Genomic DNA, 220,723 nt, shown 5'->3' with positions numbered 1-220,723 from the left:
GGCGTCGATGACCGAGCGTGCGGCAATCCTGGCGCCGGCGCTCGGCCCGGCTTTCAGGATGACCGCGAATTCGTCGCCGCCGAGGCGGGCCACGATATCCTCCGGCCCAAGCGCACCGCGAATGGCCTCGGCAACCCGCTTCAGCAAGGCGTCGCCGGCGGCGTGCCCGCCAGTGTCGTTGACCAGCTTGAAATGGTCTAGATCGATGAACATGAAATGATGTTCGCCCGCCGGCCTGGCTGTGCCGGCCTTGCGGCTCCGGTCGACCAGTTCCTCCATGGTGCGGATAAAGCTCGAACGGTTGGCAAGGCCAGTCAGCGCATCATGCGCGGCGGCATAGGCGAGCTGGCGCTGCAAGGCGCGCGCATCGGTGAAGTCCTGGAAGACAATGACAAGACCGCAGAACTCCTGGCGGTCGTTCATGATCGGCGACACCACCTGGCGGATGCTGCAGCGTGTGTCGTCGCGACGGATGAGGACGGCGCGACTGTTCTGGTCGACAGGGCTGGCGCTGCCGAGCGCCGGCCGCGTCATGCCGATCCTTTGCCCGGTTTCTTCGTCCACCGCCCAGTAGACATGGCCAAGCGTCTTGCCGAGCGCCTCTGCGCCAACAACGCCGGTGAGCTTTTCGGCGACAGGGTTCATGAAGGTGATGCGGTTTGCGGCATCGGTGCAGATGACGGCGTCGCCGATCGACTGCAGCGTCACCCTCAGCCGCTCCTTCTCGTCGGCCAGCATTGCCGCCGATACGATGAGGCTTTCCTCGGTTTGCTTGCGCTGGGTGATGTCGGTCAGGCTGCCGATGGCCCTGACCAGCCGTCCGTCCTTGTCGCGTTCGAGCGTCTTGCCGCGGTCGAGGATCCAGACCCAGTGGCCATCCTTGTGGCGCATCCGGAACTCGGCTTCGAAGAACGGTGTCCTGCCCTCCAGATGGGCACGATCGGCTTCGGCGACGTTTTCGCGATCGTCGGGGTGGATCATCGCCAGCCAGCGGTCGGGGTCGCCGTCCAGTTCGCCATCGGCATAGCCCAGCATCTTCACCCAGGTGGCGGAGTAGGTGGTGCCGCCCTTCCGCATATCAAGATCCCAGACGCCTTGTCCGGCGCTGGCCAGGGCAAAATTCCAGCGCGTTTCGGCCTCGGCTATGCGCGCCTCGGATTGCTTGCGCGCATCGATATCCTCGATCTGGGAGACCAGGTAGAGCGGGCTCCCGCTCTTCTCGTCGCGAATGACGGAACCGGCAAGATGGGCCCATACCGGCGTGCCGTCCTTCCTGAGGTAGCGCTTTTCGAAGTGGAAGGCGTTGACGGTGCCCGCCCGCATGCCGTCCATCGTCTCACGGCCGATCTGCACATCGTCGGGATGGGTGATCTGGAAGAAGGTCAGCGCCTCGATCTCCTGCTTGCTATAGCCGAGCATGGCGGCGAAGGCCGGGTTGGTTTCATGGATGCGGCCGTCGAGGCCGACAATGGCGATGCCGATCGCCGAATCCTCCATGGCGCGGCGGAAACGCTGCTCGCTTTCGGCGATCTGCCGGCGGTCGTCCAGTATCCGGTAAATGAACAGGGCGGCGAGAATCAGCGCAACGGCGGCGACCGGCACCGATATCTGCAGGCAGAGTTTCAGCACTTCGGCGCTGACATCGAGCCGCGACAGCAGGAGCGCGACCACGGCAGCGCAAAGCCCTCCGGCCGCAAGCACCAAAGCCACCTGACTGTCAGCCCGCAGGCTTTTTCGCTCTCGTCGCATCACTGTGCATGCCACCCCATGCGCAACACATTTCTGCAAAAAACACTGGATGATCGATTTTAAGGAAAGGTTGCGCCGGAGCCACCGGCAACACGGTGAACCCGCAAACAATTCCCGGCATGATTAAGGATCGGTGATTATTGGGCGATCTTGAACGGCCCGGTCACCAGCGCACGAAGAACCGTCCCCCGAGCGCGCCCAGACCGGCGAGGACGGCGATGGCGAGCGTGTACCAGTTGGCGACGAAAAGCGGCGAATCGTCGAAGCAGTGCGCGGCGTAGAAGGTCGCCGCCAGGCCGCCGGCGAGCAGTCCCGCGACCGCCCCGGCCAACACCGGCCGCGTCGGCGCGCCATAGCGCAGCATCCACAGGAAGACGGCAAGCGGGCCGATGCCGATCAGCGGGATGAAGCCCATGCAGATCATCATGTTGGAGCCGACCATGCGCGTGCTCCACATCGGCTCCGGCACCATGAACAGTTCGAGAGCCACCGCCACGGCCACCAGCAGCGGCGCCGCCAGCATCCAGGCCGCGGCTCTTGCCGTCGAAGCGCCCGGCGTCGACAACGCCCGGACCAGGCCAAAGGCGGTGACGGCGAGCACGATGGTGAACACGAACTTCGCCAGGAACCGCATCGTGTGCATGGCGGTCATGATGTCGGGACGCGGGCCGATGGTGAGAAAGAAGACCAGAGCCGCGATCACCGCCGCGGCTGCCGCCGCCATCAACCAGGCCGAGCGCAGCGGCATCGCCTTGCTGCTTGTGTCGGCGTCGAGTGCCTTGATGAGATCCTCCGTCCTCATGTCACTGCCGCCCGAAGCGCCCCTGCCCAAATCGCTTGGCGATCGCGGCAAGCCCGCGATGCAGCGACACCCGCACCGCCGTCTCGCTGACGCCGAGCGTGGCCGCCGTCTCGCCGATGGAGCGGCCGTCGACCGAGATCGAAGAAACGACGGAACGCTGCGCAGCCGGCAGTCCGTCCAGCGCCCGGTTGATGTCGCGTTCGCTGACGGTCTCGGTTTCCGGCTCGGCAAAGGTCTCGGCGATCTCGTCGATCTCGATTTCGATGCGCCGTCCGCGCCGCCGGAAAGCATCGATCAGCTTGAAGCGGGCTATCGCATAGATCCATGGCAACACCGGCGCGTCCTGGCGCCAGGTATGCCGTTTCACATGAATGGCCAGCAAGGTTTCCTGCACAACATCCTCGGGATCGACCCCGCCCTGTACGATCTTGCGCCTCGCAAAGCCGCGAACCAGCGCGGCGATCCGGTGCAAAAAGTCGGCGTAGGCCCTTTCATCTCCCGCGATCGCGGCCCGCATCAGCCGGGAAAGCTCGGCCTCATCCTTGCCGCTCACAAGAGTTCACTCCCCGATCTTCGCGCCTCGGCACCGATTTGTTACGTGTCCGGCGAAATGATGTCCAAGCCAAAGTGCCGCAAAATCACGAAAGTTTGCGGGAGCGGCGACCGATTGAAGCAGCCGAGCAATGTTGACTACTGCTGTCAGGTATCGATAGGTGCAGCCTGCGAAACCAGAACCACCGAGATTGAGGATGACGCCATGAGATACACGCTCTCCACCCTAGCGGGGGCCACAGCGCTGGCCGTGAGCATGATCGCCGGGCCGGCGATGGCCGCGGATGCCGGCATCATCGTCTACAACGCCCAGCATGAGAGCCTGGCCAAGGAATGGGTCGAAGGTTTCACCAAGGAAACCGGCATCAAGGTCACGCTGCGCAATGGCGGCGACAGCGATTTCTCCAACCAGATCGTCGCCGAGGGCGCTTCTTCGCCGGCCGACGTGTTCCTGACCGAAAACTCGCCGGCGATGACCCTGGTCGAAGCGGCGGGCCTTTTCGCGCCGGTCGACGCCGACACGCTGGCGCAAGTCCCGGCCGAATTCCAGCCGAGCAGCGGCAGATGGGTGGGTGTCGCGGCGCGCAGCACCGTCTTTGCCTACAACAAAACCAAGCTCACGGCCGAAAAGCTGCCCAAATCGATGCTCGATCTCGCCGATCCGAGCTGGAAAGGCCGCTGGGCAGCCTCGCCTTCCGGCGCCGATTTTCAGGCCATCGTCAGCGCGTTGCTCGAGCTCAAGGGCGAAGCCGCAACCGCCGACTGGCTGAAGGCCATGAAGGAGAATTTCACCGCCTACAAGGGCAACGGCACGGTGATGAAGGCGGTCAATGCCGGCGAGATCGAAGGCGGAATCATCTACCACTATTACTATTTCGGCGATCAGGCAAAGACCGGCGAAAACAGCAAGAACGTCGAACTGCATTATTTCAAGAACCAGGATCCCGGCGCTTTCGTCTCGATCTCCGGCGGCGGCGTGCTCGCCTCGAGCAAGCACCCGAAGGAAGCCCAGGCGTTCCTCAAATGGGTGACCGGGAAAGGCGGCCAGGACGTGCTGAAGACCGGCACGTCCTTCGAATACGCTATCGGCAAGGACGCGCAGTCCAATCCCAAGCTGGTGCCGCTGGCCGACCTGCAGGCGCCGAAGGTCGATCCGGCGACACTGAACTCCAAAAAGGTGACGGACCTGATGACGGCAGCCGGCTTGCTTTAGGCTGGGTTCGTCCTAAAAGGGCAACGATTGCGCTCCTGCCGGACTTTCCGCAGGAGCGCTCTGTTTTCGAGATGGCATTGTCCATGACGACACATTGCGTTTCCGGCCGCGCCTGCGGCGCCCCCGCCCCGGCGGCAGTGGCGCGGTCGAGCTGATGCAAACTGCGGTCGATCTCGCACGTTCAGGCCAGACAGTCGGGCGGTCCCGCCGGAAGCCCATGTCCTGGATCGCGCTTGTCGCCATAATTGTCTCGCTGCTGTCGCTGCTGCCGCTGGCGTTCATCATCTGGATCGGCGTGCAGATCGGCTGGGACACTGCTTCGGCCCTGGTCTTCCGGCCGCGCGTCGGCGAACTTCTGGTCAACACCGTGCTTCTGGTGGCGCTCACCGTGCCGATCGCCACCGTGCTGTCGGTGACGCTGGCATGGCTGACCGAGCGCAGCGACCTGCCAGGCGCCCGCCTCTGGGCCTGGCTGTCGGTCGCGCCGCTTGCCATCCCCGCCTTCGTGCACTCCTATGCCTGGATTACCCTGGTCCCGGGACTGCATGGCCTGTGGGCCGGCGTGCTGGTGTCGGTCCTTGCCTATTTCCCATTCCTCTATTTGCCACTAGCGGCCGCATTGCGCCGGCTGGATCCCGCCCTGGAAGATGCGGCCGCAGCGCTTGGCCTCGGACCATGGCGCGTGTTTTGGCGCGTCGTGCTGCCGCAGCTCAGGCTCGCCATTTGCGGCGGTGCGCTGCTGGTTGGACTTCATCTGCTTGCCGAATATGGCCTCTATGTCTTCATCCGCTTCGACACTTTCACCACCGCGATCGTCGACCAGTTCCAGTCGACCTTCAACGGCCCCGCCGCCAACATGCTGGCCGGCGTCCTGGTGACATGCTGCTTCGTGCTGCTCGCTCTGGAGGTGCTGGTGCGCGGCGAAGAGCGCTATGCCCGCGTCGGCTCAGGCGCGGCGCGCCACCGGCAGCGCTCGAGGCTCGGGCGCGCCACGCTGGCTTGCCTGGCTCTGCCTGCCGTCACCACGCTGCTCGCCATCGGCGTGCCCTTCGTCACCATCGGCCGCTGGCTGGTCGCCGGCGGCGCCGATGTCTGGCGTTTGGACGAGATCGGCCTGGCGCTGGGCCAGACGCTGTTCCTGGCGCTGGCCGGCGCCTTGCTTGCGACCATCGCCGCCATGCCGATGGCCTGGATCTCGATCCGCGCGCCGGGACCGCTGCAGCGGCTGCTCGAAGGCTGCAACTACATTGTCGGTTCGCTGCCCGGCGTGGTCATCGCGCTGGCCTTGGTCACCATTACCGTGCGCATCGCCATGCCGCTCTACCAGACGCTGTTCACAATCCTCGTCGCCTATGCCCTGATGTTCCTGCCGCGCGCCTTGATCAGCCTCAGAGCCTCGATCGCACAGGCGCCGGTCGAGCTCGAACGCGCCGCCGCCAGCCTTGGCCGGCCGCCGCTGAAGGCGCTTTGGTCGACAACGATTCGCCTGTCGGCGCCGGGGGCTGCGGCCGGCATGGCGCTGGTCGCGCTCGGCATCATGAACGAGCTGACCGCCACCCAGATGCTGGCGCCCAACGGCACGCGCACGCTGGCCATGGCGTTCTGGTCCTATAGCGGCGAGATCGACTATGCCTCCGCCGCCCCTTACGCCTTCATCATGGTGGCGATGTCGCTGCCGCTGACCTGGCTGCTCTATGTCCAGTCGAAACGGATGGCCGGGCGATGAGCTTTCTCGAAATCAATGGCCTCACCAAGCACTACGGCCCGGTCGCAGCCCTTGCCGGCATCGAGCTCAGCGCCGCAAGCGGCAGTCGCACCGCGATCGTCGGCCCGTCCGGCTGCGGCAAGACGACGTTGCTGCGGCTGATCGCCGGCTTCGAGGCGCCCGACCAGGGCCGCGTCGTGCTCGACGGCGAGGTGCTGGCCAATGGCGGCCATGCGGTGCCGGCGCACCGCCGCGGCATTGGCCTGGTGGCGCAGGACGGCGCCCTGTTCCCGCATCTCAGCATCGGCGACAATATCGGCTTTGGCATGGCCCGCGGCGAGGACCAGCGCGCCGAGCGCATCGCCGAGCTCGCCTATACCGTCGGGCTCGACAAGGCGATCCTCAAGCGCCGCCCGCACCAGCTCTCCGGCGGCCAGCAGCAGCGTGTGGCGCTGGCCCGCGCCATGGCGATGAAGCCCAGGCTGATGCTTCTCGACGAACCGTTCTCGGCGCTCGACACTGGTCTGCGCGCCTCGATGCGCAAGGCGGTCGCCGAACTACTCGAAGCCGCCGGCATCACCACCATCCTGGTCACCCACGACCAGGCCGAGGCGCTGTCCTTCGCCAGCCAGGTGGCGGTCATGCGCGACGGAAAGTTCTCTCAGATCGGCACACCGCGAGAACTCTATCTGCAGCCGAAAGACCGCATGGTTGCCGAGTTTCTTGGCGACGCCATCATCTTGCCGGCAAAGATTTCAGGCGGCTTCGCCACCTCCTCGCTTGGTCGCATAGCCGTCGACTCGAAGGAGCGGCGCGACATCGCCCGCATCATGCTGCGACCGGAGCAGGTGCAGGTAAAGCGCACGTCGCGCGAAGGCATGTCGGGTCCTGCGGGCACGATATTCGCCGAGGTGACGGACTCGGAATTCGCAGGCTCGATGTGCACCATTGCCGTGCGGCTGTTGAACAACCCCGATCCGCCCGACGCCGCGGCAATAGGCAGCACGCCGCTGATCCTGCGCAAACCGGGTATCGACGCGCCTTCCGTCGGCGAGATCGTGCGCCTGACCGTCTCCGGCAAGGCGCATGTCTTCGCCTGAACTGCCGATGCGTCGGATTGGCGCGAGCGGCTGCGTCAATCGACTCGTTTCCCAGCATTGTCGAACCAATGCAGCTTCTCGGCCCTGGCCACGACGCGCAGTTGATCGCCGGGTTTGGCCGTGGCGCGGCCGGCCACACGCACGACGATGCGGTTGCCGCCGGCGGCACAGTGAAGAAAGCTTTCGGCTCCCACAGGTTCGACCGCCTCGACCGCCGCAGGCAGAATAAGCGCGCCGGATGATGCCTCGGCACTGAAGGTGACGTCGGCATCCTCAGGGCGGAAGCCAAGCGTGGCGGCGTTCGTGGGCGCAAAGTCAATCGTCTTGCCATCAATCAGCGCTGGACCAGCCGATGCTTGCAAAAGAGGCAAAAGGTTCATCGGGGGCGCGCCGATGAAGGAGGCGACGAAGGTCGAGGCCGGCTTCTCGTAAATGTCAAGCGGCGCGCCCGTCTGCTCGACCAATCCGCCATTCATGACGACGAGAATATCGGCCAGCGTCATCGCCTCAAGCTGATCGTGGGTGACGTAGACCGAGGTGACACCGAGCGAGCGCTGCAAATTCTTGATTTCAACCCGCATCTGGCCGCGCAGTTTGGCGTCGAGGTTGGAAAGCGGCTCGTCGAACAGGAAGACTTTCGGATTGCGCACGATTGCGCGACCCATGGCCACGCGCTGGCGTTGGCCGCCGGAAAGCTCGCGTGGGCGCCGGTCGAGCAGCGCCGTGAGTTCCAGCACCTTGGCGGTCGAGCGAACCCTGCTGTCGATCTCGTCCTTGGGAGTACCCCGGTTGCGCAACCCGTAGGCCATGTTGTCGTAGACCTTCATATGCGGGTAGAGCGCATAGTTCTGGAACACCATGGCGATGTCGCGCTCGGTCGGACCGATCGTGTTGACGATCTTGCCGTCGATAGCGACGGTGCCGGAAGAAATGGTCTCAAGCCCGGCGATCATCCGCAGCAGCGTGGACTTGCCGCAGCCGGACGGCCCAACCAGCACGCAAAGCTCCTTGTCGGGAATGGCGATCGAGACACCCCTCACCGCCTCGACGCCGCCGGGATAGACTTTCTTCACATCCTTCAGATCGACGGTCGCCATCAGCTTCTCACTTTTCGGAATCGACAAGTCCGCGCACGAACCAGCGTTGCATCAGCACCACGATCAGGATCGGCGGCAGTATGGCCAGCATCGCGGTGACCATGACCAGATGCCATTGGGTATCGGCATCGGCGAAGGAGACCATCTTTCTAAGTGCGATGACGATGGTGTTCATGTCATTGCTGTTGGTGACGAGCAGCGGCCACAGGTACTGCGTCCAGCCATAAATGAAGAGGATGACGAACAGCGCCGCGATGTTGGTGCGCGACAGCGGCAGCAGGATGTCGAAAAAGAATCGCCATGGTCCGGCGCCGTCGACACGCGCCGCTTCCACCAACTCACCTGGGATGGTCATGAAGAACTGGCGAAACAGAAGCGTGGCGGTGGCCGAGGCGATCAGCGGAATGATCAGGCCGGCATAGGTGTCGATCATGCCGAGATCGACCATCACCTTGTAGGTCGGCAGGATGCGCACCTCGACGGGAAGCATCAGCGTGATGAAGATCAGCCAGAAGAAGACCATCCGAAGCGGAAAACGGAAGAACACGATCGCATAGGCCGAAAGGATCGAGATGAAAATCTTCCCCACCGCGATGCCGAGCGCCATGATCGTGGTGTTGAGCAGCAATCGGCCGACACTGACGCCGCCGATGCGGCCGACACCGCCGAACAGCGCCTCGCTGTAATTGTTCCAGACCTGGTCGCCGGGCAAAAGAGGCAATGGCGGCTTGAGGATGGTCTGCAGCGTCTGCGTGGAGGCAACGAAGGTGTAGTAGATCGGGAAAGCGACGATCAGGATGCCCAGGATGAGCACGGCGTGGGCGATGAGGGCGCGAAGCGGGGACTGACCAATCATCGCTCGCGCTCAACCGTAGTGGACTTTGCGTTCCACATAGCGGAACTGGATGGCCGTGAGTGAGATGACGATGACCATCAGGATGACCGACTGCGCGGCCGAATCGCCGAGGATCAAATTGACGAAACCGTCATTGTAGACCTTGTAGACCAGCGTCTCGGTGGCCTTGCCTGGCCCGCCGCCGGTGACGGCATGAACGATACCGAAAGTGTCGAACAGCGCATAGACAGTGTTGACGACCAGCAGGAAGAAGGTCGTCGGTGCGAGCAGCGGGAAGACGATGGTCCAGAAGCGCTTCGTCTCCCCGGCGCCGTCCATGGCCGCCGCCTCTATCAACGTCTTCGGCACCGCCTGCAGCCCGGCGACGAAGAACAGGAAATTGTAGCTGATCTGCTTCCAGGCAGCCGCAGATACCAGCAGGATCATGGCTTGGTTTCCGTTAAGCAAGGGATCCCAGGCGATGCCGAGACCTCTCAACGCGTAGGCCAGCGAACCGATCGAGGGGTTGAACAGAAACAGCCACAACATGCCGGCAATCGCCGGCGCCACCGCATACGGCCAGATCAGCAGCGTGCGATAAAGGCCTTTGCCGCGCACCACCTTCTCGGCCATGACGGCAAGCAACAGGGCCACACCCATGGCGACCATCGCGGTCGCCAGAGAGAACACCAGCGTAACTTTGATCGAGTTGAGGTAGGCCGGGTCGGCCAGCACCTTGCGAAAATTGGCGAGCCCGACGAACTTGCTCTTCAGCCCGAACGGGTCTCCCCTGAGCATCGACTGGTAGAGCGCCTGCCCCGTCGGCCAGTAGAAAAAGATCAGCGTAATGGCGAGTTGCGGCGCCACCAGCAGATAAGGCAGGGTCTTGTTGGGAAAGACGACGCGTGGAGACAGGGTGATTCCCTCGCTGTGCAGGAAATCGTCCACGCGGGTCCGCGTGGACGAGGTTCAACTGACAAATCGCTTCAGTTTCCGATCGCTTCCTGAATCGCCTTGTTGCCGCGTGCGACCGCGTTGTCGAGCGCCTGCTGCGCAGTCTGCTGGCCGGCCAGCATCTTCTCGAACTCCTCGTTCTCGATGTCGCGCACCTGCGGCAGGTTGACGAGGCGCACGCCCTTCGAGTTCTCGGTCGGCGCCTTGCCCAGCATCTGCAGGATCGGCGTCTCACGGCCCGGATTCTTGTCATAGAAGCCGGACTTCTTGGTCGCCTCATAGGCAGCGAGCGTCACCGGCAGATAACCCGACTTCTGGTGCAGATACTCCTGCACTTCGGTCTTGGACAGGTAGGAGAAGAACGCCGCGACGCCCTTGTATTCCTCGTCCGATTTGTTGCCGAACACCCACAGGCTGGCGCCGCCCGGCGTGGTGTTCTGGGGCGCGCCCTTGGCGTCACTATCATAGGGAAGCTGGCCGATGCCGTAGTTCATGCCCGACTTGACGATGTCACCGAGACCCCCCGACGATTCGGTGAAGATGCCGCATTCTCCGGCAAGAAAGATCTGCTTGGCTTCGGATGTACGGCCGCCATATTTGAAGGTGCCGTCCTTGGCCAGGTCGGCGAGCGCCTGGAAATGATTGACGAAGATCGGCGCATTGATCTTGAGCTCGACGTCGGTTCCGGCAAGTCCGTTCTGGTTGGTGCCATAGGAAACGTCGTTCCAGGCAGCGAAGGCCTCAAGGTGGATCCAGGTCAACCACGTCGAGGTATAGCCGCAGGAAGCGGCGCCGCTCGCTTTGATCTTCTTGGCGGCTTCCCACACCTCGTTCCAGGTCTTTGGCGGATTGTTCACATCAAGCCCGGCCTTCTGGAAGATATCCTTGTTATAGTAGAGGATGGGCGACGAGGAATTATAGGGGAAGGACAGCATGGTCCCGTCCGGCTTCGAATAGTAGCCGACGATGCCGGGCAAATACTGGCTCTTGTCGAAGGTCACGCCGGCGCTGGTCAGCACATCGGCCACCGGCTTGATCGCACCTTCGGCGGCCATCATGACGCCGGTACCCACGTCGAACACCTGGATGATGTCGGGCGCTTGCCCCGCACGAAAGGCAGCGATGCCGGCATTCAGCGTTTCGGGATAGGTGCCCTTGAAAACAGGGAGAATTTCATAGTCGCTCTGGCTGGCATTGAAATCCTTGGCGATCTTGTCGACCACCTCGGCATTGGCGCCGGTCATTGCATGCCACCAACTGATCTGGGTGGCGGCGAAGGCGGAGGTGGTGGAAAGCAGGGTCAAGGTGGCGGCAACACCGGCCGCAAAGCCGAACAACTTCATGTTTCATCTCCCGTTTGTCATTGGCGAAAGGGGCGCTCCCGCGAACGCAATATGTGTCTCTGATGACAATCGGACAACGGATTTGTTGCTGTTTCGTGAATTTCATACCCGGCTAACTTCGCGCCCCCTCGCCTTGCAACGAGGACCGAGAGAAATGCCAAGCCGGCTCAGCGATAGAATGGGGCATGGTGGGCCTGCAAGGATCGCCGACCGCCCAGCGATGCGTGAAGGGCCCGCGTGACAGCGCCACGCACCTGCACCGTGCGGCCGCCAAACCGGCGCTCGGCCAGATCGAGATCGGCCGAGCGGCATCGCGCCAGGCGCTGCTGTAACCGTGCGTCTGGAATGAGACAGGATCGCCGCAACGTACAACCCGAAAAACCCGCTGTAGTTGTAGTTCGCATAACCGATTCTTCGTCAAGCGTGGCATACTAATCAAGTGGACGGCTTGATTGCTGTGGGAGAGCAGGTGGGGCGAGATGCTGACGGTCTATAATTGTATCGTGCATGAGCACGATCTGAGACTGGTCGCACTGGCAGCGCTCATTTGCGGTATTTCTTCCTTCTCGGCGGTCAACCTGCTTCGCCATGTCGACCGCTCGAGCGAGCGCAACCGCTATACCTGGCTGATGATAGCAGCCACTTCCACCGGCTTCGGTATCTGGGCGACGCACTTCATCGCAATGCTTGCCTTTTCTCCCGGAATCCCCAACGCCTACAATACGGAAATGTCGGCGCTTTCGCTCGCCGGTTCCGTCGCCCTGACCGCTGCGGGCATGTGGATCGCCACCTTGCGCCGGGGCATCGACTACCCTCTGGTCGGCGGCGCGGTCCTCGGCGCTGGTATCGCCGCCATGCACTATATCGGCATGGCCGCCTTCGAGGTCGAAGGGCGCATCGTCTGGAACCCGCTGCTGGTCGGCGTCTCGGTGCTGACAGGCGTCACCCTCGCCGCGCTGGCGCTGCTGGTGGTGTTGCGACGGCCGTCCATGCAGGCCACAATCGCCGCCGCCATCCTGTTGACGCTGGCGATCTGCAGCCTGCACTTCATCGCCATGGGCGCGGTGTCGATCTTCCCGGACTCCTCCATCGAGATATCGCAGTTCACGGTCGAACCGGTGTCGCAGGCCTTCGCCGCCGCTGCAGTCAGCCTGGCTATCCTGGTGCTTTCAGCCGCAGCATTGTGGATCGACCTTCGCTTCCGGCGTCACAAGCTCGAGGCCGAGCGCATGCACGGCCTCGCCAACGCCGCCGTCGAGGGGCTGATCGTCTGCGATGGCGCCCGCATCGTCAGCGCCAATGACAGCATCGCGGCACTCACCGGCATTGCGCCGGAAGTGCTGAACGCCATGCTGCTTGGCGATCTCTTCGGCGAACGCACCGCGGCCGGCATGTCCGACTGCAGCGGACAGGCACAGGAAGCCGAACTCAGAGCCCATGACGGCGCCACCATCCCCGTCGAACTTATCGCCAGAAGCATCGACTATTGCGGCAAGCGGCACAGCGTTGTCGCCGTGCGCGACATCCGCGAACGCCGGAAGGCCGAGCAGGAGATCCTGCGCCTCGCCCATTTCGACCCGCTGACCGAGCTCCCCAACCGCCGCAGTTTCTCCGGCCGGCTCGAGGCCGAAATTGCCGCAATGGACCGCGGCGGCAAGGGTGGGCATCTTGCGCTGCTGCTGCTCGACCTCGACCGCTTCAAGGAAGTGAACGACCTGTTCGGGCATGGCGCCGGCGATGCCATGCTGCAGAAGGTGGCGCTATGCGCCTCCGCCGTGCTCCGCCACGGACAGATGCTGGCGCGTCTCGGCGGCGACGAGTTCGCCATCATCGCTCCGAACCTTCCCGATCCGCAGGCGGCCGGCCGCATCGCCGAGGCGGTGCTGGCGGCCATGCGCGAGGAAAACCGGCTGTCGGTCGGTGGCGGGCTGGTGTCGGCCAGCATCGGCATTGCACTTTATCCGCTCGACGCCGATGAGCCGACACTCCTGGTCAGCCACGCCGACACCGCGCTCTACCGCGCCAAGGCCGAGGGCAAGGACACTTACCGTTACTTCGAGGCCTCGATGGGCGCCGAGGCGCGAGACCGGCGCGTGATGGAGCACGAACTGCGCCAGGCCATGGCGCGCGATGAGTTTCGCCTCGTCTACCAGCCACAAAAGGAGATCAGCAGCGGGCGGATGGTCGGGTTCGAAGCGCTGATCCGCTGGCGCCATCCGCAGCGCGGCGACGTGTCGCCGGCGACCTTCATCCCGGTGGCCGAAGACAGCGGCGTCATCATCCAGATCGGCGAATGGGTGCTGGCGACGGCCTGCGCCGAGGCAGCGCGCTGGAAGAACCCTCTCACCGTCGCGGTCAATGTCTCGGCGGTGCAGCTCCACAATCCGAATTTCAGCCGCAAGGTGCATGAAGTCCTGCTCGGCTCCGGCCTGACGCCCGGCAGGCTCGAACTCGAGATCACCGAAACGGCGCTGGTCAAGGACATGCCGCGCGCGCTGGCGACCTTGCGCCAGGTGAAGGCGCTTGGCGTGCGTGTGGCGATGGACGATTTCGGCACCGGCTACTCCTCGCTGTCCAATCTCCGCGCCTTCCCCTTCGACAAGATCAAGATCGACGGCTCATTCATCAAATCAGTCGACAGCAACGGCCAGGTGGCAGCCATCGTGCGCGCCGTTCTGGGGCTTGGCCGCGGTCTCGGCCTGCCGGTTCTGGCCGAGGGCGTCGAGACGCTGGGCGAGCTGAAATTCCTCGACGCCGAGGCCTGCGAGATCGGCCAGGGCTACTATCTAGGCCGGCCCAGCCCGATCGAGGCGTTCAGCGAACTGACCGGCGTAGCGGCACCGGCGGCACAAGACGACGCCGGCGTCAAACAACGCGGCGGCAGCATCTTGATGCTGCCGCCGGCGGCGGCCCTGCGCTCAGCCTAGAGCAATTAGTGTGAAACGGTTTTCCGTCCGAAATTGCGTCGAAACAAAAAAGTTAGCGCGGGTAGCCGTTTCGACGAAACGGTGAACCGCTCTAAGGGGCGAGTGCGGCCTCGACCAGGCGCTTGGCATCCGGTCCCGACCATTCGGCCGGTCCGTTCATATGCGCGACCAGGCAGCCTTCGCCATCGATCAGCATGGTGACGGGGAGGCCTAGCGCCAAGCCGCGCGTCTTGACGTCGTTGAACAGCGCCAGCGTCGAATCGCGGTAGTAGCCGAGCGACCCGATGCCGATATCGGCGAGGAACTTCTTGGGCTTCACATCGTCGCCGGCATCGACATTGACCGCGACCACTTCGAAGGCATCGCTGCCCTTTTCCTTCTGCAAGGCGTCGAGCGCCGGCATTTCCGCACGGCAGGGCGCGCACCACGTCGCCCACAGGTTGAGCAGCACGGTCTTGCCGGCATGATCGGCGATCGTCATCGGCTTGCCGTCGGGACCGTTGAAGGCGAGACTTTTCAGCGATTGCGGCGGATCGGCGGGCAGCAATGCCGCCACCTGGCCGGTGGCCGCGGCGGCAACCTTTTTGGCGCGGTCGCTCTTGGCGGCGCAGGCGACGTCGTCCTTGCTGTTGCCCGCGCCGGCCGCAGGTGCGCTGCCGGTGGCTGCGTTGTTGCCAGACCCGCTCTCGCTGACATATACCGCGACCGCGCCGGCCAGCACGCCCGCCAGCAAAGCGGCGAGGATCAGGCGCGGGGCCGGGAAGTATCTGTTACCGTCTGCCATTTTCTAAGACTGCTCCGGAGCACGGGTTATAGCGATGAGCGACAAGAAGGCCAGCAACCAGATGTGGGGCGGACGTTTTGCCTCGGGTCCGGCCGCGATCATGGAAGCGATCAACGCGTCGATTTCGTTCGACCGCAAACTCTATGCCCAAGACATAAGAGGTTCGATCGCCCACAGCGAGATGTTGGCTGAAACGGGCATTATTTCGGCGGCCGATCAAGAAAAAATCGCTCACGGGCTGAACACGATCCTGAAAGAGATCGAGGCCGGCACGTTCGAGTTCTCGACCCGGCTGGAAGACATTCACATGAACATCGAGGCCCGCCTTGCCGACCTGATCGGCCCGGCCGCCGGCCGCCTGCACACCGCCCGCTCGCGCAATGACCAGGTGGCGGTGGATCTCCGGCTCTGGGTCAAGGACGAGTGCTTTCGCGTCGCCGAGGCGCTGAAGGGGCTGATCTCAGCCTTGCTCGATCGCGCCGAGGAGCATGCGGCGACCGTGATGCCCGGCTTCACCCACATGCAGGCGGCGCAGCCGGTGACCTTCGGCCACCATTGCATGGCCTATGTCGAGATGTTTTCGCGCGACCTGTCGCGCGTCCGCGACGCCATCGAGCGGATGGATGAAAGCCCGCTCGGCGCGGCAGCGCTTGCCGGCACCAGTTTTCCGATCGATCGCCACAAGACCGCCAAGGCGCTCGGCTTCCGCGAGCCGATGCGCAATTCGTTGGACAGCGTCTCCGACCGCGATTTCGCGCTGGAGTTTTTGAGCCTGGTGGCGATCTCCGCCACGCATCTGTCGCGGCTCGCCGAAGAAATCATCATCTGGTCGACGCCGCAATTCGGCTTTGTCAGACTGTCGGACAGTTTCTCCACCGGCTCCTCAATCATGCCGCAGAAGAAGAACCCGGACGCCGCCGAACTGGTGCGCGGCAAGACCGGCCGCGTCACCGGCCATCTCGTCGGGCTGCTGACGGTGATGAAGGGCATGCCGCTGACCTATGGCAAGGACATGCAGGAAGACAAGGAATCGGTCTTCGACGCCGCCGAGACGCTCGATCTGATGCTGGCGGCGATGACCGGCATGGTGCGCGACATGACGGTCAATGCCGCCGCCATGAAGAAGGCCGCCAGCTCGGGCCACGCGACCGCGACCGACCTCGCCGACTGGCTGGTGCGAACGCTGGGCCTGCCCTTCCGTGAGGCACACCATGTCACCGGCGGCGCAGTGGCGTTGGCCGAAGAGAAGAAGGTGAGCCTTGAAAAGCTGTCGCTGGAGGATCTGCAGTCGATCAACCCCGGCATGACGGCAGACATCTTCTCGGTTCTGGCGGTGCAGAATTCGGTGAAGAGCCGCACCAGTTTCGGCGGCACGGCGCCGTCGGAGGTCAGGAAGCAGATCCGCAGCTGGAAAAAGCGCATCGCCAAGGCATGATGCCGGGGTGCAATGCGCCTAAAACTCGGTTAAAAGCGCAGCACATAAAGTTTCGGACGGATGGATCGATGACCGCAAGCAGGATTTTGGTGACGCTGACGCTGCTGACGGCGATGGCTGCCGTGACCGCTTGCGGCCGTAAGGCTGGTCTCGACACGCCCTATGAAGCGGCCGTCCAGGCCCGCAAGGACGCCGAGCGCGCCAAACAGCCGGTGCCGCCGGAGCCGGAAAAACCGGTCGTGGACAAGAAATTCATCCTCGACCCGCTGATCTAGGGCCGATGAGACCGGCTTGGTCTTTCTGACCAGGTCTCGTGCTAACCAGGTCTCGTGCTCCAACTTCCGGAAACACTCTCGTGAACCATTTCGACTACCGCGACGGCGTGCTCCATGCCGAGGACGTGCCGATACCAGACATCGCCGCAAGCGTCGGCACGCCGTTCTATTGTTATTCGACGGCAACCTTGACCAGACACTACCGGGTGTTCGCCGGGGCTTTTGCCGGTCTCGACACGCTGGTCTGTTACGCCTTGAAGGCGAATTCCAACCAGGCGGTGCTGCGGACGCTGGCAAAGCTCGGCGCCGGCGCCGATACCGTCTCGGAAGGCGAAATGCGCCGCGCGCTCGCCGCCGGCATCCCGGCCAGCAAGATCGTATTCTCGGGCGTCGGCAAGACCGCGCGCGAAATGGATTTTGCGCTCGAGGCCGGCATTCTCTGCTTCAATGTCGAATCCGAGCCGGAGCTGGAGTTGCTGTCGGCCCGCGCCACCGCGCTCGGCAAGGTGGCGCCGGTCTCGCTGCGCATCAACCCGGATGTCGACGCCAGGACGCACAGGAAGATCTCCACCGGCAAGGCCGAGAACAAGTTCGGCATTCCATGGCAAAGGGCGCGCCAGGTCTATGCCCGCGCGGCCAGTTTGCCGGGCACCAAGCCCATCGGCATCGATACCCACATCGGCAGCCAGATCACCGAGTTGCAGCCCTTTGACGATGCTTTCGCGCTTCTGGCGGAACTGGTCGGCGCGCTGCGCGCCGATGGCCACGCCGTCGAGCATGTCGATCTCGGCGGCGGCCTCGGCATCCCCTACCGCACCGACAACAGCCCGCCGCCTTTGCCCGATGCCTATGCCGAGATCGTCAGGAAGCATCTGACAAAGCTTGGAGTGAAGGTGATGTTCGAGCCGGGCCGGCTGATCGTCGGCAATGCCGGCATTCTGGTCTCGGAAGTGATCTTCGTGAAGGAAGGCGACGCCAAGAACTTCCTCGTCGTCGACGCCGCCATGAACGATCTGATCCGGCCGACGCTCTACGATGCCTTCCACGACATCAAGCCGGTGGTGCAGCCGCCGGCCGACACGCCGCGCATGGCGGTCGACGTCGTCGGCCCGGTCTGCGAGACAGGCGACTATCTCGGCCTCGACCGTGACCTGCCCCGGCTCAAGTCTGGCGACCTAATTGCCGTCACCACCGCCGGCGCCTATGGCGCGGTGCAATCCGGCACCTACAACACCCGCCTACTTGTGCCTGAGGTTCTGGTCGACGGCGACCGTTTCCACGTCGTGCGCCGGCGCCAGACCTATGACGAGCTGATCGGCCTGGATTCGGTGCCCGACTGGCTTGCATAGGAGCCGGCACGGCGGCTGCGCTACAGCCGGTTTTGGATGAGCATCCTTGTGTCGGCGATCCTGTCCTCGTCGCGGCGGTAGAACGTCCATTGCTTGATTCGCTTGGGGCGCAGCAGGCCGGCCTGGGTAAGCACGCGCATATGTTCGGAGAGCGTCGCCTGAGTAATGCCGAGCTTCTCCGCGATCAGCAGCGCGCAAACGCCGTCCTCGACCAGATCGCCATCTGCCTGGGCCGGGAAATGCGCCTGCGGATCCTTCAGCCAGTCGAGGATCTGCAGCCTGCGTTCGTTGGCCATCGCCTTGAAGACATCAACCTCTTGCATTTAGCCATTTTGCCAAGTTACTAATTGCTGTCAATCCCAAGGAGATGGTCATGACGAACGGCAACACCGTCACGCGCGAACGCATCGCCGCGATGGAACCGCGCATCCGCCGCTATATCAGGCACACGCCGGTGCTGCGCGTCGACATGGCCGATTTCGACCGGCCGCCGCTGGCGGTCGACCTCAAGCTCGAATGCCTGCAGCATTCCGGTTCGTTCAAAGCGCGCGGCGCCTTCACCAATCTGCTCGAACGGCCGGTGCCTGCGGCCGGCGTGGTTGCGGCTTCGGGCGGCAATCATGGCGCCGCGGTCGCCTATGCCGCCATGCGGCTTGGCCACAAGGCGACGATCTTCGTTCCCGAAGTCAGCCCGGCGGCCAAGCTGCAGCGCATCCGCGGCTACGGCGCCGAACTGATCGTCGGCGGCGCCCGCTATGCCGAGGCGCTGACCGCCAGCGAGGCTTTTGCTGAAAAGACCGGCGCGCTGCAGATCCATGCCTTCAACCAGGAGGAAACATTGGTCGGCCAAGGCACGCTCGGCCTCGAAATCGAAAACGATCTGCCCGACATCGACACGCTGCTGGTCGCTGTCGGCGGCGGCGGCCTGATCGGCGGCATCGCCGCCTGGTTTGCCGGCCGCATCAGGATCATCGCCATCGAGCCCGAAGGCGCGCCGACGCTGCATCACGCCTTCGAAGCCGGCCACCCCGTCGATGCGCCGGCCGAAGGCGTCGCCGCCGATTCGCTGGCGCCCAAACGCGTCGGCGAGATGATGTTCCCGATCGCCGAGGCCTTCGTCGAACGCTCCATCCTGGTCACCGACGACGCCATCATCGCCGCGCAAAAGGCGCTGTGGGAGCGGGTGCGGATCATCGCCGAGCCGGGCGGCGCAGCGGCCTTCGCAGCGCTGCTGTCCGGCCGCTACACGCCGGCGCCGGGCGAGCGGATCGCCGTCCTTGTATGCGGCTCGAATACCGATCCGGCGAAATTCTAAACCTTGCTTCGACTGAAGTGGGACGCAACCCCGTCAAAGCTTTTCAAGTTTTCCGGAACCGCCTCGCCTTTGCCGTGTTTGCTGGTAAACTTCTGCTTGTTGAGTCCGGGCTATCCCGCCCGGGTAGGAAGGGCCGATGACGGAACGCACCATTTCCAGTGGCGATCGCAGCCTGGCCGGGCGGCTTGCCCTGAGCCGGCTGGCGACACGGGTCTCGATGACGGTCGAGCGCGGCTGGCCGCTGCTTCTGCCGCTGCTCATCGTCGCCAGCCTGTTTCTCAGCCTCTCCTGGCTCGGCCTTTTCCCCCGGCTGCCTGACATTGCGCGCATTATCCTGGTCACGGCGTTCGGTATTGCCACGCTGGCGGCGCTCTATCCGCTGCGTTTCTTCAAGCTTCCATCCGCCGCTGAAATCGACCGCCGTATCGAGGCCGCCAACCAGTTGCAGCACAGCCCGGTGCTGGTGCAGACCGACCGTCCCAGCGGCAAGGAAAGCATCTTTTCCCAGGCGTTGTGGCGCGAACACCAAAAGCGCATGGCCGACAAGCTCGGCAGCCTTGGCGCCGACCTGCCGCGTACCCGCGTGCCGGAGCGCGATCCGTGGGCATTGCGTGCCGTGGCGGCGCTGCTGTTGGTCACCGCTTTTGCCTTCTCCTTCGGACCGTCCGGCGGCAGGATGTCCGATGGTTTCAGTGCCCATGCGGCGCGCGACATCGTACCGCCGCGCATCGATGCCTGGGTGACCCCGCCGGCCTATACCGGCAAGCCGCCCATCTTCTTGACCGCGCCAGTCATCGATGGCAACGCCAAGCAGGCGGTTGCCACCTTCACCGTGCCGCAAGGCAGCGACGTCTCGCTGCGCGTGACCGGCGGCTCCGGCGAGGAAACGCTAACCTTTGCCGACAAGGGCGGCAATGCTCGCGCCATCGACCCGTCGGGACCACAGGTGGCGGCCGTCAAGGCAGCGGCGGTCAACCCGGCGACCCCCAAGCTGCGCCAGTTCACCGGCAAGCTGACCGCCGACGGCACGCTGACGCTGAAGTCGGGCGAAGCCGATCTCGGTCGCTGGGCCTTCGCGGTGATCCCCGACAAGCCGCCGACGATCCGCTTCGTCGGCGAGCCCAAGCGCGCCGTCAACGGCGCCTTCGAGCTCAACTACCAGATCGACGACGACTATGGCGCGGCCACCGCAAAGGCGGTTTTCGCGCTGGCCGATCCGGCGGCGCCCGATGCGCATCCGCTCTACGGTCCGCCTGACCTGCCGCTGGCGCTGCCGCGCCGCGGCGGCAAGGCGAACGCCGCCAAGACCACCAAGGACCTCACCGAGCACGTCTGGGCCGGCGCCAGCATCAAGCTGTCGCTTGTCGCCACCGACGATGCCGGACACACCGCGACCAGCGAGACCAAGACTATTGTGATGCCGGAGCGGCCCTTCGCCAACCCGCTGGCGCGGGCGGTGGTCGAGCAGCGCCGCCTGCTGGCGCTCGACGCCAATGCCAAGCCGCGCGTGCTCGACCTGATGGACGCCATCACGCTGCGGCCCGAGGACACGTTCGACAACATGTCGCATTACCTCGCCATCATGAGCGCCCGCAGCCGGCTGAAGATGTCGGACAGCGACGATCAGTTGCGCAACGAGGTTGCCTATCTCTGGGAAATCGCGCTCGGCATCGAGGAAGGCAATCTCTCGTCCGCCGAAAAGCGGCTCCGCCAGGCCCAGCAGGCGCTGCAGGACGCCATCAAGCGCGGCGCCAGCGACGAAGAGATCGAAAAGGCGATGAAGGAACTGCGCGAGGCGATGAACGAATTCCTGCAGGAATTCGCCGAGCGCGCCAAGCAGAACCCGAACGCGCCGCAGATGCAGCAGAATGGTCGCGAACTGCGTCAGAGTGATATCGACCGCATGATGGACCAGATCGAGAACCTGGCGAAGTCGGGCGACCGCGACAAGGCGCAGGAGCTGCTGTCGCAGCTGGAAAACATGATGAACAACCTGCAGGCCGGCCGTCAGCAGCAGGGCGGCGAGCAGGACAGCGAGATGCGCCAGCAGATGGACAAGCTGGGCGAGATCATGCGCCGCCAGCAGGAGATGATGAACGACACCTACCGCATGGACCAGATGCAGCGCGGAGATAATCAGCAGCCCGGCGAAGGCAATGGCGACGACCCGGACCAGCCGGGCGTCGGCAAGGATCGCGATCCTCTCGCCCGGCCGAAGTCGATGACACCGCAGGAATTCGCCGATGCGATGAAGCAGTTGCAGGAAGGCCAGGGCCAGTTGCAGAGCGAACTCGACAAGCTGAAGAAGGGCCTGGAAGGCATGGGCATGCAACCCAATGAGGGGTTTGGCGACGCTGGCAAATCCATGGGCAATGCCGAAAAGTCGCTTGGCGAAGGCGAAGGCGACCAGGCAGTCGGCCACCAGGGTCGCGCGCTGGAAGCGCTGCGCAAGGGCGCCAAGGAGATGATGAAGCAGCTGCAGGCGATGCAGGGCGACCAGGGCGGCAGCCAGGAAGGCGGCCGCCAACAGGACGCCGGCCGCGATCCGCTGGGCCGACCGCGCGCCAGCCGCGGACCCGATTTCGGCGATTCGGTGAAGGTGCCCGACGAGATCGACGTGCAGCGCGCCCGCCAGATTCTCGAGGCGATTCGCAAGCGGCTCGGCAACGCGCTCAGCCCCGACATCGAGCGCAGCTACCTCGAGCGGCTGCTGGAGCTGAAGTAGCCTCCAAGGCAACATCCGTCGAACTGAATGGTATCAGCGCCATGCCGAAACTCGGTGCCGTCACGCCCATCCTGCGCATCTTCGACATCGCCAAGGCACGCGAATTCTATGTCGACTTTCTCGGCTTCAAGGTCGAGTTCGAGCACCGCTTCGACGACAATGCGCCGCTCTACATGGGTGTAATCCGCGACGGCTGTGTCCTGCATCTGAGCGAACATCATGGCGACGGCGCGCCGGGTATAGCCATGCGCATCAAGGTCGAGGACATCGCGGCATTGCACCGCGAACTGATCGGCAAGAGATACCGCTACGCCCGGCCGGGCCTCGAAACCACGTCGTGGCAGACCCGTGAAGTGTCGGTCGGCGACCCCTTCGGCAATCGCCTGCATTTCTACGAGGATGCAACAGACTAAGCCGGCCGGTTGACGAACGCCTCGCGGATCGCCTCCTGCATGCCGTCGATAGCTTCGCCTGAGGCATTTGGGCTGCGGTGCATCACCACATTCGAGGAATCGATATGGCCGAACCCGTCAGCGGCGGTGAGTTCACGACAGCCATCCGGAATATTGCTGTGCGAGATCGGCGCGATCGCCAGGCCAGAGGTGACGGCGAGCTTCAGGCCGCCGGTGGTGTCGCTGGTATAGGCGACACGGTAGGCCAGCCCACGCTGCTCAAGCGATTTGATGGCAAAGTCCTTGCACCAGCCGGCCCGGTTGTAGAGCGCGATCGGCACCGGCCGCTCCTCATGCATGTGATGCAGGCTCGATGTCACCCACACGGTCGGATCGTGCATCAGCACCTCGCCGCCGGAAGGATCCTGCCATTCGAACACCACGGCGAGGTCGAGTTCACCGGCCGCCAACGCTGCCAGCTGGGCGCCCGAATGTGCATAGCGCACGGTGACCTCCACCTTGGTGTGACGCTTCGAGAAGGCGCCGAGCGCGCGCGACAGGATGGCGTGACCATATTCCTCGGGAATGCCGATGCGCACAGGCCCGCCAAGCGGTGCCGCCGCCATCGATGCCGCCGTCTCGTCGAGCAGAGAGACGATGCGGCGGGCATTGACGATCAGCTCGCCGCCACGGCGCGTCAGCGCCACGCCGCGCGAGCCGCGTTCGAACAGGCTGTCGCCGACCAGCTCCTCGAGCTTCTTCATCTGCATCGACACCGCCGACTGGGTGCGCCCGGCCTGCTCCGCCGCCCGGGTGAAATTGCCCGCTTCGGCAATGGCGACGAAGGTGCGCAGGAGATCGCTGTCGAGGGTTGGCCGCATCGAATCCGTCATAAGCAAATTTGATCTCTGGTATCATTCCAATTCGTTTGCAACATGTCAAACGCCGCAGCATAGTCCGCTCACCCATTGGATATGCCGCCGCGAAACCGGCTGCGGACCAATCAAAGAGTCCTCACTCATACCCGCTGCCCGAAACGGTGGCGGGTTCTTTTTACCCAGGCCGGGCGCCTGCGGGCAGTTAAGGCAAGGGCCGGCAGAACAACATGCGCAACCGGATCGTTCTCGGCATCATCAGCCTGTGCCTTGGCGTGCTGGTGTTCTCGCTCCAGGACCCGCTGGTCAAGGCGGTGTCGGCCGGCTATCCCGTGACCGAGGTGATGTGGATCCGCTCGATCGTCGCTTTGCCGATCCTGATCGTTCTCGTTCGCGCCGATGTCGGCCTGCGGGCCATCGCCTCGAAGCGGTTCGGCCTGCTGACGATACGCGCCTTCATCCAGTTCTCCTCCTATACGGTCTACTATCTGGCGATCGCTGCCTTGCCGCTCGCCGACGCGGTGGCGCTCTATTTCATGGCGCCCCTGTTCATCATGGCGATAGCCGGGCCCTATCTCGGCGAGCGGGTATCCTGGCAGGCTCTCGCCACCGTGCTGATCGGCATGCTGGGCGTGGTCGTGATGCTGCGCCCGGGCGCCGGCCTGTTCGACTGGGCGGCGCTGCTTTCGTTGGGCTCGGCTTTGCTCTACGGCTTTTCACAGCTGATGGCGCGCAAGATCGGCGACACCGAATCCTCCACCGTCATGGCCTTCTACCAGAACGGCGCCTATCTGGTCGGCGCCGCTGCGGTTGCCGGCACATTCTGGCTTGCCGGCATAACCCATGCTGTCCACCCCAGCCTCGAATTCCTGGTGCGGCCGTGGGTCTGGCCGACGACACCGGATTTCCTCAAGATGGCGGCCTGCGGGTTCGTCGCTTCGGCCGGCATGATCCTGCTGTCACAGGCCTACAGGCTGGCGCCCGCCAACCGCGTCGCCACCTTCGAATACACCGGGATTATCTGGTCGCCGCTGTGGGGCTTCCTGTTCTTCGACGAGGTGCCGCGCTCGACCACCGCCATCGGTGCGGCGCTGATCATCGGCGCCGGTCTGCTGGCGCTCAACACCGAACGGCGCCGGAGCGCTGCGCCTGTCCTCGCCGCGTCTCAGGATGCCGCCTGAAGCGTGTCAGGCGAAGCAGGCGAGCGCCTGGTCGACCCGCGAGCGGATTTCGGCCAGCGTGAAAGGCTTTTGCACGACGTCGATAATGATGCCGTTCAATTCCTCGGCGCGCTCGCGCTGGTCGGCATAGCCGGTCATCAGCAGGATCTTCATGTCAGGGAAAAGCCTGGCTGCGGCGATCGCCATCTCGATGCCGTCCATTTCCGGCATGCGGATATCGGAGACGACGAGGTCGTAGCCGCCGCCTGCAGCACTGACCATCGCCAGCCCCTGCGCGCCGTCGGCGGCGATATCGATCGAGTGCCCGGCGCGTTCGAGCGCGCGGGCGGCGAGGGTGCGGACGGACTCATCGTCCTCGACGATCAGAAGCTTTGCCATGGGCCGGAATTTGGCGGGCAAAAGTTGACTTTTTCTGAAAATTTGCAGCGTCGGGGGCCTTTTCTCAGGCATCGCCTTTGACGACACCGACAAACGGCAGTTCGCGAAAAGCGTGAGCGACGTCCATGCCGTAGCCGACGACGAAGTAATCGGGACAGTCGAAGCCGACATAGTCGGCGTTCAGCTCCGTCTGGCGGCGCATGCGCTTGTCCAACAGCACCGCGATGGCGCAGCTTTTGGCGCCGCGCGACAGCATCAGGTTGCGGGTGAAGGAGAGCGTCTTGCCCGACTCCAGGATATCGTCGATCAGCAGCACGTCGCGGCCGGCGACCTCATTGTCGATGTCGCGCAGCACCCTCACCTCGCCGCTGGTGGTGCCGGCGCCATAGCTGGAAATGAAGATGAACTCGACCTCCGGCGACAGCCCGACATCGTGCATGGCGCGGATCAGATCGGCGGCGAAGATGAACGAGCCCTTCAGCACCGAAATCACCAGCAGGTCGTGATAGTCGTGCTCGGCGATCTCCTTGGCGAGTTCGAGATTGCGCCGCGCGATCGCGGACGCCGAAAACAGGACCTCGATGTCCTTGCCGCGCACAACTGGCATCAACAACCTTTCCAGAGAAACCGACTAGCCGGCGAAGGTGACCGCCACGGCCTTGACGCCGTTTCTAGGCACATCGAGGCGGCTGGAAAAGCCGAATCTTTCGCCGGGCGCCAGAGAACGGTTGGATGTCCCCAGAGTATAGCGGGTGATGCGGCTGTCATTGCCGGTGACACGTATCTCCAGCGGCGGCAATTGTCCCGCCTTCAAACCGTCATTGACGGCCTCGCCGTCCACGAACAGCACCGGGGTGGGTCCTGAGGCGTCGACACGCGACGTGACGCCGGCAATGCTGAGTACGGCGCCCTCCGGCTGTTCGACTGACCAGAACGGCGTCTGGCGCACCAGCGCGTGGCCACCCGAGACCCAGAAGGCGGCAAGGGCCGCACCGATGCCGGCAGTCCAGAAGATCGGCCCGCCACGCGATGCCGGCCGCCCGGCTGACGGATCTGATTTGCGCAGCATCTCCATGCCTTCGATCGACGGCGTCGCGATGTCGCGCGCCGGCGTCGGCATGGCTTCTATCAGTGGGATCGGCTGCGGCAGCACCTCATAATCCGCATCGACGATGTCGGTCGCCACAGGACGCGATTCCGGTGCGACACTTGTCCCGGTCATGATTTCGCCGGAAACCGGGCGCGCGGTTCGTTGCTCAGCCATCATGGCCCCGCTGTTGCCTCTTCGTTTTTTTGCGTAAATGGAAATGGTTAACGCTTCCCCACCGGAACCCTTGTGACGCACTCAAAAACAGCGAAAATTAACCGACGGTTAACCATGGCGGCCGATGGTCGTCGGACAGAAAGGGCTGGCACGCCGCCGCCCTCAGGTCGTCGCACGTGATCCGCTTCGAAAATGTCGGCCTCCGCTATGGCATGGGTCCGGAAATCCTCCGCGACATCTCCCTGCACATTCCGGAGAGCTCCTTCCAGTTCCTGAGCGGGCCCTCCGGCGCCGGCAAGACGACGCTGCTGCGCCTTCTGTTCATGTCGCTGAAGCCGACGCGCGGGCTGATCACCATCTTCGGCAAGGACCGCTCGCGCATCTCGCGCGCTGAACTGCCGCATCTCAGGCGCCGCATCGGCGTGGTGTTCCAGGATTTCCGTTTGCTCGACCACATGACCACTTATGAGAATGTCGCTCTGCCGCTGCGAGTGCGCGGCCGCGAGGAAGCGAGCTACCGCACCGACGTCACCGAACTTTTGAAATGGGTTGGCCTGGGCGAGCGCATGCATGTGCTGCCGCCGGTCCTTTCGGGTGGCGAAAAGCAGCGCGCGGCAATCGCCCGGGCCTTGATCGAACAGCCCGAAATCCTGCTTGCCGACGAGCCGACCGGCAATGTCGACCCGCCACTGGCACGCCGGCTGCTCAGGCTGTTCATCGAGCTCAACCGGCTCGGCACCGCGGTGGTGATCGCCACTCACGATCTCGGCCTGATGGAACAGGTCGACGCGCGCCGCATGATCCTGGCCGGCGGAAGGCTGGATATTTATGACTGAAGTATCGGCCGAACAGCTGCATGAAGACGCCGCCGAACCGGCGACGACGACGCAGCGCGTCCAGCGCCGCATGGCGCCGATCGTGCCGGCGCAGAATATTGCCGGCCGCGCCTTGGTGCTGGTGATCGCCATCATGACCTTCCTGTCCTGCCTGACTTTCGGCGCCGTCACGCTGGTGCGCGACACTGCCTCGGTCTGGGAAAACCAGATCTCGCGCGAGGCGACGATTCAGATCAAACCGGTCGACGGCCTCGACATGGAGGCAGCCCTTGCCCAGGCCTCGCAGATCGTCGGCGAATTCCCCGGCGTGAAGGAAACCCGGATCATCGATCGCGACGCCACCGCGCGTCTGTTGGAGCCATGGCTGGGCTCGGGCCTGAATATCGACGAATTGCCGGTGCCGCGCCTGATCATCGTCACCATCGACGAGACCAGTCCGCCCGACTTTAGCGCCATCCGTGCGGCGCTCACGCCCAAGCTGCCGAGTGCTTCGCTCGACGATCACCGTACATGGGTCGACCGGCTGGTCGCCATGGCCCGCACCACGGTCACCATCGGCATCGCCGTGCTGGTCCTGATGCTGTCGGCGACGGTGCTGACCGTAGTGTTTGCGACGCGCGGCGCTATGGCGGGTAACGGCCATATCATCGAAGTGCTGCATTTCGTCGGCGCCGAGGCGCGCTTCATCGCGCGCGAATTCCGCTGGCATTTCCTGGTCACCGGGATGAAGGGCGCGGCCGCCGGCGGCGCAGCCGCGATCCTGGTTTTCATCGTCTTTTCCTGGTGGTCGTCGCGCAACATGGCAACGCCGCAGGCCGACCAGGCCACTGCTTTGTTCGGCAATTTCGCCATCGGATCGGCAGGCTATCTCGGTGTCGGCCTGATGGTGCTGGTGATCGGCGGACTGACGGCGGCGACCTCGCACGCCACAGTCGTCGCCTATCTCAGCGACATCGATGTCCGCCAGCCGGATGCGGGGTGAACCGTGAGGGCAGAAGCGAAAACAGTTCGGGGGCAAGGACAGGAATGGAAGGGACGATCACGGATCGAAAACCGACGTAACGCAATGTGCGCTTTTTTCCTTACCAAAAAGGCATTTCAGGATTAACCATAGGACGATGAACGCGCGGGAGTCGACCGGAACGGCTGGACAGATGCCAGTGGTGCGTTCGCGTGTGCGCACCGGGCTGGGCCGTTTGCGCACCGCCCTGCGTCTCGCCTCCCTCTGTCTACTGCTGCTGGTGGCCCTGTTTGCCGGTGGCTTCGGCTGGTTCGCCAGCAAGGTCAGCCACATGACGACTCCGGCCAACCCGGCCAAGGCCGATGCGATCATCGTCTTGACCGGCGGTCAGGCCCGCCTCGACGCAGCACTCGATCTGCTTGCCTCCGGCAAGGGCGAGCGGCTGCTGATCTCAGGCGTGCATCCCTCTGCCAGCCGCCGCCAATTGCAGGCTGCTACCGGCGGCGACAAGGCGCTGTTTTCCTGCTGTGTCGACATCGACCGCGCCGCGCTCGACACGATCGGCAATGCCGAGGAAAGCGCTAAATGGATGGAGAGCCACGCCTATGGCAGCGTCATCCTCGTCACCAACAATTACCACATGCCGCGCAGCCTGCTCGAGATGGGCCGCCTGCTGCATGGCGCCAGGCTTGAACCCTATCCGGTGGTCAACACTAATCTGGACAATGGCGACTGGCTGACCAAGCCAGAAGCGCTGCGCGTGCTTCTGACCGAATACAGCAAATACCTGCTGGCGCTGGCGCGCGGCGTCGTCCCGGTCCGCCAGACCGCCGACACCGTCGCACTGGCCGAGGTTTCGACCGCCAAGGACTAAAGCAATTCCAGGAAAAGTGTGTAGCGGTTTTCCCGGGAAAAACACGTACGCTTTCCCTTGGGAATTGCGTCCAAACAGACGACTCTGACGGCGCTCGATTACCCCTTGGCCGTGCCGTCTTCCGCGCCACGCAGCCGCGCAATCTCCTGTTCGAGGCTTTCAATCCGCTTGTCGCGTTCGGCGAGTGCGGCCGCGACATCGGCGGCCTCGAATCGCTGCGGAATGTGTTGCGGGCAATTGGCATCCCAGGCCGAGACGGTGAACAGGATGACCTGCTCGGAGCGCGCCTTGTAGTCCTGCGGCATCAGCCTTGCCAGAAGCTCGGCATCGTCCTCGACGACCCGCGCCGTGCCCCAGATCTTGACGCGCTGGCGATGCGCATAGTCGATCAGGAACAGGAATGCTTGGTTGTTGTCGGCGAGATTCCCTTGCGTGATGAACTGCCTGTTCCCGGAGAAATCGGCAAAGCCGATGGTCTTTTCGTCCAGCACCTTGAGGAAGCCGGCTGGCCCGCCGCGATGCTGGATATAGGGCTGACCCTCGCCATTGGCCGTCGACAGGAAGACGCTGGTCTGCGCCGCGATGAAGTCGGCGAGGTCGGGCGTGATATGGGCGCGCCATCCGCCGCGCTCCTCGGCGCTGGCATAGCCCTTGCGCGAACCTTTGCGGGTCTGGATCGCCTTGACGGTCGGCGTGAAGGCGACATCGCTGGTGAAAGTATGAGCATTCATGGAAGCCTCCGCGAGGCCGAAACACGGCCATTGTACGCGAAGAGGTAGATCCTTCCATGTTTTGGATGTAGATGGCATAGTTGCAAGCTATCCTTCCAATTTCCGGAAGAAAGTATGGATCGTCTCGAAGCCATGTCGCTGTTCGTCGCCGCGGTGGAAGAGGGCAGCCTTTCCGCTGCCGGCCGCCATTTCGGCATTCCACTGGCAACGGTCAGCCGCAAGGTTTCCGACCTCGAAAAGCACCTTCAGGCGCGCCTGCTGAACCGTTCGACCCGGCAGCTCACGCTGACCGATGCCGGCCAGGTCTATCTCGCCGCCTGCCGCCGCATCCTCGGCGAGGTCGGCGAAGCCGAACGCACCGCTGCCGGCGAATACAGCACGCCGACCGGCGACCTGTTCATCACCGCGCCGGTCGTTTTTGGTCGCCTGCACGTGCTGCCTGTCGTCACCGAATTCCTGGCGGCTTATCCTCAAGTCAACATTCGCCTGACGCTGGCTGACCGGATAACCCAACTGGCGGAGGAACATCTCGACCTTGCCATCCGCATCGGCGAGCTTGCGCCTTCGAGCCTCATTGCCATCCGCGTCGGCGCGATCCGTCGCGTCGTGTGCGCCAGCCCCGCCTATATCGCCGCGCATGGCATGCCGCGGACGCCGGACGATCTGGCCGCGCATGAATGCATCAGTTTCGAAGGGCCTGCAGCGCTCGCCAGCTGGAGCTTTGCCGGCGACAAGGGCGAACTGATCGTGCCGATCCACTCACGGCTGCGCGTCAACACGGCGGAAGCTGCAATCGATGCCGCGATTGCAGGCGCCGGGATGACGCGGGTGCTCTCCTACCAGATCGCGGACGCAGTACGTTCCGGCGTGCTCGTCCCGGTCTTGCGACCCTTCGAGCCGCAGCCGTGGCCGGTGAGCCTCGTCCATGCCGGCCAAGGCCTGCTGGCGGTGAAACTAAGGGCGTTCCTCGATTTCGCCGCTCCGCGGCTGAAGCAGCGGCTGTTGCAGGCGACGTGGTGAGTTGAGACTGGCTTGAGTCAGTGGCGAGCCGGCCTATGTCAGGCCATTGCGGCGTTTCCTTTTTGCCCGCGCTTGGTGTAACCAACGCACACCTCCTCAACGGGCCCTTCCCCGCATGCTCTATATCCGCTCGCTGGCGTTCAACTTCGTCTTCTATGTCAATCTGATCGTCCAGATGGTCCTCTGGACCCCTTACTACTTCCTCTCGCCACGCCATCGCGCCTGGTTCGTGCCGAAATTCTGGTCGCGCACCAGCCTGTGGCTCTACGACAAGATCGCCGGCACCAGGAGCGACATCACCGGCGTCGAGAACCTGCCGGAGGGCTCTTTCATCCTGGCGCCGAAACACCAGTCGTTTTGGGACGCGATCGCTTTCTTTCCCTTCCTCCACGATCCGCTTTATATCCTGAAGCGCGAGCTGACCTGGATCCCCTTCTTCGGCTGGTACATCCTGAAGATGCGGATGATCCCGGTTCACCGCGGCAGCCGCTCCAAGGCGTTGAAGCAGGTCGTTGCATCGACAAAGCAGGAGATGGGGCGCAATCCGCGCCAGCTGATTATCTACCCCGAAGGCACGCGCCGAGCGCCAGGCGACGAGCCGGCTTACAAATACGGCATTGTCGAGCTCTATACGCAGCTTGGCGTCCCGGTGGTACCGGTCGCCCATGTCGCCGGCCTCTATTGGCCTCGCCGCAAATTCTTGCGCTTTCCCGGCACCATCAAGGCCCGCTTCCTGCCGCCGATTCCGCCCGGGCTCGGCAAGGACGAATTCATGGACCGGCTGATCGGCGATACGGAAGTCGCCTGCGACCAGCTGCTGATCGAGGCATCGCAGGCTCCTAACCCGCCGCAAATGCCGCCGACGGCGGTCAAGCGGCTGGCCGAACTCGCCGCGGCCGCCAGAGCAATTCCAGGAAAAGTGTGAGCGGTTTTTTCCGTCCTGAATTGCGCCAAAACAAAAAAGGCCAAAGCTTGATCTCTTCTGCGGGCCGGCTCAAGGCCACGCCGCCAGCGCCGTGGTCAGCACCAGCGTCGCCGCGAAGGCCAGATTGATGATCCGCGACGCCAGCGGCTGGCGCAGGGTGCGGGCGAAGGCCGCGCCGGCCAGCAGCCACAGCATATGGATGGCTACGATCATCAGGGTGAGAACCGCCAGCCTGGCCGGGATGCCGAGAGCATCGGCGCCGGCTGCGGTCGCGGAGCCAGCAAGGACCGCAGCAATCGCCACATAGGCTTTCGGGTTGGCAACGGCGAGCAGGAAGCCGCCGAGGAAGGTCGGCAGAACCGCGCTGCTGTCACGCGCGGCCAGCGGCGGCGCTGTCGCTATTCTGTAGGCGAGGTAGAGAATATAGGCGGCGGAAGCGACCGCCAGCACTGGCGCTACGCCCGGCATCGAGGTGAGGATAGCCTTGATGCCGGTGGCCACGACCAGCAGCACCGCGACCGTGCCTAAAATGATCCCCGATGTGTAGTGAAGCGAATTGCGCAGGCCGAAGGCGGCCCCTATCGCCGTGACGCTGATCGTCGCCGGGCCAGGACTGCCCATGACGACGGTTGCCGCCAGCACCAGCGCCAGCAATTGCTGCCAGGGCTGCGCCTGCGAAAGAAGGTCTGCGGCCATGCTGCCTCTTCTCCACAATAATGGAGAACAGTGTGGCAAGGCAGACAGCCGTCGTCTTGAACGATCGTGCCGAACCTGCGCGGCTAGGCGCTGGCCTTGTCCAGCGCCACGAGATCCTCCGCGCTGAGCTTCAGCGATGCGGCGCGCACCAGGCTGTCGACCTGGTCCAGCGTCGTTGCGCTGGCGATCGGCGCGGTGATGCCGGGCTGCGCCATCACCCAGGCGAGTGCTACTTCCGCCTGCTTGGCCGAATGGCGCGCCGCCACAGTGTCGAGTGCGGCCAGAATGCGCATGCCGCGCGCATTGAGATAAGCCTTCACGCCGCCGCCGCGTTCACTTTTGCCGAGATCGGCCTCGCTACGGTATTTGCCGCTCAAAAACCCCTTGGCGAGACTGAAATAGGTGATGACGCCGATATCCTCGGCCACGCACAGATCATGCAGCGGCCCGTCGAAGGATGAGCGGTCGTAGAGATTGTATTCCGGCTGCAGCACGCTGTAGCGCGGCAGCCCGCGCAGGCTGGCAACATCGAGCGCGGCGCGCAGCTGGCCGGCGTCAAGATTCGAGGCGCCGATATGGCGGACCTTGCCGGCAGCGAGCAGCTTCTGGTAGGCGCCGAGCGTCTCCTCATAAGGGGTTGTCGGGTCCGGCCAATGCGAGAGATAAAGGTCGATCACGTCGGTCTGCAGTCGCTTGAGCGACGCCTCGACTGCCCTTTCGATATGGGCAGCGGACAGATCCTTCTTGCCTTGTCCCATATCCGAGCCGACTTTGGTGATGACGATGATCTTGTCACGGTTGCCGCGGCTTTTCATCCATTTGCCGATGATGGTCTCGGACTCGCCGCCCGCGTGGCCGGGCACCCAGCGCGAATAGGCATCGGCCGTATCGATAGCGTTGAGGCCGGCGCCGCCGAACCGGTCGAGTAGGTCGAAGGAGGTCTTCTCGTCCGCGGTCCAGCCGAAGACATTGCCGCCCAGGACCAGCGGCGCGATGGAAAGGTCGGTTTGACCGAGACGGCGTTTTTGCAAGACGGGGCTCCGTGGGCTGGCGGCGGGCGGCCCGAATGCTTCGGGCCGCAGCTAAGCTAGGTCTCGCCGCGCCGAGGTCAAAGGCCTCAGCCAATTTTTCCAGCGGGCCAGCGCTTCACAAAGGCGCGAGCGCTTCGCCTGCAGGCTCGCCGTGGTCTACTGGCTCACGAGGCGATCCGCTTCGCCACCTCTTCCAGCCAGTGGTCGCTGATACCCAGCGCCGCGAGATGCTGCAGCGTGTTGAGCACATAGTCCTCGTTGTTTCCGGACTGGCCGACGGCGCCACGGATAACACCTGCCGCATGCGCGGGGTCGAGCCCGCCGGCATACTGCTCATGCTGGCGGTCGACGATATAGGCGACCGCTTTCACTCTCTCTCCCGCAGCCGCCCCATTCCCGTCGAGGCTGATATCGAGCACACGCTCGAGGTAGACGCTGGTCACCAATTCGCGCTCGCGCAGATAGGTCAGCACCTCATCGCGCAGCTCGCCGGGCACGCGAAAGGCCAGCCCGATGCAGGAGCCCCCACGGTCGAGGCCTAGCACCAGGCCCGGCCGCTGGCGCGTGCCGCGATGCACGAAGGAATAGACGCACAGCGACCGGCGGTAGCCGTAAAGCCGCGCGCGGCGGGTCTCCACATGCGCAAATCCCGGCCGCCAGATCAGCGAGCCGTAGCCAAAAACCCAAAAATCGCCCATATCGCCAAGCCTGATTGCACGAGAGTGACGCCGCCGCATCGGAATCGGTGCTCTTCTGTTCTTTTTGCTTGTTGCGTAAGCCACAGTCCACCCGCAACACGCCCGCGTTAATGAAAGCCGCAGCATGACGTCAAGTGACGAGCGTCCGTCGAAGTTTCGCCGCCGGCTGATGTGGCTCGCTGCCTTGGTCGTTATGCTGTTCGGCGTCTACAGCGCGGTCTGGTTCTATGTCGCCGGTCGCGTCAGCAGCGAAGCCGACAAGGCGGTGGCCTCGCTCAAGGACAAAGGCATCGAGGCCGGCTGCGCCAACCTCACCGTCAGCGGCTACCCCCTGCGTTTTGCCATCTCCTGTGACAATCTGGCTTACGAGGACGACGCCAGGAACGTTGCCGCCTCGGCAGGCAGCTTCAACTTCGTTGCAGAACTCATCCGGCCTTTGTCGCCTGCCGCCGAGTTGCGTGGGCCACTGCGGACCTCGGTGCCCGGGATGGCGCCGCTATGGATCGATTGGGACAATCTGCAGGCCAATGCCAAGCTCTCCTGGCCCTTGCCACGCAGCATTTCGCTGCAGGCCGAGAGCTTGTCCGGCCAGACCGATCCGGCCGACGACACCGACCCGGTTTCACTGTTCAGCGCCGGAACGGCGGCGGGCGAGTTGCGGCCGGACGGTCAGGACCTTGGCTATACCGGAAGCTTCACCGATCTTGAGATCGACGCCGACGCGATCGGCGGGCGCGTGCTGCCGCCGCTCGACGGCAGCGGCGACGCGACGCTGAAGAACGGCGTCGCGCTGATGAAGACGCAGGCCAGGAGCCTGCGCGGCCAGGCGGTCGGCATCCACAAGCTCGATCTGTCGTCGGGAACCGCGCGCATCACCGTCTCCGGCCCGGTGTCGGTCGACGCCAACGGCCAGGTCAATGCCGACCTGACGATCAAGCTGCAGGATCCCAAAGCCGTGGCGGCAATCCTCGCCACCGCAATCCCCGAGCAGAAGAGCCAGATCGAGCAAGGCTTTGCCGGTCTGGCGCTGCTCGGCAACGAACCGTCGATGCCGCTCAAGGTGGTGAAGGGCAAGGTCTCGCTCGGCTTCATTCCGCTGGGCAAGATCAAGCCGCTCGATTAGAGCAATTCCAGGAAAGTGTGAGCGGTTTTCCGTCCGGAATTGCGTTAAAACAAAGAGATAGAGCATGATCGCAAAGAGCGGGAATGGCTTTTGGGGAGAGATCATGCTCGAGCAAGCCGACGCATGAACCGACCGGTGAAACTGCTGAGCGTTGGCGCGCTGACGCTGGATACCATCCTGCGCGTCGAAACCCTGCCCACGCATCAGGGCAAGTTCATCGCCTCGGACGGGATCCAGATCGCCTCGGGCATGGCGACAAGTGCTGCCTGCGCCGCCCGCCGTCTCGGCGCCGAGGTGTTCCTGTGGGCAAGTGCAGGTGGCGATGCCGTCGGCGACCAATTGCTGGCCGGCATCGAGGCCGAGGGCGTCGATTGCGGCTTTGTCCGCCGCGTCGAAGGCGCCCGCTCGGCGCTGGCCGCGATCCTGGTCGACGCTCATGGCGAGCGCATCATCGTGCCCTTCTACGACCCAAAGGCGCAGGCCGACCCCGAGGCGGTGCCTGTCGCCGATCTTTCCGGCTTCGATGTCGTGCTGGTCGATGTGCGCTGGCCGGGCGCCGCCGCTCTTGCCTTGACCGCCGCGCGCAGCGCCGGCCGTCCCGCCATCCTCGACGCCGACACGGCGCCGGTTGAGGTGCTGGAGCGCCTGCTGCCGCTGGCATCGCACATCGTCGCTTCGGAGACGGCGGCACGCATCGTCTGCGGCCATGCGCTGGACCCCGAAACCGCCTGCGCCGACCTCGCCAGCCGCACAGACGCCTTTGTCGCGGTTACCGGCGGAGCCGCGGGAAGCTGGTGGCATGACCGGTCCGCCGGATGGGTGCGCCACATCGCGGCGCCGAAGGTCAAGGCGGTCGACACGCTGGCCGCCGGCGACGTTTTCCACGGCGCCTTTGCCGTTGGACTTGCTGAGGCCATGCCGGTCGAGCACGCGTTGCGCTTTGCCAGCGCGGCGGCCGCGCTCAAATGCCAGCGCTTCGGCGGCCGGCTGGGCGCGCCGGACCGCGCCGAGACAATGGCCATGGTCGCGGCGACCTGGCGCGTCTGAAACAGGTTTAACTTTTCACCGGGTGCTCGATCGCCTGGCGGCCGAAGTCCGGCACGTCGATGTCCTGGCCGGCTTCGATGATCGAGCGTCGCACGGCGCGGGTCCGGGTGAACAGGTCGAACAGCTTGTCGCCGTCGCCCCAGCGGATCGCCCGCTGCAGCGAGGCGAGGTCCTCCGAAAAGCGCGCCAGCATTTCCAGGATGGCATCCTTGTTGTGCAGGCACACGTCGCGCCACATGGTCGGGTCGGAGGCGGCCAGACGGGTGAAGTCGCGGAAACCGGAAGCCGAATATTTGATCACTTCCGACTTGGTCACCGATTCCAGATCGTCGGCGGTGCCGACGATGTTGTAGGCAATGATGTGCGGAAGATGCGAAACGATGGCCAGCGTCATGTCATGATGCTGCGGGTCCATCGTGTCGATGTTGGAGCCGCAGCGCCGCCAGAATTCCGACAGCTTTTCCAGCGCGGCCGGATCGGTTCCCGGCAGCGGCGTGAAGATGCACCAGCGGTTTTCGAACAGCTCGGCGAAACCCGCATCCGGGCCCGATTTCTCCGTACCCGCCAGCGGGTGTCCCGGAATGAAGTGCACGCCGTCCGGCACATAGGGCTGCATTTGCGCAATGACGGAGGCCTTGGTCGAACCGACATCGGTGAGGATGGCGCCTTTTTTCAGCGCCGCTGCGATCTCTTGCGCCACCTCGCCCGACGATCCCACAGGCACCGAGACGATGATCAGGTCGGCGTCGCGGACCGCTTCCCTGGCGCCGGTGGTGTAGCTCTCGCCAAGACCGAGCTCCTTCGCCCGCGCCAGCGTGGCCGGGCTGCGCGTCGCGATGGCGACATGGCGGGCCAGGCCCTCGCGGCGGATGATTCGGGCCAGCGACGAGCCGATCAGGCCGATGCCGACCAGCGCGATCTTTTCAAACATCGGTAATGTCATTGTTTCAGCTTTTCAGGAATGTCGTGAGGGCATCGATGACGCCGCGATTTGCTTCTTCGGTGCCGACGCTCATGCGCAGCGCATTGGGAAAGCCATAGCCGGTAACGCGCCGCAATATATAGCCGCGCTGGGTGAGGTAATCGTCCGCCGCCTCAGCCGAATGCCTCTTGTCGTCGGGAAAGTGGATGAGGACGAAATTGCCGACGCTGGGCGTCACGCGCAGCCCAAGCTTCGTCAGTTCTTCATTCAGCCAGGTAAGCCAGGTCTCGTTGTGCAACGAACTGCGCTCGACATGGGCGCGGTCGCGGATGGCGGCAATGCCGGCCTCGATCGCTGTTGCGTTAACGTTGAAAGGGCCGCGGATGCGGTTGATGGCATCGACGATGTGCAGTGGGCCATACATCCAGCCGATGCGCGCGCCGCCAAGGCCAAGCTTGGAGAAGGTGCGGGTCATGACCACATTCTGTGCGCTGCCCGCCAGCTCGATGCCGGCCTCATAGTCATTGCGCCTGACATATTCGGCATAGGCCGCGTCGAGCACCAGAAGCACGTTGCCCGGGAGAGCGGAATGCAGGCGGCGGACCTCCTGGAACGGCAGATAGGTTCCGGTCGGATTGTTGGGATTGGCGAGGAAGATGATTTTGGTCCGCGGCGTCACCGCGGCCAGGATCGCGTCGACGTCGGCGCGTTCCTCGGTTTCCTTGATCGTCACCGGTGTCCCGCCGGCCGACTGGATGTAGATCTTGTAGATCATGAAGGCGTGTTCGGTGATGATGGCCTCATCGCCGGCCGCCAGATAGGTCTGCGCCAGCAGGCCCAAAATCTCGTCGGAACCGTTGGAGCAGATGATGTTTGCCGGGTTGAGGCCATGCACCTCGGCGATCGCCTCGCGCAGCCGGCGGGCGGTGCCGTCGGGATAGACATCGAGCTTGCTGGCCACTTCGCGCGCGGCCTCGATCGCCTTCGGCGACGGGCCGAGCGGGTTCTCGTTCGACGACAATTTATGGACCTTGGCGACGCCGGCCGGTGCCGTGCTCTTGCCCGGCACATAGGCGTCGATGTCCATAATGCCCGCGCGGGGCGTCGGCCGTGCCTTGTCCGCTGTCTTGTCCATGCCGCAAATCCATCGAGAATGCCTCCGTCCGGAGGCCGCAGCGGAAATACAAGCCGTAGCCGCGAATGTCGAGAGGCGGGCAATAGCTGGCCGTTGACGCCGGGCCGCACGAGTTCTAGAAGAACGCAACAGTTCCGTGGTGATTTGGCCGGTCGGCTTGCAGCCACGTTAAACAACTCGCTAAAGGGCCGTTTGCGTGACGTAACCGGCTTTGCGATCGCATTGCCGGTTTTTTATTGCCTGACGGCGGGCAAGGAGAGTCACATGGCCGCGCTCCGCGCTACAAAAACCAACAACGAGGCCGACAACCCGTCGAGCCCTGTGTTGCGTTTTGGCCCTGACAAGCCGCTGAAGCTCGACGCCGGCACGCTTTTGTCGCCGTTCCAGATCGCCTACCAGACATATGGCGCCCTCAACGATGCCCGCACCAACGCCATCCTGGTCTGCCACGCGCTGACCGGCGACCAGCATGTCGCCAGCACCAATCCGGTGACCGGCAAGCCCGGCTGGTGGGAAGTGCTGATCGGTCCCGGCAAGATCATCGACACCAACCGCTTCTTCGTCATTTGCTCCAACGTCATCGGCGGCTGCCTCGGCTCCACCGGTCCGGCCTCGACCAATCCCGCCACCGGCAAGCCCTACGGCCTCGACCTGCCAATCATCACCATCCGCGACATGGTGCGGGCGCAACTGATGCTGGTCGACCATTTCGGCATCGAAAAGCTGTTTTGCGTGCTCGGCGGCTCGATGGGCGGCATGCAGGTGCTGGAATGGGCGTCATGCTATTCCGAGCGCGTCTTCTCGGCCCTGCCGATCGCCACAGGCGCACGCCATTCCTCGCAGAACATCGCCTTCCACGAGGTCGGCCGCCAGGCTGTCATGGCTGATCCGGACTGGCATGGCGGCAAATATTTCGAGCACGGCAAGCGCCCGGAAAAGGGGCTCGCCGTGGCGCGCATGGCCGCCCACATCACCTATCTGTCGGAAGCCGCCCTGCATCGGAAATTCGGCCGCAATCTGCAGGACCGCGAAGCGCTGACCTTCGGTTTCGACGCAGATTTCCAGATCGAAAGCTATCTGCGCCACCAGGGCATGACATTCGTCGACCGCTTCGACGCCAACTCCTACCTCTACATGACCCGTTCGATGGATTATTTCGACCTCGCCGCCGACCATGGCGGCCGGTTGGCAGATGCCTTTGCCGGGACCAAGACCCGCTTCTGCCTGGTGTCCTTCACCTCGGACTGGCTGTTCCCGACCGAGGAGAGCCGCTCGATCGTGCATGCGCTCAACGCCGCCGGCGCCTCCGTCTCCTTCGTCGAGATCGACACCGACCGCGGCCATGATGCCTTCCTGCTCGATGAACCCGAACTGTTTGCCGCCATCAAGGGCTTCATCGGCTCGGCGGCCCGCGCAAGGGGGCTCGCCTCATGAGCGTCAATGGCAGCCAGCGCGTCGACCTCGAAGTGGTGGCCAACCTGATACCGCCGCAGTCGCGGGTGCTCGATGTCGGCTCCGGCGACGGCCTGCTGCTCGAACTCCTGCAGGAGACCAAGCAGGTCGACGGCCGCGGGCTGGAGCTGTCACAGCGCGGCGTCAATGAATGCGTGGCGCGCGGTCTCTCGGTCATCCAGGGCGATGCCGATACCGACCTCGAATTCTATCCGGACAAGGGTTTTGACTTCGTCGTCCTGTCTCAGACGCTGCAGGCGACCCGCAACCCGAAGCTGGTGCTCGACGAGCTGCTGCGAATCGGCAACCGCGCCATCGTCTCCTTCCCCAATTTCGGCCACTGGCGGGTGCGGCTGTCGCTGTTCGTCAAGGGCCGGATGCCGGTGACCGCGGACCTGCCCTATTCCTGGTACGACACGCCCAACATCCATTTCTGCACCATCCGCGACTTCGTCAATCTGGTCGAGGAACTCGGCGCTTCGGTCGAGAAAGCCACCGCGCTCGACGGCAACGGCCAGAAGATCGGCCTGTCGATGCCATGGTGGTTCTGGAATTTCTTCGGCCAGCAAGCGGTGTTCTTGCTGAAGCGGTAGTTTGCCCCTATTCCAGCACGTCCGTCGCCTTGTGCGGGTGCTGAACGCCATCGGCGATGATCACATCGGCGTGGGAGTTGTCGGTGCGCAAGGCCAGAATCTCCCGATAGGCTGATGAATCGTACCAGCCCTACGCATGCGCCCTGTCCGGAAACTCGATGACGATCAGATGCCCGGGCCATTCGTTTTCGACCACGTCCATGTCGCCGCCGTGGACAAGGAAGCGGCCGCCGAACGGCTCCAATGTGGCGTCGATCCTCTGCAGATACTCGACAATCTGCGGGCCCATTGTGACTTGACGCATATGGGCGACGGCGTAGGCGGCCATGGCTGAACTCCCTGTGAGATCGAAGCCCGACGACCGGCTTCGTTGGCGCAATCTGCAGACATGATGGCCATCGGTCGATTACGTCTGGGGTAATCGGCCGGCTTACCGGCGTCCTGGCTCAACAGTTTGTGATGACATTGCCGCTGGTTTTTTGTAGCGTCGAATCGAATGCCATCCCGGGGTAAGGCTTGGACGGCGACCATCAAAACCTCCGGCCTCCAGGCATTTCGGGGCACAATCGAAGCAACATGTCCAAGGCAACCGACCTCGCTCCGCTGATCTCGGTGATCACACCGACGCACAATCGCCGCAGCAAGGTGGTGCGCGCCGTGGAGAGCGTGCTGGCGCAGAATTTTCCCCGGTTCGAACACATTGTCGTCGATGACGGCTCGACCGACGGTACGGCAGCCGCACTTGCCGAAATCCGCGATCCACGGCTGATCTATGTTGGCTCGAAATGGCGCGGCGCCAATGCCGCCCGCAATGCCGGCATCGAGCGGGCGCAGGCGCCGGTGGTGACATTCCTCGATTCCGACGACGTCTATTTGCCGGATCGCCTGGCGCGGACGCTGGAGCAGTTCGACAACAATCCCTCGCTCGAAGTGCTGATCAGTTCCTTCGTGTCGCTGAAGGGCAATCGCCGCACCAACTGCGTCAACCGCGAGGCGCTGCTGAGCCGCGACTCGCTGGAGCGGGCCCTTGTCGCGCAGACCATCTTCATTGCCGGGTCGGCAATCACCGCCCGGCGCGAGTCGCTGCTGGCCATCGGCGGCTACGACAGTGACGTCACGCGCATGCAGGATCGCGAATTGTTGCTGCGCTTTGCCCGTCGCAGCGGCGCGCAGCTGTCCGAAGTGATCGACTGGAAAAAGTACAACTCGGAGAATTCGATCTCCGGTCGCCGGGACGGCTATGTCGAAGCCTATGCGAGCTTGATCGACAAGCACCCCTATATCGCCGACCGCTACCCCTACATTCCGCCTTACATGATCGCCCGGCAGCTCATCGCCGATGCACTCAAGGGCAGGGTTTCGCAGGCGTTCTCCGGCTATATGGCCAACCGGTCGTCGAAGGCGCTTGGCTATTCGCTGCCGCAGCTGTTGCGTGGCTATGTCGGCGGCCGGCGCTGGCGCCGCGATCTCTATGCCGAATTTCGCGACAAATACGGTGCACGGCCGGCCTGAAGTTTGCCGACAAGCCGCGCAGCGGCTTTCCCCTCCGAACTGCCTCAAACCTCATTTGTCGAGTTCCGGCAGATATGGGTCGGAATATAGCCGCCGGTCGCGTTCGCCCTGCAGGCAGTCCATGGGTGCGGCGGCATCGATCGGGACCACGGTCGCATCGGCGATGCCGCTCACCTCCAGGATCAACTTGCGGCGTATGGCGGTGGCGAATTCCGAGGCCGCATAGATCGGCAACACGAAGGAGCCGGGCCCACCGGTGACGCAGTCGTCATAATACTGGTCGAGATGGCTGAAGGTCGGCGACGGGCTGATCAGGATCGGCAGGCCGTTGATGACGATGCCCTTGGCCACCGCCGCATCGCGTGTCGTGGCGACGGGCAGCCCGGTGTTGTTGGGACCGTCGCCGGAAATGTCGATGACGCTGCGTGGCGCATCGAACCCCGTGCCCTCGAACAGCCCGGCGCCGAAGGCAAGCGCACCGGAAATCGAGGTGCCGCGAAAGCTGCGGAACGGCCGCGCTTCTATTCTGTCGGCTAAGGCGTTGGCGCTCTCTGCGCTGTCGATCACCTGCCAGGCGATGACGCCATCCTCGCGCACGACGCCCGCCCATTCGAAATAGGCAAGCGCGATGCGCCCGGTGGTTCCCGAGCGCACGGCCTTGATGAAATCGGGATGCCTGAGCGCCTCGACATAGCCAGCGCGCTGCAGCGCGAACTCCCTCTCGTCCATCGACTGTGAGATGTCGACGGCCAGCACCAGTTCGACATCCACGGCAACGGCCGGGGCAGCCACGGGCGTGGTGCAGGCAAGGCAGGCAAGCAGGCTGAGCGCATCGAGCATGGCCGCACCACGGATGTTTCGACCCGTGAATCTTCGCCGCGATCGCGGCGAAATAAAGCCCCTTCTACTTCTTTCGCCGCACGGCCGCTTTCGGCGGCGGGTCGATGGCGCCGGTCCTGACTCGGGCGGGTTTCAATGGCGCAGCACCCGTATCCTTCACGATGTTCAATGCGCGTGGAAAGAAATGACCATTGTGCAGTCCGCGCCCGATGTTGAGGATCGCGGTTTCCGGCAGGCGTTTCTCCAGCATGGACAGTACCCTTCGCAGCGAAGGACCATCGAACGCGTCCATCGCTTCGTCGATGATCACCCATTTCGGCTGCCGCAAGGCCAGCCTGGCGAAGGCCAGCGACCGCTGTTCGTCATCGTTGAGTTCACGCTCCCAGCGTGCGGAACGGTCGAGCGAGGATGACAGCCGCTCGAGGCCGACCTCGGCCAGCACCGCCCCAAAATCAGCATCGCCAGCCGGCGCCGAGCCATTCGGATGCAGCACTTCGCGTAACGTGCCGGCAGGAAAATACGGAACACGCGGCACGAAAATCGGCGTTTCTCCGGCCGGCAAGCCGATCCGCCCGCTGCCCCAGGGCCAAAGGCCGGCAATGGCGCGGAAGAACAATGTCTTGCCGGCGCCTGGGTCGCCGGTGATCATGACGCGCTCACCGGGATGGATCTCGACATGGCTGTCTGAAAGTTTGGTGCAGCCCTCCGGCGAGGCCACTTGGAGCTTCTCGAAGGTCAGGCTGCTATTGGCGTTATCGCCGAATTCGATGCGCTTTTCCTTGTCGTGCAACACATCGGTTTCATCGAGCGCAATGCGGAAGTCGGCAACGCGCATCAGCGTGGCGCGCCAGTCGGCGATGCCGCCGATATTGTTGATGAACCAGCGCAGCGACGAGTGCACCTGGTTGAAGGCGCCGACCGCCATCATCAAGCCGCCAAAGCTGATATCGCCTGAAAAATAGACCGGCGATGCCACAAGGATCGGCGCCACCACGGTGATCCAGCCATAGGTATCGGTCACCCAGGAAAGGTTGATCTGCGCTTTGTAGATGTTTCGCATCGCGCCCAGCACCGTGCCAAGGTCGATTTCGAGCCGTCTCTTGGCATCGGCTTCGCCGTGATAGAGCGCGATGGCGTCGACATTCTCGTTGACGCGCACCATCCCGGAACGCAGCTCGGCCTCGCGGGTGTAGCGGTCGCTGTTGAGGCGGATCAGCGGCCGCCCGACCAGCCAGCTCAGCCAGGAGGCGATGCCGGCATAGAGGAACGCGGCCCAGACCATGTAGCCCGGTATCGCCAGCGACCAGCCGTTGATGTGGAAGACGAAGCCCGACGAGAGTTGCCAAAGCACGCCGACGAACGACACCAGCAGGATGAAGGATTGCAGCAGGCCGACGCCGAGGTCCGTCGACAGATCGGACAGATGCGCGGCATCCTGCTGCATGCGCTGGTCGGGATTGACGCCGATGGCGCCGGCATTGGCGAGCCGGAAGGCCCGCGCCGGCCGCATCCATTGGTCGATCAGGTCGAGCGTCAGCGCCTCGCGCAGCTTCAGCCGGATCATCTGGTTGAGCCAGGTCTGAGCGATGTTGAGCAGGAGCAGCGTGCCGGCAATCACGGCAAAGATCATCAGCTGATGCAGGAAGGCCGCCATGTCGCGACGCGCCAGCGCATCGTAGAAAGGCTGGTTCCAGCGGTTGAGCAGAACCTGGCCGATCGACGTGGCGACGATGACCGCCATAATGCCGACCGACGTCCAGACCAGCCACTTGCGCACCGGTGAGCCTATCAGCGCCCGTTTGATCGTCGCCACCTGATCGCGCAGGCTGCTGGCTTCGACGGTTACCGGCTGAGCGGTGGCGGACTTGTCCGGTTGATCAGCCATGCACGAGGTCCTTGCGTTCAGAAGCGTTGCTGAAACCAGATGGAGATACCTGAAGGCATCCGCCGCTCAAACGGACCGCGAATGCATCTGCGACAGATAGGTGGGAAAAACCCACGCAACACCAGTTTTCATGATGATCACGAAGGTGTCACCTGACGCGTCGTCGATGTCACCCCTTCCGCCCGGCGGCCAAGCCGCGTCGCACCGTGCGGTGACAGTACCGGCACGAAGACACGGCGCGAGGCGCGCTGCGCGACCGGCACGCCCTGATAGAGCCGCTTCTGCGCCTCGACCACGATGACGCCGGAAAAGATCGGCCAGAACCGCCGGCCGGCGCGCTCCAGCACATTGTGGAACCGCATCATGAAGCGCCGCGGCGATGGCGGGAAGAACAGCGCGTCGGACCAGGAAGCCGGTGTGAAATTCGCCTCGCGCAGCAATTCTGTCAGCTGGCCGCGCGAGAACGGCCGGCCATTGCCGAACGGCGTGTGCTCGAACCGCGCCCAGACACCCCGCCGGTTGGGCACGACGATGACGACGCGCCCTGCCGGCGACAGCACCCGCCAGATCTCGTTCAGCGTCTCGCGCGGGTTTTCGACATGTTCGAGCGAATGCACGAGCAGCATGCGGTCGATGCAGGAATCGACCAGCGGCAATTCCTCGTCGAAGACCAGCGCCGTAGCCGTCGGCCCGTTCGCCGGCCAGACGACGGCGCCTTGCGTAGCAGGCATGAAGGCAAACACCCGCTCGGCATCGGTGCCGAACCGCTCCAGCCACGGCAAGGTATAGCCGAGCCCGACCAGCCGCTCATTGGGCACTGTTGCCCATATTGAGGACAGCGCCATGGTGATCGAGCGTTCAGCCAGGCGGCCGAGCGTGGTCGAATAGAAGGATCGGAGATCGACGATATCGGAATGCATGCGCGGGACGGTAGCTGCGATGCCGCCCAAGTTCAACAAAGCCGGCACGTTCTGCAAAGCTAGAGTGACATCGGCGGCCAAGCGCCCTATGTCTGCGCCAACAGATGGAGAGATGCCAATGCCCGTCGAAATCGAACAGTTCATGTGCCGCAGCGACAATTTCGGCGTGCTGGTGCATGACCCGAAAAGCGGCGAGACCGCCATCATCGACGCGCCCGAAGAAGCGCCGATCATTGCCGCGATCGAGCGTACCGGCTGGAAGCCGACGATGATCCTGACCACCCACCACCATGTCGACCATGTCGAGGCCAATCTGGCACTGAAGGAGCGCTTCAAGCTGCGCATCGTCGGACCGGAGGCTGAAAAGGAAAAGATCCCCGGCATCGACGAGACCGTCGGGCAAGGCTCGGTCGTCCATCTCGGCGGCGAGCGGATCGATGTCATCGCCACGCCCGGCCACACAGCGGGCCATGTCTCCTATCATTTTCCGGCCTCGAAAGTGGCGTTCACCGCCGACACTTTGTTCGCGCTCGGCTGCGGCCGGCTGTTCGAATGCAAGCCGCCGGTGATGTATGAGTCGCTGAAGAAGCTCGCCGCACTCCCGGCCGACACGGTCATCTATTGCGGCCATGAGTATACGCTTTCGAACGCCCGCTTTGCGTTGACCGTCGACCCGACCAATTCGGCGCTCAGGGAACGCGCCGCCAAAATCGAGACCCTGCGCGCCGACAACAAGGCGACGCTGCCGACCACGATCGGCGAGGAATTGTCGACCAATCCGTTCCTGCGCTGGCACGACCCGGCGATCCGCAAGCATCTCGGTATGGAGGCGGCCCCGGACGCCGAAGTGTTCGCGGAAATTCGCAAGCGCAAGGACAATTTCTGAGAATCGTTCCGGGATCAGCCATGACCAGCGCCGCTGAAATCATCGCCACGCTCGGCCTCAAGCCGCATCCGGAAGGCGGCTGGTATGCCGAGACCTTTCGCGACGGCGCCGGGCGGGGCCATTCGACGGCGATCTATTTCCTCCTTGAACAGGACCAGATTTCGGCCTGGCACCGGGTCAAGGACGCGGCCGAGGTCTGGCATTTCCATGCCGGGGCGCCGCTGGCGCTGTCGATGTGCGAGGAAGGCAGTCCAAAGGTTAACCAGGTGATCGAGCAGGTGCTCGGCATTGAACTTGCGGCGGGCGAGCGGCCGCAGATCGTTGTGCCGGCCGGCTGGTGGCAATCAGCGCGCAGCCTCGGCGAATGGACGTTGGTCGGCTGCACCGTGGCGCCGGGCTTCGACTTCGCCGCGTTTGAAATGGCCGAGCCGGGCTGGCAGCCTTAGGCCAGAAGAAAACCAAGAGTTATGCAGAGCTGGGCGGCATAGTAGAGCACCCAGACCGCATAACGGATGCCGGCGCGATAGGGTGCTATTGCCGGAACCAGGAATTTCTCCGCGGCAAGCAGCCCGTCCGATGCCATGAACATAACAGCGCCGCCGATGACCCACGGATTGTCGAGCGTCAACGCCGAGATGCCCATCGCCAGAATGGCCGCGATATAGATGGCGATCGGCACCCGCAGGCCGGGACTGACACGGCGCCAGAGCGCCGCCAGCATGACGACTGCGAAGGCCGCCATGGCAAGCGCGATGGCGCCGCGCCATGTCTCGGTGCTGAGCACATCCAGCCCGCCGCCGCCGCGCAGGAAGAGCGGCACATAGAGGACATGCGCCGCAAGGAAGCTGGCCAGCCCGCCGAGGAAGGCCTTTTCGCCGTCACGCGACAGGAAGGCATCGCCGACGCCGCTGAGCAGCAGTGCGACGACGAGCAACAGCGGCCCACCTTGCATGAAGGCCAGCGCCGCAAGCATGGCCACGGCCAGCGTCTTTGCCGCCGAGCGGGCCAGCGTCGGCCGCATATCCAGGGTGAAGGCGTAGATCACTGCCGCCACCAGCGAAAAAATCAATGTTGCATTTGCGTTGGCGTCGATGCCGCCGGCAAACGGCATCGTCATGCGCTTGCCCCGCCAGTTGCCGCCTTGCGCAGGAACAACGATTTCGCCGCCAGCGCCGCCCCACCCGTGATCAACACGCAGGCCGCCAGGATACGCAGCGACGGCTCGGCAACGCCCGCCGCGATCAGCACCAATGTCGACAGCAGTGGCGCCGCATAGCTTGCCGCGCCGAGCACCTGGATGTTGCCGCGCTTTACGCCGATATCCCAGGCGTAGAAGGCGGCACCCACCGGCATCAACCCCAAACCAACCACCGCCAGCCACTGGCCGGGGCCATCGGGCAGCACCATCTTTTCCAGCAGAAGATGGCAGATGAGGGACAGGGCTGCCGTGGCGGCGCAGAACCAGGTGACGATCGAGGTTGGCACCGCCGGAAAGCGCCGCGACAGCAGCGAATAGGACGACCACAGCAGCGCACAGACGGCCGCCATCGCATAGCCGAAGGTGTAGCGAGCATCGAAGGCGAGGCCGCCACCCTTGGTGACGATCAGCACGGTCCCGGCGAGCCCGAGCAGCGCGCCGACGACATGGTTCCAGGCCAGCTTCTCGCCCGGCATCAGCGCTGATCCCAGCACGATCAGCAGCGGCCACAGATAGGCGATCAGGCTTGCCTCCACCGCCGGCGCGTTGCGCAGCGCGGTGAAATAGAAGAAATGGTAGCCGAACAGTCCGGCAATGCCGATCACCCAGACCTGGCGTGGGATCTTCAGGCTTTTATCGGTCGCCGGCATGAACAGCCGGGCAACCAGCCCGACCGCGGTGCCGATGGTGAAGGTGATGGCCGAGAGCAAGAATGGCGGCACGGCGCCCGACGCATCGGTGAGCAACGCCAGCAGCGCCCACATGGCGACCGCCGAGAAACCGATCAGTGTTGCGCGCCCCATGCCCGTCTCCGGCGACTCGCCCCATTTCTATCGGGTGGGCGCGTCTATTCAGTAGCTTCGAACCGCCCCGCGCTGACAGTCAAGGTGCCGATCTGCGTCCCGACCGTGGCGTGGATCGGCGCATATATGCCGGTTTGGCCGAGCGGTGCAAACGTCACCATCATCTGGCTCTTCTTCTTCAGGTAATTCAGCGCCTTGCGGCCCTTGCGGTAGCCTGCCACCGGCTCGAAGCTCATCTTGCAGGTAACGGTGTCGCCCTTGTAGCCCTTGACCGAGATCGATCCTTTCGAGGCGTAGGTCAGCGTCAGGTCGGCGCGCATCTCGCCGTCATAGAATTTCACCTTGCGCCCGCAGACCTGGTCGAGGCTGTCGGCATGGATGACGGTAGCCGCCATCGGATCGAGCACCGATGCCAGATCGTTGCTGCCCAGCGGTATCCAGTTTTTGGGATTGCGCTTTTTCGGCTCGGGAATGACCTGGGTGGCGGTCACCGCGCCATTGGCAAAGCGGATATCGACCATGGAAGCCTTCTTGCCGGACTTATAATCGGCGCGAAATACCTGCGGCTGCATCTGCTTGCCCAGGATCTTGCCCTTTGACGAGATCGTGCCGCTCGTGTCGTCGAACAAGGTGGCGAGACCGGCGCTGGAGACGGTGCCCTCTATGGAATAGCTATCGCCTTCGTAGTGGCTGGAAAATGTCGCCTTGGCCACGGAAAGGCCGAGGAACGACACCGTGTATTCGCCCTTGAAGGACTGTGCGGTGGCTGCGGGCGCGGCGGCAAGGATTGATGTCGGCAAAGGCGCGACAAGTATGGCGACAACGGCATGTGACGGGCGAAGCATGGCGGGCTCGGTCCTTGATTTTTTAACCGGAAGCGGGCGACTCCGGCTCGAAATGTCCCTGTCCGACCGCTTATAGGCTGAATTCCGGCCTTTATGTGAAACGCTCGTCACAGTCGTGGGCAAGCCGGAGCTTGACGCATTGGCGAAATGCAACTATGGAACGCCAACTTTTCCATAAGGCCGCCTGACTGAAACCGCGCGCCACCCGGCGCGGGCGAACAAGGTTTGGCAGGCTAGACAGAACTGAAGGTTAGAACCATGTCCCGCACCTGCGAACTCACTGCCAAGGCAGTCCAAACCGGCAACAATGTGAGCCACGCCAACAACAAGACCAAGCGCCGCTTCCTGCCGAACCTCGTCAATGTGACGCTGATTTCGGAAGCGCTGAACCAGAATGTGCGCCTGCGCATTTCGGCCAACGCGCTGCGTTCGGTCGAGCATCGCGGCGGCCTCGACGCCTTCCTGGCCAAGGCCGACGCCAAGGAATTGTCGCAGCGCGCGCGGCTGCTGAAGAAGCAGATCGCCAAGAAGCTGGCCGACCAGCCCGCCGCTTAACGATATCAAGGCGGGGGACGACCGCCCTGAGCATCGGAGCAATCCGATGCTCAAAACTTCTAAGGCAGCAGCATCGGAGCAATCCGATGCTCAAAACTTGCAAGGCAGCGCGATCCGGATTTCGGCTGGCGCCTGGCTGGTTCCATTACCCAGGATAAAAAAATGACTTCCTTCTCGCGATATCTGCCCTTTGTGGCCGCCATGGCGCTTGTCGTCGTGGCATCGAACATCCTCGTGCAGTTCCCGATGCAGGGCCAGGCCGGCGGTCTGTCGCTGGGCGACATCCTGACCTGGGGCGCCTTCACCTATCCCTTCTCCTTCCTGGTCACCGACCTTGCCAACCGCCGCTACGGCCCGACCGTGGCGCGCCGCATCGTCTTTGTCGGCTTCATGACTGCGGTGGTCTGCTCGATCCTCGTCCCGCCCTTCCTGTTTCGCCACGGCCTGATCGAGTTCGAGACATCAGCCGACCGGCTGGTGCGCATCGCCGCAGCTTCGGGCGCGGCCTTCCTTTGCGCGCAATTGCTCGACGTCACCGTGTTCAACCGGTTGCGCCGGCAGAGCTGGTGGCGCGCGCCGATCGTCGGCACGCTGGTCGGCTCGGTGTTCGACACCCTGGTATTCTTCAGCATCGCCTTTTCGGCCGCCTTCGCTTTTGCCGGCCCGAACGACAGTTTTGCGCTGGAGACGGCGCCGCTGATGGGCGTGCTGCCGGTCGAGACCATGCGCTGGGTCTCCTGGGCGCTGGGCGACCTTTCGGTGAAGCTGATCATCGCTGTTGTGGCCCTGATCCCCTACCGGCTGCTCGCCGCCCACTGGAGCCAGCCGACCGTGGCTGTCTAGGCCGTGATCCCTTGGGTCCAGCTCGGCTCGGCCAAAACGCCTGACGGCGGACAGGAACTGCGCCTCAAGCAGCGCGGCAGCGAATTCTCGATCATGCTCGGCACCAATGAGCTGATGAACAGCCGCCTCAGCGGCTCCGAAGAAGCGCTGGCCAAGCTCTCCTGTGAAAAGATCGGCGGCCGCGCCCAACCGAAAATCCTGATCGGCGGCCTCGGCATGGGTTTTACGCTGCGCGCTGCGCTTGCCCAATTGGGCGCCGACGCAGGCATCACGGTTGCCGAGCTTGTCCCCGCCGTCATCGCCTGGGCGCGCGGCCCCATGGAGGCGGTCTTCGCCGGCTGTCTCGACGATCCCCGTGTGACGGTTCGCGAAGCCGACGTCGGGCACATCATAAGATCCGACAAGGCAGCCTGGGACGCCATCCTGCTCGATGTCGACAATGGCCCCGAAGGCATCGTCTACAAGGGCAACGACGCCCTCTATGGCGCTGCCGGCCTCGGCGCGGCGCGTACAGCGCTCAGGCCCGGAGGCGTGCTGGCTGTTTGGTCGCAAGGCCCCGACGCCGGCTTCACACGTAGGCTCAATCAGGCGGGCTTTGTCGTGGACGAGGTGAAGATGCGCGCCAATGGCAAGCGCGGCGCGCGCCACGTCATCTGGATCGCCACCAACCCGTGATAGGGTCCGCGACCCTCAATCCTGGTGCAGGATGAATTCCAGATAGAGGTTGCGCTGCAGGATCGAATGGTTGTCGTCCGAGATCAGCGACACCATCAGCGCTCCGTCATCGCGGGTCCAGACGTCGAGCCCTTCCATATTGTCGATCTGGTAGCCCATATCGGCTTCCATCAGCACCGGCCCGTCGGCAACAGCGCCCTTCTCGACGCTTTCGCCATAGATGCGTCGCAGCCGCATCCTGACACCGCCGGCCATCGAGAAACTGCGCTCCAGCAGCAAGAGATCGCCATCCGGCAGGAAAGCGCCGTCGGTGATGTCGAAATCGCCGTTGCGCTTGACCGTGAAGACGCCCTTGTGCGGCCCTTCGATGATGGCGGCATAGATGTTGCCAGCCTTGTCCAAGCTCTTTTCCGAGACCACGACGAGGCCGCCCTCGTGCTGGCCGTTGGGATTGGCGTGGGTGACGGTCTCGAAACCGCGGTTCTGTCGCAGTTCGCGGGCTGGAACCAGAAAGTTCAGTTGCTTGAACGGCGCCGTCATGTTGCTGGCGTCGATCTTGAACTGGGCGACGCGGTGATCGCGCTCGAAGCCGACGGTGGCGATGCCGTCCTTGACTGCAAGGCCCTCGGCATCGACTTCCCATTTCCTGTCGATCGGCCGGCCCTCCTCATCGACCATCTGCTGCATGCGAAAATTCTGGATGCCGGACGGCCGCTTGTCGGCATTATGGGTAATCGAGCCGAAGAACCAGAAGCCCGTATCGGCGACGCCGATGAAATCGCTGCCGGGTTTGACGAACCGAAATGCCGACAGCGCGCCGAAATCGCGCGTCGTCGAGTTCATCTCAAGACCGCCGATGAATTCCAGCGGCCCAAACTGCTTGTCGGCGCTGCCGATATGGAAGGTGGTGATCGGTCGCGCCGAGACTTCGACCGGCTCGACCGCGCTTGGGCCGGCGGCGATGGCCGGCGCAAACGCCATGCCGGACAAGGCAGTGACCGCGAAGAGCATCTGCCGAAACCCGCCGCGCAAAAAAATCATCCGGCGCGCCGGTAGCCGCCGCGACGTGTATCGCGCACGTTTTCCTCGGCGAACAGCGAGGCCAGCTGCTCGGTCATGGCGCCGGCCAGTTCCTCGGCATCGACGATGGTGACGGCGCGCCTGTAATAGCGGGTGACGTCGTGGCCGATGCCGATGGCCAGAAGCTCGACCGGCGAGCGCGTCTCGATCAGCTCGATGACGGCGCGCAGGTGCCGCTCGAGATAGTTGCCAGGATTGACCGACAGCGTCGAATCGTCGACCGGCGCGCCGTCCGAGATCATCATCAGGATCTTGCGCTGTTCGGGCCGGGCGATCAGCCGGTTGTGGGCCCACAGCAGCGCCTCACCGTCGATGTTTTCCTTGAGCAGGCCCTCGCGCATCATCAGGCCGAGATTGCGCCGGGCGCGGCGCCATGGATGATCGGCGGATTTGTAGATGATGTGGCGCAGATCGTTGAGCCGGCCGGGGTTCGGCGGCTTGCCGTCCTTCAGCCACTTCTCGCGAGCCTGTCCGCCCTTCCACGCCCGCGTGGTGAAGCCGAGGATCTCGACCGAGACGCCGCAGCGCTCCAGCGTGCGCGCCAGAATGTCGGCACAGGTGGCGGCAACGGTGATCGGCCGGCCGCGCATCGAGCCGGAATTGTCGAGCACCAGCGTCACCACCGTGTCGCGGAATTTGGTGTCGCGCTCCTGCTTGAACGACAAGGGCTGCATCGGGTCGATGACGACACGAACCAGGCGTGCCGGATCGAGATAACCCTCTTCGAGGTCGAAATCCCAGGAACGGTTCTGCTGCGCCATCAGGCGGCGCTGCAGCCGGTTGGCGAGCCGGCCGACGACGCCGGAGAGATTGGCCAACTGCTTGTCGAGGAAGGCGCGCAGCCGGTCGAGTTCTTCTTCCTCGCACAGCTCTTCCGCACCGACCGTCTCGTCGAAGGCGGTGGTGAAAACCTTGTAGTCGATCTCTTTCGGCAGGTTGGCGAACGGGTTGTCGTTACGGCGCGCCTCGCCCGGCGTTTCGGCGTCCGCATCGTCATCGTCGGAAAGATCGTCGGCAGTGGCGTCGGAGGCCTCAGTCTCGGACGACTGTTCGTCGTCGGCCGAGGCCTCGGCATCCTCGGATTGCGACTGCTCGGAGCCGGAATCCTCTTCGCCGCCCTCCTCGCTCTGCTCCTCGCCTTGCGGCTGGTTCTCGTCATTGTCCTCGGAGTCTTCGGTCTCTTGATCGTCGCCGAGTTCCTCGGCCATCTCCATGGACGCCAGCATCTCACGCACGACGCGGGCGAAGGCCTGCTGGTCGCCGAGCTTGGCCGACAGTCCGTCGAGATCGGCCTTGGCCTTCTCCTCGACCCAGGGCCGCCAGAGTTCGACCAGCCGCTCGCCGCTCTTCGGGATCGGCCGCCCGGTCAGCTTCTCGCGCACCATCAGCGCCAGCGCTTCCTCGATCGGCGCGTCGGCCTTGTCCTTGACGTCGACAAGGTTGGCCTTGGCGTATTTGTCCTCCAGCATGGAGCCGATATTGTCGGCGACGCCCTGCATGGCGCGGCTGCCGATCGCCTCGACGCGGGCCTGTTCCACGGCGTCATAGATCGAGCGCGCCAGCTTGCCTTCCGGCGCCAGTTTGGTGTGGATACGCTGATCGTGGCAGGCGCGCTTCAGCGCCATGGAATCGCCCAGGCCACGAGTAATCGCGATGTCTGTCTTGGACGCTTTCTTCGGCAGTTCGGGCAGACGGGCGCGGCTGCCGGCGAGCGCCGGGCGGTCCTTGGCGAAACCGACTTCGAGCTCCTTGTCGCCGGCGATGGCGCGCATGCAGACGGTGACGGCACGCTTGAAGCTGTCGGCTTCAGACCCCGTCTTCGACTTGTTGCGCGTGTTGTCGCCCGGACCCGCCATCGAGGCTCTGCTCAGCCCAGCACCACGTTGGCGGCGCTCTCGGGCAGGTCCTCGCCGAAGGCGCGCTGGTAGAACTCGGCCACCACCGAACGCTCCAGCTCGTCGCACTTGTTGAGGAAGGTCAGCCGGAACGCCATGCCGATATTGCCGAAGATCTCGGCATTTTCGGCCCAGGTGATGACGGTACGCGGGCTCATCACGGTCGACAGATCGCCATTGATGAAGGCCGAGCGCGTCATGTCGGCGACCCGCACCATCTTGTTGACGATGTCCTTGCCCTTGCCGTCGCGATAGTGCTTGGCCTTGGCCAGCACGATGTTCACCTCATTGTCGTGCGGCAGGTAGTTCAGCGTGGTGACGATCGACCAGCGATCCATCTGCGCCTGGTTGATCTGCTGCGTGCCGTGATAGAGGCCGGTAGTGTCGCCGAGGCCGACCGTGTTGGCGGTCGAAAACAGCCGGAACGCCGGATGCGGGCGGATAACCCGGCTCTGGTCGAGCAGCGTCAGGCGGCCCGACGATTCCAGCACGCGCTGGATGACGAACATCACGTCCGGACGGCCTGCATCGTACTCGTCGAAGCAGAGCGCGACATTGTGCTGGTAGGCCCAGGGCAGGATGCCGTCGCGGAATTCGGTGATCTGCAGGCCATCCTTGACGACGATGGCGTCCTTGCCGACGAGGTCGATACGGCTGACATGGCTGTCGAGGTTGACGCGCACGCAGGGCCAGTTAAGGCGGGCGGCGACCTGTTCGATATGGGTCGATTTGCCGGTGCCGTGATAGCCAGACACCATGACGCGGCGGTTGTAGGCAAAGCCGGCAAGGATCGCCAGCGTCGTCGCCTTGTCGAACAGATAATCCGGATCGATGTCCGGCACATGTTCCGAGGTCACCGAATAGGCCGGCACCACCATCTTGGACTCGAAGCCGAATTTGTCTTTCACCGACACCGTCGTGTCGGGCAAATTGGCGATGTCGCGATCGACCTTGTTCATCTCTATCCAAGTCTCCACGGGCGAAATGCCTGATTTCGCCGGCAATCGATTTTGTCCGGGGGCGGTCTTAGAGCCTTTTCCACCCTTATGAAAGTTGGAAAACGACACGAACCGTTAGGTTGCTCAGCACAAACCCGCCTGCTTGAGCACGCGATAGGCCTGCAGCACATCGCGGAACCGGTCTTCCGAACCTCTATCGCCGCCATTCGCATCCGGATGGTGGCGCTTCACAAGTTCCTTATAGCGCGCCTTGATGTCCTTGCCAGTCGCCTTCGTATCAAGGCCAAGCGTTTCCAGCGCCTTGGCCTCAAGCGGCTTGGCCTTGCGTTCGCGCGCCTCGCGCGGGTCCTTCGGCCCTTTGAACAGATCGAAGGGATCGCGCATGCGGTTGTAATAGCCGGCGCGACCGGAACGCTGCTGGGCGAAATCGGGCGAGGAGCGCGTCGAGGCGCCGGCGACGCCCATCTTCCATGTCGGCCGGTGGCCGGTCATCGCTTCCTTCTGGAAGCGGGCTATCTCGGTGTCCGGCACGCCGGAGAAGTAGTTGAAACCCTTGTTGTATTCGCGCACATGATCGAAGCAGAACTGAAAATACTCGCCTTCCTTCATGCGTCCGACCGGCGCCCGGTGGGTACCGGCCTCCTTGCAGCCGTCCCACTGGCAGATCGGCGAGTGCGACTTCAGCTCCGCATCCTTGTCGGGACGGACCCGAATTTTCTCGAAATATTTGGGGTACGGTTTCATCTCACCCATTTATGGGCTGTTCGCACGTGCGAAACAAGAATTGACATTTTCGCGATCATCGCCCTAACCGCTGAATCGCGGCATAAAGCAGGGCGAATGGCGATTTTTGAGGCGGCCCGGCGGGATCGATCCCGATTTCCCGATCACGCCTTGCAGATATGGTGAAGGGAGATGGCGATGTCCATACAGGCGACGATGGAAGACAAGCTGAACAAGGCGTTTTCGCCGGAGCGGCTGGCGATCGTCAATGAAAGCCACCTTCATGCCGGTCATCACCACCACGGCTCCGACGATCACGGTGCCTATGACGGCACCGGCGAGACGCATTTTCGCGTCCGCATCGTCTCATCCGTCTTTGCCGGCATGAGCCGCATCGACCGCCACCGCGCCGTCAACGAATTGCTCGCAGCGGAGCTGCAAGCCGGCGTCCATGCGCTGGCAATCGAACCGGCTGCACCCGGCGAAAAGACCCGTTGGTAAGTCTCTCCGCCTCAGATCACCGCTTCGATGAGAAACGGTCCCGGACGCGACAGGGCACTGTCGAGCAGCGCGTCGAACCGCTCGCACGTGTCGGCGCGGGCCGCCTCGACGCCCATGCCTTTGGCCAGCGCAACCCAGTCCAGCGCCGGATGGTCGAGATCGAGCATGCGCCTAGCGTTCTCGCCGATCTCATTGACCCCGACATTCTTCATTTCGCCATGCAGGATGGCGTAGGTCCGGTTGGAAAAGATGATGGTCACGACGTCAAGCTTTTCCCTGGCCTGGGTCCACAGTCCCTGCACCGTGTACATGCCGCTGCCGTCGGCCTCGAGATTGATCACCTTGCGGTCCGGGCAGGCGATCGCTGCTCCTGTCGCCATCGGAATGCCGCCGCCGATCGATCCGCCCGTACCCATCATGTAGTCGTGCGGCGCCGCAAAGGCGGATAGCGCGAAGAACCGTCTCGCCGAGGTGACCGCTTCGTCGCAGACGATGGCATTGGCCGGAAGTTTGCGCGCCACCGACAGCGCGATGGCATCGTCCGTCAGTCTGCCGCTCAGCGTCGGTTCGTCTGGAAAGGCGGTTGCGGCGGCGAATTGCTGCGTCGGCTTGATGCCGACCTCGGCAGCCAGCGCCTCCAGCGCCGCTTTCAGATCCTGGCCATGCGCCGCCAGCGAAAGCACCTTGCAATCGTCCCGAACCAGCCGCCCGGGCTTGCCGGGATAGGCGAAGAAGGCAACCGGCTCCTTGGCGCCGACCAGCACCAGCAAGTCGATATCCCGGAGCATGGCCGTCGCCGCATCGACCGGATAGGGAATGCGGGTCGGGGCGAACCGCCCGCGGCCGCGCTGCATGCGGGCGATCAGAACCTCACTGAACAGCCTGACATCGCTTCCCGATGACATTCTCCCTGCGATTTCAAGTCCATCGGCGCGCGCCGCCTGCCCACGCACCACCATGCCGACACGGCCCGGCGCGGCGCGGATTGCTTCGGCGATCGTGCGCACAACAGCCATGTCGACGGCGGGCGGCGGCTCCAGCTTCACCTTGCCAGGCGAAATCGCAGCAACTTCGCCCCAGGCGGCATCCGCAGGCAGGATCAAGGTCGTGACGCCAGGCGGCGTGAGTGAGGCGCGGAAAGCCGCCTCTGCGGCCGGCACAATATCGGCCGGCCCCTTGACGCGGCCAACCCAGTTCGACATCGGCGACGCCAGGCCTTCTATGTCGCTGGTCAGCGGGGCATCGAGCGGCAGATGGTAAGAAGCATGGTCGCCGACAATGTTGATCATCGGGCTGCGCGCACGCCTTGCGTTGTGCATGTTGGCCAAACCGTTGGCGAGACCCGGTCCGGTATGCAGCAACGTTGCTGCCGGGCGGTCGGTCATGCGCGCATAGCCGTCCGCGGCGCCGGTCACCACGCCCTCGAACAGGCCGAGCACGCAACGCATCTGAGGTTTGCGGTCCAGTGCGGCAACGAAATGCATTTCGGATGTGCCAGGATTGGCGAAGCAGACCGTGACGTCATTGGCCAGGAGCACGTCGCACAGCAGATCGGCGCCATTCATGATTTTCTTTCCCAATCGACAATTCAGGAACAATTGCACCTGTAGGCGCCGGGTCGGCAATGTCCCGCCGGGGCTTTTGGTCTGATCCAGGACGCCTCGCGGGATCCGGCGATCAACCGACGGTCCATTCAGGAAGGCCAGCATCGCGGCGGTCAACGCGTCGCCGTCCTCGCCGAAGTCGTGATTGATCGACATATGCGTGTAGGCGTTGCCGTCGAACAGCGTCACTTCAGTGCCGATGGCGCGCAGGCGTTTGGCAAAGCCTTCGATTGGTCGTCGCGGCCTTCGGCGCGCGAATAGGCGATGAAGGTCGGCGGATGCTTGTGTCCATCGAGATAGCTGGCCGGCGACAACGCCGCCCATCAGCGCCGCAGCACCGGGCAACCCGCCATTCCAGCCACTCCGAATGTTTCCTCCCAAGCCTTCTACCCGGATTGCAGCCACTCTCCTTCATGTGAAGGGAACCAACAATGCTTTCCGACAGTTGAAGGTGATGAGGCGATTGGAATCCAGATCGGCTCCGAGGGCAGAACATCATGCGTGCAACCCAATCCGACGTCTTCGATCTTTTTTCGGAAATTTATGCCAATGCGGCGGACGAAGAGGTCAGCATCCAACAGTATCTTCTTGCCTGTCGGGAAGACAAATCGATGTACGCTTCGGCGCCCGAAAGGATGGTCGACGCAATCGGCGAACCAAAACTGGTTGACACCAGCAAAGACGAGCGCCTCGGCCGCATTTTCGCGAATCGGACCCTCAAGATCTACCCTCATTTTTCCGACTTCTATGGAATGGAGGATACGATCGAGCGCATAGCTGGATATTTCCGCTATGCCTCGCAGGGGCTCGAAGAACGCAAGCAGATCCTCTATCTCCTCGGCCCGGTCGGCGGCGGCAAATCCTCTCTGGCCGAGCGCCTGAAGAAACTGATGGAGCAGCGCCCGATCTACACGCTGAAGGTCGGCAACCAGATCAGCCCGGTTTTCGAGTCGCCGCTTGGGCTGTTTCATCCCGATCACATGGGTGATCTGCTAGAGGATAAATACGGCATAGCCCGGCGCCGGCTGAACGGATTGATTTCGCCATGGGCGGCCAAGCGCCTCGACGAATTGTCTGGCGACATTTCCAAATTCAGCGTCGTCAAGCTGATGCCTTCGCGGCTGCGCCAGATCGGCATTGCCAAGACCGAACCTGGCGATGAGAACAATCAGGATGTCTCGGCCCTGGTCGGCAAGGTCGACATCAGGCAATTGGAAAATTTTAGCCAGTCCGACCCCGATGCCTATTCCTATAGCGGTGGCCTGAACCGGACCACGCAAGGTCTGCTTGAATTCGTCGAGATGTTCAAGGCACCCATCAAGGTTCTGCATCCGCTGCTGACCGCAACACAGGAAGGCAGTTACAACGGCACTGAAAATTTCGGCGCCTTTCCCTACCAGGGGATCATCGTCGCCCATTCCAACGAGTCGGAATGGCAACAGTTCAAGAGCAACAAGAACAACGAGGCGTTTCTCGATCGCATCCTGGTGGTCAAGGTACCCTATTGCCTGCGGATCACCGAAGAGAGGCAGATCTATGAGAAATTGCTGCGTGAGAGCGAGTTGGCCGCCAGCCCCTGTGCCCCTGAAGTTTTGGACATCCTCAGCCGCTTTGCAGTTTCGACGCGCTTGGCCGAGCACGACAACTCGCCGCTCTACACCAAGATGCGCGCCTATGACGGCGAAAATCTGAAGGAAGTCGATCCCAGGGCAAAGTCGGTCCAAGAATATCGCGACGCCGCCGGCGTCGATGAAGGCATGACGGGCGTCAGCACGCGCTTTGCCTTTAAGATCCTTTCGCAGACATTCAACTTCGACAATGAGGAGGTGGCCGCGGATCCTGTGCATCTGATGTACATTCTGGAGGAGGCGATCAAGCGGGAGCAGTTCCCGAAGGAAACGGAAGCGGCCTATCTTGAATTCATCAAGTCGGAGCTTGCGGCGCGCTACGCCGAGTTCATCGGCCACGAAATCCAGAAGGCCTATCTGGAGTCCTATAGCGAATACGGCCAGAACCTCTTCGACCGCTACATCGCCTATGCGGATGCCTGGATTGAGGACCAGGACTACAAGGACCCCGACACCGGCCAGATCCTCAACCGGGAGATCCTGGACAACGAACTTTCGCAGGTCGAGAAACCGGCAGGCATCGCCAATCCCAAGGACTTCCGTAACGAGGTGGTGAAGTTCACTCTGCGCGCTCGCGCAAGAAACCACGGCCGCAACCCGTCATGGACCAGCTATGAAAAACTGCGCGAGGTCATCGAGAAGCGGATGTTCGGACAGGTCGAGGACCTCTTGCCGGTGATCAGCTTCGGCTCCAAGCAAGACAGCGTTACGGAAAAGCGCCACAACGAATTCGTGCAGCGCATGATCGAGCGTGGCTACACAGAACGGCAGGTACGCCGGCTGGTGGACTGGTACATGCGGGTGAACAAGGCGGGTTGACAGAGCCGGATGGTTCCATGCCGATCTTCATCGACCGTCGCCTGAACCCCAAGGACAAGAGCCTTGGCAATCGACAGCGCTTCCTCAGGCGTGCTCGCGAGGAGTTGAAGCGGAGCATTCGCGATCAAATCCGCACTGGCAGGATCGCCGACGTGGATACTGAGCACGCCGTGCCCATGCCTGAAAGGAAAACAGCCGAGCCGAGCTTCAACGATGACAGGGCCAGCGGACGGCGCCGACACATCCTTCCGGGCAACAGGCATTTTTCCCCTGGAGACCTGCTCCCGAAGCCGCATGGGGGCGGCGCGGCGTCGTCGCCAGGAAACACGGCGTCGGAAGACGATTTTCGTTTCGTGCTGTCACGCGAGGAGGTGCTCGAACTCTTTTTTGAGGATCTCGAACTGCCCGACCTGGTTAAGCTCAATCTCAAGGAAATCCTTGCCTTCAAGCCGCGCCGGGCCGGCTTCGCGGCAACCGGTTCCCCGACCAACATCAATGCCGGCCGCACCATGCGCAACAGCCTAGGCCGGCGCATTGCGCTGAGGCGCCCCACGCAGCAGGAACTGGAGGCGATCCTCCGGGAAATCGTCACGCTTGAGTCGGCCCCGGCCGGCGCGGCGGTGCGCCAGCGCATCGCGGAATTACGCGACGAGCTTGACCGGCTGGAGCGACGGCGCAGGCGAATTGCCTTTGTCGATCCGGTCGATATCCGATTCAACCGCTTCGACGCCCGGCCGGTGCCGAATGCCAATGCCGTCATGTTCTGCCTTATGGACGTGTCCGGATCGATGGGCCAACGCGAAAAGGACTTGGCCAAACGCTTCTTCGTGCTGCTGCACCTGTTCTTGAAACGGCGCTACGAACGCACGGAGATCGTCTTCATCCGCCATACCCATGAGGCGCACGAAGTGGATGAGGACACGTTCTTCTACAACACGCAGAGCGGCGGTACGATCGTCTCCACCGCGCTCGACGAAATGCACCGCATTATCGGCCAGCGCTATCCTGCCAGCGAGTGGAACATTTACGCCGCGCAGGCCTCTGACGGGGACAATTTCACCACCGATTCCGAGCGATGCATAGAGCTCATGAACGGCAAGCTCATGCGCCTGTGCCAGTATTTCGCCTATGTCGAGATCATCGACGAACGCGAGAGCCACATATTCGGTGCTACCGAAAACGGGACGTCGCTTTGGCGCGCCTACAGTACGATCGAGCTGAAATGGCCCAACTTCCAGATGAGCCGCATCGCTGCTCCCGCGGATATTTACCCGGTCTTCCACCGGCTCTTCGCCAGGCAGCCGGCGGCCATCAAGAGCGCTTGAGAGAGAGAGAGAGAGAGAGAGAGAGATGGTCAGGCGAGCCAACGAAACGAATTTGTTGTTTTCCGGTTCTGACTGGAATTTCGAGAAATTATCGCGGGCTTTTGAAGAGATCGAGGCGATCGCGGTCGACGAGTTGCATCTCGATACTTACCCGGTCCAGATGGAGATAATCTCCTCCCAGCAGATGCTCGACGCCTACTCATCTATCGGCATGCCACTGATGTATCGGCATTGGTCGTTCGGCAAACATTTCCTTCACCAGGAGCTTCTTTACCGTAAGGGTGGTCGGGGGCTGGCCTATGAACTGGTCATCAACTCCAATCCGTGCATCGTCTACCTAATGGAGGAAAACACCATGGCGTTGCAGGCCCTTGTGACGGCCCACGCGGCGCTTGGCCACAATCATTTCTTCAAGAACAATCATCTGTTTCAGCAATGGACCGACGCCGGGGCAATCCTGGGTTATCTGGACTTCGCCAAGGGCTACATCGCCCGGTGCGAGGAGCGGCACGGCCTTGCAGCAGTGGAGGCCATTCTCGATTCCGCCCATGCGCTGATGGAACAAGGGGTGTTCCGCTACCACCGGCCGCCAAAGCTCTCGTCGGAGCGACAGCGCGAAGGGCTTCGCGAGCGCCTCGAATACGAAGAGCGCTCCTACAACGATCTGTGGCGCACGCTGCCGCCGTCGCAGAACAAAAACAAGTCCGGCAATGAGGATCAAGGGATGGCGGAGCGCAAGAGATCGCTCAACCTGCCCGAGGAAAACCTCCTGTATTTCCTCGAGAAGAACAGCCTGATCCTGGAACCCTGGCAGCGCGAGATCATCAGGATCGTCCGCGTCATCGCGCAATATTTCTACCCGCAGCGACAGACTCAAGTGATGAATGAAGGCTGCGCCACCTTCGTGCATTATACGCTCATGAACATGCTATTCGATCGTGGCCGGATCGGCGAAGGTGCCATGCTCGAAATCCTGCGCAACCATTCGAACGTGATCTTCCAGCCGGCCTTTGACGATCCCCGGTTTTCAGGCATCAATCCCTATGCCCTCGGCCTCGACATGATGCAGGACATACAGCGCATTTCGACCGAGCCAACGGCGGAGGACCGCGACTGGTTCCCGGACATTGCAGGACATGGCAACTGGCGCGAGGTCCTGCTTGAGGCCTGGGCCAACCACCGCGACGAATCCTTTATCCGCCAGTATCTCAGCCCGAGCTTGATCCGAAAATGGCGGTTCTTCGTGCTTGGCGATGGAGCCGACCAACCGCATTTCGAAGTCGCCTCGATCCACAACGAACGTGGCTATCACAAGATACGCGCCCAGCTTGCCCACAGTTACGACCTTGGAGCGAATCGGCCGGACATCCAGGTGATTGATGTCGACCTGCTCGGCGACCGGCAGTTGCGGCTGCAACACAGGGTAAAGGATGGTGTTGTGCTCGAAGGCGCTAGCCGTGACGCGACGCTCCGCCATGTACGCAGCCTCTGGGGCTACGAGGTCAGCCTGGTTGCAGTTGACGCTCAAACCGGTGCGACCATCCACGAACGGTCTACGAGCCAGATCGCGGCATAAACTCGGCAAAGAGCGTTCTGTTGCGGGCCTGCTCGGTACCTTTAGGATTCGCCCGCCGGCCTGATCCTGATCCTGGCGATCCGGTTCTTGTCGCGTTTCATCACCACGAAGCGCTTGCCGTGGAAGGTGAAAGCCTGCTTTTCCTCGGGGATCGACTGCGTCTCGTGGATGACCAGGCCGGCAATGGTGGTCGCTTCCTCGTCAGGCAGGTTCCAGTCGAGCGCCCGGTTGAGATCGCGGATCGGCACGGTGCCGTCGACGACCACGGAACCGTCCGCCTCCTGCTTGACGCCCTGAATGTCGACATCGTGCTCGTCGGCGATCTCGCCAACGATCTCCTCGATAATGTCCTCCAGCGTCACCAGCCCTTCGACCTCGCCATATTCGTCGACGACGATAGCGAAATGCGCCTTGGCGCGCAGGAAGGCGTTGAGCTGTTCCTGCAGCGTGGTGGTGTCGGGCACGAACCAAGGCTTCGACGCGATCTTCATCACGTCGATCCGGGAAAAGTCGTTGCCGACCTCGTTCAGCGCTCGCAGCAGGTCCTTGGCGTGCAGCACGCCGACAATGTTGTCGAGCGAGCCTTTCCACAACGGCATGCGGGTGTGTGGGCTTTGCAGGATCTCGCGCACCACCGCTTCCGGCCCATTGTCGGCATTGACCGAGCGCATATTGGTGCGGTGGACCATGATGTCGGAGACTTCGAGTTCGGCGAGATCGAACAGCCCGCCGACGCGGTCGCGGTCCTCTCGCACCATCTGGCCGTCGCGGCGGAAATCGTCGACCGCGCCGCGCAACTCGTCCTGGGTCGAGCGCTGCGGCTCGATGCGCGACAACTCATAGCCGAACATGGCAAGCAGGCGCGTGCGCACGGCCAGGACCAGCAGGATAAGGATGGCAAGGACGGCGACGACGGTCCAGCCCGGTTCGTTGATCATCGCCGCCGGCTTTCCTGGCCCGGATGGTTCTCCCTCAGGAACGAAAGCACTTCCGACGCCGGTACATCCTTGGCAATAAAAGCCTGGCCAACGCCGCGCGTCAGGATGAATGTCAGCGCGCCGCGCGACACTTTCTTGTCCTGGGTGATGAAGCCAAGCAGCGCCTCGGCATCGGGCAACTCACCAGGGATGTCGGCCATCCGCCAGGGTAGACCGACGGCGCGAAGATGCGCCTCCACGCGCGCCGCGTCGTCCGGGCTGGCCAGATTGAGCCTTGCGGAAAAACGGTGCGCCAAGGCCATGCCGATGGCGACGCCTTCGCCATGGACGAGGCGGGCGCCGTCATACTGTGTGGCGCCTTCCAGCGCATGGCCGAATGTGTGGCCAAGATTGAGCAGTGCGCGGTCGCCGGTTTCGAACTCGTCGCGGGCGACGACATCGGCCTTGGCGCGGCACGCCTCGGCAATGGCCTCGGTCCGCTCCGGTCCGCCAGCGAACACCTTTTCCCAGTTCGCTTCCAGCCAGGCGAAAAACGCCGGTCGGTCGATCAACCCGTATTTGGCAAGCTCGGCATAGCCGGCGCGAAATTCGCGGATCGGCAGCGTGTCGAGCACTTCGGTGTCGGCCAGCACCAGCTTCGGCTGGTGGAAGACGCCGACCAGATTCTTGCCGCGCGGGCTGTTGATGCCGGTCTTCCCACCGACCGAGGAATCGACCTGCGCCAGCAGCGAGGTTGGAATCTGGACGAAATTCATGCCGCGGCGCACGATGCCGGCGGCAAAGCCGGTCAGGTCGCCGATGACGCCACCGCCGAGCGCAATGACGGCATCGCCGCGCTCCAGCTTGGCGGCGAGCACGCCGTCGACTACCTCTTCGAGATGGGCAAAGCTCTTGGTCTTTTCGCCGGCCGGCAAAGTGATGACGGCAGGCTGGATGCCGCCTGTTTCCAGACCGGCCTTCAGCGCGTCGAGATGTGCCGCCGCGACATTGTCGTCGGTGACCACCGCCGCTCTCGTGCGGGGCAGGCGGCGCGAAATCTCGGCGCCGGCGCGCGCCAAAAGGCCGGGGCCGATCAGGATGTCATAGGCACGCTCGCCAAGGCCGACCTCGACAGTGACCGGTTCGCTCACAGCCGCACCTCGCCCGGCGCAGTCGGAGCCGGAATGCCGAAATGCCCGCACAGCGCGTCGACAACCTCGGTCGCAATGACCTCCTTGCGGTCGTCGCGTGTCGGCACGGTGATGTTGGACGTGGCATAGACCGGGTAGCGCTCGCCCATCAGCCGCTCGAGCACGGCGCGCGGATCGGCGCTTTTGAGCAACGGCCGGTTCTGCTTCTTGGACACGCGTTCCATCAATAGGTCGATCTCGGCCTTCAGCCACACCGACACGCCATGCCCGGCGATCGCTTCCCGCGTCTGCGCATTCATGAACGCGCCGCCGCCGGTCGACAGCACCTGCGGCCCACTCTCCAGCACGCGCAGGATGACGCGCTGCTCCAATGCCCGGAATTCGGTCTCGCCATAGCGTTCGAACAATTCCGGCACCGTCATGCGCGACACGGTTTCGATCTCCTGGTCGCTGTCGACGAAGGGCAGCGACAGCATCGTCGCCACCTTGCGGCCGATCGCCGTCTTTCCGGCGCCCATCAGGCCGACAAAGACGATCGAGCGGCTGCCCAGCCTGTCGAGCAGCGCGGCATGGCTATCGCCGGGAGGATTTGCTGGTAACGCGTTCATGAGACCATGCTGTTTCTAAGCCGTCTTTGCCGGCGTATCGACATCAAAAGCCCGTTTGCGTCAAGCACAGCGCCTTTCGCACGCAGAGCCCTTCGTCCTTGAATTGACGGAATTAGCGTCCCATAAGGACACAGGGCTTGGAATCGCAGAGCAAGAAGACGGGCGAAGATTGATGCCGACACTGTTCCGCTTTGTCGTGACGATGATGATTCTTGCCGGCATTGCCTATGGTACGATGGTGGCGTTGGCGATGTTCGTCGAGCCGAAAAAAGCCGAAATCACCGTGCGCATTCCACCGGAAAAGCTGAACCCCAAGAAAAACTGACCCAAAACTGACCCCTGGAACATGAACAGCGCGGCTCGCATCGAAGCCTTTCTCGAGATGATGAGCGCCGAACGCGGTGCGGCTGCAAACACGCTGTCTTCCTACCGCCGTGATCTCGAAGACGCTTCGCAGCAGATTGCCGGCGGGCTTGCCGCTGCCGCCGCAGCCGACATCCGCGCCTATCTCGACGATATCGCGGCGCGCGGCTTTGCGTCGACGTCGCAGGCGCGCAAACTGTCGGCGATCCGCCAGTTCTTCAAGTTTCTCTACGCCGAGGGCTTGCGCGGCGACGACCCGACCGGCACGCTGGACAGTCCAAAAAAAGGCCGGCCGCTGCCCAAGACGATGAGCGAGGCCGATACCGGTCGGCTGCTCGACCGTGCGGCGCTTGAGACAGGCGATGGCGTCAATGGCGACCGGGTGGCGGCACTGCGCCTGCACGCTTTGGTCGAGGTGCTCTATGCCACCGGGTTGCGCGTCTCCGAACTTGTCGGCCTGCCGGTGACCGTCGCCCAGCGCGACGACCGCTTCTTCATGGTGCGCGGCAAGGGCGACAAGGAGCGCATGGTGCCGCTGTCGGCCAAGGCCCGCATGGCGATGCGGGCATGGCTCACGGCCCGGGCGTCGGTGCCGGCTTTCGCCGACAGCCCGTTTCTGTTCCCGGCCGCCGGCGACAGCGGCTTTCTCTCCCGGCAGGTCTTTGCCCGCGACCTCAAAGGCCTTGCGGCGCGGGCCGGCATATCGGCGGCCAAAATTTCGCCGCATGTGCTGCGCCATGCTTTTGCCAGCCATCTCCTGCAGAACGGCGCCGATCTCAGGGCGGTGCAGCAGCTGCTCGGCCACGCCGATATCTCGACCACGCAGATTTACACGCATGTGCTGGAAGAGCGGTTGGTGCGGTTGGTCAACGATCATCATCCGCTTGCCGACTAGGCCTCATATCGCTATGTGAGGGCAACGTGCCCGCGCGGAGCCTACATCTGCGCGATGTTTGCCTTCCGACGCATCGGTCCGCTCAAGAATGTACAATTACCTCGATTTCGAAAAGCCGGTGCAGGACCTTGAACTCAAGATCCTCGAGCTGAAGAAGCTTGCCGAGAATGGCGAGGCGGTCGACGTCGGCGACGAAATCAGCCGGCTCGAGAAGCGCGTGCGCGACGCGCTGCGCGACATCTACAAGGCGCTGACGCCGTGGCAGAAGGTGCAGGTCGCGCGCCACACCGACAGACCGCATTGCCTCGACTACATCAAGGGTCTGTTCAGCGATTTCACGCCGCTCGCCGGCGACCGTAATTTCGGCGAGGACCAGGCGATCATCGGCGGCTTCGCCCGCTTCCGCGGCGAACCGGTGGCCGTCATCGGCCAGGAAAAGGGCTCCGACACGGCGAGCCGGCTCAAGCACAATTTCGGCTCGGTGCGCCCTGAAGGCTACCGCAAGGCCGTGCGGCTGATGGAACTTGCCGACCGTTTCCAGATCCCACTTCTGACGCTGGTCGACACCGCCGGCGCCTACCCCGGCGTTGGCGCCGAGGAACGCGGCCAGGCTGAAGCCATCGCCCGCTCAACCTCGGCCTGCCTCGGCCTCAAAGTGCCATCGATTTCGGTCGTCATCGGCGAAGGCGGTTCGGGCGGCGCCATTGCGATCGCCACCGCCAACCGCGTCTACATGCTGGAACACGCCATCTATTCGGTGATCTCGCCGGAAGGCGCTGCCTCGATCCTGTGGCGCGACACGACGCGCTCGAAAGATGCGGCGACCAACATGAAGATCACCGCCCAGGACCTTCTGGAAATGAAGATCATCGACGCCATCATTGCCGAGCCGCTCGGCGGCGCCCAGCGCGCGCCCGAAACGGTGATCGCCGCCACCGGCGACCTCATCGCCAAGACGATGAAGGATTTTGCCGGCGCCAACACCGATTTTCGCGAACAGCGCCGCGAAAAATATCTGGCGATGGGCCGCAGCCTCTGATTTTGGCCGGCAGCGCACCGCAATGTGGCGTCAAGGAGCAATTTCGCCACAAAAATGCCGCCGCATTCGGCTCAATAAAAAATCCGTGACACCGGGCGAATTGCCGTGGGGGGCGCCGTCCGACGCTTGCGGTAAGGAATTTTCAAGGTTAACGGGCTTAGGGTCCGTCAGTGTTCAGCATGCAGGCCCGGGCGCTATCCGGCCGTGACGCGAGAAAAAGACATAGCCGTATCCATGTTTACCAAGCTTGCCCGCACTGGACTTCTGATCGCCGCGCTTGGCGTTGCCGGCTGCAACGATTCCTCGATGAAGAATTTTGCGCCGGAAGCCAGCAAGCCGCTGCCGGACAAGATCCTGGCCGACATGAAGGCCAAGGGCATGATCCGCACCTCGTCGGTGATGGCTCGCATCTTCAAGGAAGAAGGCAAGCTCGAAATCTGGAAGGCCAAGACCACCGGCCGCTACGAGATGGTCGCCAGCTACGACATCTGCAAATGGTCGGGCAAGCTCGGCCCGAAATACACCGAGGGCGACCGCCAGGCGCCGGAAGGTTTCTATACGGTCCGCCCGTCGCAGATGAATCCGCGCTCGAACTATCACCTGTCCTTCAACATCGGCTATCCCAACGCCTATGACCGTGCCAATGGCCGCACCGGCGCCAATCTGATGGTGCACGGCGCCTGCTCGTCGTCGGGCTGTTATTCGATGACCGATCCGCAGATCGAGCAGATCTACGCTTTTGGTCGCGATGCCTTCCAGGGCGGCCAGACCGAGTTCCAGATCCAGGCCTTCCCATTCCGCATGACCGCCGCCAACATGGCGCGTTACCGCAACGACCCGAACTATGAGTTCTGGAAGATGCTGAAGGTCGGTTACGACAATTTCGAGATCACCAAGGTGCCGCCGAAAGTCGATGTCTGCGACAAGCGCTATGTCTTCAACCAGGTGGCGCCCGAGGGCACGACATTCGATCCGACCGGCGCCTGCCCGGCGACCACGCAGCCGGATTCGCTGAAGAGCGCACTCAACGCCTATCAAAGCAGCTATGACGCGGCCTTCACCGGCGCGGTCAAGGCCAGTGTTCCGGCGCCCAAGCCGACCATTGCCGGCATCAAGGAAGCCAGCATCGTTTCCGACTGGTCGAAGCGCCGCGCCCGGGGCGAGCGCGTGCCGATCGAACCGCCGTCGCTGAATTCCGACGGCACGTTGACCGAGACGGCGCGCATGGGCCGCATCGATTCGCCGGCCGGCCGCAAAATGGCGGCGCTGGACGCTGAGAAGGAGGCCAAGCGCAAGGCCGAGGAACAGCGGGTTGCTGCCATTGAGGCAGCGAAGGCCGCCAAGGCCCAGGCACTGGCTGAAAAGCAAGCGGCAAAGGCCCAAGCGCTTGCCGAAAAGGAAGCAGCCAAGCAGGCCACCCAGCAGCCGGTCGCCACTGCGAGCGTCGAGGCGGCGCCTGCGGAACCGCCGGCGGACGAAAGCCGGATGTCGAAGATCAAGAACAAGCTGCTAGGCATGTTCGGCGGCTGAGGTTTTCGCCTTGCCGATGCATGCCTCCCAAAAGTGCGCAGCGGTTTTGGGACAATGACATGCATGAAGACAAACAAACAAATCACACCGCGATCTATGACCTCAAGGGCCTGAACTGCCCCCTGCCCGTTCTCAAGGCGAAAAAACGCCTGGCGGCAATGCAGCCGGGCAGCCGGCTTTGGCTGGAGACCACCGACCCGCTGGCGGTCATCGACATCCCCGCCTTTTGCGCCGACGCTGGCCACCAGCTTGTTGAAACATCAGCCGTCAGCGGCGGCCACCGCTTCCTGGTCGAACGCGGCGCATAGCGAGCCTGACAATCAGCCCCCGGCTATCGCCAGCGGATTGCTCTCCAGCGCCGCGCGATCCGGCGTGTCGATCGACGGCCGGTTGGTGAAGGCGGAAAACAGCCGGCGCACATAATCTTCCGGCATATCGAGCGTGATCAGCACCAGCCTGGTGCCGCGTTGGCCGTCCGGCCAGGCCAGCAGCCGCGCCGGCGGATGCAGGATCTTCTGCACCCCGTGGACGACAAGCGGCCGCGACGGGTCCTCCGCAAGCTCGATGACGCCCTTCATCCGCAAAAGCTTGTCGCCATGCGCAGAACGCAGCAGGTCGAGGAACATCTCGATCGCCGAAAACGGCACCGGGCCGTCATGGACCAGCGAGTAGGAGCGCACGCGGGAATCGTGGCGGTGGTGGTGCTCATGCTCGCCGTGGTCATGATCATGATGATGGTGGTGCTCATGGGCGGCTTCTTCGCCGAGCCAGCGCCGGACATCGGCGGATTTGGTCGCCGGATTGTAGAGGCCGCAATCGAACAGCGCCGTGACGCCGGTTCGGCCGTCGCCGGCGTCCAGCACCACGGCGCCTGGATTGAGCTGATGGAGTCGCGTTCGCAAAGCATCGACGTCGCCGGGATCGCTGGCCAGATCGACCTTGGTCAGCACGATGCGATCGGCGACCGCCACCTGCTTGACCGCCTCGACATGGCCGTCGAGCGTCGCATTGCCGTTGACCGCGTCGACCAGCGTGATGACGCCATCAAGTCGGAAGGCCTGCACAAGGGCGGGATGCGCCATGATCGACTGCAGCACCGGCGCCGGATCGGCGAGCCCGGTGGTTTCGACGACGACGCGGGCAAGGCGGGCGATACGGCCGGTCTGCAGCCGGTCGACGAGGTCAGCCAGCGTATCGACCAGTTCGCCGCGCACCGTGCAGCACAGACAGCCGTCGGACAACTGGATGATGCCGTCCGAGGCCTGCTCGACCAGCAGATGGTCGATCGCCACCTCACCGAATTCGTTGATGATGACGGCCGTGTCGACCAGTGCCGGATCTTTGAGCAGCCGGTTGAGCAATGTCGTCTTGCCGGCGCCGAGGAAGCCGGTGACCACCGTGACGGGTATCGGAAAGCCAGCCATCGCCTAGTTCGCGGCTTTGACCAGCTGGTCGCCCTGCACCGCGGTTGCTTGGCCCACCACGGCCGGTTCGGCCCCCTTTGGCGCCGGAATGTCTGGCCGCCAGCTCGGCAGCGGCACATCGGCGTATTCCTGGCCGCCCTGGTCGAGCATCGCCTTCGGCGCCGGCCCGGTGGCGCCGCCGAGGCCCACGGCAACCAGCGTCGGCACGTGGTCGAGCTTTTCCTGATAGGGCGATTTCGGCACGTCGGCACCCTTCGCGGCCACCGGCGGAGCCGCCTCGGACTGCTCGTGCGGCGCCTTCTTCCTGCAGATCTCATCATGCATGTCGTTGGGTGACATTGTATCGCCATAGGAAGGCATGGCCGCGACCGTGAGCCAGTTCGGGTCGGGCGTGGCAAAGCCCTGGTCGAGCAGCCTGGCGGCGGTCTCGGCACGGCTGATCGCCGATTTTTCGCCGAGCACGACCGCGACCAGCGTGCGGCCATTGCGTGTCGCCGAGCCGATCATGTTGAAGCCCGAGGGACAGACGAACCCGGTTTTCATGCCGTCGGCGCCGGGATAGCGCCCGATCAAGAGATTGTAGTTGGAGATCGCCTTCTTGCCGACGGCAAGGCCTTCGATCGAGAACCAGGGGGCGTATTGCGGGAATTCCTTGCGGATCGCCATCACCAGCAGGGCAAGATCGCGCGCCGTCGTGTACTGCTCCGGCGAAAACAGGCCGTTCGGATTGACGAAATGCGTTCCGGTCATGCCAAGCCGCGCCGCCTCCGCATTCATGCGAACGGCGAATCCGGCCTGCGAGCCGCCTATGTTTTCGCCGATGGCCATGGCGATATCGTTGGCCGATTTGACCAGCATCATCTTCAACGCATTGTCGAGCCGCATCACCGAGCCCGGCTTGAAGCCCATCTTGCTCGGCGGTTCGCCCGCCGAATGCTTGGTCACCTTGATCGGTGAATCGAGCTGGACCTCGCCGGCGGCAATCGCCCGGAAGGTGACATAGGCGGTCATCAGCTTGCTCAGCGAAGCGGGATACCAGCGCTTGAAGGCGTCCTGGTGCTGCAGAACCTTGCCGCTGTTGAGGTCGAACAGGATCACCGGATTGGCCAAAGCTGGCCCAGCCAGCATAGGTAGCGCCAAGCCGCCCGTTAGCAGTAATTTGAGGATATGGCTGTGCCGCATCATGGAATCCGAAATCGCCTCTTGCCGTAGTCGCCCCTGGCTCCGTAAGATTTCGTTACGCGATGGCCAGCATGACCTGATCCGGCCCTCAATTTCCGGATCACATTGTCTGGGGTGCTATTTACCCTATGTGACGCCAAGATGGCAAAGTGCCAAGATGGCAACAAGCATGGCAATCACAATTGCAATCAAGCAGGCCAGATCGTCTGCTCCAACAGCGAGATGGAACCATTATGCCGATTCTCAACCGCGCCGCCGAGATGCAGGATGAAGTTGCCGGCTGGCGACGCCATCTGCACCAGACGCCAGAACTGAATTTCGATGTCTTCAAGACCGCCGCCTTCGTCACCGAGAAGCTGAAGGAATTCGGCTGCGACGACGTGGTGACGGGCCTCGGCAAGACCGGCGTCGTCGGCATCATCCATGGCCGCAAGGGGCAAGGCGCGACCATCGGCTTGCGCGCCGACATGGACGCGCTGCCGATCAACGAGATCACCGGCAAGCCCTATGCCTCGACCATTCCTGGCAAAATGCATGCCTGCGGCCATGACGGCCATACGGCGATGCTTTTGGGCGCCGCCAAATATCTGACCGAAACGCGCAATTTCGCCGGCTCGGTCGCGGTCATCTTCCAGCCGGCGGAAGAGGGCGGCGGCGGCGGCAACGAGATGGTCAAGGACGGCATGATGGAGCGTTTCGATATTTCGCGCGTCTTTGGCATGCACAACATGCCGGGCCTGCCGGTGGGCCAGTTCGCCATCCGGCCGGGCCCGATCATGGCGGCGACCGCCGAGTTCACCATCACCGTGAAGGGCCGCGGCGGCCATGCGGCGATGCCGCACGGCACGATCGACCCGATCGTCATCACCAGCCAGTTGGTCGGCGCCCTTCAGACGGTCGCTTCGCGCAGCACCGATCCGGTCGAGGCGGTGGTGGTTTCGGTGACGAAGTTCCACGCCGGCGACGCCTACAACGTCATTCCCGAGACCGCCGAGATTGCCGGCACGGTGCGCACACTGAAGAAAGAGATCGCCAAGAAGTCGGAAGAGCGCATCCGCACCATCTGCGAAGGAATAGCCACCGCCTTCGGCGCGACGATCACTGTCGACTATGACGCCAACTATCCCGTGACCTTCAATCATCCGGAAGAAACGGTCTTTGCCGGCGATGTCGCGGCACATGTCGCCGGCGACACCCAGGTCCACCGCGCCATCCAGCCGGTGATGGGCGGCGAAGACTTCTCCTACATGCTGGAAGCCCGACCTGGCGCCTTCATCTTCATCGGCAATGGCGAGACCGCCGGCCTCCATCATCCGGCCTACGACTTCAACGACGAAGTCATACCGCACGGCATGAGCTACTGGGTGAAACTGGCCGAAACGGCGCTGGCAGCCTGACCTGCCCCGACGAAAGGCCGGCCGATTAGCCTTCGGCCGGCCTCTTCATTGCCTTCGGCGAGCCTCTTGGCGAAACGATCGGAAGCGGCTATGTGTCGGGCCGCGTGGTCCCGTAGCTCAGTAGGATAGAGCGGCAGATTCCTAATCTGTAGGTCACAGGTTCGATTCCTGTCGGGATCACCAGCAAGATCAAAGGCTTGGTGACTGAGATAGCCTGTCGGCATGTTGCAGCACTGATGGACTGGTTTTCGGTGATTTTCACGGACGCGACCAAGCAAGCAGCCTGACTTTAGTTCCATAGAAAAAGTCCATCCCTGAGGTCTCAGGAGCGAGCTTTAAGCATCTACAGCCGCGAAGAGAATCGACCTCTTGCAAGTACAATTTCAGATCGAGCGATGGTTCCCAGTCGATCCGTTACGGTCTGAGTTCGGCGCCGCCAACTCAACGAAGCCGGCCGTATCCTAGCTGGCAACCAGGGGCACCGTGACGGTCGTGGCGTAATTTATCGGATACTGGTCGAAATACGGGAAAGCGATGACGAAGGCATAGCTGGCGGTCAGATGCGCCATCTTGAAACCGCCGCTGGCAGGGTCGGTCGCGATCGTCACAATGACGTTCTTCAGACCCAGGTTCACCAATTTCTGCGTGGCGATGGCCTGGATGTCGCTCTGCGAAAGCGTGTTGTTCAGCTGCAGCGCCCGGGAAGAGGTTTCCAGTGTATAGCGGACGGTCGACACGGCATTCATGGCCCAGCCGAAGGCGAAGATTCCGAACAAAAGCATCACCAGGAAAGGCGCGATCAAGGCGAATTCCAGCCCGGCTGCGCCGGAGCAGTCACGGCGCCACCTGGATCCGATCCTTTCAGCGGACACGGATCACCTGCTGATGACTGATCGCGCGCGGGTCCGGGAAGACACCGAAGTTAAACGGGGGCACCCAGGTGCCCGTCGCCGTTATCTGGACGAAGACGGTCGGCAGCTTCGTTCCGCCGCAAATGGTGGTCGCATCCACGACCGTGGCGCCGCACAAATAGGAGCGGACCAGTACGACCGCGGCGTCGTCGGGCTTGTCGTTCCAGCTCGAAAGCGCGACCGCCTGCGTTCCGGTGTCATTGGACGCGCCGGCCATTACGAGATTGGCCGCGGTTTTGACGCCCGCGCGCATCTGCAGGTAACTCGTTACGTAGGACCAGCCGTCGGCGATGCCGAGGCAGACGAGGCACAGGATGGGCAGCAACATGGAAAACTCGACGGCAGCTATCCCGGATTTGTCCAGGACAATGCGCAAGGTCCGCCCACCCATCCCGCTACTCGACGAGCTGAACGGATTGCGTCGCCGGAATGTTCTTCATCCCGAGGCTGGTGCAGTCCTGCTTGATGGTCGTACTGCCGGACCACTGGATGGTGTCGGCGACGACCTGAGTGCAGCCGCCGTTCCCCGAGAAGTTGCCAAGGTAGTTGACCTGCTGCCTGGGGAAATAGATGGCGCCGGTCAAAAGCGAGTCCGCTGTGCCGTTGAAGGTGCTCTGTGCCGCAGTCCCGGTCCTGTCGCCGTAGAACAGCACGCCGGAATAGGCTCCGGAGGTAGGCGCGCTCAGCGTCACCTTGGCGTTGCCGTTCATGCTGACGGTGTTGCTGCCTGCCATGAAGATGGTTACCCCGCTGCCGGCGACGACCGCGTTGGCGTTGACCTTCATACCGCCCTGCACGACGTAGACGCCGGGCTGCAGGGTGACGTTGCCGCTGAGGCTCATGCCGCTACAGTAGGTGCCAGGCTGGAGTGTTTGCGACGTCTTGTTGCCATTGACATTCTTGCAAGGGTTGCCGGCTGTCGGCGTCGCCAAGCCGGAGAAAGGATCGGCTGCCGGCAAGGCTCGGGTGATGTTGGACTTGCAGACTGTGGTCGCTGGATTGTTCAGCACCATGCCGCCGACCGTGATCAGGCAGTCGGCCTTGAGCACCGCCGAGCCCTGCGTCTTTATGGCGTCCGAGGCAATCGAGTCCGACATGACCGAACAGCCGGTGAGGTTGACGGTGGTGTTGCCGGAAAAGAGCGCAGCCTGGGAGGCCGACGGACTGAGCGCCAGCACGCAAGCTTTGGAGGCGTCATTGATCAGCGCCACCGCCCTTGCCTGTTCGGCAACGGGCGCCTGGTTGAAAATCGCCGTGAAGTAGCGGTCGAGGTTCTGCTTGACGATGACCTCCACTGCCTTCTTCGCGGTGTTCGGGCCGGACAATGGCGGCGTGTTGACCTGGATCGTGCCCGGCGTGGCAAAATTGTTCGAGGTCGCGGACTGCGTGGCGGCGGCGATGATGGTCGGGTTATCGGAACCCGCGACTTTCTCGAGCGCGCCGGCATAGGCCGCGGCATCGGCAACGGCCTGCAGCTTGAGGCTGCTGTAATACCAGAAGGATGTCTCCACACCGAGGCCGGCGCCGCCAACCACGACCGGCAAGGTGAAGGCAACGATGACGGCAACGTTACCGTTCGTGGCGCGCCTTAGGCGGCTCAAAGCAAACCAAATCCGGGTGAACGCGTTGGATGCCATATGTATTAGAAACCACGAATAGATAAACGAATGTCTAAAAACTCCATTCCGATTCGACGTAGTCGAACGGGCTAGCTAGGCGCAAGTTGCAGCGACCGCGCAACATCCTGTCGGAGGTTCCGCCCCAATCGACGAATGCGAAATATGCCGCTATCCCGAACTTTGTTGTCGACCAAGTGACATTTAAATGCCCCCTCTGCGAAGAAGCTATCGAGAAGACAGGGGACACCGCGCTGCCGGTAAGGGGAAAGATCGGCTCACGCCGCCTCAGGAACTTTGTGCAATCCGTCCGGGGCTGGCTCTGAGGGCCACACACGCCCGAAACCAACTACTCCAGCCACAATCAGTCCGTGAGGCGCCCACGAAACAACGTGGTGCCGTCGGTCAGCTGCGACCTGGAGATATCCCGGAACCCAGCTTCGGCCATCCACCCGCGATACTGACCTTCCGTGTACGATTCGCCTGCGCGGTAAAGGTTCAGGAAGGTGAGATTGAGAAAGACACCCTCAGGCGGGCCGAGACGGTCGTCATCGACGACACCCCACCCCGCAATTGCGATCTCGCCTCCTTGGGTGAGGCAACGCGCCGCGTTCAGGATCGAACTGCGCGCCTGGTCCGGCGGCAGGACCTGGACGACAGCCTTCAGGATTGCCAAGTCATGCCGGCCGGTCGATGGCGCGACCGTTATGTCGCCTTCTTCGACAACCACATCGCCGGCACCGTATTCCGACAGGATCGCTGGTGCGACCGCCGCGACCGTCGGGAGTTCCATCAAAGTCGCCGCAATATGCGGCCATCGCTCGCGAAGACCGACCAGAATGGTCCCGGCGCCGCCGCCGATGTCGATCACCGAACTGACCGCCGAGAAGTCCAGTTCACGGGCGAGATTTCGGCCGAAAATCACCCCTCCCGGTGCGAGCATGCGGCTGAAGGCCGCTGCGGATTCTGGCCCCGCTTCGGAAAAGTCGTGCAGCGCGGCCGGCCGATTCTGCCGCAGCGACTCTGCGGTCAAAAGGTCGGCTCCCCAGAGTTCGCGCAGCAGCACATGATCGCCGCCGCGATAGGTCGGCTTGGACGCGTCGAGGAACTCCGACGCTTCGGCTCCGTTGCGAAACTGACCATCCTCGACGTCGAGGAGACCGATGCTGGCGAGCGCGTAGAGGAACCGCGACAGACGAGCGGGCTCGACTTTGAGCGCTGCCCCAAGGCTGTCGGCAGTCGCAGCATCGCCGCCGAGCCAGGTGAAGATGCCAAGGTCCAGCCCGGCACGAAGCGCCAAGGCGGGGGGCACCCCTGCGATCAGCTTGTCGATCCGATCGGAATCCACCATGTCATATCCCGTTGTGCGATCCAGGATCGACTTTGAACAGCTCGGCCAACCTCGTCAAATCAGTTCGCCAGCGCGCCGCTCTCCGCGTCGAGCAGGTTCAGCTTGGCGGTATCGGGTTCGACGTAAAGCGTATCTCCGGGGCCAGCGCTGATCCTACCAGCGCCCGCGACCGTTGTGCGCCGGCCCGGCATACCTCAAAAATCCGGCTGTGATAATGGCTGGTCGCGCCTTCGGACGCTACGCAGGCAAGGCCAGCAGCGCCAGTCCGGCCAGCGCCGAGCCGGCCAATGTCGGCAGCATGCCGATCCTCAGTTTCAGCATGGCGACCATGGCGGCCGCCGCCAGCAGCGCGGCGCGCCAATCCAGCGACGACAGCACCGGTAGCTCCATCCCAAGACCAAAACGGTGCACCGCGCCGAAGACGACATGCAGTGCGAACCACAGCGCAAGGTTCATCACCACGCCGACCACAGCCGCCGTGATCGCACTCAGCGCCGCCGACAGCGCCTTGTTGCCGCGCAGCGCCTCGATGTAGGGGGCACCCAGAAAGATCCAGAAGAAGCACGGCACGAACGTCACCCAGAGCGTCAGCAATGCGCCGAGCGATCCGGCCACAAGCGGTCCCATCGCACCGGCGTGACGATAGGCGGCGACGAAGCCGACGAACTGCAGCACCAGGATCAATGGTCCCGGCGTCGTCTCGGCCAGACCAAGCCCATCGACCATTTCACCCGGCGCCAGCCAGCCGAACGAGGTCACCGCTGCCTGCGCGACATAGGAGAGCGCAGCGTAGGCGCCGCCGAATGTGACCACCGCCATCAGGCTGAAGAAGCCGCCAAGCTGTGCCCAAACACTGGCAGGGCCGGTCAGCGCCAGGATCAGTACGACCGGCCCGAGCCAGATCGGCAGCCAGATCGCGATGGTGCGCGGCGCGTGCCATTTCGTCGGCTTGGTGTGAGCGAGGTCGCCGCGTTCGAACATGACGTCGACGGCGCCCCTGACATCGGGCAAATTGTCCTTGCCGCGTGCGGCTCCGGAAAAACGCGCCGGTGCCAAGCGGTTGCCGATCCAGCCGGTCAGCCCTGCAACCAGGATGATCAGCGGAAACGGCAGCCTGATGACATAGATGGCAAGGAACGCGGCCACCGCGATCGCCATCATCACCCGGTTCTTGAGCGCCCGTTTGCCGATGCGGAGGACCGCCTCGACGACGACGGCCAGCACCGCCGCCTTGATGCCGAAAAACAGCGCCTCGATGACGGGCGCATCATTGTAAAGCACGTAGAAGATGCTGAGGCCCAGCATGACAAACGCACCGGGCAGCACGAACAGGATGCCGGCAACGAGGCCGCCGGCGGTCCGGTGCAGCAGCCAGCCGATATAGATGGCGAGCTGCTGTGCCTCGGGGCCTGGCAGAAGCATGCAGTAGTTGAGCGCATGCAGGAACCGCTGCTCGCCGATCCAGCGGCGATCCTCGACCAATTCCTTGTGCATCAGCGCGATCTGTCCGGCCGGCCCGCCGAAGGAGAGCAGGCCGATCCTTGCCCACAGTTTCGCGGCTTGGCGGAAGGTCGGGACGATCGGAGCCTCGGTAGCCTGTGCATCGTCGTCCGCGGCGAGGGCGCTCATGGCGCTTTGCCCGCGCTGGGCCAATTGTGGGTTTCGTCAGTGGCATCGCGGCACCATCTGAAGAACGCATCGTAGAGCAGCATGCCGGCATCAAGCTGTTCGAGATCGTCGCGGAACATGCGCGACAGCCCGAGCGATGCAGCGAGGAACCCGGCCGCCTGCGGTACGAGATCGAGGCGCGCCGTATCGGCTGCACGCACGATCAGCGCAAGGCGATCGAGCGCTTCGGACCGCAACCCGAACTCTTCGATCATCGTGTCGAAGGTGCAGCGCTCGCCGCGATGGCTCCAGAACACGTCGTCGATGTCGAAGGCAACCGCCCCAAACCGATCGGCGGCCGCCAGCACTTCAGACGGCTCGACAAACAGGAACACCGCCGAGGGATCGACGAAGCGGCGGATCAGCCAAGGACAGGCGATGCGGTCGACCTTGGGGCGGGCACGCGTCACCCAGACCGTGCGGCCCTTGTCGTCGCGGGGCGGTATCTTGTCGGCCTTGACCAGAAGTCCCTTGGCCGCCTGCCACGCCTCGAAGCCGCCTTCAAGGGATTCGGCAGCAATGCCCTCATGGCGCAGCCACGCGGCAACGCCTTGCGAGAGCTTCAGCCCCTTCTGGCAGATGACGACAGCATGAGCCCCCGTGAACTCGGCCGCCCAGCTCGAAACAGACTTGAAGTCGCGCCGGCACGAGGCCGGAAGCAGCCGCGGATCGACGTCGTAGTCTTCGTCGATGCGGACATCGACAAGAACAGGCGCGTCGGACAGACCGACAAGGCGGGAAAGCTGCGCTACGGTGATTGCGGTTGTTGACGGCATGGCGTCCACCTCCAGAGTGAGAGTTTGGACGCGATCATTGGGCTGACGCCTCACGGGGTCGTCGCGAAGGAACCCCTTGCCACAATGCTGGATTGATCTTTCGTCTTTGTCAAGGAAAGAGCGGCGCCGGGGGAGCGCGCCTACTGCGCCGTCCAGCCGCCATCCATCGGCAAAGTCGTGCCGGTAATCTGCCTGGCCGAGTCCGAGCACAGAAACAGCGTCAGCGCGGCGAGCTCCTCGACGGTGACGAATTGCTTCGTCGGCTGTGCCGCCAGGAGCACGTCGCGCTTGACCTGTTCCTCGGTCATGCCGCGCGCCTTCATCGTGTCGGGGATCTGCTTTTCGACCAGTGACGTCCAGACATAGCCGGGCGCGATGGCGTTGACGGTGATGCCGTCCTGCGCGACTTCCAGCGCTACCGTCTTGGTCAGACCCGCTATGCCGTGCTTGGCCGAGACGTAAGCCGACTTGAACGGCGAGGCGACCAGTGCATGCGCCGACGCGGTGTTGATGATGCGGCCCCATTTGCGCGCCTTCATGCCGGGCACCACGGCCTTGATCGCGTAAAAGGCGGCAAGCAGATTGATGCGGATGATGGCTTCCCACTTGTCGTCGGGAAACTCCTCGATTGGCGCGACATGCTGTATCCCGGCATTGTTGACCAGAATGTCGAGGCTGCCCAAGGCCTGCTCGGCTTCGCGCACCATGGCGGTCACCGCTGCGCCGTCCATCATGTTGGCGCCGGAGTAGCGGCACTGGACGCCAAAATCCTTCTCGATGCCGGCGCGCTCCTGTTCGATCGCCGCGGCTTCGCCAAGGCCGTTGATCGTGACGTTGGCGCCCTCGGCGGCAAGGGCGCGGGCAATGGCCAGGCCAATGCCGCTGGTCGATCCGGTGACGAGCGCATTCTTCGAAGAAAGGGAACCCATGGAGATCTCGCGACTGTTATGAGGACTACAAAGGCACATAGTTTGTGCGCCGCAACATGACAATGCCATAACCATATGTCGGCGCCATCACAGCCCTAAAACGCGCTTTGCCGGCCTCGCCGAGCGCCGTCTCAAGGCTGACACGGCAGTGTTATGGTGCGGCGCAACATAGTCGGCCGCGCATTCGCGCAGTCATTCCTGAACCATCGATCCAACGAATCAGGGGGCTGTAGCTTGAAATCGCCGATGTCGTGATGCGTGCCTATGCCATGCCGCTCACCAACCGTCCTTTCCGCCCGGCCCGTATCGCTTCTTCGATCCGACGCCCTGAGCTATCCTGCAATCTCCAGCAGGGCCGATACCAGCAAGTGGCGTTCGTCGGCGGACAGCACGTCGGAATCGAAGAGGTTCATGCTGCGCAGCCCTTCGATGGCCAGAAAGCAGACCAGCAGCGTCTTGAGGTCCGGCGTCTCGCTCTTCAGCCGCTGCAGCAGCTGCGACTTGAAGGCTTTTATCGGCGTCAGGAAATCCGGATCCTCGGCGATCGCCGAGAATATCCACGAAGCCGTCGGCTTCGGCTCCTCGCAATCATCCGCCGAGAGCCGGATATAGGTGGCGAGCAGGCTCTCGCCGCTGGCGCCGGCGACACGGCCCGATTCCAGCGCCAGCTCGAACGCGCGCAGGTAATTCTCCACCAGGCCCTGCATCAGTTTGGCCTTGGTCGGAAAGTTATATAACAGGCCGCCTTTCGACACGCCGGCGCGGCTGGCGACGGCGTCAAGCGACAGGCTGCCGGGACCGGCCTCGCGTGCGACATCGGCGGCGGCGGCGAGTATCTTGTCGCGCGAATTTGCCCTTTGGGTCTTCATCGATCCCTTCCCCCGCACCAGCCTAGGCGGAATTGACAAGACCGTCCAGACGGTACAGTAAGTCCGCCGTCATTTGTAATCGGGACCTGGCGTCGATAAGTGTCCCGCTATTCGGCTATTTTGCCGGACATCGGCCGAGGGGACAGTTCGTGAAGCGCTTCATCTCTATCACCGCAATTCTGCTTCTGCTCGCTCTGGTGTGCGTCGGCGTTGTCGGCTTCAACCTGTTCCGCGACAACGCTATCAAACAGTATTTCGCCACCATGAAGCCGCCGGCGACGACCGTATCGACGGTTGTCGTCAAGCCTTCCGACTGGACGCCGGGGGTCGAGGCGATCGGCACGGTACGCGCCGTGCGCGGTGTCGACCTTACCGTCGAGACCAGCGGCATCGTCAAGGACATCCTTTTCCATGCCAACCAGAAGGTGCCGGTCGATTCGGTCCTGCTGCAGCTCGACGATGCCGTCGAACGCGCGGATCTGGTCGCGGCCAAGGCGCAGTCCGTGTCCGACAAGACGGCGCTCGAACGCGCGCTGGAGCTGCAGCGGCGCGGCGTCGGAACGGATGCCACGCTCGACACCGCTCAAGCCGCTGCATCGGCCTCCGCCGCGCAGGTCAACAAGCTGCAGGCCGTGCTCGATCAGAAGCAGCTGACGGCGCCGTTCGCCGGCACCGTGGGCATCCCCAAGATCGACCTCGGCCAATATCTCTCGCCCGGCAACGCAGTGGTGACCTTGCAGGATCTGGACACCATGCGGGTCGATTTCTCGGTACCCGAACAGCAGCTGCCGCTGCTCAAGATAGGCCAGGCGGTGCGGCTCGGCCTCGGCGGCACCGGCGGCGGCGCCGACATGCCGTTTGCCGGCTCCATTCGCGGCATCGATCCCAAGATCGACGCTTCAAGCCGCCTGGTGTCCGTCCGCGGCGAGGTCGCCAACCCTGACGGCAAGCTGACGCCCGGCCAGTTCGTCCAGGTTCGCGTCGAGCTGCCGCAGGAGAAAAACATTCTGTCCTTGCCGCAGACGGCATTGACGTCGAGCCTCTATGGCGACTTCGTCTTCGTCGTCGTTCCGGCGAAGCCGGCGGAAGGCGCCCCAGCCGCGAAACCCGAGGAAAAGCCTGCTGCAGGGGCCGACGCGGCAAAGCCGGCGGCAGATGCAAAGCCGGCAGACGCGAAACCGGCTGCCGAAGACGCCGCGGCGAAGCCCGCGGACAAGCCGGCTGTCGACCCGGCGAAGCCCGCGGCAGAACCGGAAAAACCGGCGCTCGTGCTGTCGCAGGTGTTCGTGAAGCCCGGCCGCCGCAACGACGGCATGGTCGAGATCGTCGAGGGCATCAAGGCTGGAGACGAGGTCGTCACCGCCGGCCAAAACCGTCTCTTCAACGGCATGTCCGTCGCTGTCGACAACACCATTGACCCCAGCAAGTCGGCGAACCAGCAGGCTCAGCAATGAACTTTTCCGACATCTTCATTCGCCGGCCGGTCCTCTCCACCGTCCTCGCCTGTATGATCCTGCTCCTGGGTTTCCAGGGCATCTTCAACCTGTCGATCCGGCAGTATCCCAAGGTTGACGAGACGGCGATCACCATCACCACCGCCTATCCCGGCGCCAGCGCCGACCTGATCCAGGGCTTCATCTCCGCCCCGATCGCGCGGGCCGTCGCCTCGACCGAGAACATCGACTACGTCACCTCGTCCAGCCGGCCGTCTTCGAGCACTGTGGTCGTCCAGATGAAGCTCGGCTCCAATCCGGATGTCGCGCTGACCGAGGTCCTGTCGAAAGTGCAGGGCGTACGCGGCACCTTGCCGGATGCATCTAAGGACCCGGTCATCGTCAAGGGCACCGGCCAAGAGTTCGCGATGATGTACATCTCGATGCAGAATCCGAACATGAGCAAGGAGCAACTCACCGAATATATCGAGCGCGTCGTGCGGCCCCGCATGTCGACGGTCGAAGGTGTCGCCGACGTGCAGATCTTCGGCGCCGAGGAATATTCGATGCGGGTCTGGATCGACCCGGTCAAGCTTGCTGCGCGTGGCGTCACCGCCGCCGAAGTGCTGGCGGCGATCAACAACTCCAACTTCCTGTCGGCGCCCGGCAACACCGAGAACGAATATGTCGTCTCCTCGATCACGGTTCGCTCGACGCTGCAGACGCCTGAGGCCTTTGCCGAGCTTCCGCTGCGCTCGACGGACGGCCAGGTGGTGCGCTTGCGCGACGTGGCGCGAGTCGAGCTTGCCGCCGAGAGCACCGACACGAGGGTGAGCTTCAATGGCAAGCCCGGCACCTTCCTCGCCATCTTCCCGACGCCGGCCGCCAACCCGCTGACAACGGCGGAGGCGATCCACAAGATCGTGCCTTTGATTCAAGAGACGCTGCCGAAAGGCATGACCATCGAAATCGTCTACGATTCCACCGAACAGATCAGCGCCTCGATCGATGAAGTGTTCAAGACCATCGCCGAAGCCGTCGCCATCGTCGTTGTGGTCATCCTGTTGTTCCTCGGCTCATTCCGCTCGGTGATGATGCCGATCGTGACCATCCCGCTGTCGCTGGTCGGCGTCTGCTTCCTTTTGTTTGCGGTCGGCTATTCGATCAACCTTCTGTCGCTGCTGGCCATGGTGCTGGCCATCGGCCTTGTCGTCGACGACGCTATCGTGGTGGTGGAGAACATCCATCGCCACATGGAGGAGGACCACATGTCGCCGATGCAGGCGGCCTTCAACGGCATGCGCGAGATTTTCTCCGCCATCGTGGCCATGACCATCACGCTCGCCGCCGTGTTCGCGCCGCTGGCCTTCACCGGCGGCCTGACCGGTGCGCTGTTCCGCGAGTTCGCGGTGACGCTCGCCGGTTCGGTGGTGCTGTCCGGCCTCATAGCCGTCACCATCACGCCGATGATGGCGGCGCGTCTGCTCAAGGCGGGATCGCACAGTCGCTTCCAGCGCGTCGTCGACGGAACCTTCAGCCGTGTCGAGCATGTCTATGAGCGGGCGGTAACCGCCTCCTTGAGAAATCGACCGGTGACGCTGCTGATGGTCGTGGCGCTGGTTGCGCTCACCGGCTTCATGTTCACCAAGACCTCGAGCGAACTGGCGCCGGAAGAGGACCAGGGCTTCCTGTTGTCGATCGTGACGGCACCGCGCTACGCGACCTCGGACTACACCGAGACCTACGTCAACCAGATCCTCGGCTTGGTGAAGGACATTCCCGAAACCAGGGCGCAATTCTCCGCCGTTGCCTTTGGCGGCGCCACCAACGGCGCCTTTGTCGGCTTCGCCTTCAAGGATTGGGCCGAGCGCCAGCGCAACTCAAAGGAGCTTCAAGCCGATATCCAGGGACGCCTCGGCAAGGTGGCCGGCGTCGAGGCCTTCGTCTTCGCGCCGCCGACGCTGCCGGGCTCCGGCGGCGGCCTGCCGATCTCCATGGTGGTGCGCTCGACCGGTGGTTCCGCCGAGGTCTACGAGGCGGCCGAGCAGATTAAGAACAAGGCGCAGGCCTCCGGCCGCTTCATCGTCGTGCAAAACTCGATGTCCTTTGACGCTCCGCAGGTGACGGTGACCATCGACCGCGACCGCGCGGCGGCTCTCAACCTGCCGATCGCCGACATCGGCCAGACGCTGACGCTGCTGGTCGGCGGCGCCGAAGTGGCTCAGTTCGACCGCGATTCCAACAGCTACGACATCATCCCGCAGGTGCCGAAGGAATTCCGCGACAATCCCGAGAAGCTCGGCGAATATTTCGTGCGTAGCGTGACCGGCGAAATGGTGCCGCTTTCAGCGGTAGTGAAGATTTCGACCAACGCCGCGCCGGCCGCGATCGAGCAGTTCAACCAGCTGAACTCGGCGACGATATCAGCGCTGCCGCTTCCCGGCGTCACCACGGGCGACGGGCTGCAGACCCTGGAGAACCTTGCCAAGGAGAGCCTGCCCGATACCTTCTTCATCGATTATTCCGGCCAGTCCCGGCAGGAGAAGGAGCAAGGCAACACGATCCTTATCGCGTTCGCAGCCGCCGTAATCGTCATCTATCTGGTGCTGGCGGCGCAGTTCGAAAGCTTCCGCGACCCGCTGATCATCATGATGGCGGTGCCACTGTCGATCTTTGGCGCCATCGTGCCGCTCAATCTGGGGCTTGGAACGCTCAATATCTACACGCAGGTCGGCCTGATCACACTGATAGGTCTGATCACCAAGCACGGCATTCTTCTGGTCGAGTTCGCCAACCAGCAGCGCGAGTTGCATGGCATGAGGCGGCGCGATGCGATCGTCGCCTCGGCCAAGGTGCGCTTGCGGCCGATCCTGATGACGACAGCGGCGATGGCGCTCGGCGTCGTGCCGCTGATCGTGTCCAGTGGTGCTGGTGCGGCGGCGCGCTATTCGATGGGCCTCGTAATCTTCACCGGCATCCTGGTCGGAACCATGTTCACCCTGTTCGTGGTGCCGATGTTCTACACCTTCATCGCCAGCAAGGACCTGCCGCACCACGCCGAAAAGCCAGACCCGAAGCTGATGCCGGTGCACGCGGACTGAGCGCGAACGGCGTCAGCGAACAAACGAAAAGAGGCCGGAAATTTCCGGCCTCTTTTTTGACTGGATTGATTTACCGCGAAGCCCCGATGGAGCTCCAAGGCGGGAACTTGCGGTGCGGCATGACCTGTCCGGCTGCGCTGCACCATCGCTCCAAACGCAGTCTGCTACTTGACGATGACGATGCTGGTGTTGGTCGGGCCGAAGGTTTCGACCAACTGGTAGAAGTCGGCGGCATTGTCGGGATGCAGCCGCACGCAGCCATGCGACGCCGGCCGTCCCAGCCGCTTGATGGCGTTGGTCGCATGCACGGCGTAGCCGCCGCTGAAGAAGACCGAGTGCGGCATCGGCGCGTTGTCGTATTTCTTCGAATGCCACATCTCGTACATGCGGGTCGGCTTGAACGAGCCGGTCGGCGTGACATGCGCACTGTCGCCGGTCGAGACCTTCCAGGCGAAAGTCGGCCGGCCATCGACCAGCACTTCCATGGTCTGCTGCGACAGCGAAACTCGCGCGACGATCTGGTTTGCCGCGGCATGGGCGGTGCTGTTGGCAGCGCCAAGCAGAAGCGCGGCGCCGGCAGCGGCGGCGGCGACGTTGATGAGTTTGGCGGAAATGGCTTTGTACATGATGGCTCCCCTTTGCCGGCCGGGCCGGCGTCAATTCGATGGCCGCTTATCCCTGCGTCATGTTTCAGGCTGATTTCGATCGACGCTCGTTTGTGTTTCGAATCTGTTTCCTCGGGTTAACAAGCAAGGTGGACAACAAGGAGCGTGCTCCCGTCTTCGCTGCGCACTCCCGATCACGCACCGCCCCCCAAACGAAAGTGCTGATGTCCTTATATGAAAGAAGATTGGCATCGCTCGAAACCGACTTGCAACAAAGCGCGGCCTGGGCGGCATGATCTGGTTACAGGCTCGCGGCAAAGTCATCCCAACGAGAACAGCCGGCGCCAACGAAAAATGAGCATCAAATCGACAACCCTGTCCTGGCTCTTCAGGATAAGCATCGCCGCATTTGTCGTCGGCGGCATCGGCACAGTAGCCGGCACCCCGATGACGAAACTGGCGGTGATGAATTCGGGTGAGATTTCGACGCTGCATGCCGCGCTGTTCATAGCCTTGGTCTGGATTGTCTCCAGTCTGCGCATCAACCGTCTCAGGGCCCTCTGGCGGGTCGGCCTCGGGTTGAAGTGGATGCGCGGCCCCTCCGGCAACTTGCTGCCGAGAGGACCGAAGGCCCGCGTCGCAACGGGGGGCTCCGTGGGCGACGCGGGCACTTCGGGTTTATCCTGAAGCACCCGCGGTTCTGATTTTGGGGACAACCGATGAAGACGAAATCTGCAGCCTCCGTGCTTTCGGTACTGCTCTATGCACAAGGCCTGCTCGGCTTTGCCGGTCTCGCCACGGTTCTTCTGAAGGACCGCGCGCATGCCGCCAGCGAAATCGTAGTCGCCAGCGAATTGCCGTCGGGACCATCGCTTCTGGTGGTGCGCTGACGCCTATGCATGGCGCCCAAGATTGCGCAGCTTTTTTGGGCGAGCCGAGGAACAATCCAGCCTCCCAACCCTCAGTCGGCGCGCTGCGTCGGCGGGTCGAACCGGTAGCCTGCGCCGCGTATAGTTGTGATGGTTTCGGTGTCGAGCTTGCGGCGCAGCCGCACGATGCGCGAATCGATCGAGCGGTCGAAGGCATCGGCATTTTCGGCGGGCGCCGCCGCAATGATGTCGTCGCGCGTCAGCACCTTGCGCGGGCTGGCCAGAAACAGCCTGAGCAGCGCCACCTGGCCCGGCGACAGCTGTTCTTCCGTACCCGAACGGTGCATGACGATGGCCGACCGCAAATCGACGGTGGCATTTTCCAGCACGATCAGTTCCTGGGCGGACCTGCCGCGCCGCGTCAGCAGGCCGCCGATGCGCGCGGCAAGCTCCCTGACATTGAGCGGACTTTCGACGACATCTGCGGCGCCAAGCTCGAGCGCCAGCACCTTGTCGACCAGATCGGCCGGCCGGCAGATCAGGATGAAATCCGGCGCCGCCTTCCCGTCCGCGCTCTGGCCGCCGCCATAACGCCTGAGCAGGTCCCGCCCCTCCGCCTGGCTGAGGCTGTCGCCGACGATGACGATATCGATGCCTCCGGCCGAAAGCAGGGATTCAGCTTCCCAGGGCTGCCGCGCCTCGCGCACGTCATGGCCGCGCCGGTCGAGATGATCGGCAAGATCGCCGGCCACCACATCGGCGACGGAAACCAGCGCGATGACGGATCGTGCAGCCATGTTTTTCTTCCCGTTCCCCCGCAACCGGATATGAGTGCTGGACATCATGTTTATACCCAATCTACTTTCCGCTGAAAGCGGGAGCGAGGCCATAGTGCGGGCACGGATTGTCATCGTCGAGGACGAGCCCGATCTCCGGGACGCGGTCGCCGAGTATCTCGGCGCCAACGGCTACGATGTGACCCAGGCCGGAAGCGCGGCCGAGGCGCGCGCCTTGCTGGAGACGGAACCGTTTCATTTGGCCATTCTCGACATCGCCATGCCGGGCGAGGACGGACTGTCGCTCGGCCGCTGGCTGCGCTCGAAAATACCGGTCGGCATCATCTATGCCACGGCTGCCGGCACCGCACTCGACCGCATTGTCGGGCTGGAGCTTGGCGCCGACGACTACATCGTCAAGCCCTACGAGTTGCGTGAGGTGCTGGCTCGTGTGCGCAGCGTGCTGCGCCGCGTTCCGCAGCCGAGCCCGCCCAGGCGGCGAAGACACAAGCCGATGGCGGCCGCCGCCTGACCTTCGGCCCGTTCCAGGCCGACCTCGACGGCAGGCTTGTCACCGGCGCCAACGGCGCCGTCATCGACATGGCCAAGAGCGAGTTCGATGTGCTGGAGGTTTTCCTGACCCGCGCCAACCGGCTGTTGACGCGATCGGCGATCTCCGAGGCGATTGGTTTTGTCGAGGATCCTGAATCGTCGCGCGCCGTCGACATTCGCATCATGCGGCTGCGCAAGAAGATCGAAACCGATCCGGCCAATCCGAAATTTTTGCGCACGGTGCGCGGCGAAGGCTATATCTTCTCGCTGCCGACCGGTGACGGGCACTAGAGCAATTACAGGAAAAGTGTACGCGGTTTCCGCCCGGAATTGTGTGAAAACAAAGAGATAGAGGCTTCTCCGTTTCCGTGAAACGGTGAAGCGCTTTAGCAATTCCAGGAACAGTGCGTAGCGATTTTCCGTTCGGGATTGCATTGAAACATGGAGCGTTTCACCTTTTTCGTGAAATGCTCCATAGCTGCCTAATTCGACGGCCCTTTACTGATGGCTGACATGACCGCTGAACCAGCACCACGTATGGACCCGCAAGGCGCTCGCCAGAGCGCCGCGATGACGGCTGTGCGAGTCGTCCGCCGGTTGCGCGATGCCGGCGACTGGCAGCGCGAGATGGAAACCATCCTCGAAACGCTCTGCAGCGCCATGAATTGCCAGCGCGGCATCCTGTTCAGGCTGCGCGAATTGCCCGGCCAGGGCTTCGCCCAATCGGTCGCCGCCTACTGGATCGATCCTCGCTTCGGCGGCGAACTGGCTTCGCCGACGGTGATCATGCAGTCGATCGTCGATACCGATCCGCTGCTGGAGCGGATTGGAGAGGACGAGCGGCAAGGCAAAATCTTCGCCGGCCATACGCGCGATCTCGACGGGTTCCTCAGGGCCGATTTCGAAAAGCAGCACATCAAGTCGTTCCTGTCGGTATCGGTGTTCGCGCACGGTCATCTGTGGGGCACGTTCGCGGTCAATGACTGCCTAAACGAGCGCGAATGGACCGAAGAGGAAGAGGCGACGATGCACATCATCGCGCTCGCCATCGGCGACGCCATCGAGCACTCGCCGTCCGACGCCCATGCCAGCGAAGTCATCCGCCGCACCATGCTGCAGGCGTCGCTCGACGCGATCATCGTCATCGACGAGACCGGCTCGATCATCGAATTCAATCCGGCCGCCGAAAAGATGTTCGGCTATCAGCGCAGCGACATCCTCGGCAAGGACCTGCTCGATACCGTGGTGCCGGAATATTACCGCAAGGGCTATGTCTCGGGCGCCGAATACATGTCTGGCCGCGGCGCGCCGATGGTTGGCCAGCGGCTTGAGACCGTGACACAGAATGCGGCCGGCGAGGTGTTTCCCATCGAATTGACGGCGACCGAGATGCGGGTGGCCGACCGTCAGCTCATCTTCGGTTCGATCCGCGATCTGCGCGATAAGCTGCGCGCCGAAGAAGAGATCAACCGCCAGCGCGAAAAACTGCACCAGAACGAGAAGATGGCGGCGATGGGTTCGCTGCTGGCCGGTGTTTCGCACGAGCTCAACAATCCGCTCGCCGTGGTCGTTGCTCAGTCGACGCTGCTGCATGAATTCGCCACCGACCCGCAGACCAAGGTTCGCGCCGAGAAAGTGCGCGCCGCTGCCGAGCGCTGCGGCCGCATCGTCAAAAGCTTCCTGTCGATGGTGCGCCTGCATCCGGCGGCGCAGGCCGAGACCGATCTCAACCAGGTGATCCGCGCGGCACTCGAAGTGACCGCCTATGGCGCACGCTCGAGCGGCATCATCATCGACACCGATTTCGCGCCCGGCCCGCTGCTGGCGATGGCCGATGCCGACCACGTCACGCAGGTGGCCGCCAATTTCCTAATCAACAGCCAACACGCTCTGGCCGGTATCGGCGGCGACCGCCTGATCAAGGTGCGGACATTCCGCAGCGATCGCGGCAACCCCGGGTTTTCGGTCGAGGACAACGGACCGGGCATTCCCGAGGCGATCCGCAGCCGCATCTTCGAATCCTATTTCACCACCAAGCCGGTCGGCGTCGGCACCGGCATCGGCCTGTCGATCTCGAAATCGATCGTCGAGCGCCACAACGGCAATATCTGGTTCGAGGAGGTGCTGCCGCGCGGCGCGCGCTTCGTCGTCCAGCTGCCGGTAATCACCGGCGGCGCGGCAGCAGCCGGCGACAGCCCGGCTCGTTCCAGCGGCTTGCGCTATGCGCTGATCATCGACGACGAACCCGACGTCGCCGGCTCCCTCTCCGACATCCTGGAACTGATGGGTATCAAGTCGCGGGTTGTGCCGGCCTGGACGTCGGCGGCGGCGACCTTGACCGGCCACATGCCGCCAGACATCGTCTTTTCCGACTTGCGCATGCCCGGCACCAGCGGCATTGCCATCTACCGCGAATTGCTCGCCGACAACCTGGCGCTGGCCAAACGCTTCGTGCTGGTCACCGGCGACCTGATCGGCGCCAAGGCCGAGATCGAAGCCTTGCCGGCGCCGCAGCGCCCGCAAATCCTGGAAAAGCCGTTCTCGACGCTGGACGTCCGCGGCGTACTCTCGGCAATAGCCGACCAGGTCGCCTCCGCCGGCTAAGTTTTCGAAGCACCCACGTAGGGTCTATCGAGATTCGGGTCAGGCCGAGTCGAGAATGGTGGTTCCCGAGAACCGGAGCGGAGCGTACTTGAAGTACGCGAGCACCGGAAGCGCAGGGAACCTCCATGCGCAGGCCGGCCTCACCCGAATCTCGATAGACCCTAAAAAAGAGGCTCCCGACCGAGGGAAGCGGCGGGAGCCAAGAACGAGCGCGGGAGGAAGCGCTCGGGAGGTTCAGAAAACGTTGGGTGTCGTGGTCAGCGGCGCTGCGTTGGCGATCATGCGGACGGCACGCGCCTTGTGCACGCCGGACTGGGCGGCGATGACGCGCAGGCACTCCGCGCTCTCGGCGCCCCAGGCCTGGCCCTGGCAGGCAAAATCGATTTCCGGCTCCGGCAGCCGGGCGGTCTTGATGGTGGTCAGCGCGCCCTGGACGACATTGGCCGGCGGGTTGAGCGAAGCGAAGGCCGGACCGGAAGCCGGTGTCAGGAACATGACGGCCAGAGCGCAGGCGCCCAGCATGGAGAACATCGCAACCGGATGGTCGCTGGCGCGCTGACGCAGTGCCGGTTTGGCGCGCCGTTCGTTGCTGGTGATCTCGATTTTCGTATGCATTGCTGCCCCCCTTCGTTTTCTTATGAAACGAACCTAAGCGCGCCTGGTAACGGGCGAATGATGCGCTTGGCTTGCCCGCGTAACAGGTTTGAAACAAGAAATTCGGGCATATCCGGACAGATCCGGTCATGTGCCGACGGCAAGATGCATTTGCGAAGCTGTTTCATGCGCGCAATCAAATGTTGACGACAGGCGGGCCGCGAACGCACCAAGCCCGCTTCCTGTCGGCCGCACTATGAACAAGCTCACACTGCGGATCGAATTTGCGGACGCCAGGTATTTTTCGTCTCGGAGCGGGCCGTGTTTGCAAGCTCGGCACGGCCAAATCCGCACGCCGGACAGCTATTTCACGACCCCGGTTAACGCCCGGATATTCCGGGATTTTCTGGCTTTCAGCCGGCCCTGTTGTGCCGACTTGAAAAGTTGAGATTTCTACAAGCCGTTGCATTTCAACGCAAAATATGGTTTTATTGAATGAGTATTCAATAAAAGAAGAGCTTTTTTATGAACCCGCATCTCCGTGACGTGGCGATCCCCAATGATTGGGACCGGCGGGGTCTGCCGGGCTGGAGTTATCACTCCGACGCGCTTCTCGAACTTGAGAAGGAATACGTCTTCCGCAACCATTGGCAGATCGCCGGCCATGTCTGCGACGTGCCGAATGCCGGCGACTATCTGACTATGGACGTGGTCGGCGAGCGGGCGCTCATCGTGCGCGGCAAGGACGGCGTCTTGCGCGCCTTCAACAACATGTGCCGGCATCGCGGCAGCCGCGTCGTCGCCGACAGCCAGGGCACCTGCAAGAACGCGCTAGTCTGCCCGTTCCATGGCTGGGTCTACAATCTCGACGGCACGCTGCGCGGCGCCGCCCGGCCGCGCTCCTTCCCCGAGCTCGACAAGACCGAATTCGGCCTGATGCCGCTCGACCTTGAGATATGGATGGGCTTCATCTTTGTCCGCTTTCGCAAGGGGGGCCCGCAGCCTTCGGTGGCCGAACTGTTGAAGCCGATCGAGGCCGAGATGGCCCACTACAATGCGGCCGAGATGGTGCCGTCCTGGGGCATCTGGACACAGAAAACGCCGGTCAACTGGAAGTCGGTGCGCGACGTCGACAATGAAGGCTACCACGTCGCCATGGCGCATCCGGCGCTGCAGGATCTCTACGGCTCGACCTATTTCGATGAGCCGTTCATCAACGGCGTGTCGCGCTCGTTTGCCACCTACAATCCGCATGCCGGCCGGCGCTGGAGCGTGCGCGAATACATCAAGCTCACGCCCGATGCCTCACACCTGCCGGAGCATCTGCGCAGGGCCTGGATCTATTACGGCATCTTCCCCAACAACGCGCTGTCGATCATGCCGGAATCGGTGCAGTTCTATCAGGAGTTCCCGCTGTCGACCGGCGAGACGCTGCTGCGCGGCGCCATCTACCGCTACCCCGACGAGACCCGGGAACAGGCGGCCGCCCGCTATCTCGCCTACCGCATCGACCGCGATACCATGAACGAGGACGTGCAGCTTTCCGTCTGGTCAAACGAGTCCATGATCTCGGAGGCCTTCGAGGGTTTTTATCTCTCCGACCTCGAATACGGTGTGCGCACCCACCACGACCATCTGCGCAAGGAGATCCCGGTGCTGGGCCTGGAGACGGCGCCGGAGGAGAAGGACATGTGGAACCTCAATGAGGCTATGCGCTCGCAGGTGTAGGGGCGGAACTGCCAGTCACCCCTGCCACACGCCCTCTTTGCGCAGATCGTCCATGGTCCGCGAAATGCCTTCGCGCAGGATCGCCACCATGTCGTCGATCTGCTCTCGCGTGATGATCAGCGGCGGCGACATCACGCACATGTTGATCAGCGGCCGGACCAGGAGGCCGAGTTCGTGGCAATGCGCGTCGATGCGCTTGCCGACATCCTTGTCGAGCTGCAGCGGATCCTTGCTTTCGCGGTCGGCTACGCACTCGACGCAGCCCATCAGGCCCATGCCGCGGACTTCGCCAACCAGCGGCAGTTCCTCCAGCGTCTTCAACTGCGCCTGGAAATAGGGCGCGACATCGCGCGTGTGGGCCAGCACGCTGTCTTCCAGGATATCGAGGTTCTTCAGCGCCACCGCGCAGCCGATGGGATGACTGGTATAGGTCAGGCCATGGCCGAACATCGCATCGGGATGGTTGGAACGGCGCATTTCCTGAAGCAGCCGCTCCGAGATGATGACGCCGCCAAGCGGGAAATAGCCTGATGTAACGCCCTTGGCGAAGGTGATCATGTCGGGGTCGATGCCGAAGCCATCGCCGGAGGCAAAGACATGGCCGAGCCGCCCGAAGCCGGTCACCACCTCATCGGAGATATAGAGGATATCGTTGTCCCTGCAGATTTCGCGAATGCGCTTGAGATAGCCATCCGGCGGCACGACGACGCCGCCGGATGCCTGCACCGGTTCGCCGACGAAAGCACCGATCTTCTCTGCGCCGACGCGGGCGACCGCATCGCGAAACTGATCGACCAGGAAATCGCAGAAGGCGGCGATGTCAATGCCTTTCGGCCGCCGGAACGGGTCTGGCGAGGACAGTTTGACGACCAGATCGTCGGCGCCGTCCATCCAGTCGCGGTCGCGCGGCCGGCCGTTGAGCGAGGCCGACAGATAGGTCGAGCCGTGATAGGCGCCGCCGCGGCTGAGGATCAGCTTCTTTTCCGGCCGCCCGCGCACATTGTTGTAGAACTGCATGAAGCGCAGTGCCGTCTCGACAGCCGACGATCCGCCGGTGGTGAAGAAGGTATGGCTGAGATCGCCCGGCGCATGATCGGCGAGGCGCTTGGCGAGCTCGGCCGACGGCGCATTCATCGTATACCAGGGCGTGTTGTAGGACAGCATCATCGCCTGGTCGTACATCACCCTGGCCAGCTCCTCGCGGCGGTGGCCGACATTGATGCACCACATGCCGGCCGGCCCGTCGATCAGTCGCTTGCCTGTTACATCGGTGATGTAGATGCCATCGCCCTCGCCGATCAGCGCACGCGCTTCATTGCCGACCGAGCCGGCATAAGGCCAGGGCTGGATGAGATGGCGCTTGGCCAGCTCGACCGCATCGCCACCGTCAGCCATTTCCATCGCTCTTAGGTCTCTTGCAGCCGCCATCATTGCCTCGCATCGTCTGAGCGTAATTTCACCGGACAGAAAGCGAAGCGCCAAGGGCAGGAAAGCCGGCTTTCTTCACTTCATTTTGAATGTCCGTTCAATCAATATTACAGAAATAGCGCTTGATTTCAATGCACGGATGCGCTCATGATGAAAGAAAGCCGGCAAGCTTGAGCGCAACCAGCAAAGCGCGCTCCGCAAAAATTGGGAACAGGCAGCCGGCCCGGTCGATGGGAGCATCATGGCGGAACAGTTCGAGCCAGCAACCGAGATCACGCCCGGGTCGCTGCAATGACGGTAGCTGCCGAAGGGGTGCCCACGCGGCGCATGACGCGAGCAAGGCGAAACGCCCTTCTGCAGTCCGAGTCCGTCCAGGGCCTTGCCCTGATCAGCCCGACCTTGGTCTACGCTTTGATCCTGCTGCTGGTGCCGATCCTGGTGGTCTTCGCCCACTCCTTCTGGACGCAGAACTACCTCACCATCGACCATACATTCACGCTGGAGAATTATCGCATCGCGCTGACCGAGCCGATCTACCGCGATCTGCTCTGGCGCTCGCTCTACATTTCGCTGACGGTGAGCTTTTTCACCGTCATCCTCGCCTATCCGATCGCCTATTTCATCTCGTTCCATGGCGGTCGCCACAAGAGCCTGTGGCTGTTCCTGATCACCATCCCGTTCTGGACCAGCTATCTCCTGCGCGTGATGTCATGGAAAGTCATCCTCGGCTATAATGGCGTGCTGAATTCCGGCCTGATGGGCCTCGGCATCATCGACGAACCATCGACCGCGCTACTCTACAATTCCAGCGCCGTCATCATCACGCTCACACACGCCTGGGCGGCCTTTGCCATCCTGCCGATCTTCGTTTCGCTCGAGAAGGTCGACCGCACCTTGGTCGAGGCTGCCACCGATCTTGGCGACGGCCCGCTGCGCTCCTTCCTGCGCGTGACGCTGCCGCTGTCGGCGCCGGGCGTCATCTCGGCCGCTCTCATCGTCATGATCCCCACCGTCGGCGACTACGTCACCCCAAGGCTGGTCGGCGGCAAGGATGGCGTGATGATCGCCAATGCCATCGAGTCGCAGTTTCACAAGGCCTCCAACTGGCCACTCGGCGCGGCACTGTCCGTGACCACCATGCTGGTCGTGACGCTGATGGCGGGCGCCACCGTGCTCATCATCCGCGCGCTGCAGAGGCTGGCGCGATGACGGCGAGGCGGCGCCTTTTCCCCGGCGGCTGGCTGTCCGCCTACGCCCTCCTCTACGTCGTCTTTCTCTATCTGCCGGTGATCTTCCTGCCGATCTTCTCGATCAACACCGCGCCGACGCCAAAATTTCCTCTCACCGGCTATACGCTGAAATGGTACCAAGACCTGCCGAAGACGCCGGCGCTGCTTGACGCCGCCTGGAACAGCCTGATCGTCGGTATCTCGGCATCGGTGCTGTCGACGCTGCTCGGCATCCTCGCCGCCCGCTCGATCACCCGCTACCGCTATCCCGGCCGCCGCACAATCAATGGCCTGATCATGGCGCCGCTGGTGCTGCCGGAAATCATCCTCGCCATCTCCATGCTGCTGGTCATGCTGCAGTTAGGCCTGAGCCTGTCGCTGTTCACCGTCGTGCTCGGCCATGTCCTGATCTGCATTCCCTATTCGATGACGGTGCTGACCGCCGGTTTCGAGGGCTTCGACCGCAGCCTCGAAGAAGCCTCCGCCGATCTCGGCGAGAGTGCCTTCGGCACCTTCCGGCGGGTGACGCTGCCGATGGTGGCGCCGGCGATCATTTCCAGCCTCCTGGTCTGCTTCACCATCTCGCTCGACGAGTTCGTCATCGCTTTCTTCCTGACCGGCACCGAGACGACGCTGCCGATCTATATCTGGGGCCAGTTGCGCTTTGCCGCCAAGCTGCCGGGTGTGTTGGCGCTGGGCACGCTGCTGCTGGTTGCCTCTTTCGTTTTGATGACCGTTGCCGAGATCCTGCGCCGTCATGCGGCCAGACGCACCCAGAGCGAGGGAGGCCTCTATGCCTGAGCAGTCCCGGGCCGAACGGCCTCAGGATGAGCCATCCAAGCAAGATAAGTCCGAGCGGGCCCAATCTGATCGACCCCAAACCGACCGAGCAATGATCGAAATCCGCAGCGTTACCCGCAGCTATGGGGCGTTCAAGGCGCTCGACGACGCCTCGCTGACCATCAAGGAGGGCGAATTCTTTTCGCTGCTCGGCCCTTCCGGCTGCGGCAAGACCACGCTGCTGCGCATGATTGCCGGTTTCGACAACCCGACCAGCGGCTCGATCTCGGTCGGCGGCCAGTCGATGGAAGGCATCCCCGCCAACCGCCGGCCGACCAACATGGTATTCCAGAGTTATGCCATCTTCCCGCATCTCAATGTCGAGCAGAATGTCGCCTATGGGCTGAAACGGCTCAGGCTGGGAGGAACGGAAGAAAAGCGCCGCGTCGAGGAAGCGCTGGCGCAGGTGTCGCTCACCGGCCTCGGCAAACGCCTCGCCACCGAGCTTTCCGGCGGCCAGCGCCAGCGCGTGGCGCTCGCCCGCGCCTTGGTGATGCGGCCCAAGGTGCTGCTGCTCGACGAGCCGCTGTCGGCTCTCGACAAGAAATTGCGCGAGCAGATGCAGGTCGAACTGCGCCGCCTGCAGCAGGCGGTCGGCATCACCTTCGTGCTGGTCACCCATGACCAGTATGAGGCGCTCGCTATGTCCGACCGCATCGCCGTAATGTTCGGCGGCAAGATCGCCCAGGTCGCCTCGCCCAAGGAAATCTACCAGCGGCCGGTCAACCGCCAGGTCGCCGATTTCCTCGGCGGCATGAATTTCGTAAAAGCGCAGATCATAGAGGAGAATGCCGCCTCGCTGGTCGTCGACACGCTGGGCTTCGGCCGCGTCAGGACCGACAAGCCGAAGGCCTTCATGCGCAATGGCGGCGGCGCCACTCTGGGCATCAGGCCGGAGCGATTGCGCGTGCTGTGGGACAATGCGACGGCGAAATTCGAAGTGGCCGGCAAGGTGGTCGAACGCCACTATTTTGGCGAGATCACCCACCTGATCGTCGAGATACCCGGATTGGAAAAGCCACTGTCGGTCACCGAGACCAACGACTTCGGCGCCGACGATATCCCCGTCGGCACGTCGGTCCGCCTCGGCTACGATCCCGAGGCCCTGGTGGCGATGGCGGACTGAGCATGATCCCGAAAAGTGGGAACCGATTTTCGGAATAAGATCATGCTCCACTAAGAATTTTAAGTTCCGTCGCGATCTGTTTGGCTGCGATCCGCCCCATCACGATGGCGCCTTCGACATAGCCCGGGAATGACGGCGACAGTTCCGACGATGCTAAATGAACCGGGGCAGCGCCGGCACGGATCGTGCGCTCGGCATCCCGTGCCGTCACATCGACAATTAGGTCGCTGTAGGCGCCGCCGCTCCAGCGGTCATCGATCCAGTCGCGCTGGCTGAAATCGATAATGCCGGCCGCCTCCGGGCCAAGGGCATCAACGAGCCTTGCCGTGACCTCCGCACGCAGCGCCGCGTCCGCGAGCGGACGCCAACGCAACGCCAGTGGTCCGCCGACGAAGACGACCAGCGCGGCATGTTGCGCATCCTTGCTGGCGTCACAGGCGAACAGGCCCGGCAGGTCGCGCCACATCACCATGCCGCACAGGTCGCGCTCGCGCCAGAACGGCGTGGGATAGCGCACCAGGATCTTGATCACCGCACCGCTTTCCCAGACGCCGAGCGCCTTTGCGAGAGCCGGCGGCAGAGCGGGCGCGAAATCCAGCTTCGCGGCCGTCGCCGGCGGCAGCGCGACCAGCACTTTTCGCGCTTCGATGGAGCTGCCTGCCGAGACGGCACGAACCCCTTGCGGGCCGTGCTCGATGCGCGTAACCGGCTCGTTCAGCCAAACCCTGTCGCCGAGATCTCCGGCCATATCCTCGGCCAGCGACTGCATGGTTTCGAGCAGCGAATATTGCAGCTCAGGCACCTCGTTGGTGATGCGGCGGTCATTGTCGATGAGGTACCACAGCGGCACCTTGTCCATCGCCAGGCACCACAGGCCTTCGATTATCGAGCGGAAAGCCGTCTTGGCGTCAGTGGGATCATGCTGGCGTTCGAGCCAGGCGGCAGCGCTCATGCCGGCGATCGAGGGATCGTCCGGCTCGATCGCATTCATCCGCTCGCGGATTGCCATCGCGCCATGATAGGTCCGTTCGGCCTCTTCGACCGACAGCGATGGATGGGTGATGAAATCGCCATTCACATAGGTTTCGACGAAGGCCTTGCCACGGGACGCGGCCAGCGCCGTCACCTCCGGCATGTCTTCGCAGAAAAACTGGCCGCCGCTGTCGATGCGCTCGCCAAGCCCGTTGCGAATAGCCTCGACCCTGCCGCCGACGCGGTCGCGTGCTTCGAGCAGCACGACATCGATGCCGGCCTTTCTCAGCTCAAGCGCAGCCGACAGGCCCGTGAAACCGGCGCCGACGATGACGACATCGGTTCTTTCAGTCCTGTCGCTCAATAGCCGGCCTTGATCTTCTCGAATTCCGTGACCATGCGCTGCTTGAGCTCAGGCGGCACCGGCTGCTGGAACAGCGTCTTGTCCAAGAACTTGTCGAGATTGTCGAAGCCACGGTCGCTCAGCACCTGATGGTCGATCGCGGCCATCCCGGCGCTGTTGCCGTGGCCGTAGCCGAAGGTCTTGACCAAGTAATCGGACACGGCATGCGCGTTGACCGCACTGAGGAAATCATAGGCCTGATCGAGCTTGCCCGGCGCATCCTTCATCAGCACATAGCCGCACACCCAGGTGGATATGCCTTCCCTCGTGTCGCGGTTCATGGCGATCGGCATGCCTTGGCCCTTGAGCGTCACGAAGGTCTCATTCCAGCCCCAGACGAGGTCGACCTCATTGCCGGTAAAGGCCTGGTTGAGGTCGGTGTCGTCGGTCCAGTAAAAGCGGACGTTCTTGTGGACGTCACGCAGGAAGGCGGACGCCTCCTGGAACTGCGCGTCGGTCATCTTGGTCCAGTCCTTGAGGCCGATGACCAGGCTGGCCAGCGCATAGGCGTCATCGACATTGTCGCCGATGGTGACGCGGCCCTTCAATTTGGGATCGGCGAAAATCTTCAGCGACTGCGCTTCCTCCGCCGTGACCTTGTCGGTGCGGCAGAGCAGCGAAGTGTTGCCCCAGTCGAACGGCATGAACCAGGCCTTGCCGTCGGCGGTGACGGCGAGATCCTTCATCGCCATGATGCCGGGATTGAGATCCTGCCAGCCGGCGATCCGGGAGGTGTCGAGCGGCTGCAGAATGCCGGCCGCGCGCCACTTGGTCACGCTTTGCGAGCAGGGGTGGGCGATGTCGGCCTTGAAGCCGGCGCGCATCTTCTGGAACGCTTCCTCCTCGTCGCCGAAGAAAGCAAAGGTCGGCTCGGCGCCGTATTTGGCGGTGTAGTCGGGGTGCAGCAACGGATCTTCATAACCCGACCAGTCGAACACGACGAGGTCTCCGCCGCCTTCGGCATAAGCAAGCACGGCGCCTGCGCCGACCGTAAGGGCGGCAGCAAGAGCAAGGCGGCGAAGCATGGAATTCATGGCGCGAAACTCCTCATCGCGAAAAGCGGCCGGGCGACGTTACGGAATTTCAGCGGCCTTGGCGAGACCGTCTGCCCGGCGCACTGACAGGCAGACGGAGGAAGCCGGACAGAGCTTTAGTACCCCGCCTTGATCTTCTCGAATTCGGCGATCATCTTGAGCTTGAGCGACGACGGCACGGGCGATTGGAACAGGGTCTTGTCGACGAATCTCTGCACATCGTCATAGCCCTTTTCTTTCAGGATCGCCGGGTCGACGCCGGCCATGCCCTTGGCGTTGGCCTGGCCATAACCCCAGTCCTTGACCAGCACCTTGGCGGTCTCGGGATCGTTGATCGCGTTGAGGTAGTCATAGGCCTTGTCGACATTGCCGGGTGCGTCCTTGAACAGCACGTAGCCGCAGACCCAGGTCGAGATGCCTTCGTCCGTATCCTTCTTGGACTTGATCGGCACACCGGCAGCGACGGATTGTACCGTGGCATCGTTCCATGCCCAGGCGAGATCGACCTCGCCGCCGCTCAGCAACTGGACGACGTCCGTGGTATCGGTCCAGTAGGAGCGGACATTCTTGTGCACCTGGCGCAGGAAGTCGGACGCCTGCTTGAACTGGTCGTCCGTCATCTTGGTCCAGTCCTTGAGCCCCATGGCAAGGCTGGCCAGCGCATAGGCGTCGTCGACATTGTCGCCGATCGAGACCCGCCCCTTGAACTTGGGATCGGCGAAGGCCTTCAGCGACTGCACATCCTTCGCGTCGATCTTGTCGGAGTTGTAGGTGAGCTGGGTGTTGCCCCAGTCCCACGGCATGAACCAGGCCTTGCCGTCCGAAGTGGTGGCCAGATCCTTCATCGCCATGATGCCGGGATTGAGTTCCTTCCAGCCGGTGATCTTCGAGGTGTCGAGCGGCTGCAGCAGCCCCGCCTCGCGCCACTTTGTCACGCTCTGCGAGCAGGGATGACCAAGATCGGCCTTGAAGCCGGAGCGCACTTTTTCGAAGGCTTCGTCCTCGTCGCCGAAGAAGGCGAAGGTCGGCGAGTCGCCGTTCTTCTCGACATATTTGGGGTGGAAGCTCGGGTCCTCATAGCCGGACCAGTCGAACACGATCAGGTCCTTGTCGGCGGGGACCGCAATCGCCGCGGCCGAACCAGCCAGCGTCGCCGTCAGCGCCAATGTCAGTGTCAGGCGTCGGGCTATTCTTTTCATGCTGTTCCATCCTCTTTGTTTCTGATTGTTCGCTCCGGCTTGGATCCGCCGGTTGTTGTCAACGTCCGCTGTCCGGCGGGTAGTGCTTCGGAAAGGCGGCCGACAGGAATTCGTTTGCCGCCTGTAGCGCGCTCTCACGGGTGACGTCCTCGGTCCCCATCATCAGCCGCAGCCACAAGCCCTCCAGCATGGCGCTGAGCGCCAGCGCCATGACCTGCGGCTCATAGCCATAACCACCGCCCTGCTTGAGCGTGGCACAGAGGTCGATGAAGATCTTCTGGTAGGCCGCGTCGCGCGCGCCGCACAGCGCCTGGTAGGTCGGCCGCGACTTGGCCTCGCCCCAGAACGCGCACCACGCCGCGAGCTTGCGCTTGTTGCAGATCGAACGGTCGAAATCGGCGGCGACCAGCGCCCGCAGCTGCCGGGCTGGATCCTCGCCGGCCTTGGTCAGCGCGACGCGCCAATGCGCCGCATATTCGTCGGCCATATAGGCCAGCGTGGCGACGAGCAGCTTCTCCTTGCTCTCGAAATGAAAGTTGACGATGCCGCGCGACAGGCCGGCGCCGTCAGCGACATCGGCCATCGTCGTTTCCGAATAACCGCGCTTGGCCAGCGAATCGATGGTCGCTTCGATCAGCTGCTGTTGCCTGACCTCCTTCGACGCCTTGCGGCCGCGTTTTTCCGGCTCGGTTTTTCCAGACGTGTCGGAGGATCGCTCTTCGCGCGCTGCAGCTTTCATCGGTGCCGTCATGCTCCACCTTGCCGGCTATCCCACCACAGCCGGCTTCCACCCGCGAAGATGAGTGGGACGGTGCTCGCCACTGTCAAGCACCTTCTGCATGGCTTCCCAGGTCTTGATGTTCTTGTCGACATAGGCCGCTCCGACCGCGACTGCCGCCGTCTCGTAGAGCGGGCCTTTCAGCCTTTCCAGCTCGCCGCGCGCGACCTTGCGATACCAAGAATTGCGGTCTCTGACGGCGACATCGGCAAAGCCGGCGCTGCGCATCGCTTGCGCATAGCGTGCCGGCGAGGCCATGGCGAAGGACAGGCCTTCGGCTGCGACATAGGCCTTCATCTCAGATGACGGCTCGCCGTCATGGCCGATCAGCCAGTCGGAGGCGGCAAAGACGCCGTCCGGCTTCAGCACACGGAAGATTTCGGCAAACAGCGCGTCCTTGTCGGACACGTGCACCAGCGCATCCTTGGAGAAGACGACATCGAACGAAGCGTCGGCAAAAGGCAGCGGCCCCGGCGGCGCCTGGACGAAGCTGGCGCGGTCTGAAAGCCCTCGTGCAGCGGCATGCTTTCTGGCCGCCTCGATCACCGGCCGCTCGATGTCGAAGCCGGTGGCATGAGCAGCACCGTGGCGCTCCACCAGATGCAGCGCGATGCCGCCGGAGCCGCAGCCGATGTCGAGGATCGTCTTGCCCCTGAGCGACAGCCCTTCGACCACCCGGTCGACCTCGTCTGGTCCGCCCGGCGACAGATAGCCCTCGCCCCACAGCGCCTCGAGGAAGCGGATCGCGGCGTCGTCATATTCCGGCTCGCCATCTGCCGTTTCGATCATCAGACCTTAAGTCCCGTCAGCCGAATTGCGCAGGTTCGAATGCCGGCAAAGCGTAGCGTATTAACAGGAAAACGCAATATCGTTTGTTGAACATTCATTCAGAATGGCTGGACAGAATAGCCGCTGCCGTGCCAAATTCCGCGCATTCGGCGACAAATCACGCGAAAATGAAGGGTCGAGCACCATGAAGGCTGGGCGCGAATGAAAGCTTGGGATGCGATCGTCATCGGCGGCGGACACAACGGCCTGGTCAACGCCTGCTATTTGCAACGCGCCGGGCTCGACGTGCTGGTGGTGGAAAAGAACGACTGGGTCGGCGGCGCCGCCACCAGCCGCGAGCTGACGCCGGGCTTCCTCTACTCCAACTGCTCCTATGTCTGCTCGCTGTTTCGCCCCGAGATCATGCGCGACCTCGAACTGCCGCGTTTCGGCTTGCAGGTTATTTCCTATGAAGGCGGCGCCGTGTTCACCCGCGACGGCGACTACCTCGCCAACTACCGTGACCACGATGCGCACCGGCGCGAATTCGCCCGCTTCTCCAGGCGCGACGCGGAGGCCTATGACCGCTATTCGCGCGACGTGACGCGGCAGTGCCGTTTCATCCAGCCGCTGCTGATGCGCACCGCACCGGACCCGGCCAGTCTCAAGCCGCGCGACCTCGGAGAGCTTCTCTATCTCGGCAAGAAATTCGTCGGCCTGTCATCAGAAGAAATGGCGCTGACGCTGCGCTTCTGGACCATGTCGATCTCGGAATTCCTCGACGAATATTTTGAGACCGATGTCATCAAGGCGAACTTCGCTTTGTCCGGCATTATCGGTACCGCGCTCGGGCCGATGTCGCCCGGCACAGCCTACGTGCTGCTGCACCATTATATGGGTGAGGTCGACGGCTCGGTCGGCGCCTGGGGCTATGCGCGCGGCGGCATGGGCGCCGTCACCAAGGCGCTCGCCGCTTCATTCAAGGCGTCCGGCGGCGCTATCCGCACCGGCGCCGAGGTCGACCATGTGCTGGTGAGCCGAGGCAAGGCCAAGGGCGTGGTGCTGGCCGGCGGCGAGGAGGTCTACGGCAAGCTCGTCGTCTCCAACGCCGACGTCAAACGCACATTCCTGAAACTGGTCGAGGAGAAGGAACTGCCCGACATTTTCCTGCGGCGGGTCAGGAACTTCAAGATCCGCGGCTCCTCCGGCAAGGTCAACATCGCGCTGGATTCTCTGCCGGAATTCCCGGCACTGCCGAAGGATTCACCCGTTTATCGCGGCGACATGCATTTCACCGATTCCATGGAGCGCATGGAGCGCGCCTATGACGACTGGAAGGCCGGTCGCTGGTCGGCCGACCCATTCCTCGACATGGTCATCCCAACGACGCTCGACCCGACCATGGCGCCGCCGGGCAAGCATTTCATGAGCTGCTTCGTGCAGTACGCACCGCCCAAGGTGAAGGGCCAGGACTGGACCGATGCCGACCGCGACGGTTTCGCCGAAAGCGTAGTTGCGCAGATCGCCGAATACTCGCCAGGCTTCCGCGACCGCATCGTCCATATGGAGGTGCGCACGCCGCGCGAGATCGAAGCCGAGGTCGGCCTCACCGAAGGCAACATTTTCCAGGGCGAGCTGACCTTCGACCAGCTGCTGTTCAACCGCCCGGTGCCGGGCTACGCACAATACCGCTCGCCGGTCGGCGGGCTCTATATGTGCGGCTCCTCGACACATCCCGGCGGCGGCGTCATGGGCGCACCCGGCCGCAATGCGGCAGCCGAGATCCTGCGCGACCTCGCCAAATCGACCTCCCATATGAGCCCGGCCCATGACGTCATTTGATGCCATCATCATAGGCGGCGGCCATAACGGCCTTGTCGCTGCCGCCACTCTGGCGAAAGCCGGCCGCAAGGTTCTGGTGCTGGAAGCGGCCGGCGATGTCGGCGGCGCGGCGCGCACCGAAGAGTTTGCGCCAGGTTTTCGGGTCTCCTCGATCGCGCATGTGCTGAACCGCCTGCACCCCGACGTGGTGAAGATATTGGAGCTGGAGAAACACGGGCTGCAGGTCACCCGCGCAGACTTCATTCCGTCGGTCGCCTTGGCGAGGGACGGCCCGCCGCTTGTCCTGCATGGCGCCTATGGCGAAGTGCTGACCGGCTCCACTCCGTCCGAGCAGTCCGCCTGGAAGGAATTGCGCGCGCAACTCATGCGCTATGCCGGCATCCTGAAACCGTTCCTGTCGCGGCGCCCGCCCGATCTCGGTGGCATGTCCCTGCTTGAAACCGCAGCGCTCGGCCAGACGGCCGTGGCGCTGAAAAAGCTCGGCAAGGAAGACATGCGCGATTTCCTGCGGGTGCTCCTGTTGAACGTCGCCGACCTGCTCGACGAACAGCTTGCCGATCTCAGGCTGAAGGGCCTGCTTGCCTTCGACGCCACGCTTGGCAGCCACCTCGGCCCGCGTTCGCCGACCTCGCTGCTTGGCCTCTATTACCGGCTGGCCGGCGAGACTGACGGTGCGGCCGGGGCACAGATGCTGCCGAAAGGTGGTATGGGTGCGGTCGTTGCCGCCATTCGCGCGGCGGCGGAGAAAGCCGGCGTCACCATCCGCACGGCAGCGCCCGTGGCCAGAATAGTCGTCGAGAAAGGGCGCGCCCTCGGCGTGACCCTCGACGGCGGCGAGGTGCTGCACGCCAGAACGATCGTCTCCGCCATCAACCCGGCGACGACCATGCTCGATCTCGTCGGCCCGCGCGAGATCGACACGGGTTTCGTGCGCAAGGTAAAGAACATCCGCATGAGGGGCGACGCGGCGAAGCTCCATCTGGCGCTCGAACGGCAACCGCAATTTTCCGGCGTCGGCGCCGATAATCACAAGGGCCGTCTGGTCATCGCGCCCTCGGCCGACCATGTCGAGCGCGCCTTCAACCCGTCAAAATATGGCGAGTTCTCAGCCGAACCGGTGATGGAGATCACACTGCCGTCGCTCTCCGACCCGTCGCTCGCGCCAAGCGGCGCCTGCGTGCTGTCGGCGATCGTGCAATACGCGCCTTATGCGCTGAAAGAGGGTTGGGATGCCGGCAAGCCGAAATTCCTCAAGGCTGTTATGGCGCAGCTCGAAGCGTACGCCCCCGGTATCGGCAAGTCCGTGCTGCATGCCGAGCTTTTGACGCCAGCCGATATCGAAGCCAATTGCCGCATGCCGGGCGGCCATTGGCACCACGGCGAATTGCAGGCCGACCAGATGTTGATGTCGCGGCCCGTCTCCGGCTGGTCGGGCTACGACACGCCGATCGAGGGGCTGTTCCTGGCCGGCGCCGGTTCGCATCCGGGCGGCGGCGTTTCGGGTGCTCCCGGTTTGAATGCGGCGCGGCGCATCATCGCGATGAAGGGATGATCGGATGTTTCAGCCAGTCAACGCCGCACTTTACGGCGAAGGAATGCCGTCATGACGAGTCCGATCAACAACGCCGCCCGCACCACAGCGCAGTCGCATTTCCGCACACTGCGTCTCGGCACGCCGTTCCAGCCGCGCATCGATGCGCTGGCCAAAACTCAGGACTGGTACAATTGGGCCGGCTATCGCGCGCCGCGTTCGCTGTGGGACGAGGAACTCGAATATTTCGCCATCCGCAGCCAGGCGGCTTTGTTCGACATCTCGCCGATGACCAAATACCGCATCGAGGGGCCGGATGCCGAAGCCTTCCTCGATCGCGTCACGCTGCGCGATGTCACCAAGCTGAAACCGGGCCGCGTCCACTACACCGCATGGTGCGACGACGAAGGTTTTGTCCTCGATGACGGCACGCTGTTCCGGCTGTCGCCGACCCGCTTCCGCCTGTGTTCGCAGGAGCGGCACCTGCCCTGGCTGCTCGACAGCGCCATCGGTTTCGAAGTGACCGTCGAAGAAGAGACTGAAAGCGTCGCTGGTCTCGCTCTGCAAGGCCCAACCTCCTTCGCCGTGCTGCGCGAGGCCGGCTTTGCCGGCGTTGAAAAACTCAAAGTGTTCGATCTCGCCGAGTTCCCGCACGATGGCGGCACTATCACCATCTCGCGCACCGGCTTCACCGGCGATCTCGGCTACGAACTGTTCGTGCCGGCCGAAAAAGCGCTCAGCCTCTGGGACCGCCTGATGACGGCAGGCGAACTGCGCGGCATCCGCGCCATCGGCTACGCCGCCCTCAACCGCGCCCGGCTGGAAGCCGGCCTCATCGTCGCCAATGCCGACTTCACCACCGCCGAGCATGCCATTCGCGCCGACCGTCTGCGCATGCCGGACGAGATCGGTCTCGGCTTTATGGTCGATTTGGGAAAAGGCCATTTCAATGGCCGCCGCGCCATGCTCGAAGCGCGCGCCAAACGCAAGCTGCGCCATGTGCTGGTCGGGCTGGAGATCGAAGGCAACATCCCGGCCGAACACGCCATCGTCTACCACAAGAAGCATCAGGAGGTCGGGCTGGTCAGCGCCGCCATGTGGTCGCCGATGGCCAAGCGCAATATCGCCATCGCCTCGCTGACGCGTCCCTATGGTGATAGGATGGTCGAAGACCTCTGGGTCGAGATCTACGCAATGCGCGAGTTGCAGTACCAGAAGCTGATGAAGCGGGCCAAGGTGGTGGCCCGTCCTTTCATCAAGCTCGACCGCCGCACCGCCAATCCGCCGGCGGATTTCTGATCATGGCCGACGAACCGGATGATGAGACGGAAGCCGCCGAACAGTGGCAGCTGGTCAACACGCCGCTCGGCGAAAAATGGTCGGGTCGTACCCGCTATGCCGCCGCCATGTACTTCTACAAGCGCGGCGAAATGAGCGCCGAGACGCTCGAAGTCTACCGCATCTGCGCGCGGCTGGACTGGGAGAACCCGCTGCCGATGATCAGGGATCGCGGCGGCCAGGATTGGCTGAAGCGCATGGGCGCTTAAGCCTCAGCCTATGGTTCTTTCGAGAACGTTCAGCCAGTTGCGATAGGCGATCTTCTCGATCAGCGCGCGTCCGAAGCCGCGCGCGGCCAGCGCATCTACCAGCTTTGGCAGACCGGCAACGTCGCCGATGACCGCCGGGATCATGGCGCCGTCGAAATCGGAGCCGAGACCGACGCCGTCCTCGCCCAGCGCCTGCAGCAGCGAGTCGACATGGCGCACCATGATGTCGAGGCTGGTGTCCGAGTTCATCCGTCCGTCTTCACGCAGGAAGCCGGTTGCGAAGTTGAGCCCGACCATGCCGCCGGTCTCGCGGATGGCGCCGAGCTGCCAGTCCGTCAGGTTGCGCGAATGGGTGCACAGCGCATGCACGTTGGAATGAGTGGCGACCAGCGGCGCATCGCTGAGCGCGGCGACATCGCGAAAGCCCTTTTCGTTGAGATGTGACAGGTCGATCATGATCTTGAGCTGATTGCAGGCCTTGACCAGCGCCTTGCCGGCATCGGTCAGCCCCGGTCCGGTATCGGGCGACGACGGAAAGCGGAACGGGACGCCATGGCCGAAGGCGTTGGGTCGGCTCCAGACAATGCCGAGCGAGCGCAGGCCGGCTTCGTAGAGCACGTCGAGCAAGGTAAGTTCGGGATCGATCGCCTCGACGCCTTCGATGTGAAACACCGCCGCGATCGAACCTTTCGCCATCGCCTCGCGAATGTCACCGGCACTGCGGCAGACGGTCAGCGCCCCCGCTCGCTCCAGCCGAAACAGGATCGAGGCCATGCCGATGGTGGAATTGAGCGCATCAGCGCGCGGCAGTTCCGGCGGCAACGGCTCATTGTCGCTCGGCGCCGGCGGCACCGCAGAGCGTTTGCTCTTCTCGACCGGCGGTGGAAAGATCGCGAACATGCCGCCGGCAAAGCCGCCCTTCTTGGCGCGCGGCAGATCTATATGACCGCCCTGCGTCCCCTCGATGAACAGCTTTTCGACGTCGGTGTCTTTCGACTGGTACAGTCGCAGCAGCGTGTCGTTGTGGCCGTCGAAGACGGGGACGAGATCGGATTCGGTCATCAGGAAGCCATTCGGTCAGTTGGCAGGAGCGGACGAACCGCAGCGAACTGTGTACTTAGGCAAGAAGGCCGAACTGCGCAAATGCCAGAGAGGTGTTCGCTCTTGTGGCTGAGCGACTCCGACCACCTGCCGGGTCCCCACTGCTTCGCAGCGTCCCGGCGTTCGCCGGCCTTTCATCGTGCCACTGGCACGATGAATTCGCCTTCGGCGACCGGCAACTCACCCCACAAGGGAAGAAGGGAAAAAGGTCTATTGCTTCAGCACATCCGCCCATTCCGGATGGCGGCGGAACTGGGCGTTGGCGAAGGGGCAGAGCGGAATGATCTTCTTGCCCACTGCCCGCGCATCCTCGACGGCGCGGGTGACGAGCCGAAGGCCGGCGCCCTGGCCGCGAAACACGTCCGGCACTTCGGTGTGATCGATGATGATCTGGTGCTCGCCGACCTTGGTGAAGGTCATTTCCGCCTCGGCGCCGCCGGGTCCGCGCAGCACATAACGTCCCTTCGAGCCGCGGTCCTCGAGTTCGATCTCAGGCGATTCGTCAGGCATCGCTTGCTCCTTCAACCGGCACGGCAGCGAAAAGCCGCCTTGCCGCTTCGATCTCGTTTGGCCGAATTTCGTGGCCGCCATCGTGCCACTCCACTGTGACATCGGCGCCATCGGCGCGCAAATAGGCCTCCAGCCGGGATGTCAGGTTGGGCGGGCAAATCGGATCGCGTTTGCCGGCGGTGACCAGGATGCGGCGTCCGGCAATGCTGCCCTGCACCTGCGGTTCGAACGGGATCAGCGGGTGCATCAGCACCGCCGCATCGAACAGCTCGGGCGCGGCGAACATTACGGACGCCAGGATGTTGGCGCCGTTGGAATAGCCGAGACCCAAGACCGAAGATGGCCTTGCCGCTGCCACCTGCGCCTTGATGAAACCGGCCATCTTGCCGGTCGCCCGCGCGAGGTCGTCCATGTCGTAGACGCCCTCGCCGGTGCGGCGGAAGAAACGCGCCGCACCATGCTCGGAAACATCGCCGCGCGGCGACACGATCGTCGCCTGTGGCGCGAGGTCGCGCCCAAGCGACAGCAGCTGGCTCTCGTCCGCGCCGGTGCCGTGAAAGACGAAGAGCAGCGGGCCGCCGGGCGAACCCGGCAGCGCCTTATGGATGTAAGCTTGCTTGCTCATCGTCTCAGCCCTCCAGCTTCTGCAGATGCTCTTCAAGATAGGGCCGCAGATGCTGGTGCTGCGTCGGCAGTTTCAGGGCTTCGCCGAGATGGGCGGTGTCCTCGTCGCGGTCGAAGCCCGGCTCATTGGTGGCGACTTCGAACAGCACGCCGCCCGGCGTGCGGAAGTAGATCGCCCAGAAATAGTCGCGGTCGATCACCGGCGTCACGCCATAACCCGTATCGATCAGCGCCTTGCGCACTTCGAGCTGCTGGGCGCGGTTCTCCACCGCGAAGGCGACATGGTGGACCGAGCCGGCGCCGAGATTGGCAAAGCCCGCCGTAGGCAGCGATTCGATGTCGACGACATCAGCGCCGTTGCCGTTCTTGATGGCGAGCCGGCTGACACTGCCGGACTTGTCCACTTGCTCATAGCCCATGAACTTCAACAGCTCTTCCGTAGCGCCACCATCCTTCAATCTGAGCGAGACCGAGTGGAAGCCGCGTATCGCCTCATCAGCGGGAATGCCGCCTTTCAACCATGGCGCGCGGCTGTCCGCTTTGTCTTCGACCAGCGCGAAACCGTCGCGGTCGGGACCGGCGAAGGCCAGCCGCTTCTCGCCGAACGTCTCTTCGCGGGAGACACCCGCAACGCCTTCATCGGCGAAGCGCTTTTCCCAATAGCCGAGCGTGCCGGCCGGCACCGAATAGGCCGTGGTACCGACCTCGCCGACGCCGTGGCGGCCCCTGGCAATGTCCGGGAACGGAAAATAGGTCATCACCGAGCCGGGCGTACCGTGCTCGTCACCATAATAGAGGTGATAGACATCTGGCGCGTCGAAGTTGACCGTCTTCTTGACCCGGCGCAGGCCGAGCTTGTGCGTGAAGAAATCATTGTTCTGGCGCGCATCGCCGGCCATCGACGTCACGTGATGCAGGCCCTTGATCTGGTCGAGCATTGTCTTGCTCCTTCCCTTCGGTTTGCGGCTCTTGCCGCTGTCCACGCCTATATGAGTGGCCGCCTGGCAATGCAAAGGCGGCAAACTCAGAATGGACTGTATCCCAATAGTGAACAGCAGGAAATTTTCGTTCACCATTTTAGCAAGACTGACAGGCTTGCGCTGCCGCCAAATTCCGGTTCATTGAACGTCTTCCCGACGTGACAGGATAGAGCATTGGCCGCGAAAAGCAGACGCCCGAACATCCTATTGATCTCCTGCGACCAATGGCGGGGCGATTGCCTGTCGGCTGCCGGCCATGCCGTGGTGAAGACGCCGAATGCCGATGCGCTCGCCGCCGAAGGCGTCCTGTTCAAGCGGCATTACGGCGGCGCGGCGCCCTGCTCGCCGGCCCGCGCGTGCCTCTACACCGGCCTCTACCAGATGAACAATCGCGTCTGCCGCAACGGCACGCCGCTCGACGCCCGCCACGGCAACATGGCGCTTTCGGCCCGCGCCCTCGGCTATGATCCGACTTTGTTCGGCTACACCGACGTCTCGCCCGATCCGCGCACGATGGCGCCGGGCGATCCCCGGCTGAAAAGCTATGAGGGCGTGCTGCCCGGCTTCAGCGTTCGCCAGTTCCTGCCTGAGCATCAGAAACCATGGCTGTCATGGCTGAAGGCACGTGGCGTCGACACCAGCGCGGGCTCTCCCGGCATTCACCGCCCCGTGGGCGGGGAAGCGGGCGACGCCGTGACCAGCGCGCCGCCTGTCTATTCCAGGGACGAGACGCCGACCGCTTTTCTTGCCGGCGAATTCATTCGCTGGCTGGACGAACAGGATTCGCCATGGTTCGCGCATGTCTCCTTCATCAGCCCGCATCCGCCCTTTGTCGTACCGCGGCCCTACAACACGCTGTATGATCCGGCGGACGGACCGCCCTTCCGCCATGTCGAGACTTGGCAGGCCGAGGCGCAAAGGCATCCCTATCTGGCTTACGACCTTGGTCGCCAGAAGCGGAGAAGCTTCCGCCCCGGCACCGACGGCCACGTGCGCGACTGGGGCGACGACAACATCCGGGCCATCCGCGCGATCTATTACGGCATGATCTCGGAGGTCGACGCGCAGCTTGGCCGCATCTGGCAAGCGATCAAGACGGCGAATGCATGGGATGACACCATCATCGTGCTGACTTCGGACCACGCCGAGATGATGGGCGACCATTTCATGCTGGGCAAAGGCGGCTTCTTCGACGGCAGCTATCACATCCCATTGATCGTGCGCGACCCGCGTCACGGCAATGCAGCCGGCTCGACCGTCAACCACTTCACCGAGGCCGTCGACATCTTCCCGACCTTGCTCGATCTGCTGGACGCCGACGCCCAGCTGCATCTCGACGGCCGCTCGCTAAAACCGTTCCTGCAAGATGAACCGCCTAAGGATTGGCGCGACGCGGCGCATTGGGAGTTCGACTTCCGCTCGATTGCCAGCGGTGAGGCCGAACGGCATTTCGGCATCGGCTCGCGCCAGTGCAACCTCGCCGTCATCCGTACGGAAAAATTCAAATACGTGCATTTCGGCGGCGGCCTGCCGCCGCTGCTCTTCGACATGCAGAAGGATCCGGGCGAACTGGCCAACGTTGCCGCCGACCCGGCCTATCTCAGCGTGCGGCTTGAATTTGCCGAGCGACTGCTTGCCTGGCGCGCCGAGCATCTTGACCAGTCGTTGGCGCTTGCAGAGCTGACGGACGAAGGGGTGGTGGATATGTGGGCAGGCAGTAGGCAGCAGGCAGCAGGCAGCAGAATGTTTCCGGCTGCCTGATGCCTAGTCGCTTGGTTTTTCGCCTACTGCCTAATCCCTACTGCCTATTCCCTTACTGTACCATCATCCGCTGCTGGTCGCGCTTCTCGGCATAGCTGCCCTTGTCATACGCAGCCTGCGCCTGCAGCTGCTCCTTGGTGAAGTTGGTGTAGAGATATTTGTTGCCGTCCTTGTCGGTCATGAATTTGAGCTTGTCCATGCCGACCGCGACCTCCTTGGCGCCGATGCCTAGAAAGCCGCCGACATCGATGATGACGGCATCCGGCTTGCTGTCGGGCGTGAGCACGACGTCGCCGATCTCGCCGACCTTGGCGTCGTTGGCGCCATAGACGGTGGTGCCCTTCAGGTCGTCGCCTCTGATGTTGCCGACCGGCATTTCGGTCAGTGTCGACTTGTCGATCGCTGCCGTTTGCGTCGGATCGGTGGCTTTTGTACCGGCCGGAGCTTCCGCGGTCTTGTCCGCTGGCTGAGCATTGTCAGCCGGTGCAACGGCCGTCGGGGCAGCGGGAGCAGTCGGCTGCGTTGCGTCGGAGGTTGTCGTCACCGGCGCCGGATCATAGGGCTTGCGGTCGAAATCAGGCTGCGCCTGCAGTTCCTCCTTGGTCGTCTGCGCCACCAGCCAGCGATCGCCGTTCTTTTCGGCCCACCGTGCCTTGGCGAAATCATAGGTGACGTTCTTTTCACCCATGCCGAGGAAGCCGCCGACGCCGATCACCAGCGACTGCGCCTTGCCATCCTTGGTCAGCACGATGTCGTTGACGTCGCCGATATTCTGGGCATCGTCGCCAGTGCCATTGTAGACATTCTCGCCGATGATGTTGGTTGCGAGATTGCCGTCAGCGCGTTTCACCGCCGGTTCTGACGGCGCGGCGTTGAGATCAACCGGCTTCTGCGGGTCGTTCTGCGCCGTGGAAGCAGGCGCCGGGGCCGGATCGTAGGGCTTACGGTCGAAGTCGGGCAGCGCCGTCAACGCTTCTTTCGTCGTCTCGGCGACGAGCCAGCGATCACCATTCCTCTCGACCCATTGCAACTTGCCGTAGTCGAAGGCGACGTTCTTGCTGCCTATGCCGAGGAAGCCGCCAACGCCGATAATGGCGGATTTCGCCTGGCCGTTTTCATCGAGGACGACGTCGCTGACGTCACCGATCTTCTGCGCATCGTCGCCAGTGCCATTGTACACCGACTCCCCGATGACATTGGTCATCAGCGCGCCGTCGGCCTGTTGCGGCGCCGGCGCGATGGTGGCAGGGGCTTCAGCCGGCGCTGGGGTCGTCGCCGGGGTCGTCGTTGACTGCGCAAACGCACCGGTAGCGATCAGCGTTGCGAGTGCGGTCGTCGCGAACAGTGTGCGGATCATGATTAAGTCTCCTCTTGCGTGATCTCGTGCGCGCCGCAATCGGCAAACCACTTGCCGGGAGACCGAAGGCGGCGCCTCCAATGGGATCACAACGTTGTGACAAGGCGCTTGTTCCGAAAAAACGGGAGCATCGAAATACCCTGGGCAAGTCCGCGGAATCGCCCGACATTCCCGCCCGGCCGATGGAACCTTTGCCAAGCTTGCCCGTTTCAGCCTGCGGCTGGCATTCCGGCCGCTAAAAATAATACGGAGTGGGGCATGCGATTTGCAGCGGTGCTGAACCGGGACGGCGGCACCTTGCGGACCACCGATCTTTCAGCGCTAACCGACCGGATGCGCCAGACGCTCGAGGCGGCTGGTCACTCCATCGAGATCGACATCGTCGCCGGCAAGGAGATTGTCGCGGCGCTCGACAAGGTCGCCGCGCGGCGCGACTTCGACGTCGTGCTGGCCGGTGGCGGCGACGGCACCATTTCGGCCGCCGCGGGGCGGCTGATGAATGGCAAGAAGGCGCTGGCCGTCCTGCCTGCAGGAACAATGAACCTGTTCGCCCGCGGCCTTGGAATTCCGCAGACCATCGATGGCGCGCTGAAGTCCTTTGCCGACGGCGAGATCATGGCGGTCGATATCGCGAGCGCGAATGGCCGGCCGTTCGTGCATCAGTTCTCGATCGGCCTGCACGCCAGGATGGTGAAGCTGCGCGACAATATGGAATTCGCCTCGCGCCTGGGAAAGATTCGCGCCTCGGCCAAGGCCGCTTGGACGACGATCAACAATCCTCCAGCCATGAAGGTGACATTGACGGTCGGCGAAGCCGAAATCGTGACCCGCATCAGCGGCATCGGCATTTCCAACAATCTGTTTGGCGAAGGCCATCTGCCTTATGCCGACAATCCTGCCGGCGGCGTGCTCGGCATCTATGTAACCGTGGCGCGGCAGCGTGGCGAGCTGGTCAGGGCGCTCTTCGACATGGCTCGAGGCAGGTGGCGCGACAGCGACCATGTCGAAACCCATCAGGCCGACAAGGCAATCGTGAAAATCCATACAGGGAGCAAGAAATTCGGCGCCGTCATCGACGGCGAACTGGTCAAGCTGGAGCGTGAAACGACAATCCAGATCCACCCTGGCGCACTGAACGTCCTGGTTCCGGCGCAAGCCGCCCAGGCAAAGGCCGCCTGATGCGATTACGAATGACGAGGAAAACCCTAGCCGCCCGACTGCCCCTCGCCGGCTGGCGCGCTCTGGTTGGCCGGCGCGGTCTGGCCGGTGGGCTGCCCCTGGCTTTCAGGGGTATCTGGATCTATCTTTTGGCCATAAATCTCGGCCGCTCCCCAAGCAATGAAAGCCAGGAGCAACGCGGCGACCAATATGCGCAGGCCGTGCCAGCCCCAGCGCCCCTGACGGGCTTTGTTTTCAGGGGCGATCTTAGTCATTGGCGGCGTTCCCGTCGTGCAACCGGGATGGTGGATAAAACCATCGCCGGCGAAACATGGTGGGGTAACGATTGCTTGCTACAAAAGTTCCGGCGCGCGACGGCCGCGCAAGGTGCGCGCCACCGCGGGTGGGGCCTGCAAGCGAGGGGGCTTGGTGGATAGCAAGGTGGCGAAGCAGGCTGGTTTGCCGGTTGAGGTCCGCCGCGCCGTGGCGGCGCCGGAGCGGCTTGCCGTACTGCACGGGCTTGACGCGATCGACACCGACTCCGATCCCGACTTCGATCGCATCACCGGCCTTGCCGCCGCCGTGATGCGGGCGCCGATCGCGCTCGTCACGCTGCTCGACACCGAACGACAGTGGTTCAAATCCTGTGTCGGCTTCAACGAGACCGAAACCGCGACCGACATATCGTTCTGCGCCCATACCATTGCCGCCGGCGACGAGCCCATGGTGGTGCCGGATGCCAGCATCGACCCTCGCTTCTCCCGCAACCCGCTGGTCACCGGCGAACACCATGTCCGCTTTTATGTCGGCGCGCCGATGGTGGTCGCCGGCGCGCGCGTCGGTACGGTGTGCGTACTCGACCGGGAGCCGCATGAACTTCCGTCCGCTGCCGCGCTCGATCATTTGAAATCGCTGGCCAGCCTCGCCGCCAGCCTGTTTACCCTCAAGGACGCCACCCGCAGCGGCGCCATTGCCACGGCTGCTTTGGCGCAGGAGGAAAAGCGCCGAGCCATAGCGCTCGATGCCGCCTCGCTCGCCAGTTGGGCCTGGGATATCCGCACCGACATGATCGAATGCGACGTGCGTTTGTCGGAGCTGTTCAACCTGCCGCGTTCGAACCGGCTGCGGGCGCGCGACATTTTGGCCGCCATCGACCCGCGCGACGTCTACCAGACCGAGACGCGCTTTCGCGATGCCCTGACCGGCAGCGACGACTATTTCGGCGAATACCGGGTCAAAGGCTTCGATCCGCCGCGCTGGATAGTCACCCGCGGCCGCGTCATCGAGCGCGACGGCGAAGGCAAGCCGACGCTTATCTTTGGCGTCAACTACGACATCTCGGAACGCAAGCTCGGCGAGGACCGGCAAAGGCTGCTGCTGCGTGAGCTCAACCATCGGGTCAAGAACACGCTGGCGACGGTGCAGGCGCTGGCGACGCAGACCGTTCGCCACGCTCGCCGCCCAAGCGAATTCCTGGAAGCCTTCGGCGCCAGGCTGCAGGCGCTGGGCGCTGCCCATAACCTGCTGTCGGATCGCGAATGGCGCGGCATCGGTATTCGCGAACTGATGCAGATCGAGGTCAAGCCGTTCGATTCGGCAGAACGGCCGCGCATCGTGATCTCCGGTCCGGAGCTGCTGCTTTCGCCTGACCAGGCGGTGGGGCTCGGCCTGATCATGCACGAACTGGCCAGCAACGCGCTGCAATACGGATCGCTGTCGGTTGGCTCGGGGAAGGTCGATGTCGACTGGAAGGCGGCGGGCAAGAAAGGCGCGCGCCGCCTTGTGCTGACCTGGAGCGAAAGCGGTGGGCCGAAAGTCGACCCGCCGGAACGCCAGGGCTTCGGCTCTATCCTGATCCGCCGCAGCCTCGCGAAGGTTTTATCGAGCGAAGTGACCCACGAATTCCGCAGCGAAGGCGTGTTCGCCGAAATATCGATGCCGCTTGAAGATCTGCCGGCTTAAAGCAATTTCAGAAGTGCGAAGCGGTTTTCCCGGGAACAGCGTATCAGCGCGACGCGCTTTAGTCGGCTTCGCTGTCTGGATCGCCCGGATCCGGCTTGACGTTCTCACGGTAGATGGCATAGGCCGCGAGCGCGATCATCGGGCCGAGAATGACGCCCTTCCCGCCTTTCCCCTTGAGCAAGGCCGGCAGCACGGCAAGCGCCGCGGTGATACCGAGCGCCTTCAGGTCGGCATTGCGCCTTCGCGCACGTCGGCGTGCACGCGTTCCAGCCGCAAGTTGATGAATGAGCACGATAAGCCCGGCCAGTACCAGGAAACCAGCGGCGAAGCCAAGACAGGCGGCCATCGAGCCATAACGGTCAGCCGCCCAGATGTAGGCCGCCCCCAGGAGAAACCCGAGGCCGCACAGGGCAGCCACGGCGGCGAGCCCGTAGACGATTGCCGCCGTGCGCGCGCGGCGCATGGCGGCAATGGCTTCACCCGAGGCCAAGGCCGAGATAAGCGGTGCCAGCATGCCCATCTCTGTCGAAACTAGCGCCGGGCAAGAAGCGCAAACAGGAAGCCGACGCCGGCCGCGATCGCCAGTGAAGTGACCGGCTTCTCGCGCACATTGGCCGTGATCTGGGCCTCAAGATCCTTGGCGTTGCCACGCAGGCTGTCGAAGACGGCTTCGCCCTGCGCGCGCAACTGGTCGACGCCTTCGGCAGCAGCGCGCCGCGCCGTGCCGTAACCATGTTCGCCGGTCTTGGCCAATTGCTTGGTCAACTTTTCGATATCCGCCTTCAACTGCCGAATGTCGGCTTCCAGGTCGGCGTTCGTCTGACTTTCGTTGGCGGTTTTTCCTGCGGCAGTTGCCATTCTAAACTCCTTGCGTTTGCTTGGCTTCAAACGCCCGACACACGTCATGGTTCCGAAATCGGAGACCGTATCCATGAAAGGGTGTTTGCAAGTGCGAGTCCAGCCCCAGATGGAGGCCTGCCTGTCAGATCAGCGGCCGACGGCCTTCGCTTAGGCCCTCCCAGCGCGCGAGATCCTTCAGCCCCTCCCCGTCGATCACTTCGCAACCGCCGTCGCGCCAGGCGATCAGCTTGCGATCGATGAGCTTGCGGATCGTCTTGTTGGTGTGGACCAGCGACAGGCCGAGCGTATCGGCGACATGCTGCTGGGTAATCGGGATTTGCACCGGCGCCTTGCCGTTGAGCCCGACTGCCGCCGCGCGGCTGGCGATGAAGGCAATGAGATAGGCGGTGCGCTCGACCGCCGTGCGCCGACCGACGCTGAGCAGGTTCTCGTCCAGCATGCGCTCCTCGCGCGACGCCAGCCAGGTAATGTCGTAAGCAAGGCCCGGATGGTTGCGGTAGAGCTCGTGCAGGTTTTCACGCTCGAAGACGCACAACAGCATGGGCGACAGCGCCTCGACCGAGTGCTGCATTTCGCCCATCAGGCTGCCCTGCAGCCCGATAAGATCGCCGGGCATGGAGTAGTTCAGGATCTGGCGCCTGCCGTCCGACAATAGTTTGTAGCGGAAGGCCCAGCCCGAAAGCACGGTGTAGAGATGAGCACTTTGGCTGCCTTCGACCAGCACTGTGGCGCCCTTGTCGACGGCCAGTTCGCCCTTCTTGAACATGCTGACATAGGCAAGCTCCTGCTTCTCGAATTCCCGGAACACCGGCAATGGCCGAAGCGGGCAGATCTCGCATGGGTACTGACGGCTGGAAAACGAACGACCATTCTGGCCAGACATTTCGATCCCTCTTTCGAAAGTCTCTTGCCAGAGACTGAGTGCTACGCCTTTGCAAGGCCGCGGTTCCGCTGCCGATGGCATGTCTTTTTTAAATGACAGGATGGCAAATAGCGATCATGACTCGCTACACTCCACTGAGGCGAATTCGAAGCTCGCTTTTGGAGTAGAGCCGGTGGGCGAACTTTTCGGATTAAGGCCTGACCGATCCCCCCAAGGTCCGCGATGCGGTTGACTGGAGTCACTGTACCCGATGCTGCAAGAATTGAGGAGAGATTGCCAAGTGCCGCCATTGCTTGAGGGATTGCGAATTCTTGTCTTGGAGGATGAATTCCTGATCGCCATGGATGTCGAGCAGCTTTGCCGCGACCATGGCGCGAGCGACGTAGTGATTGCCCGCGCTCTGGCCGAGATCGATGAGCAGAAGGTCGTTGGCGAGTTCGACGCCGCTATCGTGGACCTCATGCTGGGCGGAACGTCCACACTCGATTTCGCCGCGCGGCTGCGCCAATGGGGCCTGCCGTTTGTCTTTGCCTCCGGCTATTCGGACCCCGATGAGATCAAAGGGTCTTTTCCCGGCATCCGCCTGGTCACCAAGCCTTATTCGGGGACCGATCTCGTCGAGGCTCTGGCGGCGGCCTGCGGCCGCGCGCCAGTCTGAGATATCTTCGATGCGTATGTGTAAAGAGCCCAGGCCCGCAAACGGGGCCTCCGCCGTCAGGCAGCGTTTGAACCCGTCACCTGGGACGAGATCGCGTCCGGCCCGTATTCGTCTTCGCCGGAGATTTTGAGGATCTCCTGCAACCGCGTGCGGGCCCGGCTGACCCGGCTCTTGATCGTTCCGACCGCACAGCCGCAGATTTCGGCGGCCTCTTCATAGGAAAAGCCTGAAGCGCCGATGAGGATGATGGCTTCGCGCTGGTCCTCGGGGAGTTGCTCGAGCGCGCCGCGGAAATCCTTGAGGTCAAGCTGGCCGTGCTGAGCCGGATGAACGGCAAGCCTGGCCGTCATGATGCCGTCGCTGTCCTGCACCTCGCGGCCGCGCTTGCGCATCTGGGAATAGAACTCGTTGCGCAGGATGGTGAACAGCCATGCCTTGAGATTGGTGCCGGGCTGAAAGCTCTCATGCTTGTCCCAAGCCTTGACCAGCGTCTCCTGCACCAGATCGTCGGCCTTGTCGGCATTCTGCGTCAGCGACACGGCAAAGGCCCGCAGGCTCGGGATCGAGCCGAGCAGGTCGGTCTTGAACCCTTGTGAGACAGCTGCCATGCCTCAGTCCTTCTTCTGTGCAGGTTCGGCCTTTTCCAATTGGCTGAGCAACTGGGCAAAGCGATCCGGCACATTGTCCGAGACCAGCTCGTCATAATATTGTTTGAGTTTGCGGCCGATTTCCGAATTCGCCCCGAGCGGGTCGCCGGAATTGGCCCGGCGCCTGTCAGCGGCGCCAGCCAGCGTTTCTTTATTCATGTCCTTCATTTCGCCCTTAAATCCAGCGCCCCGAGCCGCCCCATTACACAACGCAAAGCGGCCCCCTCGTCTGGTTGCCCATCGCACCACAAACGTCGCCCGTACGGTTTCGTTCCACAAGTCTCGGAACTTTTTCGCAAAACCCGCGTTTGGGTGTTGGGGCTTGCAATCAGCTCGACCTGCAATCTATGCAATCACGTCATCTGAGGGAGACGTCTACCATGAGCCTTTCCGCAACCATCGCTCCGCACCTGCCGTTCCTGCGCCGCTTTTCACGCGCCGTATCCGGATCGCAGGAGAGTGGCGATGCGCTGGTCGCCGCGATGCTCGAAGCCATCATCGCCGACGTCGACATCTTCCCGCAAGCGTCAAGCGACCGCATCGCGCTCTACAAGGTATTCGCCAAACTGTTCACCTCCATTGCCATCCGCGTTCCGCAGGAGCAGGCACAATCGGCATGGGAGCAGCGCGCCGCCGCCAATCTGAACGCCATTGCGCCACGGCCACGCCAGGCTTTCCTGCTGGTCGCGGTCGAAGGCTTCGGTGAAGACGAGGCAGCTGAAATTCTCGATGTCGACGCCAAGGAATTCTCCGAACTGCTTGCCCAGGCGAGCAACGAGATCTCTCGCCAGGTGGCGACCGATGTGCTGATCATCGAGGACGAGCCGCTGATCGCCATGGACATCGAGGAAATGGTCGAGAGCCTCGGCCACCACGTGGTCGGAACCGCGCGCACCCATACCGAGGCGGTGGCGATGTTCGGCAAGACAAGGCCGAAGATGGTGCTGGCCGACATTCAGCTTGCCGATGGCAGCTCGGGTATCGATGCGGTCAACGAAATCCTGTCGTCGACTTCGGTGCCGGTAATCTTCATCACCGCCTTCCCCGAACGTCTGCTGACCGGCGAGCGGCCTGAACCGGCCTTCCTCGTCACCAAGCCGTTCAATCCCGACATGGTCAAGGCGCTGATCAGCCAAGCGCTGTTCTTCGACCGGCAGGCCAAGGCCGCCGCGTGAAGTAGGGCCTTCAATCTCCAACTTTTCGCCGCCTCGCAGCGTTGCCGGCACTGGCGATCGCCTAGCCCGGCGATCGGCGGCTGCCCGGCGCTCCGTATGGGGCGCACGCGCGTGAATCAACTCGCATCCGGCCTCTTCCAAAGACCTTCTTTTTCGGCAAATGGTGGAACAAACAGCAATCACTCACGTTCTTGATTCAGTATCGGAAGGAGACAGATCATGCTCTACTGGGCGCTCGTATTTCTCGTCGTGGCGATCATCGCCGGCGCGCTTGGTTTCGGCGGCATCGCCGGTACCTCGGCCGGTATCGCGCAAATATTGTTCTTCATCTTTCTCGCCTTCCTCGTCATCTCGCTTCTGGCCGGCCTGTTCAGACGGGCATCGTAGGAGCGGGCGAACACTGGAAGCCGCACCCCTCAAACGGTTTCCAGCCACCGCCGGGCGATGTCCTCCAACGGGACATCGTCCGGCGGACCTTTTCTGGGGACCTACTCAGGAACTGAGTCCAAGTGAATCGTTCGGTCCTGATCAGGTGGACAGGTGATTGATGCGTTCTATTGGCGGAGGCGAGAGCGGACAGGGCGACGAGGTGATCGCACTGCACCCGGCTGAAAGCGGAATGCAGCTTGGCCGCGCCTTGCTTCACGCTCTGCACAATGCCGGCATTTCCGTCCTCTATCAGGATCGTGAATTGAAGACTGTATGGGCCCGCAACATGCGTGCGCCGTGGGTTTCCGACACAGCCGACAGCAACGGCGCGCTGCCACCGGCGCAAGCTGAGCAAATCGCCGCCGCCAAAAGCAATGTGATCGCTTGCGGCAATCCGGAACGCCTTGAACTGAGTGTTCCCACCGGTGATGGCATGCGCTGGTTCCAGGTATGGGTCGATGCCGATCGGGGCCATCGCGGCGACGTGCAGGGCGTCGTCACCACGATGGTGGAAACCACCGAGCAGAAACGCCGCGAACAGACGCTGAAGACGCTGTTGCGCGAAGTCAGCCACCGCTCCAAGAACCTGTTGGCCATCATCCAAAGTATTGCCACCCAGACCGGCCGCTATTCCGAGACACCCGACGATTTCCTGAAGCGCTTTCGCGGCCGCCTGCAGTCACTGGCTTCCTCCCAGGATCTGGTAACGTCGTCGAACTGGCGGGGTGCAGCACTTCGCGAGCTTATCCGCGGCCAGGTCGTTCGCTACGGCGCCGATCCCGCGCAGAGCCTGCGCTTCAATGGCGTCAACCCCTACCTCAATCCCAACGCGGCCATTCATATTGGACTGGCAATGCACGAACTCGCCGTCAATTCATTCAGCTACGGCGCCCTGGCGCGGCCGGACGGCTTTGTCGAGGTAACCGCCGATCTGTCGAACGTCGCAGAGGCCGCAGACAAGCCGGCTTTGTCGCTGACCTGGGTCGAGGCCATTGTCGCCAATGATAACAGGCGCACCGAGAAACGCTTCGGCAGCGTTGCCCTCGAACGTGTCGTGCCGGCATCGCTGAACGGCACGGCGACGCTGGAGATCACCAGTGACCGCCTCGAATATCGCCTCGTCGTTCCGCACGGCAATTTCGAAACCGAATGAGCGGCGGGATTCCTTAACCGGCTGTTCACCATAAAATCCGATGCTGTGGTTCCCAGAGATTGCTGGATCTTGACCGATTCAACCGATGTTTCGGCCGCAGCCTGCAACGCGAGTATGGGAGGAATGATCATGACGGTTGCCGATATGAACAGGCTGGAGCAGGCCGCCCGGGTGTCGATGAGCGGCTTTCAGGATCCTGACGCTTCAGCCTCGCCTTTGCAGCACGCCTGGCATCCCTTGCTTCGCGTCGCCGCTGTCGCGCTCGTCGCCGCTGTTGTGCTGATCGTGGCGTCGCAATTGGTCTGAGCCAGATGCTCAGGTTCACGCTGCTCCCAAGCAGCCTGGCTCAGAAACTGTCCAGCTCGTAGCCGACCAATTATTAACGCCCCTTTCGGCACAGGAACTTTGACGGCTGTGGACCGTTCTTATGGCGAGAGGACGTGTCGCCGTGGAACACATCGCCGCTTTGCTTCTGGTAATTGGCTGTTCGAACAACATGACCGAATGCCGTGAACTGCCGGTGCCGGTCAGTGTTTTCGAAACCGCCGAAGCATGCACGGCAGAACGTCCATTCGCTGCCGGCGACGTGCAGGGTCAGGCCGAGCACGTCGTTGCCAAATGTCTTACGGTCGACCCCGCGCTGGAGGATGATTACGACCAGATCGTCTGGAACGTGCGCCCGGACGGCACCCTCGACGCGTCTTTGCAGATTTCCAGTGTCGTGGTCGCGTCGAACGCCACGCGCCGCGAAAAAGACTCTCTTAGCCAACAATAAGATCGAGCGGGCAAAGGCTGCTGTTTCGTGCTAAATAGCGGCTGGAGCTTACTAAAGTGAGGACAAAAGTGAGGAGAGATTCTATGCGGAAATTGATTATTGCCATGGTTGCGGTGGTCGCCGTCAGCGGCTGCAGCACGACCGAGCAGGATGTCGGTGTCGGCGCCGGTGTCGGTGCTTTGGCCGGCGGACTGATCGGCGGCGGCAAGGGTGCGCTGATCGGCGCAGCCGTTGGCGCCGGTTCCGGCCTGCTGGTGCGCAACCTGCGCAACGGCTATTGCCAGTATCGCGACAATCGCGGCCGGCTCTACACCGCTCGCTGCTGATCCGCTTCAAAAGCGTCAGACAATCGCGACGGAGACCGGTCAGCCGGTCTCCGTTTGTTTGACTGCATCAGGCTGCGGGATCCTGATTTCCACCGTAAGCCCATCGATGCGAAAATCTCGGGCAATCGTGCCGCGCAATTCGCGCGTGACATTGAGGTCGATCAGCTTGGTGCCGAAGCCGGTCTTCGCCGGCGCTTCGAGTTCCTTCTGCCCGGCCTCGCGCCAGTTCAGAACCAGCATCCGCTCGGACCCGCGCCCCTCGAACGACCAGTCGACCTTGAGCGCACCCACGGAATTGCCGGCCTCGCCATATTTCAGCGCATTCGTCGCCAGTTCGTGAAAGGTCAGGCCAAGCGCCTGCGTCGTCCTCTCGTCGAGCAGCACCTGAGGCCCTGACAATATCCCTTCCGGAAGCTCCTTGCCGAACACCTGGCCGAGCTCGATGCGCAGCAGGTCGCCAAGATCGGCCTTCTGCCAGCGCGAACGCGTCAGCATATCCTGGGAAGCCGCCATTGCCTGCAGGCGGGCTGAGAAGGAAGTTGAGAACTCCTTCACGTCGGTTGCTTGCGCTGCCGTCTGGCGCGCAATCGCCAGCACCCGCGTGATCGAATTCTTGATCCGATGCTTCATCTCCTGCAGCATCAAATCCTTTTCGAGCAGGCTTTTTTCCGTCGTTTCATGCAGCAGCGACTTGGCGTCGTAGGCGCGCTCCTGGTAGCGCGCCACCAACGCGATGGCCCCGGCCAGAAGCAGGCCGAACAGCCCGAGCATGACCGGAATGGCGCGCGAGGACGGTTGCGAAAATGCACTTGTCGGCCGAAACAGCACCGTCCACGGCCGACCGGCGACGATGATCTTGCGCGTCACCAACAGCCTGTCGCCAAAGCTCGCAACCGGCGGCGTTTCCGACTGGAACAGAAGATTGTCGGCGTCGGCCGTGCCGTCATAGACCGCGGTGTTGACCGGCAGCAAAGGCGTGCGGCTGAGCGCGGTCTGGAACAGGTCGCGGGCGCGGAAGGCCGCGTAGAGAAGGCCTGATGTCGATGATCTGGACGCATTGATACCATCCGGCGCGGTTTCGACATTGAGCCTGACGAAGACCAGGAAACCGGTAAAGGTCTGCGCCGCGCCAGTGTCCTGGCCGAGCTGGACCAGACCGCTTGCGTGCTGTGCGTCATCGGCCATCGCTTTTTCGATCGCCTCGCGCCGCACCGGCTCGGTGAACATGTCGTAGCCGATGGTGGATTCGTTGGCAGGGTCGAGCGGCTCGAACAGCACGACGGGCGTGCGCCATGGCTGTGTCGTGTCCGGATAGACCGTGTGGGCGGCGCCGCGGTCGCGCAACATGTCGCGCTCGACCGCCGCTTCGTCACCGGTCTTGGCCAGCCTGAGATAGCCGATGCCGCGCAGGCCGGCGAAATTGTTATCGACATCGAGGGCGCTGAAGAAGGCCTTGAATTCGCTACCTGAAATCTCGCCATTGCGGGCGTCGAACAGCGCCTGCGTCGAGCGCAGCAGTGACAGATGCAGATCGATACGGCTTTCGATGCGGTTGAGCGCGTCGTCGGCCGTCGCCTCGAACTTGATGCGCGCCGCTTCCTGGGTCGCGAAATAGGCGAAGCCCGCCATCGTCAGGCTGATCAGTGCAACGGCAATGAAGGCAAGGATCGGGAAAAACTTCTTCAACGCAGGCCCATGGACGGTTCGGGACCTTTATGGGCAAGTCGCCGCGGCAAGACAATGGCGCGGCTAAGCCATAATGACAGCTGGCATATCATGCATATTTAGCCGGCTTATCGATCTCGAGCATCAGTGAACATGACAGCTGACGATAGCGTGGTCTCAGGCCGCGATCTTCAGCGCACCCGGACCGGGAATGGCGCCGGGCGGGCACTTTCCCAGGATGATCATGCCGAGCACTTCGTCCTGGGTCACATCGGTGGTGCGCGCGGTGCCGACGACCTGGCCGTTCTTCATCACGCAGACTCGGTCGGCAAGCTCGAACACGTCGTGAATGTCGTGGCTGATCAGGAAAATGCCGATGCCGTCGGCCTTGAGCTGCTTGACCAGTTCGCCGACCTGCGCCGTCTCCTGCGGCCCAAGCGCGGCCGTCGGTTCGTCCATGATCAGGATGCGGGCGTTGAACAGGATGGCGCGTGCGATCGCCACCGACTGGCGCTGGCCGCCCGACAGCTTGATTACCGGCTCCTTGAACCGCTGGAAGCGCGGATTGAGCCGGCCCATCACCTTGCGCGCCTCGGCCTCCATGGCGACATCGTCGAGTGTCCCCCACGCGGTCATCAGTTCGCGGCCGAGGAAGAGGTTGGCGGCAGCGTCGACATTGTCGGCCAGCGCAAGCGTCTGGTAGATCGTTTCGATGCCGTATTTCTTGGCGTCGCGCGGATTGGAGATCGAGGCCTCCTGGCCGTTGACCAAGATCTGGCCGGCATCGCGCTTGTAGGCGCCCGACAGGATCTTGATCAGCGTCGACTTACCGGCGCCGTTGTGGCCAAGCAGCGCCACCACTTCGCCCGGGAAAAGATCGATGGACGCATCGTCGACGGCGCGAATGCCACCGAACGCGATCGAGATGTTGCGCATGTCGATCAGTGGCGTACCGGTGGGAGCCGTTTTTTCCATAATCGTTCCTCCCTAGACGCGCTTGCGGTAGACGGTGTCGAGCCAGACGGCGATGACCAGGACAGCGCCAACGACAATGCTCTGCAGCGGCGAGTCGATGCCGAGCAGCACCATGCCGGATTGCAGCGACTGCATCAGAAGCGCGCCGAGCATGGCGCCCATCACCGTTCCGGCGCCGCCCGCGAGCGACGTGCCGCCGATGACAGCGGCCGCGATCACCAAAAGCTCGTCCAGTGTGCCCAGCGCATTGGTTGACGCATTGAGACGGGCCGACGAGATCGCCGCGCTGATTGCAGCCAGCACACCCATGATCATGAACACCTTCATGGTCACCCAGCGCGTGTTGATGCCGGCGAGTTCCGCTGCCTCCGGATTGCCGCCGATGGCGAAGACATAGCGGCCGAAACGCGTGCGCTTGGTGATGAACGTCATGATGATGCCGACAATCACCGCCATCAGCACCGGTATGGCGATGCCATGCGCGATGAACAGCCCGCCTTCGGGAACGGTGATGCCGTTCTGCTGTGCGTACTGGCGCACGATGCCGATCGGCCATGGATAGGAATTGGCGATCCACACGGCGCCGAGGATGGCCGCGCAAGCGACCACGCCAAGCAAGGTCTCGGCCCAGACGGGGCGCAGTGGAAAGCTGAAGCGCTTGCGCTGCGAGCGACCGTTGAGCAGCGCGAAGGCGACCGCCGCGCAGGCGACAATGCCGACGATCCAGCTGGCAGCGGCGCCAATCGAGCCGCGTGGTCCGCCGCCCATCAGCTGGAAGGTGGCGTCGAGTGGCGCGACCGTGCGCCCGCTGGTGATGAGCCATGCCATGCCGCGCCAGACCAGCAGGCCACCAAGCGTCACGATAAAGGCCGGAACCTGCATATAGGCGATGATGAAGCCCTGGAACGCGCCGATCAGCAGACCAAGCACCACGCCGGCGGCAAGCGCGACGATCCAGAGCCAGGGGTTTCCAAGCTGGAAGCCGATGACGCGAATCAGGAATTCGGCCTGTGCCACGCCCATGATCATGCCGATCACGCCTTCGACGGAGCCCACCGAAAGGTCGATGTTGCGCATCACGATGACCAATACCATGCCGGTCGCCATGATCGCGACCGAGGACGTCTGCACCGACAGGTTCCAAAGATTGCGCGGCGTCAGGAAAAGCCCACCCGACAGGATATGTATGCCGACCCAGATGACCAGCAGCGCGCCGACCATGCCGAGCATGCGCGTGTCGAGCTCGGTCGCTTTCAGGAACCGGGCGACCGCGCCGAGTTCAGACGCTCGTGCCGTATCGGCCTGCGGATTTGAGGTCGTGTCGGTCATGATGTCCTCCAGCGGCTTGCCGTCTGGCGCGGATGCCGGACCACAGCCTAGAAGTTTGCCGCCGATGGCGGAAACACACAATTCTCGTAGAGAAAACGCCGCGGCTTGACAGCCGCGGCGCCTCATTTCTTCAAGTCGTCGAGATCAGTTGCAAGCCGCGACGCTGCCGGCGGCGACGCCCGTGCAGACTTCGTCCTTCTTGATCCAGCCGGCGTCGATGACGACGTTGAGGTTGTCCTTGGTGATCGCGACGGGGGTCAGGAACAGCGACTTGACGGTGTTGCCGCCAGGCGTGGTGAAGTCCTTGGCGCCGGCAATGTCGCCCGTCTTCTTGCCATCGGCAAGCTGCGAGGCGATCTCGGCGGCGTTCTTGCCGAGTTCGCGCGCGTCCTTCCACACCGACACCGTCTGCGTGCCGAGCGCGATGCGGTTCAGAGCGGCATGGTCGCCGTCCTGGCCGGAGACCGGAACCGTTCCGGCAAGGCCCTGCGCCGTCAGCGCGGCGACAACGCCGCCGGCGGTGCCGTCATTGGCCGCAACCACGGCATCGACCTTGTTGTCATTGGCGGTCAGGAACTGTTCCATGTTCTTCTGGGCATTGGCCGGCAGCCAGCCATCGGTATAGGCCTCGCCGACATTCTTGATCTTGCCCGAGTCGATGGCTTCCTTGAGCACTTCCATCGAGCCCGAGAACAGGAAATCGGCATTCGGATCCGAGCCCGAGCCCTTGATGAAGACATAGTTGCCTTCGGGCTTCGCCTTGAACACTTCGCGGGCCTGCATGCGGCCGACTTCCTTGTTATCGAAGGTCAGGTAGAAGACGTCCTTGTTCTCGATCAGGCGGTCATAGCCGACGACCGGAATGCCTTCGTCCAGCGCCTTCTGCACCGCCGGGCCGATGGCCGAGGCGTCCTGCGCCAGGATGATCAGCGAGTTGGCGCCCTGCGAGATCAGGCTTTCGACGTCGGTCAGCTGCTTGCCGGGATTGGACTGCGCGTCGGCCGAAATGTACTTGTCGCCGGCAGCCTCGATCGCCGTTTTCATCGCCGCCTCGTCGGTCTTCCAGCGCTCTTCCTGGAAGTTCGACCACGACACGCCGATGACCTTGTCCTTCGCCTGCGCGACCGACATCAGCGCCAGCGACATGGCGACACCCGCCAGCATGGCGGCTGCAAATCTGTTCATCATAATCCTCCCTGCGCCGCGTGCGGCGCGACAAAACTGGCCCGAGGGCCGGCACACAGAGGCCCTATTTTTTCGAGCCTCGAAAAAATACTGGTTCAATGATAAGGCGCTGTCAACATCGATTCTGATGGATTCTGATGGCCTTGCCGAATTTTTTCGAGGTCCGCAATAAACAATGACAGGGCTGCCGGCGTCTGCCAATATTTGGCTGGTGCCGTCGAACGCCTTCACTATCATGAGGCGCGAGGAGGCCGGGAGGAAACAAATGTCGGTTGGAATCCGCCACGACGATCTGCGCCGTCGCAACCGTGCCATGGTGATTTCGGCCGTGCGCCGGGCCGGCCAGCCGTCGCGGACCGAGATTGCGGCGACCACCGGCCTCAGCCACTCGACCATATCGGCAATCTCGTCTGATCTGATTCAAGAAGGCGTCCTGATTGAAGGCAAACCTGGCGAGACAGGCGCACTGAAACGCGGCCGGCCGCAGGTCGGCCTTGGCCTCAACCCGGAAGCGGCGGCGGTGATGACCGTCGTGCTGTCGCTCAATTTCCTGTCCGTCACCGTCATCGACTATGCCGGCCACGTCGTCGCCGAGGAACAGCGCCGGCTGGACACGCTGACCAAGCCGCGCGACGAGCTGATTGGCGAATGCGTAGCAATCGTCCGGCGGCGGCTTGAGGATCCCGACCTCGATGTCCAGAGCATCGCCCGCATTGCCATGGGCATCCAGGGCATCACCGATTCGCAGGCGCGCGCCATGCTGTGGTCGCCAATCACGCCACTGACCGACATTGCCTTCGCCGACATGTTGGAAGTGGAATTCGGCATTCCGGCCACCATGGAGAACGACTGCAATATGATGGCGGTGGCGCTGCAATGGCGCCAGCCCGAGCGCTACCGCGACAACTTTATCGCCATCCTCTTGTCGCACGGCATCGGCATGGGACTGGTGCTGAAAGGCGAACTGTTCACCGGCACCCATTCCTCGGGCGGCGAGTTCGGCCACATGATCCACCGTCCGGGCGGCGCGCTCTGCCGCTGCGGGCGGCGCGGCTGCGTCGAGGCCTATGCCGGAAACTACGCCATCTGGCGCAGCGCCAAAATGATGGGCGAGGATGCCGAGCCGGTCGATATCGGCGACGCTGATATGCGCGCACTCGCCGCGCGCGCCCGCGAAACCGATGGCCCGGAGCGCGAAGCCTATCGCAGGGCCGGTGAGGCGCTCGGCTTCGGCCTCGGCAGCCTGTTTGCTCTGATCGATCCGGCACCCGTCGCCATGGTCGGCGTCAGCGCCGCCGCCTTCGACCTGATCGAACCGGCATTGCGCGAAGCGATCGCCCAGACCGCCGGCGGCCAGCACTCGAAATCGATCTCCTTCGACACCGAGCCCAACGAGCTGCCGCTGATCCGCGAAGGCTGCGCCATGCGCGCGCTCGGCTTCGTCGACCAGGAGATTTTCGCGCCGGGCATTCAGGCGAAATCCGGCAAGCATGTCGCCTGAATGGCCGGCAACGGCGCGACGCGCAGCATCCTAGTCTTCCCTAATAGCGTAGCCGGCGCCGCGAATGGTACGGATGACATCCGGCATGCGGCCGTTGTTGACGGCCTTGCGCAGCCGCCCGACATGCACGTCGACGGTTCGCTCGTCTATATAGATCGTCTCGCCCCAGACATTGTCGAGCAGTTGGCTGCGCGAGAACACGCGGCCGGGATGGCGCATCATGAATTCGAGCAGCCGGAACTCGGTCGGTCCGAGCCTGATCTCGCTCTTCTTGCGGTAGACCCGGTGCGATTCTCGATCGAGCACGATGTCGCCGACCTTGAGCACGCTCGACAGCACTTCCGGCTTGGCGCGGCGCAGCAGCGCTTTCACGCGCGCCATGAACTCCGGCGTCGAGAATGGCTTGACCAGATAGTCGTCGGCACCGGTGGACAGGCCGCGCACGCGGTCGCTTTCCTCACCGCGCGCGGTCAGCATGATGATCGGCAGCCGCTCGGTTTCGGGCCGCACTCTAAGCCGCCGGCAGAGCTCGATGCCGGAAACAGCCGGCACCATCCAGTCGAGCACCAGGAGATCGGGCACGTTTTCCTGCAGGCGGATCTCGGCCTCGTCGCCGCGTGTCACCACCTCGACCTGATAGCCTTCGGATTCGAGGTTGTAGCGGAGGAGCACGCCTAGTGGCTCCTCGTCCTCCACGACCATGATGCGTGGCGCGATCATAGGCAGTTCACCCTCATCAGGCCGGCGTGGCCATCGCCGTCTCGTCCTGCTTCGGACGATTGGCGGGCAATTGCTGGCCGGTCAGCACATAATACGCATTTTCGGCGATGTTGGTGACATGATCGCCGATGCGCTCAAGATTCTTGGCGCAGAACAAGAGATGCGTGCAGGCGGTGATGTTGCGAGGGTCTTCCATCATGTAGGTCAAGAGCTCACGAAACACGGACGTGTATTTGACGTCGATGCGCTCGTCGTCATTCCTGAGTTTTGCAAGAGCTGCCGCATCGGTGGCGGCATATTCCTCGACGACGCCTTGCACCTGGATCAGCACCAGTTGCGCCATGGCATCGATGGAGTGCGAGAGGTCGCGCGGCGTGACGCTCAAGCCCACGGTGCCGACGCGTTTGGCGATGTTCTTGGCGAGATCGCCGATGCGCTCGAGGTCGCCGGCCATGCGGATCGAGCCGACCACGGCGCGCAGATCGTTGGCCATCGGCTGGCGCTTGGCGATCAGCGTGATGGCGCGGTCGTCCAGTTCGCGCTGGCGCGCATCCATGATGGCGTCGTCGGAAACGACACGCTGTGCCAGCGCATTGTCCGAATTGAGCAGCGCCCTGGTCGAGCCGCTGACCATCGAGCCTGCCAGATCGCCCATGTCGCGGATCAGCTTGCTGATCTGCCCGAGCTCTTCATCGAAGGAGGCGACGGTATGTTCACCCATGATCTTGGTCCTCGTGCCTGAAATTCACCCGCCGGAAGGTTCAGCCGAAGCGGCCGGTAATGTAATCTTGGGTGCGCTTGTCGTCGGGGTTGGTGAACATCTTGTCGGTTGCGCCCTCCTCGACGAGATAGCCGAGATGGAACATCGCCGTGCGCTGCGACACGCGCGCCGCCTGCTGCATCGAATGGGTGACGATGACGATCGTGTAGTTCTGGCGCAGTTCGTCGATCAGCTCCTCGACACGGGCGGTGGCGATCGGATCAAGCGCCGAGCAGGGCTCATCCATCAGGATCACTTCCGGCGACACGGCGATGGCGCGCGCGATGCACAGGCGCTGCTGCTGGCCGCCGGACAGGCCGGTGCCGGGCTCCTGCAGGCGGTCCTTGACCTCGTTCCAGATCGCCGCCTTCTTCAGGCTCTGCTCGACGATCTGGTCCATGTCGGACTTGCGCTTGGCCAGCCCATGGATGCGCGGGCCGTAGGCGACGTTCTCGTAGATCGACTTCGGGAACGGATTGGGTTTCTGGAACACCATGCCGACGCGTGCGCGCAGTTCGACGACATCGATGTTCTTGTCGTAGATGTCGTCTTCATCGAGCGTGATCTTGCCGGTCACCCGCGCCGAATCGATGGTGTCGTTCATGCGGTTGAGGCAGCGCAGGAAGGTCGACTTGCCGCAGCCGGACGGGCCGATCAGCGCCGTCACCTGGTTCTGGCGGACGTCGAGATTGACGTCGAACAACGCCTGCTTCTCGCCGTAGAAGACGCCGACCTTGTCGCCGCGCATCTTGATGACTTCGTTCGACTTGGCGTTCATTTTGTCGCCCACTGCATTTTCAAGGGACTGTTCGGTCATGATGTTCATACCAAATTGCCTTTTTTCTACCAGCGCCGCTCGAACCGGCGCCGAAGCACGATCGCGGTGATGTTCATGGCCATGAGGAAGACGAGCAGGATGATGATGGCGCCGGACATGCGCTCGACAAAAGCGCGCTCAGCCTCGTTTGCCCACATATAGATCTGCACCGGCAGCGCGGTCGCCGGATCGAAAGGCGTCGTCGGATAATCGGCGACGAAAGCGACCATGCCGATCAAGAGCAGCGGTGCTGTCTCGCCGAGCGCACGCGCCAGGCCGATGATGGTGCCGGTAAGGATGCCCGGAGCGGCAAGCGGCAGGATGTGGTGGAACACCATCTGCATCTTGGAGGCGCCGAGGCCGAGCGCCGCCGAGCGGATCGACGGCGGCACCGCGGCAAGGGCGGCGCGCGTGGCGATGACGATGGTCGGCAGCGTCATCAGCGTCAGCACCAGGCCGCCGACGAAGGAAGCCGAGCGCGGCATGCCGAGGAAGTTGATGAACACGGCAAGGCCGAGCAGGCCGAAGACGATCGACGGCACCGCCGCGAGATTGTTGATGTTGACCTCGATCAGGTCGGTGAAGCGGTTCTTCTTGGCGAATTCCTCGAGATAGATCGAGGCGGCGACGCCGATCGGCAGCGCCAGCAACAGCACGATCACCATCATGTAGAACGAGCCGATGATCGCCACGCCCATGCCCGACGTTTCGGGCCGGCTGGAGGCGCCATAGGTGAACAGGCCGGTGTTGAAATGCTCGGCCATCACGCCGTCGGCTTTAAGCTTGTTCATCCAGTCGATCTGCTGGTTGGACACCTTGCGGCGCGCTTCATCGACGCCGAGGTCGATCTGACCCTTGAAGGCCGAGTCGAGGTTCGCGGCAGCCAGGATGTCGACGTCACGCGTCCTGCCGATCACCGACGGATCGGCGGAGACGATGTCGCGCAGCTGGACGCGGGCGCCTTCCGACAGGAAGCCCTTGAGCTTCAGCATCATCGGCTTGTTGGCCGGATCGATGCCGAGCTTGGCCACCAGCGCGTTTTCGGCGAGCTTGGGATAGTTCGCCTTGATCAGCACGGTAGGGTCGGTGGCGCGCTTGCCGGAGGGATCGATCACCTTCTCGTCGAAGGTCACCGGCAGCGTCACGGTCGTCTGCCAGAAGGCGGTGTAGCCTTTCGAGACGATGGTGATCAGCATGATGGCCAGGAACGCCAGGCCCACCGAGATCGCAATCACGCCATAGATGCGGAACCGGCGTTCGGCGGCATAGCGCGCCTTCAGCCCGATGTCGCGGCGCGGACGCGCGACGGCACCCGCCATCGTGTCCAGGGGGATGTCGGTCATTCGTACTGCTCCCGGTACTTGCGCACGATGTAGAGGGCGACGATGTTCATCACCAGCGTCAGCGCGAACAGCGTCAGGCCGAGCGCGAAGGCGACCAGCGTCTGCGGCGAGTTGAACTCGAGATCGCCGGTCAGCTGGTTGACAATCTTGACGGTGATGGTCGTCATCGCCTCGAACGGATTGGCCGTCAGATTGGCGGCGACGCCCGCCGCCAGCACGACGATCATCGTCTCGCCGATGGCGCGCGACGCCGTCAACAGGATGGCGCCGACGATGCCGGGCAGTGCCGCCGGCAGGATCACCCGCTTGATCGTCTCGGAGCGCGTGGCACCGAGGCCGAGCGAGCCGTCACGCATTGCGCGCGGCACCGCGGTGATGATGTCGTCGGACAAAGAGGACACGACCGGGATCAGCATGACGCCCATCACCAGGCCGGCGGTGAAGATGCTCTGGCCCTGGATGAAGGGAGAGCCGCCGGTGAGGGCTGCCGAGAGGTCGCGCAGGAACGGTCCGAGCGTGACCACGGCGAAGATGCCGTAGACGATGGTCGGGATGCCGGCCAGCAGTTCAAGCGCGGGCTTGACCACCGACCGGACGCTGCGCGAGGCGTATTCGGACATGTAGACCGCCGACATCAGCCCGACCGGCACTGCGACCAGAAGCGCAACGGCGGCGATGTAGAGCGTGCCGGCCAGTAGCGGGATCAGGCCGAACTGACCCTGGCTGCCGCCGGAACCGGCGGCGGCGAAACGCGGATCCCACACCGTTCCGAAGAAGAAGCTCATCGGCGACACGCTCTCGAAGAAGGTGATGGTCTGGAACAGCATCGACAGCACGATGCCGACCGTGGTCAGGATGGCGATGGTCGAGGCCGCAAGCAGCCCCCACAGCATCAGCTTCTCGACGTTGTTGCGCGCCCTGGCGCGCGGCGCGATCTGCCTCAGCGCATAGAAGGCGCCGGCGACCGACAGCGCGAAGGTCAGCACGGCGCTGAACAGGCCGAGCCGGTCCTGGACCTGGTTCGCCTCGACCGCGATCGGAATCATATAGTCCTGGGTGTCGCTGGCCAGTGCCACGCCCTTGGCGGCGAGCAGCGGCTGCAATTCGGCGAAAGTAGCGGGAAGTGCGGTATCGCCATCGAGCCGGCGCAGGCCCTTGGCCAGGCTCTTCACCAGGCTGGCGTCGAGCGCTTCGCTGGCCACCTTTGTGTCGGCGGTGCGCTCGGGCAAAGCGGCATGGATATGCCGGTCGAGATAGAAGGAAGAGCCGATATCCCAGACGGCGAGCAAAAGGACGGCAGGCAGGACCGCGATCAGAAAGGCCCACCAGCCATGATAATGCGCGCGCGAATGCGGCTTGACCTTGCCGGTATCCTGCGCCGCGGCGCGCTGGCGGCCGATCACAAAAGCGACCACGCCTATGGCAATGACTATGGCGAGTACGAGCAAGGACGACATCACCCACCCCAGGGAAAATTCAGATCGCCGCCGCCGTTGCGGCAAGCGGCGAAATCAGGGCGCGGATTTGGTCCGCGCCCTGATCCGGTCGGTTGATTACATTGTCTTTCCGGCGGCGAAGGCGTCGCGCTGGCCCTGACGTTCGGCGTCGGGAGCGGAAACCAGGCCGTACTGGGCGAGCGGGCTTTCCGGGCCGATCATCTGGTCATCAAGGAAGAACTCGACATATTCCTTGAGGCCGGGAACGACGCCCAGATGCGCCTTCTTGACGTAGAAGAACAACGGCCGCGACACGGGGTACGTGCCATCGGCGATGGTCTGCGTCGAAGGCACGATGCCTTCCACGGTAGCGACCTTCAGCTTGTCGGCATTGTTCTCGTAGAAGGCGAGGCCGAACACGCCAACGCCGGTCTTGTTGGAGTCGATGCGGGCCAGCGTCTCGGTGTAGTCGCCATCGATGTCGACAGCCTTGCCGTCCTTGCGGATGGCGATGCAGGTCTTGCCGATTTCCTTGTCGTCGGCGATGCCGGCAGCCTTCAAAGCGGCCTTGTCGCAGCCGGCGTCGAGCAGCTTGGTCTCGAACACTTCACGGGTGCCGTGCTTCTCACCCGGGATATAGGCGGCGATATCCCAGTCGGGCAGCTTCGGATTGACCTGGTTCCACTTGGTGTTCGGGTTGTCGACCAGCTTGCCGTCGACCACCAGCTTGGCGGCGAGCGCCTTGTAGATGTCGGCGGGAACCAGCGCCCAGTCCGGACCCTTGATGTCGGTGGCAAAGACGATGCCGTCATAGCCGATGCGGACTTCCTGGACGTCCTTGACGCCGGCGTCGGCGCAGGACTTCAGCTCGTCCTTCTTGATCGGGCGCGAGGAGTTGGCGATGTCGATCGTGTCTTCGCCGACGCCCTTGCAGAACTCCTTGATGCCGGCGCCGCTGCCGCCGGACTCGACCACCGGGGTCTTGAAGTTGGTGAAGGTTTCGCCGAACTGCTCGGCGACGATCTTGGCGTAAGGCAGCACGGTCGACGAACCGGCGACCTGGATCTGGTCACGCGCAGCGGCGACACCGGACGATGCGGCGAACGCTACCGCCACGGCCGATGCCGTAACGAGGAATTTCTTCATGTGGCCTGCTCCTGTTCGGAAGATGGTCTCTTGGCGCCCTCTTCAAACCGGCGCCCGCTGAGGCCAATAGCCTTCGATTATTACAGTCGCATGACAGTTTCGTGTCAGCCCGGTAACGTCGCACAGACGCCTCGTGAGCCGCAGCCTTTAAGCCGGTTTGTGGGGATGGAAGTTGCCGCTGGAATCAGACGCTTGCGCGATTCGTGCTGGCATCAAGTCCCGGCAGATCGCAGGCCGCGATGCCGAGAAAGAAAAACCGGACGGGAGCGCGTTGCCCGTGGCCAGAGCGAATTTTGGCCGAGCCATCGCCAAAAACAGGTCCGTTGGGGTAGATTCGACGCTGTTTCTTGTCGGCGGTCGCTTGCTCCCGCCCGTAACTGAATGAGCGGTTTCGTTGCGACCATTGTCCTGACTGGGCGCCAGCTTTGATATGGTGCGATCGCACCATAGCCTTGGCTGTTGCGGCGCGGCCGAATCCCGGCCGGCGCCGCAGGTTGCTATCCAGCGTCTCGTTGGGCTTCGCCTGATATGCCGACCCAGCGCTCGACCTTTTCGAGCAGCGCCCTGGGGCTGATCGGCTTGGGCAGATAGTCGTCCATGCCGGCTTCCAGGCAGCGCTCACGGTCGCCCTTCAAGGCATGCGCGGTGACGCCGACGATCGGGATATGCATACCCGTATGTTCTTCCAGCCGGCGAATTGCGGCGGTGGCCTCGAGCCCGTTCATCTCCGGCATCGAGACGTCCATCAGGATCATGCGCGGATTAAGCCGGCCGAAGGCATCAAGCGCCTTGCGGCCGTTGCCGACGATTTCGAAACTGTAGCCGGTTTCGCCGATTATCTGGGTGAACACCATCTGGTTCACTTCATTGTCCTCCGCAACGAGGATGTCGAGCCGACGTTCATCCCCGGCGGCCCGGGCGCGGGCACGAACCGGCGGCGGTTGCAGCAGGGCGCGTTCCGAGGCAGCGAGCGGCGGCTTTGCCGGCGACGGTTCGTTCCTGCCGCCGCCGGAACCGCTGCTTGCCGCCGGCAGCACACGGCCGTCTGTGATATTGTGATGGTGCCGCTGGATGGTGGCGACCAGCGTTTCCAGAAGCACCGAGGAACGCGCCGGCTTGATTAGCTGGGCGTCGATGCCGAGATCGCGATAGCTGGTGTTGGCGAGCGACTGGTCGACCGAAGTCAGCATGATGATCGGCGTGTCGGCCAGCCCTGCGGTGCTGCGCACGACGCGCGCCATCTCGGCGCCGCTCATCCCCGGCATCTGATAATCGAGCACGACGCAATCGACCGGCACGCCGTAGGCAGCCGCGGCGACCAGCACCTTGAGCCCTTCGGGTCCGCTTTCGGCGGCGCAGGAATCGAAGGTCCATGACGCCATCTGCTCGCTCAGGATCGATCGGTTGACGGCATTGTCGTCGACGATCAGCACCCGTGAGCCGGTCACGTCGACCGGCATGATCCGCCGTCCGGTCTGTTCCTCGGCCCTGGGCAATGTCACGGTGAACCAGAAGGTCGAGCCCTTGCCTTCGGCGCTCTCGACACCGATCTCGCCGCCCATCAACTCGACCAGCCGCGAGGTGATGGCGAGCCCGAGCCCCGTGCCTTCGTGGCGTCTGGTCGACGAGGTGTCGGCCTGACTGAATTTTTCGAAGACGAGCTTCAGTTTCTGCTGCGGAATGCCGATGCCGGTGTCGGTGACCGAAACGGTAAGCTTTGTCCCCGTCGGCCCCCTTTGTCCGGTCACGTCGACCAGCACGTGGCCTTCGTCGGTAAACTTCACCGCGTTGCCGACCAGATTGGTGACGATCTGCCTCATGCGACCGACATCGCCGACGAACAGGCTTTCCAGGCCCGGCTCGACGCGCACGATGAGCTCGAGGTCCTTCTCCTTGGCGCGCGTCGATATCAGCGTCGCCACATCCTCGATCGCTTCGGGCAGGTTGAAGGGCGCAGGGTCGAGCACCAGCTGTCCGGCATCGATCTTGGAGAAGTCCAGTATGTCGTTGATGATGGTCAAGAGCGCGTTACCCGATTTGACGATGATGTCGGTGAACGTCTTCTGCTTGGGATCGAGGTCGGATTTGGCCAGCAACTCGGCCATGCCGAGTACGCCGTTCATCGGCGTGCGGATCTCGTGGCTCATATTGGCCAGGAATTCCGACTTGGCGCGGTCGGCCAGTACGGCGCGCTGGCGCGCCTCGCGCAGTTCGGCCTCGCGCAGCTTCAGTTCGGTGATGTCGGTGGTCGACCCAATCAGATAGAGCGAACCATCGGACGCGATCATCGCGCCCTTGCGGGCGAACTGGTGGCGCACGCTGCCGTCGGCAAGCGTCACCGTTTCCTCGATCTCCTGTGTATCGCCTGTGCGCAGCACGGCGAGATCGCTGTTGACGAAGGCTTCGCCGTCCTCGCCGAAAATCTCGATGTCCGTCTTGCCGATCGCGTCTTCCCTGCGGAGGCCGGTGAGGTCGCACCAGCCCTTGTTGACGTAGAACTGCCTGAGGTCGGAGCGCTTGGCGTAGATCGACACCGGCACGTTGTCGATGAGATTGCGGAACACCTCGTTCTCGCGCATGCTCTCTTCCAACGCCTGCTCGCGCGCCTTGACGTCGGTGATGTCGGTGCTGGACCCGACCAGGTGCACCGACCCATCGAGCGCCACCAGCCGGCTCTTGCGCGTCATCAATTGCCGCACCGTGCCGTCGCGATGGGTAACGGGCTCCTCGATCTCGCGGCCGCGGCCGGTGACGACGACCTGGGTGTCGTCATGGGTGTAGGTTTCGGCGTCGTCTATGCCGAAAAGCTGGAGATCGGTTCGGCCGATGACCTCCTCCTTGGGGATGCCGGTCAGCGCGCACCAGGCCTTGTTGACGAATTCCATGCTCAGATCCTGCGCCTTGATGAAGGCGGCGACCGGCAGTTCGTCCATGACGTGGCGGAACAGGTCGATCTGGCGCATGCTTTCCTGCAGCGCCTTTTCGCGGCTCTTGATCTCCGAGATGTCGACGCGCACGCCGATGAAGGTGCCGTCCTCGGTGCGCATATCGTAGACCTGATACCAGCGGCCGTCGGGATTGCTCCGTTCGTAGGAGGAGTTCGGCAGGCGGTAGCGGGCGAGAATGGCATCCAGCCAGATGTCTCGATCGCCGTCATAGAGCTTGTCGGTCTCCGGATCGCCACTGAAGCGGAAATATCCCACGGAATGTCCAAGTTCCAACGCCTCGCGGAAGGTGCGGCCGGGCTGCCATGCCGGTTTCAGCGCCGGCAGCGTGTCCTGCAGCTTGCGATTGGCAAAGATGAACTTGTCGTCGCGGTCATAGATGATGACGGCCGCCGGCAGCGACTCCAGCACCGTGGCGAGGTTCTTGCGCGCGTCCTCGGCCTCGGTCTCGCGGCGCTTCATGTCGGAAATGTCGAACAGGAAACCGGCGACATAGTTGCGGCCACTGGGCATGCCGACGCGGTTCTTGCGCACGATGCGCGAGCGGCTGGCGCCCTCGGCGTCGAAAGTCTCCTCGACCTCGTAGGGCGTGCCGGTCGCCAGCACGGCGCGTTCGCTGTCTTCGAATTGCGCGGCGTCCTTTTGCTTGAGGAAGTCGCCGCCGGGCCTGCCCAGCATCGCTTGCGGGCTCTGTCCGAACAGTGCCGAAAACGCCTCATTGACGAAGACGAAACGCAGATTGTCGTCCTTTACGAAGATCGGGTCCTTGACGCCGTTGATCACCGCCTCGGCCAGCCGCGATTTCTCCAGCGCTTGGGCGAGTTCAGCCTCGCGATCCTTCATGTTGGTGACGTCGACATAGGAGATCAGCCTTTTGCCGCCGGCGAGCGGCGCCAGCGAGGCAATCAGCGTACGGCCGTCATTGCGTGGCAGTTGCCTGGAGCCCACCAGGCCGGCCGAGATTTCTGCTTCGCGCTCGGCGATGTGGTCCTGCCATTCCGCATCGTCAGCACCGTACGGGTCCATATCGCGGCTGGCCTGCATCAGTTCGCGGAAGCCGCAGCCGATGCCGGCGCGCCGGGGATCGATTTCCCAGAAATCATAGAAGGCGCGGTTGATCACCTCCGCGCGCATGTCGGCATCGAGGACGAGCACGCCGATCGGCATCTGGTCGACCATCGTGCGAAGATTGGCGAAGGTCTCGGTGATCTTGGCGTTGGCACTCTCGATCTCGGCGTCGCGACGCTTGAGCTCGGAGACGTCGTAGTAGGTCAACAGCCGCTTGCCGCCGGACAACGCCGTCACGGAGAACATCATCGTCCTGCCATTGGCATGGAGAAATTCGCGTGGCGCAACCGAGCCGGCGCTGATCTCCTCGATGCGGGTGGCGAGGTAGTGCTGCCACTGCTGTCCATCGAGATCGCCGTAGATGCCGTTGCGGCGGTTGAGTTCCATCAACAGGCTGAACGGCGCGCCGACCGTGACGGCGCCGTCGGGGATCCTGGAGAGCTCGCGATAGGCCTTGTTGACGATGAGCGTGTCGAACTTCGCGTCAAGCACCACGACGCCCATATGCATGGCATCCATTGTCCGCTCGAGATCGGCGAGGTGCTGCGTAGCCTCGCCGGCCGGCGGATCGCTCTCGTCCTGCCGCAGTTCGTCCAGCGCACCGGCCAGTGCCGTGACGTTGCGGCCGATGCCGCGATAGCCGATGAATTCGCCTTCGCCGTCGAACCGCGGGGAACCGGTGATCGAAACCCAGCGGCAGCCGGGACGGCCGCCCTTCAACTCATAAACAAAGTCGCGAAACGGCCGATGCGCCTGCAGATCCTCCAGATGCGCGGCGGCGTGTCGATTGCCGTGCACCATCTGCTTGAGGAAATCGAAGCGGAAACGGCCAAGAATGCTGGCGGGATCGATGCCGGTGGCGGCCTGGTAGTTCTCCGAAAGCCAGGAAAAGCGCAGCTCGGCGTCGGTCTCCCAGACCCAGTCGGCGCCGGCCCCGACCAGTTCGCGCAGCGCTTCGGGCGAACCCCCGACGGACGTATCCTCGCCGTTCACCACCCCTTTTAGGGAACCGCGTCCGCCACGTGTTCCAACAGTCCCGTCAGCCATCCCGTTCCCACCCCGAAAGCCAAGGCCGAACCCCCTCAGCGGTTCGCCGGCGGAATGTGCCCGAGAAGCATTAATGATCCGCTAACCATAACCAATCCAGACTGCGGCCAGAGCCACATTGCCCTGCGGTATTCCGCCGGTTGTCGGCGGAACCCCGGCCGGGCTATAAGTCGGCGGGGGTGTTGCTGATGACCGGTTGGATCGTGCCTTGTTTCCTGTGCATGGCGCTGCTTGCGGGCAGCGGCTGCGCACGCAGCTATGACGGCACGGTGGTGATCCCGAAGCCGCTCGATATCAGGCGGGTCTGGGATCGCGATCCGTCGCAGACTGAGGCCAGCCGGATGCAGGCGGCAGCCGGTGTGTTTCCGACGCCGCCGCCGCAGGAGCCCTACCGGCCCGCGGCACGCAGGCACACAACACAAATAGCTGCGCCAAGGCGGCACGTCAGGTCCAGCCCTCCCAGCATGGCTTCCGAACCGGCCAATCCGCTCACCTGCAAGAATGTCAGCGAACCCGGCAAACGCTACAGGATGGTTTGCGAATAGCTGGTACTAGAGCAATTCCAGGAAAAGTGTGAAACGGTTTTCCGTCCGGAATAGCGTAAAACAAAGACATAGAGCGGTTCGCCGTTTCGGTGAAACGGTGAAACGCTCTAGGCGCAGGTTACTCCGCCGGGAAGAAAGCCGGCCCGACCACCCTGACCGGCCGCGAGCCGGCCAATGGCTCGACCGATTGTCGCTGGGCGGCGCCCCTGGCCTCTGCAGCGTCTGCGCCAGGCTGGGGAAGTTGCGCCACGGTGCCAAGATCCGGCTTCGCTGACGGCAAAGGAATGATCGCGTTGGCCATATTGGCTGGCGTCACCGTGCGCGCTCTCAGCTCGGCAACGCGTCGGTGATAGCGCTTGAGGTCGCAGGCCCTGAAGTTCGCATCATCGCGATATTTGAAGGCCGTCGGCAGGTCCTTGTAGGATGTGCGCGTATCGAGCGCGACCATCTCTTCGGTTTCAAGGCTTGGGTCACTGAGCATGTACAGGTCGACGCCGGCATCGTCGCAGAGTAGCGGCACTGATCGACCATCTCCTTGACATCGCCGCCTTGCACGAACTGCGATTTCGGCGCCGGGAAGAAATAGCCGTCGGAGAGACGAACGCAAAACAGCATCGAATTGCTGCCGATCATGGCACCAGCCGGACGCTGTCTTTGTTGCCCGGCGGCGGGCCTGCAGCCGAGCGCGACGAGCCTGGCCTGCAGTCCGGACGCATCCCGGCGCGAAATCGCGGCGTCGGCGATCTGGCGTTGCACCTGTGTGCGGCTTTTGGCGAGGTCGGCGCAAGCATTGAAGAAGCCCCCCACCGCACTTTGCGCCGTGCACCGGCGTTGCCTCTCCAGCCCCTGGATCGCCGCAAGCTGGCGACGTAGCTGCGCAAGCTCGGAGCTGATCCCGCCGCTGCGGCCGGACGGTGCCAGCTGGCTCCTGAGCGCGGCGCATGGATCGGCAAGGGAAGCCGAAATGCCGAGGACGCTTGCCGACACCAGTGCAAAGGTCACGACAAGCCACAAACGCATCATCGGCGACACCTGGTCCTTGTACCCCTGTGGAGCCGATCGCCGCTCCAGCCGATTGAGCCTCAATGCGTGAGGCAAGTCTAATTGAAGAGACGCCAACAACCGCCAGGTATTTTATGCCGAGTGTATTATGCCGGTCCTGTAAATTCGCTATTACACTTTTGTTTCAAGATTGAGACGTAGCCAGGCTTGGGCGAGCCCAGGCCGCCGCAATCATCGATCCCGCGTTGTCGGCCCTTGCGGATGAAACCTTTCTCCGGTGTCTCGCGTTGTGTCGGGCAAAGGAGACGAAGATGTCTATTCACTTCACTGTCTCTGGCCTGACCAGGAACCTGTTCCACTCGCTGGGGCTGGACCATGAGCGGGCGCCGAGAGCGCTCGATCCCGAACAGAGCCTGTTGCTGGAATGCTATCTGGCCGGACAGATTCCGGAATCCGCCTGGGCCGACTACGTCTTCGAGACGCCGGAACTGCAGCGGCATGTCGATATCAGACGCCCGCACAACTGATCAGAGCAACTTCAGGAAAAGTGTGAGTCGTTTTTCCGGGAAAAGCGCGTAGCGCTTTCCCCTGGGAATCGCCTCAAGACAACGAGGGAGCGGGTCGCCGTTTCGGCGAAACGGTGAAACGCTCGCCCGCTCGCCTACTGCTTGGGCGAAGCGAATTGCACGGTGAAGACATTGCCCGCGACGCCTTGCGCCAGCGTCGGCGAGAAGCTCAACGGCAGGCACTTTTGCAGGGCAGTGGTTGCGGCGTCGACGAACGACTTCCTGGTATCCGCATCGCCATCGACCTTGATCGCCGTCGGCCGCGGCGGACCGATCAGCGTGCCGTCGCGCTTGAAGCTGAAGCTCAAGGTGACGCTGGCATTTCCAGCACCCGCCGGCGGCGTCCAGCACGCCTGGATGGCATCGCCGACCTCCGCCATCGTGTCGAGCGGCGCGGCATTGCACGGGTAGCCTCCGACCAACACAACACCGGCAATCGCAAACACTCTCGCTACGCCCTTCATCGCAAAGCTCCTCGTGTGTCGTCCGCCGACCATGATGGTAGGGTCGAAGCAGACTGTGGCAATATGCCTGATGTCAGACTTTACGGCATGAGACGGGCCTGATGGCGCATCGGCGAAAAGCAAAAGGCCGGCATTGCGCCGACCTTTCCCTTCACCCTTGCGCCAGTACATCCGTGGTCGCGCGGTGCCTTCAATAGACAGCGTTCTGGTTAATGAATCCTTAGCGTTGCGCGCTGGCCTGCGACTTCACATAGGCGATGTAGCCGCGCACGTCGCCGGCCGGCTCGGCATAGGCCTGGCCGAGTTTCTTCTCCATCGTCGTGACATACTCCTTGGCCCATTTTGGCAGCGCATAGTCGATGACGGCCAGGAACTCCAGCGTCGATGCCAGGCGTATGTCGGCGATCGACGGGTGCTTGCCGCCGATGAACGGCTTGCCGTCCCTGAAGAAGGAGTGAAACACCTCCAGCGGCTCGGCAATCGCCGCCATGGCGGCCTTCTGCGCCTCCGACTTCTTCTCCGGATGAGCGTCGCTATGGCCGACCTCGCCGGCATAGTGCGGGAAACCCAGCGCCGGATAGGTGGCGCGCGCCACATACGGGTAGAGCGTGCCGATCAGGTAGAACATGGCGCTGTCGACCATCGCCCGCTTGGCCGGCGCCTTGGGATAGAATTTCTCCAGCCCGTGCTTGTTGGCGAGATACTGCATGATGGCACAGCTCTCCCACAGCACGCCGCGCGGCAGCCCCTTGTCCTCGATCATCGGCGTCAGATGCGCCGGATTGCGCGCCATATATTCGGGCGAGCGCGTGTGGCCCCAGGCGTCAGTCTCGGCGGCGTCGAACCCGGCCGCACGGGCAAACACCCGGACGGTCATGTTGTTCACGCTTGGCTTCAGCATCGAGAGCTTCAGCGCCGGTTTTTTCGCCGCCTTGGCCTTCGGCGCGGATTTCTTGGCAGCCGGCCTCGTCGCGGTTTTCGCGGCCGGCTTTGCGGCTGCCTTCGGCGCGGCCTTTACCGCCGCTTTTGCCGCCGGCTTCGCAGCCGCTTTTGCCGCAGGCTTGGGCGCTGATTTGCCAGCGCTCTTAACTGTCTTTGCCATTGTGGTCCTCCCCTTTTGCTGGCCGTCAGTATGGATTCTTCGGCGTCCGGTCGTCCGACAAGGTCGCGCGCGACCACTCGACCAGCGTCTGGATCGCGTCGGCAAGGTGCACTTCGGCGATGTTGTAGTCGCCGCGCGCAACGCGCAGCTTGTGCGCCTGCATCAAGACGTCGGCATGGGTGAAGCCGGCCGGCGGCTCGAAGCGGTAGGACGCCAGCTCGATCAGAAGGCCGAGCGGATCCTCGAAATAGATCGAATCCATGAAGCCGCGATCCTTGACGCCGCTGTGCTTGATGGCGCGCTCGTCGAGCCGGGCGACCGCCTGCAGGAAGGTCACGCGCGACACCGAGAACGCAATATGATGGACGCAGCCCGGTTCGGTGGGCGTGCGCCGCTTGACCGGCGTGCGGCTCTCGTCGGTGAAGACGGTGATCAACCTGCCGTCGCCGGGATCGAAATAGAGATGGCTTTCGCTTGGCTTGTCGAGATTGGGTTGCTCGAAAATGAACGGCATGCCGAGCACGCCCTCCCAGAAATCGATCGAGGTCTGGCGGCCGGCGCCGACGAGGGTGATGTGATGGACGCCCTGCGATTGCAGTTTCCGCATCGGTCTCCTCCTCGCCGACCCTCGCCTATGTTCCCCGGCGTCTTGCGCGCCGCAACGAGCCCTTTGGCAAGGCTTCGTACATGATGCTAGTGCAATTGGCCGCGCCGCGCCAGAAGCTCGCGGAGACTGCCGGCGCTGGATGGTGAAAGCGGCTTGAGTTGCATGACCTGAGGCTACGCGACCGCTCTGAGCTCGGCTTCCGCCAGCGTGCCCAGGCCCGCGCATTCGGCGCATGCCATGGTCTGCCCGGGACAGCCGGCCCGATGCGTGCCTTGCGGGCAGCAATGCCCTTTCGACTCGCGCCATTTCAAGCAATCGAAAACCTGCCCGCTGCCGTGACAGCGCGGGCATATCATTTTTGCCGAACTCATACCTGCGCTACCCAACCCAAATCCGCGTTGCCGCAGATGCTATCCCCGCACCGCAAGTAACAGAGATTGCTACGCTTTCAAGCGTATTGACCTGACTTAAATTGGGTGTAATCGGCATCGGACATCCACCCCTGGCTTTTCCCGGCACGCCAGGTTTCTTCGCACCGTTACGGCACCTTTTGCCTATAACCACTGGAGCTGTGCCAGCGCGAGAGCTAGCCATGTCCCCGGAACCCATCATTCGCCTTGGGGACCAAGACATCACTATGAGATCGACTTAAAGAAGAAAGAGAGGGAGAATATGGCTCGAAAAACGTCATCCATCATGGCAATGATGTACTAGAAACAATAAATCGGCAAAAGTATTATGGAAAAGAAAGAAATTGAAACATGGCTAGCGGAAATTCGACCCGAGCACGTCCGTCTAAAAGATGCGGTAGAAACGATAGTTAAAAGCCTACTGACATCGAGCAAAATTGAGTTTCTGACTGTTTCTGGCAGAACGAAAACGGTTCAAGGATGCCTGGAGAAGATAAAGAGGAAAAAGTACAAAGACCCAAAAAACAACTAACGGACGTTAGCGGTGTTAGGATAATTGTTTTCTTCGAATCAGATGTAAAGGCCGTTGCCAACATCATCGAGAATACCTTTCACGTCGACCACGAAAATAGCTTAGACCAGGACTCTCTCCTCTCCGCTAGCCAAGTTGGATACAGATCGGTTCACTATGTATGTGACCTCGGAGAGAAACGTGTTTTATTGCCAGAATTCGAAGGACTCGCAGGTTTGAAGTTCGAATTCCAAATCAGGACCGTGCTACAGCACGCGTGGGCTGAGTTAGCTCATGATCGGAATTACAAATTCTCTGGAATCTTACCACGGCAGATTGAAAGGAAGTTGTACCTATATGCTGGGATGCTTGAGATCGCAGACAAAGGATTTAGCGAGTTATCTGCCGAGATCGACAACTACATCGCAGAATCTTATGCTGAGACAGAGAGAGGAAATCTCGACTACGAGCTAAACTCGCTTAATCTCGAGCAGTTCGTCCGGCAATGGGTAACAGAAAATGAGTTGTCACTAAAGGAGTATAACTTCAAAGACGGGTTTAATGACCTGATAAAGGAATTAAACAGCTATGGAGTAACCAACGTACGGGAACTTAACGACATTATACCAAATGATTACGCCAGAGAAATAAAGAAATTTGGACGAAAATCTACCATCTATGGATTTGTTAGGGACTGGATGATCGTCAACGACTTGAAGAATTTTTTAGAAAACGTCGAGGTTGATTGGTTTTTTGCGAAAAAAGACATGGAGTTTTTGGAAGATTTATTATCACCCGAGGAGTGCGCATTACTTCTCACGAAAGTGGGATGGGATCCTACCGAACACTCTGAGTAGCAACCAACTTGGTACGCCCAAGGGGAATCGAACCCCTGTTCCCGCCGTGAGAGCGCTGTTTCTCGGTATCTCTGGAAGCCTGCGCTAGCCCGTATTTTCCTCGGCAAAGCCTTATCATGCAAGGAAAGTATGAAGCAGCGACTAGCGGGGGCTAGCCGCAGCCCGCCCCGGCATTATATACTCCGAACTTACCGGAAAGTTGCCGGGCGAGCGCGGAGACAAGACATATGGCTAGAAAGGTAAGATCCACAGAGCTGGACACGCGGGCGGCGCGCAACAGGCTGCCGACCGGGGAGGCGGTGCACTGGAGGAGCATTGTGCCAAAAGGCAAGCTGCACCTCGGGTATCGGCGGCGACTGAAGAAAGACCCCGGTGTGTGGATCGTTCGTCGCTGGGTGGGCAAGTCGCCTGACTGCACAAACGGCTATAAGAAAACCACGCTGAAGGGCGTGGCGGACGACTATCAGGACGCGAACGGTACGGACGTGCTGTCCTTCGCCGATGCGCAGCGCCTTGCCCACGAGGTAGCCGACCGTGCCGCAGCGCCGTCCGTGCAGACCTCCCCTGCGACTGTGGCCGGTGTGGTCAAGGTCTACACCGACGGCCGCGACAGGCGCGAAGCCGGTCGTCAGGGCCGCGCGGTGCGGTCCGACGCCAGCCAGCGGCTGGGCCGATATGTCGTAGGATGGGAGCCGGCGACGGCAGGTGGCCGCAAGGCCATTGCGCCCGCGCCTCTGGCCGCTGTGAGGCTCGCCGACCTGTCCGAGGCCGACCTTAAGCGGTGGCGCGCCGCCCTCCCCGGCAGCCTCCGGGCTACGACCGTGCGCAGGCTGTGCTCCGACCTCCATGCCGCGCTCAAGGCTGGCTACGAGGCGAGCCGGGCGGACCTGCCCGCCTCCTTGCTGGCGACCATAAGCTACGGCCTGAAGGCACCCGCCACCGACGACGACCATGCCGAGACTTCTTCCCGCGACGACCAGATCCTGTCCGACGCCGAGCTTGCCCGACTACTTGCGGCTACCCGCGACATCGACACCGAGATGGGTTGGGAGGGGGACCTGTGGCGGATGATCCTTGTACTGACGGCGACCGGGGCGCGGTTCTCGCAGGTAGTCCGCCTCCGCGTCCGCGACTTCCAGCCCGATATCGGCCGGCTGATGGTCCCGGTCAGCCGCAAGGGAAATCGGTCGAGGCAGAAGAACTCCACCCACGTGCCGGTTCCGGTCGGCGCCGACGTGGTGGAGGCGCTTCGCCCTGCTGTGGTCGGCCGCGCGGCCGACGCGCCCCTGCTGGAGCGCTGGCGCGTCGTCCAGGTCGGCCCGGCTCGGTGGGAGCGGACAAGCCGGGGGCCGTGGCTTGGTGCGTCAGAGCTTACGCGGCCCTTCCACCTGATCCGCGACAGGGCCAAGCTGCCGGCCGCGATACCCTACTCGCTGCGGCACACGTCCATCGTGCGCGGCATCCGGGCCAACCTGCCCATCCGCCTTGTGGCCGCCACGCACGACACGTCCGTAGGCATCATCGAGAAGCACTATAGCAAGTTCATCGTCACTGGGCTGGAAGACATGCTACGTGCGGCTATCGTACCGCTGGTTCCCCCGGCTAGCGCCGGGGAGAATGTTGTGTCCATCGAGCAGGCGCGGGTGGCGAAATGAGCAAGAAGCCAGAAGCATTCAGCAGCAATCGGTTCATCTGGGAGGCGGGCGACCTAATTTCGGTGGGCGAGGAGACGCAGCCGTTCGATACTCCGTCGTCATCGTTCGAACACGGCAGGAAGCCGCCGCTGCCGGAAGGTAAGATGCCAGCGCCGAAGTTGGAGGCAGCGGTTCGCGATCTCGCCGAGTGGCTGCGTCAGGAGGCGGATCGCCAGTTGGACGAAGCACTCATCCCCGAGTTTCAGGCCGGCCAGAAGTCCGCCGCTGAAATCGACGACGGGCTCGTCCAGGCTGCCATAGACGGCCTGCCAACGATATACGAGGACGAGAAGGCAGCAATTCTTGACGGCAATGCTAATCGGCTTCGGGGCGAGCCTGATCCTTGGCGGGGTATGATTCGTTGCCTGAGAACAGGCGCGGCGACGGCAGAGTTCTTGCGAGCGCTTGCTGTTCTCATGGAGGCCAATGTGCTCCACCAGAGAGCAACGGCAACCAAGACCTCAAGCGAACAGGCGCTTCGCGACCGAGCCCTAGTCTACACAGCAATCATCGAGAGGGCATACTCGCCGAAGCCGAACCAGAGCGAGCGATGGGCCAAGGCAGTCATAGTTCACGAAGAGCGGCGCATTGGCGAAAGCCCGGAACAGGCGACCACCCGTGTCTACAATGACCTAGGCCGTTTCGACCTCAAGGCGGCCAAGCGTAAGGCCAGCATAGACGCCGCCATCGAGCGGCTGCGAAGTTGCCGGGTCGTACCCCGACCGTAGTCTCGTTCGCGCGCGCTAAGCGCGCGGGCGTGAAGCGCTAGCCCAGAGCGACCATCCTTTTACGTGTGCAATCCTGCACACACAAAAGGAGATGTCTGCATGGCATATACCGACCCGTTCCGTGTGGCTGAGTACACCATGATTATCCTCTACGACCTGTACAAGGAGCGCGACGAGGTACTTCGGCGATTTCACGCGGTCTTCCCCGAGGAGCGCTGGGAGTACGCGAAGCTCACCGATGCAGCGCTCTGGCATTGCGTAGAGATAGCCGCGCCGCCGTTCCACATCACCGCTGCCGCTAGCCGTTGGCGCGCATGGGTTGAAGCAGTGTCTCTCGTGAGCAAGAACGGTCAAATCCGCTTCTTGGCGGTCGCGTCGAACAGCGACGACTGATCTAATCTCAACCAAGTTAAAAGCTCCGCGCGCTTAGCGCGCGGGGCTAACTCTCGGCGCCTGCGAAAGCTTATACTAGCCGCAGGAAAGCAAAGGAGCCACCATCATGGACAATGTACTTAAGGAAGCGTCCGACCGCGACGGATACACCATCCCGGAGTTCTGCCGCAGATTCGGAATCTCGACTCCCACCTACTACAAGATGCGCGCCGCCGGAGAGGGGCCGCGCGAGATGCGCAAGGTGGGCTCGGTGGTTCGCATAAGCGCCGGCGCAATCGCCGACTGGGTGCGCGAGGGCGAAGCTTCCGCCGATGCCGAGGCCCACAGGGCCAAGCTGAAGCAGCGGTCGCAGTTCGCCACTTCCGGGGGCGCGCGCTGATGCCGCGCCCACCTAGCAGCGATGCCAGCCTGAGCCCGGCGCAGCGCCTGTGCGGCGTTCGCCCCGGCGCTGCCGAGCGCTGCTGGAAGTCGGCCTACCTGCACGGCCTGCCCCAGCCTTTCGTAGTGGGCGCAAGGGTAGTGGCTACCGGCGCCAATGCCATCTGCGAGTTGGAACTGGAAGACCACGGCACCGTCAGGATGCGGGCGGCCGATGTGACCTGCTATCGAAAGTTCCAAGGTCACTGCGCGGAGACGCTGTTCTTCGTGTTCGGCTGGGTCGACCACGGCAGCTGGATCTATGGCCTGCTCCGCGCCCTGTGCGAGACGGCTGGGCGAGATGCGGAGGGGCGGCCATGAACGCTATGTCCCAGCCAGAGGCCGCCAACCCCTTGATTGACAAGGCGGCAAGTTTCCATGACGTGTTCGCCGGGTCGGACGAGAAGCATGGCAAGTACCATGGCCCCTTGAGGCTCGTCGGCGACAAGATGGAGATGAAGGACGCCGGCGGAAATGGCGCGGTGACAGTGCCCGGGCCGGCAACCGCCGAGCTGTGGCGGCTGCATCTAGACGGCACTGTTCCGCTGGGCGTTCATCCGCTGCGCAGCGACGGGATGTGCCGGTGGGGCGTTATAGACCTCGACGGCAAGGACGTGGACGGCGGGTACGCCGGCATCAACCATGCCGATCTTGTCGGCGCTTGCGCGAAGGAGGGCTACCCCTTGTGATATGCCGGTCGAAGTCGGGCGGCGCTCATCTATTCCTATTCCTTGCAGACTGGACGCCGCAGGCCTCTGTCGGCCGGGCGCTGACCCACATGGCTGTGCGGCTTGGTTATCCCGATGCCGACGCATATCCGCCATCGCAAGGCGTCGGCAACTGGATCAACATGCCGTACTTCAAGGGCGAAGAGTCCGATCGCTACTGCGTCAAGAAGGGTCGGCCGTTAGGTATCTCGGTTGCCGAGTTCATCGACTGGGCCGAGACCAACAAGGTATCGGCGAGCCAGCTGGCCGAAATCGCCCGACCTAAGCGAGAGAATAGGCTCGAAACCGACGGGCCAGATCGCGCGAATCGCGAGCTGATGAAGCTCTGCTTAGAAATCGCTGGGCAGCGCGACGGGGGCCGGGGCGTGTTGCTGAACAAGCATGCCTTTAAGATGGGGACCATGGTCGGCGCGGGCTGGATCGGTGAGGAGGAAGTGTTCGCCGCGCTGCTTCGCGCAGCTTCACAGGACAGCGTCGATCCACTCCCTCTCGGGCAGGTGATGGGCCACATCAAGAATGGCCTGGAGGCCGGCCGGGAAAAGCCCGCCGAGGACGACGCTGATGCCGACCGATACCCCAAGATCGATCAGCTGGTAGTCTGGACCGGCGGCGACGAGGCGGAATGGGAATTCAGGCTCGCCGGCTGGCCGCCTGTGCAAATGACGGTGCGCGAGGCCATGAACTTCCGCCACTTCAACACCCGATGCGCAGCGGAGGGCATTGGCCCTTTCCGGCCCCTGAAGGAGCTTCCGTGGAACGACCTTCTGGCCGAGGCTCTGCGTGGCGCTGAGGTGCGCGAGATACCACAGGACGAGACGGTGGAGTTTCAGTTCCAGGAGATGCTGTACAATTTCCTGTTCGACCGACACCACGGGACATCGATGGACGACGCTCTGACCGGCCGACCGGTACACGACGAAGATGCCGACAGAGTCTACTTCAAGGTCGCCGGGTTAAGGGACCATGCCTGCAGGACCAGCGGCGAGTTCCGCCATGCCACTGCGCACAAGCTGGGAACCATGCTCAATGGCATCGGCGGTCCCACCGATCAAGGCAAGACCACAAAGAAGATTAAGGGCAAGACCGTGGAGCTTCGCTGGATGCGCATGTCCCTGTTCGACAAACAGACGGAGCCGCTGTCGGTACCGCCTGTGCCGGGGGAGCCCATATGAGCCAAAGCAGAGAAAAGCCGTGCTGGCTGCAACTCGGCTTTGCTGCAAACCCTTGCAGCGCCTCGTATAAACGTATGCGTAAAGCCGAAAAGCCCTTAAAGCCGTTAGGTGTACGCGCGACTGTAGGTGCAGCCTTATACGCGCGCCTTTAGGCCTTTCGGCTTTAACGAAAAAAAGCGGGCGCAGACCCCCGGCAGCGGGGCGGCCGGTAGGCGCGCAAGTCGGCCGTCGCGCCCCCTGCCAGCCCCGCCAGCGCCTTCGGACGGGCGGCGGCGTAAAAGGGCGGGCCGTAAACCGGCGAGGGCTGGCGCGGCGAGCAGCTAAGTACACGCCCTTGAGCCACAATTCTTGTGATAAACCCAATTTCGAGGTGCGCAAACATTGTTGCCTAATATGTAAGCAGATATTGTTCTGCGTTGATTTGGGTTGGTCTGAGGGGCTGAAATGACTGTCAAATTGCGAATAGATTTGAGTCAAGGGATTCTCGAAGTGGAGGGCGAAGAAGACTTTGTGCGTGAGATCCACAAAGAGTTTCAAAGCTATGCCAGCAAGCCCCCCCCGGGGGCAACTAGTCGTGCTGCACCTGAGAAAGAGGAGGGGGAGGGGGAGGATAGCTCGGAAGCTGTCAACACGGATCAACAGCAGCCCCTCAAAAAGCGTAAGCAAGCTAGGAAGCAAAAGACGACTGTAGACGGACAGGCTTCAAAGAACAAGGCTGGATCATATCAGCCAGCGGTGCTGAAGGAGTTAAAACTTGATGGCTTGAAGGAATATTATCAGGTTTACGATCCAATTTCGCATCAAGAGAAGGTTTTGATTTTTGGTTCATACTTTAAAGAAGAGAAAAATCTTCCTGTTTTTACAGCAAACCACCTGTTCACATGCTACAGAGTGCTTAACGAAAAACCCCCTGGTGCTTTTCTTCAAGTAATTCGTGATACTAGCGCCAAGAAAAGTTGGTTAAATTACGTCGATACCGACAACATCTCTGTCGTGCACATTGGCGAAACTTATTTGGCGCATGACATGAGACGGAAAAGTGACGCGAAATGACAAGCCCTGCCGAGCGCTTTTATAGTTCTATCTCTGCGGTCGGCAGCCTGACTCAAGCAAGACTGATCGACCTGTTCGCGTATTTTGTGCAGGAAGAGCTTGGAAATGAGTCAATAGCTCCCCTGGACATAAAGAATGCATTCGAGGTCTGCGACCTGACGGTTCCTGCTCGGATCGCCGCACATCTGTCGGAACGATCGAAGGGCAGGAGCCCTAGCTACATCAAGACAAGCGCCGGCTATCGGCTCACACGCCAGCTTAAAGACGAATTAGCGACTCAGCTTGGTGCCGAGATTCACACCGTCCAGATACCAGCAGAACTTAGAAAGTTGGAATCTCAGCTACCTGAAGGGCCACGAAAGAAGTTTCTTGGAGAAGCGTTGGACTGCTTCGGTGTCGACGCGCACCGGGCTACAATGATCATGATGTGGTTGCTTACACTCGACCATTTATTCGAGTTTATCCTTGCCAAACATCTACCGGCTTTCAATGCCGTTCTGGCCAAAAATACTGACAGGCGGGTACGGATAACAAGCGTAGCCGCACGCGACGACTTTGCTGAAATTCCCGAGGGAAAATTCATTGAGTTTTGCCGATCGGCAGGGATAATATCGAATGATGCGCGCAAGATTCTGGATGACAAACTGGGTACCCGAAACTCGGCAGCCCATCCATCGACCATCAGTTTTACACGCGCCAAGGTCGTCGACTTCGCCGAAGATTTGTTCAACAATGTCATGCTGAAGTATCCGCTCTGACGATTGGTCCGCTCCGCCCGATTTCCCGACGAGATCGCTGCGCGTCGCCGAAAGACGCGCTTCCGCCCGCCTAGGGCGGAAACCCGACGTCCACGTTAGTCAGGATTAGCCAAGCATATCATAGGCTTAGATGGTAGCACGCGGTATATTAGCTCCGACAGGTAATGTACCGGAGCAAATATGCCCCCTGCAAAGCAGCCGTATAGGCGTAGGACGCCAGGCACTTCGCCACCGGGTGTCCCCCCGGTCACAAAGACTAGCGGCATCACCGAGGCCCACTTCATTCGGATCAGGTCGATGGTCGGTACCGGGGTGTTCCGCGACGGGATGACCGTGGGCGAGTATCTGCGCGCTGCGCGCTCGCGCGACGTCGCCATTCGCCAGATCGCCAGCAGCCTGAAGACCAAGGCCATCAGCATCGAGGAGACGTTCGGACCGGCCCCGGAGGCAACGGAATGAGCATCACCGTTCTTCCGTCGTCGGGCGTGAAGCCGGTCTTTGGCGACGTTGCCCGCACCCGCGTCACCAATGGTCGCGATCTGCTGCCCGGCGTCGACGGACGGACGCACTGGGCGCGGCGAATGCGCGACCTGATCGCCCTGCACGTGTCCGACCTTGGCGGCGCTCAGGCCTGCAGCGAGGCCGAGAAGAGCATCGTCCGCCGGGTGGCAACGCTGACCATCGAGATGGAGAAGCTGGAGGAGCGCTTCGCCAATGCCCCGCCTGACCACATCTCGCACCCCGACCTCGACATGTACCAGCGGATGGCCAACACACTGCGCCGGCTGCTGGACACGAACGGGCTCCAGCGCCGGTCGCGCGACATCACCCCGACCCTCGACCAGTACATGAGCGGGGGCAGTCAGTGAGCACCGCGCCCCTGAGCATCCTCGCCGCCAGTGCCGACCCCAACCTGTTCGGCCGATGGTTTCGCCGCCGTGAGAGTTGGGAGGTCTGGTTCGCCTTCCTTGCGGCGCTGTTCGGCCTTCCGATGGACGAGGAGCAGGCCGAGCTGTACCGCCGCCACACCGGCCGCACCGCCCCACCCACGGCGGCGGCGTCCGAGGCGTGGCTGGTAGTAGGCCGGCGCGGCGGCAAGAGCTTCGTCATGGCGCTGGTGGCCGTGTACCTGGCCTGCTTCCGCCAGTACCGCCAGCACCTCCAGCCGGGCGAGCGCGCCACGATCCTCGTCGTCGCCGCCGACCGGAAGCAGGCGCGCACCATAATGCGATACGTCGACGGCCTGCTCAGCAACATCCCGATCCTCCGGTCGATGGTGCTGAACCAGACAAGCGAGTCAGTCGACCTGAACAATGCCGTTACCATCGAGGTAGGCACTGCCTCGCACCGGTCGACACGCGGTTACACCTTCGCCGCCGTGCTGTGCGACGAGATCGCCTTCTGGCGAACCGACGACAGCGCCGAGCCGGACTATGCCATTCTCGACGCCATCCGCCCCGGCATGGCCACGATACCGGGTGCGATGCTGATATGCGCCTCGAGCCCCTACGCCCGGCGCGGCGCACTGTGGGATGCCTTCCGGCGTCACTGGGCGGCCGAGGGCGCACCGCTGGTCTGGCGCGCCGCTACCCGGGAGATGAACCCATCCGTGCCGCAGTCGCTGATCGACGAGGCGACCGAGCGCGATGCCGCATCGGCTCGCGCCGAGTACCTCGCCGAGTTCCGCGCGGACATGGAGATGCTGCTGACCCGCGAGGCCGTCGCCGCATGCGTCTCCCCCGGCATCCGCGAGCGTGGCCCGACGCGCAGGCACAGGTACTTTGCCTTTGTCGATCCGTCCGGCGGCAGCGCCGACAGCATGACGCTTGCCATCGCCCACTGCGAGAGCGAAGACGTGATCCTCGACGCGGTGAGGGAGGCAGTGCCGCCGTTCTCGCCTGAGGCGGTCGTTGCCGAGTTTGCCAAGCTAATTCATTCCTATGGTGCCAGCGAGGTGACCGGCGACCGCTACGGCGGCGAGTTCCCGCGCGAGCTTTTCCGGCGCCACGGGCTCGGCTACCGGCTGGCCGACAAGACCCGGTCCGAGCTGTACCTTTCTCTGGTGCCGGCAATGAACTCCGGCAGGGCAAGCCTGCTCGACCTGCGAAAGCTGGAAGAACAGCTAGTCGGCCTGGAGCGACGCACCAGCCGGGGAGGCCGAGACATCGTCGACCACGCACCCGGCGCCCACGACGACATTGCCAACGCCGTGGCGGGTGCTGTCGTGGGCGCGCTGGGCGTCGCCTCCCGGCCACGGGCGGCGACAGGATCGGTCGGCTACGACGGGGTCCTTCACTTCAAGGCGGCCGAGTCGCCCGGCCGGTCGTGGCATCGCGGGCCGGGCATAAGCGCGGTCGACGGCAAGCCCATCGTCGCCAAGCAGCTGCCGCCACTCAGGCTTCACGTCAACTAGGAGATAGACCCATGCCAGCACCAATGAAGGACAGCGACAACGTTCCGGTCAGCATCCACGAGGAGATGATCACCCGGCACTATGCTCGCGATCCGGAGACAAGGGAGGTCGTCGGAGACCCAACAATCGGCATCATGCAAGACGCCATGCAGGCCGCGCGGATCGCCACCGAGAAGGCCAAGCGGATTGCCACCGCCGTGATGGCCAACGAGATGGTCACGGTCCCGGCGCGCCACCGAGAGGTGAAGGACAAGGGCTGGCGCGCCGTGGAGCCGGGGCTGCGCCAGCTGGACGCCGCAAGGGCGGCTGCCGTCAAGGAGATCGACCGGCTGGCAGCTCTGACCAGCGCGCCACCCCGGCCGACCAGCGCCGTCGACGTCATGCTCGCCAGCGAGGTCCGCGCCCGGTTCGCGTCCATGGGCGACAAGCAGCGCGCCGCCGCGCTGGCCGCCGCAGTGGCAGACGACACGGTCGTCGCCGCTGTGCTCAACGGTCCCGCCATGCTTTCCGGCATCACGGCCGAGGCGATGGAGATGCTGCGCCACCGCTGGCGCAGTGAGCGCCACGGCCCAGACGTAGACCGGATGCAGCGGCTGGGCCGGGCAGTGGAGGACATCGACCGCGCCGGACAGCTGGTTGTAAGGTTCTACTCCGGCCTGAGCAGCAGCGAGGTTGTGGAAAGGGCCGAGGCGTCAGAAAGGGCGGTGCAGGAGGCTCTCCGCGCCTGACAGACGCTGCGCCGGGGATATCTCCTTCCCTACGGCGCGCGATGAGCGGGCCGTCTGTTCATGGCTGGTCAGGCGGCCCGCGACCATATTATACCGAAAGTACTACCGACGCCCGACACCCGCGCTGGCGGTTTAGTCTAACTACTGGTATTTAAGGTGAATTCCTGGTACGCCCAAGGGGAATCGAACCCCTGTTCCCGCCGTGAGAGGGCGGTGTCCTGACCGCTAGACGATGGGCGCGTTCAAGAACCGGCGATATAGGCTGACGGTTTGGAAAAAGCAACTGGGCTTCGAACGGCCGGACCGCTTCTGTGCAATCTCGGTTTGCGGACTTAGCGTTTCGGCTCGATCAGGTCCCACAGATTGCCGTAGAGATCGGCGAAAACCGCCACGGTGCCGTACGGCTCATGGCGTGGCGTTTCATGGAAATCGACGCCGTTTTCCAGCATCGTCGCATGGTCCCTGGCAAAATCGTCGGTTTCGAGAAACAAAACCACGCGGCCGCCGGTCTGGTCGCCGACGCGGCTTTTCTGCACATCGTCCAACGCTTCCGCCAGAAGCAGCCGCGGGCCTTGCCCGGCCGACGGCGTCACCGTCACCCAGCGCTTGCCGTCGCCGAGATCGATGTTGTCGCAGAGCGCAAAGCCAAGCTTGCCGACATACCAGGCAATCGCCTCGTCATAATCGGCGACGACGAGCGTAACGGTTGCTATGCGGCGATGGTCGGCAAACCCGGTCATTGTTTCGGCCCGCTCATTTGTTGCGGATGGCGAAGCGGCCGATGATACGGCGCTCGGCGATGTCGTAGACGAAGATGGTGCGGCTGCCGTCGCTGATCTCGGCGTCGATCGAAATGCGATTGCCCGACAGAGCCTGGCTGATCACCTTGGCTCCGACCGGGAGCACTATGTCGGCCGCGAGCGGCTCGCCGGGCGGAACTGGAATGTCGTTGGCGAGCGGCGGGTTCGCGGGCGGCGCTTTGCGCGATTTGTAGACAATGGCCGCGATCACCACCATAAGGGCCAGCAAAAGCAGGCCGAGATTGATGGCCATGAAACGGATGAGCCTGCCGCGCACCTTTTCGATCTCGGGATCGAGCGGCTTTTCTTCTTCATCGGCAACGGGCCGGGCCATGGCAGAACTTTCCGGAACTTTTTTCGATGAGCGCTCATAGCGAAGAGACCCCTGAATTGATAGAGGCTGGACAATTCATAGAGGCGGCGCCGACCGTGCTCGAAGCCGGCGCGGAAGCGGCCGGCCAGCGCCTCGACCAGTGGCTGGCGAGCGCCCTTGGTCCCGACATGTCGCGCAGCCGGGTGCAGATGCTGATCCGGCAAGGTGCCGTTTCGATCGACGGCAAGCCGGTCGACGAGACCAAGCGCAAGATGAGTGCCGGCGAGCGCGTATCGGTCGTCATGCCCGAGCCGGAACCGGCCGAACCGCAAGGCGAGCCCATCGTGCTCGACGTGCTTTATGAGGACGACGAGCTGATCGTCATCAACAAGCCGGCCGGCCTCGTCGTCCATCCCGGCGCCGGCAACTGGACCGGCACGCTGGTCAATGCCCTGATCCACCACTGCGGCGACAGTCTTTCAGGCATTGGCGGCGTCAGGCGGCCGGGCATCGTCCATCGGCTGGACAAGGAAACCAGCGGCGTCATGGTGGTGGCCAAGACCGACCGCGCCCACAAGGCGCTGTCGGAGGCCTTTGCCGACCACGGCCGCACCGGCGACCTCGAACGTGCTTATTTGGCGCTGGTCTGGGGAATCCCGTCGCGGCCGACCGGAACGGTCGACGCGCCGCTTGGCCGTGCCGCCGACCGCGTGCGCCGCGCCGTCGTGCCGGAAGGCCGTGACGACGCCCGCCACGCCGTGACCCATTTCACCGTCAAGGAGCGTTTCGGCGAGGGCCAGCAGGCGTTCGCCACCGCCAGCCTGGTCGAATGCCGGCTGGAAACCGGCCGCACCCACCAGATCCGCGTTCACATGGCTCATATCGGCCATCCCGTCATCGGCGACCCCGATTACGGCCAGGCCTTCCGCACCAAGGCCAACCGGCTGCCCGAACTGCTGAAGGGTCAGGTCAAGGCATTTTCCAGGCAGGCTTTGCATGCCTGGCTCCTTGCATTTCGGCACCCGGCTACCCATTTATCGATGAGGTTCGAGGCGCCGATACCGGGGGACATGGAGGAACTCGTCGGCGGCTTCGGCAAGCTCTGAACCAGCCAGCTAAAACCTGAGCGGCATTGTTCACTTCAGCGTGACACACTGTTTCGTGTTGAACAAATGCCTGTCTTTTCTGGTTTTGTTCCTATATAAATCAGTTGTCGCGGGCGAGCCTTTTGGTGCTCGCGTCACATGCCCGCCGCGTTTCGGGGGCATCACTCCAATAGAGAGGGGGCGCAATCATGGCCCAGTCACTACCTAGTATTGTTTCCGGCGAAGGCGGCCTCAGCCGCTACCTGGAAGAAATCCGCCGCTTTCCGATGCTTCAGCCGCAGGAAGAGTACATGCTCGCCAAGCGCTACGCCGAGCATGAAGACACCAGCGCTGCGCACAAGCTCGTCACCAGCCACCTTCGGCTTGTTGCCAAGATTGCCATGGGCTATCGCGGCTACGGCCTGCCGATCGGCGAAGTGATCTCGGAAGGCAATGTCGGCCTGATGCAGGCCGTCAAGAAATTCGAACCCGAGCGTGGCTTCCGCCTCGCTACCTACGCCATGTGGTGGATCAAGGCCTCGATCCAGGAGTACATCCTGCGCTCGTGGAGCCTGGTCAAGATGGGCACGACCGCCAATCAGAAGCGCCTGTTCTTTAACCTGCGCAAGGTAAAGGGCAAGATCCAGGCGCTGGACGATGGCGACCTCAAGCCCGACCAGATCACCGAGATCGCCACCCGGCTGAACGTGTCGGAAGCCGAAGTCGTGTCGATGAACCGCCGCCTGTCGGGCGACGCGTCGCTGAACGCGCCGATCCGCGCCAGCGAAGGTGAATCCGGCGAATGGCAGGACTGGCTGGTCGATGACCACGAAAGCCAGGAAGACATGCTGATCGAACAGGACGAGCTGGAAAACCGCCGCGGCATGCTGTCGGGTGCTTTGGCCGTGCTCAACGATCGTGAGCGGCGCATCTTCGAGGCACGCCGCCTCGCCGAGGAGCCGCTGACGCTGGAAGAGCTGTCGTCCGAGTTCGACATCAGCCGCGAGCGCGTGCGCCAGATCGAGGTGCGCGCCTTCGAGAAGGTGCAGGACGCGGTCAAGGCCGCCGCCAAGCGCCAGATGCAGGCGCTGCGCACGATCGAGGCGCAGCCCGCGGCGTAAAGCCGGGTTCGGCTAAGGAACAGAAGGCGGCGTCGGGAAACCGGCGCCGCTTTTTATGTCTTACGCTTACGCTGGCAATTGGCGAAAGCATTCTTGACATCCAATCTCCCCCTTGCGGGGGAGATGTCCGGCAGGACAGAGGGGGTGTGAAGGATCGCCCACTTCGGTTTTGGCTACCCTATCGGAATTGACGGCACAGCTACCCGACTGACAGGTCAGCGGGACAGCACCCCCCTCTGCCCTGCCGGGCATCTCCCCCGCACGGGGGAAGATCGGCAGCTTCGCCAACTGCCCTCTCAAAGCCCATCCAGCGGAAACTTCAGATACCGCCTTCCATTAACCTCCGGCTCCGGCAGCCGTCCGCCATTCATGTTGACCTGCAGCGCATGCAGGATCAGCCGCGGCATCGGCAGTGTCTTGTCGCGCGCTTCGCGCAAGGCGACGAACTCGGCTTCGCTGCGCGCCGCAACGAGGTGGATATTCTTTGCCCTCTGCTCGGCGACCGTGCTCTCCCAGCACGGCTCGCGCCCGCCGGCCTGATAGTCGTGGCCGACAAACACCCGCGTTTCGTCCGGCAGCGCCAGAACGCCCTCAATCGAATGCCACAGCCGCGCGGCACTGCCGCCGGGAAAATCCGTCCTTGCCGAGCCGCTGTCGGGCATGAACAGCGTGTCGTGGACGAAGGCTGCGTCGCCGATGACATAGGTGATCGAGGCCAGCGTGTGGCCGGGCGAGAACAGCACCTTGACCGGAAGGTTGCCGATCATGAACGTTTCGCCTTCCCCAAACAGCCGGTCCCACTGCGAGCCGTCAGCGGGGAAATCCGGCCAGTTGTAGATCGCCTTCCACAGCGCCTGGACTTCGATGATCCTGTCGCCGATCGCCGTCGGCGCGCCGGTCCTTTCCTTGAGATAGTGCGCCGCCGAGAAATGATCGGCATGCGGATGGGTGTCCAGGATCCACTCGAGCTCCAGCCCGTTTTCGCGGATAAAATCCAGCAAGGCGTCGGCATTCTTCGTCGCCGTCGCGCCGGATTTTTCGTCGAAGTCGAGGATCGGGTCGATGACGGCGCAGCGTCTCGTCACCGGGTCGGTGACGACATACTGGATGGCGCCGGTCGGCTTGTCGTAGAAGCCGGCGACCTCAGGTTTGGCCGAAGCGATGTCCAATGTCCGGCCCCCCTGCCCCTTGCCCGACAGGAACCGTTTTCTCCGTCGGGTTGAACAACAGCATGGTCATCTGGCAAAGCGCGCCGGTCAAGCACGCCTTGCCAGAAATAGGACTGAAGCCCGAAATAGCTCCGACGGAGAAAACCTAGGCTGACGGCTGCTTGGTCTTCCTGAGATAGGGCAGGATCGTCTCGAAAGCGCCAAAACGCTTGACCGCATCTTCGTTCGAAACCGCGGCGGTGATGATCACATCCTCGCCCTGCTTCCAGTTGGCCGGCGTCGCCACCTGGTGCTTGGCGGTCAGCTGCATGGAATCGACCGCGCGCAGGATCTCGTCGAAGTTGCGGCCCGTCGTCATCGGGTAAGTCAGCACCAGCTTGATCTTCTTGTCCGGCCCGATGACATAGACCGAGCGCACCGTGGCGTTGTCGGCCGGCGTGCGGCCTTCCGACGTCTCGCCGGCGCCCGCCGGCAGCATGTCATAGAGCTTGGCGACCTTGAGGTCCTTGTCGCCGATCAGCGGGTAGTTCACCGTCTGGCCGGTCGCCGTCTTGATGTCGGCCTGCCACTTGTCGTGGCTCGCAACGGGATCGACGGAAATGCCGATGACCTTGACGTTGCGCTTCTTGAACTCGCCTTCGAGCCCCGCCATCGTGCCCAGCTCGGTGGTGCAGACCGGGGTGAAATTCTTCGGATGGCTGAACAGGATCGCCCAGCCGTCGCCGATCCAGTCATGAAACTTGATCGGCCCTTGCGTGGTCTCGGCGGTGAAGTCAGGCGCGATGTCGTTGATACGAAGGCTCATGGCATTATTTCCCCAGCAACAGATTTCGTCAGGAGCGGCCGTGGACGGCGTCAACGCTCCGGCATTCCCGCATCTTAGCGCAAAAATCGCGGCTGCAGGACAATAGGAAACTATTATTGGCGACGGAACGAGCACTTTCGTTCTACGGACCGACGTTGGGCCGACAATCTTTCGTTTGTGCGGGGAAGGCTCAGGCCTTGTTGACCGCCAGCGACGTGGCCAGGTCTTCCATGCGCTGGGCGAGCGCGCCGAGCGCGCTGGTCAGCACGGTGTCGTTCTTGTCGGCCTTGGTCAGCGCTTCGTCGCGAGTCTTGCGCAGCGTCTGCACTTCGGTCTCCATGCCCTTGACCCGCTTCTGCAGCTCCGAAAGCTCGTCCATCACCATGATGCCGGCCATCACCGTCAGCCGCTGGTCGCCGATCTCGCCGAACGAATCCTTCAGATGCGAGACATAACGGTCGAACCGCTCGGCGAGGTCGATCAGGTGCTCTTCCTGACCTTCGTCGCAAGCCATGCGATACTGCTTGCCGTCGATGGAAACCGTGACCTGTGCCATGGCCTGCAGCTCCTACCTGTCCAGCACCGCGCGGATGGTTTCCATGGCGGTCACCAAGCGGCGCGACACTTCCTTGTTGGCATCTTCCAGCCGTTCGGCGCGGGCTTCGGAATTGTCGAGTTCCTGCGCCAGCCGTGAACGGTCGGCGTTCATGCGCTGCACCTCAGCCTCGGCTTCGGAATAGTCGCGCTCGTGCTCGAGCTTGGCCGCGACGGCGTTTTCCAGCCCCTCGATGGCCTTGCCCAGCCTGTGGATGACTTCCTTGAGTGTGGTTTCGCCGGTCATGGCCTTCGTCCTGTGCCCTGCCCATCACCGAATCGCTTCGCGTTCAGAACGCGTTAACAAGGAAACATTAGGCACCGGGTGAAGGCAACGTCAACAAAGCTCTCGCGACTGTCCCCCGCTAACGCTAATGTAGGTCGCCCCATGAGGTCTCAAAGCCATCACAAGACCGGCAAATGTGCAGCCGATTTGTTGACTAAAAGCCCGTGGCTGCTATGTGTCGCGCACTCTTTCCTGGGCTCTGCCAAGCCCACAAATCCCCACCCCGGAGGTACCATGACGTCGCGTGAACAACATGACCGGATGGCCAATGCGATCCGTTTTCTCTCCATGGACGCCGTCGAGAAGTCCCAGTCCGGCCATCCCGGCCTGCCCATGGGCTGCGCCGACATCGCCACAGTGCTGTTCACCCGCTTTCTGAAATATGATCCGAAGAACCCCCATTGGCCGGACCGAGACCGCTTCATCCTGTCGGCCGGCCACGGTTCTATGCTGCTCTACTCGCTGCTGCATCTGACCGGTTACGAGGACATGACCCTCGACCAGATCAAGCATTTCCGCCAGCTGGGTTCCAAGACTGCCGGCCATCCCGAATACGGCCATGCCACCGGCATCGAGACGACGACCGGCCCGCTCGGCCAGGGTCTCGCCAATTCGGTCGGCTTCGCGCTCGGCGAGCGCATCATGAACGCCGCCTTCGGCAACGACCTCGTCGACCACTACACCTATGTGCTGGCCGGCGACGGCTGCCTGATGGAAGGTGTTTCCCAGGAAGCCATCGCGCTGGCCGGGCACCTCAAGCTCAACAAGCTGATCGTCTTCTGGGACAACAACAACATCTCGATCGACGGTCCGGTTTCGCTTGCAGACAACACCGACCAGGTCGCCCGCTTCCAGGCCTCGGGCTGGAACGCCAGCCACATTGACGGCACCGACCCCGAGGCAATCGCCTACGCCATCGAAGCCGCCCGCCATTCCGACAAGCCGACGATGATTGCCTGCAAGACGACCATCGGCTTCGGCGCCCCGACCAAGGCCGGCACCAACAAGGCGCATGGCTCACCGCTCGGCGCCGACGAGATCGCCGGCGCGCGGAAATTCTTCAACTGGGACTCCCCGCCCTTCGAAATTCCGGCCGACATTCTCGACGCCTGGCGCACCGCCGGCAAGGCCGGCGTCAAGCCGCGCACCGACTGGGAAGGCCGGCTCGCCAAGGCCAAGCCCGAGCTGAAGGCCGACTTCGAGCGCCGCCTCGCCGGCAAGCTGCCGTCGAATTTCGATGCCGTCATTGCCGACTACAAGAAGAAGCTGTCGGCCGACAAGCCGAAGGTCGCCACCCGCAAATCGTCGGAAATGGCGCTGGAAGTCATCAACGGCGCGGTGCCGGAAACCATCGGCGGCTCTGCCGACCTGACGGGCTCCAACAACACCAAGACCAGCCAGACCAAGAACATCACGCCGGACGATTACGGCCAGCGCTATGTCCACTACGGCATCCGCGAGCATGGCATGGCGGCCGCCCTCAACGGCCTGACGCTGCATGGCGGCCTCATCGCCTATGGTGGCACCTTCATGTGCTTCTCCGACTATGCCCGTCCGTCGATGCGGCTGGCGTCGCTGATGGGCATCCGCTCGATCTTCGTCATGACCCATGATTCGATCGGTTTGGGCGAAGACGGCCCGACCCACCAGCCGGTCGAGCACCTGGCGGCGCTCCGCGCCATCCCCAACCACAATGTCTTCCGCCCGGCCGACGCGGTGGAAACCGCCGAATGCTGGCAGATTGCCATTGAATCGGAAAAGACCCCGTCCACCCTGGCACTGACCCGCCAGAACCTGCCGACGGTGCGCACCGAGCACTCGGCCAGGAACCTCTCGAGCCAGGGCGCCTATGAGCTGGCCGCGGCGAGCGGCGAAGCGGCGGTGACGATCTTCGCCACCGGCTCCGAGGTCGAGATCGCGCTCGGCGCCCGTGATTTGCTTGAAAAGCATGGGCACCCGACCCGCGTCGTCTCGGTGCCTTGCTTCGAACTGTTCGACCAGCAGAGCGACGCCTATCGCAAGGAGACGATCGGCAACGCGCCGATCAAGATGGCGATCGAGGCCGGCATCCGCCAGGGCTGGGATCACCTGATCGGCTCCGACGGCATCTTCATCGGCATGACCGGCTTCGGCGCTTCCGGCACCATCGAGCAGCTCTACCCGCATTTCGGCATCACCGCCGAAGCCGCGGCCAAGGCGGCGGAAGCGCGCCTGCACGGCAAGTAAGATCAGGGTCAGTCCCGCGCACCTCCAAGGCGGATTCGCGGGGCTGGACCAACCTAATCGATTTAAATTCGGCCTTCTGAGGCTGGATTCTTGTGCCATCCGCCGCTATGAAGCTGCGGACCCATCTGCCGCCTCCAGCTCCCAGGGAGAGTAAAATGACCGTCAGAGTTGCCATCAACGGATTTGGCCGCATCGGCCGCAACATCCTGCGCGCCATCCATGAATCCGGCCGCAAGGACATCGACGTCGTCGCCGTCAACGACCTCGGCCCGGTCGAGACCAACGCGCATCTGCTGCGCTATGACAGCGTGCACGGCCGCTTCCCGCACGAAGTGTCGGTCTCGGGCGACCAGATCACCGTCGGCAAGGAGACCTTCAAGGTCACCGCGATCAAGGACCCGGCGCAACTGCCGTGGAAGGAACTCGGCATCGACATCGCGCTCGAATGCACCGGCATCTTCACCGCCCGCGACAAGGCTGCCGCGCATTTGACCGCCGGCGCCAAGCGCGTCGTCGTCTCCGCGCCTGCCGAAGGTGCTGACCTCACCGTCGTCTACGGCATCAACCACGACAAGCTGACCAAGGACCACATCGTCATCTCGAATGCGTCCTGCACCACCAACTGCCTGGCGCCGCTGGCCGCAGTGCTGCACGAGACCGTCGGCATCGAAAAGGGCATGATGACGACGATCCACTCCTACACCGGCGACCAGCCGACGCTGGACACCATGCACAAGGATCTCTACCGCGGCCGCGCGGCTGCCCTGTCGCAGATCCCGACCTCGACCGGTGCGGCCAAGGCGATCGGCCTGGTGCTGCCCGACCTCAAGGGCAAGCTCGACGGCATCTCGATCCGCGTGCCGACCCCCAACGTCTCGGTCGTCGACTTCAAGTTCATCGCCAAGCGCGCCACCACCGTGAAGGAGATAAACGAAGCGGTGATCGCTGCCTCCAACGGCAAGCTGAAGGGCATTCTCGGCGTCACCCATCATCCGAATGTGTCGATCGACTTCAACCACGATCCGCGCTCGTCGATCCTGGCGCTCGACCAGACCAAGGTCATGGACGGCAACTTCGTTTCGGTGCTGTCCTGGTACGACAATGAGTGGGGCTTCTCCAACCGCATGGCCGACACCTCGGTCGCCTTCGGCAAGACCATCGCCTGACCTGAAGGCATCGTCTCGCAGCTTCGAACGCCCGGCTGTGCCCGGGCGTTTTTCGTCAGCGCGCCGGGCAAGGCGCGCCGAGCCGCCAAACGCCGGAAAATCAGCGGCATAAGGCAAAAAGCCATCCTTGCGCCTTGCACCGGCCATGCCTTCGCCCCACTCTCCCGTGAATCGGTAGAAAGAGGAATTCGAGGGGCAAATCACGGATGGAGCATGCGATCTATCTCGTCACGCTGGTCGGCACAGCGCTAGTCGTCGCCGCAGCGTTCTCGAGCCTGATCGCCTTCCGCTTCGGCGCCCCGTTGCTGCTGCTCTTCCTCTGCATCGGCCTCGCCAGCGGCGTCGATGGTCTCGGCATCGAATTCGACAATGCGCGCGTGGCATATTTTGCCGGCTCGCTGGCGCTGGCGGTCATCCTGTTCGATTCCGGTTTCGGCACGCCGCTCAACGCGCTGCGCCAGGCGGCCGGACCGGCGGTGTCGCTGGCGACCTTCGGCGTAATCCTGACCACTGGCCTGTTCGGCGCCGCCGCCTATTACCTGCTCGACCTCAGCTGGCTGGAATCCTTCCTGCTCGGCGCCGCGGTCGCCTCGACCGATGCGGCGGCCGTCTTCTTCCTGCTACGCGCCGGCGAGATCAATCTGCGCGAACGCGTGCGCGCGACACTGGAAGTCGAATCCGGCACCAACGACCCGATCGCCATCTTCCTGACCATCACGCTGGTCGAGATCATCGCCGCCCACGCCAATCCCGCGACCCATGTGCTGGTCACCGACCTGATCCTCGGCTTCCTCCTCAATATGGGGCTCGGCGCCGTCGTCGGCGTGCTTGGCGGGCTCGGCATCGTGCGCCTCGTCGACCGGCTCAACCTCGACCATGGCTTGCTGCCGATCTTCGTGCTGACCCTGTCGCTGATGGTGTTCGCCGCGGCCGGCGCCATTGGCGGCTCGGGCTTCCTGGCGGTCTATCTCGCCGGGCTGATTGCCGGCAACTCCGACATCCGCGCCGTCACCATCCTGAAGCGCTTCCAGGACGGCATGTCGTGGCTGGCACAGATCATCATGTTCCTGATCCTCGGCCTGTTCGCAACACCCTCGCAGTTTCCGGCGATCATGGTGCCGGCGGTGCTGCTCGGCCTGTTCCTGATGTTTGTCGCGCGCCCTGTCGCCGTCTGGCTCTGCCTGATCCCGTACCGCCTGCCGCGTCCCGAGATCGCCTTCGTCTCCTGGGTCGGCCTGCGCGGCGCCGTGTCCATCCTGCTTGCCATCACCCCGCTGCTCGGCGGACTGGAGAACGGCCGCACCATCTTCAACGTCGCCTTCATCATCGTGCTGGTATCGCTGGTGGTGCAGGGCTGGTCGGTCGGTCCGCTGGCGCGCCGGCTCGGCCTGATCGTGCCGGCGAGGCTTGGGCCGCTCGACAAGGTCGAACTCGAACTGCCGGGCTCCGCCCACCACGAACTGCTCGCCTACCGCGTCGCGCCGGGCAGCCCGGTGGCGCGCGGCGAGCGCATCCCGCGCTGGGCACGGCCCTCGCTGGTGCTGCGCGACGGCCGCTCGATGCGTTTCCAGGACATGGGCCGGCTCGCGGCCGGCGACCAGGTCTACATCTTCGTGCCCGACCGCTATCCGCGCCTGCTTGACAAGCTGTTTGCCAGCCGCGCCGTAGTCGACCCCGAGGATGCCGACTTCTTCGGCGCCTTTGCCGTCGATCCCGCCCGCTCGGCCGCAGAACTCGAGGCCGCATACACACCGGGATTGAGCGAAGCCGAGCAGAAGCTCACCGTCGGCGCGCTGGTGACGGCAAGGCTTGGCGGCCATGCCGAATATGCCGACCGGGTGCTGATCGGCCCGATCGAATTGATCGTCCGCGACGTCGACGACAAGGGCAAGATCACCGGTCTCGGCCTCTCCTTCGAGCCGACCGCGCCGGTGGCGCGGGTTCCGGTGTTCCTGAGCGCCGGCGAGATCGGCGATCGTGTCTCCGCCTTCATCCGCAACTGGCGCAAGCCGACCGAGACGCAGACTGCAGAGGCGATAGCCAATGAGAAGGCCCTTGAGCCGACGGCGGAAAAGGTAACGACCGAAGGCTGACAAGCGATCGGTTCACGCTGACGTCCCGCATCATCACGACAGCCTTCTCCTTGATCTCAAAATTTAGCTCGCACTCCGGCTCAAGCCTTGCATCGTCATCGATGCGAGGTATGGTCCCGGCGATTTTCCACGGAAAGGAACCCGCATGGCCGCCTTCAAGACACTCGACGATATCGGCAATATCAGCGGCAAGCGCGTGCTGGTGCGCGTCGACCTCAACGTGCCCGTCGCCGACGGCAAGGTCACCGACGCCACCCGCATCGAACGCATCGCGCCGACCATCGCCGAGCTGTCCGGCAAGGGCGCCAAGGTCATCCTGCTCGCGCATTTCGGCCGCCCGAAGGATGGTCCCTCGCCCGAATTCTCGCTGGAGCCGATCGCCAAGGCTGCCGCGGAGGTGCTTGGCCGCCCCGTCGGCTTTGCCGGCGACTGCGTCGGCGACACGGCGGGCAGTGCGGTCGCCGCCATGAACAAGGGCGATGTGCTGCTGCTGGAAAACACCCGCTTCCACAAGACCGAGGAGAAGAACGACCCGGCCTTTACAGAGCGGCTCGCCGCCAATGGCGATATCTTCGTCAACGACGCCTTTTCCGCCGCCCACCGGGCGCACTCCTCGACCGAAGGCCTGGCGCGGCTGTTGCCGTCCTATGCCGGCCGCACCATGCAGGCCGAGCTCGAGGCGCTGGAGAAGGGGCTCGGCAATCCGGTCCGCCCTGTCGTCGCCATTGTCGGTGGCGCCAAGGTGTCGACCAAGATCGACCTGTTGATGAACCTGGTGAAGAAGGTCGACGCGCTGGTCATCGGCGGCGGCATGGCCAACACTTTTCTCGCCGCGCGTGGCACCGCTGTCGGCAAGTCGCTGTGCGAGCATGACCTTGCCGCGACCGCCAAGCAGATCATGATCGAGGCCGCCGAGGCAGGCTGCGCCATCATCCTGCCTGTCGACGGTGTCGTCGCCAAGGAATTCAAGGCGGGTGCGGCCAGCGAGACCGTTGCCATTTCGGATGTCCCGGCTGACGGCATGATCCTCGATGTCGGCGAAAAGACCGTGAAGACGATCGGTGAATGGATCGACCGCGCCGCGACGCTGGTCTGGAACGGCCCGCTCGGCGCCTTCGAGATCGAGCCTTTCGACCACGCCACGGTGGCGGCGGCCAGGCACGCGGCGGCCCGCACCAGGGCCGGCAAGCTGGTCTCGGTCGCCGGTGGCGGCGATACGGTGGCCGCCCTCAACCATGCCGGCGTCGCCGACGACTTCACCTATGTCTCGACCGCCGGCGGCGCTTTCCTCGAATGGATGGAAGGCAAGCCGCTGCCCGGCGTCGACGTGCTGAAGAAACAAGCCTGACCGGATCGGGGGCGCAAAAACGGACGCCAGGAACTTTCAATCGATTCGAGCTTTCCGATCCCATTCCTTTGGCGGTAGACTTCCGTTACGCGCGGAACGTACCCCCTTAGGAGAAGAAAAATGAGCGAACGTCTCGAAGACATTGCCGCCGCGATGGTGGCCGGCGGCAAGGGCCTGCTGGCCGCCGATGAGAGCTCCGGCACCATCAAGAAGCGCTTCGACGTTATCGGCGTCGAATCGACCGCCGATAGCCGCCGCGACTACCGCGAGATGATGTTCCGCGCCAAGGACGCAATGACGAAGTACATCTCCGGCGTCATTCTCTACGACGAGACCATCCGTCAGAAGGCTGCCGACGGCACGCCTCTGGTCGACATCATCAAGGCGGCGGGCGCCATTCCCGGCATCAAGGTCGATGCCGGCGCCAAGCCGCTCGCCGGCTTTCCCGGCGATACCGTTACCGAAGGCCTCGACGGCTTGCGCGAGCGGCTCGCGGATTATTACAAGCTCGGCGCCCGCTTCGCCAAATGGCGCGCGGTGATCGACATCGACACCGGCAAGGGCGTGCCCTCGGTCAATTCGATTGCCTCCAACGCCCATGCGCTGGCCCGCTATGCCGCACTGTGCCAGGAGGCTGGCATCGTGCCGATCGTCGAGCCGGAAGTGCTGATGGACGGCGCGCACGACATCGACACCTGCTACGACATCTCGAAGGCAACGCTGATCAAGCTCTATGACGAGCTGCATGCGGCGCGCGTTTTGCTGGGAGGCACCATCCTGAAGCCGAACATGGTGCTGGCCGGCAGGAAGTCGGGCAAGGTGAGCAGCCCCGAAGAGGTCGCGGAAAAGACCATAAAACTGTTCCGCGAAACCGTACCGGCAGCGGTGCCGGGCATCGCCTTCCTTTCGGGCGGGCAGTCGGACGAGGAGGCGACCGCCAACCTCAACGCCATCAACGCCATCGGCCAGCATCCGTGGAAGCTGACCTTCTCCTATGGCCGCGCCTTGCAGGCCGCCCCGCAAAAGGCCTGGAGCGGCAAGGCATCGAACGTCGCCGCCGGCCAGGCCGCCTTCACCCATCGTGCCCACATGAACCATCTGGCGGCGCTGGGACAATGGACGGCGAGCCTCGAACAGGCCGCCTGAGCGCAGTCCTCCCGTTGTCATACAACCCGGGCCGATGCGCCCGGGTTTGTTTATGCAAAGCCCGGCTTGGACGGAGTTCGTCCATCCTTATCTCCTTTTCGGCAAAAGCTGACGGCGATGTCGGTTTCTGCCCACCCCAAACGTCCTTGGGTGAACAGACAGGGAGAACTTCATGACTCGCAGCAAGGTGGTTTCGCGTGAAGACTGGTTTGAGGCGCACAAGGCGCATCTGGCGCGCGAGAAGGAATTGACACGGTTGCGTGAGCGCATCGCCGCCGAGCGGCGTGAACTGCCCTGGATGAAAATCCGCAAGGACTATGTCTTCGAGACCGAGCAGGGTCCGAAGAACCTGGCCGGACTGTTCGGCGCCAACAGCCAACTGATCGTCTACCACTTCATGATGACGCCAGGATCGAACCACCGCTGCGAAGGATGCTCCTTCCTTGCCGACCATATAGACGGCGCCGATCAGCATCTGAGGCACCACGACGTGTCGCTGGTGGTGGTTGCGCGCGCGCCGCTGGCGGAACTGCTGCCTTACAAGCAGCGTATGGGCTGGAAATTCGACTGGGTGTCGTCCTACGCCTCGGATTTCAACTTCGACATGCAGGTCTCCTTCACCGACAAGCAGATCGCGGCCGGCGACACCACCTACAATTTCGAGACGCGTCCGCGCACGTCAAAGGACCTTCCCGGCACCAGTGTTTTCTACAAGGACGAGAACGGCGACATATTCCTTACCTTTATGTCGCGCGCCCGCGGCGGCGAGGCCCAGATCGGCACTTACGACTATCTCGACATGACACCGAAGGGCCGCGGCGAAAATGGCCCTTATCATAGCCTGATGGACTGGGTGCGGCTGCATGACGAATATCAGGACAAGCCGGCGGACAAGCCGAACTGCTGCGACTAGAAGCTCGTTCACCTCAGGCGAAACTTGCGCTAAGGCTGCCACTGATCTCTAAACGGTATCGCCATGCGCTTCCCGGCCCTTCTTACCTGGCTCGCCTACCCCGTTTATGTCTGGCAGGGCCTCGGCGTGCGCCGCCGCACCACCCGCATGCTGCCGGCACAAGGGCCGGTCATGCACGAAATATCGGGCAAGGCGCCGGCCATCTCGCTGCTGGTGCTGGGCGATTCCTCGGCCGCTTCCGTCGGCATCGGCAATTCCGAGAACGGGCTTGCCGCGCAGCTTGCAATGCTGGTCGCAAAACGAACCGGCCTTGCCGTGCGGTGGCGCGCCGCCGGATTCAACTCGGCAACGTCGGGCCAGATCCGCGACCATGTGCTGCCCAATCTGTCGGCCGATCGGTGGACGCATATAGTGCTGGCCATCGGCACCAACGACACCAAGAATTTCCACTCGGTGCCGCTCTTCAAGAAAGAGTTCGGCGGCCTGCTTTACGCGCTGCGCGCCAAATGGCCGGAGGCCCGCGTCGTCTGGTCGCCGGTGCTGGAATTCACCCGTGCGCCGGCCATGCCGCCGCTGCTCGGCAAGATACTCGAAATCCGCGCTACCGCAATGAACCGCATGGGCGAGCGCCTCTGTTTCGAGCGCGGCGCCGTGCCGGCGCCACGGCTGCCGATCACCAACCCTGAGGCCGGCTTTGCCTCCGATGGCTTTCATGCCTCGGAAGCCGGTTACCGCGCCTGGGCCGAACATCTGGTCGGATGGGTGCTCGCCGATTGACCTGAGGGGGCACAAGCTCGGACTGGTGGGCTTCAGAGAACTGACGTGAGTATTCCAAATACTGTTGATTGCAGCCTGCTTCCAATGGATCTGAGCCAGAATATCATCCAGCAGCAATGGATGAGCTACGGCCTGGATTCCGAAACCGGCAACGACACCTGCACGCTGACCGGCAACCGCGCCGAATCGAGCAAGCATGTCATTCCGGCCGGCCCGGCCAACGCCACGCCCTCTATTGCGGCGAACCTGCCGGAATTCGTGACGACGCGCGGTGGCGATTATTTCTTCGTGCCCAGCCTCAACGCCATCCGGATGATCGCCGTGGGAACGGTGGACCCGACCGGACCCTCAAGGCTATGTCCAGTGCCCCAGCGCACCCGCCAGCGCGATGGCCGCCATGGCGATCAGGGCCAGCTTCCAGAAATCGCCGCGCCGCTTCAGGCCCGGCCAGCCGAGCGGCTTGATCAGCTGAATGGCCATCATGCCGATGATGACGAGCGCGAGGAGTTTCGACATGCCCGCCTTTGAGCAGCATCGCGACAGGCTGTCAAAGCGGTTCTTGCATGGTCTCGGTCGACTTGGCCATTCCTGACAAAAGGCTCGTTTCCGAACCGACCGCGAAGCACCTCGCAGCTTTCTTCAACGAGCTGACATGCTCCTGACAGACTGCTGTCAGGAGGGGTATGCGATAGTGTCTCCATCAGAGAAGAGGAGATGGTCATGAACAGCTTTGGTATTTTGAACAGCGTACAGCACTATGTCGGCAAGATCCGCACGATGCGCAATGAAGTCCGTACCCAGCGCTTCCTGAACTCCTTGCCGGCGGACATCCGCAAGGACATTGGCTGGCCGGATATGTATGAGGGTCACAGCCGCATTCGCGAGATCTGAGGCGTTTTACATGACAATGCTTGGATGCGGACCCCGCAACGCCCGGATCATTGACATGGACCCCCGGGCGGTGACGCCTTGGGCTGGCGCAAAGACTTTTGGCGCCTGCTACGGACAATGCTGAAGGCTCCTGACAGAATGCTGTCAGGAGCACCATGCCACAAACGTGTCAGGAGACATGAATGGTGAAAAGCTGGAACGACAGGCTGAACACGCCGGGCGTCAACGGCGTGAAGCCGACGCCACGCACAATGGGCGACGTCGTCGAGGGCCAGCCGATGCTGGTGCCGACGGCCCGTCAGGTCGATGATTTCATCCGCACGATCCCCAACGGCCTCGAGATGGATGTACGCGCCTTGCGCACCGCGCTCGCCATCGAGCATGGGGCGCAAGTGACATGTCCGGTCACCATCGGCTATCATCTGCGAACCGTCGCCGAAGCCGCCAATGAGGATCTCGAACGCGGCATGACGCTGAACGATATCACGCCGTACTGGCTCGACGTGAACACGCCGACAACGAAGAAGTTGTCCTTCGGCGCGGAATTCGTCGCCGTGCAGCGCAAGCGCGAAGGACTTAAACCATAATGCGTGTCGCCCAAAAGTGCGCAGCGGTTTTTGGGAGAGCGACAAGCATAAAACAGGACATGGATGTCACCCGGAACCGGTTTTGGGACCATGACATTCATAGACAAGCAGCCGAGGGACCATACGATGCGACGTGCCGACAGGCTCTTTCAGATCGTGCAGCACCTGCGTGGCGGCCGGCTGGTCACCGCCCAGAAGCTCGGCACATGGCTCGAGGTTTCCGAGCGGACCATCTACCGCGACATCGCCGATTTGCAGTCGACCGGAGTGCCGATCGACGGCGAGGCCGGCGTCGGCTACATGATGAGGGAGGGTTTCGATCTTCCGCCGCTGATGTTCACGCGTGACGAAATCGTCGCGCTGGTCGCCGGCGCCCGCATGGTGCGGGCCTTTGGCGGCGCGGCCATGGCGCGTGCGGCCGACGAGGCGCTGGTCAAGATCGGCGCCGTCCTGCCCGACGCCGAGAAGGACCGCATCGCCCGCACCGAGATCCACACGCCGATGTGGGTGGTGAGCGACGCCGCGCGTGAGGCGATCGACGTGATCGAGCGCGCTGTCGAGAAGCGACAGGTACTGACCATCGACTACCGCGACGAGGCCGGCCGCGGCACCGGGCGCGACATCCGCCCGCTCGGCCTTTGGTTCTGGGGCAAGGTATGGACGCTGGTTGCCTGGTGCGAGATGCGCGACGATTTCCGCGCCTTCCGCATCGACCGCATCGCCTCGGTGGTCATTGCCGGCCGCATCTTCAAGCCGGAGCGCGGCAAGCAGCTCGCCGATTTCTACCGCGCGGTCGAGCGCAGCGAGGATTATGGCATGACGCCGGACCGGGCGGCGCGCAGCTGAGATTTCGACAATCAGTTAAAAAGCCCGCTCGAAGCGGGCTTTTTTGTTGAACTGTCGCAAACCTCACTCGTCGTCCGCATCTTCCTTCTTGGACTTGAGCGCCGAAAGCTTGGCGAACACGGCGTTGGCGTCCAGTTCGGCATCCTCGTCCTTCGGCTTCTCCGGCGCCGGCACCAGGCGCTCGGTCACGGCAGCCGGCAGCAGCGTGTCGCCGACAGGCTGCGCCTGCTCGCGGCCGCGCGAGGCGCGGTTGACTTCCATGTCGAGGTCGATCTGCGAAGCGAGACCCAGCGTCACCGGGTCCATCGGCTGCAGATTGGCCGAATTCCAGTGCTTGCGCTCGCGGATCTGTTCGATCGTCGACTTGGTCGTGCCGACCAGGCGCGAAATCTGCGCATCCTTCAATTCCGGATGGTTGCGGACCAGCCACAGGATGGCGTTGGGCCGGTCCTGGCGCTTCGACAGCGGTGTGTAGCGGGGACCCTTGCGCTTGGATTCCGGCACCCGCACCTTGGGGTCGGACAATTTCAGGCGCTGGTTCGGATCCTTCTCGGCGCGCGCGATCTCGTCGCGGGTCAGCTGTCCGGTCATGATCGGATCCATGCCCTTGATGCCCTGCGCCGATTCGCCGTCGGCGATCGCCTTGACCTCGAGCGGATGCAACCCGCAGAACTGCGCGATCTGCTCGAAGGAAAGCGCGGTGTTGTCGACCAGCCAGACGGCGGTCGCCTTGGGCATCAGCAGCGTATTGGCCATTTCAAAAATCCTTCTCGTTCGCCCGCGTTCCCGCGCGGGCGGTGGTTTAGAGCCACCAAAATGGGAAATTCGCGGCCTGTATAACCGCTCCGCTGCCGTTTCGCAATGTTTTTGGCGCAGGGCGCAGCCGTCGGACACCGGACAGCGGGGGAGGCCAGGAGGACCTCGGCTCCGGCGATCATTGATGCCGAGTTGTACAGGGGGTCCAAAACGACAAAACCCGCCGGACAGGGTCCAGCGGGTTCGGAACCGGCGACGGGATACCGTCTGCGGCGGCTCTTGCTTCTGCCGCGTGGTCAGGCCTCATCGGCCGACCAGGCTTCGAATTAGATGGCCTTGCGGGCAATCCTCTCGATGTCGCCGCGGCTGATGCCGAGGTCGCTGAGCTGACGGGCGTTGAGCTTGTTCAGCTCGCGCACGGTTTCGTTGTACATACGCCAGTTACGGAAAGCGCGGATCGGGTTCATGGTTGTCCTCCAGTTGTTGGATCAAATCGTTTCGATGACGCTTAGATAGGCAGCGCTGCCCACGAATTGAACAGACGTCTTTGCATAGCCGCAATGCAAATGCTGCATTGCAGCATTAAGCTTCTGTTCATCTTGCCGACACGCTGAGCGCGGAGCATGGCGCGAGGTTCAGGTCAGGCCGAGCAGAGAATGGCGGCTCCCGAGAACCGGAGCGGAGCGTACTTCAGTACGTGACACCGGCCTACGCCGGCCGTAGCCTTAACTGCCGCAACCCCTCATGAGGGCTTCGGCCGGCGAAGGCCGGAAGCGCAGGGAGCCGCCATTCGCAGGCCGGCCTCACCTGAATCTCGCCCCATCTAGCCGACGTCGAGAACGATCTTGCCTATATGCTCGCCCTCTTCCATGCGCTCATGCGCCCGCCAGGCGTCGGTCAGCGGGAAGATCATGTCCATCACCGGTGCTACCTTCCGGGTGCCGAGCAGCGGCCACACCTGTGCTTCCAGTGCGGCGGCGAGCGCCGCCTTGAACTCGACCGTGCGAGGCCGCAGCGTCGAGCCGGTGTGGGTCAGCCGCTTGACCATGATTTTCGAGAAATCGGCGCTCGCCACCGCGCCGGCCTGGACGGCGATCTGGACGATCCTGCCCTCGACCGCGGCGGCCTCGTAGTTGCGCGCGATATAGTCGCCGCCGACCATGTCGAGAATGACGTCGGCCCCCTTGCCACCGGTCGCATCCTTGACCGCCGCGACGAAATCCTCCTCGCGGTAGTTGATCGCCCGGTCGGCGCCGAGCTTCAGGCAGGCGTCGCATTTCTCCTTCGAGCCGGCGGTGGTGACGACATAGGCGCCGAAGGCCGACGCCAGCTGGATCGCCGTGGTGCCGATGCCCGATGAGCCGCCATGGACCAGCAGCGTCTCACCCTTTTTCAAGCCGCCGCGCTCGAACACATTGTGCCAGACGGTGAAATAGTTTTCCGGAACCGCGGCCGCCTCCGTGTGGGTGAAGCCGGCGGGCAGCGGCAGCACGCTGCCGGCATGAACCTTGACATATTCGGCATAACCGCCCCCCGGCGTCAGCGCGCAGACCCGGTCGCCGATGCGCCAGCGCGATATCTCGTCGCCAAGGGCGGCCACTTCGCCCGATGCCTCGAGACCGGGCAGGTCGGAAGCGCCGGGCGGCGCCGGATAGGCGCCCTTGCGCTGCTGCACGTCGGGGCGGTTGACGCCGGCCGCACGCACCCGGATCAGGATTTCGCCGGGACCAGGCACCGGCACGTCGCGCGTTTCCGGTTTCAGCACCCGCGGCCCGCCCGGTTGCGAGATCGCGATGGCCGTCATTGTGGCTGGAATTTTATGTCCGCTCGCCATGAAATTTCCCGTCTCGGTCCGCCGGTCTGTCGCCGGCTGCCAGCTTCTTGCCGGCTGTTTGCATCTGCGCCCCTGCCCTATGTATGCTGATTGCCGGATCAGGCAAATGGCCAAACCAGCGCAATACTGAATAGGGAGGAGCGACGATGGCGATCTTCGACGACGAACCCAAAAAGAAAGCCCGCCCGCATGAGATCGGACAGGATCTGGCGCTGCTTTCGGTCGGTGACCTGACCGAACGGATCAGCATCCTGCGCGAGGAGATTGCCCGGCTCGAAGCCGAACTCCAGACCAAGGGCAGCACCAAATCGGCGGCCGAAGCCCTGTTTCGCCGCGGCTAGCTTTCGCATTAGTTTCGGCGTTGAGCATCCGCCGCCGAAAAGCCCGAATGCGCCTGTCTTCAGACCCCGCCAACAATCTCCAGACGGATCAAACAATGTTTGCAAGCTACAGGCCGATCCTCTCGCTGCTTCGCGGCACCGCTTTCCTGCTCGCGGCTTCGGGGCTGCACGGCCTGTTGTTGCCGTTGCGCGGCCAGCTCGAAGGGTTTTCGACCGCATCGCTCGGTCTGATGGGCACGGCCTGGGCCGGTGGCTTCGTCACCGGCTGCTTCTTCGCACCGCGCCTGGTGCGCCGCGCCGGCCACGTCCGGGCGTTCGGCGCCTTTGCCGCTTCGGGCGCCATCGTGGCGTTGCTTACCGGCCTGATCATCGACGAATATGTCTGGATCCTGCTGCGCGCCTTCACCGGCTTCACCATGGCCGGAGCCTTCATGGTCATCGAAAGCTGGCTGAACGAGAAGGCCACCAACGAGAACCGCGGCACCGTCTTCGGCCTCTACATGATGGTCACCTATGCCTCGATCATGGGCGGCCAGATGATCGTTGCGGGCGGCGACGTCAGATCGGCGTCGCTGTTCATGATCACCGGCATATTGTTCTGCCTGTCGCTGATCCCGACCGCGGTGTCGTCGGCTTCGTCTCCCAAGCCTTTGCAGGACGTCAAGCTCGATGTCAAAGGTCTCTACGCCAACTCGCCGGTGTCGGCGATCGCCTGCCTGTTGGTCGGCATCGCCAATGGCGCCTGGGGCACGCTTGGCGCCGTCTACGGCGCCCGTATCGGCATCTCCACCGCCCAGATCGCACTGATGATGAGCCTTGTCGTTATTGCCGGCGCGGCCATGCAGCTTCCGGCCGGACGCCTCTCCGACAAGACCGACCGCCGTTTCGTGCTGGCGGGCGCGGCTTTCGGCGCCGCACTGTTCGCCATCCTGATCTTCCTGTTCGAACCGCGTTCCGCCGTCCTCGTCATTGTCTTCGCCGCCGCCTACGGCGCCTTTGCCTACACGCTCTATTCGATCGCCGTGGCGCATGCCAACGACCACGCCCGATCGGAGGATTTCGTCAAGGTCTCGGGCGGCCTGCTGCTTCTGTATGGCTTCGGAACCATGATCGGGCCCTTGCTGGCTGCCGCCCTGATGGGCTGGCTCCGCCCCGAAGGCCTGTTCCTGGCCACCGCGCTGGCGCATCTCAGCCTCGCCGCCTACACGCTGCTGCGCATCAGCCGCCGCGCGCCGGTGCCGATCGAAGACCGCGATGCCTTCAAGACCCAGCCGGCCGATCGCTCGGTCACCCCTGAAGCACTGCGGCTCAGAAAAGCGGAAGCCGACGGTTGAGATTTGAAAAGCTTTGCCCCACAAGTATAGGCATGATCTTTTCTGACGCCTTCATGGCGATTGCCGACCCCAACCGGCGCTATCTTCTGGAAGAGCTCCGGCGTGGCCCGAAAACCGTCAACGAGCTGGCTTCGGGCCTTCCAGTCTCCCGCCCGGCCGTGTCCCAGCATTTGAAAGTGCTGCTGGACGCCGGTCTGGTTCAGGCCAGGGCCGAGGGCACGAGGCGGGTCTATACAGTCAGCAGTGCCGGCTTCCTCAAGCTCAATATTTGGCTTGATCAGTTCTGGGAAGCATAGGCCGAGATTCCAGCTCGCCTCCCTGGCTTTCAAGTGTCCGTTGCCAGCGCCTTGCCCAGCGCATCGAGCAGGAATCCGGTACCATGCTCGCGCGATGACGGTGTGTCGTGCCCATCGAGAAACGCGCCCTGCTCGGTCAGCACCAGACGCGTGCCCGTGCCTTCCGGGCGAAGCTCAATTGTCGCCAGCGAAACCGAGATTCTGACATCACCGAACAGCATGTCGTAGCTGTAGACGATGCGCTGGTTGGGCACGATGTCCTGATAGGTGGCGGTATAGGTGTGGATCGGCCCGTCCTTCGGCCCGCCGGCATTGACCTCCTGGCCGCCGACGCGAAAATCCATTTCGTGCCTGTGGGTCATCGGGTTGTCGGGGTCGGCGAACCAGCGCCGCTTGGCGGCCGGATCGCTGAGCGCGAAATAGACTTTCGCCGGTGCAACTGGATAGAGGCGCTCGAGGACGAAGGTGGAGTGGACGACGGATCGTTCGGCCATTTCAGGTCCTCTTGGTCAGCTTGATGGTTTCTGCGCGACGAAGACGCCGTCGCGATAGGACGCGCCGAAATAGACTTCGACGGCGCGCAACCTGTCGTCATGGAACAGATGCAGTTCGGTGTTGCGGAAGGTCTTTCCGTCCGCCGTCTCGCAGCGATAGAGGACAAAGGCGGCGTCCTCGTCCTCGCATATCCGCTCGATGACGATCGAGCTGAAGGCCGGGCTGTCCGGCCAGCAGCGCTCGAAATAGGTCGCACGGTCGATGGCGTCGTCATAGGGGCTGGTGAAGGTGAAATCGTCGGCGAGCACCGCCGCGACGGCAGCCTTGTTATTCGCCTGGTAGGCGGAAAAATAGCCGCGGATCAACTCCGCTCTGCTTTTGCCGGGCATGGTCATTTCTCCTCTGCTTCAGGTCATTCGGTCTCGGCGAGAAAATCGCCGAGCCGGTCGAGCCGACGCTCCCATGTCAGCCGCCGTTCGTTGATCCAGTGTTCTGCGCTGCGCAGCGCCTGCGGCGCGATCTGGCAGGTGCGCACGCGGCCGAGCTTTTCCGAGCGCACCAGCCCGCTTGCTTCGAGCACGTTGAGATGCTGGACGACGGCCGACAGCGACATCGCCAGCGGTTCGGCCAACTGGCTGACCGAGGCCGGCCCACGCGACAGCCGTTCGACCATGCTGCGCCTGGCCGGGTCTGCGAGCGCCTGGAACATCAGGTCGAGCTGGGCGGGATCGTGCAGCATCGCGATCAGCCGTTATTGTAGGGAAAGAACTTGAAGTAGGGCTGCGCCTCCTCGACCACCCGGGCGAAGGACGGCCGCTTGAGCAGGCGGTCGTGGTAGTGTTTCACGGCCGGATAGCTGTCGCCGAACGGCTCGACCTTGTTGGCGTAGAACAGCGCCGGCGAGGCGGCGCAGTCGGCCATGGTGAAGGTGGGGCCGGCCGCCCAGATTTTCGAACGCATCTCCTCCTCGATGATCGCATAAGCGTTGCGCAGTTGCGCGCGCGCCTCATCGACCCCGAATGGATCGGTCTTGTCCTGCGGGCGCAACCTGTCGCCGACGATCTTCTGCATCGGAGCCTGCACATAGAAATCGTAGAAACGGTCGGCCTGGCGGACCTGGAGAGCAAGGTCGGCCTCGGCCGGGATAAGCTCGACCGGCCCGGGATAATTCGCCGCCAGATATTCGATGACGATGGTCGATTCCAGCACCGTGCGATTGCGTGCATCGTCACGCAGCGCCGGCATCTTGCCGGTCGGCGACACCTTCAGGAATGCTGCCCGCGACTGCTCGTCGCCGAGGTCGACGATAACCGGCGTGAAGGGCGTGTCGTTCTCGTAGAACGCAATCAGCGGTTTCCAGCAGAACGATGCCAGCGGATGGAAATGGAAGGTCAGGGACATTTTTTGCTCGTCTGTTTGTGGTTCGTCGATACTGGAGCGGTGCCAGCCAGCGCCAACACTGAAGCATTTACTTAACTATTTCCGTGAGGCGAATGTGTCAAGGTTCGAGACTGCCTTCAGGGCTTGGTATGCGTGACGATGGCGGCAACGATCGTGCCCCAGTCGTCGGGATGCAGTTCGTGGCCACCGCCTTCCACGCGGACAAGCCGCCCGCCGGCAACAGCGTCGGCAAGGGCTGCGCCATGCTCGACCGGAAAGATCGGATCCGATGTCCCGTGAATGACGAGCAGCGGAACCTTGATCTCGCGCAGGCGTCCTTTCAGATCCTCGCAGCTCTTCAGCATGAAATGGTTGGTCGCGCTCAGGAAGCCGCCGGATCGGTCGTAGTCCCGTTCGACGAACGCCCGCATCGCCTTCTCGTCGAACGGATGCGCGGTGCTGGCGATCGCACGCACGTCCTTGACGACGAAGCCGATCACCTGGTCGCGGTTCGACCAGTCGACCTTGGCGCCACCGGCCGAGTGCTCCATATAGGCTTCGGTCGCCCCCGGCAGCTGCGATGTGTCGATCACCACCGGCGAACTGCTGATCGCCGTCAGCGAGATGACACGCGAGGGATGTTTCAACACCAGTCGTTGCGCGATCATGCCGCCCATCGACATCCCGACCACATGCGCCTTTCCTATGCCATAGCTGTCGAGGACGCGCACCGCATCGTCCGCCATGTGGTCGAACGTATACGGCGGCTCGCCCGGCGTATATTTGGTCGACAGGCCGGTGTCACGATTGTCGTAGCGGATCACGAAGCGGCCTTCGCCGGCGAGTTTTTTGCAGAGCGCCTCCGGCCACCAGAGCATCGAGGCCATGGCGCCCATGATCAGCAGAACGGCTGGATCGCCGGGATCGCCGAACGTCTGGGAGGCTATTTCGGGTGCCTCGGCGTTTGTCATGGAACTCTCCTCGCTCCGGCCATCAAACTGATTGCGTTTTGCAATCGGTTGCACGATAATAAAACTGATACGATAATGCAACTGGTTTTTTGAGGAGAGTCGGATGAAAACCGAACACCGCTCGGGATGCCCGATCAATCTGTCGCTGGAAGTGTTCGGCGATCGCTGGAGCCTGATCATCCTGCGCGACATGATTTTTGGCGGCAAACGCCACTTTCGCGAACTGCTCAACGGCTCGATCGAGGGCATCGCTTCCAACATCCTGGCCGACCGGCTGAAGCGGCTGATGGAACTCGGCATGCTGACCAAGGCCGACGACCCCTCGCACAAGCAGAAGGCGATCTACAGCCTGACCGAGATGGCCATCACGCTGGTGCCGATCATGGCGCATCTCGGCGCTTGGGGCCGCGTCTGGCTGCCGGTGAGCGAGGAGCTTTCGATCCGCGCCGAACTGCTGGAGAAAGGCGGGCCGCCAATGTGGGAGCAGTTCATGGACGAGTTGCGCCACGACCATCTGGGCACGCCTGTCGCCACACCCGCGCAGCCTTCCGTCCGCGCTACATTGCAGGCCGGATATGAGGCGGTGGTAGCCCGCAAGGCGTCGAGCGGCATCGAGGCCCCGGCCGCTTGACCAACTTATTTCCCCATTATCAGGCCGGCTCTGCTATCAAGGGGCTGAAAAACATAATTTACGGGATTGGATAACGCTCTTGGTCGAGAACTCTAAGGATACTGCCCGCGCCAGGGCAGATATGCGTTTCAAGAAGCAGGAAGAGGCAGCCACGGTGCGGCAAAAGGCGATGGCGGAGTATGTCGCCGAGGCCGACGCCCGCCAGGCCAAGACCAACAAGCTCCGGGCATTGCGCCTTGCCAAGGAAGCGGAAGACCTCGCCAACGCCCCTGCCGTTCCGGTCAAGAAAGCGCCCCGAGCCAAGAAAAAATAGCGCGGCCTTCTTCATCGACGCCCGATCTGGATGCCGGCGGATCGTATCCGCCATGTGCCACGATCAGCAATGCCCGCCATTCCGCTTTCCCGCGCGAAGCAATTTCAACCGCAACCGGGATTTCGCATCCCGCATGTCAGGTCGATGATTGACGCGTTTTGATCAGGAGACAGCCATGACCGCACTGACCCTCGAAAAAGCCAAGCACATCATCGACGCCGCCTTCGCCAAGGGCGCCGAGATGAAGCTCAAACCGCTCGGCGTTTCCGTGCTGGATGCCGGCGCGCATCTCGTCGCCTTCCAGCGTCAGGACGGCGCCTCGTTCCTGCGCCCGCAAATGTCGGCCGGCAAGGCCTATGGCGCGCTCGCCATCGGCATGGGCTCGCGCCGTGTCGAGGCTTTCGCCAAGGAGCGGCCGCATCTCGTCGCCGGCATTTCGGACGTTTCGGGTGGACGCGTATTGCCTGTCGTCGGCGGCGTGTTGATCCGCGACAAGGCAGGCGCCGTCATCGGCGCCGTCGGAATTTCGGGCGATACGTCTGACAATGACGAGGCCGCCGCCATCGCCGGCATCGAAGCGGCGGGCTTCATCGCCGATCCGGGCTGAGGGGGAGCTTCGTCATCCCAGGGCGAAGCAGGAGCGAAGCTCCGTCGCGAAGACCCCGGGATCCATGCCGCGACCTTTGCCGCAAGTGTAAGCGGAGCAGAATTCTGAACCGTTGCAACGCCTTAGCTTCACGGAATGGATCCCAAGGTCTGCGCCGCGTCGCTTCGCTCCTTGCTTCGCCCCAGGAGGACCAGAAAGAGCAGCCACGCCAATCGCGAACGGATGCGACCATCCAACGAAGGCGGCTAGTTCAAATTTATGTCTCTACTCGCCGACCGCATCGACACCGAAAACCCGGCCAGCACATCGAACAGGGCGATCACCATCAGCGTGAAGAAGACGGAGTGCGCCGCGCCCTTCACCAGCAGGAACTCGACCAGGAACGCCACGAAGACCAGCGTCGACAACAGATGGTCCATGATCGAGGCGTTCGTGGTGCGCACCGACTTCACCATTTCGAGGAACAGGAAGATCAGCCCGATCACCACCATCAGGTCGCCGAGCGTCATCGAGAACACCCCGCCCGACATCATGCTGAACGAGAAGATCTCGGTCGCCCACGGATCGTCGCCGCTGCCGAATATTCCGAGGAGTCCGAGATTGTAGGCCACGAAGGGCACGATCAGCAGCGGGATGGCACCGAACATCAGGCGTCTCCTCTAGCAATTCCAGGAAAGCGGTTTCCCAAGGAATTGCCTAAACAATGGGGGCACCTTCTGTAGAATGCCCCGCAGGCACGCCGTCAAGATTTTTCGCTAGCGCCCGCAAACACGGAAAAAGACCGCGCGAAACAACCCTGTCAGCCACAGTTGCCCCGGCTGACCACCGACACGCCGGGATTCAGCGCTTGAACTGGCCTGTCCGCACGGCGGCGCCGATAGCGTTGAGGATGAAAAGGCCGGCGGTCATCGAGGTGATCTCGTTGACGTCGCGCGCCGGCGCGATCTCGACGATGTCGATGCCGACGACACGTCCCTTGGCGAACAGCCCCTTGATCAGTTCGATCGTCTGCCGGTAGCTGATGCCGCCAGGCGCCGGGCCTTCGACCGCCGGCATGACAGCGGGATCGAGACCGTCGGCATCGATGGTCAGGTAATAGCGGCCACGGTCCGGGATGCGCTTGAGCAGCGCCGCCGTACCGATATCCTGCCATTCATTGGCGGTGACGATGTTGGAGCCGTAGGCGCGGGCCGCCTCGACCTCCTCGAGCCGGGCGCTGCCCTGGCCGCGGATGCCGAGCTGGAAAATCCCGGCTATATGCGCCATCTCCGAAGCGCGGCGGATGGGGCTGGAATAGCCTTCCCTGACCCCGTTGACATTGTCGCGCCAGTCGAGATGGGCATCGATCTGAACCAGGGTGATCGGCCCTTCGCCGTCAAGCGCCCGCAGGATCGGGATCGGAATGCCGTGATCGCCGCCAATGGTGATCGGCAAGGCGGCGGCGACGCGGATCTTTCGGATCGCCGCTTCGGCCAACCTGTAGTGGCCGCCGGCGGCATCGCCGGGGACATCGCCGACATCGACCACCTTGACGTCCTGCCCGTCGAACAGGGTTCCGCCAATGTCGAAATCATAGCGGTCGAGCCCGAGGCTGATGCGCTGCGAGGCGCGCCGCACCGCCGTCGGCGCGTTGGTCTGGTCGTTGACCAGCTCGTCGATCGTGTAGGGACTGCCGTAAGGCATGCCGATGATGGCGACATCCGCCTTCAGCGCATCGAGGTCCTCGACCAGCGGGAAGTTCATGAAGGTCTGGAAGATATCGCGCGGTGCTGTGGTGAGCTTGGTCATGCGGTCCCTCTGAAGCCGGCCGATCATCGCGCGGAAGCGCCGCGACAAGGCATCACTCAATACAGCACCGCCGCCGCAGCTTGTATCGCCACGGACGCCCGGTCTTTGGCATAGTTGGCGGCGCGACGCGCACCAAACGCAAAAAAACCGGCCAATGGCCGGTTCTTTTGGCATTCAAACCCTTCGAAAGCTGGTCTCAGCTTTCCTTGGGCGTCAGCACCTGGCGACCGCGATACATGCCGGTCTTCAGGTCGATATGGTGCGGGCGGCGCATTTCGCCGGAATTCTTGTCCTCGACATAGGTCGGGGCCTTGAGAGCGTCGGCCGAGCGGCGCATGCCGCGCTTGGACGGAGAGGTTTTTCGTTTCGGAACGGCCATGGATATGCTCCACTACATGGTCAAAATGCCCCGATAGCCCTCGTGAAAGGGCCGCGTCAGGGCCATAATCTGAGAAAGTCGGGTGCCTATACACGCCCTGCGCCGTTTTGGCCAGCACCGTGGCGATTTTTTTTGAGCCGGCAGCGGTTCGACCTAATCAAGACAACCGACATACGCGCCCGAACGGCCGGCGCGGCGTTCGATCAGCGACGCCAGGCGCCGCAGACCCGGACCGGGCTTGGCCGGATTGCGGGCGATCGGATTGGGCAGCGAGACGGCCAGCAATGCCGCCTGCCGCCGCGACAGCTGTTTGGCCGAAACGCCGAAATGGTGCTGCGCCGCCGCCTCGATGCCGTAAATGCCCGGCCCCCATTCGGCGATGTTGAGGTAGATCTCCATGATCCGCCGTTTCGACATCACCGCGTCGAAATAGACGGCCAGCGGCAGTTCGATCACCTTGCGCACCGAGCCCAGCGGCCGCGACCACAGGAAAAGGTTCTTCACCGTCTGCATGGTGATGGTCGAGGCGCCGCGCGTCGCCTCGCCGGCCAGCGCATCGTCGACGACGCCGCGCAATTCGCCGAGATCGATGCCGCGATGGAAGCAGAATTGCCCGTCCTCCGACATGATCACCGAATTGGCCAGCACCGGGGACACATCGTCGATCGACACCCAGCGCCGGTCGTAACCGGAGAAGGTCGCGAGGTCTTTGACCATCAAGGTCGATATCGGATGCACGACGGACGGCAGATAGAGGAAGGTCAGCCCAACGGGTATCGCCGCCAGCACGACGGCGACGACCAGGCCGCGCCGTGCCAGGCGCTTCAGACCGGCGCGGTTCACGCGCCTTGGTCGCGCCATCTCAAACCCTTCGGTTTCATGATCGACGATCGGTTCCGTCAAGCCGCCCCCACCCGCGCCACTCTCCCGCCTCCGGCATAATGGCGCGAGGCTTCTTGCGCAACGTCTGAGTGTCGGCTACCGCTCCCGGCCATGACGAAAGACGAGCAATTGGCCTTTGAGGCCGCACTTCTGGGGCGGGCGGCGGCGATCGAGGCCGGGCTCAGGCTGCTGCTCGACGGCCGCACGCTTGCCGGCGAGATCGCCCGACCGGAGCGTCTGATGGCGGCCATGCGCCATGGCGTGCTGAACGGCGGCAAGCGGCTGCGCCCCTTCCTGGTCATGGAAAGTGCCGCCCTTTTTGGCGCCGATGGCGAGGCGGCGATGCGCGTGGCGGCGGCGCTCGAATGCGTGCATTGCTATTCGCTGATCCATGACGATCTGCCTGCCATGGACGACGACGATCTGCGCCGCGGCCAGCCGACCGTGCACAAGGCCTTCGATGAAGCCACCGCCATCCTTGCCGGCGATGCGCTTCTGACGCTTGCCTTCGATGTCCTCGCCGATGAGGCGACGGCGCTGCCGGCGGAGCGCAGGGCGGCGCTGGTGCTGGCGCTGGCGCGCGCGGCCGGCACTGGGGGCATGGTCGGCGGGCAGACGCTCGATCTCGAAGCCGAGCGCAGCAGGCCGGACGAAGCCGGCATTATCCGGCTGCAGGCGATGAAAACCGGCGCGCTGATCCGCTTCGCCTGCGAAGCCGGCGCGATCATTGCCGGCGCCGCACCGCAGGACCGCGACCGGCTGGCCGAATTCGGCTCGGCGGTCGGGCTTGCCTTCCAGCTTGCCGACGACCTGCTCGACCTGACCGCCGATGCCAGCCAGATGGGCAAGGCGACCGGCAAGGACGCAGCCGCCGGCAAGGCGACGCTGGTGGCGCTGCATGGCGCGAACTGGGCGCGCAGCCAGCTCCATGGGCTGGTCAAGCAGGCCCATGAATTGCTCGAGCCTTACGGCGGACAGGCAGCCTTGCTGAAGGCAGCGGCAAGCTTCGTTGCAATCCGCAACAACTGAGGTTTGGGCGATCGGATGCCGAACCGTTTTCGGAATTTGTCGGCCTTGCGCTGCCTTGCTTTGGTGTCTCTCAAATGCCCCAAAGCAACTGGGCGCGCTATCTGACCTTGACGACGACCTTGCCCTTGGCGCGTCCTGTTTCGACGTAAGCCAGCGCCTCATTGGTCGCTTCAAAAGGAAAGACCCTGTCGACGACCGGGCGAATCGCCCCATCTTCGATGAGGGACGTGATTTTGCTCAGTTGCTCACCTTGCGCCGACATGAACAGGAACGAAAATCCCACGCCCCGGCGCTTGGCTTTGGTCCTGATACCACGGCTCAGCAGCCGCAGCAGCAGCCTTAGCACCACGTTCAGTCCCTGTTTCCTGGCAAATTCGGGATCCGGAGGACCGGAAATCGAGATGAGCTTCCCACCCGGTTTCAGCACAGTCAGGGATTTCTCAAGCGTCTTGGCGTCCTGGCTGTTCAGGACGACGTCGTAGCCCGACAGGATTTTCTCGAAGTCGTCCTTCCTGTAGTCGACGACGACATCGGCGCCGAGATCCCTGACCAGATCGTTGCTTGCCGCGCCCGCTGTTGTCGCAACGATCGCGCCGAGGTGCTTTGCCAACTGGATGGCGAATGTCCCCACGCCGCCGGAGCCAGCCTGGATGAAGATCTTCTGGCCTGTCTTCAGACCCGCCCTCTCGATGAGAGCCTGCCAGGCGGTCAGACCGACCAGCGGGATCGAGGCCGCCTCTTCCATGCTGAGGTTCGCCGGCTTCAGCGCCACGTCGGCTTCATCGATTGCGATGAATTCGGCGAATGTCCCGATCCGGCCGTCGCGCGGCCGCGCATAGACGGCGTCGCTGGGTTTGAATTTGCGGACTTTCGAGCCCACCCTGACAACCCTCCCGGCAACGTCGTGACCGAGGATGAAGGGCCGGCGATAGGGAAGGACGAGTTTGAATTCGCCGGTCCTGATTTTGGAATCCAGCAGGTTCACCCCGGCGGCATGGACCTCGACCAGGACGTCATTGTCCAGCAGCTCCGGCTCCGGCATCTCGGCCAGCCGCAAAATGCCTTTCTTGTTATATTTATCGACAACGAATGCCTTCATGGCAGTGACTTTCTGAGAGTGTCCGTTGGTGTGCCGTTTGTGTGTGAAATTCTCCGTCCCGCCGTTGTTCAGACCGGCAGGCGGAACTGCTTGCGCAAGGTCTTGTCGAACATCCCCGCGGGGGCGAAGCGGCGCAGCAGGCTGACCTGGCGCGCTGCCTTCCCTGCGGTATAGCGCCGTCGCGGACGGGCGTCGGTCGCTGCCTTGACGACCACATCCGCCACCACTTCCGGCCGATCGGCTTTGGGCATCACATCGGCAAGCAGCGCCTTGAGACCGGCGCGCGCCTGATCGTAGTCCTTCAACAGGGAATCCGGCTCGATGCCGTTCTGGTCGAAGACGGTGCGCACGAATGCCGGCTCGATGACCGAGACGCGAATGTTGAAGGCGCGAACCTCATGATCGAGCGATTCCGAATAGCCCTCCAGCGCGTGCTTGACCGCCGAGTAGTGCGCTGAGTATGGCGCAGGCACCAATCCTAGAATCGAGCCGATGTTGACGATGCGCCCTTGGCCGCGGCGCCGCATCGACGGCAACACCGCATTGGTCATGCGCATGACGCCGAACAGATTGACGTCGAACAGAACCTGCACCTGTGCGACCGAAGATTCCTCGGCGCCGCCAAGCAGGCCGACACCGGCATTGTTCACCAGCAGATCGATACGACCGGTCTGGGCCAGCACGGTTGCAACGAGGGCGCTGACGGACTCCCCGTCGGTCACGTCGCAGGTCAGCATGGACACCTTAGCCGGGCCGTTGCCGGCCTTGCTGCGGCTTGTCCCGAAGACGGTATACCCCGCCCGCGCCGAGGCCTCGGCAGTGGCGCGGCCGATGCCCGAAGAGGCTCCGGTCACGACTGCGGTTCTTCCCGAAAGGGTACTCATTTGATACTCCACAGACATGAGGGCTAGCTTTTTGCCGTTGATTGAGTTATGATCGTAATATCACATTACACCTATAATGCAATAGCAGAAAGGAAGAGCGCCATGCGCTACGAAAAGGGCCGAAAGGAAGCCTCTCGCGATCGCATCGTCGAGGTCGCAGCCCAGCGTTTTCGCGGTGACGGCATCGCCGCGTCCGGACTGGCAGCCATCATGGGCGACGCCGGACTGACGAACGGAGCCTTCTATCCGCATTTCCAGTCCAAGGCGGAGCTTGTGCGTGAAAGCCTTGTAGCGGCACTGGAGAGCCAGTCGCAGCAACTGCAGGAGGTATTGGCAGCCGGTGGTCCGGAGATGGGCATAGCGGCGTATCTGTCAGCTGAGCACCGGGACAATCCGGGAGCCGGCTGCGCGTCGGCCGCCCTGTTGCCGGAACTCGCGCGTCAGCCGCCCGAAACGCGCCAAGTCTATACCGAACGCTTGCTGGTTCTGGTGCGCCAGTTGTCTGCAGTACTTCCGCAGACCAAGGACCCGGAAGCCGCCGCCCTGGGCGTTTTTGCGACCCTCATAGGCACGCTTCAGCTGGCCCGCGCGGCAGCGGGGACGGAATTGTCGGATCGCATCCTTGCGGCAGGAGCAGACGCCGCGCGCAGCCTGATCCAGCCACGTGACGGCGAGAAGGCATCCTAGAGGTCGGTGGCGGCAGCGGCAAAGGGCCCTGACATCGTCCTGCGGGTCGCACACAGGAAAGGCCGGCCTTTGGAGGCAGGCCGAACCGCTATTTCGCCCGATTCAATCTCAGGTCTAGTGCAGATGCCTGAGCTTGTCGGGATTGCGCATGACATAGACGGCCGCGATCTTGCCGTCCTCGATGTCAAGCGCGGTGGTCTGCAATTCGCCATCGGCCTCCCGCGTGACGAACCCCGGCAGGCCATTGACGAAGCCGACGCGCACCAGCGTCGAGCGATTGTCGCGCAGCCAGGCCGCGACTTGCGCGTATTGCTTCATGACGGCGTCGAAGCCCAGCACCGGCGCCAAAGCCGCCGGACGCTTGCCGCCGCCATCGGCATGAGCGCTGACATCTTCCGTCAGCAGCGCGCCGAGCGCCTGCATGTCGCCGCTGCGCGATGCCGCGTAAAAGGCTTCGGCGATCTCCAGGCCACGCTGCTTCTCCACCTTGAAGCGGGGCCGCGCCTCGCGGACATGGCCCCGTGCGCGAGCGGCAAGCTGGCGGCAGGCGGCTGAATCGCGCTCGATGGCGGTCGCGACCTCCTCGAATTCCAGCCCGAACACATCGTGCAGGAGAAAGGCCGCCCGCTCGAGCGGCGAAAGCCGCTCCAGCGCCAACATCAGCGGCAAGGTGACATCTTCAAGATCGTCCTCTTCGACGATCGGCTCGGGCAGCCAAGGGCCGATATAGGTCTCGCGCTGGCGCCGCGTGGATTTGAGCTGGTCAAGGCAAAGCCGCGTCACCGTGCGGCGCAGGAACGCTTCTGGCTCACGAACCTGCGAGCGGTCGGTCCCCATCCAGCGGATGAAGGCATCCTGCACGACATCCTCGGCGTCGCTCACCGAGCCCAGCATGCGATAGGCGACCCGCATCAGCTTCGGACGCAGCGGGCCGAAGCCCGCTGCCGCGTCGTCGGGTGCCGTCGCCGTCATCAGGCCGCCTTGGCGCTGGCGCGTATCGTTGCTGCGTCGGTGTAGAGCCCGAAGCCAACGGCGATGCGGTTCCAGCCATTGATGATGTTGATCAAAACGGTGAGCTTCACCTGCTCCTCCTCGGTGAAATGCGCCTTAAGATCATCATAGGCGCTTTCGCGGTCCTGTCCTTCCGAGAGGCGCGTCAGCGCATCGGTCCAGCCGAGCGCAGCACGCTCGCGGTCGCTGTAGCAGGGCGCTTCGCGCCAGGCCGGCAGCAGATAGATGCGCTGCTCGGTCTCGCCATTCTCGCGCGCTTCGGTGGCATGCAGATTGATGCAGTTGGCGCAGCCATTGATCTGCGACGCCCGAAGCTTCACCAGCTCGTTGAGGCTGTGCTCGAGCCCGGCGGCGACGGAGAGTTCGGTCGATGCGCGCTGCCACTGCTTGATCAGCGCAGGGGCGGCGGCGAAGAGGTCGATTTTGGCAGTCATGATTGCAGTCCTTGTGTTGGGTACGCCATCATGACGAGGCAGGTCCGGCCGGTGTGACATTCAGGCTGGATTTTTTCGAAGGTGCTTTCCCGGCGCGTTCAATCGTCTTTGATCAGCACGATCTTCGCCGGATCGAAATCGATCCCGACCATCGTCCCTTCCGCCACGGCGGGTGTGACATCAGGCGATGTCGCGAACAGTTCGACCGCTGGATCGCTGATCGCGATGCGGTATTCCATGTGGTCGCCGAGATACGAGCTCTTGACCACCTGGCCCTTCATGGTGCCCGCTGGCTGGCCGGGCAAGATTCGCACGGCATTCGGGCGCACAGCGAGCATCGCCGGTCCCGGAGCGTTACCGCGACCCGGCATGTCGAGCAGCAAGGGTCCGACCTTGACCCTTGCACTGGTCGCATTGCTGGAAAGCACCTCGACGTCGAGCAGATTGGCGTCGCCCATAAAGTCGGCGATGAAACGGTTGGTCGGCTCGTTGTAGAGGTCGCGCGGCGTGCCGTCCTGGGCGACGCGAGCGGCGTTCATGACGATGATGCGGTCGGAGACGGCGAGCGCCTCTTCCTGGTCATGCGTGACATAGACCATGGTCAGCGCCAGATCTTGCTGCAGGCCGCGGATTTCGTCGCGCACCCGCCGGCGCAGCTTGGCGTCGAGATTGGACAGCGGCTCGTCGAACAGCAGCACCTTCGGCTCCAGTACGATGGCGCGCGCCACCGCGACGCGCTGCTGCTGGCCGCCGGACAATTCGCTCGGCTGGCGCTTCTCGTAGCCGGACAGGCCGACAAGCGACAGCTTTTCGGCGGCGCGCTCGGCTGCCTGCGCCTTGCCAAGCCCCATCGCCCGCAGGCCGTAGCTAACATTCTCCATCACGTTCATATGCGGAAACAGCGCATAGGACTGGAACACCATGGAGACATCGCGCTCGGCGGCGGACAGCAAGGTGACGTCCTTGTCGTCGATCAGGATGCGCCCGGTGCTGGTCTGTTCCAGCCCGGCGATCAGCCTGAGCGTCGTGGTCTTGCCGCAACCCGAGGGCCCGAGCAGCGTCACCAGGCTGGCCGGCGCGATGTCGAAGCTGACGTTGTCGACGGCGATCACCGCGCCATATTTCTTGGTGACGCCCTCGAACCGCACCGCTGGCCTGTCCGTCGCAACCGGGGCAGCAGTCTTCGCCGTCTGATCCACGCCGCTTCTCCCCATCAGATTGCTGCCACAACGGCTTCCGGACCAGGCCGGCGCCGGCCGAGCCGGCGTTCGCCGACCAGCAGCTGGATGCCGATCAGGATGACCATCATGACGACGATCATCACCGCCGAATAGACAATCGCGATGCCGTATTCGCCGACATCTGCGCGCCCGACAATGTAGACCGTGGCAAGGTTGAACCGGCCGCTCGCCAGGAAGATGACGGCGCTGACCGCCGTCACCGCGCGCACGAAACTGTAGATCATCGCGGTCACGATCGCCGGCTTCAGGATCGGCAGGATCACCCGCCGCAAGGTAGCAAAAGACCGCGCCCCAAGCGTCAGCGATGCCTCGTCCAGGCTCTTGTCGATCTGGCCCAGATTGGCGAGCCCGGCACGGATCGCCACTGGCATGTTACGGAAGATGAAGGAGATGACGATGATCAACCCGGTACCGGTCAACTGCACCGGCGGCACGTTGAAGGCAAGGATATAGCTGACGCCGATCACCGTGCCGGGAATGGCGAAACTCATCATGGCCAGGAACTCGAACATGGTACGCCCGGCGAAACGCTGCCGGTCGAGCAGATAGGCCGTCAGGATGCCGAGCGCCGCGGTGAACGGCATCGCCACCAGCGCAAGGCCGATGGTCATCAGCAGCGACGGCCAGGCCGAGCCGCTGAAAAACCAGCCATTGACGCCTTTCTCGATCGAAAAGGCGGTGAGGAAATATTGGAGCGTCGGCGTGTTGTCGCGCCCGATCGATTGCACGAAACCGCCGCCCAGGATGATGCCGTAGACCACGATGGTCAGAACCAGCCACGGAACGACGGCGGCGTAGCAGCCGATCCGCAAGGCCTTGGGCAGCGTCGCCGGTACGCCGCCATCGCCCTTGCCTGCGACGGTGACGTAGCTGCGGCTGCCGATCCAGCGGCGCTGGATGACGAAGGCTGCCAGCGTGAACATCAACAGCACGATCGCCAGCACCGCCGCGCGACCCTGGTCGTGCGCCGCGCCAACCACCGCGAAGAATATATCGGTCGACAGCACGTTGAAATTGCCTCCCAGCACCAGCGGATTGGCGAAATCGGCCATGCTCTCGATGAACGAGATCAGGAAGGCGCTGGCCAGGCCCGGCCGGATCAACGGCCAGGTGACGGTGCGAAACGTCCGCCAGCGGCTGGCGCGCAAGGTCTGCGACGCCTCCTCCATGCTCGGGCTGACCCCTTGCAGCACGCCGACCAAAACCAGGAAGGCGATCGGCGTTAAGGCCAGCACCTGCGCGATGGTGATGCCGGCCATGCCATAGATCCAGCGGCTGCGCGGAATGCCGAGATGCACCGACATGAGGTTGGTGACGATGCCGGCGCGGCCGAACAGCAGGATCAGCGCCAGGCCGATGACGAAGGGCGGCGTGATGATCGGCAGGATGGACAGGCCGCGCAGCAACCATTTGGCCGGCAGCTTGGTGCGTAGCGCGATCAGCGCCAGCGCTAGGCCGAGCGCCGTGCAGAAAAAGCCGACGAGGACTGCGATCGCCACCGTGTTCCACGCCACGCCGCAGGAGCCCTCGCCATAGAGGCAGCGCAGGCTCCATATGTTGGCGCTAAAGATCTTATCGAAGAACAGCGCCGGCACGACATTGCCGTCATTGTCCTTGATGGCCGAGGTGAGGATCGACAGCAGCGGATAGGCGACGAACAGGATCAGCGAAGCAATCACGATTGAGAGCGAGCCGACGACGAAACGGTCGCCCTTGCACCATCCCCGCGCGGCGAGCGCCTCGGCGATGAACATCAGCATCGCCACGGCATAGAGCGCCGCGCCCCAGCCAAGCCCCGGCTGCATCGGTCCCGGCGTGCCGGCGATCCGGGTAAGCAAGCCAAATCCCCAGCCCGAATGGATGATGGAAAAGCCTTCGATGGCCAGCCACAGCAGGCCCGCCGCGCCTGCAACCGCAAGGCTCTTGGGGTTATTGCGCGCCACCAGCCTGCTCGCCAGCAGAAGCGGCAGGACAAGCGGCAACAGCCAGGGCCGGCCACCGAGCGCCAGGATGATGGCCGGTGTCGCATCCGCCGGCTGTGCCAGCCAGTCGAACGACAGGAAGCCGCCTTCGACCTTGTACCAAGGCAAGAGCACGAAGCTCGCCCACGCGGCCATTACCCAGGCGAGCGCGCTGCGTCCAGGAGCGGAACTGACCATGGAACCGGCCGCGGCCATTCAATGTCTTTCTGTTGCCAAAGGATGGTGCGCCGGCTGCCGCGAAGGGCAGCCGGCGATCAGATGCTAGAGTGAGCGCAAAAGAACGCGCTCAGCCGCCATTGCGGACCTCGTCGGTGAACTTCTTCAACAGTCGCTTGCGTTCGGCCGACGAGCCGTATTTGGCGAAGTCGTAGTCGATCAGCTTGATCTTCGAGAGGTCCGGCGCCTCGGGCGGCACCGGCGTGGCGGTGTTCGACGGGATCTGGAAGCTGCCGTTCGGCGCCGCGAGCTTCTGCGCATCCGGGCTCAGCGCCCAGTCGTAGAATTTCTGCGCCTCTTCGACATGCTTGGCGCCCGTCACGATGCTCATCGAGCCGATCTCGAAGCCGGTGCCCTCGCAAGGCGAAACCACCTTCACCGCCGGGTTCTGCTTGGCCGCGTTGATGACGTCGTGCTGGAAGGAGATGCCGATCAGCGTCTCGCCCTTGCCGACGGCGAGTGCCGGCGCGGCCCCTGCCTTGGTGTATTCGGCGATGTTCTTGTTGAGCTGCTTGAGATAGTCGAATGCCTTGTCCTCGCCCATCAGCTGGACGATGGTGGCAAGCATGGTCCAGGCCGTGCCCGATGAATTCGGGTCGGCCATCTCGATCTCGCCCTGGAATTCCGGCTTGACCAGATCGGCCCAGCACGCCGGCGCGGTCAGCCCGCGCTGCTTCAGATCTTCCTCATTATAGCCGTAACCGAGCGCACCGAGATAAATGCCGACCGTGCGGTTCTTCGACCTGTCGGCCTGCTTCAGCGCCCAGTCGCGCAAGTTTGCCAGTTGCGGCGACTTGTATTCCTGGGTGAGGCCCTCTTCCGCCGCCTGCAGATGCGGGTCGCCGGTGCCGCCCCACCAGATATCGGCTTGCGGATTGTCCTTCTCGGCCCGGAGGCGGGCGTAGATTTCGCCGGCGCTCATGCGGGTCATGTCGACGCTGACGCCCGTCTCCTTCTGGTAGGTGGTCGCCATCGCCCGGCACCAGGCCTCGTCGACGGCGCAATACATTGTGAGGCTGCGGTCGGCCGCCTGGGCGGCACTCGCCAATCCGAACATGGCCAGCGCCGCGCCAAGGCCAAGCCAGGCGGCGCGCAAGCCTTGCTTACTGTCAAATGTCTTCATCGATATTCCTCCCTGTCTTCTCACTGGAAACGATCTACCCGTCGTCGAGCGGCACTCCGATCACCTGGGACAATGTCGCCGCAACGCCGGGTGCTGCCGCTAGCACGGGATTGCCCTTCGCCATGCCGTCGCCGTCGAGGAACCGGTTCACACGGCCGCCGGCCTCCTCCACCAGCAGCAATCCGGCCAGGCAGTCCCACGAATTGATGTGCAGCTCGGCATAGGCATCCGAGCGGCCGTCGGCCACATAGGCCAGCCCAAGCGCTCCGGAGCCGGAGCGCCGCACATTGGCGCCGAGTGCCCAGACAAGGCTCACCTTGTCCAGATAGTCGCGATTGGGAATCCTGGGCGACCAGCCGAACTCGACAAAGGCGCGGTCGAACGCTTGCGTCGGCGACACATGGATCGGCGCGCCATTGCGCGTCGCGCCCTGCCCGCGACGGGCAAAGTACGTTTCGCCGATGGCCGGATTGGCAATGCCGCCGATCTCGCTGCGGCCGTTCTCGACGAAAGCTATCGAAATGCAGAAATGCGGAATACCGCGCATGAAATTGGCGGTGCCGTCGATGGGGTCGACGACCCACATGCGGGCAGAGCCCATGCCACCGCCTTCCTCGCCCAAAAACCCGTCCTGCGGAAAAGCCTCTGCCAGCGTCGCGCGGATGTGCTCCTCGACCTTGCCGTCGGTTTCAGTGAGAAAATCCTGCGGGCCTTTCATCGCCACCGGCTGGACGGCGCCCTGCCGGGCATAGCCTTCCATCGCCAGTTGCCCGGCCGTGACAAGCAGTTTCCGGCAGACCTCGGCACGCCTGTCCATCTCGGCCTTGGACAGCCGGTCCGCCTTCGGATGCGCCGCCGCCCTGCTCATGCAGCCGGTCCGGACAATCGCGCCCTCAAAGCCGTCTTCGGCGAAATGGACAGGGTATTCCTCCGATGCCACTCTTGAGCCGGCTTGTATTGCACGGCTGTGCAAAGCTGTTGCATTCGGCCATGCCTGTCAAGTGCGGTGGGTGGCAATGGCAGGAGAGTTGCATTACATTGCACTGGCGTGCAAAGAATCACGAAAACAGCAGCGAGAGCGTTCGCTTGACGGTTCCGAGAATCCGCACCGGTTTTTCCAGCGCCCAGCAGGTTGCCGACCTCGCCGGGGTTTCACGCTCGGCCGTGTCACGTACCTTCACGCCCGGCGCTTCCGTTTCCGGGGAAACCCGCGAGCGGGTGATGCTGGCGGCCGAGCAACTCGGCTATCACGTCAACCATCTGGCTCGCGGCCTGATGCGGGCTTCGACCGGCATCGTCTGCCTCATCGTTGCCGATGGCGACACGCCCTATCATGCCCGCCTGCAGAAGGCGCTGACCCAACATCTGCGGGACGCCGGCAAAATGGCCATGGTGTTCAACACCTCCGGCCCCAGCCACCATGTCGACCAGGCGCTGCGCAACACGCTGAACTATCGCGCCGATGCGAGCATCGTTCTGTCCGGCTCGCCGCCGCAGTTGCTGATCCGCACCTGTCTTGAGAACGGCCAGCGGCTGGTGCTGATCAATCGCGATGACCGCTTCGACGGCCCGCACAATATCGGTGTCGACAACGCTGCAGCCGCAGAGGCAGCGCTGCATGCCTTCATCCGGGCCGGCTGTACCCGCCCCGCTTTGGTGACCTCGGCTGCCGGCACGCCCAGCCTGCTCTCCCGCGAAACCGCCTTCCTTACCGCCGCGCAGAAGGAAGGGCTGGAGGTGACCGTGTGGCGCGAGGGCCGCACCGGCTATGCCACCGGAGCCGATGGCGCCAGGCGACTCTTTTCCGGCCGGCAGCGGCCGGATGCGGCGTTCTGCGTGACCGACCTGATTGCGTGCGGCTTTCTCGATGCGGCCCGCCACGAGTTCGGCATCAACGTACCCCGCGATCTCTGCGTCATCGGCTTTGACGACATTGAACAGGCCGACTGGGCCTCTTACCGGCTGACGACGTTCTCGCCGCCGATCGAGGAGATCGCCAGGCGCGCCGTGCGGCTCGCGACCGGCGCGCGGGAGGAGGCTGGCAGCCGCCTGATCTGCCATGCGCCCATGGTCTGGCGCAGCACGGTGAGGCCGGGCCAGGGCTGATGCGAAACATGTGTCGGTCAAGACGGGAAACGTACCGATGTCCAAGAAAAAGGCCAGGAAGACCCGCCAGGCGGCAAGACCGGTGGAGATAGCTGTAGGCCCCGAAATCCGGAGCATGATGCGCAAGTTCGGCCTGACCGAGGAAGAAGCACTGCGCATGATGCGCGAATGCGAAGCCACCCTCTATGGCGCCAACTCCGGGCACGTGCAGCCAGGATCTTGACGGCCCGCCAGGCGCGAACGGAATTTTAATGTAAATCAAGCGTAATCCCGACCGTTAAAATGATGCGTATGTGTTGGGGTTGCGCATGCCGGAATATTCTTTCTTCATCCGCTCGATCCGGATCCGCTACATCTCGGGATTGCTCATCTTTGCGCTGGCTTCCACCGCGGTGATGTTTGCGCTCAATCGCGTCAATTCCTTCCGCCACGACATCGACGCGCTGAGCAGCAATCTCGTCGTCTTCACCCGCGACCTGCGCAACGCCTCCAGCTTTGCCGAAACCGCCAGCACGACCTGGCGCACCGAAACCCGTGACGGCCTTGCCGCCGCCGCGCGCGGCCATTCGCAACGCCTGACCAGCGAGATCGAAACACTGTCCGCGGAGTTGGCCGCGATCAAGCCGAGCCTGTCGGCCAAAACGCTGGACGAACTCTCGTCGGCCGCCGTCAACGGCGACCTGTTCTGGTCGTCGCGCGACATCGTGCGCAACTTCAACCTGATGTCGGCGGCGCAACAGACCGACGAATGGAGTTCGCGCGAAATCCTCAACCAGAACGACCTGTTCGTCCAGCCGATGCTGGTGCGTGTGCGTACCGCCATGGATGGCGAACGCCATCTGGCCGACGCCTCCAGCGACAGGCTGCTGTTGTGGGCAAGCGGCCTTCTGTTCGCGGTTCTTGCCATCGTTGCCCTCTGGATCTTCCGGCCGATGGAAAAGGCGATCCGCCGCGCCTTCACCGAATCCGCCGCATCCTTGTTCAAGGCCGAAGCGGCCGACCGCGCCAAATCGGAATTCCTGGCCAATATGAGCCATGAGATCCGCACGCCGATGAATGGCGTGCTGGGCATGGCCGAACTGCTCGCCAAGACCGAGCTTAACGCGCGCCAGAAGACCTTCACCGAAGTCATCGTCAAGTCCGGCAATGCGCTGCTCACCATCATCAACGACATCCTCGATTTCTCCAAGATCAATGCCGGTCAGCTGACGCTCGATCCTGCACCCTTCCGGCTTGCCGAAGCGGTCGAGGACGTGGCCACACTGGTGTCGGCGCGCGTCGCCGAAAAGAACCTCGAGCTGATCGTGCGTGTCGACCCGCGCCTGCCTGCCCATGTCGTCGGCGATGCCGGACGGTTTCGTCAGATCGTCACCAATCTGCTCGGCAATGCGGTGAAGTTCACCGAGAAGGGCCATGTGCTGATCGATGTCGGCGGCGAGGTGGTCGACGGCATCGTCCAGCTCAAGGTCCGCGTCGAGGACACAGGCATCGGCATTCCTGCCGAGAAGCTCGAGAACGTGTTCGAGAAATTCGCGCAGGTCGACGGCTCGTCGACGCGCCGCCATGAAGGCACCGGCCTCGGCCTTGCCATCGCCGCCCGCCTCATCGACCTGATGGGCGGCAAGATCGGCCTCGAAAGCGAGATCGGCCGCGGCTCGGTGTTCTGGTTCGCCGTGCCGCTGCCGGCGCATCAGCAGGACACGCGCAACGAGATCGTGCCGGTCGATGTCACCGGCGCCCGCGTGCTGGTCATCGACGACAACCCGGTCAACCGCGAGATCTTGCTGGAGCAGCTCAGAAGCTGGAGCTTCGACTGCGCGGCCGCCGAAAGCGGCGCCGTCGGCCTCGCCTTTCTAGACCGGGCCAGCCAACTCGGTGCTGCGGTCGACTGCATCATCCTCGACTACCAGATGCCCGGCATGAACGGCGCCGATGTCGCCAAGGCGATTTCCGCCGACAGCCGTCTCTCCGCCATCCCGGTGGTGCTGCTGACCTCCGTCGACCAGGTCGATTTCGGCAAGATGGTCATCGATTTCGGCATCGCCGCGCATCTCACCAAGCCGGCGCGCTCGGCCATCCTGCTCGGCACCGTCATCTCGGCCATCCAGAAAGCGCGGGCCCAGATCGGCAAGGCCCAGTTCGTTCGCGAGCCTGTCGTTCCGCAGGCGGCACCCGTGACGCCACCCGCCTTCACCGTCATTCGCGGCCCGGCAATTCCGGCGGCCACAGTGCCTGAATCGATCGCCACGCCAAACGGCCCGATCGATATTCTGATCGCCGAGGACAATGACGTGAACCAGCTGGTCTTCGGCCAGATCCTCAATGGGCTTGGCCTCAGCTACCGCATCGCCAGCAATGGCCGCACGGCCGTCGAGATGTACCGGGCGCTGCGGCCGAAGCTGATCCTCATGGACGTCTCCATGCCGGAGATGAACGGCTACGAGGCGACCCGCGCCATCCGGGCGGCGGAGGCAGCGAGTGGCAATCACACACCAATCATCGGCGTCACCGCGCACGCACTGAAGGGCGACCGCGACAAATGTATCGAGTCCGGAATGGACGACTATCTGCCCAAGCCGGTGTCGCCCGACCGCCTCGGCAGCAAGATCGGCACATGGCTCAGCGAAACGGTCGCGGTAAAGAGGCTTGATCAAATCGCCGCGTCCAGACGATAGCGGCGCATCCAGTCCAGACTAATCTCGTCCGAGAGCTTGGCGACGCCAGGCTTTATGTCGGCGGCATTCGGCGCCGGAACACCCAGGGCCTCGCAGATGGATGCCAATGCCGCTGCCGGATCGGCTGACAGGCGCTCATAGCCGATTCGCAGCGGGACGATCCCCTGCTCCGCGAACCAGACGTTCCAGGCCGCGTCATAGGCTTCGAGTTCGGCAAGCTCGCGCTGGATCCGCTTGAAATCGTAGCGGGGTTCCTGCGGCGGTGCGACTCGTTCGATCTCGGTTCCGTCGGGCGCGATGTGCCAAAGCCCGGTCTGCTCGGCCTTGATCAGCGACACCGCCTGCGCCAGCTTGTTTTCGCGCGAAAGATGGATGTAGAGGACCCGCCCGAAGGCCTTTTCAAAGCGTGCTTTGTCCGATGGCAGGTCTGGGTAGATCCGGTCGAGGATGGCCGAGAGTTCACCCAGGTTCTCCCGCATCAGGCGCAAGCCGAAGACGGCTGTTCCGCCCTTTCCCGCGCTGATTGCCGCCTTGAGGTAGGCGACATCGAAGTCATGCGCGCTCATCGTCTCGGGATGCGGCAATTTCCACTCTTCGGCCCATTCCGCCTTGTCCTCCCGCCTATAGAAGGAGTGCGGATCGCCGGCTGTTTTCATCGATGCCAGCAGACCGCACAGCAATGTGCTTCCGGTTCTCGGCGTGCCGCAGATTATGTAGCCGTCACGCATCTGGGGGCTCTGTCGCTTGTCATGGATTGGGCTACCTCGCCAGGCGCGGTGACACGCGCGCTTCGCTAATGGATCCAGTCTAGCCGCGCCGGAAGGGATAGAGGAATTGCTGCCAGTATCCGTTCGGAACGGGATGTCCGTGAATGCCGTAGCCGTTCGGCCAGCGTCCTTCAGGCATATGGTGGGTACCGAACAGCCGGTCGAGCAGCGGGAAATGGATGGCGAAGTTTACGTCGATCGCTTCTTTCTCGAGGCCGTGATGCCAGTGGTGGTAACGCGGCGACACCAGCACCTTTTCGACTGGACCGAAACTGGTTCCGATGTTGGAATGGATGAAAGACGAATAGACGTAGACGATCAATATATACGTCTGGATAGCCGATTCATCGAACCCCAGCACGAACATCGGGGTGGCCGTCAGGCTGCGCAGCACGATGATTTCCAGGAAATGCATGCGCGCACCGGCAATCCAGTCCATCGACTTGGCGGAATGGTGCACGGCATGGAACTTCCACAGCCAGGGAATGCGATGGAAGGCCCGATGCACCCAATACTGGGCAAGGTCGGTCAGGAACATCACCGCCAGCAACTGCACCAGCCACGGCAAGTCGTGGACCCAGGCGCGCACCGAACCAAGGGCGCCCTGTGCATTGACGAAGTTGGACGGCGCCAAGGTCAGGTAGGTCAAAATCTGCACCAGCAGCGATGAGACCAGATAGTAGAACAGGTCCTCGCGCCATTCGTCGCGGAACACGGTCTGATCCTTGTTGCGCGCGAAAAGACGTTCGAGCGGAACGAACAGCACACCCATGAACAGAGCGTTCAGGATGAAGAAATCAAGCCCGAAGAACACCCCTTCGATGTGCAGTTGATGGCGCACCGGAAGCATGCCGACCAGCGACGCCAGCAGCACAGTGAACATCGCTGCCGCGCCGAGCGTCTTTTGCCTGCGCAGCGTCATGCTGAGGATCGCCAGGATATAGCCGGAGATGAGGACGAAATAGAGCACCGGCTTGAAGAACAGCATCTGGTGGATGGGGGCCAGATCCGGCATCGATGTAAGCGACGGGTAGCGCAGCACGATGACCATCAGCAGGGCGGTGACCCCGGCAAGCAAGCCAATCGAGCCGGACAGCCAGCCAGAACCGAACGGCCGTTTGGCGCGAGGCGTTTCAAGTTCACCGACGACGCGTCTAAGGAAATTTGTCACCGGCATGATGTTCCCCCGTTAACGGCCTTCAAAAGGTCTCGCCGGAAATTTCCACCCGTCTTACTACAGCAGGGCTCATAAATATTTAATCGACACGACTTTGCAGGCCAGAGACGGCTATCGGCTTTTGGGGCAATTGGTAAAAGCTGCGATCGTGTCAAAGACACCAGCCACTATAGTCGGAACCTTTCCTGGATGCGAAGGGCGCATTCGAGCGGCGTCAGCCGGCTGGTGTCGACTTCGAGGTCGTAGTCCGTGCCTTTGTGGACGCGCCCATATTGCCAGCGCGCCAGGCCGGGCAGCCTGTCGGCGCGCGCGGCCTCGCGCGCTTCCAGCACCTCCAGCGGCGCCATGACGCCGACCAGATGCAGGTCAAAGCTCGACAGCAACTCGACATACTCCGCTATCTCGTCATTGAAGATCACGTCGTCGACAATGAGATTGTTGCCTTGCCCGGCCATGGCGGCGATGGCATGGCGCATGCCGCGCATGGTTCGCGCGCCGATCGGCCCGCTCCTGATCACCACCGACCGCTTGCCGTCCTCCAGCACCGTCTCAAAGGAAAACCCGTCGGCATGATCCTGCAGCGCCTGCGGCAGCATCTCGAGGAAGGCATCCATCTGGACATGCAGGAAGGGCTCAGCGGTGATCGTCTGCAGCGCCCTGGCGATCGAACTCTTGCCGGCGCTGCCGACGCCATTGAGCAGGACGATTTTGGCCTTCATGTCGCCCCCTCGGCCTACCGGTTGCGCACGACGATGCAGGCGCCGCCGATGCTTTGCAGTTTCTGGCAGATGGCATTGGCAGCAGTGCGGTCGTCGACGCCGATCCTGACGGCATAAATGCCGCGCCGGCCGATCGGCGTGCGCACCCGGCTGACCACCGGATCATGCCCGGACAGCAGGGCCGGGAACCGGCTCCGTACCCGCAGCCACTGATTGATCGCCGCACCCCTGCGGAAATTGCCGGCCACCTGCACGCCCCACGGCTTCACATTGATCGAGGCCATCGCCACGGTTCTCGACATGATCACCGGCAGTTTGCGGCAGGCGACGGCAAAGGTGGTTTTCGCATCGAGCGGCTCAATCGTTCCGGCGTAGGCGCTGTCGGAAAACTTGTCGGCCGGTTCGCCCATGATGTCGAAGACGTAGCTTTCGGTTTCCATCGGCAGGAAACCGCCGGAACTCAGCCAGCGAGAAACGCGGCTCTCGCCGGCATTGTAGGCAGCGGCGGCCAGGCCGAGATTGCCGAAGCCGGTCTTCATTTCGGCGAGGTATTTTGCCGAAGCCGGGATTGCTTGCTCGATGTCGAAGGAATTGGCCAGCCCGCGCATCTTGGCGGTGCCCGGCATGAACTGCGCGATGCCTTCGGCACCGACAGGGCTCACCGCATTGGGGTCGAAGCGGCTTTCCTTCCAGATCAGCCGGGCGAAGTAATCCTTGGGCAGGCCGTTCTGCTCGGCATGCGTTTCGATCAGGTCGCAGACGCGGCCGATCAATCGTTTCGCCGCCGAGCGCGATTGCGGCGGATCGGCCTGGGCGCCGGTCGACCATGACAGACCGCAAAGCAGGATCAGCGTCGCCCTGAGGAAACGCCGCATCATCTATTCCGCTGCGGCTTTGCCGTGCTGTCCAAACCGCTGCTCGATATAGTCGGCGACCATTTTCTCGAAATCAGCTGCGATCGACGGGCCGCGCAGCGTCGCCGACTTCTTGCCGTCGACGAAGACGGGCGCGGTCGGCGTCTCGCCGGTGCCGGGCAGCGAGATGCCGATATCGGCGTGCTTGGATTCGCCGGGACCGTTGACGATGCAGCCCATCACCGCGACCTTGAGGTTCTCGACGCCGGGGTATTTCTCGCGCCAGACCGGCATGTTCTTGCGCAAGTCGGCCTGGATGTTCTGCGCCAGCTCCTGAAACACGGTCGACGTGGTGCGGCCGCAGCCGGGGCAAGCCGCGACGATCGGCACGAACTGACGGAAGCCCATGGTCTGCAGCAATTCCTGCGACACCTGCACCTCGCGGGTGCGGTCGCCATTCGGCTCCGGCGTCAGCGAGATGCGGATGGTGTCGCCGATGCCTTGCTGCAAAAGGATGCCCATGGCGGCCGACGAGGCGACGATGCCCTTGGAGCCCATGCCGGCTTCGGTGAGGCCGAGATGCAGCGCATGGTTGGAGCGGGTGGCGAGTTCGGTATAGACGGCGATCAAATCCTGCACGCCGCTGACCTTGGCCGACAGGATGATCTTTTCGCGGGCCAGGCCGATCTCTTCCGCCATTTCGGCAGAAAGAATCGCCGACTGCACGATCGCCTCGCGCGTCACCTCCTGCGCCGTCAGCGGAAAGCCTTGGCGCTGGTTTTCGTCCATCAGCCGGGTCAGCAACTCCTGATCGAGCGACCCCCAATTGACGCCGATGCGCACCGGCTTGTCATGCTTGATCGCCATTTCAACGATCGCGGCGAACTGGCGGTCCTTCTTGTCCTTGAAGCCGACATTGCCGGGATTGATGCGGTACTTGGCCAGCGCCTCGGCACAGGCCGGATGGTCGGCCAGCAGCTTGTGGCCGATATAGTGGAAGTCGCCGACCAGCGGCACATTGATGCCGAGCCGCTCGAGCCGTTCGCGGATGCGCGGCACGGCGGCGGCGCTCTCGTCCCGATCGACGGTGATGCGCACGATCTCGGAGCCGGCGCGATGCAAAGCCGCAACCTGCGCGACGGTCTGGTCGATATCGGCCGTGTCGGTGTTGGTCATCGACTGCACGACGACCGGCGCGCCGCCGCCGACGACCACGCCGCCGACATCGACGCCGACCGATGTCCGGCGCGCAAAGGGGAGGAAAAATACCCGGTCATGCCGGCAGCCTCTTGATCACCCGAGCGACATACGTCCACGTCGACGCACGCTCAAACAGCTATCAGCGCACAGCGCTGAGGTTCGGGCATGAGGTGGAGGAGCAAAGATGGCTTGTCAATGGCGACAGACAAGCAGAGCCGCCAAATCGCAGCAGCGCGGCGCCCCACAGACGGGTTTCGCCGGCCAACAGTATCGGAATCAGTAGCAAAAACAGGCCTCCGGCGGCATGTCGCCACCGGAGCGATAGTCACGCGCCAAGGCGGCGCTTCTAATCCTGGAAGGGCGTCAGTGTCTCGTCGGTTTCGCCTTCAGTTTTTCAATCTCGTCCTTGAGTGCCAGCTTGCGTCGCTTCAGATTCACGATTTCGAGGTCGTCGACCGATGGATGGTTCATCGCATCGTCGATCTCGCGTTCGATGTCACCGTGTTTCCGCTGCAACTCATCAAGATGGGATGCAAGAGACATGATTGGTTCTCCCTTTCATGGTTTTCCTCGATTGCAGCCGTCAAAGGCACGTCCACCGCAGGTCGCATCTGTGACGGCACCATGACAGTCTGCCACCATCCGGCTGCGATGTCGAATGCTGCGTGGTAGCATTCCACGACAATGTGATATGTGATATTGGCTGCGCGCCGGCGGCAATTGATGCCGCCCCCGCCCAATCATGCCCATTGCCGGGCGCCGCAGACATGCAGACGGTAGAGAATGTCCGACCAGGAAAAGGCCGATGTCCGCCTCGAATTTTCCCGCCTGAAGCAGGAGCATGCCGATTTCGACGCGGCCATCAATGCGATGATCGCCATGGGCTGCGACCCCTTGCAGATCCAGCGTATGAAGAAGAAGAAGCTTTTCCTCAAGGACCGGCTGATGGCGCTGGAAGACAAGATCATTCCGGACATCATCGCTTAGCCGACGGCCTCGGGGCCTAACTGCTCACCCCGCTATCGACAGCCGCGCCGCGCGATGGCGCAGCAACGTCAGCAATTCGTCGGTCTTCTCCGCTGAAGTGTCGATCGGCACCACCAGGCACATCGTCGCCTCGACCTTGCCGGCGGCCGCGAAGACAGGGGCGGCCAGGCATTTGGTGTAGGCGTCGACCAGCCCCGAAGTGATGCAATAGCCGGTCGTTCTGGCCGTCGCGATATCGGCAATGAAGTCGTCGAACTGCAGCCTGCGGCCGTCGGGCAGCAAAAGGTCGTCTTCCGAGACCATGTCCTGGATGGCGGCCCTTTCCAATCCGGCCAGAAGCAGCCGCCCCGATGCCGTCCATGGCAGCGGGATCTGCAGGCCGGTGGCCGAGCTGATGCGGAACGGCCTGGTGCCGGGGCTGGAATGGACGATGGTATAGCGCCCGCTTTGCAGCATGCACAATTCGGAGGTCTCGCCGGTCTCGCGCGACAGATTGTCGACCTCCTGCCGGCCCCGCCTAAGCAGGTCGTTGCCCCTGACATAGTCCATTCCATAGAGGTAGAGCTTCTTGCCGAAATAGACCCGGTTGCCGTCGCCCTCCATCTCCAGGAGACCCGCATCGACCAGCGAGCGCACCAGCGTATAGGCGGTGGAGCGCGGCGCATTCACCCCCTTGGCGAGATCGCCAATGCCGATGGCGCGCTGCGTAACATGCAGGAAGTCCAGGATCTCCAGCACCCGGTTGAGGCCCTTCTCGCGCGAGCCGGAGGTCTTGTCGGGCGTCGGGCTCTCGGCTGGACCAAGCTCCGCCCGATCCGTGAGGCCATTGCTGTCTTGCATAACTGATTCCTGATGTTAGTATCTGTCTTGTATAGGATACATGTGTCTATTGTAAGAGACAATCAGGTCGGCGACACGTGTGTCTGTAAGGGGAACTCAAACAACAGGAGGTCGCAGTGAACGACACATCCAAACGAGATTTTCTGAAACTGGGCATGGCCGGGCTCGCAACGGCGGGCGTGATGACCGTTGTCAGCGCCGAAAAGGCGGCGGCACAAGCCGCATCCGACAGCGTTCTGCGCACCGCGCTTGACCGCGGCAAGCTGATCGTCGGCACCGGCAGCACCAACGCGCCATGGCATTTCGAAAACGATGCCGGCGAGCTGGTCGGCATGGACATCACCATGGGCCGCATCCTGGCCAAGGGTCTGTTCGACGATCCGAGCAAGGTCGAGTTCGTCATGCAGGATCCGGCGCAGCGCATCCCCAATGTCACCACCAACAAGGTCGACATCACCATCCAGTTCATGACCATGACCGCGCAGCGCTCGCAGCTGATCCACTTCTCCAGGCCATACTATGTCGAGGGCGTCGCCCTGCTGACGCTGCCGACTGCGGAAAACAAGACCTTCGACAAGCTGCTCGCCGGCGGCTCGGCGACGCGCATCTCGATCCTGCAGAATGTCGATGCCGAAAGCTCGGTCCATTACGCCCTGCCGGAGGCGCAGGTGCTGCAGATCGACACCCAGGCCAATGTGCTGCAGGCACTGGAATCGAAACGCGCCGATGCCGCCGCCGTCGATCTTTCAACCGTGCGCTGGCTGGCCTCGCGCAACCCCGACAAATATTTCGATGCCGGCAAGAGCTGGTACTCGATGCTCTACGGCGCGGCGGTCAGGCAGGGCGACCTGGACTGGCTGACCTTCGTCAACCAGACCTTCACCATCGCCATGTTCGGCCATGAGACCGCACTCTACGACGCCGCCTTCAAGGACTATTTCGGCCAGGAGCCGCCGGCCCGCCATCCCGGTTTCCCGGTTGTCTGACAAGTGCTGGCGGAAGGGTTAGCCCTTCCGCCTTCTAGTTCGCATCCCCTTGGTTATTGCGGGAGACGCATGGGCTATACGCTCAACTTCAACCTGATCTGGCGCCATTTCGACAAGCTGTGGGGCGGCCTTCTGCTCAGCCTCGAGCTTGCCGTGATTTCGATTGCCATCGGCGTCGTCATCGGCCTGGTGCTGGCGGTCTGGTATGTCTCGGCCGGACGCGTGGTGCGCGCCATCATTGCGGCTTACGTCGAATTCATCCGCAACGTGCCGCTGATCCTGCTCGTCTATCTTGTCTTCTACGGCCTGCCGACGGTGATCGACGTCGCCTACGACGCGCCGACCTCGTTCGTGCTGACGCTGTCGGTCTATAGCGGCGCCTATCTGGTCGAGGTGTTCCGCTCCGGCCTCGAAGCCGTGCCGCGCGGCCAGCTCGATGCCGGCAAGGCGATCGGGCTCACGCCTTGGCAGCGGCTGGTTCATGTGCGCCTGCCGACCATGCTGCGCATCACGCTGCCGGCGCTGTCCAACACCTTCATCTCGCTGTTCAAGGACACGTCGATCGCCTCGGTGATCTCGGTGCCCGAGCTCACCTTCGGCGCCCAGTGGATCAACTTCAACACCTTCCGCATCGTCGAGGTCTATCTGGTGACGACGGCGATGTATCTGGTGACCGGCTACACCCTGCTCTTCGGGCTGCGGCTGGTCGAACGCCGGTTCAGGGCTGCGCGCTGACATGCTGAGCCAGATCCTCTACGCCGTACCGTTCCTCGCCCAGGGCTTCGCCATCACCTTGTGGGTGTCGCTGCTGGTCGTGGTGCTGTCGCTGATTGCCGGCGTCGCGCTCGGCGTCGGCCTGGTCTACGGCCCGGTGCCGCTGCGCTGGGCCGTGCGCATCTTCTCCGACACCATCCGCGGCATCCCGATCCTGGTGCTGATGTTCTTCGTCTATTACGGCCTGCCGGCCATCGGCCTGCATCTGCAATCCTTCTCGGCGGCGGTGCTGGCGCTGACCTTGTTCAAGACGGCGCAGGTCATTGAGTATCTCCGCGGCGCCGTCGGCTCCATTCCCAAGGGCCAGTCAGAAGCGGCGATGGCCATTGGGCTGACTTTTCGCCAGCGGCTCACCTACGTCATCTTTCCGCAGGCCTTCCGGCGCTTCCTGCCGCCCTGGATCAACGGCGTCACCGATGCGGTCAAGGGCAGCGCCCTGGTCTCGCTGCTCGGCATCACCGACCTGATGCAGGCGATCAATCAGGTCATCGGCCGCACCTATGAGGCGATGCCGCTCTACATCCTCGGCGCCTTGATCTATTTCGCCGTCAACTATGCGCTTTCCTACGCCAGCCGGCGGCTGGAACGGCGCTTTGCCTTCATCCGGGACTAGCACGATGGCCACAAGCTCGAACGACAATGCCGCCCTTCTCGACATTGCCGGGGTCTCGAAAGCCTTTGGTTCGGTCGAGGTGCTTCGCTCGGTCAGCCTCAAGGTGGACAGGGGCGAGGTGGTCACCGTCATCGGCCCTTCCGGCAGCGGCAAAACCACCCTGCTGCGCTGCGTCAACTTTCTCGAAAGCTACGACTCAGGCTCGATCCGCATCGACGGCAAGGAGGTCGGTTTTCGTGAGGCCGGCGCGCGCCAGCGGCGCAGCGAGCGCGACCTTGCCAAGCGCAGCGAGCGCGACCTTGCCAATATGCGCGCCGAAACCGGCATGGTGTTCCAGAGCTTCAACCTGTTTCCGCACCTCACCGCCGCCGGCAACATCATGCTCGGCCTCACCAAGGTGCGCGGCAAGAGCAAGGCCGAGGCGCGCCAGATCGCCGAGCATTGGCTGAGCCGCGTCGGCCTCGCCCACAAGGCCGACAGCCTGCCGGCGGAACTCTCCGGGGGCCAGCAGCAGCGCGTCGGCATAGCGCGGGCAGTCGCCATGGAGCCGAAGATCCTGCTGCTCGACGAGATCACCTCCGCGCTCGATCCCGAATTGGTCGGCGAGGTGCTGGCCGTTGTGCGCAGCCTGGCCGAAGACGGCATGACAATGGTGATGGTCACGCACGAGATGGCCTTTGCCCGCGACGCTTCGAGCCGCATTGTCTTCATGGCCGATGGCGGTGTCAGCGCTGTTGGCCCGCCGAAGGAGATCCTTGCCGAAGAGACCACCAATGAGCGCCTGCGCTCTTTCCTGGCGCGGTTCCGCGCCTCGCATTTCTGACATGGGCGGCCCAAAGCAATTCCAGGAAAAGTGTAAGCGGTTTTCCCGGGAAAAGCGCGAAGCGCTTTCCCTTGGGAATTGCGTAAAACAACAGGCCGGCCCAAGGAGAATTCTTCCATGACGCCTTACATCCGGCTCGCCGAGCTCGGCCTAACGCTGCCCGAGCCGCCGACGCCGATCGCCAATTTCGTCACCCATGCGGAAAGCGGCCGGCTGATCTTTCTTTCGGGTCAAGGGCCGCTGCGCGCCGACGGCACGCTGTACACCGGCAAGGTCGGCGAGGACGTCACCGTCGAGCAGGCCTATGAGCATGCCCGCCTCACCGGCCTCAACCTGCTCGCCGTCATGCACGCCGCCGCCGGCGATCTCGGCCGCATCGTGCGCGTCGTCAAATTGCTCGGCTTCGTCAATGCGACGCCGACCTTCAGCGACCACCCGAAAGTGGTCAATGGCTGCTCGGACCTGTTCGCCAGCGTCTTCGACAAGATCGGCGGCCATGCCCGCTCGGCGATCGGGGTCGGCTCGCTGCCTGGAAACATCACCGTCGAAATCGAAGCGGTCGTCGAGATCGCCGCCTGACCGTCAAGGGATTGCTGAACATGAAAACCTATTCCGACACCGGCTCCAACACCACGATCCGTGAACGGCTGGGACTGCGGCCGATCATCAACGTCTCCGGCACGATGACGACGCTCGGCGCCTCGATCATCGTTCCCGAGGCGATCAGCGCCATGGCCGAGATCGCCTCGCAATGGGTGGAGATGGACGATCTGCAGCGCGCCGCAAGCGTGATCACCGCCCGCCTCACCGGCGGCGAGGCCGGCTTCATCACCGCCTGCTGCGCCTCAGGCATCACAATGGCGATCGCCGGGGCGATGACCGGCACCAATTTGCTGGCGATCGAACGGCTGCCCGACGATACCGAAGGGCTGAAGTCCGAAGTCGTCATCCAGCTCGGCCATATCGTCAATTACGGCGCACCGATCGACCAGTCGATCCGCGTCGCCGGCGCCAAGGTCATTCCGGCCGGCACGGTCAGCGTCACGCAGGATTATCATGTGCGCGAGGCTATCAACGAGCGCACGGCGGCGGCGCTCTACGTCGTGGCGCACCACACCGTGCAATACGGCATGCTTTCCCTAGAGGAATTCTGCGATATCTGCCACGCCAGGGGCGTGCCGGTGATCGTCGATGCGGCTTCCGAATATGACCTGCGCAGCTTCCTGGCGCGCGGCGCCGACATCGTCGTCTACAGCGGCCACAAATTCCTTTCGGGGCCGACCAGCGGCATCGTCGCCGGCCGCAAGGATCTCGTCCGCGCCGCCTATCTGCAAAACCGTGGCGTCGCCCGCGCCATGAAGGTCGGCAAGGAAAGCATCGCCGGCACGATGGCGGCGCTCGAAGCCTGGGAAAAGCGCGACCATGCCGGCATCCGCCGACGCGAGGAAGCGGCGCTCCATCTGTGGAGGGATTCGCTGCAGGGAATACCCGGCATCGTCGCAAACATCATTCCCGACCCGACCGCCAATCCGCTCGACCGGCTGCAGATCTTCGTCTCCCCCGAAAGCCGCTTCAGTGCCGCCGGCCTCGCCTCGGCATTGGCGGCCGGATCGCCGCCCATCATCGTGCGCAACCACGAAGTCGAGCGTGGCCATTTCTTCCTCGACCCGTGCAACCTGCACCCAGGCGAGGCCGAGATCGTCGCCGAACGCCTCCGCGCCGTGCTCACCGCGGCCGACAGGCCGGCGGATGCGATGAGACAGCCGCGAAAGGATTCATCCGGCGCCCTGCGCTGGCCGGACTAGGCTGCGGCGGCCGCCATCCTTGCGGGCCAGCCCGAATTCCGCTAAGGCGCGCCTTTACCGCCGGGAGCATGCGCTTGACCGACCACCGCGCCGACGTCGCCATCATCATGGGCAGCCAGTCCGACTGGGCGACGATGCGCCACGCCGCCGAAACGCTGGAGGCGCTGGGCATTCCGCACAAGCGGCTGATCGTCTCCGCCCACCGCACCCCGGACCGCCTCTATGATTTCGCCAAAGGCGCCAAGGCGGCCGGCTACAAGGTGATCATCGCCGGCGCCGGCGGCGCCGCCCACCTGCCCGGCATGACGGCGGCGATGACGCCGCTGCCGGTGTTCGGCGTGCCGGTCGAATCGAAGGCGCTGTCCGGCCAGGATTCGCTGCTCTCCATCGTCCAGATGCCGGCCGGCATTCCGGTCGGCACGCTTGCCATCGGCAAGGCGGGTGCGGCCAACGCGGCCCTTCTGGCGGCCGCCGTGCTGGCGCTGCACGACGAAAAACTTGCCGCCCGCCTGGATGCCTGGCGCACCGCCCAAACCGCCAGGGTCGCCACCGAACCGACGGACGCGCCGTGAGCCTGCCCGCCGGATCGAGCATCGGCATCATCGGCGGCGGCCAGCTCGGCCGCATGCTGGCTGTTGCCGCAGCGCGCCTCGGCTACCGCACAATTATCCTCGAACCGCAGGCCGATTGCCCGGCGGCTCAGGTCGCCAACCGCCAGATCACCGCCGCCTATGACGATGCGGACGCCCTTGCCGAACTGGCGGCAGTCAGCGCCGTCGTCACCTACGAATTCGAGAATGTGCCGGTAGCGGCTGCCGGCGCGCTCGCCGCCAAGGTCCCGGTCTATCCGCCGCCCAGGGCGCTGGAAGTCGCCCAGGACCGGGTGGCGGAGAAGCTATTCCTGAACGGCATCGGCATCAGGACAGCGGATTTCCGCTCCGTCGACAATGACGACGAGCTGACGGCGGCGCTGAGAGAGTTCGGTGGCAGCGGCATCTTGAAAACCCGCCGCATGGGCTATGACGGCAAGGGCCAGCGCGTCTTCCGCAACATGGAGACGGGCGGCTTTGCCGGCACATGCGAGACCATGGGCAATGTGCCGCTGATCCTCGAATCCTTCGTCGCTTTCGAGCGCGAAATCTCGGTCATCGCCGCGCGCGGGTTGGACGGCGCGGTCGCCGCCTACGATCCGGCTGAGAACGTCCACCGCGACGGCATCCTGCATACCTCGACCCTGCCGGCCCAGATCAGGCTGGAGACGGCGGCGACGGCACAGGGGTCGGCAGCGAAAATCCTGGCGGCCCTCGACTATGTCGGCGTCATCGGCGTCGAGTTCTTCGTTCTTGCCGATGGCACGCTGCTGGCCAACGAAATGGCGCCGCGCGTGCACAATTCCGGCCACTGGACGGAAGCCGCCTGCATCGTTTCGCAATTCGAGCAGCATATCCGCGCCATTGCCGGCCTGCCGCTGGGCAACCCTGGCCGGCATTCAAACTGCATCATGGAAAACCTGATCGGCGACGATGTGCTGCGCGTACCCGCTTTGCTCGCCGAGCCCGATCTGATGCTGCATCTCTACGGCAAGGCGGAAGCGCGCCCAGGCCGCAAGATGGGCCATTTCACGCGCATCAGCCGCCGTAGCTAAGCCATTCCGGCACTTTGCGCGAGGGCGTGGCTCGAGCCCTATTGCAACTCGTCGTTCAGATCCCCGTCCTCGTCGGGGCTGGCGCAACTCGCATCGCCTTCCCTACAATTGGCGCCCGCGGTGAGCTGTTTGATGCGCTGGTCCGTCAGTTCGGTCAGGCATTGTGAAACCTCCATCGGATGGATGGAGCCGCCCTCGCTGTCTGTCGTCGTATAGGCGCATTCGGCGTCGCGGAAGGCGATCCAGGCGCGTTGCGCGACCTGCAGCAGCTTCCTGCCCTTGTCGTCGTTGCGACCGACGAGATCCTTGTAGGCCTGGTTGAGCTTGGCATCGGCGGCCCGATAGTCCTCGCCGGCGCAGATGTTCATCATCTGCTGGCTGTCGTCGTTGCGGTCGCATTCCTGCGCCTGCGCGATGGAGGCGGCTGCCAGAACGGCAAGGCTCGCGGACACAAACAACAGGCGCATAGAGGTCTCCAAATCGGCTTGCGGGTGCCGCACCATTCCAGCCCGCCTTCGGCCGCGCAATGGCGTGGAGCCGAGATGGCGGATATTTGATGGCCAAAGCCATTCTCGGCCTCTATCCAGCACGCTTGCGGTTGACACGGGCAAGGCTCCTCGTTTATGAGCCACCGCAAGTTCAAAGGCGCGCTTTTCAGGCGCGCCTTAATAATTCGGCCCGGACAGGGCCCAGACCGACGGGCAAGACCATGAAGATCAAGAATTCGCTCAAGGCGCTGAAGGCGCGTCACCGCGACAACCAGCTGGTTCGCCGCAAGGGCCGCGTCTACATCATCAACAAGACCGCTCCACGCTACAAGGCGCGCCAGGGCTGAGTGTTCGGCCGGAGGCTCGTTGCCTCCGTCCATACGATGGTAATTGCCTGGTTCCAGGCACTTTCACGCTAATTTCAGTTTGACGATCCGCCGTCCGGGGTTAGATTCCGGCGATGCGGATTCTTTTTGCATTTTTGGCGACCCTGTTTCTTTTCGGCGTCGCTCCGGCGTCGGCGGACGATCCGCCGGCAAAGCCGCCGGTTGCCCTGACCAGGGAAGCCAGGCTCGACCAACTGTTTGCCGAGCTGAAGCGCGAGCGCAACGAAAAGGCGGCCGAGCGCATCGCCGGGCGCATCTGGGGCGAATGGTTCCAGTCCGGCAGCGCCTCGATCGACCTGATGATGCAATGGTCGCAAAAGGCGATGGACGACCAGAAGTTCGACGTCGCCCTCGACTTCCTCGACCAGGTCGTCATCCTGCAGCCAAAATATGCCGAAGGCTGGAACCGGCGCGCCACCGTCCATTACATGATGAAGAATTTCGGGAAATCGATGTCCGACATCGACCAGACGCTGCAGCTGGAACCGCGCCATTTCGGCGCGCTTTCCGGCCTGGCCCAGATCATGGCCGCCACCGGCCACAAGCAATCGGCGCTTGAAGCCTGGCAGAAGGTGCTTACCATCTATCCGATGATGCGCAGCGCCCAGGACCAGGTCGCGGCAATTTCGGAAGAGCTTGCCGGCGAAGGAATTTGATTAGGCAGTAGGAATTAGGGATTAGTGAGTAGTCAGTAGAGAAGATTGGTCGAGACACCACCTCCCTACTCCCTACTCCCTACTCCCTACTCCCTACTCCCTACTCCCTACTCCCTAGAACTTATCCCTCCACCCCCGTATCTCCGCGCATGAACATCATTTACGCCGCCTGTGCTTTGCTCCTCGCGCTCGTCTTTGCCTTGGCCGGTGTCACCCGCGCCGGCGCGTGGCTGATCGAGTGGCGAAACCCGCCGGCCGGCGAATTTGCCGACATCGACGCCACCCGCATCCACTATGTCCACGTGCCGGCGCCGCAAAATGCCGAGCTTCCGGCGATCGTCTTCATCCATGGCGCCAGCGCCAATCTCAGGGATCAGATGCTGCCGATCAGGCCTTTGCTCGAAGGCCGCGCCGAAATGGTCTTCCTCGACCGGCCTGGCTTCGGCTGGTCGGAACGCGGCCCCGGCAACAATGAGAGCCCGTCGGCGCAGGCCAACACAACTGCCAAGCTGATGGACCGTCTCGGCATCCACAAGGCGGTCATCGTCGGCCATTCCTTCGGTGGCGTGATCACCGCCGCCTTTGGCCGCGAGCACCCCGACAAGACGCTCGGCCTGGTCTTCCTGTCGCCGGTCAGCCACCCCTGGCCGGGCGGCGCGACCGCCTGGTACTACAAGCTGACCGCCACCCCCATCATCGGCTGGCTGTTCTCGGAGACATTGACCTATCCGGCAGGCACGCTGCAGATGGACAGCGCCACGGCCTGCGTGTTTTCTCCCAACAAGGTGCCGGAAGGCTATGTCGGCAATGCCTCGATTCCGCTGGTGCTGCGTCCCGGCGCTTTCCGCGCCAACGCCATCGATGTCGCCGGCCTCTACGACTATACGCTGAAGGCCGCGCCGCATTACCGCGACATCACAGCGCCGACGATTGTCATCTCGGGCGACCGCGACAAGGTGGTCTATGCCTCGATCCATTCGGTCGGCCTGGTCAGGGACATCCCCGGCGCCGAACTGATCTGGGTCCACAATCTGGGCCACAAGCCGGATTGGATCGCGCCAGACCTCGTCGTCGGTGCCATCGAAAAAGTCGCCGGCAAGGTCGTCGACCTGCAGGCAATGGCAAAAACCGTGGAAGCACGCATCGCCGGCGATGCCTACAACGATGCACAGTGCCCCGACATTACGGTGCCCGACGCGCAACTCGCCCCGACGTGACGGCGCATGTATGTCCTGAAGCACGGAATCAAGAAAAACCCCGAAGCGTTCTGGGCGCTACCGGATCGCATCTTCTTCGGCTACGGCGCCTGCCACATCCTTGCGGGCACCTTCCTCAGCCATCCTCCCCTGGACGGATTCTACGGCGAACGGATCATTCCGGGCGAGGATTTCTACGGCAACCATATCTACATGACGAACGGCGTGATCGCCTTCGACTATCACGGCTATTCCAGCCGAGAGCGGCTTCTGCAGCACCACGGAAGGGGATGGGCTTCGCATAGCGCAGGCTGGCACTGCACGCTGGAAAGGGTCGATTTCGACCTGCTCGACACCGCCGACCTCAACCGGCGAAAGATGCGCGGCCCGGATCAGTATCTCTATGACCCACTCCCTCGCGCACACCGCTTCCTTCAGCGTATCGATCACGCCGAAGGTGCGGCAAGAGCGCTGCGAACTGTGATGAGTTGAAGCCTCTGTCAACCTATGTTGCGGGTGGCCTGCACGTCCGATCCGACATAGGCGATGCGCAGCATGTTGGTCGAACCCGGCGTCCTCAGCGGCACGCCCGCCGTGATGATGACACGGTCGCCCGGCTGGCCGAACCCCTCTTCGAAAGCGATGCGGCAGGCGCGGTCGACCATGTCGTCGAGGTCGCTGGCGTCGGGCGAGACGACGCAATGCGTGCCCCACAAAAGCGACAGCCGCCGCGCCGTGTTGAGGATCGGCG

224 protein-coding genes, 2 tRNA genes, 4 pseudogenes and 1 riboswitch (2 of these 231 cut by a window edge) are annotated in these 220,723 nt (G+C 63.1%); of the genes and pseudogenes, 115 read left to right on the top strand and 115 right to left on the bottom strand.

The genetic code is table 11. The features are described from left to right. From NKL04_RS29060 to NKL04_RS29050, 3 genes are all read right to left on the bottom strand, one after another. Nucleotides 1-1,701: the 5' portion of a PAS domain S-box protein gene (locus NKL04_RS29060; protein ID WP_245271423.1), read on the bottom strand. The gene continues 225 nt to the left of window position 1, outside the view; only the first 1,701 of its 1,926 coding nucleotides appear in the window; the start codon lies at nucleotides 1,699-1,701; its stop codon lies beyond the left edge, outside the window. 211 nt (nucleotides 1,702-1,912) lie between these two features. Beyond that, nucleotides 1,913-2,551, bottom strand: coding sequence for an NrsF family protein (locus NKL04_RS29055; protein WP_023685325.1), 639 nt, complete (start codon nucleotides 2,549-2,551; stop codon nucleotides 1,913-1,915). 1 nt (nucleotide 2,552) lies between these two features. After that, nucleotides 2,553-3,104, bottom strand: coding sequence for a sigma-70 family RNA polymerase sigma factor (locus NKL04_RS29050; protein ID WP_023685326.1), 552 nt, complete (start codon nucleotides 3,102-3,104; stop codon nucleotides 2,553-2,555). Between the two features lie 204 nt (nucleotides 3,105-3,308). On the opposite strand from NKL04_RS29050, the gene NKL04_RS29045 reads away from it, so the two are divergent. From NKL04_RS29045 to NKL04_RS29035, 3 genes are all read left to right on the top strand, one after another. Continuing rightward, entirely contained in the window at nucleotides 3,309-4,316 is a 1,008-nt protein-coding gene (locus NKL04_RS29045; protein ID WP_023685327.1) for an iron ABC transporter substrate-binding protein, read from the top strand. 154 nt (nucleotides 4,317-4,470) lie between these two features. Further along, nucleotides 4,471-6,042, top strand: a complete 1,572-nt coding sequence (locus NKL04_RS29040) for an ABC transporter permease (protein WP_023685328.1) — start codon at nucleotides 4,471-4,473, stop codon at nucleotides 6,040-6,042. Further along, nucleotides 6,039-7,121 carry an ABC transporter ATP-binding protein gene (locus NKL04_RS29035; protein WP_023701410.1) on the top strand — a complete coding sequence of 361 codons (1,083 nt, stop codon included), beginning with the start codon at nucleotides 6,039-6,041 and terminating at the stop codon, nucleotides 7,119-7,121. Before NKL04_RS29040 ends, NKL04_RS29035 begins: the two co-directional genes overlap by 4 nt. Nucleotides 7,122-7,156: 35 nt before the next feature. On the opposite strand, the gene NKL04_RS29030 is transcribed toward NKL04_RS29035, so the two are convergent. From NKL04_RS29030 to ugpB, 4 genes are all read right to left on the bottom strand, one after another. Beyond that, nucleotides 7,157-8,218, bottom strand: a complete 1,062-nt coding sequence (locus NKL04_RS29030) for a sn-glycerol-3-phosphate import ATP-binding protein UgpC (RefSeq protein ID WP_023701409.1) — start codon at nucleotides 8,216-8,218, stop codon at nucleotides 7,157-7,159. Between the two features lie 7 nt (nucleotides 8,219-8,225). Further along, complete coding sequence (gene ugpE, locus NKL04_RS29025; RefSeq protein ID WP_023698704.1) at nucleotides 8,226-9,074, bottom strand: sn-glycerol-3-phosphate ABC transporter permease UgpE; 849 nt, start codon at nucleotides 9,072-9,074, stop codon at nucleotides 8,226-8,228. A gap of 9 nt (nucleotides 9,075-9,083) precedes the next feature. Beyond that, the gene (gene ugpA / locus NKL04_RS29020; RefSeq protein WP_023701408.1) at nucleotides 9,084-9,968 is read right to left on the bottom strand and encodes a sn-glycerol-3-phosphate ABC transporter permease UgpA; all 885 of its coding nucleotides are present in this window, start codon (nucleotides 9,966-9,968) and stop codon (nucleotides 9,084-9,086) included. A gap of 71 nt (nucleotides 9,969-10,039) precedes the next feature. Then, entirely contained in the window at nucleotides 10,040-11,350 is a 1,311-nt protein-coding gene (gene ugpB / locus NKL04_RS29015; RefSeq protein WP_023685331.1) for a sn-glycerol-3-phosphate ABC transporter substrate-binding protein UgpB, read from the bottom strand. A 479-nt stretch (nucleotides 11,351-11,829) separates the two neighbouring features. On the opposite strand from ugpB, the gene NKL04_RS29010 reads away from it, so the two are divergent. Further along, nucleotides 11,830-14,277, top strand: coding sequence for a bifunctional diguanylate cyclase/phosphodiesterase (locus NKL04_RS29010; RefSeq protein ID WP_023701406.1), 2,448 nt, complete (start codon nucleotides 11,830-11,832; stop codon nucleotides 14,275-14,277). A 91-nt stretch (nucleotides 14,278-14,368) separates the two neighbouring features. Here the strand turns inward: NKL04_RS29010 and tlpA are convergent, their stop codons facing one another. Further along, the gene (tlpA, locus tag NKL04_RS29005) at nucleotides 14,369-15,061 is read right to left on the bottom strand and encodes a thiol:disulfide interchange protein TlpA (protein WP_023701405.1); all 693 of its coding nucleotides are present in this window, start codon (nucleotides 15,059-15,061) and stop codon (nucleotides 14,369-14,371) included. A 34-nt stretch (nucleotides 15,062-15,095) separates the two neighbouring features. On the opposite strand from tlpA, the gene argH reads away from it, so the two are divergent. From argH to lysA, 3 genes are all read left to right on the top strand, one after another. Continuing rightward, nucleotides 15,096-16,496 (top strand): argininosuccinate lyase, encoded by a 1,401-nt coding sequence (gene argH, locus NKL04_RS29000; protein ID WP_023701404.1) that lies wholly within the window; start codon nucleotides 15,096-15,098, stop codon nucleotides 16,494-16,496. 68 nt (nucleotides 16,497-16,564) lie between these two features. Beyond that, nucleotides 16,565-16,771: a hypothetical protein gene (locus tag NKL04_RS28995; RefSeq protein ID WP_023673325.1), complete on the top strand. Its 207-nt coding sequence runs from the start codon at nucleotides 16,565-16,567 to the stop codon at nucleotides 16,769-16,771. A gap of 80 nt (nucleotides 16,772-16,851) precedes the next feature. Further along, nucleotides 16,852-18,120: a diaminopimelate decarboxylase gene (lysA, locus tag NKL04_RS28990; protein ID WP_023701403.1), complete on the top strand. Its 1,269-nt coding sequence runs from the start codon at nucleotides 16,852-16,854 to the stop codon at nucleotides 18,118-18,120. 20 nt (nucleotides 18,121-18,140) lie between these two features. Here the strand turns inward: lysA and NKL04_RS28985 are convergent, their stop codons facing one another. Further along, nucleotides 18,141-18,443 (bottom strand): ArsR/SmtB family transcription factor, encoded by a 303-nt coding sequence (locus NKL04_RS28985; protein ID WP_352724745.1) that lies wholly within the window; start codon nucleotides 18,441-18,443, stop codon nucleotides 18,141-18,143. Nucleotides 18,444-18,493: 50 nt separating this feature from the next. Between NKL04_RS28985 and NKL04_RS28980 the strand changes: the two genes are divergently transcribed. The 3 genes from NKL04_RS28980 to NKL04_RS28970 all read left to right on the top strand — a co-directional run bounded on the left by NKL04_RS28980 (nucleotide 18,494) and on the right by NKL04_RS28970 (nucleotide 22,573). Continuing rightward, nucleotides 18,494-19,435, top strand: a complete 942-nt coding sequence (locus tag NKL04_RS28980; RefSeq protein WP_023701401.1) for a threonine/serine dehydratase — start codon at nucleotides 18,494-18,496, stop codon at nucleotides 19,433-19,435. Between the two features lie 136 nt (nucleotides 19,436-19,571). Further along, a complete protein-coding gene (locus tag NKL04_RS28975) occupies nucleotides 19,572-22,160 on the top strand; it encodes a TIGR02302 family protein (RefSeq protein WP_023701400.1) in 2,589 nt (862 codons plus the stop codon). Nucleotides 22,161-22,201: 41 nt separating this feature from the next. Continuing rightward, entirely contained in the window at nucleotides 22,202-22,573 is a 372-nt protein-coding gene (locus NKL04_RS28970) for a glyoxalase superfamily protein (RefSeq protein WP_023685340.1), read from the top strand. On the opposite strand, the gene NKL04_RS28965 is transcribed toward NKL04_RS28970, so the two are convergent. Beyond that, entirely contained in the window at nucleotides 22,570-23,433 is an 864-nt protein-coding gene (locus NKL04_RS28965; protein WP_023701399.1) for a LysR family transcriptional regulator, read from the bottom strand. The two genes, NKL04_RS28970 and NKL04_RS28965, sit on opposite strands and share 4 nt — an antisense overlap. A gap of 224 nt (nucleotides 23,434-23,657) precedes the next feature. Between NKL04_RS28965 and NKL04_RS28960 the strand changes: the two genes are divergently transcribed. Next, on the top strand, nucleotides 23,658-24,608 hold the full coding sequence (locus NKL04_RS28960; protein ID WP_023701398.1) for a DMT family transporter: 951 nt from the start codon (nucleotides 23,658-23,660) through the stop codon (nucleotides 24,606-24,608). Between the two features lie 6 nt (nucleotides 24,609-24,614). On the opposite strand, the gene NKL04_RS28955 is transcribed toward NKL04_RS28960, so the two are convergent. The 3 genes from NKL04_RS28955 to NKL04_RS28945 all read right to left on the bottom strand — a co-directional run bounded on the left by NKL04_RS28955 (nucleotide 24,615) and on the right by NKL04_RS28945 (nucleotide 26,253). Further along, entirely contained in the window at nucleotides 24,615-24,986 is a 372-nt protein-coding gene (locus tag NKL04_RS28955) for a response regulator (protein ID WP_023673316.1), read from the bottom strand. Between the two features lie 64 nt (nucleotides 24,987-25,050). Beyond that, nucleotides 25,051-25,593: a hypoxanthine phosphoribosyltransferase gene (gene hpt / locus NKL04_RS28950; protein ID WP_023673315.1), complete on the bottom strand. Its 543-nt coding sequence runs from the start codon at nucleotides 25,591-25,593 to the stop codon at nucleotides 25,051-25,053. A gap of 24 nt (nucleotides 25,594-25,617) precedes the next feature. Continuing rightward, nucleotides 25,618-26,253, bottom strand: coding sequence for a hypothetical protein (locus NKL04_RS28945; protein ID WP_023701397.1), 636 nt, complete (start codon nucleotides 26,251-26,253; stop codon nucleotides 25,618-25,620). A 173-nt stretch (nucleotides 26,254-26,426) separates the two neighbouring features. On the opposite strand from NKL04_RS28945, the gene ftsE reads away from it, so the two are divergent. The 3 genes from ftsE to NKL04_RS28930 all read left to right on the top strand — a co-directional run bounded on the left by ftsE (nucleotide 26,427) and on the right by NKL04_RS28930 (nucleotide 28,921). Next, the gene (ftsE, locus tag NKL04_RS28940) at nucleotides 26,427-27,086 is read left to right on the top strand and encodes a cell division ATP-binding protein FtsE (RefSeq protein WP_023685344.1); all 660 of its coding nucleotides are present in this window, start codon (nucleotides 26,427-26,429) and stop codon (nucleotides 27,084-27,086) included. Further along, complete coding sequence (locus NKL04_RS28935; RefSeq protein ID WP_023701396.1) at nucleotides 27,079-28,068, top strand: cell division protein FtsX; 990 nt, start codon at nucleotides 27,079-27,081, stop codon at nucleotides 28,066-28,068. Before ftsE ends, NKL04_RS28935 begins: the two co-directional genes overlap by 8 nt. A gap of 172 nt (nucleotides 28,069-28,240) precedes the next feature. Then, complete coding sequence (locus NKL04_RS28930; RefSeq protein WP_245271426.1) at nucleotides 28,241-28,921, top strand: YdcF family protein; 681 nt, start codon at nucleotides 28,241-28,243, stop codon at nucleotides 28,919-28,921. A gap of 98 nt (nucleotides 28,922-29,019) precedes the next feature. Here the strand turns inward: NKL04_RS28930 and NKL04_RS28925 are convergent, their stop codons facing one another. After that, nucleotides 29,020-29,652, bottom strand: coding sequence for a pyridoxamine 5'-phosphate oxidase family protein (locus tag NKL04_RS28925; protein WP_023701394.1), 633 nt, complete (start codon nucleotides 29,650-29,652; stop codon nucleotides 29,020-29,022). Nucleotides 29,653-29,766: 114 nt separating this feature from the next. Here NKL04_RS28925 and NKL04_RS28920 point away from each other — a divergent pair, with 114 nt between their 5' ends. Further along, complete coding sequence (locus NKL04_RS28920) at nucleotides 29,767-30,672, top strand: LysR family transcriptional regulator (protein ID WP_023701393.1); 906 nt, start codon at nucleotides 29,767-29,769, stop codon at nucleotides 30,670-30,672. A 115-nt stretch (nucleotides 30,673-30,787) separates the two neighbouring features. Beyond that, entirely contained in the window at nucleotides 30,788-31,597 is an 810-nt protein-coding gene (locus NKL04_RS28915; protein WP_023701392.1) for a lysophospholipid acyltransferase family protein, read from the top strand. Between the two features lie 69 nt (nucleotides 31,598-31,666). Here the strand turns inward: NKL04_RS28915 and NKL04_RS28910 are convergent, their stop codons facing one another. The 3 genes from NKL04_RS28910 to NKL04_RS28900 form a co-directional block, all read right to left on the bottom strand. Continuing rightward, nucleotides 31,667-32,293 (bottom strand): LysE family translocator, encoded by a 627-nt coding sequence (locus NKL04_RS28910; RefSeq protein WP_023701391.1) that lies wholly within the window; start codon nucleotides 32,291-32,293, stop codon nucleotides 31,667-31,669. An 83-nt stretch (nucleotides 32,294-32,376) separates the two neighbouring features. Continuing rightward, nucleotides 32,377-33,324 carry an aldo/keto reductase gene (locus NKL04_RS28905; RefSeq protein ID WP_023701390.1) on the bottom strand — a complete coding sequence of 316 codons (948 nt, stop codon included), beginning with the start codon at nucleotides 33,322-33,324 and terminating at the stop codon, nucleotides 32,377-32,379. Nucleotides 33,325-33,488: 164 nt separating this feature from the next. Beyond that, entirely contained in the window at nucleotides 33,489-34,022 is a 534-nt protein-coding gene (locus NKL04_RS28900) for a gamma-glutamylcyclotransferase (protein WP_023673305.1), read from the bottom strand. 124 nt (nucleotides 34,023-34,146) lie between these two features. On the opposite strand from NKL04_RS28900, the gene NKL04_RS28895 reads away from it, so the two are divergent. Next, nucleotides 34,147-35,145, top strand: a complete 999-nt coding sequence (locus tag NKL04_RS28895; protein ID WP_023701389.1) for a DUF2125 domain-containing protein — start codon at nucleotides 34,147-34,149, stop codon at nucleotides 35,143-35,145. A 123-nt stretch (nucleotides 35,146-35,268) separates the two neighbouring features. Then, nucleotides 35,269-36,192, top strand: a complete 924-nt coding sequence (locus NKL04_RS28890; protein ID WP_352724740.1) for a sugar kinase — start codon at nucleotides 35,269-35,271, stop codon at nucleotides 36,190-36,192. A gap of 7 nt (nucleotides 36,193-36,199) precedes the next feature. Here the strand turns inward: NKL04_RS28890 and NKL04_RS28885 are convergent, their stop codons facing one another. Both NKL04_RS28885 and hisC read right to left on the bottom strand, forming a co-directional pair. After that, nucleotides 36,200-37,135 carry a prephenate/arogenate dehydrogenase family protein gene (locus NKL04_RS28885; protein ID WP_023701388.1) on the bottom strand — a complete coding sequence of 312 codons (936 nt, stop codon included), beginning with the start codon at nucleotides 37,133-37,135 and terminating at the stop codon, nucleotides 36,200-36,202. Between the two features lie 4 nt (nucleotides 37,136-37,139). Next, nucleotides 37,140-38,249: a histidinol-phosphate transaminase gene (gene hisC, locus NKL04_RS28880; protein ID WP_023686716.1), complete on the bottom strand. Its 1,110-nt coding sequence runs from the start codon at nucleotides 38,247-38,249 to the stop codon at nucleotides 37,140-37,142. 126 nt (nucleotides 38,250-38,375) lie between these two features. Then, a riboswitch (SAM riboswitch) is annotated at nucleotides 38,376-38,453 on the top strand. A 60-nt stretch (nucleotides 38,454-38,513) separates the two neighbouring features. Here hisC and metX point away from each other — a divergent pair. Together metX and metW are read left to right on the top strand one after the other, a co-directional pair. After that, entirely contained in the window at nucleotides 38,514-39,683 is a 1,170-nt protein-coding gene (gene metX / locus NKL04_RS28875; RefSeq protein WP_023685352.1) for a homoserine O-acetyltransferase MetX, read from the top strand. Then, nucleotides 39,680-40,294, top strand: a complete 615-nt coding sequence (metW, locus tag NKL04_RS28870; protein ID WP_023685353.1) for a methionine biosynthesis protein MetW — start codon at nucleotides 39,680-39,682, stop codon at nucleotides 40,292-40,294. Before metX ends, metW begins: the two co-directional genes overlap by 4 nt. A gap of 7 nt (nucleotides 40,295-40,301) precedes the next feature. On the opposite strand, the pseudogene NKL04_RS28865 reads toward metW, so the two are convergent. Next, a pseudogene (locus tag NKL04_RS28865) lies at nucleotides 40,302-40,622 on the bottom strand (DUF1330 domain-containing protein). Nucleotides 40,623-40,870: 248 nt separating this feature from the next. Here NKL04_RS28865 and NKL04_RS28860 point away from each other — a divergent pair. Then, a complete protein-coding gene (locus NKL04_RS28860) occupies nucleotides 40,871-41,806 on the top strand; it encodes a glycosyltransferase family 2 protein (protein ID WP_023673297.1) in 936 nt (311 codons plus the stop codon). 51 nt (nucleotides 41,807-41,857) lie between these two features. Here NKL04_RS28860 and NKL04_RS28855 read toward each other — a convergent pair whose 3' ends face one another. The 3 genes from NKL04_RS28855 to NKL04_RS28845 all read right to left on the bottom strand — a co-directional run bounded on the left by NKL04_RS28855 (nucleotide 41,858) and on the right by NKL04_RS28845 (nucleotide 45,451). Beyond that, the gene (locus NKL04_RS28855) at nucleotides 41,858-42,646 is read right to left on the bottom strand and encodes a DUF1194 domain-containing protein (RefSeq protein WP_023701387.1); all 789 of its coding nucleotides are present in this window, start codon (nucleotides 42,644-42,646) and stop codon (nucleotides 41,858-41,860) included. A 64-nt stretch (nucleotides 42,647-42,710) separates the two neighbouring features. Further along, entirely contained in the window at nucleotides 42,711-44,531 is a 1,821-nt protein-coding gene (locus NKL04_RS28850) for an ABC transporter ATP-binding protein/permease (protein ID WP_023701386.1), read from the bottom strand. Nucleotides 44,532-44,668: 137 nt separating this feature from the next. Next, nucleotides 44,669-45,451 (bottom strand): class I SAM-dependent methyltransferase, encoded by a 783-nt coding sequence (locus NKL04_RS28845; RefSeq protein ID WP_023670688.1) that lies wholly within the window; start codon nucleotides 45,449-45,451, stop codon nucleotides 44,669-44,671. Between the two features lie 118 nt (nucleotides 45,452-45,569). Here NKL04_RS28845 and gloB point away from each other — a divergent pair, with 118 nt between their 5' ends. After that, nucleotides 45,570-46,337 (top strand): hydroxyacylglutathione hydrolase, encoded by a 768-nt coding sequence (gene gloB / locus NKL04_RS28840; protein WP_023701385.1) that lies wholly within the window; start codon nucleotides 45,570-45,572, stop codon nucleotides 46,335-46,337. A 20-nt stretch (nucleotides 46,338-46,357) separates the two neighbouring features. Next, nucleotides 46,358-46,783, top strand: a complete 426-nt coding sequence (locus NKL04_RS28835; RefSeq protein ID WP_023701384.1) for a cupin domain-containing protein — start codon at nucleotides 46,358-46,360, stop codon at nucleotides 46,781-46,783. Here NKL04_RS28835 and NKL04_RS28830 read toward each other — a convergent pair. From NKL04_RS28830 to NKL04_RS28820, 3 genes are read right to left on the bottom strand one after another with little or no spacing between them, the layout of a single operon-like run. After that, complete coding sequence (locus tag NKL04_RS28830) at nucleotides 46,780-47,454, bottom strand: lysoplasmalogenase family protein (protein WP_023670685.1); 675 nt, start codon at nucleotides 47,452-47,454, stop codon at nucleotides 46,780-46,782. The genes NKL04_RS28835 and NKL04_RS28830 overlap by 4 nt on opposite strands. Further along, a complete protein-coding gene (yddG, locus tag NKL04_RS28825) occupies nucleotides 47,451-48,338 on the bottom strand; it encodes an aromatic amino acid exporter YddG (RefSeq protein WP_023701383.1) in 888 nt (295 codons plus the stop codon). The genes NKL04_RS28830 and yddG overlap by 4 nt, the downstream gene beginning before the upstream one ends. Nucleotides 48,339-48,382: 44 nt before the next feature. Then, nucleotides 48,383-49,183 carry a DUF3108 domain-containing protein gene (locus tag NKL04_RS28820; protein WP_023701382.1) on the bottom strand — a complete coding sequence of 267 codons (801 nt, stop codon included), beginning with the start codon at nucleotides 49,181-49,183 and terminating at the stop codon, nucleotides 48,383-48,385. Between the two features lie 258 nt (nucleotides 49,184-49,441). On the opposite strand from NKL04_RS28820, the gene rpmB reads away from it, so the two are divergent. The 3 genes from rpmB (at nucleotide 49,442) to NKL04_RS28805 (ending at nucleotide 51,256) form a co-directional block, all read left to right on the top strand. Continuing rightward, nucleotides 49,442-49,738: a 50S ribosomal protein L28 gene (rpmB, locus tag NKL04_RS28815; RefSeq protein ID WP_023670682.1), complete on the top strand. Its 297-nt coding sequence runs from the start codon at nucleotides 49,442-49,444 to the stop codon at nucleotides 49,736-49,738. 162 nt (nucleotides 49,739-49,900) lie between these two features. Then, nucleotides 49,901-50,581, top strand: coding sequence for a queuosine precursor transporter (locus NKL04_RS28810; RefSeq protein ID WP_023701381.1), 681 nt, complete (start codon nucleotides 49,901-49,903; stop codon nucleotides 50,579-50,581). Between the two features lie 3 nt (nucleotides 50,582-50,584). Then, complete coding sequence (locus NKL04_RS28805; protein WP_023701380.1) at nucleotides 50,585-51,256, top strand: spermidine synthase; 672 nt, start codon at nucleotides 50,585-50,587, stop codon at nucleotides 51,254-51,256. 15 nt (nucleotides 51,257-51,271) lie between these two features. Here the strand turns inward: NKL04_RS28805 and NKL04_RS28800 are convergent, their stop codons facing one another. The 4 genes from NKL04_RS28800 to NKL04_RS28785 form a co-directional block, all read right to left on the bottom strand. After that, nucleotides 51,272-52,297: an esterase-like activity of phytase family protein gene (locus tag NKL04_RS28800; RefSeq protein WP_023701379.1), complete on the bottom strand. Its 1,026-nt coding sequence runs from the start codon at nucleotides 52,295-52,297 to the stop codon at nucleotides 51,272-51,274. Next, nucleotides 52,294-54,192, bottom strand: coding sequence for a cobaltochelatase subunit CobT (cobT, locus tag NKL04_RS28795; protein WP_023685363.1), 1,899 nt, complete (start codon nucleotides 54,190-54,192; stop codon nucleotides 52,294-52,296). Before cobT ends, NKL04_RS28800 begins: the two co-directional genes overlap by 4 nt. 11 nt (nucleotides 54,193-54,203) lie before the next feature. Then, on the bottom strand, nucleotides 54,204-55,190 hold the full coding sequence (cobS, locus tag NKL04_RS28790) for a cobaltochelatase subunit CobS (protein WP_023670677.1): 987 nt from the start codon (nucleotides 55,188-55,190) through the stop codon (nucleotides 54,204-54,206). A gap of 123 nt (nucleotides 55,191-55,313) precedes the next feature. After that, nucleotides 55,314-55,943 (bottom strand): J domain-containing protein, encoded by a 630-nt coding sequence (locus NKL04_RS28785; protein WP_032887126.1) that lies wholly within the window; start codon nucleotides 55,941-55,943, stop codon nucleotides 55,314-55,316. Between the two features lie 168 nt (nucleotides 55,944-56,111). On the opposite strand from NKL04_RS28785, the gene NKL04_RS28780 reads away from it, so the two are divergent. Further along, nucleotides 56,112-56,414, top strand: coding sequence for a BolA family protein (locus tag NKL04_RS28780; protein ID WP_023670675.1), 303 nt, complete (start codon nucleotides 56,112-56,114; stop codon nucleotides 56,412-56,414). A gap of 11 nt (nucleotides 56,415-56,425) precedes the next feature. On the opposite strand, the gene NKL04_RS28775 is transcribed toward NKL04_RS28780, so the two are convergent. Beyond that, nucleotides 56,426-57,979: an acetolactate synthase large subunit gene (locus tag NKL04_RS28775; protein WP_023701378.1), complete on the bottom strand. Its 1,554-nt coding sequence runs from the start codon at nucleotides 57,977-57,979 to the stop codon at nucleotides 56,426-56,428. Between the two features lie 536 nt (nucleotides 57,980-58,515). Between NKL04_RS28775 and NKL04_RS28770 the strand changes: the two genes are divergently transcribed. From NKL04_RS28770 to NKL04_RS28760, 3 genes are read left to right on the top strand one after another with little or no spacing between them, the layout of a single operon-like run. Continuing rightward, the gene (locus NKL04_RS28770; protein ID WP_023686732.1) at nucleotides 58,516-60,465 is read left to right on the top strand and encodes a PrkA family serine protein kinase; all 1,950 of its coding nucleotides are present in this window, start codon (nucleotides 58,516-58,518) and stop codon (nucleotides 60,463-60,465) included. A 17-nt stretch (nucleotides 60,466-60,482) separates the two neighbouring features. Further along, nucleotides 60,483-61,790: a YeaH/YhbH family protein gene (locus NKL04_RS28765; RefSeq protein ID WP_023686733.1), complete on the top strand. Its 1,308-nt coding sequence runs from the start codon at nucleotides 60,483-60,485 to the stop codon at nucleotides 61,788-61,790. A gap of 25 nt (nucleotides 61,791-61,815) precedes the next feature. After that, a complete protein-coding gene (locus NKL04_RS28760) occupies nucleotides 61,816-63,366 on the top strand; it encodes a SpoVR family protein (RefSeq protein ID WP_023701377.1) in 1,551 nt (516 codons plus the stop codon). 41 nt (nucleotides 63,367-63,407) lie between these two features. Here NKL04_RS28760 and NKL04_RS28755 read toward each other — a convergent pair whose 3' ends face one another. From NKL04_RS28755 to NKL04_RS28745, 3 genes are read right to left on the bottom strand one after another with little or no spacing between them, the layout of a single operon-like run. Continuing rightward, nucleotides 63,408-64,304: an HlyC/CorC family transporter gene (locus NKL04_RS28755; protein ID WP_023670669.1), complete on the bottom strand. Its 897-nt coding sequence runs from the start codon at nucleotides 64,302-64,304 to the stop codon at nucleotides 63,408-63,410. Further along, nucleotides 64,301-65,434 (bottom strand): 3-dehydroquinate synthase, encoded by a 1,134-nt coding sequence (gene aroB / locus NKL04_RS28750; protein ID WP_023701376.1) that lies wholly within the window; start codon nucleotides 65,432-65,434, stop codon nucleotides 64,301-64,303. Before aroB ends, NKL04_RS28755 begins: the two co-directional genes overlap by 4 nt. Continuing rightward, nucleotides 65,431-66,042 (bottom strand): shikimate kinase, encoded by a 612-nt coding sequence (locus NKL04_RS28745; RefSeq protein ID WP_023670667.1) that lies wholly within the window; start codon nucleotides 66,040-66,042, stop codon nucleotides 65,431-65,433. Before NKL04_RS28745 ends, aroB begins: the two co-directional genes overlap by 4 nt. Nucleotides 66,043-66,214: 172 nt before the next feature. Here NKL04_RS28745 and NKL04_RS28740 point away from each other — a divergent pair, with 172 nt between their 5' ends. The 5 genes from NKL04_RS28740 (at nucleotide 66,215) to NKL04_RS28720 (ending at nucleotide 70,177) form a co-directional block, all read left to right on the top strand. Next, entirely contained in the window at nucleotides 66,215-66,367 is a 153-nt protein-coding gene (locus NKL04_RS28740) for a hypothetical protein (protein WP_023670666.1), read from the top strand. 21 nt (nucleotides 66,368-66,388) lie between these two features. Next, nucleotides 66,389-67,300, top strand: coding sequence for a site-specific tyrosine recombinase XerD (locus tag NKL04_RS28735; RefSeq protein ID WP_286439652.1), 912 nt, complete (start codon nucleotides 66,389-66,391; stop codon nucleotides 67,298-67,300). An 88-nt stretch (nucleotides 67,301-67,388) separates the two neighbouring features. Further along, on the top strand, nucleotides 67,389-68,339 hold the full coding sequence (locus NKL04_RS28730) for an acetyl-CoA carboxylase carboxyltransferase subunit alpha (RefSeq protein ID WP_023685389.1): 951 nt from the start codon (nucleotides 67,389-67,391) through the stop codon (nucleotides 68,337-68,339). A gap of 234 nt (nucleotides 68,340-68,573) precedes the next feature. Continuing rightward, nucleotides 68,574-69,869: a L,D-transpeptidase family protein gene (locus tag NKL04_RS28725; RefSeq protein ID WP_023701374.1), complete on the top strand. Its 1,296-nt coding sequence runs from the start codon at nucleotides 68,574-68,576 to the stop codon at nucleotides 69,867-69,869. A gap of 59 nt (nucleotides 69,870-69,928) precedes the next feature. Continuing rightward, nucleotides 69,929-70,177 carry a sulfurtransferase TusA family protein gene (locus NKL04_RS28720; protein WP_027050749.1) on the top strand — a complete coding sequence of 83 codons (249 nt, stop codon included), beginning with the start codon at nucleotides 69,929-69,931 and terminating at the stop codon, nucleotides 70,175-70,177. A 12-nt stretch (nucleotides 70,178-70,189) separates the two neighbouring features. Here NKL04_RS28720 and NKL04_RS28715 read toward each other — a convergent pair whose 3' ends face one another. Together NKL04_RS28715 and NKL04_RS28710 are read right to left on the bottom strand one after the other, a co-directional pair. Then, on the bottom strand, nucleotides 70,190-71,293 hold the full coding sequence (locus tag NKL04_RS28715; protein WP_023670662.1) for a CobW family GTP-binding protein: 1,104 nt from the start codon (nucleotides 71,291-71,293) through the stop codon (nucleotides 70,190-70,192). A gap of 3 nt (nucleotides 71,294-71,296) precedes the next feature. After that, the gene (locus NKL04_RS28710; RefSeq protein WP_023694057.1) at nucleotides 71,297-72,475 is read right to left on the bottom strand and encodes a D-alanyl-D-alanine carboxypeptidase family protein; all 1,179 of its coding nucleotides are present in this window, start codon (nucleotides 72,473-72,475) and stop codon (nucleotides 71,297-71,299) included. A 233-nt stretch (nucleotides 72,476-72,708) separates the two neighbouring features. Here NKL04_RS28710 and NKL04_RS28705 point away from each other — a divergent pair, with 233 nt between their 5' ends. Both NKL04_RS28705 and NKL04_RS28700 read left to right on the top strand, forming a co-directional pair. Next, nucleotides 72,709-73,872: a M20 aminoacylase family protein gene (locus NKL04_RS28705; protein ID WP_023699100.1), complete on the top strand. Its 1,164-nt coding sequence runs from the start codon at nucleotides 72,709-72,711 to the stop codon at nucleotides 73,870-73,872. A gap of 106 nt (nucleotides 73,873-73,978) precedes the next feature. Further along, nucleotides 73,979-74,055 (top strand) — tRNA-Arg (locus tag NKL04_RS28700). 278 nt (nucleotides 74,056-74,333) lie between these two features. Here the strand turns inward: NKL04_RS28700 and NKL04_RS28695 are convergent. The 8 genes from NKL04_RS28695 to NKL04_RS28660 all read right to left on the bottom strand — a co-directional run bounded on the left by NKL04_RS28695 (nucleotide 74,334) and on the right by NKL04_RS28660 (nucleotide 81,992). Further along, complete coding sequence (locus NKL04_RS28695; protein WP_023708223.1) at nucleotides 74,334-74,744, bottom strand: TadE/TadG family type IV pilus assembly protein; 411 nt, start codon at nucleotides 74,742-74,744, stop codon at nucleotides 74,334-74,336. Next, nucleotides 74,734-75,159 carry a TadE/TadG family type IV pilus assembly protein gene (locus NKL04_RS28690; protein ID WP_245271421.1) on the bottom strand — a complete coding sequence of 142 codons (426 nt, stop codon included), beginning with the start codon at nucleotides 75,157-75,159 and terminating at the stop codon, nucleotides 74,734-74,736. Before NKL04_RS28690 ends, NKL04_RS28695 begins: the two co-directional genes overlap by 11 nt. A gap of 19 nt (nucleotides 75,160-75,178) precedes the next feature. After that, nucleotides 75,179-76,384 (bottom strand): pilus assembly protein TadG-related protein, encoded by a 1,206-nt coding sequence (locus tag NKL04_RS28685; RefSeq protein ID WP_348529196.1) that lies wholly within the window; start codon nucleotides 76,382-76,384, stop codon nucleotides 75,179-75,181. A gap of 379 nt (nucleotides 76,385-76,763) precedes the next feature. Beyond that, the gene (locus NKL04_RS28680; RefSeq protein ID WP_023696403.1) at nucleotides 76,764-77,750 is read right to left on the bottom strand and encodes a methyltransferase; all 987 of its coding nucleotides are present in this window, start codon (nucleotides 77,748-77,750) and stop codon (nucleotides 76,764-76,766) included. Between the two features lie 237 nt (nucleotides 77,751-77,987). After that, a complete protein-coding gene (gene chrA / locus NKL04_RS28675; RefSeq protein WP_023683940.1) occupies nucleotides 77,988-79,379 on the bottom strand; it encodes a chromate efflux transporter in 1,392 nt (463 codons plus the stop codon). Further along, complete coding sequence (locus NKL04_RS28670; protein WP_023683941.1) at nucleotides 79,376-80,194, bottom strand: chromate resistance protein ChrB domain-containing protein; 819 nt, start codon at nucleotides 80,192-80,194, stop codon at nucleotides 79,376-79,378. Before NKL04_RS28670 ends, chrA begins: the two co-directional genes overlap by 4 nt. A gap of 140 nt (nucleotides 80,195-80,334) precedes the next feature. Further along, on the bottom strand, nucleotides 80,335-81,123 hold the full coding sequence (locus tag NKL04_RS28665; protein WP_023683942.1) for a 3-hydroxybutyrate dehydrogenase: 789 nt from the start codon (nucleotides 81,121-81,123) through the stop codon (nucleotides 80,335-80,337). Nucleotides 81,124-81,455: 332 nt separating this feature from the next. Then, complete coding sequence (locus NKL04_RS28660) at nucleotides 81,456-81,992, bottom strand: TetR/AcrR family transcriptional regulator (RefSeq protein WP_023683943.1); 537 nt, start codon at nucleotides 81,990-81,992, stop codon at nucleotides 81,456-81,458. A 149-nt stretch (nucleotides 81,993-82,141) separates the two neighbouring features. On the opposite strand from NKL04_RS28660, the gene NKL04_RS28655 reads away from it, so the two are divergent. Together NKL04_RS28655 and NKL04_RS28650 are read left to right on the top strand one after the other, a co-directional pair. Beyond that, nucleotides 82,142-83,446 carry an efflux RND transporter periplasmic adaptor subunit gene (locus NKL04_RS28655; RefSeq protein ID WP_023683944.1) on the top strand — a complete coding sequence of 435 codons (1,305 nt, stop codon included), beginning with the start codon at nucleotides 82,142-82,144 and terminating at the stop codon, nucleotides 83,444-83,446. Then, complete coding sequence (locus tag NKL04_RS28650) at nucleotides 83,443-86,526, top strand: efflux RND transporter permease subunit (protein WP_023696405.1); 3,084 nt, start codon at nucleotides 83,443-83,445, stop codon at nucleotides 86,524-86,526. The genes NKL04_RS28655 and NKL04_RS28650 overlap by 4 nt, the downstream gene beginning before the upstream one ends. 164 nt (nucleotides 86,527-86,690) lie before the next feature. Here NKL04_RS28650 and NKL04_RS28645 read toward each other — a convergent pair whose 3' ends face one another. Beyond that, nucleotides 86,691-87,152 carry a L,D-transpeptidase gene (locus tag NKL04_RS28645; RefSeq protein WP_023701371.1) on the bottom strand — a complete coding sequence of 154 codons (462 nt, stop codon included), beginning with the start codon at nucleotides 87,150-87,152 and terminating at the stop codon, nucleotides 86,691-86,693. Between the two features lie 333 nt (nucleotides 87,153-87,485). On the opposite strand from NKL04_RS28645, the gene NKL04_RS28640 reads away from it, so the two are divergent. Together NKL04_RS28640 and NKL04_RS28635 are read left to right on the top strand one after the other, a co-directional pair. Continuing rightward, entirely contained in the window at nucleotides 87,486-87,818 is a 333-nt protein-coding gene (locus tag NKL04_RS28640) for a hypothetical protein (RefSeq protein ID WP_023670061.1), read from the top strand. Between the two features lie 32 nt (nucleotides 87,819-87,850). Next, nucleotides 87,851-88,021, top strand: coding sequence for a hypothetical protein (locus NKL04_RS28635; RefSeq protein WP_023670062.1), 171 nt, complete (start codon nucleotides 87,851-87,853; stop codon nucleotides 88,019-88,021). 71 nt (nucleotides 88,022-88,092) lie between these two features. On the opposite strand, the gene NKL04_RS28630 is transcribed toward NKL04_RS28635, so the two are convergent. Continuing rightward, nucleotides 88,093-88,797, bottom strand: a complete 705-nt coding sequence (locus NKL04_RS28630) for a response regulator transcription factor (protein ID WP_023701370.1) — start codon at nucleotides 88,795-88,797, stop codon at nucleotides 88,093-88,095. A gap of 46 nt (nucleotides 88,798-88,843) precedes the next feature. Between NKL04_RS28630 and NKL04_RS28625 the strand changes: the two are divergent. Both NKL04_RS28625 and NKL04_RS28620 read left to right on the top strand, forming a co-directional pair. Beyond that, a pseudogene (locus tag NKL04_RS28625) lies at nucleotides 88,844-89,619 on the top strand (response regulator). A 279-nt stretch (nucleotides 89,620-89,898) separates the two neighbouring features. Further along, nucleotides 89,899-91,932 (top strand): PAS domain S-box protein, encoded by a 2,034-nt coding sequence (locus NKL04_RS28620; RefSeq protein ID WP_084568555.1) that lies wholly within the window; start codon nucleotides 89,899-89,901, stop codon nucleotides 91,930-91,932. A 234-nt stretch (nucleotides 91,933-92,166) separates the two neighbouring features. Here the strand turns inward: NKL04_RS28620 and NKL04_RS28615 are convergent, their stop codons facing one another. Then, nucleotides 92,167-92,547, bottom strand: coding sequence for a hypothetical protein (locus NKL04_RS28615; protein WP_023701367.1), 381 nt, complete (start codon nucleotides 92,545-92,547; stop codon nucleotides 92,167-92,169). Between the two features lie 504 nt (nucleotides 92,548-93,051). Here NKL04_RS28615 and NKL04_RS28610 point away from each other — a divergent pair. After that, the gene (locus NKL04_RS28610) at nucleotides 93,052-94,254 is read left to right on the top strand and encodes an aromatic ring-hydroxylating oxygenase subunit alpha (RefSeq protein WP_023701366.1); all 1,203 of its coding nucleotides are present in this window, start codon (nucleotides 93,052-93,054) and stop codon (nucleotides 94,252-94,254) included. Between the two features lie 15 nt (nucleotides 94,255-94,269). On the opposite strand, the gene NKL04_RS28605 is transcribed toward NKL04_RS28610, so the two are convergent. Further along, nucleotides 94,270-95,682, bottom strand: coding sequence for an aminotransferase (locus tag NKL04_RS28605; protein WP_023701365.1), 1,413 nt, complete (start codon nucleotides 95,680-95,682; stop codon nucleotides 94,270-94,272). Nucleotides 95,683-95,973: 291 nt separating this feature from the next. On the opposite strand from NKL04_RS28605, the gene NKL04_RS28600 reads away from it, so the two are divergent. The 3 genes from NKL04_RS28600 (at nucleotide 95,974) to NKL04_RS28590 (ending at nucleotide 98,877) form a co-directional block, all read left to right on the top strand. Further along, nucleotides 95,974-96,891, top strand: a complete 918-nt coding sequence (locus NKL04_RS28600) for an ABC transporter permease (RefSeq protein ID WP_023701363.1) — start codon at nucleotides 95,974-95,976, stop codon at nucleotides 96,889-96,891. Further along, complete coding sequence (locus tag NKL04_RS28595) at nucleotides 96,888-97,712, top strand: ABC transporter permease (RefSeq protein ID WP_023690125.1); 825 nt, start codon at nucleotides 96,888-96,890, stop codon at nucleotides 97,710-97,712. Before NKL04_RS28600 ends, NKL04_RS28595 begins: the two co-directional genes overlap by 4 nt. Nucleotides 97,713-97,803: 91 nt before the next feature. After that, nucleotides 97,804-98,877 (top strand): ABC transporter ATP-binding protein, encoded by a 1,074-nt coding sequence (locus NKL04_RS28590; protein ID WP_023690124.1) that lies wholly within the window; start codon nucleotides 97,804-97,806, stop codon nucleotides 98,875-98,877. A 40-nt stretch (nucleotides 98,878-98,917) separates the two neighbouring features. Here the strand turns inward: NKL04_RS28590 and NKL04_RS28585 are convergent, their stop codons facing one another. The 5 genes from NKL04_RS28585 to NKL04_RS28565 all read right to left on the bottom strand — a co-directional run bounded on the left by NKL04_RS28585 (nucleotide 98,918) and on the right by NKL04_RS28565 (nucleotide 104,052). Beyond that, nucleotides 98,918-100,213, bottom strand: coding sequence for a flavin monoamine oxidase family protein (locus NKL04_RS28585; protein ID WP_023701362.1), 1,296 nt, complete (start codon nucleotides 100,211-100,213; stop codon nucleotides 98,918-98,920). After that, the gene (locus tag NKL04_RS28580; RefSeq protein ID WP_023701361.1) at nucleotides 100,210-101,286 is read right to left on the bottom strand and encodes an extracellular solute-binding protein; all 1,077 of its coding nucleotides are present in this window, start codon (nucleotides 101,284-101,286) and stop codon (nucleotides 100,210-100,212) included. The genes NKL04_RS28585 and NKL04_RS28580 overlap by 4 nt, the downstream gene beginning before the upstream one ends. Before the next feature lie 116 nt (nucleotides 101,287-101,402). Then, the gene (locus NKL04_RS28575) at nucleotides 101,403-102,485 is read right to left on the bottom strand and encodes an ABC transporter substrate-binding protein (RefSeq protein WP_023701360.1); all 1,083 of its coding nucleotides are present in this window, start codon (nucleotides 102,483-102,485) and stop codon (nucleotides 101,403-101,405) included. 58 nt (nucleotides 102,486-102,543) lie between these two features. After that, entirely contained in the window at nucleotides 102,544-103,224 is a 681-nt protein-coding gene (betI, locus tag NKL04_RS28570) for a transcriptional regulator BetI (RefSeq protein ID WP_023690120.1), read from the bottom strand. Between the two features lie 27 nt (nucleotides 103,225-103,251). After that, nucleotides 103,252-104,052 carry a class I SAM-dependent methyltransferase gene (locus NKL04_RS28565; RefSeq protein ID WP_023670077.1) on the bottom strand — a complete coding sequence of 267 codons (801 nt, stop codon included), beginning with the start codon at nucleotides 104,050-104,052 and terminating at the stop codon, nucleotides 103,252-103,254. Between the two features lie 201 nt (nucleotides 104,053-104,253). Here NKL04_RS28565 and NKL04_RS28560 point away from each other — a divergent pair, with 201 nt between their 5' ends. From NKL04_RS28560 to NKL04_RS28545, 4 genes are read left to right on the top strand one after another with little or no spacing between them, the layout of a single operon-like run. Then, nucleotides 104,254-105,873: a phytoene desaturase family protein gene (locus NKL04_RS28560; protein ID WP_023701359.1), complete on the top strand. Its 1,620-nt coding sequence runs from the start codon at nucleotides 104,254-104,256 to the stop codon at nucleotides 105,871-105,873. Then, on the top strand, nucleotides 105,860-107,425 hold the full coding sequence (locus NKL04_RS28555; RefSeq protein WP_023701358.1) for a phytoene desaturase family protein: 1,566 nt from the start codon (nucleotides 105,860-105,862) through the stop codon (nucleotides 107,423-107,425). Before NKL04_RS28560 ends, NKL04_RS28555 begins: the two co-directional genes overlap by 14 nt. A 51-nt stretch (nucleotides 107,426-107,476) precedes the next feature. Continuing rightward, a complete protein-coding gene (locus NKL04_RS28550; protein ID WP_023701357.1) occupies nucleotides 107,477-108,703 on the top strand; it encodes an aminomethyl transferase family protein in 1,227 nt (408 codons plus the stop codon). Between the two features lie 2 nt (nucleotides 108,704-108,705). Beyond that, a complete protein-coding gene (locus tag NKL04_RS28545) occupies nucleotides 108,706-108,951 on the top strand; it encodes a hypothetical protein (protein WP_023690115.1) in 246 nt (81 codons plus the stop codon). A gap of 3 nt (nucleotides 108,952-108,954) precedes the next feature. On the opposite strand, the gene NKL04_RS28540 is transcribed toward NKL04_RS28545, so the two are convergent. The 4 genes from NKL04_RS28540 to NKL04_RS28525 form a co-directional block, all read right to left on the bottom strand. Continuing rightward, on the bottom strand, nucleotides 108,955-110,013 hold the full coding sequence (locus NKL04_RS28540; RefSeq protein ID WP_023701356.1) for a dipeptidase: 1,059 nt from the start codon (nucleotides 110,011-110,013) through the stop codon (nucleotides 108,955-108,957). Nucleotides 110,014-110,262: 249 nt separating this feature from the next. Then, nucleotides 110,263-110,562 carry a GNAT family N-acetyltransferase gene (locus tag NKL04_RS28535; RefSeq protein WP_023701355.1) on the bottom strand — a complete coding sequence of 100 codons (300 nt, stop codon included), beginning with the start codon at nucleotides 110,560-110,562 and terminating at the stop codon, nucleotides 110,263-110,265. After that, nucleotides 110,555-111,187 carry an alpha/beta hydrolase gene (locus NKL04_RS28530; protein WP_023701354.1) on the bottom strand — a complete coding sequence of 211 codons (633 nt, stop codon included), beginning with the start codon at nucleotides 111,185-111,187 and terminating at the stop codon, nucleotides 110,555-110,557. Before NKL04_RS28530 ends, NKL04_RS28535 begins: the two co-directional genes overlap by 8 nt. Nucleotides 111,188-111,191: 4 nt before the next feature. Next, a complete protein-coding gene (locus NKL04_RS28525) occupies nucleotides 111,192-112,124 on the bottom strand; it encodes a VOC family protein (RefSeq protein ID WP_023701353.1) in 933 nt (310 codons plus the stop codon). 216 nt (nucleotides 112,125-112,340) lie between these two features. Between NKL04_RS28525 and NKL04_RS28520 the strand changes: the two genes are divergently transcribed. Further along, nucleotides 112,341-113,927 carry an alkaline phosphatase family protein gene (locus tag NKL04_RS28520; RefSeq protein ID WP_023701352.1) on the top strand — a complete coding sequence of 529 codons (1,587 nt, stop codon included), beginning with the start codon at nucleotides 112,341-112,343 and terminating at the stop codon, nucleotides 113,925-113,927. A 52-nt stretch (nucleotides 113,928-113,979) separates the two neighbouring features. Here NKL04_RS28520 and NKL04_RS28515 read toward each other — a convergent pair whose 3' ends face one another. Next, on the bottom strand, nucleotides 113,980-115,284 hold the full coding sequence (locus tag NKL04_RS28515) for a PRC-barrel domain-containing protein (protein WP_023701351.1): 1,305 nt from the start codon (nucleotides 115,282-115,284) through the stop codon (nucleotides 113,980-113,982). 258 nt (nucleotides 115,285-115,542) lie between these two features. Between NKL04_RS28515 and NKL04_RS28510 the strand changes: the two genes are divergently transcribed. Beyond that, complete coding sequence (locus NKL04_RS28510; RefSeq protein ID WP_023701350.1) at nucleotides 115,543-116,463, top strand: diacylglycerol/lipid kinase family protein; 921 nt, start codon at nucleotides 115,543-115,545, stop codon at nucleotides 116,461-116,463. Nucleotides 116,464-116,489: 26 nt separating this feature from the next. On the opposite strand, the gene NKL04_RS28505 is transcribed toward NKL04_RS28510, so the two are convergent. Next, entirely contained in the window at nucleotides 116,490-116,717 is a 228-nt protein-coding gene (locus NKL04_RS28505) for a hypothetical protein (protein ID WP_023696424.1), read from the bottom strand. A gap of 166 nt (nucleotides 116,718-116,883) precedes the next feature. Here NKL04_RS28505 and NKL04_RS28500 point away from each other — a divergent pair, with 166 nt between their 5' ends. Further along, nucleotides 116,884-118,404, top strand: coding sequence for a sensor histidine kinase (locus NKL04_RS28500; protein ID WP_502903370.1), 1,521 nt, complete (start codon nucleotides 116,884-116,886; stop codon nucleotides 118,402-118,404). Nucleotides 118,405-118,462: 58 nt separating this feature from the next. Here NKL04_RS28500 and NKL04_RS28495 read toward each other — a convergent pair whose 3' ends face one another. The 3 genes from NKL04_RS28495 to NKL04_RS28485 all read right to left on the bottom strand — a co-directional run bounded on the left by NKL04_RS28495 (nucleotide 118,463) and on the right by NKL04_RS28485 (nucleotide 120,148). Further along, complete coding sequence (locus tag NKL04_RS28495) at nucleotides 118,463-118,924, bottom strand: hypothetical protein (protein ID WP_023683962.1); 462 nt, start codon at nucleotides 118,922-118,924, stop codon at nucleotides 118,463-118,465. 11 nt (nucleotides 118,925-118,935) lie between these two features. Next, on the bottom strand, nucleotides 118,936-119,262 hold the full coding sequence (locus tag NKL04_RS28490) for an ElaB/YgaM/YqjD family protein (protein WP_023670092.1): 327 nt from the start codon (nucleotides 119,260-119,262) through the stop codon (nucleotides 118,936-118,938). Between the two features lie 124 nt (nucleotides 119,263-119,386). Further along, nucleotides 119,387-120,148 carry a Crp/Fnr family transcriptional regulator gene (locus NKL04_RS28485; protein ID WP_023670093.1) on the bottom strand — a complete coding sequence of 254 codons (762 nt, stop codon included), beginning with the start codon at nucleotides 120,146-120,148 and terminating at the stop codon, nucleotides 119,387-119,389. Nucleotides 120,149-120,428: 280 nt separating this feature from the next. Here NKL04_RS28485 and NKL04_RS28480 point away from each other — a divergent pair, with 280 nt between their 5' ends. Continuing rightward, nucleotides 120,429-120,806 (top strand): response regulator, encoded by a 378-nt coding sequence (locus tag NKL04_RS28480; RefSeq protein ID WP_023701348.1) that lies wholly within the window; start codon nucleotides 120,429-120,431, stop codon nucleotides 120,804-120,806. 56 nt (nucleotides 120,807-120,862) lie between these two features. Here NKL04_RS28480 and NKL04_RS28475 read toward each other — a convergent pair whose 3' ends face one another. Both NKL04_RS28475 and NKL04_RS28470 read right to left on the bottom strand, forming a co-directional pair. Beyond that, the gene (locus NKL04_RS28475; RefSeq protein WP_023670095.1) at nucleotides 120,863-121,414 is read right to left on the bottom strand and encodes a sigma-70 family RNA polymerase sigma factor; all 552 of its coding nucleotides are present in this window, start codon (nucleotides 121,412-121,414) and stop codon (nucleotides 120,863-120,865) included. 3 nt (nucleotides 121,415-121,417) lie between these two features. Next, nucleotides 121,418-121,621 (bottom strand): NepR family anti-sigma factor, encoded by a 204-nt coding sequence (locus NKL04_RS28470; RefSeq protein WP_023670096.1) that lies wholly within the window; start codon nucleotides 121,619-121,621, stop codon nucleotides 121,418-121,420. A 212-nt stretch (nucleotides 121,622-121,833) separates the two neighbouring features. Here NKL04_RS28470 and NKL04_RS28465 point away from each other — a divergent pair, with 212 nt between their 5' ends. The 6 genes from NKL04_RS28465 (at nucleotide 121,834) to NKL04_RS28440 (ending at nucleotide 125,311) form a co-directional block, all read left to right on the top strand. After that, complete coding sequence (locus tag NKL04_RS28465; RefSeq protein WP_023670097.1) at nucleotides 121,834-122,628, top strand: response regulator; 795 nt, start codon at nucleotides 121,834-121,836, stop codon at nucleotides 122,626-122,628. A 219-nt stretch (nucleotides 122,629-122,847) separates the two neighbouring features. Then, nucleotides 122,848-123,015, top strand: coding sequence for a DUF1328 domain-containing protein (locus tag NKL04_RS28460; protein WP_023670098.1), 168 nt, complete (start codon nucleotides 122,848-122,850; stop codon nucleotides 123,013-123,015). Nucleotides 123,016-123,175: 160 nt separating this feature from the next. Beyond that, a complete protein-coding gene (locus tag NKL04_RS28455) occupies nucleotides 123,176-124,210 on the top strand; it encodes a sensor histidine kinase (protein ID WP_023701347.1) in 1,035 nt (344 codons plus the stop codon). 129 nt (nucleotides 124,211-124,339) lie between these two features. Further along, nucleotides 124,340-124,516 (top strand): hypothetical protein, encoded by a 177-nt coding sequence (locus NKL04_RS28450; RefSeq protein WP_023683964.1) that lies wholly within the window; start codon nucleotides 124,340-124,342, stop codon nucleotides 124,514-124,516. A 142-nt stretch (nucleotides 124,517-124,658) separates the two neighbouring features. Further along, the gene (locus NKL04_RS28445; protein WP_023670101.1) at nucleotides 124,659-124,985 is read left to right on the top strand and encodes a hypothetical protein; all 327 of its coding nucleotides are present in this window, start codon (nucleotides 124,659-124,661) and stop codon (nucleotides 124,983-124,985) included. A gap of 83 nt (nucleotides 124,986-125,068) precedes the next feature. Further along, complete coding sequence (locus NKL04_RS28440) at nucleotides 125,069-125,311, top strand: YMGG-like glycine zipper-containing protein (protein ID WP_023670102.1); 243 nt, start codon at nucleotides 125,069-125,071, stop codon at nucleotides 125,309-125,311. A gap of 39 nt (nucleotides 125,312-125,350) precedes the next feature. Here the strand turns inward: NKL04_RS28440 and NKL04_RS28435 are convergent, their stop codons facing one another. The 4 genes from NKL04_RS28435 to xylF form a co-directional block, all read right to left on the bottom strand. Then, on the bottom strand, nucleotides 125,351-126,997 hold the full coding sequence (locus NKL04_RS28435) for a CHASE domain-containing protein (RefSeq protein WP_023670103.1): 1,647 nt from the start codon (nucleotides 126,995-126,997) through the stop codon (nucleotides 125,351-125,353). A 156-nt stretch (nucleotides 126,998-127,153) separates the two neighbouring features. Next, nucleotides 127,154-127,951 carry an ATP-binding cassette domain-containing protein gene (locus NKL04_RS28430; protein WP_023693682.1) on the bottom strand — a complete coding sequence of 266 codons (798 nt, stop codon included), beginning with the start codon at nucleotides 127,949-127,951 and terminating at the stop codon, nucleotides 127,154-127,156. A gap of 12 nt (nucleotides 127,952-127,963) precedes the next feature. Continuing rightward, nucleotides 127,964-129,280, bottom strand: coding sequence for a sugar ABC transporter permease (locus tag NKL04_RS28425; protein WP_023701346.1), 1,317 nt, complete (start codon nucleotides 129,278-129,280; stop codon nucleotides 127,964-127,966). A gap of 144 nt (nucleotides 129,281-129,424) precedes the next feature. Then, nucleotides 129,425-130,465: a D-xylose ABC transporter substrate-binding protein gene (gene xylF / locus NKL04_RS28420; protein ID WP_023683968.1), complete on the bottom strand. Its 1,041-nt coding sequence runs from the start codon at nucleotides 130,463-130,465 to the stop codon at nucleotides 129,425-129,427. A gap of 265 nt (nucleotides 130,466-130,730) precedes the next feature. Between xylF and NKL04_RS28415 the strand changes: the two genes are divergently transcribed. Then, nucleotides 130,731-131,966 carry an ROK family protein gene (locus NKL04_RS28415; protein ID WP_023706295.1) on the top strand — a complete coding sequence of 412 codons (1,236 nt, stop codon included), beginning with the start codon at nucleotides 130,731-130,733 and terminating at the stop codon, nucleotides 131,964-131,966. A gap of 30 nt (nucleotides 131,967-131,996) precedes the next feature. Here NKL04_RS28415 and phoB read toward each other — a convergent pair whose 3' ends face one another. The 7 genes from phoB to NKL04_RS28380 all read right to left on the bottom strand — a co-directional run bounded on the left by phoB (nucleotide 131,997) and on the right by NKL04_RS28380 (nucleotide 143,248). After that, a complete protein-coding gene (gene phoB, locus NKL04_RS28410) occupies nucleotides 131,997-132,686 on the bottom strand; it encodes a phosphate regulon transcriptional regulator PhoB (RefSeq protein ID WP_023822590.1) in 690 nt (229 codons plus the stop codon). A gap of 16 nt (nucleotides 132,687-132,702) precedes the next feature. Continuing rightward, nucleotides 132,703-133,407 (bottom strand): phosphate signaling complex protein PhoU, encoded by a 705-nt coding sequence (phoU, locus tag NKL04_RS28405; RefSeq protein ID WP_023670109.1) that lies wholly within the window; start codon nucleotides 133,405-133,407, stop codon nucleotides 132,703-132,705. A 40-nt stretch (nucleotides 133,408-133,447) separates the two neighbouring features. Beyond that, nucleotides 133,448-134,272, bottom strand: coding sequence for a phosphate ABC transporter ATP-binding protein PstB (gene pstB / locus NKL04_RS28400; protein ID WP_023670110.1), 825 nt, complete (start codon nucleotides 134,270-134,272; stop codon nucleotides 133,448-133,450). 17 nt (nucleotides 134,273-134,289) lie between these two features. Further along, nucleotides 134,290-135,606, bottom strand: coding sequence for a phosphate ABC transporter permease PstA (gene pstA / locus NKL04_RS28395; RefSeq protein ID WP_023701344.1), 1,317 nt, complete (start codon nucleotides 135,604-135,606; stop codon nucleotides 134,290-134,292). After that, nucleotides 135,603-137,063: a phosphate ABC transporter permease subunit PstC gene (pstC, locus tag NKL04_RS28390; protein WP_023701343.1), complete on the bottom strand. Its 1,461-nt coding sequence runs from the start codon at nucleotides 137,061-137,063 to the stop codon at nucleotides 135,603-135,605. The genes pstA and pstC overlap by 4 nt, the downstream gene beginning before the upstream one ends. A 96-nt stretch (nucleotides 137,064-137,159) precedes the next feature. Continuing rightward, on the bottom strand, nucleotides 137,160-138,188 hold the full coding sequence (locus tag NKL04_RS28385) for a substrate-binding domain-containing protein (RefSeq protein ID WP_023670113.1): 1,029 nt from the start codon (nucleotides 138,186-138,188) through the stop codon (nucleotides 137,160-137,162). Between the two features lie 497 nt (nucleotides 138,189-138,685). Further along, nucleotides 138,686-143,248, bottom strand: a complete 4,563-nt coding sequence (locus NKL04_RS28380; protein ID WP_198025491.1) for a PAS domain-containing hybrid sensor histidine kinase/response regulator — start codon at nucleotides 143,246-143,248, stop codon at nucleotides 138,686-138,688. Between the two features lie 188 nt (nucleotides 143,249-143,436). Here NKL04_RS28380 and NKL04_RS28375 point away from each other — a divergent pair, with 188 nt between their 5' ends. Beyond that, nucleotides 143,437-143,793, top strand: coding sequence for a hypothetical protein (locus NKL04_RS28375; protein WP_023670115.1), 357 nt, complete (start codon nucleotides 143,437-143,439; stop codon nucleotides 143,791-143,793). A 118-nt stretch (nucleotides 143,794-143,911) separates the two neighbouring features. On the opposite strand, the pseudogene NKL04_RS28370 reads toward NKL04_RS28375, so the two are convergent. Further along, nucleotides 143,912-144,408 (bottom strand): annotated as a pseudogene (locus tag NKL04_RS28370) (DUF2865 domain-containing protein). Nucleotides 144,409-145,106: 698 nt separating this feature from the next. Between NKL04_RS28370 and NKL04_RS28360 the strand changes: the two are divergent. After that, nucleotides 145,107-145,322: a hypothetical protein gene (locus tag NKL04_RS28360; protein ID WP_023690098.1), complete on the top strand. Its 216-nt coding sequence runs from the start codon at nucleotides 145,107-145,109 to the stop codon at nucleotides 145,320-145,322. A 134-nt stretch (nucleotides 145,323-145,456) separates the two neighbouring features. Here the strand turns inward: NKL04_RS28360 and tolA are convergent, their stop codons facing one another. The 3 genes from tolA to NKL04_RS28345 form a co-directional block, all read right to left on the bottom strand. Beyond that, entirely contained in the window at nucleotides 145,457-145,825 is a 369-nt protein-coding gene (tolA, locus tag NKL04_RS28355; protein WP_023701341.1) for a cell envelope integrity protein TolA, read from the bottom strand. 220 nt (nucleotides 145,826-146,045) lie between these two features. Continuing rightward, the gene (locus tag NKL04_RS28350) at nucleotides 146,046-146,927 is read right to left on the bottom strand and encodes a glutathione S-transferase family protein (RefSeq protein WP_023701340.1); all 882 of its coding nucleotides are present in this window, start codon (nucleotides 146,925-146,927) and stop codon (nucleotides 146,046-146,048) included. A 25-nt stretch (nucleotides 146,928-146,952) separates the two neighbouring features. Further along, on the bottom strand, nucleotides 146,953-147,534 hold the full coding sequence (locus NKL04_RS28345; RefSeq protein ID WP_023701339.1) for a VOC family protein: 582 nt from the start codon (nucleotides 147,532-147,534) through the stop codon (nucleotides 146,953-146,955). A gap of 890 nt (nucleotides 147,535-148,424) precedes the next feature. Between NKL04_RS28345 and NKL04_RS28340 the strand changes: the two genes are divergently transcribed. From NKL04_RS28340 to NKL04_RS28275, 14 genes are all read left to right on the top strand, one after another. Then, complete coding sequence (locus NKL04_RS28340) at nucleotides 148,425-149,312, top strand: GTP pyrophosphokinase (RefSeq protein WP_352724716.1); 888 nt, start codon at nucleotides 148,425-148,427, stop codon at nucleotides 149,310-149,312. A gap of 227 nt (nucleotides 149,313-149,539) precedes the next feature. Continuing rightward, nucleotides 149,540-150,967 carry a tyrosine-type recombinase/integrase gene (locus NKL04_RS28335; RefSeq protein ID WP_352562809.1) on the top strand — a complete coding sequence of 476 codons (1,428 nt, stop codon included), beginning with the start codon at nucleotides 149,540-149,542 and terminating at the stop codon, nucleotides 150,965-150,967. Continuing rightward, the gene (locus NKL04_RS28330; protein WP_023701336.1) at nucleotides 150,964-151,734 is read left to right on the top strand and encodes a hypothetical protein; all 771 of its coding nucleotides are present in this window, start codon (nucleotides 150,964-150,966) and stop codon (nucleotides 151,732-151,734) included. The genes NKL04_RS28335 and NKL04_RS28330 overlap by 4 nt, the downstream gene beginning before the upstream one ends. A 99-nt stretch (nucleotides 151,735-151,833) precedes the next feature. Continuing rightward, nucleotides 151,834-152,127 carry a hypothetical protein gene (locus NKL04_RS28325; protein ID WP_023701335.1) on the top strand — a complete coding sequence of 98 codons (294 nt, stop codon included), beginning with the start codon at nucleotides 151,834-151,836 and terminating at the stop codon, nucleotides 152,125-152,127. 106 nt (nucleotides 152,128-152,233) lie between these two features. Continuing rightward, nucleotides 152,234-152,506, top strand: coding sequence for a helix-turn-helix transcriptional regulator (locus tag NKL04_RS28320; RefSeq protein WP_023701334.1), 273 nt, complete (start codon nucleotides 152,234-152,236; stop codon nucleotides 152,504-152,506). Next, nucleotides 152,506-152,865 carry a hypothetical protein gene (locus NKL04_RS28315; RefSeq protein WP_023701333.1) on the top strand — a complete coding sequence of 120 codons (360 nt, stop codon included), beginning with the start codon at nucleotides 152,506-152,508 and terminating at the stop codon, nucleotides 152,863-152,865. The genes NKL04_RS28320 and NKL04_RS28315 overlap by 1 nt, the downstream gene beginning before the upstream one ends. Further along, complete coding sequence (locus NKL04_RS28310; protein WP_352724714.1) at nucleotides 152,862-153,233, top strand: hypothetical protein; 372 nt, start codon at nucleotides 152,862-152,864, stop codon at nucleotides 153,231-153,233. Before NKL04_RS28315 ends, NKL04_RS28310 begins: the two co-directional genes overlap by 4 nt. An 89-nt stretch (nucleotides 153,234-153,322) precedes the next feature. Further along, a complete protein-coding gene (locus NKL04_RS28305) occupies nucleotides 153,323-154,444 on the top strand; it encodes a hypothetical protein (RefSeq protein WP_352724712.1) in 1,122 nt (373 codons plus the stop codon). Nucleotides 154,445-154,888: 444 nt separating this feature from the next. Next, nucleotides 154,889-155,497 (top strand): hypothetical protein, encoded by a 609-nt coding sequence (locus tag NKL04_RS28300; RefSeq protein ID WP_023701331.1) that lies wholly within the window; start codon nucleotides 154,889-154,891, stop codon nucleotides 155,495-155,497. After that, on the top strand, nucleotides 155,494-156,255 hold the full coding sequence (locus NKL04_RS28295) for a hypothetical protein (protein ID WP_198029311.1): 762 nt from the start codon (nucleotides 155,494-155,496) through the stop codon (nucleotides 156,253-156,255). The genes NKL04_RS28300 and NKL04_RS28295 overlap by 4 nt, the downstream gene beginning before the upstream one ends. 297 nt (nucleotides 156,256-156,552) lie before the next feature. After that, complete coding sequence (locus tag NKL04_RS28290; protein ID WP_023701329.1) at nucleotides 156,553-156,714, top strand: hypothetical protein; 162 nt, start codon at nucleotides 156,553-156,555, stop codon at nucleotides 156,712-156,714. Beyond that, nucleotides 156,711-157,124, top strand: coding sequence for a hypothetical protein (locus tag NKL04_RS28285; protein WP_023701328.1), 414 nt, complete (start codon nucleotides 156,711-156,713; stop codon nucleotides 157,122-157,124). Before NKL04_RS28290 ends, NKL04_RS28285 begins: the two co-directional genes overlap by 4 nt. After that, nucleotides 157,121-158,668, top strand: a complete 1,548-nt coding sequence (locus NKL04_RS28280) for a terminase large subunit domain-containing protein (RefSeq protein WP_348529195.1) — start codon at nucleotides 157,121-157,123, stop codon at nucleotides 158,666-158,668. Before NKL04_RS28285 ends, NKL04_RS28280 begins: the two co-directional genes overlap by 4 nt. 11 nt (nucleotides 158,669-158,679) lie before the next feature. Then, nucleotides 158,680-159,396, top strand: coding sequence for a hypothetical protein (locus NKL04_RS28275; RefSeq protein ID WP_352724708.1), 717 nt, complete (start codon nucleotides 158,680-158,682; stop codon nucleotides 159,394-159,396). A gap of 165 nt (nucleotides 159,397-159,561) precedes the next feature. Here the strand turns inward: NKL04_RS28275 and NKL04_RS28270 are convergent. The 3 genes from NKL04_RS28270 to NKL04_RS28260 all read right to left on the bottom strand — a co-directional run bounded on the left by NKL04_RS28270 (nucleotide 159,562) and on the right by NKL04_RS28260 (nucleotide 160,530). Continuing rightward, nucleotides 159,562-159,636 (bottom strand) — tRNA-Glu (locus NKL04_RS28270). A 92-nt stretch (nucleotides 159,637-159,728) separates the two neighbouring features. Next, nucleotides 159,729-160,136: a VOC family protein gene (locus NKL04_RS28265; RefSeq protein ID WP_023693672.1), complete on the bottom strand. Its 408-nt coding sequence runs from the start codon at nucleotides 160,134-160,136 to the stop codon at nucleotides 159,729-159,731. Nucleotides 160,137-160,149: 13 nt separating this feature from the next. Next, entirely contained in the window at nucleotides 160,150-160,530 is a 381-nt protein-coding gene (locus NKL04_RS28260) for a hypothetical protein (protein WP_023701325.1), read from the bottom strand. A 26-nt stretch (nucleotides 160,531-160,556) separates the two neighbouring features. On the opposite strand from NKL04_RS28260, the gene NKL04_RS28255 reads away from it, so the two are divergent. Together NKL04_RS28255 and rpoH are read left to right on the top strand one after the other, a co-directional pair. Then, nucleotides 160,557-161,615 (top strand): RluA family pseudouridine synthase, encoded by a 1,059-nt coding sequence (locus NKL04_RS28255; RefSeq protein ID WP_352724706.1) that lies wholly within the window; start codon nucleotides 160,557-160,559, stop codon nucleotides 161,613-161,615. 188 nt (nucleotides 161,616-161,803) lie between these two features. After that, nucleotides 161,804-162,715 carry an RNA polymerase sigma factor RpoH gene (gene rpoH / locus NKL04_RS28250; RefSeq protein ID WP_023670124.1) on the top strand — a complete coding sequence of 304 codons (912 nt, stop codon included), beginning with the start codon at nucleotides 161,804-161,806 and terminating at the stop codon, nucleotides 162,713-162,715. A 296-nt stretch (nucleotides 162,716-163,011) separates the two neighbouring features. On the opposite strand, the gene NKL04_RS28245 is transcribed toward rpoH, so the two are convergent. The 4 genes from NKL04_RS28245 to NKL04_RS28230 form a co-directional block, all read right to left on the bottom strand. After that, nucleotides 163,012-163,884, bottom strand: coding sequence for an MBL fold metallo-hydrolase (locus NKL04_RS28245; RefSeq protein WP_023701323.1), 873 nt, complete (start codon nucleotides 163,882-163,884; stop codon nucleotides 163,012-163,014). 145 nt (nucleotides 163,885-164,029) lie between these two features. Beyond that, nucleotides 164,030-164,689 (bottom strand): peroxiredoxin, encoded by a 660-nt coding sequence (locus NKL04_RS28240; RefSeq protein ID WP_023670126.1) that lies wholly within the window; start codon nucleotides 164,687-164,689, stop codon nucleotides 164,030-164,032. Nucleotides 164,690-164,879: 190 nt separating this feature from the next. Further along, nucleotides 164,880-165,245, bottom strand: coding sequence for a cell division protein ZapA (locus NKL04_RS28235; RefSeq protein ID WP_023670127.1), 366 nt, complete (start codon nucleotides 165,243-165,245; stop codon nucleotides 164,880-164,882). A 12-nt stretch (nucleotides 165,246-165,257) separates the two neighbouring features. Continuing rightward, nucleotides 165,258-165,530 (bottom strand): DUF4164 domain-containing protein, encoded by a 273-nt coding sequence (locus NKL04_RS28230; protein WP_023670128.1) that lies wholly within the window; start codon nucleotides 165,528-165,530, stop codon nucleotides 165,258-165,260. 273 nt (nucleotides 165,531-165,803) lie between these two features. Between NKL04_RS28230 and tkt the strand changes: the two genes are divergently transcribed. The 11 genes from tkt (at nucleotide 165,804) to NKL04_RS28175 (ending at nucleotide 177,562) form a co-directional block, all read left to right on the top strand. After that, nucleotides 165,804-167,795 (top strand): transketolase, encoded by a 1,992-nt coding sequence (gene tkt / locus NKL04_RS28225; RefSeq protein ID WP_023701322.1) that lies wholly within the window; start codon nucleotides 165,804-165,806, stop codon nucleotides 167,793-167,795. Between the two features lie 155 nt (nucleotides 167,796-167,950). Further along, nucleotides 167,951-168,961, top strand: a complete 1,011-nt coding sequence (gene gap / locus NKL04_RS28220; protein WP_023701321.1) for a type I glyceraldehyde-3-phosphate dehydrogenase — start codon at nucleotides 167,951-167,953, stop codon at nucleotides 168,959-168,961. A gap of 206 nt (nucleotides 168,962-169,167) precedes the next feature. Further along, nucleotides 169,168-171,054 carry a potassium/proton antiporter gene (locus tag NKL04_RS28215; protein ID WP_023701320.1) on the top strand — a complete coding sequence of 629 codons (1,887 nt, stop codon included), beginning with the start codon at nucleotides 169,168-169,170 and terminating at the stop codon, nucleotides 171,052-171,054. A 145-nt stretch (nucleotides 171,055-171,199) separates the two neighbouring features. Continuing rightward, complete coding sequence (locus NKL04_RS28210; RefSeq protein WP_023670132.1) at nucleotides 171,200-172,402, top strand: phosphoglycerate kinase; 1,203 nt, start codon at nucleotides 171,200-171,202, stop codon at nucleotides 172,400-172,402. A gap of 120 nt (nucleotides 172,403-172,522) precedes the next feature. Beyond that, complete coding sequence (locus NKL04_RS28205) at nucleotides 172,523-173,548, top strand: class I fructose-bisphosphate aldolase (RefSeq protein ID WP_023701319.1); 1,026 nt, start codon at nucleotides 172,523-172,525, stop codon at nucleotides 173,546-173,548. Nucleotides 173,549-173,720: 172 nt separating this feature from the next. Continuing rightward, the gene (locus tag NKL04_RS28200; RefSeq protein ID WP_023701318.1) at nucleotides 173,721-174,461 is read left to right on the top strand and encodes a DUF899 domain-containing protein; all 741 of its coding nucleotides are present in this window, start codon (nucleotides 173,721-173,723) and stop codon (nucleotides 174,459-174,461) included. A 63-nt stretch (nucleotides 174,462-174,524) separates the two neighbouring features. Beyond that, on the top strand, nucleotides 174,525-175,238 hold the full coding sequence (locus tag NKL04_RS28195) for an SGNH/GDSL hydrolase family protein (RefSeq protein WP_023701317.1): 714 nt from the start codon (nucleotides 174,525-174,527) through the stop codon (nucleotides 175,236-175,238). Between the two features lie 84 nt (nucleotides 175,239-175,322). Further along, complete coding sequence (locus NKL04_RS28190; RefSeq protein WP_023701316.1) at nucleotides 175,323-175,766, top strand: hypothetical protein; 444 nt, start codon at nucleotides 175,323-175,325, stop codon at nucleotides 175,764-175,766. A 192-nt stretch (nucleotides 175,767-175,958) separates the two neighbouring features. Continuing rightward, nucleotides 175,959-176,129 (top strand): hypothetical protein, encoded by a 171-nt coding sequence (locus NKL04_RS28185; RefSeq protein ID WP_023670139.1) that lies wholly within the window; start codon nucleotides 175,959-175,961, stop codon nucleotides 176,127-176,129. Between the two features lie 182 nt (nucleotides 176,130-176,311). Continuing rightward, entirely contained in the window at nucleotides 176,312-176,716 is a 405-nt protein-coding gene (locus NKL04_RS28180; RefSeq protein WP_031209432.1) for a hypothetical protein, read from the top strand. A 126-nt stretch (nucleotides 176,717-176,842) separates the two neighbouring features. Then, nucleotides 176,843-177,562, top strand: coding sequence for a helix-turn-helix transcriptional regulator (locus NKL04_RS28175; protein WP_023683994.1), 720 nt, complete (start codon nucleotides 176,843-176,845; stop codon nucleotides 177,560-177,562). 63 nt (nucleotides 177,563-177,625) lie between these two features. Here the strand turns inward: NKL04_RS28175 and NKL04_RS28170 are convergent, their stop codons facing one another. From NKL04_RS28170 to NKL04_RS28160, 3 genes are all read right to left on the bottom strand, one after another. After that, nucleotides 177,626-178,318 carry a DUF1013 domain-containing protein gene (locus tag NKL04_RS28170; protein ID WP_023670142.1) on the bottom strand — a complete coding sequence of 231 codons (693 nt, stop codon included), beginning with the start codon at nucleotides 178,316-178,318 and terminating at the stop codon, nucleotides 177,626-177,628. Nucleotides 178,319-178,644: 326 nt separating this feature from the next. Further along, nucleotides 178,645-178,785 (bottom strand): DUF1127 domain-containing protein, encoded by a 141-nt coding sequence (locus NKL04_RS28165; RefSeq protein ID WP_023670143.1) that lies wholly within the window; start codon nucleotides 178,783-178,785, stop codon nucleotides 178,645-178,647. Between the two features lie 356 nt (nucleotides 178,786-179,141). After that, the gene (locus NKL04_RS28160; RefSeq protein WP_032887144.1) at nucleotides 179,142-180,152 is read right to left on the bottom strand and encodes an NAD(P)H-quinone oxidoreductase; all 1,011 of its coding nucleotides are present in this window, start codon (nucleotides 180,150-180,152) and stop codon (nucleotides 179,142-179,144) included. Between the two features lie 146 nt (nucleotides 180,153-180,298). Between NKL04_RS28160 and NKL04_RS28155 the strand changes: the two genes are divergently transcribed. The 3 genes from NKL04_RS28155 to NKL04_RS28145 are packed head-to-tail and all read left to right on the top strand — an operon-like array spanning nucleotide 180,299 to nucleotide 182,123. Beyond that, a complete protein-coding gene (locus NKL04_RS28155) occupies nucleotides 180,299-180,493 on the top strand; it encodes a DUF1192 domain-containing protein (RefSeq protein ID WP_023701314.1) in 195 nt (64 codons plus the stop codon). A 26-nt stretch (nucleotides 180,494-180,519) separates the two neighbouring features. Continuing rightward, a complete protein-coding gene (locus NKL04_RS28150) occupies nucleotides 180,520-181,827 on the top strand; it encodes an MFS transporter (protein ID WP_348529197.1) in 1,308 nt (435 codons plus the stop codon). A gap of 32 nt (nucleotides 181,828-181,859) precedes the next feature. After that, nucleotides 181,860-182,123: an ArsR/SmtB family transcription factor gene (locus tag NKL04_RS28145; protein WP_023690079.1), complete on the top strand. Its 264-nt coding sequence runs from the start codon at nucleotides 181,860-181,862 to the stop codon at nucleotides 182,121-182,123. Between the two features lie 29 nt (nucleotides 182,124-182,152). Here the strand turns inward: NKL04_RS28145 and NKL04_RS28140 are convergent, their stop codons facing one another. The 5 genes from NKL04_RS28140 to NKL04_RS28120 all read right to left on the bottom strand — a co-directional run bounded on the left by NKL04_RS28140 (nucleotide 182,153) and on the right by NKL04_RS28120 (nucleotide 184,969). Next, nucleotides 182,153-182,617 (bottom strand): SRPBCC family protein, encoded by a 465-nt coding sequence (locus NKL04_RS28140; RefSeq protein ID WP_023715031.1) that lies wholly within the window; start codon nucleotides 182,615-182,617, stop codon nucleotides 182,153-182,155. A 15-nt stretch (nucleotides 182,618-182,632) separates the two neighbouring features. After that, nucleotides 182,633-183,007, bottom strand: coding sequence for a nuclear transport factor 2 family protein (locus NKL04_RS28135; protein ID WP_032887163.1), 375 nt, complete (start codon nucleotides 183,005-183,007; stop codon nucleotides 182,633-182,635). A 23-nt stretch (nucleotides 183,008-183,030) separates the two neighbouring features. Next, the gene (locus tag NKL04_RS28130; RefSeq protein ID WP_031198036.1) at nucleotides 183,031-183,357 is read right to left on the bottom strand and encodes an ArsR/SmtB family transcription factor; all 327 of its coding nucleotides are present in this window, start codon (nucleotides 183,355-183,357) and stop codon (nucleotides 183,031-183,033) included. Between the two features lie 5 nt (nucleotides 183,358-183,362). Beyond that, complete coding sequence (locus NKL04_RS28125; RefSeq protein ID WP_023701312.1) at nucleotides 183,363-184,019, bottom strand: glutathione S-transferase family protein; 657 nt, start codon at nucleotides 184,017-184,019, stop codon at nucleotides 183,363-183,365. 116 nt (nucleotides 184,020-184,135) lie between these two features. Next, entirely contained in the window at nucleotides 184,136-184,969 is an 834-nt protein-coding gene (locus NKL04_RS28120; RefSeq protein WP_023701311.1) for an alpha/beta fold hydrolase, read from the bottom strand. A gap of 103 nt (nucleotides 184,970-185,072) precedes the next feature. On the opposite strand from NKL04_RS28120, the gene NKL04_RS28115 reads away from it, so the two are divergent. The 3 genes from NKL04_RS28115 (at nucleotide 185,073) to NKL04_RS28105 (ending at nucleotide 186,520) form a co-directional block, all read left to right on the top strand. Further along, nucleotides 185,073-185,600 carry a winged helix-turn-helix transcriptional regulator gene (locus tag NKL04_RS28115; RefSeq protein WP_023670151.1) on the top strand — a complete coding sequence of 176 codons (528 nt, stop codon included), beginning with the start codon at nucleotides 185,073-185,075 and terminating at the stop codon, nucleotides 185,598-185,600. Nucleotides 185,601-185,679: 79 nt separating this feature from the next. Beyond that, complete coding sequence (locus NKL04_RS28110; RefSeq protein WP_023684002.1) at nucleotides 185,680-185,913, top strand: hypothetical protein; 234 nt, start codon at nucleotides 185,680-185,682, stop codon at nucleotides 185,911-185,913. Between the two features lie 175 nt (nucleotides 185,914-186,088). Further along, complete coding sequence (locus NKL04_RS28105) at nucleotides 186,089-186,520, top strand: GlcG/HbpS family heme-binding protein (protein ID WP_023701310.1); 432 nt, start codon at nucleotides 186,089-186,091, stop codon at nucleotides 186,518-186,520. A 245-nt stretch (nucleotides 186,521-186,765) separates the two neighbouring features. Here NKL04_RS28105 and NKL04_RS28100 read toward each other — a convergent pair whose 3' ends face one another. The 4 genes from NKL04_RS28100 to NKL04_RS28085 form a co-directional block, all read right to left on the bottom strand. After that, the gene (locus tag NKL04_RS28100; RefSeq protein ID WP_023670154.1) at nucleotides 186,766-187,167 is read right to left on the bottom strand and encodes a hypothetical protein; all 402 of its coding nucleotides are present in this window, start codon (nucleotides 187,165-187,167) and stop codon (nucleotides 186,766-186,768) included. A gap of 193 nt (nucleotides 187,168-187,360) precedes the next feature. Then, a complete protein-coding gene (locus tag NKL04_RS28095; RefSeq protein ID WP_023701309.1) occupies nucleotides 187,361-188,308 on the bottom strand; it encodes an agmatinase in 948 nt (315 codons plus the stop codon). Nucleotides 188,309-188,504: 196 nt separating this feature from the next. Then, nucleotides 188,505-188,687 carry a 50S ribosomal protein L32 gene (gene rpmF / locus NKL04_RS28090; RefSeq protein ID WP_008834724.1) on the bottom strand — a complete coding sequence of 61 codons (183 nt, stop codon included), beginning with the start codon at nucleotides 188,685-188,687 and terminating at the stop codon, nucleotides 188,505-188,507. A 153-nt stretch (nucleotides 188,688-188,840) separates the two neighbouring features. Continuing rightward, on the bottom strand, nucleotides 188,841-189,548 hold the full coding sequence (locus NKL04_RS28085; protein WP_050593574.1) for a transglycosylase domain-containing protein: 708 nt from the start codon (nucleotides 189,546-189,548) through the stop codon (nucleotides 188,841-188,843). A 132-nt stretch (nucleotides 189,549-189,680) separates the two neighbouring features. On the opposite strand from NKL04_RS28085, the gene NKL04_RS28080 reads away from it, so the two are divergent. Then, complete coding sequence (locus NKL04_RS28080) at nucleotides 189,681-190,598, top strand: polyprenyl synthetase family protein (protein WP_023684007.1); 918 nt, start codon at nucleotides 189,681-189,683, stop codon at nucleotides 190,596-190,598. 97 nt (nucleotides 190,599-190,695) lie between these two features. Here NKL04_RS28080 and NKL04_RS28075 read toward each other — a convergent pair whose 3' ends face one another. Both NKL04_RS28075 and NKL04_RS28070 read right to left on the bottom strand, forming a co-directional pair. Next, a complete protein-coding gene (locus NKL04_RS28075; protein WP_023702756.1) occupies nucleotides 190,696-191,697 on the bottom strand; it encodes an NADP-dependent oxidoreductase in 1,002 nt (333 codons plus the stop codon). 68 nt (nucleotides 191,698-191,765) lie between these two features. Further along, nucleotides 191,766-192,581, bottom strand: a complete 816-nt coding sequence (locus NKL04_RS28070) for an oxidoreductase (RefSeq protein WP_031209838.1) — start codon at nucleotides 192,579-192,581, stop codon at nucleotides 191,766-191,768. Nucleotides 192,582-192,683: 102 nt separating this feature from the next. Here NKL04_RS28070 and NKL04_RS28065 point away from each other — a divergent pair, with 102 nt between their 5' ends. Next, nucleotides 192,684-193,268, top strand: a complete 585-nt coding sequence (locus NKL04_RS28065; RefSeq protein ID WP_023702758.1) for a TetR/AcrR family transcriptional regulator — start codon at nucleotides 192,684-192,686, stop codon at nucleotides 193,266-193,268. 114 nt (nucleotides 193,269-193,382) lie between these two features. Here NKL04_RS28065 and NKL04_RS28060 read toward each other — a convergent pair whose 3' ends face one another. From NKL04_RS28060 to NKL04_RS28035, 6 genes are all read right to left on the bottom strand, one after another. Then, entirely contained in the window at nucleotides 193,383-194,240 is an 858-nt protein-coding gene (locus NKL04_RS28060; protein ID WP_023702759.1) for a sigma-70 family RNA polymerase sigma factor, read from the bottom strand. Then, nucleotides 194,240-194,713 carry a carboxymuconolactone decarboxylase family protein gene (locus tag NKL04_RS28055; protein WP_023673089.1) on the bottom strand — a complete coding sequence of 158 codons (474 nt, stop codon included), beginning with the start codon at nucleotides 194,711-194,713 and terminating at the stop codon, nucleotides 194,240-194,242. The genes NKL04_RS28060 and NKL04_RS28055 overlap by 1 nt, the downstream gene beginning before the upstream one ends. 98 nt (nucleotides 194,714-194,811) lie before the next feature. Next, a complete protein-coding gene (locus NKL04_RS28050) occupies nucleotides 194,812-195,912 on the bottom strand; it encodes an ABC transporter ATP-binding protein (RefSeq protein ID WP_023715038.1) in 1,101 nt (366 codons plus the stop codon). 14 nt (nucleotides 195,913-195,926) lie between these two features. Continuing rightward, nucleotides 195,927-198,131, bottom strand: coding sequence for an ABC transporter permease (locus tag NKL04_RS28045; RefSeq protein WP_245271474.1), 2,205 nt, complete (start codon nucleotides 198,129-198,131; stop codon nucleotides 195,927-195,929). Nucleotides 198,132-198,222: 91 nt separating this feature from the next. After that, complete coding sequence (locus NKL04_RS28040) at nucleotides 198,223-199,248, bottom strand: ABC transporter substrate-binding protein (protein ID WP_023706271.1); 1,026 nt, start codon at nucleotides 199,246-199,248, stop codon at nucleotides 198,223-198,225. Between the two features lie 61 nt (nucleotides 199,249-199,309). After that, the gene (locus tag NKL04_RS28035; protein ID WP_050587730.1) at nucleotides 199,310-200,143 is read right to left on the bottom strand and encodes an inositol monophosphatase family protein; all 834 of its coding nucleotides are present in this window, start codon (nucleotides 200,141-200,143) and stop codon (nucleotides 199,310-199,312) included. 218 nt (nucleotides 200,144-200,361) lie between these two features. Here NKL04_RS28035 and NKL04_RS28030 point away from each other — a divergent pair, with 218 nt between their 5' ends. The 3 genes from NKL04_RS28030 to NKL04_RS28020 all read left to right on the top strand — a co-directional run bounded on the left by NKL04_RS28030 (nucleotide 200,362) and on the right by NKL04_RS28020 (nucleotide 204,056). Next, entirely contained in the window at nucleotides 200,362-201,381 is a 1,020-nt protein-coding gene (locus tag NKL04_RS28030) for a LacI family DNA-binding transcriptional regulator (protein WP_031195645.1), read from the top strand. 37 nt (nucleotides 201,382-201,418) lie between these two features. Beyond that, nucleotides 201,419-201,604, top strand: coding sequence for a hypothetical protein (locus NKL04_RS28025; RefSeq protein ID WP_023702763.1), 186 nt, complete (start codon nucleotides 201,419-201,421; stop codon nucleotides 201,602-201,604). An 85-nt stretch (nucleotides 201,605-201,689) separates the two neighbouring features. Beyond that, entirely contained in the window at nucleotides 201,690-204,056 is a 2,367-nt protein-coding gene (locus tag NKL04_RS28020; protein ID WP_352724695.1) for a response regulator, read from the top strand. On the opposite strand, the gene NKL04_RS28015 is transcribed toward NKL04_RS28020, so the two are convergent. From NKL04_RS28015 to NKL04_RS27990, 6 genes and pseudogenes are all read right to left on the bottom strand, one after another. After that, nucleotides 204,032-204,784 carry a Stf0 family sulfotransferase gene (locus NKL04_RS28015; RefSeq protein WP_023702766.1) on the bottom strand — a complete coding sequence of 251 codons (753 nt, stop codon included), beginning with the start codon at nucleotides 204,782-204,784 and terminating at the stop codon, nucleotides 204,032-204,034. The genes NKL04_RS28020 and NKL04_RS28015 overlap by 25 nt on opposite strands. 79 nt (nucleotides 204,785-204,863) lie before the next feature. Then, complete coding sequence (locus tag NKL04_RS28010) at nucleotides 204,864-206,000, bottom strand: sterol desaturase family protein (protein WP_023702767.1); 1,137 nt, start codon at nucleotides 205,998-206,000, stop codon at nucleotides 204,864-204,866. Nucleotides 206,001-206,167: 167 nt separating this feature from the next. Next, nucleotides 206,168-206,719: a chloramphenicol phosphotransferase CPT family protein gene (locus tag NKL04_RS28005; RefSeq protein WP_023702768.1), complete on the bottom strand. Its 552-nt coding sequence runs from the start codon at nucleotides 206,717-206,719 to the stop codon at nucleotides 206,168-206,170. 14 nt (nucleotides 206,720-206,733) lie between these two features. After that, entirely contained in the window at nucleotides 206,734-207,594 is an 861-nt protein-coding gene (locus NKL04_RS28000) for a lytic transglycosylase domain-containing protein (RefSeq protein ID WP_031209840.1), read from the bottom strand. Nucleotides 207,595-207,597: 3 nt separating this feature from the next. Further along, nucleotides 207,598-208,839: pseudogene (ispG, locus tag NKL04_RS27995) on the bottom strand (flavodoxin-dependent (E)-4-hydroxy-3-methylbut-2-enyl-diphosphate synthase); the annotation flags it as partial. Nucleotides 208,840-209,136: 297 nt separating this feature from the next. Further along, nucleotides 209,137-209,316: a YdcH family protein gene (locus NKL04_RS27990; protein WP_023684024.1), complete on the bottom strand. Its 180-nt coding sequence runs from the start codon at nucleotides 209,314-209,316 to the stop codon at nucleotides 209,137-209,139. Nucleotides 209,317-209,556: 240 nt separating this feature from the next. On the opposite strand from NKL04_RS27990, the gene NKL04_RS27985 reads away from it, so the two are divergent. Further along, a complete protein-coding gene (locus NKL04_RS27985) occupies nucleotides 209,557-209,760 on the top strand; it encodes a YdcH family protein (RefSeq protein WP_023673103.1) in 204 nt (67 codons plus the stop codon). Between the two features lie 24 nt (nucleotides 209,761-209,784). On the opposite strand, the gene NKL04_RS27980 is transcribed toward NKL04_RS27985, so the two are convergent. Then, on the bottom strand, nucleotides 209,785-210,600 hold the full coding sequence (locus tag NKL04_RS27980) for an IclR family transcriptional regulator (RefSeq protein WP_023702771.1): 816 nt from the start codon (nucleotides 210,598-210,600) through the stop codon (nucleotides 209,785-209,787). 155 nt (nucleotides 210,601-210,755) lie between these two features. Here NKL04_RS27980 and NKL04_RS27975 point away from each other — a divergent pair, with 155 nt between their 5' ends. From NKL04_RS27975 to NKL04_RS27940, 8 genes are all read left to right on the top strand, one after another. Beyond that, nucleotides 210,756-211,586: a transporter substrate-binding protein gene (locus NKL04_RS27975; protein ID WP_023702772.1), complete on the top strand. Its 831-nt coding sequence runs from the start codon at nucleotides 210,756-210,758 to the stop codon at nucleotides 211,584-211,586. 69 nt (nucleotides 211,587-211,655) lie between these two features. Then, a complete protein-coding gene (locus tag NKL04_RS27970; RefSeq protein ID WP_023693641.1) occupies nucleotides 211,656-212,321 on the top strand; it encodes an amino acid ABC transporter permease in 666 nt (221 codons plus the stop codon). A 1-nt stretch (nucleotide 212,322) separates the two neighbouring features. After that, nucleotides 212,323-212,973 carry an amino acid ABC transporter permease gene (locus NKL04_RS27965; protein ID WP_023698475.1) on the top strand — a complete coding sequence of 217 codons (651 nt, stop codon included), beginning with the start codon at nucleotides 212,323-212,325 and terminating at the stop codon, nucleotides 212,971-212,973. Nucleotides 212,974-212,977: 4 nt separating this feature from the next. After that, nucleotides 212,978-213,796 carry an amino acid ABC transporter ATP-binding protein gene (locus NKL04_RS27960; protein WP_023698474.1) on the top strand — a complete coding sequence of 273 codons (819 nt, stop codon included), beginning with the start codon at nucleotides 212,978-212,980 and terminating at the stop codon, nucleotides 213,794-213,796. A 117-nt stretch (nucleotides 213,797-213,913) separates the two neighbouring features. Next, nucleotides 213,914-214,375 (top strand): RidA family protein, encoded by a 462-nt coding sequence (locus NKL04_RS27955; RefSeq protein WP_023702773.1) that lies wholly within the window; start codon nucleotides 213,914-213,916, stop codon nucleotides 214,373-214,375. Nucleotides 214,376-214,395: 20 nt separating this feature from the next. Continuing rightward, nucleotides 214,396-215,601, top strand: coding sequence for an aminotransferase class V-fold PLP-dependent enzyme (locus tag NKL04_RS27950; protein ID WP_023673110.1), 1,206 nt, complete (start codon nucleotides 214,396-214,398; stop codon nucleotides 215,599-215,601). 74 nt (nucleotides 215,602-215,675) lie between these two features. Next, the gene (purE, locus tag NKL04_RS27945; RefSeq protein WP_023708578.1) at nucleotides 215,676-216,173 is read left to right on the top strand and encodes a 5-(carboxyamino)imidazole ribonucleotide mutase; all 498 of its coding nucleotides are present in this window, start codon (nucleotides 215,676-215,678) and stop codon (nucleotides 216,171-216,173) included. Next, nucleotides 216,170-217,246: a 5-(carboxyamino)imidazole ribonucleotide synthase gene (locus NKL04_RS27940; protein ID WP_023702776.1), complete on the top strand. Its 1,077-nt coding sequence runs from the start codon at nucleotides 216,170-216,172 to the stop codon at nucleotides 217,244-217,246. The genes purE and NKL04_RS27940 overlap by 4 nt, the downstream gene beginning before the upstream one ends. Nucleotides 217,247-217,284: 38 nt before the next feature. On the opposite strand, the gene NKL04_RS27935 is transcribed toward NKL04_RS27940, so the two are convergent. Beyond that, entirely contained in the window at nucleotides 217,285-217,713 is a 429-nt protein-coding gene (locus tag NKL04_RS27935) for a lysozyme inhibitor LprI family protein (protein WP_023702777.1), read from the bottom strand. Nucleotides 217,714-217,955: 242 nt separating this feature from the next. On the opposite strand from NKL04_RS27935, the gene ykgO reads away from it, so the two are divergent. From ykgO to NKL04_RS27915, 4 genes are all read left to right on the top strand, one after another. Next, complete coding sequence (ykgO, locus tag NKL04_RS27930; RefSeq protein WP_006327841.1) at nucleotides 217,956-218,081, top strand: type B 50S ribosomal protein L36; 126 nt, start codon at nucleotides 217,956-217,958, stop codon at nucleotides 218,079-218,081. A 113-nt stretch (nucleotides 218,082-218,194) separates the two neighbouring features. Next, nucleotides 218,195-218,776, top strand: a complete 582-nt coding sequence (locus NKL04_RS27925) for a tetratricopeptide repeat protein (protein WP_023684032.1) — start codon at nucleotides 218,195-218,197, stop codon at nucleotides 218,774-218,776. Between the two features lie 149 nt (nucleotides 218,777-218,925). Next, nucleotides 218,926-219,993, top strand: coding sequence for an alpha/beta fold hydrolase (locus NKL04_RS27920; protein WP_023702778.1), 1,068 nt, complete (start codon nucleotides 218,926-218,928; stop codon nucleotides 219,991-219,993). 6 nt (nucleotides 219,994-219,999) lie between these two features. Then, nucleotides 220,000-220,464 carry a hypothetical protein gene (locus NKL04_RS27915; RefSeq protein ID WP_286461952.1) on the top strand — a complete coding sequence of 155 codons (465 nt, stop codon included), beginning with the start codon at nucleotides 220,000-220,002 and terminating at the stop codon, nucleotides 220,462-220,464. An 8-nt stretch (nucleotides 220,465-220,472) separates the two neighbouring features. Here the strand turns inward: NKL04_RS27915 and pyk are convergent, their stop codons facing one another. Then, nucleotides 220,473-220,723 carry the 3' portion of a pyruvate kinase gene (gene pyk / locus NKL04_RS27910; RefSeq protein ID WP_023673117.1) on the bottom strand. 1,195 nt of this gene lie beyond the right edge of the window, so the window shows 251 of its 1,446 coding nt (coding positions 1,196-1,446); its start codon lies beyond the right edge, outside the window; the stop codon is at nucleotides 220,473-220,475.

The organism is Mesorhizobium sp. C264A (assembly GCF_040324515.1).
Taxonomy (GTDB): domain Bacteria; phylum Pseudomonadota; class Alphaproteobacteria; order Rhizobiales; family Rhizobiaceae; genus Mesorhizobium.
The sequence above is the reverse complement of the archived record's forward strand: the minus strand, read 5'-3'. Positions and strand labels throughout refer to the sequence as shown.

Excerpts from the sequence above, each read along its gene's own strand:
- NKL04_RS28065 (WP_023702758.1), top strand. The coding sequence starts at position 192,684 with ATGCGCTACGAAAAGGGCCGAAAGGAAGCCTCTCGCGATCGCATCGTC.
- NKL04_RS28985 (WP_352724745.1), bottom strand. The coding sequence starts at position 18,443 with ATGCAAGAGGTTGATGTCTTCAAGGCGATGGCCAACGAACGCAGGCTG.
- NKL04_RS28900 (WP_023673305.1), bottom strand. The coding sequence starts at position 34,022 with ATGGGCGATTTTTGGGTTTTTGGCTACGGCTCGCTGATCTGGCGGCCG.
- NKL04_RS28605 (WP_023701365.1), bottom strand. The coding sequence starts at position 95,682 with ATGGCGGCTGCAAGAGACCTAAGAGCGATGGAAATGGCTGACGGTGGC.
- NKL04_RS28505 (WP_023696424.1), bottom strand. The coding sequence starts at position 116,717 with ATGACTAAGATCGCCCCTGAAAACAAAGCCCGTCAGGGGCGCTGGGGC.
- NKL04_RS28125 (WP_023701312.1), bottom strand. The coding sequence starts at position 184,019 with ATGTCCCTGACCTTCCATTTCCATCCGCTGGCATCGTTCTGCTGGAAA.
- NKL04_RS28275 (WP_352724708.1), top strand. The coding sequence starts at position 158,680 with ATGCCAGCACCAATGAAGGACAGCGACAACGTTCCGGTCAGCATCCAC.
- NKL04_RS28860 (WP_023673297.1), top strand. The coding sequence starts at position 40,871 with ATGTCCAAGGCAACCGACCTCGCTCCGCTGATCTCGGTGATCACACCG.
- NKL04_RS28255 (WP_352724706.1), top strand. The coding sequence starts at position 160,557 with ATGAGCGCTCATAGCGAAGAGACCCCTGAATTGATAGAGGCTGGACAA.
- NKL04_RS28155 (WP_023701314.1), top strand. The coding sequence starts at position 180,299 with ATGGCGATCTTCGACGACGAACCCAAAAAGAAAGCCCGCCCGCATGAG.
- NKL04_RS28640 (WP_023670061.1), top strand. The coding sequence starts at position 87,486 with ATGAGCATCAAATCGACAACCCTGTCCTGGCTCTTCAGGATAAGCATC.
- NKL04_RS28130 (WP_031198036.1), bottom strand. The coding sequence starts at position 183,357 with ATGCTGCACGATCCCGCCCAGCTCGACCTGATGTTCCAGGCGCTCGCA.
- NKL04_RS28095 (WP_023701309.1), bottom strand. The coding sequence starts at position 188,308 with ATGACCAAGCTCACCACAGCACCGCGCGATATCTTCCAGACCTTCATG.
- NKL04_RS28145 (WP_023690079.1), top strand. The coding sequence starts at position 181,860 with ATGATCTTTTCTGACGCCTTCATGGCGATTGCCGACCCCAACCGGCGC.
- NKL04_RS28235 (WP_023670127.1), bottom strand. The coding sequence starts at position 165,245 with ATGGCACAGGTCACGGTTTCCATCGACGGCAAGCAGTATCGCATGGCT.
- NKL04_RS28780 (WP_023670675.1), top strand. The coding sequence starts at position 56,112 with ATGTCCATACAGGCGACGATGGAAGACAAGCTGAACAAGGCGTTTTCG.
- NKL04_RS28545 (WP_023690115.1), top strand. The coding sequence starts at position 108,706 with ATGGCCGACGAACCGGATGATGAGACGGAAGCCGCCGAACAGTGGCAG.
- NKL04_RS28185 (WP_023670139.1), top strand. The coding sequence starts at position 175,959 with ATGAACAGCTTTGGTATTTTGAACAGCGTACAGCACTATGTCGGCAAG.
- NKL04_RS28010 (WP_023702767.1), bottom strand. The coding sequence starts at position 206,000 with ATGCCGGTGACAAATTTCCTTAGACGCGTCGTCGGTGAACTTGAAACG.
- gloB (WP_023701385.1), top strand. The coding sequence starts at position 45,570 with ATGCCCGTCGAAATCGAACAGTTCATGTGCCGCAGCGACAATTTCGGC.
- NKL04_RS28555 (WP_023701358.1), top strand. The coding sequence starts at position 105,860 with ATGACGTCATTTGATGCCATCATCATAGGCGGCGGCCATAACGGCCTT.
- NKL04_RS28765 (WP_023686733.1), top strand. The coding sequence starts at position 60,483 with ATGCCGATCTTCATCGACCGTCGCCTGAACCCCAAGGACAAGAGCCTT.
- NKL04_RS29040 (WP_023685328.1), top strand. The coding sequence starts at position 4,471 with ATGCAAACTGCGGTCGATCTCGCACGTTCAGGCCAGACAGTCGGGCGG.
- NKL04_RS28485 (WP_023670093.1), bottom strand. The coding sequence starts at position 120,148 with ATGTCTGGCCAGAATGGTCGTTCGTTTTCCAGCCGTCAGTACCCATGC.
- NKL04_RS28320 (WP_023701334.1), top strand. The coding sequence starts at position 152,234 with ATGGACAATGTACTTAAGGAAGCGTCCGACCGCGACGGATACACCATC.
- NKL04_RS28540 (WP_023701356.1), bottom strand. The coding sequence starts at position 110,013 with ATGACCGAATCCGATCTCGTCCCCGTCTTCGACGGCCACAACGACACG.
- NKL04_RS28105 (WP_023701310.1), top strand. The coding sequence starts at position 186,089 with ATGACCGCACTGACCCTCGAAAAAGCCAAGCACATCATCGACGCCGCC.
- NKL04_RS28285 (WP_023701328.1), top strand. The coding sequence starts at position 156,711 with ATGAGCATCACCGTTCTTCCGTCGTCGGGCGTGAAGCCGGTCTTTGGC.
- yddG (WP_023701383.1), bottom strand. The coding sequence starts at position 48,338 with ATGGGGCGCGCAACACTGATCGGTTTCTCGGCGGTCGCCATGTGGGCG.
- gap (WP_023701321.1), top strand. The coding sequence starts at position 167,951 with ATGACCGTCAGAGTTGCCATCAACGGATTTGGCCGCATCGGCCGCAAC.
- NKL04_RS28705 (WP_023699100.1), top strand. The coding sequence starts at position 72,709 with ATGCCGATTCTCAACCGCGCCGCCGAGATGCAGGATGAAGTTGCCGGC.
- NKL04_RS28515 (WP_023701351.1), bottom strand. The coding sequence starts at position 115,284 with ATGATCCGCACACTGTTCGCGACGACCGCACTCGCAACGCTGATCGCT.
- NKL04_RS28680 (WP_023696403.1), bottom strand. The coding sequence starts at position 77,750 with ATGGTGGATTCCGATCGGATCGACAAGCTGATCGCAGGGGTGCCCCCC.
- NKL04_RS28720 (WP_027050749.1), top strand. The coding sequence starts at position 69,929 with ATGCATGAAGACAAACAAACAAATCACACCGCGATCTATGACCTCAAG.
- NKL04_RS28015 (WP_023702766.1), bottom strand. The coding sequence starts at position 204,784 with ATGCGTGACGGCTACATAATCTGCGGCACGCCGAGAACCGGAAGCACA.
- NKL04_RS28000 (WP_031209840.1), bottom strand. The coding sequence starts at position 207,594 with ATGCGGCGTTTCCTCAGGGCGACGCTGATCCTGCTTTGCGGTCTGTCA.
- NKL04_RS28915 (WP_023701392.1), top strand. The coding sequence starts at position 30,788 with ATGCTCTATATCCGCTCGCTGGCGTTCAACTTCGTCTTCTATGTCAAT.
- NKL04_RS28300 (WP_023701331.1), top strand. The coding sequence starts at position 154,889 with ATGACTGTCAAATTGCGAATAGATTTGAGTCAAGGGATTCTCGAAGTG.
- NKL04_RS28170 (WP_023670142.1), bottom strand. The coding sequence starts at position 178,318 with ATGGCCAATACGCTGCTGATGCCCAAGGCGACCGCCGTCTGGCTGGTC.
- NKL04_RS28770 (WP_023686732.1), top strand. The coding sequence starts at position 58,516 with ATGCGTGCAACCCAATCCGACGTCTTCGATCTTTTTTCGGAAATTTAT.
- argH (WP_023701404.1), top strand. The coding sequence starts at position 15,096 with ATGAGCGACAAGAAGGCCAGCAACCAGATGTGGGGCGGACGTTTTGCC.
- pstC (WP_023701343.1), bottom strand. The coding sequence starts at position 137,063 with ATGTCGTCCTTGCTCGTACTCGCCATAGTCATTGCCATAGGCGTGGTC.
- ugpE (WP_023698704.1), bottom strand. The coding sequence starts at position 9,074 with ATGATTGGTCAGTCCCCGCTTCGCGCCCTCATCGCCCACGCCGTGCTC.
- NKL04_RS28200 (WP_023701318.1), top strand. The coding sequence starts at position 173,721 with ATGACTCGCAGCAAGGTGGTTTCGCGTGAAGACTGGTTTGAGGCGCAC.
- NKL04_RS29055 (WP_023685325.1), bottom strand. The coding sequence starts at position 2,551 with ATGAGGACGGAGGATCTCATCAAGGCACTCGACGCCGACACAAGCAGC.
- rpmB (WP_023670682.1), top strand. The coding sequence starts at position 49,442 with ATGTCCCGCACCTGCGAACTCACTGCCAAGGCAGTCCAAACCGGCAAC.
- NKL04_RS28895 (WP_023701389.1), top strand. The coding sequence starts at position 34,147 with ATGACGTCAAGTGACGAGCGTCCGTCGAAGTTTCGCCGCCGGCTGATG.
- NKL04_RS28325 (WP_023701335.1), top strand. The coding sequence starts at position 151,834 with ATGGCATATACCGACCCGTTCCGTGTGGCTGAGTACACCATGATTATC.
- NKL04_RS28140 (WP_023715031.1), bottom strand. The coding sequence starts at position 182,617 with ATGGCCGAACGATCCGTCGTCCACTCCACCTTCGTCCTCGAGCGCCTC.
- NKL04_RS28260 (WP_023701325.1), bottom strand. The coding sequence starts at position 160,530 with ATGGCCCGGCCCGTTGCCGATGAAGAAGAAAAGCCGCTCGATCCCGAG.
- pstA (WP_023701344.1), bottom strand. The coding sequence starts at position 135,606 with ATGACCGACATCCCCCTGGACACGATGGCGGGTGCCGTCGCGCGTCCG.
- NKL04_RS27915 (WP_286461952.1), top strand. The coding sequence starts at position 220,000 with ATGTATGTCCTGAAGCACGGAATCAAGAAAAACCCCGAAGCGTTCTGG.
- NKL04_RS28135 (WP_032887163.1), bottom strand. The coding sequence starts at position 183,007 with ATGCCCGGCAAAAGCAGAGCGGAGTTGATCCGCGGCTATTTTTCCGCC.
- NKL04_RS29010 (WP_023701406.1), top strand. The coding sequence starts at position 11,830 with ATGCTGACGGTCTATAATTGTATCGTGCATGAGCACGATCTGAGACTG.
- NKL04_RS28590 (WP_023690124.1), top strand. The coding sequence starts at position 97,804 with ATGATCGAAATCCGCAGCGTTACCCGCAGCTATGGGGCGTTCAAGGCG.
- NKL04_RS28855 (WP_023701387.1), bottom strand. The coding sequence starts at position 42,646 with ATGCTCGATGCGCTCAGCCTGCTTGCCTGCCTTGCCTGCACCACGCCC.
- NKL04_RS28995 (WP_023673325.1), top strand. The coding sequence starts at position 16,565 with ATGACCGCAAGCAGGATTTTGGTGACGCTGACGCTGCTGACGGCGATG.
- cobT (WP_023685363.1), bottom strand. The coding sequence starts at position 54,192 with ATGGCGGGTCCGGGCGACAACACGCGCAACAAGTCGAAGACGGGGTCT.
- NKL04_RS28715 (WP_023670662.1), bottom strand. The coding sequence starts at position 71,293 with ATGGCTGGCTTTCCGATACCCGTCACGGTGGTCACCGGCTTCCTCGGC.
- NKL04_RS28190 (WP_023701316.1), top strand. The coding sequence starts at position 175,323 with ATGGATCTGAGCCAGAATATCATCCAGCAGCAATGGATGAGCTACGGC.
- NKL04_RS28425 (WP_023701346.1), bottom strand. The coding sequence starts at position 129,280 with ATGACCGACACGACCTCAAATCCGCAGGCCGATACGGCACGAGCGTCT.
- NKL04_RS28735 (WP_286439652.1), top strand. The coding sequence starts at position 66,389 with ATGAACAGCGCGGCTCGCATCGAAGCCTTTCTCGAGATGATGAGCGCC.
- NKL04_RS28085 (WP_050593574.1), bottom strand. The coding sequence starts at position 189,548 with ATGGCGCGACCAAGGCGCGTGAACCGCGCCGGTCTGAAGCGCCTGGCA.
- NKL04_RS28070 (WP_031209838.1), bottom strand. The coding sequence starts at position 192,581 with ATGAGTACCCTTTCGGGAAGAACCGCAGTCGTGACCGGAGCCTCTTCG.
- pstB (WP_023670110.1), bottom strand. The coding sequence starts at position 134,272 with ATGAACATCATGACCGAACAGTCCCTTGAAAATGCAGTGGGCGACAAA.
- NKL04_RS28470 (WP_023670096.1), bottom strand. The coding sequence starts at position 121,621 with ATGAAGGACATGAATAAAGAAACGCTGGCTGGCGCCGCTGACAGGCGC.
- NKL04_RS28330 (WP_023701336.1), top strand. The coding sequence starts at position 150,964 with ATGAGCAAGAAGCCAGAAGCATTCAGCAGCAATCGGTTCATCTGGGAG.
- NKL04_RS27950 (WP_023673110.1), top strand. The coding sequence starts at position 214,396 with ATGAAAACCTATTCCGACACCGGCTCCAACACCACGATCCGTGAACGG.
- NKL04_RS27955 (WP_023702773.1), top strand. The coding sequence starts at position 213,914 with ATGACGCCTTACATCCGGCTCGCCGAGCTCGGCCTAACGCTGCCCGAG.
- NKL04_RS27970 (WP_023693641.1), top strand. The coding sequence starts at position 211,656 with ATGGGCTATACGCTCAACTTCAACCTGATCTGGCGCCATTTCGACAAG.
- NKL04_RS27975 (WP_023702772.1), top strand. The coding sequence starts at position 210,756 with ATGGCCGGGCTCGCAACGGCGGGCGTGATGACCGTTGTCAGCGCCGAA.
- NKL04_RS27925 (WP_023684032.1), top strand. The coding sequence starts at position 218,195 with ATGCGGATTCTTTTTGCATTTTTGGCGACCCTGTTTCTTTTCGGCGTC.
- NKL04_RS28550 (WP_023701357.1), top strand. The coding sequence starts at position 107,477 with ATGACGAGTCCGATCAACAACGCCGCCCGCACCACAGCGCAGTCGCAT.
- NKL04_RS28975 (WP_023701400.1), top strand. The coding sequence starts at position 19,572 with ATGACGGAACGCACCATTTCCAGTGGCGATCGCAGCCTGGCCGGGCGG.
- NKL04_RS27985 (WP_023673103.1), top strand. The coding sequence starts at position 209,557 with ATGTCCGACCAGGAAAAGGCCGATGTCCGCCTCGAATTTTCCCGCCTG.
- NKL04_RS28020 (WP_352724695.1), top strand. The coding sequence starts at position 201,690 with ATGCCGGAATATTCTTTCTTCATCCGCTCGATCCGGATCCGCTACATC.
- NKL04_RS28930 (WP_245271426.1), top strand. The coding sequence starts at position 28,241 with ATGCCAGTGGTGCGTTCGCGTGTGCGCACCGGGCTGGGCCGTTTGCGC.
- NKL04_RS27920 (WP_023702778.1), top strand. The coding sequence starts at position 218,926 with ATGAACATCATTTACGCCGCCTGTGCTTTGCTCCTCGCGCTCGTCTTT.
- NKL04_RS28980 (WP_023701401.1), top strand. The coding sequence starts at position 18,494 with ATGACGAACGGCAACACCGTCACGCGCGAACGCATCGCCGCGATGGAA.
- NKL04_RS28340 (WP_352724716.1), top strand. The coding sequence starts at position 148,425 with ATGCCTGGAGAAGATAAAGAGGAAAAAGTACAAAGACCCAAAAAACAA.
- phoU (WP_023670109.1), bottom strand. The coding sequence starts at position 133,407 with ATGGGTGAACATACCGTCGCCTCCTTCGATGAAGAGCTCGGGCAGATC.
- NKL04_RS28080 (WP_023684007.1), top strand. The coding sequence starts at position 189,681 with ATGACGAAAGACGAGCAATTGGCCTTTGAGGCCGCACTTCTGGGGCGG.
- tolA (WP_023701341.1), bottom strand. The coding sequence starts at position 145,825 with ATGAAGGGCGTAGCGAGAGTGTTTGCGATTGCCGGTGTTGTGTTGGTC.
- NKL04_RS28310 (WP_352724714.1), top strand. The coding sequence starts at position 152,862 with ATGAACGCTATGTCCCAGCCAGAGGCCGCCAACCCCTTGATTGACAAG.
- NKL04_RS28205 (WP_023701319.1), top strand. The coding sequence starts at position 172,523 with ATGAGCGAACGTCTCGAAGACATTGCCGCCGCGATGGTGGCCGGCGGC.
- NKL04_RS28610 (WP_023701366.1), top strand. The coding sequence starts at position 93,052 with ATGAACCCGCATCTCCGTGACGTGGCGATCCCCAATGATTGGGACCGG.
- NKL04_RS28115 (WP_023670151.1), top strand. The coding sequence starts at position 185,073 with ATGAAAACCGAACACCGCTCGGGATGCCCGATCAATCTGTCGCTGGAA.
- NKL04_RS29030 (WP_023701409.1), bottom strand. The coding sequence starts at position 8,218 with ATGGCGACCGTCGATCTGAAGGATGTGAAGAAAGTCTATCCCGGCGGC.
- xylF (WP_023683968.1), bottom strand. The coding sequence starts at position 130,465 with ATGAACAGATTTGCAGCCGCCATGCTGGCGGGTGTCGCCATGTCGCTG.
- NKL04_RS28800 (WP_023701379.1), bottom strand. The coding sequence starts at position 52,297 with ATGATTTTTTTGCGCGGCGGGTTTCGGCAGATGCTCTTCGCGGTCACT.
- NKL04_RS28465 (WP_023670097.1), top strand. The coding sequence starts at position 121,834 with ATGAGCCTTTCCGCAACCATCGCTCCGCACCTGCCGTTCCTGCGCCGC.
- NKL04_RS28305 (WP_352724712.1), top strand. The coding sequence starts at position 153,323 with ATGGCTGTGCGGCTTGGTTATCCCGATGCCGACGCATATCCGCCATCG.
- NKL04_RS28180 (WP_031209432.1), top strand. The coding sequence starts at position 176,312 with ATGGTGAAAAGCTGGAACGACAGGCTGAACACGCCGGGCGTCAACGGC.
- betI (WP_023690120.1), bottom strand. The coding sequence starts at position 103,224 with ATGAAAGCTGCAGCGCGCGAAGAGCGATCCTCCGACACGTCTGGAAAA.
- NKL04_RS28345 (WP_023701339.1), bottom strand. The coding sequence starts at position 147,534 with ATGCGGAAACTGCAATCGCAGGGCGTCCATCACATCACCCTCGTCGGC.
- NKL04_RS28965 (WP_023701399.1), bottom strand. The coding sequence starts at position 23,433 with ATGCGGCCAACCCTCGACAGCGATCTCCTGCGCACCTTCGTCGCCATT.
- NKL04_RS27965 (WP_023698475.1), top strand. The coding sequence starts at position 212,323 with ATGCTGAGCCAGATCCTCTACGCCGTACCGTTCCTCGCCCAGGGCTTC.
- NKL04_RS27960 (WP_023698474.1), top strand. The coding sequence starts at position 212,978 with ATGGCCACAAGCTCGAACGACAATGCCGCCCTTCTCGACATTGCCGGG.
- NKL04_RS28160 (WP_032887144.1), bottom strand. The coding sequence starts at position 180,152 with ATGGCGAGCGGACATAAAATTCCAGCCACAATGACGGCCATCGCGATC.
- NKL04_RS27990 (WP_023684024.1), bottom strand. The coding sequence starts at position 209,316 with ATGTCTCTTGCATCCCATCTTGATGAGTTGCAGCGGAAACACGGTGAC.
- NKL04_RS28620 (WP_084568555.1), top strand. The coding sequence starts at position 89,899 with ATGACGGCTGTGCGAGTCGTCCGCCGGTTGCGCGATGCCGGCGACTGG.
- NKL04_RS28120 (WP_023701311.1), bottom strand. The coding sequence starts at position 184,969 with ATGACAAACGCCGAGGCACCCGAAATAGCCTCCCAGACGTTCGGCGAT.
- NKL04_RS28025 (WP_023702763.1), top strand. The coding sequence starts at position 201,419 with ATGTCCAAGAAAAAGGCCAGGAAGACCCGCCAGGCGGCAAGACCGGTG.
- NKL04_RS28890 (WP_352724740.1), top strand. The coding sequence starts at position 35,269 with ATGAACCGACCGGTGAAACTGCTGAGCGTTGGCGCGCTGACGCTGGAT.
- NKL04_RS28615 (WP_023701367.1), bottom strand. The coding sequence starts at position 92,547 with ATGCATACGAAAATCGAGATCACCAGCAACGAACGGCGCGCCAAACCG.
- rpoH (WP_023670124.1), top strand. The coding sequence starts at position 161,804 with ATGGCCCAGTCACTACCTAGTATTGTTTCCGGCGAAGGCGGCCTCAGC.
- NKL04_RS28845 (WP_023670688.1), bottom strand. The coding sequence starts at position 45,451 with ATGCATTCCGATATCGTCGATCTCCGATCCTTCTATTCGACCACGCTC.
- chrA (WP_023683940.1), bottom strand. The coding sequence starts at position 79,379 with ATGAGCGCCCTCGCCGCGGACGACGATGCACAGGCTACCGAGGCTCCG.
- tkt (WP_023701322.1), top strand. The coding sequence starts at position 165,804 with ATGACGTCGCGTGAACAACATGACCGGATGGCCAATGCGATCCGTTTT.
- NKL04_RS28730 (WP_023685389.1), top strand. The coding sequence starts at position 67,389 with ATGTACAATTACCTCGATTTCGAAAAGCCGGTGCAGGACCTTGAACTC.
- NKL04_RS28525 (WP_023701353.1), bottom strand. The coding sequence starts at position 112,124 with ATGCTCGACCAGATCAAGGGCCTGCATCACGTGACGTCGATGGCCGGC.
- NKL04_RS28630 (WP_023701370.1), bottom strand. The coding sequence starts at position 88,797 with ATGGCTGCACGATCCGTCATCGCGCTGGTTTCCGTCGCCGATGTGGTG.
- NKL04_RS28210 (WP_023670132.1), top strand. The coding sequence starts at position 171,200 with ATGGCCGCCTTCAAGACACTCGACGATATCGGCAATATCAGCGGCAAG.
- NKL04_RS28810 (WP_023701381.1), top strand. The coding sequence starts at position 49,901 with ATGACTTCCTTCTCGCGATATCTGCCCTTTGTGGCCGCCATGGCGCTT.
- NKL04_RS28440 (WP_023670102.1), top strand. The coding sequence starts at position 125,069 with ATGCGGAAATTGATTATTGCCATGGTTGCGGTGGTCGCCGTCAGCGGC.
- NKL04_RS28290 (WP_023701329.1), top strand. The coding sequence starts at position 156,553 with ATGGTCGGTACCGGGGTGTTCCGCGACGGGATGACCGTGGGCGAGTAT.
- NKL04_RS28295 (WP_198029311.1), top strand. The coding sequence starts at position 155,494 with ATGACAAGCCCTGCCGAGCGCTTTTATAGTTCTATCTCTGCGGTCGGC.
- NKL04_RS28600 (WP_023701363.1), top strand. The coding sequence starts at position 95,974 with ATGACGGTAGCTGCCGAAGGGGTGCCCACGCGGCGCATGACGCGAGCA.
- NKL04_RS28935 (WP_023701396.1), top strand. The coding sequence starts at position 27,079 with ATGACTGAAGTATCGGCCGAACAGCTGCATGAAGACGCCGCCGAACCG.
- cobS (WP_023670677.1), bottom strand. The coding sequence starts at position 55,190 with ATGAACAAGGTCGATCGCGACATCGCCAATTTGCCCGACACGACGGTG.
- NKL04_RS28495 (WP_023683962.1), bottom strand. The coding sequence starts at position 118,924 with ATGGGCATGCTGGCACCGCTTATCTCGGCCTTGGCCTCGGGTGAAGCC.
- ugpB (WP_023685331.1), bottom strand. The coding sequence starts at position 11,350 with ATGAAGTTGTTCGGCTTTGCGGCCGGTGTTGCCGCCACCTTGACCCTG.
- hpt (WP_023673315.1), bottom strand. The coding sequence starts at position 25,593 with ATGCCAGTTGTGCGCGGCAAGGACATCGAGGTCCTGTTTTCGGCGTCC.
- NKL04_RS28385 (WP_023670113.1), bottom strand. The coding sequence starts at position 138,188 with ATGAAGAAATTCCTCGTTACGGCATCGGCCGTGGCGGTAGCGTTCGCC.
- NKL04_RS28240 (WP_023670126.1), bottom strand. The coding sequence starts at position 164,689 with ATGAGCCTTCGTATCAACGACATCGCGCCTGACTTCACCGCCGAGACC.
- NKL04_RS28230 (WP_023670128.1), bottom strand. The coding sequence starts at position 165,530 with ATGACCGGCGAAACCACACTCAAGGAAGTCATCCACAGGCTGGGCAAG.
- NKL04_RS28740 (WP_023670666.1), top strand. The coding sequence starts at position 66,215 with ATGCCGACACTGTTCCGCTTTGTCGTGACGATGATGATTCTTGCCGGC.
- NKL04_RS28580 (WP_023701361.1), bottom strand. The coding sequence starts at position 101,286 with ATGAATTCCATGCTTCGCCGCCTTGCTCTTGCTGCCGCCCTTACGGTC.
- NKL04_RS28925 (WP_023701394.1), bottom strand. The coding sequence starts at position 29,652 with ATGAATGCTCATACTTTCACCAGCGATGTCGCCTTCACGCCGACCGTC.
- NKL04_RS28510 (WP_023701350.1), top strand. The coding sequence starts at position 115,543 with ATGCGATTTGCAGCGGTGCTGAACCGGGACGGCGGCACCTTGCGGACC.
- NKL04_RS28560 (WP_023701359.1), top strand. The coding sequence starts at position 104,254 with ATGAAAGCTTGGGATGCGATCGTCATCGGCGGCGGACACAACGGCCTG.
- ykgO (WP_006327841.1), top strand. The coding sequence starts at position 217,956 with ATGAAGATCAAGAATTCGCTCAAGGCGCTGAAGGCGCGTCACCGCGAC.
- NKL04_RS28885 (WP_023701388.1), bottom strand. The coding sequence starts at position 37,135 with ATGACATTACCGATGTTTGAAAAGATCGCGCTGGTCGGCATCGGCCTG.
- NKL04_RS28360 (WP_023690098.1), top strand. The coding sequence starts at position 145,107 with ATGTCTATTCACTTCACTGTCTCTGGCCTGACCAGGAACCTGTTCCAC.
- NKL04_RS28060 (WP_023702759.1), bottom strand. The coding sequence starts at position 194,240 with ATGACGGCGACGGCACCCGACGACGCGGCAGCGGGCTTCGGCCCGCTG.
- NKL04_RS28035 (WP_050587730.1), bottom strand. The coding sequence starts at position 200,143 with ATGAGCAGGGCGGCGGCGCATCCGAAGGCGGACCGGCTGTCCAAGGCC.
- NKL04_RS28760 (WP_023701377.1), top strand. The coding sequence starts at position 61,816 with ATGGTCAGGCGAGCCAACGAAACGAATTTGTTGTTTTCCGGTTCTGAC.
- NKL04_RS28830 (WP_023670685.1), bottom strand. The coding sequence starts at position 47,454 with ATGACGATGCCGTTTGCCGGCGGCATCGACGCCAACGCAAATGCAACA.
- NKL04_RS28755 (WP_023670669.1), bottom strand. The coding sequence starts at position 64,304 with ATGATCAACGAACCGGGCTGGACCGTCGTCGCCGTCCTTGCCATCCTT.
- NKL04_RS28075 (WP_023702756.1), bottom strand. The coding sequence starts at position 191,697 with ATGAAGGCATTCGTTGTCGATAAATATAACAAGAAAGGCATTTTGCGG.
- NKL04_RS28535 (WP_023701355.1), bottom strand. The coding sequence starts at position 110,562 with ATGCCTGACGAATCGCCTGAGATCGAACTCGAGGACCGCGGCTCGAAG.
- NKL04_RS28375 (WP_023670115.1), top strand. The coding sequence starts at position 143,437 with ATGACCGGTTGGATCGTGCCTTGTTTCCTGTGCATGGCGCTGCTTGCG.
- NKL04_RS29045 (WP_023685327.1), top strand. The coding sequence starts at position 3,309 with ATGAGATACACGCTCTCCACCCTAGCGGGGGCCACAGCGCTGGCCGTG.
- NKL04_RS28645 (WP_023701371.1), bottom strand. The coding sequence starts at position 87,152 with ATGTACAAAGCCATTTCCGCCAAACTCATCAACGTCGCCGCCGCCGCT.
- NKL04_RS28045 (WP_245271474.1), bottom strand. The coding sequence starts at position 198,131 with ATGGCCGCGGCCGGTTCCATGGTCAGTTCCGCTCCTGGACGCAGCGCG.
- NKL04_RS28945 (WP_023701397.1), bottom strand. The coding sequence starts at position 26,253 with ATGATGGCTGAGCAACGAACCGCGCGCCCGGTTTCCGGCGAAATCATG.
- NKL04_RS27935 (WP_023702777.1), bottom strand. The coding sequence starts at position 217,713 with ATGCGCCTGTTGTTTGTGTCCGCGAGCCTTGCCGTTCTGGCAGCCGCC.
- NKL04_RS28460 (WP_023670098.1), top strand. The coding sequence starts at position 122,848 with ATGCTCTACTGGGCGCTCGTATTTCTCGTCGTGGCGATCATCGCCGGC.
- NKL04_RS28165 (WP_023670143.1), bottom strand. The coding sequence starts at position 178,785 with ATGAACCCGATCCGCGCTTTCCGTAACTGGCGTATGTACAACGAAACC.
- NKL04_RS28335 (WP_352562809.1), top strand. The coding sequence starts at position 149,540 with ATGGCTAGAAAGGTAAGATCCACAGAGCTGGACACGCGGGCGGCGCGC.
- NKL04_RS28490 (WP_023670092.1), bottom strand. The coding sequence starts at position 119,262 with ATGGCAACTGCCGCAGGAAAAACCGCCAACGAAAGTCAGACGAACGCC.
- NKL04_RS28415 (WP_023706295.1), top strand. The coding sequence starts at position 130,731 with ATGTCGGTTGGAATCCGCCACGACGATCTGCGCCGTCGCAACCGTGCC.
- metW (WP_023685353.1), top strand. The coding sequence starts at position 39,680 with ATGAGCGTCAATGGCAGCCAGCGCGTCGACCTCGAAGTGGTGGCCAAC.
- NKL04_RS28660 (WP_023683943.1), bottom strand. The coding sequence starts at position 81,992 with ATGAAGACCCAAAGGGCAAATTCGCGCGACAAGATACTCGCCGCCGCC.
- NKL04_RS28835 (WP_023701384.1), top strand. The coding sequence starts at position 46,358 with ATGACCAGCGCCGCTGAAATCATCGCCACGCTCGGCCTCAAGCCGCAT.
- NKL04_RS28530 (WP_023701354.1), bottom strand. The coding sequence starts at position 111,187 with ATGAGCAAGCAAGCTTACATCCATAAGGCGCTGCCGGGTTCGCCCGGC.
- NKL04_RS28430 (WP_023693682.1), bottom strand. The coding sequence starts at position 127,951 with ATGGAAAAAACGGCTCCCACCGGTACGCCACTGATCGACATGCGCAAC.
- NKL04_RS28850 (WP_023701386.1), bottom strand. The coding sequence starts at position 44,531 with ATGGCTGATCAACCGGACAAGTCCGCCACCGCTCAGCCGGTAACCGTC.
- hisC (WP_023686716.1), bottom strand. The coding sequence starts at position 38,249 with ATGGACAAGACAGCGGACAAGGCACGGCCGACGCCCCGCGCGGGCATT.
- NKL04_RS28195 (WP_023701317.1), top strand. The coding sequence starts at position 174,525 with ATGCGCTTCCCGGCCCTTCTTACCTGGCTCGCCTACCCCGTTTATGTC.
- NKL04_RS28175 (WP_023683994.1), top strand. The coding sequence starts at position 176,843 with ATGCGACGTGCCGACAGGCTCTTTCAGATCGTGCAGCACCTGCGTGGC.
- NKL04_RS28775 (WP_023701378.1), bottom strand. The coding sequence starts at position 57,979 with ATGAATGGCGCCGATCTGCTGTGCGACGTGCTCCTGGCCAATGACGTC.
- NKL04_RS28910 (WP_023701391.1), bottom strand. The coding sequence starts at position 32,293 with ATGGCCGCAGACCTTCTTTCGCAGGCGCAGCCCTGGCAGCAATTGCTG.
- NKL04_RS28745 (WP_023670667.1), bottom strand. The coding sequence starts at position 66,042 with ATGAACGCGTTACCAGCAAATCCTCCCGGCGATAGCCATGCCGCGCTG.
- NKL04_RS28380 (WP_198025491.1), bottom strand. The coding sequence starts at position 143,248 with ATGGCTGACGGGACTGTTGGAACACGTGGCGGACGCGGTTCCCTAAAA.
- NKL04_RS28725 (WP_023701374.1), top strand. The coding sequence starts at position 68,574 with ATGTTTACCAAGCTTGCCCGCACTGGACTTCTGATCGCCGCGCTTGGC.
- NKL04_RS28455 (WP_023701347.1), top strand. The coding sequence starts at position 123,176 with ATGCGTTCTATTGGCGGAGGCGAGAGCGGACAGGGCGACGAGGTGATC.
- NKL04_RS28970 (WP_023685340.1), top strand. The coding sequence starts at position 22,202 with ATGCCGAAACTCGGTGCCGTCACGCCCATCCTGCGCATCTTCGACATC.
- NKL04_RS28710 (WP_023694057.1), bottom strand. The coding sequence starts at position 72,475 with ATGCGGCACAGCCATATCCTCAAATTACTGCTAACGGGCGGCTTGGCG.
- NKL04_RS27980 (WP_023702771.1), bottom strand. The coding sequence starts at position 210,600 with ATGCAAGACAGCAATGGCCTCACGGATCGGGCGGAGCTTGGTCCAGCC.
- NKL04_RS28920 (WP_023701393.1), top strand. The coding sequence starts at position 29,767 with ATGGATCGTCTCGAAGCCATGTCGCTGTTCGTCGCCGCGGTGGAAGAG.
- NKL04_RS28960 (WP_023701398.1), top strand. The coding sequence starts at position 23,658 with ATGCGCAACCGGATCGTTCTCGGCATCATCAGCCTGTGCCTTGGCGTG.
- NKL04_RS29035 (WP_023701410.1), top strand. The coding sequence starts at position 6,039 with ATGAGCTTTCTCGAAATCAATGGCCTCACCAAGCACTACGGCCCGGTC.
- NKL04_RS28055 (WP_023673089.1), bottom strand. The coding sequence starts at position 194,713 with ATGACTGCCAAAATCGACCTCTTCGCCGCCGCCCCTGCGCTGATCAAG.
- NKL04_RS28955 (WP_023673316.1), bottom strand. The coding sequence starts at position 24,986 with ATGGCAAAGCTTCTGATCGTCGAGGACGATGAGTCCGTCCGCACCCTC.
- phoB (WP_023822590.1), bottom strand. The coding sequence starts at position 132,686 with ATGATCGCGCCACGCATCATGGTCGTGGAGGACGAGGAGCCACTAGGC.
- tlpA (WP_023701405.1), bottom strand. The coding sequence starts at position 15,061 with ATGGCAGACGGTAACAGATACTTCCCGGCCCCGCGCCTGATCCTCGCC.
- NKL04_RS28475 (WP_023670095.1), bottom strand. The coding sequence starts at position 121,414 with ATGGCAGCTGTCTCACAAGGGTTCAAGACCGACCTGCTCGGCTCGATC.
- NKL04_RS28005 (WP_023702768.1), bottom strand. The coding sequence starts at position 206,719 with ATGAAGGCCAAAATCGTCCTGCTCAATGGCGTCGGCAGCGCCGGCAAG.
- NKL04_RS28315 (WP_023701333.1), top strand. The coding sequence starts at position 152,506 with ATGCCGCGCCCACCTAGCAGCGATGCCAGCCTGAGCCCGGCGCAGCGC.
- NKL04_RS28820 (WP_023701382.1), bottom strand. The coding sequence starts at position 49,183 with ATGCTTCGCCCGTCACATGCCGTTGTCGCCATACTTGTCGCGCCTTTG.
- NKL04_RS28665 (WP_023683942.1), bottom strand. The coding sequence starts at position 81,123 with ATGGGTTCCCTTTCTTCGAAGAATGCGCTCGTCACCGGATCGACCAGC.
- NKL04_RS28575 (WP_023701360.1), bottom strand. The coding sequence starts at position 102,485 with ATGAAAAGAATAGCCCGACGCCTGACACTGACATTGGCGCTGACGGCG.
- rpmF (WP_008834724.1), bottom strand. The coding sequence starts at position 188,687 with ATGGCCGTTCCGAAACGAAAAACCTCTCCGTCCAAGCGCGGCATGCGC.
- NKL04_RS28450 (WP_023683964.1), top strand. The coding sequence starts at position 124,340 with ATGACGGTTGCCGATATGAACAGGCTGGAGCAGGCCGCCCGGGTGTCG.
- NKL04_RS28265 (WP_023693672.1), bottom strand. The coding sequence starts at position 160,136 with ATGACCGGGTTTGCCGACCATCGCCGCATAGCAACCGTTACGCTCGTC.
- NKL04_RS28650 (WP_023696405.1), top strand. The coding sequence starts at position 83,443 with ATGAACTTTTCCGACATCTTCATTCGCCGGCCGGTCCTCTCCACCGTC.
- NKL04_RS28565 (WP_023670077.1), bottom strand. The coding sequence starts at position 104,052 with ATGATCGAAACGGCAGATGGCGAGCCGGAATATGACGACGCCGCGATC.
- metX (WP_023685352.1), top strand. The coding sequence starts at position 38,514 with ATGGCCGCGCTCCGCGCTACAAAAACCAACAACGAGGCCGACAACCCG.
- NKL04_RS28785 (WP_032887126.1), bottom strand. The coding sequence starts at position 55,943 with ATGGGTGAGATGAAACCGTACCCCAAATATTTCGAGAAAATTCGGGTC.
- NKL04_RS28350 (WP_023701340.1), bottom strand. The coding sequence starts at position 146,927 with ATGGCAAAGACAGTTAAGAGCGCTGGCAAATCAGCGCCCAAGCCTGCG.
- NKL04_RS28100 (WP_023670154.1), bottom strand. The coding sequence starts at position 187,167 with ATGTTCGGTGCCATCCCGCTGCTGATCGTGCCCTTCGTGGCCTACAAT.
- NKL04_RS28595 (WP_023690125.1), top strand. The coding sequence starts at position 96,888 with ATGACGGCGAGGCGGCGCCTTTTCCCCGGCGGCTGGCTGTCCGCCTAC.
- NKL04_RS28215 (WP_023701320.1), top strand. The coding sequence starts at position 169,168 with ATGGAGCATGCGATCTATCTCGTCACGCTGGTCGGCACAGCGCTAGTC.
- NKL04_RS28670 (WP_023683941.1), bottom strand. The coding sequence starts at position 80,194 with ATGCCGTCAACAACCGCAATCACCGTAGCGCAGCTTTCCCGCCTTGTC.
- NKL04_RS28635 (WP_023670062.1), top strand. The coding sequence starts at position 87,851 with ATGAAGACGAAATCTGCAGCCTCCGTGCTTTCGGTACTGCTCTATGCA.